Here is a 201,650-nt window from a genome sequence, read left to right on the forward strand (position 1 = left end):
GAAGATTCAGCGAACACCAGTTCTAATAAAGTTAAGTGAGCTAAAAAAGTAAAAATTATCTTCAGATAAAAAATAGCAATAGCAACAAGTTATCCTCAACTCGCCCTTATATTTTTAAGGATTACCTTTCTAATATTATTTAACTTTTAGGAATTTATAACCACAAAAAACACACCCCTAGCCCCTCTCAAGAGGGGAATACGTGAGCGGTTTCTCTTTGAGGGAACATTTATTTTTTAAAACTGAGCTTTCAAATTGTGCCTTTTAGTGTAAGTTCTTAGAAGTCGCCCCCGCCATAAAACAACCATATTGTTTACTTAGCCTTATAATTTTACAATGAAAAATCACGGTGAGAATTTCAGCGTTGGCAGAAGGGAGTGACCCCCTAGTCAAGTGCGGAGCACGAGCGGCTGGGGTCGCTATAGGGAGATGCGTCCGATGATTTTTGGGATAAAAATATGGAGTCTTGATTTTTTGTTTCTTTAGAAATCAAAGATTCACGAATTCCAATAAATTATTAGCGCGTGAGTAATCAATACAAAAGAAAAAATTCATGAATACCAGAAAACAATAATAACCCATGAATATTTTTTATCTCCTTTGAAATCATAGATTCACAAACTCCAATAAATGGTTAATTCTTCAATAATCAACACAAAAGAAAAAATTCATGAACACCAAAAAACAATAACAGCTCATGAATATTTTTTTATTCCTTTTGAAATCACAGATAACGAACTCCACTGAATTAGTAACCCGAAAGTAATCAAGACAAAAAAAATATTCAAATAAAAAATTAAATATAATCTCTCAATTTTAGGCCTAAAAAAAAATCTGCAAAGAACAAATTCCTCACAGACTTTATTTATTGAAAATCTTTTTTATTACTTATCCAATAATTGATAAGTAGAATTCATACTTATAAATTCAGGCACAATTTTTTTCATTTGCATAACAATATCATCATTACCAAAAAAATTCGCTTTTTCTATTAGTTCTTCAATATCAGTATGCAGGGTCTCAAATTCATCTTGAATTTCTTCCGCAATCATAATTTTTTCGTGATGGGTGGCTAATGTTTTTGAAGTATCGTTAAGTAATTCTTCATATAATTTTTCACCGGGTCTCAAACCAACTATTTGTATCTTAATTTCTTTGTCAGGTACAAATCCCGCCAACTTGATCATCTTTTTAGCCAAATCAATAATCTTAACCGGTTTTCCCATGTCAAAAATATAAATCTCACCTCCATTACCCATGGATCCAGCCTCCAAAACTAACTGACAGGCTTCGGGTATAGTCATAAAATACCGAATAATATCAGGATGCGTAATTGTGACAGGGCCTCCAGCCGCAATTTGCTTGGTAAACAAAGGCACTACAGATCCATTAGAGCCTAAAACATTTCCAAAACGAGTAGTGATAAATTTGGTGACATTTTTCTCTCCTTCTTTTTGTATTTTTAATTGTAGGGATTGCACGTATTTTTCAGCTATTCTTTTGCTTGCGCCCATTACGTTACTTGGGTTTACTGCTTTATCAGTAGAGACCATTACAAATTTTTTGACATTATACAAACAGGATAAATCGGCAAGATTCTTAGTTCCCAAAATATTAGTAAGAATAGCTTGTGAAGGGTTTTCTTCCATCAAAGGCACATGTTTATAGGCTGCAGCATGATAAACAACCTGAGGAAGATGTGTTTTAAAAACCATATCCATGGCGCTTTTGTTCCTTACATCAGCAATTACAGTATGTATTTTTGCATTAGAGCCTATGTTTTGCATTTCCAAACACATATGATGCAAAGGCGTTTCGGCCTGATCTAAAATGATGATTGTTTTAGGATTGAAACTTAACACCTGGCGCACAATCTCGCTTCCTATAGATCCTGCAGCTCCGGTAATCAGAACAGTCTTGTCTTTCAACTGCTTAGATATCGATTTATTATCTAATACAATTGGCTTTCTCTCCAGTAAATCTTCAATTTGAATGCTTTTTACTTTTTGAGAAATTTCCTTTTGATTTTGCCAATCGGAAATCAGTGGTACCGTAAACACATTATAATTAAATTCTAAACACTGATCTACGATAGTTAATTGTTCTTCTTTAGACATGCTTTTATCGGCAATAATAACCGCCTGAGCATTTACAGAACGCATTAGAGGAGGTAATTTTTTCTTTTTAATTAAAATAGGCAAATCCAACATTCGTTTGGTTGCATTTTGGCTGTTTTTATCCACAAATCCAACAATTTTAAAACGGGAAGGAGTTTCAAATTTTAAAGCGTTAGCTACAGATATCGCATTGGCATCTGTACCGTAAATAATAGCGCGTATTAATTTTTCTTTTCCAATTTCTGAGAAATAAACCTCAAAAGTTTGTTTAATTATAACACGGTACAAAAACAGACCACAAAAGGAAAGGACGATATTGATAAAAAAAGCAGTGTTTAAGAATGCTTTTTCACCATAAAGCATTTCATAAGCAAAATTAGAAAAAAGAAAAAGTACCAAAACGGCCATCTGAGAAAACAAAAGCTTCACGGCATCGATATAAGAAGAATGCCTGATAATTCCGGAATAGGTTCTAAACAACCAGAAAAAGAAGAGGTTTACGCCAAAAAACGCGGCTAAAAATCGAAAAATATAAGGTGTAATAACATACTCTAAGCCAGTCCCTTTAAAAATCAGTACTGTAAAAAAAAAGCATATAACTAAAACCGAAAAATCCATCATAACAATTATCCACCTAGGGAGATAACTTAAATTATGAATATTAAATTTCAAGTTTTCTCGTGAAAAAAAATTAGTTTTTACCGATGATGAATCCGATTTTTCAGTAGTACCCAAAATTTATTTTTTTAAAAATTAATGCCTCTGTACTAACAAAAATAAGATTAAAAAAGTTAAAAAATGGAAACCCTTCAATGCATTTTAATTTTGTCAATAAAACAGGAATAAAAAGTTTGAATATCAATTTGTTACGATTTGTTAAAATTTATAATTTATAAAAAAAATCTCGTTCCTATTTTCGAAATAATTTAAAGACAACAGCTTTTATTTGGGCTCGATCCTCCACAGAAAGATTAGAACCGGAAGGCAAACAAAGACCATCATTAAAAAGTGTTTCAGAAACAGTATTGCCATAGTAAGGATATTTACAGAAAACAGGTTGCAAATGCATCGGTTTCCACAACGGTCTCGATTCAATATTTGCGGCCTCCAATGCCAATCGCAAAGTTTCACTGCTTACACCATTGGTTTCTGATGGACGGACTAAAATAGTAGTCAGCCAATAATTGGAAAAATAAGTAGCATCAGGCACCGTAAAAACGGTAACGCCTTTTATGTCTTCAAATAATTCGACATAAAATTCATGTATGTTTCTTCTCAGGCCAATGTGATAATCTAAAACTTCCATTTGACCGCGACCAATACCAGCACAAATATTACTCATTCGATAATTATATCCTATTTGACTATGCTGATAATGTGGCGCTTCATCTCGGGCTTGAGTAGCTAAAAAAATAGCCTCCTCTTTAAGTTTTTCCGTTTTAGTTACGATCGCTCCTCCGCTTGAGGTAGTTATAATCTTACTTCCATTAAAAGAGAAAACTCCCATATCTCCAAAAGTACCGCACTTTTGTCCTTTATAGCTGCTTCCTAAAGCTTCGGCACTATCTTCTAAAATGGGAATAGAATATTTATCGGCAACCGCCCTAATTTGATCAATTTTATAGGGAATGCCATATAAATGAACTGCAATAATTGCTTTTGGTTTTTTATCTTTTGCAATTTTATCTACGATAGCCTCTTCCAGCGCAATTGGACATAAATTATAGGTTTCGGTTTCACTGTCAATAAAAATAGGCGTTGCGCCTTGGTACAAAATGGGATTTGCCGAAGCGGAGAAGGTCATACTCTGACATAGTACAGTATCCCCCGGCTGAACCCCTAAAAGAACTAATCCCAAATGAATGGCTGATGTACCCGAATTTAAAGCGGCAACATGATGTGAACCTAAATAGTCTTCTAGATCTTGTTCGAAAGCGTTTATGTTGGGCCCGATTGGAGCAACCCAATTGGAATCAAATGCTTCTTGAATGTATTTCAGTTCACTGCCTCCCATGTGTGGAGGCGAAAGCCAAATTTTGTTTTTATGCATCTTCTAAAAATAATAACGATACAATTGTATCAAGGTAAATTAAAAAAAATTACGCTAAAATCAGTAGTGCAATATCATATTCTAGACTTCTGCTGCACTAATTTTTTCTAAAAAAAACAAACCAAATTGTTTTCAAAATAATACCAATATCTCCCCAAAAACTTCGTTGGTAATAATAGTCTAGATTCAGCTGCACCTTATCAGGGAAAACGATGCAGTCGTTGTAAATGACAGGCGTTAACTGCTTCTCCAACACATACTCCTCTTTACTGTATTTTAAAGACGCAATACTAGTTAATCCCGGTTTCAATTCCAATATTTTTCGGTTTTCACCATCAAGTAAATCATAATAACCTGGTAAATCAGGTCGTGGTCCCACAATACTCATTTCTCCCCTTAAAACATTAAAAAGTTGAGGCAGCTCATCTAATTTATAGTTTCGGAGAAACTTCCCTATTTTCGAAATACGGGGGTTTCCTAATGCCGGTAAAACTTGAATGGTACGAAGCTTGTATATTTTGAAGGGGGTACCAAATTGGCCAATACGCTCTTGGATAAAGATTCCAACCGTATGCGTGTCGATAGCGGCCAGTAACCATGTAATCAATACCAGCCAAAAAAAGAAAAGAAGAGAGAAGAGAGAGAAAATAATATCAAAAAAACGTTTTATCATACTTTTCGAAATATTTTATTCTTGATAAAGATACTAGCAAAAAACGAATTACGAATTTCTAAGAACCATTTTACGAGTGACTAAATTTCGAACAAGTAAATAAATAAAGGTCAGCAGCAGTAAAAATGCACCTGTAAAGAAAAGAGATAAATACCCTTTGGTATCCGCATAAATAACCAATGCATTAATTCCCAATTGCAGACCCGCGTAAATAAAAGAAATTAAAATATGGGAATAGCCCATTTCATTGGCTAAATATTGATACAAATGAGAACGGTGCGGCTGGAATATATTTTCTTTTTTAAGTAATCTGTTTATGATTGTAATTATGGCATCAATTCCATAAACCGAAAAGAAAAGAATATACCCGAGTTGCCCGGAGTCGATAATCGTTTTTATCATAAAATAGCCTAAAAAAAGTGCCATACTGATACTACCTACATCGCCTGCGAAAGTTTTGGCTTTTTTTCGAACATTAAACAACCCAAAAGAAAAACAAGACAATCCCAAGGTAATTAGCAAAGGTAAACTGGCTTCGTTAATGCGTAAGAAAGAAAAACTAACTATAGCTGTTAGGGCATATAAAACGGTGATTCCATTAATACCATCCATAAAATTGAAGGCATTGACCCAACCAATCAGCAAAACAAATACAAGTGGAAGTAACCACAATGCTTCTGAAAATAAGTGCAAGTCATAAAAAACCAAACCAACGGCTACAACATGCGAAGCAAATCGGGGCAACTGAGACAGGGGTTTGATATCATCTACAAAACTAACAATCGCAACCAAGACAACTGCTAGTGCCACTGGCCAAGAAACGTATCCTAAAAAAAAAGCGATACTGATGGCAATCGGAAAAATAATCCCGCCACCTCTTAAAGTAATTGCAGAATGGGAAGACCTCGAATTAGGTTTATCGATGATATTGTATTTTTCCGCAATTTTGAAATAAATAAGTTCAATCCCAATCAATAAAAATAATAATGCAATGTAAACCATATTTTTAAACGCTATATAATAATCTCAAACTGAATACTGAACACTAAACTGATCCCTGAACACTGAATTCTGATCACTGAACACTGATAACTGATCCCTAAACTACTAAAAACTACAACTTATGTTTCAGCAATCCCAAAAGATACTCTCCATAACCCGATTTTTTCAAAGGCTCAGCCAACTCTTTCAATTGTTGTTCCGTTATAAAACCTTGTCGCCAGGCTATTTCTTCAATGCAACCTACTTTCAATCCCTGACGTTCTTCAATAACCTGGACAAATTGTCCCGCCTGCATTAAGCTGTTAAAAGTTCCGGTATCCAACCAAGCCGTACCTCTGCTTAAAATACCTACTTTCAAGGCTCCTTTTTCAAGATATACTTTGTTCACATCTGTGATTTCATATTCTCCACGGGAACTTGGTTTAATATTCTTGGCAATTTCCACAACTGAATTGTCATAAAAATACAAGCCGGGTACCGCATAATTTGATTTGGGTTCCAACGGTTTTTCTTCAATAGAAAGTGCTTTAAAATTAGTATCAAATTCTACCACACCATAGCGTTCCGGATCAGAAACGTGATACGCAAAAACTACTCCTCCCTCTGGATTAGTATTGGATTGCAATAACTCATCCATATTGGACCCAAAAAAAATATTATCACCTAAAACCAAAGCGACACTGTCTTTTCCTATGAATTCTTCTCCAATAACAAAAGCCTGAGCTAAACCGTTTGGTATAGCTTGCTCCGCATAACTGAATTGACAACCTATTGACGAGCCGTCTCCTAACAATTTCTTGAAATTAGGCAAATCATGCGGAGTCGAAATAATTAATATTTGATTGATTCCCGCCATCATCAAAGTAGACAATGGATAATAAATCATCGGTTTGTCATAAACCGGCATCATTTGCTTGCTCATTGCAAGTGTTAAAGGATGTAAACGGGTTCCGGAACCTCCGGCTAATATAATTCCTTTCATTTTTAAAGTTGCTAGAAGCAGTAAGCTATAAGCTCTATGCTTGGTTTTGTTTCAATAATAATCTTTCGTCTTTTGATTCACTAAAGCGTTCCCCCTTTGGGGGCTAGGGCGCTATATTGTTTTTCGTAATAAGTGGCATATTCTCCCGAAGTTATATTATTTAACCAAGTTTCATTATCCAAATACCAGTTTACGGTTCTTTCCAATCCTTGGACGAAAGTAACCGAGGGTTTCCAACCTAATTCTGTATTAATCTTAGTAGCATCAATAGCGTAACGCAAATCATGGCCTGGACGGTCTTTGACATAGGAAATCAATTGTTTTGAAGTACCTGCTGCTCTTCCTAATTTCTCATCCATTATTTTACAAAGCAATTTAACCAAATCAATATTTTGCCATTCGTTAAAACCACCTATATTATAAGTATCGTGATTTTTTCCTTCATGAAAAACTAAATCAATTGCTACCGCGTGGTCTTCCACAAAAAGCCAATCACGGGTATATTTTCCATCTCCATAAACGGGTAAGGGTTTATTTTGAATAATATTATTGATGAACAAAGGGATCAATTTTTCAGGAAAGTGAAAAGGACCATAATTATTGGAACAATTAGTCAGTACATAAGGCAAGCCATACGTTTCTCCATATGCTCTTACAAAGTGGTCAGAACTGGCTTTAGAAGCTGAATAAGGAGAATTGGGATCATAAGCAGTAGTCTCTGTAAACAATCCTTCGGAACCTAAACTACCATAAACCTCATCAGTGCTAATGTGATAAAATCGTTTCCCATCCATATTATCTTTCCAAATCATCTTGGCAGCATTCAATAAATTCACGCTACCAATCACATTAGTCTTTACAAATGCCAATGGATCAGTAATGGAACGATCCACATGTGATTCAGCAGCTAAATGCAATACTCCATCAAATTGATGCTCAATAAAAAGCGAATCAATAAAATCGGCATCAACGATATCTCCTTTTATAAAAGTATAGTTTTGTGCGGCCTCAATGTCTGTTATATTTTCTAAATTCCCAGCATATGTCAGTGCATCCAAATTAAAAATTTGATACTCCGGATATTTGTTTACAAAACGTCTCACCACATGCGAGCCAATAAATCCAGCTCCTCCAGTAATTAATATTTTCTTCATTTTTCTACACTTTTTTATTTCTATTCTTTTTCTTAAAAATCAAAGAATAGACTCCCTTTTAGATTTTATATTCTCAATAACCATTTTAAACTTTAAACAATTAACCTTTTAAACCTTTAGTTTTAAACCATTAAACTCTAAACTTTAAAATTATATCTACTCTTTCAACAACTCCATACATTTTCTCAAGCACAATTTGTAATTGGGTACTTCAACACCAAAAGTAGTTGCAATTTTTCTTTTATCCAATAAAGAATAGGCAGGGCGTTTCGCAGGTGTATGATAAGCAGATGATGGGATGCCACTCACATTACAGTCAAAACGGCCAATTTCTTGTATGGCTAAAGCGAATTCGTACCAACTGATTTCTCCTTCATTGGAAAAATTATAAATACCCGCTTGCCACAAATCATGTGTAATTATAGTCATTATAGCTTGTGCTAAATCGGCCGCATAGGTTGGACTTCCAATCTGATCATTGACCACATTCAAAGTTTCTCTTTCTCGCATCAACCGGGACATAGTTTTTACAAAATTATTCCCGAACGGACTATACACCCATGAAGTTCTTATAATGATGGCATTTGGATCGGCGGCCATACACGCGTTTTCTCCTGCTAATTTTGTCGCACCGTAAACATTGATAGGATTTGTTTTTGCCACCTCATTCAGGGCAGTAGCAGAAGTACCGTCAAAAACATAATCGGTTGAAATGTGAATTAATTTCGCATTATTTTCTTTGGCGTAGGTGGCGATTACTGCCACAGCCAAATGATTTACGACGTCTGCTAAATCGTGCTCGGTTTCAGCTTTATCAACTGCTGTGTAGGCACCACAATTCAAAATAATATTCGGTTTTATCTTTTCTAATTGACTAGATAAAACGGATAAATTATCTAAAGAAACTTGTGTTCTGTCAGCAAAAAACCATTCAAATTGGGAATAGTTTTTGGATAATAATGCTAATTCCGAGCCTAATTGACCCGTTGCACCTGTGACTAAAATTTTTTGCATTTTTATATTTTATTACCGCTAAGATCTTAGAAAATCAAGACAACGGTTGTGTTTTTCTATTATATTGATACTACGTCACAACTCCCGATCTAACCGACAACGTTAAACTTCTTCTTTAACCTTCTTTGTGGACTTTGTGATTACGTATTAAATTCCCAATCTAACCTACAACTTTAAACCTTAAACTTTAAACCTTAAACAATTTTTAAAACTTTAGGTAATCTTAAATGGAATCGATCGTTACCCTAAACTATTCCTCTTTTGTAAAACAATTTTCCAACTCTGTCAATATGCAAAAGCAAATCAAAATTGGTTATTTCTCGTTTTAGAGACAAATCTATTTTGTAAGGCAATGATAAATCATCTAATATATTCTCCATTTCCAAAAATTTTGGAAAAGATATTGAATTCTCGATGATGGTTAAATCAATATCAGAACCTACTTTAAAATTTCCTTTCGCTCGGGAACCATAAATAATCACGCTATCAATACCATTATAAGTAGTAAAGACATGATTTATTTTGTCTATATCCTCCTGTTTTAAGCCAAATTGTATCATTCTAAAGTTCTTTCATTTTCTCTTTAAAAGACACAAACAAATCGTAATAATAATTCAATATTCTATCTCTATTCTCGTTTGCTGTACTTTCGTTATAAGTATGTGTAGATTGGTTTCTACTTTTTATCATTTCCATCCATTGTGCCCCGTCCTGAATCAATCCTTTTTGAAACGCTTCTCTCATAGCATCTCTAGACCCCGTAATAGTCGTATTTCCTTGATATTCAAAATAATCCTGCATTACATTCCAAGCCAACTCGTGTGTGAATCCAAAAGCTTGAATAAGTCCCTGCTCTTCCAGTTCGTTCAAATTACCTTTCACTATAAATTTCTGCAACTGTCCTAGTGCTTTCAGATAATTTCCAAAACGTTGTTTCCATCGAATATCTTCTTCCATAATTCAATTCAATTTAAATATCTTTTTTGTTCAACAAACAATACAAAATAGTAAATTATTGTTCGTTATGTCTAACAAAAAAATTGTTTATTTAACATCGCACCATACAAAAAGCAACCAAAAATCCATCTAAAAACTTCTGCCCCGCCCTTAAATAAAAAGCATAAAAAAACAACATTTGAAATTAAAAGGAGGACTGCCAGTGGTAGTCAGGTAAATAACCATAACAGTTTTTAAATTTTTAAGCTTTTTATTTGCAGGCTTGATTTTTTTGTTTCTTTTTTGATCAAGCAAAAAAGAAAAAATTGTTCTTCAGTAATAATATAAGTACTACTAACCCATGACTATTTTTTGTATCTTTTTTAATCAAGACGAATCGAAAATTTCAAACCTAAAACTCCCAATCAATTTCATCAAACCCCGGCAACACCAAATCCTTTTCAGAAACAATTACTTCATCAGGCCTCAATTGCCAATCAATCGCTAAAGTAGGATCGTCATAACGAATGCCTCTCTCACTTTCTTTGTTGTATAACTGATCGACTTTGTACATCACTGAAGCCGTTTCACTCAAAACCGAAAATCCATGAGCAAATCCGTGAGGTACCATCAGTTGCTTTTTATTTTCCGCACTTAAAACTACACTGAAATGCTGCCCGTAAGTAGGCGAATTTTTACGCAAGTCTACCGCCACATCTAAAATTTCTCCCTCTAATACCCGCACCAATTTAGCCTGAGCAAAAGGGTTAATTTGCAAATGCAAGCCACGGATCACACCTCTTTTCGAGAAAGACTGATTGTCTTGGATGAATTGATAGTCAATCCCATTTTCACTGAATTGAGCTTGGTTGTAGGCTTCGAAAAAGTACCCCCTTGAATCCTCGAATATTCTAGGAGTTATGATTACTAAATCTTGTATAAATGTTTTTTCAAGGGTCATATTGTAATTTTATATTTCTATTATAATTCTAATCGTCTTTATTTTGTATACTGCAGAGAACAAAAAATCGTATAATTGTTTAGTCCGGCAAACAATACAATTATATTTTTTTAAAGGAATTAAATGTTTTTAACAAGCCTTCTTTTGCTTTTACCGGCAAAGGTTTTCCTATAGCGGTTACAATTTTTTGATTACTAACTACATAATTCTCTGTTAGTTTTTGCAAACGTTCTGAATTGAGTGGCAAATGCAAATAATCACCAAGTCTTGCAATCCCTTTAATGCAAGAAGAGGGAATATTAAAAACCCTGTTTTTTTTGCCTAAACTAATTCCTAATAATTGGATAAGCGCATTCGTTGACACCGATTTATCATCTGAAACTTGATAAACTCCTGAAGAAATTGTTACATTTATTAATATTTCTTGTATCACAAAACAAAGGTTTTCGATACTTAAAAAAGAACGTTCATTTTGAAAATCCCCAAGTGGCCATGGCAATCCTTTGTATACTAACTGATACAATAAATTCAAATTTCCTTTATTTCCGGGACCATGTATCATACAAGGCCTCAAAACATAAACTCTTTTTCCTTTGGGCAATTCCTTACTCAAGATGTATTCTTCTGCTTGATGCTTGGCAATACCATAATGGGTTTTAGGATTTGGTATTTCGTCTTCGCTCAATATCCCCTTTACTTCATCCGCCACCGCTTTTACGGTACTCATAAAAATAAAAACGGATGCTTCTGATACTAAAAACGAATCAAACAACTGCTTAGTTAACTCAAAATTAGCTTCGTAATAATCCCTTGGTTTGGAAACTTTCTTTAAGTCATGCGCTTTACCTGCAAGATGAATGATAGCATCTGCATTAATCTCAAATTGTTGCTTGGGTACATAACGAATGCTAATAGGTTTCACCCTATTTGAAATACTCAAATAGTTTACAAGATTGGTACCTACAAATCCACTAGCTCCAGTAATGGTAATTTTCATCTATTTAAATTGAGATAAAGCTTCATTATTTATTTTCTTTCTTTCCGAATCAAAAAACCAACCCCATTTATTAAAATAAGTAATTGCTGAATTTATAAATATCATAAACAATCTTTTACTTTTATTGGCTCCTGATTCATATTCATGCACTACCGAAACTTTTGGGAAATAGATTGTTTTATAATGCTGGTGCATCCTTCTTGACAAATCCCAATCTTCAAAATACATAAAAAAAGCGTCATCATACATCCCTACTTTTTTGATAGCATCAAGATTTAGTAAGGTAAAGCAACCCGAAAGGACCGGAGCATTGTAAATTACTTCTTTAGATATATTTCGTAACTCATATTCATTTATAAATTTCTGATAGACAACAGCAGGTTTATTAATTTTCCTCCTCAATATACTAAACGGGCTTGGTAAAAGTTTAGGTAAATTCTGAATACTACCGTCTTCATTTAGAACCTGAGGCATCATCATTCCAATTGTAGCATCGTTTAACATATATTCTACCATAGGCGTAATTATATTTCCTTCAAAACGAATATCAGGATTAACTATAAAATGAAATTTCGAACCCAACTGTAATGCCTTCTGAATTGCTTGATTATGTGCTGCCCCAAAGCCAGGATTTGTAGGATTATGGATGTATTGGATTCTTGAATCAGTAACCAAAACTTTTAATTCATTTGTCGGAGAATTATCAACTAAAAAAAGTTTAAAAATACTATTGGTCCTCAGCAAAGACTGAATAGCATTTCGCAACATTTTTAAATCGTTTTTATACAAAACGATACCAGAAGTTATTATTGTATTCATTTAATTTTCTGCATTTTAAATATCCTCCCACCTTTCACTTACAAAATTATATTTTTTTATTACCTTAGCTGGTATTCCTACAGCTATCACATAAGACGGTAAACTTTTTGAAACTACCGAGTTGGCTCCAACTATAGTTCCTCTACCGATGGTTACCCCAGATAATACAGATACGGACTCTCCCAACCAAACATTCTCCTGAATAATTACCGCTTTCGCATATAGTTCTCTTTCGTTTGGAGGTGTATTTGGAGAATCGTGTATGTCATCTGCTCCATAACTACCATGATTTAAATCAGATATAAAAACCTTACTTGCAATCAACACATTGTCACCTATAGTCACGTCTTCCTTTGCTGAAATATGAACATAATCATTTATTTCAACATTTCTACCGATATGCAAAACCTTATTTTCATTCTCGGGGTATGCCTCGAGCCTGCAACCCACACCAGTAGTGAAATTATCCCCAATCTGAATATACCTGCTATTTCTAATATCAAAAGGTAATCTTATGAGTCTTGCATTTCTATGAAATAGTTTTGTATAAATTAATGATACAAACAATTTTACAAAACCAATTATACCATATCTTTTTATCATTATTTATCGAATTTAAATATTAAACCAATTTTTTAATCAACAATTCTATTCTAAAGAAAAAAACTGAAAAATAAACATTTGCCATTTTGAAATCAAACCCAAATATTTTAATTAAACTACCTCCCAAAGGTCTTAATAAAAAAAGAGGTATAAACTTATACTTTTTATATTTTTTAATTATGCAAACGAAACCTGGACTATAGCTTTTGTATCTCTTTTTAGTTTCTTTTAACGAAAGTAAATTCTTAGTTGATTTAGCAGGATGAAAAGAATATATTTTTGAAATATAATAAAACTTAGCTCCAGCCCTACTCAAACGAATAAAATGATCATAATCTTCACAGCTACCAAATTTGCCTCCTACACCTAAATCTTCATCAAAAAAAACTTGTTCCTTAAATTTTTCATATAATACAACTTGATTTGGAGAACCAATTAACGAATGTTTATCTTCATTAATAAAACTTCCTTCATTTAAGAATTTTCCAAGATACAATTCCTTTGTTCCTTCATTATAAATAGGAGTAATATAACATTTATCTGTATTTAAAACTAATGGAAAATACATGAAAAAGTTTTCATCAAAACTCGAATCATCATCTGGAAACATAATATATTCTGCCGAAATAACATTGCTTAACAAATATTTCAAAGCAATATTTCTTGCTTTTGAAAGCCCCATTTTACTTTCATGAATAAAAGCTATAGAAAGAAATGAATTCTTAGTACTGTATGAGATTTCACATTCTTGCGAAACAACAACCATTAGTACTTTTATTTTTTTAATATTACTATCTATGCTATGAATTAATTTGAAAATATTCAATTCATCTTGATGTGTAGTAATTAAAATAAGATTATAATTTGTCATTTTGTATTTTATTATATATACTTTTATAAAACAAGTCGGGATTATTTTGAAATATCAATAGGCTTATAAAAATAACTACTGGTAAAAAAGATAAAAAAGCCGCTAAAGATTAATGGCTCAGAAGCCAGACAGATTAATATAATGAAGAAAAAAAAACCTTTATTGTAATTAATTAATTTTTGATTGTAAAGAAGAAATAAATAAATCAGACCTAATGGAATGCCCAAAAATAAAAAAACGGTAATTACTGAATTTGTATTACCGTGAGCTTCCGTAAAATCGCTATCCATATAAATTGGGCTTTTCTCTTGAGCCTCTTTGTTTTTTATATTTGAAAATCCAACCCCAGTAAAAAAATTATCTTTAGTGACATCTAAAGCTACTAAAACATCATAATTTCTTATCAAGAATGAGGCTTCTCCCTTACCAGAAACTTTTTCAGTAACATTAGAAAGCAAAACAGGTATTGACAGGACTAAAAACAAAAACAAAAAAAATATCTTTTTCATCTTATTACTTTCAGTATTAAAAAGATAGTATGTAAACTGAAGAAACATTATTAAAAGGCCAGTAGTTGAGAAAGTAGTGAAGATCAAGAAACCAGTTAAAAATATCAGTCCTTTCCTCAATGTTAAATTATCTCCAAAAAGTAACCTAAATAAAAAAATATTAAGAACCACGCTTAAAACTCCTGGTTCCCAATAAAAACCTTGATTTCTAACTAAATCTATCCCTAAAATAGTGTGTTCTGCTCTATAGAAAAAAACATAAAAAAGGTGATTACAAGTATAACTTTCGCTTAAAAAGGGAGTAAAAAAACTTTTTAGAAAATTAGTAGTAAAAAAATTAAAAAAAGAATAAATAACTATAATTATAAAAACAAAATCAAAATTATTAATGGAGATATTTTCTTTGTTTAATAATGCGAGAAAAGCTATATTGAAAATCAAAATTAAACCATACATAATTGGAAACTCTATAAAACTAATATTAATACCAGTTAAAATCCAGTTAATAGACAAAAAAAACATTAACAGCCCTACAGCTTTTAGAAAGGACATCAAATGAATATTATAGTATTTTTTTTGAAACAAAAGAGATGTAACTGACACAAACAGCAATATAATATAGAATAAATTCGCTCCAAAAATAATAGGATAAACTGATCCACAAAACAGAAACAACAATCCTACAATAAGAACATTAAGTCCTTTAACAACATCCATGTATCTTATTTTAATTAATTAGCTTGAGTATCCAATTATCCAATTTTTGATCTTTAACTAAATTAGATATTATATCATCATTAAAGGTTTCAGAAAAAAATTCTTGATCAAAAAACTTAATCCTTTTAGAATCATAAAATGGCTCCTGTTTAACCGATAAATTATTCGTTAATAAAATTCTATTTGCTCCTAATGCTTCAAAAGTTCTCATTGTCAAACCTCTTTGATTTTCATTTGCTGCATCAATTATAATATCTGAACTTGAATATAGCATCAAAATTTCAGAGAAAGATATATTTTTAAAAAACAAATACTCTTTCTTCAGCTTAACACCTTTCATCAACAATTTTAAATAATGATAAAAAGGGATTCTGATTTTTATTATTGTTTCAATCCCCACTTTATTCAAACGTTCCTTTAACTCTAAAACAGAACTGTATCTTAACATTTGAAAAGTTCCCACAAACAAAGCTGTTTTTGTTTTTGAATTTCTTGATTCAATTTCCGCATATTCACTTCTATAGAATAAAGGAAAATAATCAAATCCATATAACTTTGCATCTCCACCATCAAAAGTACTTATCTTGTTAAAAAAATCTTTTTGGTATAAATAATTACAATTTTTAACAGAGTCCCATTGGTACATTATCATCTCAAGTCCTGCCTTCTTACATTTATCTAAAACAAAAAGTGGAACATACTCTCCCCTAATAACAAAAAGGGTATTATAAGAATCTAAATCAATTTTTCTTAATCTACAATACCAATTAACATTCTGATATAATTTTATGATACTTATATTTATTTTTTTAAAAAAATCAAAAACACCGTTATAAGGTCTGTCATTAAACATTAAAACATACCCTCCTAAATTTTCAATTTCTGTTTTAATTGCTTCGTTATATCCAATAAATTTGGGACAAATGAAAATTATTTTTTTGTCTGAGAAAACACCACTATTTTTCATATGCTATTTAAACAAGCCTTTATCTTTCATTTCTGCTATAGAAACTTCATATTTACTTTCTATAACATCCTGAGTAATGACCCATTCAGTAAACTTCTTGATTCCTGATTTAAAATCAAACGTAGGTTTAAAACCTAAAACCTTATTAATCTTAGTTAAATCAGCAAAATTATGACGAATATCACCTAAACGATAATTTCCTGATATGTTTACTTTCGCTTCTATGCCGTAATTAGTAATTAATTCATTAGCAACCGTAATCACATCGGTCGCTTCTCCAGTACCAACGTTAAAAACGTTTCCATTTGCTTCATTTTTCTCTATCCCTAGAATAGTTGCATTAACTACATCGTCAATATAAACAAAATCCCTAGATTCTTTCCCATCTTCAAAAATATTAATACCCTTACCATTGCGTATTAAAGTGGAAAATATAGACAATATTCCGGTATAAGGATTGGATAATGACTGCCCAGGACCATACACATTTTGGTATCTAAAAGCGACTGGAGCGACACCAATAGTTGGACAAACGGTCATTATCATTTGCTCTTGATTTTGTTTTGTAATGCCATATACAGAAGAAGGATGAATTTTAGATTCCTCATCCGTTGGCAACAATTGTAAAGGCTTTGACAATCCTTTATATTTTACTTCAAAATCATTATTAGCCATAAAATTATCTGTACGGTGTTCTGGATATACAGCAGTATTCAATTCATCCGACCAATATTTACCTTCACCGTAAATTGACCTTGATGATGCTATTACTACCTTTTTTACCGTATGTATATTATTTGCTAAGAAATCAAGCATTTTGGATGTACCGCCAATATTTACACTAGTATATTTTTCTATTTCATACATCGATTGTCCCGTACCAGTTTCTGCTGCCAGATGAACTATAACGTCTTGATTGAAAACTGCATCCTTCCATACCTCTTTTGAGGTTACACATCCTTTAATGAATTTAACTTTATTTTTAATTTTAGAAAATAGATAAGAATTATCCTCAGGGTTTTCACCATGTATTTGTGGTGATAAAGTATCCAAAACTGTAACATTATATTTCTTCTCAATCAATGCAAGAGCCAAATTAGAACCAATAAATCCTGCTCCACCTGTAATCAATATATTTTTCATGTAAACTTATATTTTATAATTTTTCCTTTTTACGTACTTTCAGGAATTTCAATATCTGTAACCTATACTACCTATCCTAATTAATTCACCAAACTAAATACAAATCCATCATTAATCTCTTTCTCTAAAAAAACTGGAATTATCGTTTTATAGTATAATAAATGACCAAAAGAAGTTGGGTGATGAATAAAATCACCACATAAATCTTGGTTTATCTTTACTTGATTGTATTTTGAAAACTCTTTATAAATATCCGCAAAATAGCAATTGTATTTCTTGGCCAAATTATTTATTGATGCATTATATGCCATCGTTGAATTTTCAAACTCCAAATCCCAAGATGGATTCTGCTGTAAAAAACCAACTAAAATAACATCTATATTGTTCTGTTGAAACTTTTTTATTAACTCTCCCATATTTTTTTCAAATAAAATCTGGTTTGCTAATCAATTACTTGAAATATGATCATTCATTCCAAATTCTATAAAAACAATATCGTTTTGGTCTTGTATAATAACTGGAAGTGAGTTAAAAACATCCCCAATAGAACTCCCACTTTGAGAATAATTAGTGACAAAACAATTTGATCCGTAAATTGTTTTTAAAGCCTTTCCAGTAAGATACGGATATGTTTGAGTATCATTATCGTGAAAAAAATTTTCATAGGTATGAGCTCCAGCAGATATCGAAGTTCCAATAACACCCAATTTAATTAGTTCATTATTTTTTAATTTCTCTTTGATTCGTTGTGATAATAGAGTGTTTCCAAAGTCTCCATTGATAATTTCAAGGTCCTTGAAATTATAATCAGCATAAACTTGAAAGGGAATAACTAAAGAAGGGTTTCTAGGAGAAGAACTAAACGTAAAAGTGCCATTACTATTAAATATAACACTATGTTCTTTAAAATTAGGAACCGCCGAATTATTTGTCCTTCTAACAATGTTATTTGAAACAACATAATCAACATTTTCTTTGTAATAAATTTTATTCCTATTATTATCAATTGAGTAAAGTTTTAAACCATTTATTTTATTTTTTATTAAATAATTTTCTTCTCTTTCCTTAAGCACAAATGTTTCACCTACCATTTTTGAATCTGGGACTTCCCTAATATTCGCTTCATCTTTAGCGCATCCAAGTATAGAAACTAAGATTAAAAAAAAAATAACGATAAAACACAAACCTGATTTTCATAAATATCCTCATTATTTCTCTTCAAGAAAAACACCATTCTTATCGGTTTTTAACCACTTGTTATTAATGGTACAATACCGCTTAATTATTTTTGCTGGAGACCCAACCGCAACACAATAATCAGGGATGTCTTTTGTGACTACTGAGTTTGCCCCTATAACACAGTTCTTCCCTATCTTAGCTCCAATGACACATACATTTTCTCCTAACCAAGAACCATCACCAATAACCACACTTCCAATCTGTTTTATAGGTTGGTGAATAATTGGAGTCAAAACATCTTCATATCCATGAAGATTATCTGAAATATAAACTTTATCTGCTGTTAAAACATTTTTACCTATATGCACACTCCTTAAAACAAATATATGATTCATATGGCCTAACACTGTCCCTGAATCAATTTGCAAATGCCCTTCCGGATGCCCTACTTGTAACCAAACTAAAGGGTTTATAATAACGGACTCATTAATACTAATTTTATTTAAACCTTTTATTTTTAATGGACAAACAATTCTTGACCCTGCACCCAAATTTTTTAAAAATGGTTTTAAGAGAATAGCCCACATTCTTCCAGAGAAAGAATTTTTTAAATCAAAAAAACTAATCATTTTTATAAAGTGTGTATTTACCCTTCGATTGGAAATAAATAAAATATCCGATCGATACTGTTATTATAAATACCAAATTTACATATGCGAAATTTGTCAGAGAACTTAATTTATTAAAATACAAAAAGGTATAACTAGATAACGATGTAGCTAAAGCACAAGAGTATATTATTATTTCTTCCTTATAATGTAAATTAGCATTCAAAACGAATGTTATTGGGTCCATCAATACAAATAAACATAAGCCCCAGAATATTATTTTAACATATGAAACACCACTTATGTGTTCTGGCAATAATTTTCCAACGAGAAATGGGAGTATAAAATAAGTACCAATAAACATTAATATTAAATATACTGACAATTCTAAATAATATAAACTAAATAATGAAAAAAAACTTTTTTTATCTCCTTGATTATTTCTAATTAACTTCATGTACTTAGGAAAATTGATACTCCCAAGTGCCGAAGGCACAACCATAAAAACGGTTGTATATAAAAAAACCAAGTAATATTCACCTAAGCTTTCGAGTCCTAAACTTACACCTATTACCCATCTTTCAACTTGTTGATTTATATAAAATAATATTCCGACCAAGAATGGAACAAAACCATATTTTGCAATCAATTTTAAATAAGGGATAGATTTTAAACTGATTTTAAATTTGAAGTCTTTGTTGAATATATAGGTAAGAATAATAAATGATGTGGGTTGTAAAGCTATGAGTGAGATTGCCCCATACAAAGGGTTTATATATAATACTGGAATACAAGTTAATGAAATAAGAACACTTAAAAATGTCATTAAACTTAAACGTTTATTCCTACCTAAGCCAACTTGTAAATTAGACCACCAATTTGCTAATAACGAGACAATACCTACAAATATTCCAATAATTAAAAATGAATTAAATCCATAAAACAAGCTAAAAACCGCACTACCTGCTATGATAAGCATAAACAATAGAGCTAGATAGCTAATCACCGCATTATTAATGTTTTTATATCTATTTTTTGAAAAAGACACTACTCGATATCCGCCAGTTATGCTGCCGATTTGTAAGAACCCTATAATCATAACTATTGATTGAAAAATGGCTATATTACCTAAATCACGTTTACTTAATAAATCCATAAAAAAATAGCTTTTTATAATGCCAACTGCTGAGCTAAACAATGTGGCACCTATGTAAGCGTACTTTTGCATATTCTCACTCATTACACAATTCTTTTTTCAATACCCATTCTAACATTATCTATATTTTCTTTCGTGTATAATATTGGATAGGGCCATGGATAACCTACATTTAAAATTGCAATCATCCTTGATAAAAAATCTTCCAAACCGTCTGATTTATTAAACGTTGTTAATCCTCTCAATAGATTATAAACTTCTTCGAATGTTGTACAATAATTTACGCCAGAATATGCATTATAGTAAACTTTACCAAATACAATTACAGGTTTATCAATACACATAGCTTCAAAACCAGCGGTACTAACGAGAGTGAAAATATAATTTGCCCTAATAATTACAATTGATGAAGATATATCTGCTTTTAAATATTTAACGTTCGGAAATCTTGTCTTAAGCTTTCTAAATTGTTTTTGCATTAAAAAACCCGCTTGTGCTGGATGTTCCTTGATCACTAACACCTGATCTTCTTTCATACATTTTAAAACATTTTCAATTAAAGCAAACTGATTATCACAAAACGGTGATAAATAAAACAAAGTTGCTTCTGGCTCAAAATGTAGTGGATAAAACACCACTTCAGTGTCCTTATTTATGTCTTCTAATTTATCGTAAGCATTTGATCTCAAAATATAATTAATGTAATAATTAATTTCATCAAAGAAGTAAGAAAAACTTTCGTAATAACAAATTTGCCTAATTGTTTTGTTTTTAACGTATAATGTTCTCAAAACCTGTATTGTTAGACTTTTAATTTTATTTAATAAATTACTTATATCTTTGCTTTTCCTCAATACTTTTATATGTGGATTCTCAACAGCACCAGATCGTATTTTATTTATATAATTTCTTGCAATTAGTTTATGCTCTTCTGTAGGCACTACAGAATTAAGTTGATCTTGTACTTCACTAGTATAAGGTGTTGTGTGAAAGAAAAATGAATTGTCAAAAGCAAATGCTCCAGTAGCTAGGTATTCTATCCCTCTTTTTTTTGCTTCAATAAGTAGTACTTCTGAGATTTCAAGAGCGACTACTTCATTCATGACATAACTTGGATTATATTTATCCATTATATTACCCCAAAATGACACGAGTTTTTTTAACACACTCAATCTTTGCTGATGAGTATAAGCTCTCAAAAAACGATCTGAACCTATTGAATATTCTAAATAAGGAAATGAAATATCTGCTTCTTGCAATTTTTCATATTCTTCCTCTAAGCAAGCAACAACTTTTCCTCCCTTACTTTCAACATTCTTCTTCTCCTTTTTATTTAATGTTACATGGATGGAATCAAATACTTCAGATTTTAAAGTAGGATAAAATTGCGATTGATAATCCCTAGAAAAAAACAGTATAATTGGTTTTGAACTATTCATAATTTGATTATAATTTACTTATCAACTCCTTTACTAATTAAAATATATTTATTTGTAGCATCAGTAGATCTTTTATTATTTGTTAGAATAAAATCTTTAAAATTTTCTGATAATTCTAACTTATTATTTGTCTTAAAACTATTCTCTAATTCAATTAAGTACTGATCAGTAAATTCCCATTCCCAACTCTCATTTCTTTGCCATAATTTTTTGTTTCTATGCTGATCAAGCATATAATAAAATCCGTTTTCTGCCATTCCTATCCAATTCAAAAACAAATCTAAATTCCTAGGTTTCTTGTAGATATAATTACGAACTAATTCTAAGCCTTGTTGCCTAGACATTCTTTTCAGTCTGATTTCTCTAGTAGCATGGTCTACCACCTTTCCATATCCGTGTTTTATAAACTTGATGTAATCATGGACGTCTGAATAATTATAACAATCAATATCATTATACGAATCAAAAGTTCTAGTTTGCTTAGTTGTTTCGTAATCGTATTTCTGAATCATTTGTTCGTGTTGCGCTTTTGTATCCCAGCGTATATAGTTATTTAAATAAATCCCACGTACGCCAACTCTTTCAATTTCCTTATCATCTGGATACTTATACTGAGTAATGTCTTGCTCTGTAATACCATCGAATTCGTCTATAAGACCCTCCGCTTCAACTCCCATTAGATCGTGTTCTTTTCGATACTTTCTGGTCATTTCTACTTCGTCTAAATGAGAAAACATCCCCACTTGATCAATACCTTGATGAGCTCCCCAAATAATTAAAGGAATTTTAAATTTCACTGCAATTTGAACAGGAAACACTGTTTGACCTGATAAACAATGCCAATAGATACTTCCCATTTTTCTAATACTTGCTCTTGTAATCTTTTTAACTGTTTCGGGACTCACAGTAAGCGTCATTATATCACAGTCGAATTTAATTCTAAGTTCTGCAAGATTTCTAACACCTACATCTGTATTATAATGTTTATTATAGGTAACTAGGAGTGGATTCATCCCTAGTTTATTTTTAATTAAATCAACAATAAAATAAGAATCTCTTGCTCCACTAACAGGAATAATACAATCGTAACTGTTGCCTGATTTATTTTTGTATAAGTCTAAAATTTCTTTTAACTTATTTTCACGCTTATTCCAATCTAATAAATCCTTTTCCTCGTGCACTCTGCAGCCACTACATATACCTTCATCATCTATAACTAAATTTAAAGGATGAGAACTAGAATACAAACATCTTGAACAAAATTCCATTATATAATCTCTTTTTCAATTTTTAAATACAACATACTTTCTAAAACATCATCCGCCTTCTTCTTTAGCCTTATGTCACTGTCAAACTCAGCATCTTTATAATCAGCAAAAGTTTCTAATCTTATATTTATTTCTTTATTAATTTTAGCTTTTGTGATGTTAACACTATGTTCAAAAAAGTTGAAGAAATTTGCTGCACTCGCTGCAGATACTTTTGTTTTTGAAAACACTTCAATAAAATCATTTGCGTTTTTAGCGCCACCAGCTGCAATAACTGGTATATTTACAACAGCACAAATTTCATTCATTAATTCTATATCGAAACCAAGATAACTACCATCTCTATCTACAGAATTTATTAATATCTCCCCTGCCCCTAACCTTTCTGCCTCTTTTGCAAAACTAAATACTTCAATATCTAAATGCTTACGCAAGATATAATCATATACTTTATATTTCCCATCAATTTTAATTGCATCTAGAGATACAACTACACATTGGTTGCCAAATATATGAGCGGCTTCTGTAATTAATGCTTTATTATGTATTGCTGCTTTATTTATAGAAATTTTATCAGCCCCACAATTCATTAACTCTCTTATTTGTTCTATATTAGAAACACCTCCTCCGACTGTTAATGGTACAAATCCTTTTTTTGAAACTTCTCTAATAACATCGAATTGTGGACCAGTATTGTTTTTAGTAGCAGAAATATCTATTAGAATTATTTCATCTACTCCCCATTGATTTAAAAATTCAATTGCAATGTCTGGTTTTCCTACGGGTAAGTATTTTTCAAAACCAATACTTTGTACAACAATTCCATCTCTAACAACTACCGTTGCGGCTATTCTTTTTTTAAGCATAATAACTAACTAATACTATTTATGAAATCTCTAAACATTTTCAGTCCATTATTGTGACTTTTTTCTGGATGAAATTGTACACCAAAAATATTGCCTTTTTGAACTGCTGCTGTTACTTTAATATCATAATCACAATATGCAATTACATTTTGTTCATCATAACAATCAAAATAAAAACTGTGATCAAAGTAGAAATTACTTAAATCAGTATTTTTAGTAAACAATGGGTCTTTAGATTTTATGATAACATCATTCCATCCAACGTGAGGAACTGAAAACTCTCTTGAAAGATTTAGCTTCTTCACCTCTCCTTTTATCCAGTTTAAGCCTTCATGTTTTCCATTTTCTTCAGAATAAGTAGCTAGTAATTGCATACCAACACAGATTCCAAGTATTGGTTTTTTTAGATCTAATACTTGATAATTTAGAATTTCAACTAAATTTCGTTTTTTTATATTTTGAATTGCTTCTTCAAAGGCTCCAACACCAGGAAGAATAAGAGCGTCCGCATTTTCAATATCATTAAAATCACATGATATTTTTACATTTTTGTATCCTAAAAACTTAATTGCATTTGCTACCGATTGAGTATTACCTACTCCATAATCAATAATTACAATTGATGGCTGTTTTATCATAATCCTATTCCCACATTAAATTTCGGTATCCATTTGCCATAACTATCTTTATAAAATAAATCTTTATTTACAGATTTATCTACGTGCTCCCAAAATTGATCTATTGTTATTTCGATGTAGTCACAAAAACTCCTTATATATTTTGGGGAACAATTACCATCATATTTTTTAACTAATTTAATTGCTTCATCCCTACTAATTTTGCCATTCCTGATATCTTCATTTACATAGTCAGTGATTCTACCGAAACCAAATTTGAGATATTTTATCATTTGATTCATTCCTACCCAATCCTCATCTAATGAAGTAATCCCTAATGGGTCACCAATTTCTGCTGGCGATTCATTTCTAATATCGAGACCTCGCAATACAGCAAAGTTTCCATTATCTACTAATGACCAATCTTTCCAAAAATACCCGAGAAAGGTGATGCGTAAATTTGCATTTTCCATTTCCTCTTCTGAAGGATATACATATTGCAATACATCTGTTTTTCTAATTTCATTGTCCAACAACCAAGTAATATCACCTCCGCCTAGCGTATTCATTTTTCTTAAATTATTGCCATCACTACCATTCTTACCCATTACATTTAGATCGCCCAGTTGCAGTGCTGCATTTTCACCCCACCAAATTAATGGTATCTGATATGCTATAGCCAAACGAGGCACACTACTAAACAATGCTAATTCCGTAGATTTTGCCCAATTTGTAAATTGAAAAAAACCTTTTCTCATAAGTTTCTTCCAAACAATTGGAGAGGGATTAATTGATATGCAGTCGAATCCATGTGAAATCATGTTAGCAACATTATCAACCCCTTTTTGTGTTACTTGATTCGGAGGGTAACTAAGTGTTACAAGTAACGGATTCATTTTCAACACATCTTTCACGAAAAATGCTTGGCGTGTGCTATCTTTTCCACCGCTAACTCCTATAATACAGTCGTAACCTGAATGGTTATTATTCTTCCCAAACTCAACTATTTGGTCAATTTCTTTTCTTCTCTCATCCCAATCTACCAATTGCAAACTCTCATGGTATCTACAAGGAGGACATATACCATATTCATCGAATTTAATTCCTGGACGAGTATCGGTTTGTAAACATTTTTCACAATACTTCATATCTTATTTAATATACCATATTCAACAATGTCGTAATAAATACCATTATTAAATATTGCTTCTTTTCTTATTCCTTCATTTATCATACCTAACTTTTCAGCTAATTTTTTCATTCCCGTATTATCTGAAGACGTACCGCAATGTATCCTGTGCAAATTCAAATTTTTAAATGCATGATCAATTAAAAGCTTTGACGCTTCATACATTACACCTTTGCCCCAATATTTTTTTTCGCCTAACATAAAAGCTATTTCAGCATTTCTATCTACCCAACTAATAGATTGCAAACTGATGTTTCCAATATGCTCATTCGTTTCATTGGTAATCACTGCACAAACTAAATTGTTTGAAGAATTTTGAGAATTTTTCACAAAATTCACCAACTTCTCTTGAGTCATTGGAAACCTACCATGAGAATTATATTTAGTTATTTCAGCATCGTTGAGCCAATATCCATAACGTCCAGTCACATCTTCAATTTTTAGAGGTCTCAATGATATCGAATCGCCCTTCAAAAATATTTCTTTGTTAAAATCAATCATTACTTAATAAATAATTTTTTAGTTGAATGTCGTTTACTATAGCCCCAATATTTAATTCTTTTATAGGATCGTTTTTAATTCCGAATGGTAAATATCTTAATATAGGCTTATCAAATAAATTTGCTTCAATTAAAAAGGAAGAGAAATATCCTATCACAACATCAGCGTAATATATGCATTCATTATTACTTACATTTTCGTTTAAAATTATAAAATCATCTGTGGCTTCTACAATTTTTTTAATAGATCCCTCATTTTGATTTGGGTGTAACTTAATTAAAATTTTCCAGCTTGTATTAACTATCTCTTTTTCAAATAAATTAACTAAATTAAAAGTCGCCATTATCTCATCAAATCCAAACACTGTCTTACCATTTACATTTGAAAGAGGATCTGGCGCATATACTAATAACTTATAGTTTTCATTTGGCAAACCTAATTCTATTAAAAAATCTTTTTTTGATTGATTAGGCATCCAATTTTTAATCTTTTGATGGTATGGATTACCTATTATTTCAATTATATATTCAGGAATACCTTGTTCAATTGCAATAGATTTTGCGCGATCATCGATGACTTGCAAAATTGTAGGTAAAAAAGTTTCATTTTGAAATTGAAATCTCTCTAATATAGAGGTCCAATGATCAACATAGGTACAAGATTTAATATTCCTTATTTTTGCTATTCTAAGAAATTCTTTTTCAATATTCGATTTGTAAGAGGTAGCTGTGTAAATCAGTTGTGGATTAAAATCATCAATTATTTGATCATATCCATCAACTACAATTTTCACGTCAACATTAAATTCATCGTAAAAAGAATAATTTCTATCACTTATAACTAAGTAATCTTTATCATTGTAGTTTTCGATTATAGAAAGTAATGGTTTGGCACCTCCTGGATCACTAAAAATAAATAGTGTTTTTTTGCTTTTAGTAGGCATTCAACGTCTTTAATTCGTCAATATTTTCAAATACTTTTGTAAATGCATCAACAACATCCATCATGTCTTTTTCAGTCATTCCAGGACGCATATATTCATGTGTAATAAGCTCGTGAAAATGCATTTGTTCTGCAACTTTACAAGTTCCTAACTCATAACTTGGTACATTTTTACAAAGTGCTGGATTAAAAGCCCAAGCTGCTTTTTTCTGATAAATAGGTTGTAAATACAGTGGCTTAACATAACCCGCGCCAATTAGAGGTGCTGTTTCTCTCAATACAGCTGAAGGAATTTCCGCTTTTAAAGCGTTTACAAACATATTACGGTCTACACCTGCAATTTCTTTGTTAAATTTGATTGGATATAAATAATAAGTATGAACAGAGTCTTCTGGTTGCTCATTTTGTATTGTTAAGGCATCAAACTTTGAAAGCTCTCTATTTAAAAATTTTACATTTTTCAAACGATCATCAATCAAACCTGGAAGTTTTTTCAATTGCTGAATTCCTATTGCGCTTTCAATTTCTGTCATTCTATAATTATAGCCAATCAGATTTGTCAAATCTTCAATCTCTCTTGGTTCTGTGATATTCTCCGCGTGATTTCTTATTAATTGACAACGATCTGCCAATAAATCATTATTTGTAGTTATTACACCACCTTCACCTGTGTGTATATGCTTATGATAATTCAAACTAAACACACCAATATCACCGATAGATCCTAAAAACTTACCTTTATATTTTCCCATAGGGGCTTGAGCACAATCTTCAATTACATATAAGTTGTGTTTTTTTGCAATTTTCATTATTTGGTCCATATCTGCCGGATGCCCAAAAATATGTACCACAATAATTGCTTTAGTTCTAGGTGTAATTTTAGATTCAATACTTATAGGATCCATACAAAAAGTAACTGGGTCGATATCTGCAAATACTGGAACACCTCCATAAACCAAAGGAGCTATTGCACTTGCTGACATTGTATATGGCGAAACAATTACTTCATCACCAGGTACAATCCCTATTGCACCCATTGACGTAAATAAACCTGATGTATTTGAATTCAAAGAAATGGCATACTTTACGCCAAAAGCTAGAGCCCAATTATTTTCAAATTCTTTAACTGTGGAACCGCCTAAAAAATCAGGATGCCATGCTCCTATAAACTGAGAGAGATTACCACTGTCTAGTACTTTATTTACTGCTTCTTTTTCCTCAGATCCAATAGTGTTATATGAAGGAAATAATTTTGTACGTATCGGTGTTCCTCCGTTAATTGCAAGTTTTGCCATTATCTATTATTTAATATTGTTAACATTGATTTATTTAATTTTACAGCTTCAAGAAAATTATCTTCAAGATTTGATGATTCATTTATCAAACTTATTGAATATTCAATAACGTGTTGCATATAATCCTTTATACAATCCGTTTTATTTAATGATTCTACTTTAAACAAAGGTTTTAGAAATTGAAATGAATCTTCTGATTGATAATAAAATATATCTTTCCCAGCATTTTGAATACTTATTCTTTGATGGGTAAAAAAAACATCTATTTCAAAAAAAGAAAAATAAACATTTGACAAGCCTTGTAAACTTAAATTCACCTCATCCCATAAAGCTTGTAGCGATAATGTTGGATCAGTATCAAAATGATCCTTCTCTCTATTATGAACTAAAATATTTTTTAGCTCTAGTGGTTTATTAAATAAGTACTGAATTAAATCAAAGGCATGGCTACTATTATTAATAAAGCCTCGTTGCGTTCTAATAGAGATATTTGTTAATTCCTCTTGTTTTAAAATTTCTTCAATAGAGTTCCTTAAACTTAGATATGCAGGCTGAAATCTTCTAAAATAATTTACAATCACTTTAGAATTTGATTTCTCGTAAGCATTAATTAAATGATCAATTTCGTCACTATCTGTAGAAATTGGTTTTTCACATATAATAACTTTTACATTATTCAATAAAGCTTTTTCAAGGTATTTTTTATGAGTAAAAGTCGGCGTACAAATGCTGATAATATCAAAATCCCCAAAGTTAATATTATCTATTACTGGAACTACTTTCGCCTTGTATTTATTAGCTACTTTTCGAACGAGATTTTCATCAATATCGAATAAATATAAATCTACTTTATACTGATTAAAAGCTTTGGCATGCGTTAATATTTCATCATTATCAAAATCATATAATGCTCCTATATTTCCGCAACCCAAAATCAATACTTTATACATTATCTATTTTTTTGTTTACTAAGTAGAAAAGTATATTTAATTTCGGCTAATTTCCAATCTTCTTCATTATCAATATCTTGCACCTCTGACTCTGGCATCTCATAAGGAACTGTAAAATCTGTAAATAGTTTGTTATCCTTTAGAAAACTTTCTGTCCTAAGAAAATAAAACTGGCCACTATCGTGATAAGAAGCTGGTAAATCTTGTGATCTAGTACTCATGTGTTCAGGCCAATTCATTCTTAGTGAATTATCTTCAATTTTAAATGATCTTTGAATTGGAAAACCAAAACGAACAACTGGAACAACAGATTTTGCCCCTGAACTGATTAACATTTCGTATGCATTTTTTAATTTATCAGCTGTTATAAATGGAGCTGTTGGGTAAATGCAGCAAACATATTCAAATTCAACTCCTATTTTTTTATAATCCCTCAAAACTTCGGAAATTACTTCTGCGGTTGTTGAAAAATCATTAGAAGACTCTGCAGATCTTATGAATGGAATTTTAGCACCCGCAGCTATTGCTACTTCTGCAATTTCTTGGTCATCAGTAGATACAATTACTTCATCAAAACAACTACAATCAATCGCAGATTGAATTGAATAATTAATTATAGGTTTACCAAGGAAATTTTTAATGTTTTTTCTTGGTATTCTTTTACTACCACCTCTTGCGGTAATGATTGCTAAACAGTTCTTCATTTTATACACCAATAATATTTTTCAACATTTTCTTTGATAGATCTGGACGTAAATTTGATGCAACCTCCAATAACTTACCCTGATTATTTTCAACTATTTTTAATGGCGAAACAAATGGTGTTGTCGAATTAAACGTAACAAAAATTGCATATCTGGGAATTTTACATCTACTACCATAATGATAACACATAGCTGGATCGACAAAAACAGTAGATCCGGCTTTACCGTAAAAATATTCTACTTCACCATTTTTTAATTCTTGTTGCATAATATTATCACTTATTCTACGAATAAAAAGTGACCATTTCATTTTTTTAGAATTCTCTTTGTTAAGAAAAACAAACGGGCCCTCTTCAACACTTGTTACATCATTTAAATAAGTGATAGAATGAAACGATTTTGTATCTCCAAAGTCCTTATGCCATTTCTGACTTTCTCTAAGTTCACCTGCTGTTGGCACGGAGTACAAAAGTTGAATACTATCTAGAATTATTTTACCTCCAAAATAATCAAGTGCTGCATCAAACACATCTTTTGAAAATGCGATTTTCATTATAGGATTATCAATGGTAATATCTTCATCTTTAATAAGATTTACAAAAGGTGCTCCTTTTGAACCTATTACAACATCTTTAATTCTTGACTCGTATATTTTTCTAATCTCATTTAAGATATTATCATCTATTTTAGGCCCATTACTAAATCCTTTTAAATTAATTTCCAGAGAGCTTGCAATTTTAGATTTTGCAGATGGAACCAAAAAATTCCCCCTATAATTCTTAAATAAAGATAAGTATCTAATTGCAATCAGATGCCACCTTATATAGATTAAATTACTCTTAATTGTTTTCATAATATAATTATTTAAATTTTATAACCATTCATATGTTATTTTATCAGATAGTTTTTTTGCAGGTATTCCAGCATAAATACCTGGTTCGGTAATAGATTTATTTACAAGCGACATTGCAGCAATGGTAACATTATCACAAATTGTAATTGGACCTAATACAACAGAGCTTGTACCTATCACAACATTATCACCTAATTCAAATACTCTTTGTATCTGATGTTTTTCTTTATACAATGGATCGCTTGGCGATTTACCTCCAAACTTTACACCCGACATTATCACCACTCTACCTTCAGAATAAATTCCATTACCACCTAATAAAACACCCCCTGGATGTGTCATAGAAAGATGTTTCACATTTACTGAGAAAGACATTAACTCTACTCCGTAAATAATAAATAGTAATCTATCTAAAACCATTATACTAATAAATTTTCCAATATATGGTATCTTATGATACACAAATTTCGAAAATCTAATATGTGTGTTAATTTGCCACTCGATTACAAAATATCTTCTAAATCCGATTCTCATTAATTCTAAAATAAATCAAAAGTTAATGCTGTTCCTCTCTTTACATCTTTTTTTATGGTTCTACCTAACATTTGTTCAAAATACTTTGGAGAAATACCTAAACCAGGTCTAATGATTTTTATATTTTCCTCAGTTAAAATATCTCCAGCTATTAAATCTTTAATTATATAAATTGATCTTTTAAAGGTCAAGCTTTTTTCCTCTTCTTTTAATATCCCATACTTCACTTTTCCAAGTGCTAAAAATGCTCTTTCAGATTCTTCTATTAACATCTTAAATTCTAAAGGCTCCATTGAAAATGCAGAATCAACCCCTCCTTTACTTCTATCATCTGTAAAGTGTTTTTCAATTACTCGTGCACCCAAAGCCACTGATGCTACAGATACTCCTACACCTAAGGTATGATCAGACAATCCTACGTGACAATCGAACATTTGAGCCATGTGTGGAATTGTTAAAATATTCGTGTTCTCAGGAGTCGCGGGGTAAGTACTTGTACACTTGAGTAAAATTAAATCTATACATCCATTTTCTTTAAGTGTTTGTACCGCTATTTCAATATCAGCAAGCTTAGACATACCCGTAGACATGATAACTGGCTTTCCTGTTTTAGCAATTTTTCTTAGAAGTGGTAAGTGATTGTTTTCAAAAGAAGCTACTTTATAAGCCGGAACTCCAATTTCTTCAAGAAAATCAACAGCACTATTATCAAATGGTGTACTAAAACACATAATGCCTTTTTCTTTTGCTCTATCAAATAATGCCTTATGCCATTCCCAAGGCGTATGCGCTTCTTGGTATAATTCATATAGATTTCTACCACACCATAATGATTTAGGATCCGTTATTACGAATTCTCCGTGTGAAACATCTATTGTTAATGTATCGGCGGTATATGTCTGCAATTTTATTGCATGCGCTCCAGCTTCCACAGCCAAGTCAATCAACAATAAAGCTTTTTCTAAAGATTGATTATGGTTTCCGCTTAATTCAGCAATTACAAAAGGCTTTTGATTATCTCCAATTGTTACGTTACCTATTTGAATATCTTTCATACTAAAATTTCTCCTTTTACTATTTTTTCATCCGATGCAAAATCATAATCTAATAAACAAATTGCACCGTTGGGCGTTTTTATGATAATATTACTCTCTGTTTGTAATACAATCCCATTTGGATCACTATCATTATATCCAAAATCTGAATATTGTATTTTGTGTATAACTATCTTTTTATTTTTGCAGTAAGTAAAAGCCCCAGGATATGGTTTTGCTTGAGCTCTTATCCAATTATATATACGCTCTTTTTGCCAGCTCCAATTTATCTGCCCATCATCTGGAGTTCTTTTACCATAAAATGTTGCTTTGGTTTCATCTTGTGGAATGAAAGTTATCGTATTCTTTTCTATTTTATTAATTAATTTCTGAATTATAATTATATATCTTTCATTATAAATATCCAACAATTCAGCACCTGTAATATCTTGGGCAATAGTTATTTTTTCTTGATATATAATATCCCCTTCATCACAACCTTCTGTTAACTTATGTGCAGTTATTCCTGTCTCTTTTTCATCATTTATTATTGCCCAAACATGCGGTGTTCTTCCTCTGTATTTTGGCAAACAAGAACCATGAAAATTAATCGAGTATTTGTTGGCGTGTGAAATAATGTCATCCTCAACTATAAATAAATAATTTAATGACAAGATAACATCTGTATCAAAATTGCTTAAAAAACAAGAAGATTTAGCACCTCTGGGGTTACCAATAAACAAAGGAATGTTATTATCATTACAAAATGATATTATCCCATCAGATTTTTTATCAGTGAAAACAAAATTTATATTCTGAGTTAAATGCAAATATTTCAAACATTGTAGCCCTAAGTTTCCACTTGAGAGGATACCATAACTAATATTCATTATGCTGATAATTTTTGAAATATTGATAAAATATTATTTCTGGATTTTCCATCTACATACTTAGCTTGATTACTAATTAACTGATTTAAAACACCCTCGTTTTTTAGCATTACAAGTTTCTGTGCAATAATATCAACTGTTGCTGTATTAAAATCATCTATCGATAACGCGCAATTTAAATCAACTAATTCTTTATGTATATATTTTTGATTTTCGATTACCGTTCCTGTTAACAAACCAACTTTAGCACAACATACTTCAAGAGAAACTGTACTTGAAGGGCAAATTGCAATTTGCGATTGCGACAATAATTCTATAATTTCATTCGAGTTAATATTTTTTTTATGAATTATAGACAATGTTTTATACTTGCTTATTCTTTCTTCAATTCCATTATGTATATAAGCTGCCCCAGTTACAACAATTACTTTTCCTACAACACCACTTATAAAACAAGCGTCTATCGTCTTAAGAGTGTTGTCATTTGGATCTGCACCACCGAAACAGATGTAAGCGGTACCTATTTCTTTTGGACTTCTACCAAAACTAGCCAAATGCAAAAATTCTTTACGAAGCATTAAGTAATTCAGTCCTGCGTATATCTTTGATTTATTTTCTGTTTTATATAATTTAAGGACACTTAAATCACCATGATTTATAATTACATCAGCAAAATATTCATTGTTTGCATAGTCATCCACCACAACTAATTTCGCACCTCTTGATTTTATCTTCTTTTGATAATTTGTATCAAAATTATAACCATCTAATACAACTATTACATTAGAATTAACAAGTATACTTAACTGATCAACTTCTGATTCTTGATCTTTTAACAATATTACTTTGCAATAAGATTTAATTATATCTGTAATAGATGTGTCATTACTTTTTAAAATAAAAAAACAATTAAAATCATCTTTAAGCATATCAATTAGCGACAAACATCGATATATATGGCCTAAACCGATTGTTGAGTCACCATCTGCTCGAAATAATATTGATTTTTTATGCATAATAATCTCCCGACCTTCCTGTAATTAATAGATCACTTGGTATTTCAGATTTTGTAACTCTTTTTCCTTCATTTAAAGAGGAATATACAAATCCATTCAACAAAATCATTCCTGCCAAAATTTCATTAGTGGAAATTGGGGCTATTCCATTATTCAAAGAAGCATTTAACAATTCTTTAAATGCATTTTCGGTAGCACTGGTATTGATATTTAACACTAATGTTTCTGTTAAATCTTCATAACCAGAACCTTCATAAATTTCAATTCTTTCACCATCTTTCATTATAGTAATAGTTCCATTCTCACAAACAAGTCTCACATTGAGTCCGTTAGCTTGATTGATTGAAGCTGACACTCCATTTTCAAATTTTATATATGCATTCAAAATTATTGGATCTTCGTCAATGACTAATCCATGTATATTATTTCCATCAATTAAGCAGGTACTTTGCAAGTATTCAAACTCGATAGAATCTGAAAAGAATAAAATAATATCTGTTGAATGCGGATGAGTCCAATACAAAGGGCTCCTACCATGTTCTACAACAATTTCTTTAAGATTTCCTAACCTTCCCGATTTAAGTATTTTTTTAGCTTCTCTATAAGTATCATGATATCTTCTATTTACACCATAACCAACAGTTACATTGTTCTCATTACATATATCAATCGTTTCTTTGCAATCTAATATTGTTCTGCTAATAGGCTTTTCAAAATAGATAATCCGTACACCATTTTGGGCAGCATACTTTATTATCTCAGTTCTACCTTCAGTTCTAGTAGCTATGCAAAGTACATCTGGTTTAGATTCATTAATTAACGTCTTATAATCAGTATATAATTCTGACACATTGTAATGCTGACCTAGTCTAAATAATCTATCAGTATCAGTATCACAAAATGCAACGACTTCAAATTGTGGTATATTAATAGCAGATTCAACATGACTAATCGGCAGCCAACCATTTGGCACTTTACCTTCTAATCTTTGAGATACTTCTGCTCCCATTCTTCCCAATCCTATTACCGCTACTTTTAACTTTTCCATGTGATTAATGATGAAAGCATTTGTGTCTTTCTTTCTAGGTATTTCTCGTATTGCTTTTCTAATTCTGTAAAATTGATCTCGTCTGTTAATAATTCTTTTGGATTTAGCTTTCCAGAATTAAAGAGCCCTACTATATACTGTAGATTTCTTTTCATATTGAATCTAACATCATGAGGTTGCACTTCAGATTCATTAATAAAACTAAGCGCTTTGATTGTTAAATTTTTCGTATATACATATTGAGGATCTAATGGATTAAATGTTGGAGATTGTTGTCCCCTACCAGGAAAACCTAAATTAACAATTACTCCTCCTTTTCTAGCAAGTTTTAATGCTAGATGCCAGTCATCCCAAGAATTAGATGTATTAACGATAATATCAAATCCCGTTTCATATACTTCACTGTCCACTTTGCTCAGCTCTTCCTCCGATTTACCAATGCATTTTATGTGCTTTAAGTTTTGTTTCGTTGATACATCTTTTTGATTAGTAAAAAGATAAGTATTTGCTCCAGCAACATTACTCATTAATGCTGTCGAAACACCTAATACACCTGCTCCTATGATTCCAACCGTATGGCCTTGCTTCACTTCCCCAGTAATTAAACTATGATAACCTAAGTGGAACAAATAAGCAGTACAAGCATACTTTAGATCTACATTTTGAGATAGTATTAAATAAAAATCATTTGAAGAAATAGCAAATTTGTCTCTATGCGATTGAAAAGTAAGAATATAATCCCCAACCAAGACACCTTTAACATCTACACCTATTTCTATTACCTCAGCTACATTACAATAACCAACTATTCTTGGGTAAGGATTTCCTGGTCTTAATGGGGTCATACCTGCATATGCAGCTACCTCAGTACCAGGAGAAACACAAGAATAAATTGTTTCTCCAATTATGTAATCATCATTATATTTTCCAACCTCTATTACTTCATCTTTAAGAATTAAATCTTTAGGAGAATTAAGAGTATAAACTTTACTTATTAAAGAATTCATTAATTTTATTAATTACAAATTGTTGTTCTTCGTCACTTAACGATGGATACATTGGTAAACTTATACACCTCTTATAATATGCTTCTGCATTTGGCATATCGCCTGCTGCCCATCCAAATTGCTTATAATAAGGCATCAAGTGACAAGGAATATAATGAATTTGAGCAAATATATTATTTTCTCTTAAATAATTATATAATCCCAAACGATCTTCTATTTCAATAACATAAAGATGATAAGCATGTCCTTCTACAACACCTGATTGCCCTTTTATAAATGACTTCTCTCTCAATGCTTCATTATAAATTGCTGCAATTTCTCTTCTTTTTACTAATCCTTCATCTGCTCTTTGCAATTGACTTGTTCCTAAAGCAGCTTGAAAATCAGTCAATCTATAATTGAATCCTAGCGTTTGCATTTCCATATACCAAGCTGGATAAATACTATTTTCTGTATCCAATCCATTAGCAAAATTTACAGAATTAGTATATTCTGATTCATTTTTAGTAATTCCGTGAGTACGCAATGCCAAAAGCTTTTTATACAGAACTTCATCGTTTGTAGTAACCATCCCACCTTCGCCACAAGTGATGTGTTTTACTGGATGAAAAGAAAAAATGGCCAAATCAGCAAAACTACTGTTACCGCAATTATGACTTTCAGCATACGAATCAACAAAAAAACCACCTGGAGCATGGCAAGCATCTTCAATTATCCACAAACCATATTGATCTGCTAATTTTCTGTATGCTTCTAAATCCACAGCTCTACCGGCAAAGTCAACAGGAATAATTCCTTTATAAGTTCCTTTTGGAGATGCTTCTAATAATGCTTTTACTTTTTCAATATCCAAAAGATACGTATCGGGATCAATATCTGAGAAAACAACTTCTCCACCACAGTAACGCACACAGTTTGCTGATGCCGCAAAAGTGATGGGTGTTGTAATCACTTTGTCCCCATCCTTTACATCTAATGCTAATGCACATAAATGCAATGCAGCAGTTCCATTAGAAACAGCTACCGCATAAGTACTTCCTACATATTCTGCAAAAGCTTTTTCGAACTCTAAAATTTTAGGCCCTTGTGTCAAATAATTGGACTGCAATGCTGCTATAACAACATTAATATCCTCTTGTGTAATATTTTGACGTCCGTAAGGTATTATTTTATCAATCATAGTATTAAAAATTTAAATCTACATGTTCTTTAATCAGTAGTCTTAAACCATTTACTGTTTCCCATTCGGCATTCGTTCCTGAATTGTAATTAAATCCTTCAGTAACTTTTATTGCAGAAAAAGTACTAACAAAATCATCTAAATCAAAATGTGGCACTGAAGGCAAAATAGTATAATATTTCCCTAAGTCATAGGTGTTATAAGAATCGGAAGAAGTGATCATCTCTTCATGTATTTTTTCACCTGGTCTAATTCCAATAATTTCCAATGTACATTCAGGAGCAACGGCTTTGGCAACATCAGTAATTCTATAAGAAGGTATTTTAGGGATGAATATTTCCCCTCCCCAAGCTTGATCAATAGCATGCATTACCATATCTACACCTCCTTGTAATGATATATTAAAACGAGTCATAGTGGCATCCGTGATAGGTAATTTCCCTTCTGCTTTCTTTTTCATAAAAAAAGGAATAACAGAACCGTTTGACCCCATTACGTTACCGTATCGTACTACTGAAAACTTAATTGGATTAGTTCCTTTTATATTATTAGCAGCTACAAATAGTTTATCTGAAGTCAATTTAGTCGCACCGTATAAATTAATTGGGGCACAAGCTTTATCGGTAGACAATGCAACAACATTGCTTACGCTTGTTTGCAAAGCAGCATGGATAACATTTTGTGCACCACCAATATTAGTTTTGATACACTCATCCGGATTGTATTCAGCTAAATGCACATGTTTCATTGCGGCAGCGTGAATCACAATATCGACGCCTTGAAAGGCACGTACCAATCTTTGCTCATCTCTAACATCTCCCAAAAAGAAACGAATTTGAGGAAATTGGCTTTCTGGAAATTCCTGAGCCATTTGAAACTGCTTTTGCTCATCCCTAGAAAGTATAATCAATTTCTTAATTTCAGGAAAATTTTTAAAAATATGAGAAGTTAGTGCTTTCCCTAAAGACCCAGTTCCACCAGTTATTAAAATTGTTTTATTTTCAAGATTCATATTATATATTTTTTTGTGAAATAATACTATTGTTTACCCTCATTGGATAAAATTCTTTTTTTATTCTGTTTCTATAGTATAGAACTAAGAGGACACCACCTGTGTAAACAATCGCCTACCGACCAATCCCAACACCACCAAAAAACCTGCTAAAACTCCTCCCATTACAATCCCTTTTGTCTTCCCAAACTTTTCTTTTTTCAAAGGCAAAATAGGTTGATCAATTACTTGAATCAATGGCGTCTCCTTACGTAAAGTTACTTTAGCTAGTTCGGTCTGTTTGACCAACTCGGTCAATATAGCGGTATTCGCCTGTACATCTACCTGTCTGCGGGCAGAAGGCGCCCGGCGTACATTCATTGCAGGATTCAATCCAAAAGTATTATCGTTGGCTACTGCTACACCTGTAATCGCACCATTCAACTCCCTACGAATGGAATCAGTTTGACGTTCTAAAATCAACATATTCTCCCGAGATTTTTTGCTTTTGGTATCGATATAAAAGTCCGAAACTTCTTTCACTAAGGCTTCACAAAAATATTTGGAAAACAATTCATTATTAGACACTACGTCAATACTAACAATTGCCACTTTCTTATCTTTTTGTCCTACAGCTAATCCACCTTGCGATAGATTCTGATACATCACGCCCAAGATACTATCTTGACCTCTTGTGTAGTTTTTTCGATCCGCTTTTGGTAAAAACTGAATACCTTTATATTTAGGATTGGCACTCCATTGCTCACGCCATCCTTTATTTTGGATATACATCTCTGCCAGCGAAATAGTCTTACCTTCCAAAACCACAGGACTCAATAAAGTTTGTTCAACCATGCTTCGGGACTTAAACAACTCCGTCAAATTAGAACCGGTAAAAATACTAGCACCACCACCACCGAGATCCAGTCCAAACTGACTCGCTAAACCTAAAGCTCCTCCTAGTCCGCCACCGGATTTTTCGTCTTCTAACGCAAAAGACAAAGTTGCGGTATAAACCGGTTTTTTACTAATGGAATACGCCAATCCTAAACCTGCTCCTATAATCCCCGCCAACACAATAATTTTCCATTGCGAAAGCAAATAAGAAAACCAATCTTTGGTTTTTTCAAGCAATTCTTTTAAAGAGATTTCGTCGTTAGGTATTTCTTTATTCATTGTATCAAGATTTTTCGCTTGTATTTTATTTAATTGTATGGAAATGTATATTTTAAATAATGTCGACAAAAGCCTGTTATCTGTTTTTCATTGGTCTCACTTTAGGATAGAGGTATAACAAGTGAAATCTGCTATCTGAGACTGATCCCTGAAACCTAAACCTGAACACTGACCACTGATCACTGCAATCTGAAAACTGATCACTGCAATCTGAAAACTGATCACTCAACACTGAACACTGACCACTGATTACTGACCATTACCTCAATATCGCAATAATAACCCCTGCCAAACTCGCCAATACTCCAGCTATACTAACAAACTCGCCCGTACTCATTTTTTTAACTTCTGGTTTTTCCGGAACAATAATTTGCGACCCTGGAGTTACTTTAGGATAAGATCGTATAAATAAGAAAGAATGGGCCACTGCCGCTTTTCCGTTTGGATAAATAATATAGGCTTTCTTTTTCCAGCCTTTGTTATCGACTCCACCTACAGCACTTAAGTAATAACCGAATCCTTTCCCTTTTTGATAAGGAATTTCTGAAGTCAACAACACGTTTCCGGTAACTTTTACGCCTTCATTAAAAGCCGCCACTTCAATTTCATCTCCGGGAAACAGCGTGACATTGGTATTACTTTTTGGATCTTTAACAATCGACTTCCAATCCACAGGTATTGTTGCAAATTTCAAAACTTCCTTTAATTTTTTGGTTAGTTTTTTTTGAATACTGTCTTTTTTACCCAGATTCAGATCTACGCTTTCTACCACTTCTATTTGTTTGGCTTGAATAGGTCTTTTGATTTTAACACCATCTATATTCGCCAGCGAAGTCAAACCACCGGCTCTTTCAATTACATCAGAGACTCTGTCTTTTTTTGTTGCCAAAACATATTTTCCGGCATAATTCACGGCACCGCTTATCGTTACCATCTCTGGTTTTTCATACACCGCCATTTTGCGAATATTTACGACATCAAAAGGCTGTAAGGCGAAGTTTTTTAACTGCTCATTGTTGTCTGCTGTTATCTCTAAATTGAATAATTGTGCTTTATTAGGATTGGCATCATCAATTGTTTCCGACTTGATCATTCTCGCTACCTCAACTCTTTTGGAAGCCGAACCGGTCAATCCTCCAGCCTCTACCAACAAATCATTTAAGGTTAAATTTTCATGGTAATCATAAATCCCAGGTTTTTTGATCTCGCCATCAATGGTAATTTTATATTGTTCCACAAAATCTAAAATAGAGTACACCGTTACGATATCTTCTTTTTTTAAAGCAATATCTGCTTCAAGGTCGCCTTCCAAAGCTTTCACCAAATTCACATTCACGATTTCCGTGGTCAAATCTGATTTTAATCGAATGATTGTTGCTCTGTTACTGTACGCATCTTCTTTTAATCCGTCCGCTTTTGCAATCAAATCGGAGATTCGCATGCCTTCATAAAAAGAATAGGTATCAGGTCTGAAAACCGCACCGTCAATTTTAACACGATTTTCAAAACGGTTTAAAATTTTAGTTACTCTAAATACATCCCCCGAAGAAGGTTTATAAGTATTAAATTCTGCGAATTTGACATCGCGAACTTTAAACTCTTTGTTTGTTTTTTGCAAAACATTGACCGAAGCGGTGTAAGCAAATTCGTTGAACCCGGAAGCAAAAGATAATAAATCAGCAAATGTCTCTCCTTTTTTCATTTCAAAAATACCGGGACGCTTCACCTGACCTTCCAAAGTAACCCTTTGACTATACGCTGGAATGCGGATAACATCATTATCTTTTAATCCCACATTATCCGATTGATCTCCATTCACTAAAAAGCGATAGATATCTATATTTTTATAAACTTTATTATCTCTTAATAATTCTATGTTTCTATAACTTCCATTCTTTCCCGGACCCCCACCTAAAAATAAAGCATTATAAACGGTTGCCAAAGAAGATATTGAATAATTACCAGGCTGCTTACTGCCTATTATAGTTACTCTAATCGTCCTGATACGACTTAAACTGATTCCAACTTGTGATTGCCCGGATCCAACAGTGCTGTACACTCTGGCAATAGCGCCTTTTATTTTTTGGGTTGCCGCTTCTATAGTCATTCCTGAAACGGGAATCTGGCCTACATACTGAATATTTACCTTACCTTCCATAGTTACGGGAACAGAGGCATTAAATTCTTGAACGCCATAAACACTAATTTGCAATTCATCTCCTGGTCCAAGTACATAGTTCACCGGAGTGGCTAATTTCAAATTGGGTTCGAAATTTAAGGAAGGATTATCAAACAGTTCCGAACCAAAAACCAGTGCATTAATCGAATCTTTTACTTTCGTATTGACAATTTTTTCTTGTTTTCTGGTAAGTTCACTTGATTCATCTTCCCCTTTCAGATCATCCTTTTTAGCAGTGGCGGTAGTACTTTTTATTTCTGCTAAACGAATTTTCAATTTAGCAAACTCAGATGCTGGCATTCCTTTAGCCAAAGCCATCGGTTCCGCTTGCTCGATAGTTACATTATTAGTTTGCAACTGCGTTTTGATTTTTGCTATATCACTGTCCGATAAATAATCCACCTTCAGTGTGCTCAAATCAGTACTTTTCAACAAATCTTGCGCCATCACTGTTGAGGAGTTAAAAAGCGCTATAAAAAACACAGCTAGAATAATTACTTTTCTCATGTTTAATCTAAAATTTACAATTTATGTATCGTATTCGATTTGAAAATCTATTCTTAGGCAACCCTGAGAGTAGCAACTCCGCATGGCTTCGCCATAGTAAGCCACACAGTAGGACGTACTCTTTCTCAAAATTTTTACAAAGCTATAGCAAAATTACAGGAAAACCTCTAGTTTCGGTAGGAAATATAAAACAAAAAAGACTTTTTTTTGGTTCATATCACGGTACTAAACAATTAACCTCAATTTAGTTTTGCGAAAGTAATGACAATTGTTCCTAAATGACTAAAAAACGTGAATCATATAAGAAATAACACCATTAAATAAAAAAAAGTTTACAAAATAAAAATATCTCGTAAACTTTTAAACTAATTTCTATTTAAAAAGAAATTGTGTATAAACTTTGTGACACCGTTATATGTACAATTATTCAAAGCGTCTATTCTCGACCTAATTTTCACAAAAAAATATAAAATGAAATTTTATTTTTTCTATTCGATGATAAATCCATTTGCTATTATTTACGATTTTCAATTGTCCTTAGCTTCCACAGGCGAGCGTGAAGTGTTTGAAGAATACGTAAAAAGAAAAACTGTTTGAGCATAGCGAGTTTTTTCTTTTAGACTCGAGCCGAAGGCGAACAGAGCAAAGCTAATTCAAAAACTAATTTGACCGCCGAGGGAGTGAAGACTTGAAATCGAAGATTCATGAATACCAAAAAAATAAGAACCCATGAATATTTTTTTGTTTCTTTTTTGATCAAGACAAATCGAAGATTCAGCGAACACCACTTACAATAAAATTAAGTGAGCTAAAAAAGAAAATTAGAAAATCATAATTTTCTAATTTCAAAAAAAACGTTAATGTAGACTGAACCCAAAAGTTTCGACTATAGAGAACCTTTTATATTTTTTATTTTAGTTGTTAATGAATTCAAATATGACTTTTTATGAGTTACGCTTAACTGATTTTAAATACCGTCTTATACCATGGTTCTTTTTTTACTTTTACACCATACCCATATCCATATCCATACCCTTTAGTGGAGTCAGTATCATTAAGAAGCAGGCACATATTAGGCAGCTTTCCTTCTTTATATAAAATATTAGGAATATTCAACATTCGTTTTTCTAAAAAATTAGCACGAGCCACGTAGATAAAAGTATCTGCATGTTTAGCAATTAGTAATGTATCTGTTACTAAACTTACCGGAGCAGTATCCACAATAATATAATCATACTGCGGTTTTAGTGCTGCAAAAAGTACATCTACCTTTTTACTCATTAATAACTCCGCCGGATTAGGCGGTATTATTCCTGCGGGTAGTATATGAAAATCTTCAAATCCTTCCTGTTTTACAATCAAATCCTCCAGTTTTAAATCTTTCGACGACAAATAATTGGTAAATCCTCTTTCTGGCAAAGTAAAGTATTCGTCCAGTCTTGGATTCCTGATATCCATACCGATCAACAACACTTTTTGTCCGGCCAAAGCAAATGTTGCGGCAAGATTAGACGACACAAAGGTCTTCCCTTCCTGAGGGAAAGTAGAAGTCACGAATAATGTCTTAGCTCGTCCCTCCTCCGCTTTACTCAGCATAAAATCCAAATTAGTCCGGATGATTCGCAAGGCCTCTGCAGGACTGGTTCTACTTTCTGCTTTTATAATCTCTGAAGGACTATCCGAAGTTGGAACATCTCCTATAAATGGGATGAGCGTTTTTCCATCTAAGTCCAATCTACTTTTAATTTTAGTATCCAACAAATCATCCGTGTATATTACAACAAAAGGGATCAGCAATCCCAATAGAAAAGATGTGAGATAGATTGTATTTTTTTTGGGAAAAATAGAATTTTTATTTGATTTTGCCGAATCGACCACCCTTGCGTTAGGTTCCGTTGCCGCTAAAGAAATAGCCGTTTCCTCTCTTTTTTGCAACAAATACAAATACAGTTCTTCCTTGACTTTTTGTTGTCGGGCAATTACCCTAAACTGACGCTCCTGCACCGGAATTTTTCCGATTTTTGTGTTCAGCATATTTTCTTGGCTATTCAAATCTCTTTTTTGAATATTTAAACTGGATTGCATTCTCAATAAACTAGTCTGAACTGTATTTTTCAATGAGGCAATTTCCTGGTCCAACTTAAGAACAGACGGATTCGATAAAGTGGCTGATTTTAGAATTCGGTTCCGATCCAAAACCAACTGATTATAGGACGTAATCAGTCCTGAAGCATCTCCCGCACCAGCTATGATATTGCTGGGCAATAGATCTGCCTTCGTACTTTTTTTCATAAAATTCAACATAGAAGAAACCACGTTCATCTGAATTTCAGCATCAACGCTCTTTTTCTCGTACTCACTGGATCCTTCAATAAAAAGCTTGGCTTCTGAGTCAATATCAGTAACTTTATTAGATTTTTTAAAACTTTCCACATCCTGCTCCACACCTTCCAGCTCCTGAGTAATCAATTTCAATCGATTCGCAATAAATACAGAAGTATTTTCAGATATGAAATTTTTGTCAGCTGCAGCATTTTCATTATAAATCTGAATCAAATTATCTAAGAAAATTTCCGCTTTATTTGTTAATGGATCTGTAATAGAAATTGCGACAACACTGCTCGATTTACTTACAGGCTCAACTTTGACACGAGACCTAAAACTAGAAACGACATTATCAAGTGGACTAACTGAAATAGTAAGCGATTTAGCACCATCAGTAAATTGATTTTCTTTTAATCTGGCTTTATTAATGATGAGAGGACCAAATTTGGTTGGTATTTGTTCTCCATAATGAAATTCATCTTTAGCACTTAAGATGAGCTTTGAAGGATTGTGAACCGATCGGTCTTCTAATTCAAAAACAGTAGCACTTATTTCCTTGAAATTCAAATTAATGGAACTTTCGTAAAAATGCTTGGTTTTTTCCACAAAAAACACTTCAATTGGAGTGTCCTGATAAACTTCTCTGTCTACAATTTTTCCTTTTACGATTAAAGCAATATTAAGGTTGAGCTTTTTAACGATACTTTCTACCAAAGTCCTTGATTTCAAAATTTCAATTTCATTATCTAAGTTACTCTTCATCCCGTTTCCAAGTCCCATATCAGCAAAAGCTGACATCTCAGAAAGCATACCGCCTTTCTGCTCGTCTTTTACTAATATCGTACTAGAAGCCTGGTATAATGGTAAAGTATACTTTAAATATAAAGAAGCACCCAATAAGCACATACAAATAGTTAACAAAAACCATTTCCAATGAAACAAATATTTATCCAAGAAGGATTTTAAATCAAAATCTTGCTGTAAACCGTCGTCAAACCTATTATTTCTCATTTAAAATTTATTTTGTAGTCGCAATTATTAGTGAAATAACAGTAATCAATATGGATGTAATAGAAAATATCAGTCCCGTGTTAGCCCCTACTGTAGATGAGCCGATTTTGGTTTTGTTTGGCTCCACATAGATCACATCATTTTGAGCCATGTAATAGAACGGCGATTGAATAAAATCAGCTTTGGTGATATCGACTCTGTTATAGGATTTTACACCATCTATTTCTCTGATAATTAAAATATTATTTCTCTTTCCAAAAATACTTAAATCTTTAGCCATCGTTAGGGCTTCAATCAAGGTAATTCTGTCGGAAGCAACGGCATAAGTCCCGGGCGAATTCACCTCGCCCTGCACTGAAACTTTAAAATTCAAGATACGAAGATTAATAATTGGGTTCTTAACATACACAGCTATTTTATCCTGCAACAGTCGAAGAACTTCAGAACGGGTTAAACCGCTAATTTTTAATTGTCCTAAAATTGGAAAATCAATATTACCTTTGGAATCTACCAAATACGACTGTACCGTTTGCGGTCCAGCAGCTGCTTTAGAACCGGAAGTTGATCCCAAATTAAAAGGCATGGCTACTTCGGCTTCTTCGGCAGAAACAGTAATTATCAATAAATCATCGGGTTGAATTCTAATTTCATAGGAAGTTGACTTTTCGGCAGGAGTCAAACTATCAATATTCTGATAGTAAACCACATCTTTTTTGGAGGCGCAGGAAAAAAGTAATAAAAGTAAAAACAATGCAATTGTTTTTTGTAGTAAAGAAATATATTTCATAGGTTGCTATTTTATTGTTTTTTAATGATCAGATGTAATTTTCATAATATCATTTATCTTTGTAACAATGTGATTTTTATGTTCTTTTGTATGATTTTAATTTTTAAAAGTTGCAAATATAGGTAATAAAAATTGTATCAGAACCAGAAAAACGACCTCATCGGTATGCTAAATTTTATATAATTTACGGATTATGTGTTACTAAAACAATTCCAAATTGCAAAATTTAGTATCATCATACTTCGTCTGTTTAGTTTTTGATAGTAATTTTCGTAAGTTCCAGTAATTCTTTCCCGGACAATAGCCTAAACAATTAACCACTAAATAATTAGCTACTAAATAATAATAATAATAAAGAGGCTTCAACCAAACACTGAAAACTGAAAACTGACCACTAAACCTAATTCCTGAAAACTGACCACTGATCACTGATCACTGATCACTAAAAACTAATCCCTGAACACTGAACACTAAAAACTGAACACTAAAAACTGAACACTGATCACTAATAAGCCTTCTCCTCTCCCTTAAACACATTAAAAACAGTTCGATAAATAATTTTCAGGTCTAACAAAAGACTCCAGTTTTCGATATACCAAATATCATAATCCACTCGGTCTTTCATTTCGATCAATTCTTTTGTCTCTCCGCGAAAACCGTTTACCTGTGCCCAGCCTGAAATTCCAGGCTTAGCGTAATGACGCACCAGGTAATTGTTGATTAATTCTGAATATTGTTCGGTATGGATCAACATATGAGGTCGTGGACCAACTACGGACATAGTTCCCCAAAAAACATTAAAAAATTGCGGTAATTCATCGATGTTGGTTCTGCGCATAAATACTCCCAGTTTAGTTACTCTTTTGTCACCAAGTGTTGCCTGTAACTCATCTGCAGCAGAATTCACCCGCATCGTACGGAATTTTAAGCACCAAAATTCCTTATTATCTCTACCGGAGCGCTTCTGTCTAAAAAAAATGGGCCCGGGAGAATCCAATTTAATTAGTATGATCATTATAGGGAACAGCCAGGGAAAAATCAAAACAATTACTCCAAGGGAAAAACATATATCAACTGTTTTTTTTAACAAACGATTAAGTGACCCTTCCAAAGGCTCTTTGCGCAACATCAATACTGGCGTATTTTCGTAAAAAGTGATTTCTACCTTACGGGAATGGGTGTATTGCTGGAAATCAGGAATGAATTTTATGCGCACCATATTCCTTTCACATAAAGCCGTTAATTGCTGGATTATTTTAATATGATCAATGTGCAGTGCTATGTACATTTCATCGATATTGTTAGTGCTGATATATCCTTGAATAGTATCAAATCCTCCTAATATAGGGGCTCCTATTGGCGCAAATGGATCTACTTTATCATCAAAAAACCCCAAGATACGGTACCCGTAAGTCAAATCTTTTGACAATATTTTTCGCATGTTTTCGCCCGCATCATTTGCGCCTACTATAATTACGTTTTTGAAATTATATCCTTGGATCCTAATATACTTTAAAAATTTCATGAACAGCACACGGAACACAAAAAGCAAGATAAAAAAAATCAAATAGAAATATAGGATCCGCAAACGGGAAATCTCAGCATATTTCAAAACAGTCACAAATACCGCAATCAAAGATACATGAATCGCAATATGCTTAATCATCCTTATCAATATGGACTCAATACGCTCGATCCGGATGATTCTATAGGCGTCTTTGTAGAGCAATAAAATAACCCAAAACAGATTCGATAATAAAGAAACGGTTCTCACTTCCTTAAGATGCATCCGGTCTAAACTCTGATAACGAATCAGAAAGGATAGAATAATCGCTCCGTTCATTAGCACAAGATCCCATAGTACAAAAACAAGTTTGAAATAACGAGAAAAACGGTAAGTGGAAAGTTCTTTTAATAATGACATACAAAATGGTGCATTTATTGGATAACTTAATTAAAAATTAATTTAATTCGATTTGTGATTAGATATGAACGAATATACGAAATGAATCCCAAAGGGGATTTTTTACTTTTTTATATATTGAACTACGGCATTTAATTTTTTAAGAAAAACAGTGCGCACGGCTGAAAGTTGATGGTATTTATAAATCCTGTAATCCTCATACAAAACTTCTAAAGCTCTTTTATAACTGGTACTTAATCCACCCATTCTCATTTTTACTATATATTCATTAAGATATGTTACGTTTATTTTGTGCTTGTATAAATAACGCAAAAGGAACTCTGTATCAGAAGCTATCTTAAAATCTAAGTTATAATAACCATAGCTGTCAATAAGGGATTTCTTAAGATAAACGGTGGGATGCAACGGCAACCAACCCGATTTAATTTTTTTCAAATCGTAAGAACCACCTATACGGTTCCGAACAATCCTTTCTTTAGTATCATTAGAAATATAAATGCCGTTCCCATACAGACCATCGGTCTCGGGAGCGCTTTTAAAAGCCTCAACAATTTTGGAAACAACGGAAAAATCGTAAAATTCATCATCAGAATGCATCAATCCTACAATATCCCCAGTGGCCAAACGCAATCCTTTATTGATAGCATCGTACATGCCCCTATCAGGTTCCGAAATATAAGTTGCAATTTTATCCGAATAGGATTGAATAATTTCCTTTGTTCCATCAGTCGAATTCCCGTCAATGACGATATATTCAATATTCGGATAATCCTGTCCTAAAACACTTTTTATCGATTGTTCGATGGTAGCTTTTCGGTTGTAACAAACTGTAATAATGGAAACGCGCATTATTTTTTAAATTTTACCAACGATTTTTTATTAACTCAGCAGGATTCCCGCGATAAATTCCATTTCCTTCTAATGATTGCGTTACTACTGAACCTGCAGAGACAACAGTATCAGTATCTATAGACACATTAGGCCCAACAAACGAACTCGCACCTATCCAGCAACCATCCTCAAGAGTAATGGGACCGTTACGATACGGCATTGAAGGACCTTTATAATCATGATTCCCACCGCATATAAAAGCTCGCTGACTTATACAAACATTATTACCTATCGTCAATGACTCAAAGTTTAATAGAAATACTTCTTCACCTATCCAAACGTTGTTTCCAATGATTAATTTCCATGGGAAATGAATATTTACTCGAGGCTTTACAACTACTCCTTTTCCAATTTTAGCGCCAAAAACACGCAATACCATTACTTTAAAACGGGAAGGATACGGAATCGCAGAAAGAAAGAAAATTATTTTAACCAGATACCACATCATTTCAGTTAATTTTCGAACACCTCGGTCTAAACCAATATTTGCGTTAAAATGTGATAAATTCACTTTGGATTCCATTTTTTTATCTTGCATTTCTTTATAAATTCTTCAACGTATCGAAGAACACCTGCGCGCAGTATTCAACATCAAATTTATTCTCATAGGTAGTAAAAGCGTGGTTCCCTTTAATTTTAAGAGCGGAATCGGTTAAAAGAGCCATATTCGCAAGTTGTTTCTTAATCGAGTTCTCGGTCACATCATCGAGTATCCATGCCCCATTTCCGTCTGTAATTTTCCTCCAGATATTAATGTTTTTGGTTATCAGAACTGGTTTTTCACAGGCCATAGCCTCTACAATGGCAATTCCGAAATTTTCCTGATGACTGGGCAGTAAATACCCTTCACATCCGTAAAAGGCACCCCATTTACTATCACCCGTTAGCATTCCTGTGAAATGAATATGTGTATTACTACTTGCTTTGCGCATCATTTTTTGTGCATACCCACTGTCGGTAGGTCCGGCAACAAGAAGTTCCGGTAACAAATGGTTTTCGGCGGTCAATTGATTATATGCATCGATTAATACATCTATTCCTTTTTTAGGATCAATTCTGCTGAGAAAAAGCCAATATTTTTTAGCTTTTATGGCTGGACATAATTCTTCAAAAGCGGTTTTCATACAAGTCCTGTAAACGGGTGGTCTCTGAATACCATACCCCACATTGATCTCTTTTTTGGGTTGGTATCCCTTAAAGGTAGTCCTGGCCAGCAACAACTCCTCCTCACAGGTAAAAAAAACGGCATCAACCGCGTTTAGAGCTCTTTTTTCAGTCAGGCGCCAAACAACTTCATTACGCAGCGCTTTCATTTTCCGGTCAGTCGCTTTTTGGAAATAAGGATCTAACATTCCATGAGGCATTATGACCACTTTGGGAACTTTTTTATTATGTTTTTTAAGAATTTTAATTGCTTTGTACACTGCATAATTATGATACTGCCATATCCCGTGAACACTCACAAAATCAAATCTTTCTAAATTTAAGAGCAGCCATCTTAAAAGAACAGGACTGTATTGAAAAGAAGTCTTCCCGCTCCCTAATTTATTAATAAAAAGTTTTTCATCTAAACCATAATCCTGGTTCACATCATCCAGACAAACAACCTCAACGTACAATCCTAGTTTCATATTAAAGGAACATAAATTCCGAAGACCTTGCGAAGGCCCTCCGGTTTTAGGATCCATGGAGGTGATGACGTGTAGTATTTTCATATAAAGTGAGGGGGTGAAATTTTTATTTTTTTATCTAATGGGCAAAATGGATTGGTAGACTTTTTCTATAGAATCCAATGAAAGTGTGGTATCGAATCGCTTGATACTTTCAAATCCAGCATCCAAACAAACTTTTTTTTGTTCATCCGATAGTTGGACAATGTTTGTAATTTGTTGGGACGCATCCACGGCCCAATCCTGCACCAACAACTCGTCAAAGGGTCGCTTAGGTATCAAAAAAAAGTTAGCTTCACCTATAACTTCGGTCATGGGTGCCACATCAGTTGTGATAACAGGACAACCGCATGCCATAGCTTCAGCAATGGGCCAGCCAAAACCCTCGTCTAAGGAAGGGAACAATAAACAACTGGCACCCGAGTACGCTTCATTGATAAAAGTATCAGGCAGGCCTGTGATAAAATGAATGTCTTTTTTGAATGCAGAATTTTGATGAGCCGCCTCCAATTCTTCGGAAGGATCAGAACCAACCAACAAAAGTGGTAAACTGTCAGTACTATTGGAACGCCAGGCTGTATAAATTTCAATCACACCTTTCCGGTTTTTATAAAATTGATTACCTCCTACATGTAGCACATAGCCATTTACAAGGTTAATCTGTACTTCCTTTCCTAAAACAGTGCGTGATAAATGAGTATCGAGTACTTCAAACGGGCGGTTCATTCCGTTATAGCAAACTACTGAAGTTTCAATATTACCTTGATGAAGTAAATGCAAATCATCTTGTGTTTTTTGGGATATCGAAATAAAATTCTTTCCTTTTGAAAAACCATTTCTGATAAAATTCTGATACATCTTACCGGTAAAACTCGTTTGGTTTTCTGGAATATTCCCCAGAGCTGAATTTAAAGCTAGAAAATCATGACAATGTACAACATGAGGCCTATTCTTAACCAACGGAACCCAAGGTCCCAGTGCTTGATCGGCAAAAACGAAAAGTGTATTAGCAGCGCAATGCTTCAATTTGAATTGCACTTCAAATGGAAACATTATGTATTGATCCACATAGCCTAACCATTTTTTAATAGCGCCTTTTAGCGGTAGATTATAAAAACGGGCTTTAGGCATCCAAATTTGAACACGGTGCTCCCTGTGCTTCATTCCCTCAGCAATCATATTGGCATAGCGAGGCATACTTTGCGAACCTAGAAAAGTGGGATGAACAAATAGAATAATTTGCATAAAATTAGCCTTTAAGGACAATCTAAATATATTCGATTTAAATTTTCTTTGATTTTAATTGTACAAAGTTTAATAACGAAAAATTCTAACACAATTTAACAAGATTATCTAGCACAATTTTATAAGAAAAATTATCAACTAGTTCTTTAGAGGTTACAGTAGCTGTTAATTTATTAAGGACTAAAACATCTTTAATTCTTGAAGTTAATTCATCCACGTTACCTGTTTCAAAAACATATCCGTTACTTTCTGACACAACTAAATCATTTGAGCAACCAGTTAAATCAGATAAAATAAGAGGCAAGTTAAAATTCATAGCCTCATTTGCTGATAATCCCCAATGCTCGCCATTTGATGAACACATTACAAATAGATCAGAAACTGCGTAAAACTTAGGAATCTCTTGCTGATTAACAAATCCAGTTAAAATAACTTTACTCATTTTATTGCTTGAAATATACTCCTCCATTATTTTTCTTAATTTGCCATCACCAACCATTATTAACCAACAATCATCCAGATTTAGTTTATGAAATGCTTGTATTAAATCTAAAGGTCGTTTTTTTTCAATATATTTTGCAGAAAATGTGATAATCCTATCATTCAAAGGTACTCCTAAAGATTTTTTTATTTCATTTTTGTCATACTGCAAACTTCTAAATCTTTCATTATCAACAGCATAAGGACAACTAACAAGTTGATTTTTATCGATTTGGAAACTTTCATAGTATAATTTATTTTGAGTCCCAATAAAAAGAAAATAATTAATCCTTGGAAACACTACATAACGTAATCCAAATCTCTTTAACTTCTGCTTCCATCCTTTTTTCAACAGCTCATGACTTAATGGAATATCATTTCTTAAACAAATAGTATGTCCAAGTATCTTACCCAACATAATAATTGAAAAGTGAGTGAAATAATGATAGCCATGTAAAATAATTATGGACTTTGGGCATTTGAATAATGTTCTAATCATTCCCCAATTAACAAAACGCCAAAATTCACTTTTTCTGGAACTAGAAAAGTTTTTAAAGAACTGGTATTCGTAACCTTCTAGAAGTGGTATATCCCATTTTATTTTTTGTCCAAATTCAATATCAAAACCTCCCATTATAGAAAAATCTGAACAATACCACGCCTTTGTCTTAACCCCATTTTCATTCATAAATTTATACATTGGGGCAAAGTATTGTATTGGATGAGAATTAACAAAAATTATATCTTTCATTTTTTATATTTTTTTAACTTTTACTTTAAGTTATTTTTTTTCTATTTAAAAAATTATCATATTGATCAAATCTCTTTAGTGAAATTATCGCGCCAAAAGTAATCCAAAAATATATCGCCAATGGTGGTTGAATTGACAATGTTCCAGTTAGACCAGTAATAATTATATATGCTATTAAAAAAGCAGCTGAATTTGAATAATTATTATTCCTGATAGAATACCATAATCGAAAAGAATAAAACACGATAAACAATCTGAATCCATACCATACAAATATCAAATAAACACCGCCTTCCCATACTATTGTAGAAAAATCATTTTCTGTCCAAATATCGGAACGCATTAAATTTGCATAGGAACTTATATTTTGTACACCATTCGTCATTACACCAAGACCCTTTCCCAAAATTACTTCATATACTTTTTTTTCAGAAAGGCTCTCGATAGCACCTGTAAACGGAGCCAAAACTCTATCTAATACATCATCATTTTTATCGCCACCAGAACGTTCCTCATAAGCTGCGAAATATTCTGGTTTCCAAGTTTTTAACACAGGAAAAAGAAATAACACCAAAATTATTGGGATTAGGATTTTTTTTAACGCGAAACCAGGATTTTTTAATAAAATAAGAATAGCACCTATTAAAGTTATTAACATCAATCCCAATACTGCTGTTCTCCCACCTGTAATAAAGGCTCCAGTGATTAATAAAAAGCCTAAGCAAATTTGTAATAATTTATTATCAAAAAAATAATGTTTTTTATGCTTCTCAAAAAATAAATTTGCAAAATAAAAAGAGGCTACAAAAAGTAAAAAAAAAGAAAACTGAGCAGTAAAAGAAAAAGTTGAACTGACCCTAAGTTTGCCGCCAGCTGAAAATCCTTCTAGCGATTCTCCTCCAACGGCTCTATTTAGCCAATGAGATGCAGGCAAATTAATCTGCAATATAGCAGTTAGAACAGTTGGTACTAATAGCACAACGATAAAAATTATGAATTTTTTAAAATCTTTTTTTGCATCGGGTGGAAATGCTATCGTCATTAAGATTGCAACAACCAAATATAACAAATAGGTTTTTGCTCCCCAGATTAACAAAACAGGATCTAGTACGACATTATACAACAGTAATGGAAAAATAAGATGCACCAATATCATAAAAAACTTAACAATTCTCTTGGATAAATTAGATAATGAAGAATTGTATATATAATACAAGCCCAATAAACATAAAAGATCTTTTACAAAGAACAAAATGACACTCAAAAAATCAGGAAGTATTTTTCTCACCATACCTTCAAAAACTAGAATGAAGATTATAATATAGAGCAGTTTTCTAATTTTTTTTTCTTTGGAATCGTACATTTATTAAATTAATTTTTGTGTTTTAAGTAAATATGATTTAATATTGAGCAAAGTGTCTGGCCACATTCATCCCATCCATTTAATTTAGAAGATTTTTTTCGTGCTGCCAACTTCATTTTATTTAAAAGATGAAGATCAGTAGAAAGCAAAGTTAACTTGTCATAAATAGTATTCGCATCACGAATGGGAACGATAAAACCTTCTTCTCCATCATTTATTAAATCATCTGCACCAGAATTAGTTGTCGTAATAATAGGTAATCCGTAGGATAAAGCTTCACCTAAAACTAAGCCAAAACCATCTTCTATAGTAGGCAAACAAAACACATCTGCTGAAATATATGCATTTTCTAATTCGTTACCTTTCAGTATTCCGGTAAATATAATATCAACAGTTAATTGCAAATCATCAATACCAGAATAACTGTCTCTTGGGCCTACTATTAGTAGTTTTTTGTTTGGAATGTCCAGTTTTTGGAATGCATTAATCAAGTATCTAACCCCTTTTCTTACTGAAATTGAACCTACAAATAATACTGTAAATACAGTATCTTTCTTCTGCAATTTTTCAAGGTTAATTAAATTTAAACTATTAAAACCATAAGGTACTTTAATTAATTTTTCTTCAGGAAACCCCTTATCTAAAAAACTTCTTTTTACAAATTCGGAGGGAAGTAGAATATAATCTGCTTGCTGGTATTCTTTCAACCTTCGTTTTTTTTCAGCTTTGTGAAAGGGAAACCAAGGAATATTCAGCTTGTGGTGTTCTTCTTTCAATAAATCCTCTTGATATTCAACATGACAGTTAACTACCTCAACAATAGTTATTAAACCTTTCTTGTTTGCGTATTGACAGGTTTTTAAACCACTTCCGTTATAAAATAAAAAAATATCAGCATTATTTATAAACTTTCTGCAGGCAAAATCTTGTTCCTTCTTAGCAAGAAAAGCTAAATGTTCACTTATTTTTTGTGAAAAACCCAATTTAAGGCTTAATAAATAAATCGTTTGCAAAAAATCAGCTCTAAATAACTTACCCTTAAATTCAATAATTTTAGCTCTTGGACTAAAACGGGGGAAACCGCTGACGAATGCAGTTAATATATTTTTTTTATCTAATGCTAATGCATATTGATAATGATGTGCTCTATTAGGAGCAGTGTAAACAATTTTCATTTGAGTTGATTATTTTAACCAGGCATTATTTGCTGCTAGAAATTCACAAGGATTATAATTTAATGTCTTTGTTCTTTTCTTTGCTATCTCTTGTGCTGGATTTCCTATGACTATACTATAATCGTTAACATCTTTACTCACAACGGCTCCCGCCCCAACAACTGCACCTCTTCCTATTTTCACTCCGGGTAGTACAATAGCGTTAGTTGCTATCCAAGCATAATCACCAATATAAATAGGGCTTTTCTTATGACGCCATAAGGAATCTGAAACATCATGCGAGGCACTCAATAGTTTAACACCATCATTAATACAAACATAATTTCCTATGGTAATCTTTTCATGTAGTGCTATTTCTACCCTGCCAAGAAAAGTAAATTCACCTACTGTCAAATTACATTTCCTTCCGCCAATTTTGGTTATGCCTATTTCTGCTGTGTCCGCAATATGGGCGCCTTGCTTAATAAGTCTTTTTCTCCTTAAATTATTAGATAGAAGTTTATTTATTGTAAATAATCTTTTTGCCCAACTAATAAAAAAATTTCTGCTAAAAATTAAATTTTTAGATCTATTGCCCCACAAATATTTTAAACTGGCCATGAAATTTAATGTTTAATTAATCCTTTTAAAAATTTATTTGCAACAAACTGTAGGCTTTTTTCAACTGAGCAATCAAAATTTTGATTTAAAATTTCAATTACTTTTTTTTCATTCTCGAATTTTGTGATATTCTTTAAATCAATAATTGCTGATTTATAAAAATTTTTAACCTCCCACTTTCGGGCTACACAAATTATAGGTAATTGATGTTGCAGATAAGCCGCGACGCTTCCACTTTTTTGTAGTAGAATAAATGGCGTTGTTGCTACCGCATAATGACAAGTTGAGAATATATTAGTTATTTGTTTATCTGAACAAAATCCATAAATTTCATAAGATATACTTTCAGCATCCAAAACAGATGTCCATTCGAGAATTGAATTCCCACAATTTCCAATAAATACAAATTTTAACAAAACTCCGTCTAATGATTTACTATAGCTTTTTAAAGCCTCAATAAATTCTTTAACAGGTGCATCATGATGAATACCGCCAAAAAAAGCAAATTTCATTTCATTTTTCCGGGATAATTTTACAATTGGAGCTGCTAATCTTACATTAGAAAATAAGGGTAAAAATTGTGATCTATACCCCATTTGCTTCAATTGAAACTGATATAATTTAGTTTGAGTATGTATTAAGTTAGTACTACAATTTTTGATAAAAGATTGCAACATCAAGTGTTGCAATTTCCCCAATATTTTCAATTTCAGACTAGATTCTCTATTCATCCCCACCCATAATTCATGAATCATGAGGTGCAACTTTCTTCCTTTTGTAAGCTGTTGTAATGCAATACTAAGTCCAAAAGGCAGTCCTTTAGGATGAAACGAAAAAGGTACATATTGTAAACTAATCCAGTCTGGATTAAAACTATCTAGCCAACTTTTAGCTTCAAGACAATTCAGAGTATATCCTTTACTAAAAGGCAATCGCAGTACAGGAATATTATATTCAGTATTTTGCTGTTCCCCTACAGTTTCTTTGACAGCTTTATCCATGATGGCGACAATAGCGCAGGAATGTCCTTGTCTATTTAATTCCCCAGCTAAGCGTCTGGTATAGTCGCCTACACCGTCTTTACCAGGTTCTAGCGAGCCACAAAGGAAGATTATTTTCATTTTTACATTTTTTTACATTTACTTCCAAACAATTAGTACAAAAAGCCCTTTAATTTTGTTTTTTTTATGACATAAGTAACTATTGAACAAATTAGTAACAATAGTATAAATGAAATTAAAGGTTCAAAAATATTTAATATAATTGATTCAGTAAACAACGTTCTATATTCTATGTTAGATGATATAAGTACAACCACAAGTGGGTTAATCACAAAAAACAAAAGAGTATTCTGACCAAAAAAATCAATTGAATTTAAAACTAATTTATTTCGAATGTTCAATTTAAATTGCGCTAGACTAACACAAAAGAGGATTGATGAAAGTAAAACCATAGGAGTTATATAACCAGAATGTGATAAATTAAAAATATTTAGTATATACCATTCGGCCGGCACTAAAAAAATACTCAAAATAAAAATTAAGGGTATTTTAATTATTTCATTTTTAGCCAAACCTACCCCTACAAAAACATACGGAACCCACAATATAAAAGGAGTATCACCTAATTTTGAAAGCAAAACTGGCAATGACTTAAAAAACAGCGTGTAATATGTATATATTATACTAACTATAATTGTCAAAAGAATCAATAAGATTCGCTTTGAATAAAAATATTTAAAAATTGGGAAAAACATTATTAATTGCAATAGTATAATAAAAAAATATTGACCAGTAAAACCATATCCCAAATAATGAGAAGTAATTACTTTCTGAAGAGTGATTGTATTCCAATTAACTGTAAGAAAAAAATAGAAAGTACTATATACAAAATATAATTTAAACAAAGAAATAAAACGTTTTTTAGTATATAAAAGTTTATCATTGAGACTAATCGCCTTGCTATACGATTTTTCAAAAAAATAAGCCCATAAAATAATAAAACAAGGAACACAAAAGCGTAAAATCTCTTGTGAATGAAACTTGACTGGATTAGAAGATGTAAAAATTTCAGGACTATGTAAAAAAACCACTCCTAAAATAGATATCGCTTTGATAAAATCTGGGTTAAGCAGACGATCATTTTTCATTCTACTTAACGTTATTAATAATTGATTGTAATTGTAAATTAAAATTTTCCCATGTCAATTCTGATACTTTAATCTGTCCCTTATTTGAAATTTTATTTCTTAAATGACTGTCATTAATTAATAGTTCTAATGCACCTGTAATGGTTTCCTTATTTACTTGATCAAGAACAATAGCTTCCTCTCTATTTATTAACTCAGCAGCAAAACCTGTATCCCCTGTGATTGCGGCACAACCACAATACATAGCCTCCGCTAAAACCAAACCGAAACTTTCAATTTGAGACGGAAATAAAAAAATTTCCGACTCTTGGTATAAATTCATTAAATCTACCTTATTTTGCACAAATGGAATAAGTTCGACAGAAGCAATAACTTCAGAGCTAAAGTGCTCGTTGATGTCAAATTGATTCCCTACACCAATTAATCTAAAGCTATATTCAGGGTATTTAATCAAAATTATTTCTAATGCTTTTACCATAGGAATAACACCCTTTCTTGAAAGCCATCCCCCACAATAAGTAATTATTTTTTGTTTTTCTATTGAATTAACGGACTCAAAATATAAATCTGGTAACGCTAAATTATTGTAAAAAACTTTATCTTTATTTATTTTTAAAATATCAATGGCGTAATCATACTGTTCCTTAGAAACAGTCAGAAGAACATCCACATTATTATAACAATATTTAAAATATTTAGATAGGTTGAAATGATACCATTTTTTATTTTCAATTAGTTGATTTTTTTTCATAAAATCATCAACCCAAAGTTCTAATCCGTTAGAGTGCAACAGGACAGGTATTTTTATCCTTAAAATATTTTTAATGATGTGTAAAGAAATAAAACATTCTGCTCCATAAAAAATAATAAAATCATATTTTTTAAGATTATGGATCAAAGTCCACCACGTCATACCCAGGATTGTTCTGTAAATACGAGCTGTATTTCCTAAGAAATCAAACAATGACAACTCCTCTGGCCCAACTAATCTAACCTCATGCCCTTGTGATTCCAAACATCTAGCAGTATTAATTATAACGTAACCAGAACCTTGAGATTCTGCTAATGGACAATTACTAAGAACTAATACTTTCATTTCAATTTTTTTTAAACTCTTTTTTTTATAAATTTAGCAGGTACTCCTCCCCAAATTTCGTAAGCAGGAATACTTTTAATTACGACACTGCCCGCAGCAACTACCGCTCCTTCCCCTATACAAACACCTTTCAAAACAACAACATTACATCCTAACCAAACATCTTTTTCTAAAACTATTGGAAAACTAACTCCTTTTTGAAGTTTCATAAGTGTTCCTAAAGCAACACCATGATCATGATCTATGAATTTGCACCCTTGGGCTATCATACAACTATCTTTTATGGTAATTCCCAAAGTAATATCAAAAGAAGAACAAGCACCAATAAAAACTCCATTTCCAATATTAATAGGATATGAATGATTAACCAAAGTTTCACAATTATATTCAATGATGAAATTTCTATTTAGAGATGATAACTTACCAATCTTAACTTGTGATGGATAATTAATATAGCCCTCTGAAACAAAAGAATTAAAACCGACACTCATTCCAAATGCCCTATAATAAAGTATTCTAGGAATTCTTAAATATCGATCTATTTTAAATATTTTATTTCTAATATTATTAATCATTGCTCACTAAAATTATATCAATTACATTCTCTTTTTAATAAACTTTGCAGGCACACCTCCCCAAATTTCGTACGCAGGAATACTTTTTACAACTACGCTACCTGCAGCAATTACAGCTCCTTCTCCAATACAAACACCCTTCAAAACAACAACATTACATCCTAACCAAACATCTTTTTCTAAAATTATTTCGTACTTAGGAGCCACTTGGTTTCTGATAAGCGTCTTTTTTTCAGTACCATGATTATGGTCTACAAAACGACAGCCTGCAGCTATTAATGAATGGTTACCAATACTAATTTTATTAGTTATATTAAACTCTGTATTGTTCCCGATAAATACATGATCACCAATAATTATCGATGGACCTTGAGAATATATCCCATCATAATGAAAATATACCCCGTGTTCTATGATACAATTATTACCTACCTTTACTTGATGAGGCCAAGTCACATATATTTTAGGTAAATTAGTTCCTTTACCAATCTTCATGCCGCTCAATTTTAAAAAAAAGTTACTAATTAAATTAATACCTTTTTTTAAATAGCGGAAACGAAAAACAAAAATGGATTGACTAACAAAATAGTTTAATGACATCTTATTTATTGAAATAACCGTTTATAATTAGTAGGATAGTTAAAATCTTGTGGCCTACTATTAATTTGTTTTGCTGGTACACCAGCTACTACATTACAACAGTCTACATTTCGGGTAACAACAGCACCTGCAGCTATCATAGCTCCTTTTTCCAGTTTTACTCCTGCTAAAATCATCGCTCTAGTCCCTACCCAAACATAATCCTCAATTATGATTTTTTTTGATCTATCATAAATACCTTTAATATCTTCATTATGATCGGAGGTTAAACAGATTACTTCTTCTGAAAGGGACACATTGTTTCCAATATAAATTTCTCCTCTTGAATCTAATCTGCACTTGGCATTAATTACACAGTTATCGCCTATGGTCAAACCTTTTGTGCAATCAAATTTACAATTCATAAAAATAGCGCTTCCAGCACCTATTTTAAAACCCATGATTTTTCTATAATACCACAGACGAAACCGATGGCTAGGAATATTAGAAATCACATGATTACATAAGTAAAGTCGAAATTCTGATAAAAAAACTCTCATATCGTATCATTTTTCCAAAAAATATTTTGAATAGAAATTAGATCGAAATTAGATTTAACTAATTCCTTTGCATTTAAACAGATATTTTCATCACCCAACAAAGTTTCTTTAATTACAGGAATCATTTCTGTTGTCGATAAACTTACGCAACAAAAGGCTGCATTATTTTCTCTTAATAAATTACAAGCAGCACTATCTGAAGGTCCGTGAAATAAAATTTTTCCTGATGCTCCTAAATAACTAATCATTTTTGTAGACAAACTATATAAATAAAAATTTGGTTCAGAAAACTTAATTGGTAAATAAAGTATATCTGCTGAATCAATTTCACTTTTAAGTTCTTTATCAGTGATAAAATTTGAGCGATACACAACATTAAATTTTCTATTATTTAAAAAACTCATTTTTTGCGTACCTCTAAAAATAATTTCAAAAGAGTATCCTTCATCAACTAAAAAATCAAGTGAATCAGCTAAGACTTGTACCAAAGGATAATATTCTATATGCATTAAGCCTGCAAAATATATACTTATCATCTCTTTACCCATTAGCTTAGGTTCAGAGATTTCTTCCCTTGTCAAGCCATCTGTTATTAATTCAAAATCTTTAAAACCAAAAACTTTTTGATATTCTTCACCTAATTCTTTTGATATCATCAACCTTCTTTCTGAACAATTCCACAAAAGTTGTGTGTCTTTAAATGTACTACATAATAAATAATGATCATGAAAAGATGTCCATACTTTTTTATTAAGTAAAAAATTATTTTCACATAAAATGCCGCAAAATAATCCCTGACCAATAACGTGTAAAATATCAAAAGATAAATTACCTGCTTTTTTTTTTATTTTATGTTTTGTATAATAAAAAAAAACAACTTCTCTTATCCATCTAATAAAAGTTCGCAATTTCCATCGCATCCAAAATCTTTGAACTGGGAAAAGTGTAATACTGATTTCATTGATATCTCCTTTTATAATTGGAGAATTACTATAATTTATATAGAAGGAAGTAACATCTTTTTCATGACCTTTATATAAACTGCGTAATAAACGTCCCATTCCTCCATTTTGATAAAGGGAAGCGGGCTGATAGGAAAGTATTTTCATAAAGCCTTGTTTTTTCTTATCTTAATTAATGTATAAAACAGATATAAAGTGGTTTGAATTGAATTGATAAAAATATTAAATAATAATATCCCAACTAAAGTAGACACATTGAAAGCAAAAATACCAATGACAATTGAAATAATACTTGCAACAATATATAAATAGGGATTTAAAATCCATCCTCTACTTGAACTTAGAGAAAAAATAAAACCTGTAAGTAAGCCAATACAACTACCTATTATATAAAGTACTAATTCGGTTTCTAATTTCGAGTAATTATTTCCCAGCACCCAGAGAGCTTGAGTTGAGAAAGCCATAAAAAATGCAATTACAAACACACACACTAACACAAGAAATCCGAGAGTAGATAAAAAACGGTTCATCAATAAGGCTGAGTCATTTTTTAACCTGGCAAATCGGGGTATAATCAATGTTGAAAAAACCACACTAATTAATGATAGTAACATTGCTAGCCGACCTATTGCCCCCAATTGAGCCACAGAAGTAGAATTACCTACTATCGAAATCAACCAAATAGTTATCTGACCAGATAAGGAATAATAAATAGCCCCGGGTAGCACCCGTTTTACTACTTTCAGAATTTCTTTTCTAACAAGAGGATCAGGCTTCTGATTGTAATCAATAAAATTGTTTGCAATCTTCTTTAGTTTGATGTTCCCATATAACCTAGGTAAACCACTTCCCAATATTGCTATAAAAGTAAACGGAAAAATAAATACTGTAAGAGCAGTAAGCACCAATCGACCTACACCGACACTGACCATATTTTTTTGAAGCGGAAGTATAGATTGATGCAGTTTCGGTACAATCTCAAGTAAAGAGTCAGAAAGTGCAGCAAAAAAAGCAGGAATAAGTGACAATACAATCATTATCGCTGTCAACCAACTCGCATCATTGTGTAAAAGTAAATAAATCAATATAGGCGCTGATGCAATCAAACTACCAATAGCAAACTTCCGTCTCAAATCGAGTCCTGTCGCCAATACAGCACCGAGTCTTTCGCGGTCTTGCCACACTTTACCTCCTTGAGCCATTACACCGGTTGATATACCGCCATCAGAGAGTACTGACATGGTACCCAGCATAGTATTTGCAAGTGTATATAGTGCATATTCCTGTGTTGGTAAAAGTCGTATAATTAAAACACCCGATAAAAAACCCACTGCCTGAACAATGACTTGAGCACCCCCAGTAATGGAGATCAATTTACCCCAATGCATCGCCTTGTCATAACTGGGATGCTGTTTTAATTGAGATAATTTATGCTTCATAGTATTTTAAAATTCTTTATAATTATTGTTTATCGAACAGGTGAATCGGTGAAGTCATGAATTGGTTAGTTGTTTAAATATCGATTAACCAGTTAATATTTTTTTTAGCAGTCAACCGTTTAGCCTAGTACTCGAAATAATTCAAAGTTCCATATCCAATGTCTTTGATTCACGGGTTTTCAAACTAATACAATTTCAGATCACTCGCTACCATCTCTTTAACCAATGCAGCTAAATCATATTGTGGTTTCCAACTTAATTGTGTTTTAGATTTGGTAGGGTCTCCAATTAATAAATCTACTTCTGTTGGACGGTAATACTCAGGATCTACACGTACAACCACGGTACCTATTTCTATCTGGTACAAAGCATTGTTGCAAGCGGCTACTTTAGCGATTTCACTTTCATTCTCGCCTTCAAATGCCAGTTCCACTCCAACCTCAGCAAAGGCCATACGAACAAAATCTCTGATATAAGTAGTAACACCCGTTGCGATAACATAGTCTTCAGCTACATCTTGCTGTAAAATACGCCACATCGCTTCTACATAATCTTTGGCATGTCCCCAATCTCTTTGAGAATTTAAGTTCCCCAGGAAAAGACACTCTTGCTTTCCTTTGGCAATAGCAGCAGTTGCCATCGTAATTTTACGGGTGACAAAAGTCTCACCACGTCTTGGAGATTCATGATTAAAAAGGATTCCGTTACAAGCAAACATATCATAAGCCTCACGGTAGTTTTTCGTAATCCAAAAAGCATAAATCTTAGCCACTCCATACGGAGAACGAGGGTAGAAAGGAGAATTTTCGTCATAAAAACCTTGTGCGTTTTTATTCTCTGCTAATCCTCCATACAGTTCAGAAGTGGAAGCTTGATACACTCTGGTTTTTTTACATAAACCTAATATTCTAACTGCTTCCAGGATTCTTAAAGTTCCTATTCCATCCACGTTAGCAACATATTCAGGGGAATCAAAAGAAACCTTTACATGTGACATCGCTCCTAAATTATAAATTTCATCTGGCTGTACTTCCTGAATAATTCGTATGATGTTAGTGGAGTCAGTCAAATCTCCATAATGCAATTTAAAATTAACATGTGCTTCATGCTGGTCTTGATAGATATGATCGATACGTTGCGTATTAAAAGAAGAAGCGCGGCGTTTAACACCATGAACCATATATCCTTTTTCTAATAATAATTCTGCCAAATAAGATCCGTCTTGACCTGTAATTCCTGTTACTAACGCTGTTTTTTGTGAAGTACTGTCCATATTTTTGTCTTGATCGTCCGCTAGAAAAACACACCCCAACCCCTCTCGAGAGGGGAATAGCTGCATGTATAGATCTGAAACTATTTGTTAATTAGTGTTATTTTTTTTACGTTTTGTATATTTTCTACAAACCAGTCATACGTTTTCTGTATTCCTTCTTCCAACTGCACTTGATGTTTCCATCCCAAGGCATGCATTTTGGATATATCCATTAATTTTCGCGGCGTACCATCTGGTTTGCTGGCATCCCAAATGATTTCCCCTTGGTGACCTGTGATTTTTTGTATCGTTTCAGCCAAATGCTTTATCGTCAAATCTTCCCCAGTTCCCACATTGTATAAGTAATCCGGCAACTTATTTTCTAAAGCAAAAACAACCGCCTGAGCCATATCATCCACAAATAAAAATTCACGCATCGGCGTTCCGCTTCCCCACAGGGTTACTGGAGCATGGTTATTCTCCTTCGCCTCATGAAATTTTCGCATCATCGCAGGTAAAACGTGCGAAGAAGTTAAATCAAAATTATCATGCGTTCCGTATAAATTGGTTGGCATCAGACTCACGTAGTCTTTATCAAACTGTTTTCTGATGGCTTCACAGGCTTTCACGCCCGAAATTTTTGCAACAGCGTACCATTCATTGGTAGGTTCAAGAGGCCCGGTAAGTAGGTATTCCTCTTTTAAAGGTTGCGGTGCCAGTTTTGGATAAATGCAGGAACTCCCCAGAAAAATAAACTTCTCCACACCGGACTGTAATGCGGTATCGATTAGATTATTCTGGATTTGCATGTTTTCCATAAGAAACTGATACGGAAAATTATTATTAGCCAATATCCCGCCCACTTTAGCAGCAGCATCAATAATCACTTCCGGTTTTTCGGCAGCCATAAAATCCTTAACTGCTTGTTGGTTTCTAAGATCGAGTTCCTTGCTGGAAGCTCCAATCAAATTGGTATAACCTTTAGCAGTTAGGGTTCGCCATATAGCGCTACCCACCATACCGTTATGTCCTGCTATATATATTTTAGTATTGGTGTTCATGTTTTATATTTTTAATGTACTTGTCTGTTTTAATCTCTAAGTACCGCAAACGAAATAATGACCCGCCCTTATATTTTTACACTAAAAAATCACGGTAAGAATTTTAGCGCTGGCAGCAGCTATTATAATTTATACTTCTAAACTGCCCTTAAATAAAAAGCATAGAAAAACAACGAAGAAGTGAAGTGGCAGTGCTCCGCGAGTTGAGTCCGCAGGACGAACGGCTCGGGGCACGGAGCGGAACTTCGAGGTAGTTTTCAAGCTTTTTATTTTCAGGCTTGATTTTTTGTTTCTTTTGTATCAAGACAAAAGAAAAAATTTTATTCAAAAATCAGATGTACTACGATTACCTAGCTACTTATGTGATCTCTTTTTTCGTCGAGATGACAAACTATAACGCCCTTATATTTTTACTCTAAAAAATCACGATAAGAATTTCAGCGCTGGTTGCAGGGAGTGGCCCCCGAGTCGAGTGTGAAACACGAGCGGCTGGGGTCGCGATAGGGAAATTTGTCCGATGATTTTTGGTATAAAAATATTGAGGCTTGAAATCGAAGATTCACAAACTCCAATAAATTAATAATTTGTGAGTAATCAAGACAAAAAAAACACCAATTTAATAAAAATACTACTCGCAACAACTCGCTCTGTTCGCCCTTATATTTTTACTCTAAAAAATCACGATAAGAATTTCAGCGCTGGCGGCAGGGAGTGGCCCCCGAGTCGAGTGTGAAACACGAGCGGCTGGGGTCGCGATAGGGAAATTCGTTCGATGATTTTTAGTGTAAAAATATTGAGGCTTGATCTTTTGTTTCTTTTGTATCAAGACAAAAGAAAAAAGAAACAAATATTCTTTAAAAATCAGATGTAATACGATTACCTAGCTACTTACATGATCTCTCTTTCGTCGAAATGACAAAGGTTCCTACTTTTTAATTCAATAAATCCGAATTGTCTCTTTCAAGCGCGTTATACACACTTTTGACATCTTGTGAAAATTCCTTTTTCAAAATCAAATTAGCCGTAGGCGTATAAACGAAAATAGTATCTTTAACCCCTATAAAAGCAGTGTAATTGTTGGTTCCAATGACCATATTCCCATTTTCATCCACAACATGACCAATAGTAACTAAATAATCATAAACCGATTCGAAAGAACCCAAATCAGACCAGGCAAATTTAGAGGACACCACTTTTATTTTTTTACTTCGCTCCATCACCGCGTAATCAATACTGATGGAAGGAATATCCATAGATAGTGCCAAATCTAAATTTCCATTGGTGTTACTTTCCCAAACCAACTTCGATTTCTCATATACTTCAGGGTGAAAAGCTTTCAATTCATCCAATAAAACACCGGCTTTAAAACAAAACATTCCGCTGTTCCAAAGAAAATTTCCTTTCGCTATAAAATCTCGCGCCGAAACCTTATTCGGTTTTTCTCTAAAAGAAATTACGTCATCTCCTTTGCGTTCAATGTATCCATATCCCGTTTCCGGTTTCGTAGGTACAATACCAAAAGTAACAATCGATCCTTGAGAGGCTTTTTCTACTGCTTCCTGGATCGCCGTTTCATATTCTGCCATGTCGCCAATAATATGGTCGGATGGTGTTACTATCAAAATATCGTCCGGATCAGCGGCAAATGCAGCAAACGCAATGGCTGCAGCCGTATTTCTTGGTGTCGATTCAATGATATCAATGTAAGAAGTACTTGTTTTTTCTAAAATTTTTCTGCTCAAATGACAGTTGTCAATATTCCCGACGACCATCACCTTATCAGCAATATTGCGATTGCGATCCACGGTCATTTCAAACAGGGACTTACCGTCAAAAATGTCTAAATATTGTTTGGGTTGACTTTTGCGTGACAAGGGCCACAATCTGCTCCCTACTCCTCCAGTAAGAATGACGTGTATTATTGATTTTTTATTTTCCATATTGAATTCGTTATTCGTTGTTCGTTATCCGTTGTTCGATGTTCGTTGCTAGAGATTCGTTGTTCGTTATTCGATTTTTCTTTAGACGATGAACGATAAACGATTGACGGTAATCGATAAACGATTATGCGGCCAAAAACTTAATTAATTTATATAATATCATTTTTATTCTTGTACACAATTCGAATAAAAACGAATAATCGGTCTCGGTGATATACCCTAAATCTTTTGATAAATACAAATGATAATTTGTTTCATCTAATGATCCTTTTGCTATATATAAAACTGTATAAATTCTTTTTTATATTGTCTTGCCTGGCCTTCAATTATATTTGTCGGAACGCTACTTACGCTTCTTCTCACTTGACTTGTAAGACCATATTGTTCAGTCTTAGGAAAGTTCTGCGTAACTTTATATACGACCAATGTCAATTGATGTGCTATTTTCCAAACCTCTAAATTGGATTCCATATGTTTTTCGTTGTTGGAGATTCGTTGTTTGTTGTTCGTTGTTCGTTCGATAAACGCGAAACGTTTATCTATTGACCGAGGACGAAAATCGGTAGACGATTCACGGTAGACGATTCACGGTGAACGGAAAACGATGGACAAAAAACGATTAGACCTAAAGTATATTCTTATTGTTTTCCTTCTCCATAACCTCTCTGCGAAGACTGCTGCTGGAAAAACGATGGTCTCGGGTATTGAAATGAAATGCTATTCCTTTTTCTTCACAATAACTTCGACCGGTAAAATTTTTATCTTTGTATTCATCCCCAATAATTCGTATATCGATTTTGAAAGAGCGTAAAATATCCTCTAAATCCTGTTCCGTTGCATAAGGGACTATTTCATCCACATGTTTACAACCCTTAAGTTGAATATAACGTTCCACAACCGATTGGGTAGGTCTGTTCTTTTCAGGACGGTCAAGGGTAGGATCGGTTTGCAAAGCTGCAATTAAATAATCACACTGTCGTTTAGCGTCTTCCAGCATTTTTATATGTCCGGCATGAAGCAGATCGAATGCACTGAATGTTATCCCAATTTTCATGATTATTTTTTATAAGGTAATTATTTTCTAAATATTTTACAACCTACCATCCACAACATTAGTTATTTGAATGCTTTCCCCTCTTGAAACCTTTTAGGGTTCAGCGACTCCAAAATAAATATTAACTGGAGTTATAGGGGTTAGGGGTGCGTTTTTATTTTTTTATTATAACCTACGTTATTTGAATGCTTTCCCCTCTTTAGAGCGGCTAGGGGTGTGTTTTTAATTATAACACAAATTATATTTTATTACAACCTATCATCTACACCATTAGTTATTTGAATGCTTTCCACTCTTTAGATGGACTAGCGGTGTGTTTTTAATTATAACCCAAATTATATTTTATTACAACCTGCCATCCACATCATTAGTTATTTGAATGCTTTCCCCTCTTTAGAGGGGCTAGGGGTGTGTTTTTAATTATAACCCAAATTATATTTTATTACAACCTACCATCCACAACATTAGTTATTTGAATGCTTTCTCATCTTGAAACCTTTTAGGGTTCAGCGACTCCAAAATAGATATTAACTGGAGTTATAGGGGTTAGAGGTGCGTTTTTATTTTTTTATTACAACCTACGTTATTTGAATGCTTTCCCCTCTTTAGAGGGGCTAGGGGTGTGTTTTTAATTATAACGCAAATTATATTTTATTACAACTTACCATCCACAACATTAGTTATTTGAATGCTTTCTCATCTTGAAATCTTTTAGGGTTCAGCGACTCCAAAATAAATATAAAGAGAAGTTATAGGGGTTAGGGGTGTGTTTTAATATTTTTTTAATTACAACCTACGTTATTTGAATGCTTTCCCCTCTTGAGAGGGGCTAGGGGTGTGTTTTTAATTATAACCCCAATTATATTTTATTACAACTTTCCATCTACAGCATTAGTTATTTGAATGCTTTCCCCTCTTAAAACCCTTTAGGGTTCAGCGACTCCAAAATAAATATTAACTGGAGTTATAGGAGTTAGGGGTGTGTTTTTATTTTTTTATTACAACCTGCCATCCACAGCATTACCCAAAACTCCTTTTACATCGTATAGTATGCTATTTGAATTTTTCAATGTTGAAAAATCCAAACTTAAAAAGCCAGTATGAGCTACACCCAGAACAATGGCATCAAACTTTGCATTAGGTATCGTATTTAGAGTAAGTAAGTTATACTCTTTTTTAACAGCATCTGGATCAGCCATGGGATCGTAAATGGTTACGGTAATTCCATAATCCGTTAAAGCGGCAATGACATCTACAATTTTTGTGTTGCGAACATCAGGGCAGTTTTCTTTGAAAGTAATTCCAAGCATCAAGAGCGTGGCTCCATTTACTGAAATTCCTTTTTTTATCATTAGTTTCACGATTTGAGAAGCAACATATTCCCCCATACTATCATTCAATCGTCGCCCTGCCAAAATAATTTCAGGATGGTAGCCAAACTCTTGGGCACGTTGCGCCAAGTAATACGGATCGACCCCAATGCAATGTCCACCCACTAATCCGGGTTTAAACGGCAGGAAATTCCATTTGGTACTCGCTGCTTCTAAAACAGCATGGGTATCAATATTCATTAAATTAAAAATCTTGGCCAATTCGTTCACAAATGCAATATTGATATCGCGTTGTGAATTTTCAATTACTTTGGCGGCTTCAGCTACTTTTATAGAAGGGGCTAAATGCGTTCCGGCCGTAATAACACTTTTATATAAGTCATTTACTTTAATTCCTATCTCTGGAGTAGAACCCGAAGTTACTTTCAGAATTTTCTCTACCGTATGTTCTTTATCTCCGGGATTGATTCGCTCGGGGGAGTACCCTGCAAAGAAATCCACATTAAATTGTAGTCCGGAAACTCGTTCCAAAACAGGTACACATTCTTCCTCCGTGACACCTGGATAAACGGTAGATTCATAAATGACAATATCCCCTTTTTTCAAAACGGTTCCGATCGCTTCACTCGACCTATATAAAGGAGTTAAATCAGGACGATTATTTTTATCAACAGGTGTTGGGACGGTTACGATGTAATAATTACATTCAGCAATATCCGCTAAAAGGCTGGTACAATACAAACCAATAGCATCGCCGGGTTTATCGAGCAGTACTTTTTGCAATACAGCATCAGTTATCTCGAATGTCGTGTCAGTGCCCGTTTTCAATGAAGCAACTCTGGATTGATTGATATCAAATCCTATAACAGCATGCTTGGTTGCAAATAACCGTGCTAATGGTAAACCCACATAACCCAGACCAATTACTGCTATTTTTAGATTGGAATTCATTTTTTAAACAATTTTAATTAACAATTGTTAACTTTAAGCCACTGCTTCGCATCTCAAACTCACAAGGAATGAGCCGAAAACAAGATAATTTAAGATCGCAAATATAGTTACAATATGCCGGTTTTTTTGCCACTATTTACTTCTCGAAATCCTAAAACAATTTCAAAGAAAAAAAATAAAATACAATTTGTTGACAATCAGTACACAACAGAAAAAAAATCATTTGCTTTTTAAAAAAAATCACCTGATTAGGTGATTTTAAAATTTAAATAAACAAGCTCTAAATAATGTCTTTACCTAACAGTTTGTAGGAACCAAGCGCTGAAATATGCCGTTAGGTGCGCAATAGTAGGTGACAAGAAGAATCGCGACAAATTAGCTGCGCCATAGTTCAGCAACATGGATTATTTTGTTATGCACTTACAGCACTTTATCGACTTTAATTCCTAATAACTACTGGCTATTTAATAACTACTATTACAAAAAATAATTTTCTACTCTGAATTCGGAATAACAATTACCCTTTAGGTGTAATTAGTTTTTAATAATAGTTTTTAATCAATTCGAGCGATTTTCGACAGAAAATTGTATCGAGAACAGAAAAATTATTAATAAAAACGGTTCTCGATACAATTTTTGTTCCGTTCTAATTCACAAAAAACACTTGAACTGCCGTTTTTATTAGATACACCCAACGTGTTAGCAACAGAATTATTTTACATATTGCTTTTTGTAATAATCAGCATATTCGCCGGAGGTAACGTTGTGTAACCAATCGGGATTATTCAAATACCAATTCACCGTGATTTCCAACCCCTGCTCAAAAGTCACCGAAGGTTTCCAACCAAGTTCTGCGTTTATTTTATTTGCATCAATAGCATAACGTAAATCATGTCCTGGCCTGTCTTTTACGTAAGTAATTAACTCCGCCGATTTACCGGCTACTCTACCCAATTTATTATCCATAATGGAACATAACAGTTGCACTAAGTCAATATTTTTCCACTCATTAAAACCGCCAATATTGTAGGTTTCATGATTTATTCCTTCATGAAAAACTAAATCTATTGCTATGGCATGGTCTACAACAAATAACCAATCGCGAGTATAATTACCATCACCATAAACGGGCAGTGGTTTATTAGTAATAATGTTGTTTATGAACAACGGAATCAATTTTTCAGGAAAATGATTTGGACCATAATTATTAGAACAATTCGTCAGTACATAGGGCAAGTCGTATGTTTCTCCATAGGCTCTGACAAAATGATCCGAACTCGCCTTAGAAGCAGAGTAAGGAGAATTAGGGTCGTAAGGCGTGGTTTCTGTAAATAATCCCTCCGCTCCCAGAGAGCCATATACCTCATCAGTGCTGATATGATAGAATCGTTTCCCTTCAGGGTTTTTAGCCCATAGCTTTCTGGCTGCGTTCAGCAAATTAACAGTTCCTATCACATTCGTCTTGACAAATGCCATAGGATCTTCGATGGAACGGTCCACATGAGATTCAGCAGCAAGATGGATCACTCCGTCAAACTGGTGTTTTTCAAACAAATTAGTAATAAAACTTTCATCGGTAATATCCCCTTTTATAAAAGTATAATTAGCGGCCTTTTCAATATCGGCAAGATTTTCTAAGTTACCGGCATATGTAAGTGCATCGAGGTTATAGATTTGATATTCGCTATATTTAGCAACAAAAAGTCTCACCACATGAGAACCAATAAATCCGGCTCCTCCGGTTATTAATATTTTTTTCATCTTATTTCTATATTTTATTATCTCGTTGGGTAATTATTAAAAAACGCCTATATGAGTCTAATTTTTTTACAAAAAAAACAATATAAAATGACATTTTGTGTTGTTTTTTAATTGTAAAGCAAATTGCTGTTATTTCCGAGGTTTAACTGTCCTTAACTTATACAGCCGAGCGTCAAATGTTTGAAGAATACGTAAAAAGAAAAGCTGTTTGAGAGTAGCGAAATCGAAGATTCGTGAATACAAATTAAAATATGAGCGCATGAACAATTCTTTTCTTTTAGTGTTCGAAAACTAATTTGACCGCCGAGAGAGTAAAGACTTGATTTTTTGTTCCTTTTTTGATTAAACAAAAAAGAAAATTAGTAAGTCATAATTTCTTACATTGAAAAAAAAACGTCAATGGTAATCGGATCACATGTGACCCGATAAACCCGGCTACACTGGTAACTACTATTATTTCATTTAATTTTTTTATGAATAACGAAATTCCCTGAACGCCATCTTCCCGTACTACCGTTATTTAAAATAGCAGCCCACTGCATTTATTTATGTTTCATTTTCAAAACACATCCTAAGGTTTCCAAAACCAGAATATAATGTGTTTTATTTACTTCTTGAACAATTGCTTTCTGTTTCGAAAATGGTCCGGACTCCACTTCAATAGAATCACCAACCTGAACTGTAGTTAGCGATACGTCATATGCATCTGGGGTATGAAGCCACTGTTTTATAACGTCAATCTCTTCCTCTTTCACAATTGCCGGTTTTCCCAACCAAAACAAATACCGCACAGCACCTGCGGAATTAAATACTAAATTCCTATCTGACTCCGCCAGGTGGACAAAGACATAAGAATTAAATAAAGGAACCTCTATTTTTTTCTTCCTGTCCGACCATTGTCTTGTTACCGTAATCAAAGGGCAATAGCATTCGATTCCAATTTTTTCTAATTGCTCTGCTACTTTTCTCTCCCATTTGGGTTTAGTATAGACTACATACCAATTCATCATGCGTTTTATATTGAAATATTTTTTTTACCTGTTGGATATGATTCATTTTTAGTGATTTCCTTCAAAAGAATCACACTACATTTATTTAGGAACCAATGCCCTGATATACAAAACCAATAGCTTCTAAAGCTGGACCATTCAATACGTTTCTTCCATCAAATACAAAAGCGGGCTTTTGCATCGAATCATATATTTTCTGCCAGTCATATTGAATAAATTCATCCCATTCCGTAAGCACTGCTATGGCATGGGAATTTGCGCAAGCATCATAAGGAGTATCAAAAGACAACACGCTATCTGCATTAGCTGAAGCCGTTCTTGTCTCTAAATAATCTAAATCTGCCAGTACTTTTTTTCTGGATACTTTAGGGTCGTAAACCGCAATTTTGGCGTTTTCGTTGATCAAATCATCCGCAACATAAATTGCCGCCGATTCCCGGGTATCATTCGTATCTTTTTTGAAAGCCCATCCAAAAAAGGTAATTTTTTTATCGGAAACAGTGTTGTATAACGTTTGTACTATATTGTTAGAAAAACGTCTTTTTTGATGATCATTCATAATAATCACTTGTTCCCAATAATCAGCTACTTCATTTAATCCATAGGATTTTGCTATATAAACTAAATTCAGGATGTCTTTTTGGAAACAAGAACCTCCAAATCCTACCGAAGCTTTCAGGAATTTTGATCCAATTCTACTGTCCATCCCGATGGCTTTTGCTACTTCATTTACATCTGCTCCCGTTTTTTCACAAAGCTCAGACACCGCATTGATAGAAGAAATCCTTTGGGCCAGAAAAGCATTTGCGGTCAATTTTGACAATTCCGAGGACCAAACATTCGTAGTTAATATTTTAACAGCAGGTACCCAATTGGAATAAACTTCAACTAAGGCCTCAATCGCTTTTTGCCCTTCTGAAGAACTATCTCCTCCAATTAAAATCCGGTCTGGATTTAATAAATCCTGAACAGCGGTCCCTTCCGCAAGAAACTCAGGATTGGAAAGAATTTGAAACTGAACTCCATTCCCGGTATTATCCAAAATACTTTTGATTGCCTCCGCTGTTCGTACCGGCAGTGTTGACTTCTCCACCACTATTTTGTTGTCTTTCGCTACTCTGGCAATTTGTCTGGCACACAATTCAATATATTTTAAATCTGCTGCCATCCCTTTTCCTTTTCCATAAGTTTTGGTAGGCGTATTAACCGAAATAAAAATGATTTGGGCTTCATCAATCGCTTTTTCAACATCCGTAGAGAAAAATAGATTCCTTCCTCTGGCTTCCAATACAATCTTATCTAAACCCGGCTCATAAATAGGAATATTATTAATATTCTCATCGTTCCAAGCCGCAATGCGTTCTTCATTTAAATCAACAACGGTTACTTGAATCTCTGGACATTTTTGTGCAATAACTGCCATGGTTGGACCTCCAACATATCCAGCCCCTATGCAACATATTTTAGTAATTTTCATTTCTTCAATTTTGTTTTCCCTTTCCTTCGTTCTCTCTTCTATTTATTTTCAAATAACGGAAATATATTTTATTCTCTGTTTTAAAAGTTCAATATTCAATGTTCACTATCACTATTTAGGTAAGGAAATAGCTCTCGGTTATCATATCTTTCTGCAGTATTCTTTTTCAGCTCCACCATTTAGTAAAAATTTAAACTAATTTAAAACCCGTCCAGAAACAATTAACCACTTAAACTATTATCCCATAACTAACGCAGATTATTCCAATACCAATCTACTGCTTCTTTTAATCCTTCCTGCAACGAATAATGTGGATCATACCCCAATAATTCTTTTGCTTTGGCAATACTCGCTAAAGAATGAGGAATATCTCCCGCTCTGTTAGGTCCATATACTATTTCAACATTGGCAATTCTTTCGTCATACTTAGCTAAGAATTCCTTCAAATAACCTACTAAATCATTTAATGTATTCCTATCTCCATAAGCCGTATTATAAATGGTATTCACCGCTGCTGTATTCGTTGTTGACATGGCCAAATCATTCATTTGAATCACATTATCAATATAAGTAAAATCGCGGGAATAATTCCCATCACCATTAATTTGGGGGCTTTCCAATTGCATTAATTGCATTACAAATTTTGGAATGACAGCTGCATAGGCTCCATTCGGATCTTGCTTTCGTCCAAAAACATTAAAATAACGCAGACCAATAGTTTCCATTCCATACGATCTACTAAAAATCTCTGCATACAACTCATTTACGTATTTTGTGATTGCATAAGGAGAAAGTGGCTTTCCAATCACTTCTTCAACTTTTGGCAATCCAACTGAATCTCCATATGTAGAGGAACTTGCAGCATATATAAAACGTTTCACATTGGCATCTCGAGAAGCAACAAGCATGTTCAAAAAACCAGAGACATTTACATCGTTAGTAGTAATTGGATCATTAATGGAACGAGGTACAGATCCCAAAGCTGCTTGATGCAAAACATAATCAACTCCCTTTACTGCATTTTGGCAATCGGTAACATTACGTATGTCTCCTTCAATTAAAAGAAAATTTGCATTATTAATAAAGTCTTTAAGATTGTGTCGGTATCCTGTTGCAAAATTATCAAAGCAAACCACCCTATCCCCCTTTGACAAAAAATATTCACACAGATTAGACCCTATAAATCCTGCTCCACCTGTAATTAATATCGTGTTTTTTGTATCCTTTTCCATCTTTTGTTACTTTTAAAAATCCAGTTATTTAGATACCTTTGGACGTACTATTTTAATTATTTTTTGATAGAGATTTTTTGGTCTTTCCTCTTCATGATATCCATTTGAATACGTACCATATCCATAACCGTATCCGTAACCGTACCCATAGCCAGCACCATATTTAGCTTTGTTCTCAAACCCATTCAAAATAATACTGGTATTGTTTAACTCTCCGCGTTTAACTCTATTGTTTAACAGCGTAATCATTTCTTTTTTAGTAAAATTCTGCCTTACAATATATAATGTTACATCGCAATATTGTGCTAATTCTAATGTATCAGACACCAATCCGACAGGAGGTGTGTCTAAAATAATATAATCGTATTTTTTCTTTAATTCATCCATTAAATCCTTCATTCTTTCATTCATAATCATCTCAGCCGGATTTGGAGGAACTGGTCCTGAAAGAATAACATCCAGAAAAGGTATTTGAGTAGGATTTATAATTTCGTCAACCGTTTTTTGGTTAATTAGATAATTCACAACACCTACCTCATTAGTTAAATTAAATTCAGTAAAAAGTTTAGGCTTTCTTAAATCAAGACCAATGACAACTGTCTTTTTCCCGCTAAGTGCAAATACTGTTGCGATATTTATAGAGCAAAATGTTTTTCCTTCACCACTCACCGAGGATGTAATCATAAGTGTCTTGGCTCCATCTAAATGTTGTTGTTTATATAAAAACTGAAGCGAAGAACGAACGGCTCTAAAAGATTCTGATAAAGCAGACTTTGGTTTGTCAAATACTGCAAGATTAGTACTGTCTTTATTTAATCCAATGACTCCAATCAATGGAATTTTTGTTAATTTACTTATATCCTCTGTATTTTGGATAGAATTGTTGATAAAGAAAATTATAAATACAAAAAGCAATGGAAAGAGTATTCCCAGGAATAATGCCAAAACATAATTAACCGACGTTTTTGGACCTAAAAGTCCTCCACCAATGTCTTTTGCTGGATCAATAAAATGAATATCGGATAAATTAGCGGCTTTAACAATGTCCGCTTCACTTCTTTTTTGAAGAAAAGTGCTATAAATATTATCGCTTAAATCATATTTTCTTTTAATCTTGATTAACTCTTGCTGATCTTCCGGAAGTTGCTTAATAGTACTTTCGGTTTCGTTAATTTTACTGCTGACCACTGCTAAATCACCTTGCAAAGAAGCTTTGGCTGTAGATATATTTTCTAACAATACTTTTTTGACGGCCTCCATTTGATTGTCAAAATCTTTAAATATCTTATCGCTTTTCACTGCATAGGCCATCTCAGATCTTTGGGCAGAAAGTCCAATCAATTTTGAGACATTCATTACAACATTTGGGTCATCAATACCTGCTACCGATGGTGCCGGAAGTTTAGAATAATCAACGCTGTTTCTTAAATATGATTTTAAAGAATTGTAATACGCCATTTTACGTGTTACCTCGTCTTTCTTGACATCAAATTCTAGAATCTTATCTGAAAATTTTGCGCCCCCAGCTTCGACATCATATATATTTTTGTCTTTTCTAAAAATTTTCAACTCATTTCCAGTTTCCTTAAGTTGAGATTCCATAGCCACTAAAGTACTGTCAATAAACGCAATCGTATTAGTTGCAAATTGATTTTTACTGTCTAGTTGTCTTTTTATAAGCATTTTTACAGTCGCATTTAAATACTCGACCATTCTTGCTTTATTGGGTCCTTGCATCCCTAAAGTAATTATTGAACCTCCTTTTTCATCTGACCGAACATTTATTCCTCTGTAAGCGGAAACAGTGCCATCAAAATCATTAAACTGCACAAAATATTCGTTTCCTTTATAAAAGCCAGGATTGTCCTTTATTTGTAATTTCCAATTTAAAAAAGGTAATGAGACTTGTTCCCCTACCTTATATGTTTTTACAAAATCTCCCTGTTCAACCGCTGTGTTACTAGATGAATTATTTAAATATGTTAGTAAAGAAACATTTTGGCTTGCAAATGGAATTCTAATCTCATACACATTTTCGCTTAGAAATTTAATACCAATGAGATTTCCTGCTATTTGACCTTTAGATTTATCGATATTTACATAAAAAGGAACTGCACCATAGGCATCCTCCAAATTATATTTTCCTTGAACCAGGTAACTAATATAATATTGTAATTTATCAACAACTAATTCATTATGCGATCTGGATTGCAAAGTAGTGGAAATAGTTTGAACCTGATCTGAAGTTCCGCCCCAGTTAAATACCAGACTGGTCGTGGAGGTAAAAAGTGGATTTGTTTCTTCTTTAACGGAAATAAGTGTTTCCATCCCATAAATTTTTTCTTTACGGATATTAACTTGATAAGCGATTGTAAAGGTGATTAAAAGACTGATTAAAAACCATTTCCAATAACTCCCAATTTTTATTAAAAATCCTTTAAAGTCAAAACTTACTTGGTCTTCAAAAATTGAAAAATCTTTTATATCTAGCATTTTTTGAGATGTATTTTAATTTTTAAATAACAAAAAGAAGGTCGTCGTTGCCAATGAGAACAATGTAATAATTGTACCCAGCGATTCTATTCCAGTCTTTCCAGTGCCCCAAGTTTTTTGTTTCAGTGGTTTTATATAAATATAGTCATTGGGCTGTAAATAAAAATAGGGCGAATTCATTACATTAATATCCGTAAGATCAATATCATGCATTAACACTCCCGTCGGAGTTTTTCTCATGATTGTAACTTCTTTTCTATTTCCAGTGATTGTAATATCCCCCGCATTTGCAATCGCTTCCATTACATTTACATGCTCTTGAAATAAAGTTTTAGTTCCTGTACTTCCTATTTCTCCGTTGATGGTATACCTGAAACCTGCAAGTTTTACAGTCACAAAGATATTTGCTTCCTTATTAAAATATTCTGCTAATAATTGTTTCTCTATTCTAACTCTTATTTCCTCTAAAGTAAAACCAATCACATTTAGTTCTCCTAACACGGGCACTCTAATATTACCATGATCATCCACTGTAAAGCCATCAAAATACAATCCGGTTTCTGACTTACCCGCTTCTGCTTGATTGGTGGTGCTAAAAATCGCCACTAATTTAGGATCTATGGCCTTGATTGTGATACTCAAAACATCATTAGTTTGCAATCTGTAAGGCTTTGATTCAACAGCTGAAATAGACATTTCATCACTTGAATTATTCTTTTTTTGAAGATAAATTAAATCTTGGGTTGGGATGCACGAAGAAAATAAAACACTAATACATAGCAACAAATAGAGTACTGACTTGCTCATTTAAATCTTTTTAACGACAAATATAGGTTTTCATTTACTATTTAAAACGAATCACTATTTATTAAATGGATTAATTATTTTTTAAAGACTTTTCAAAAGGAACTCTGTGTAATATACTTCTTCCCAAGGTAACTTCGTCAGCATATTCTAATTCATCTCCTACAGAAATTCCTCTTGCAATTGTTGATACAATTATTTCACTATCACCAATTTGCTTATAGATATAAAAATTGGTTGTATCCCCTTCCATAGTGGAGCTTAAAGCAAAAATTATTTCGTTTACACTTCCTGATTTTACTTTTTGAACAAGTGTTGTGATATTTAACTGGCTAGGACCTACTCCATCTATTGGTGAAATTTTTCCTCCTAAAACATGATAAATTCCTCTAAATTGGCCTGTGTTTTCAATAGCCATCACATCTCGAATATCTTCAACAACACAAATAATTTGATGATTTCTATTTTTATTGGAACAAATTTCACAAAGTACACTATCTGAGATATTATGACAACTGTCGCAATACTTAATATCTTCCCGCATAGTCACTATTGCTTGCGCCAAAAAACCCGTTTGTTCCTTAGGTTGTTTCAATAAATGCAACACTAATCTCAGTGCAGTTCTCTTACCAATTCCGGGTAATTGAGACATTTCATTGACTGCTTTTTCTATTAATTTCGAAGAAAATTCCATAAATGCAAATGTAGTAATTTGTTTATTTGTTTGATCGGTTAAATGGTTAAAGGTTATACGAATGAAACGGTTAATCAGTTAAACGAAAAAACAGTTAAATGATTGCACGAGTGAATCTGCTATGCTACTAAAACAGTTAATCTGTTAAATAGTTAAAAGAATAAAACGGTTAATCCATTAATCCGTTGAACAAAAAATCGTATTTTGGTCACTTTAAATTCAAAAAATGACTCCAAGCACCATACTTTTACTAGTGTCCATTTATTTCGGAATTCTATTTTACATTTCCCACGCTGTAAGTAAAAAAGACAGTGGAAATGATGCTTTTTTTAAAGCTAATAAAAATTCAAAATGGTATTTGGTCGCCTTTGGAATGATAGGAACGGCACTTTCCGGTGTGACATTTATTTCGGTTCCTGGTGAAGTGGGTTCGCCAAATGGAGAACAATTCAAGTATTTTCAGTTTGTATTAGGGAATGCAATTGGTTTTATAATCATTGCTAAAGTTTTGCTCCCTTTATATTACCGGATGAACTTGACCTCCATTTATGGCTATATAGAACGTCGATTGGGAACTTATTCTTATAAAACCGCCGCAACTATTTTTTTAATTAGCAGAACAATTGGCTCTTCCTTTAGATTGTATCTTGTAGTTATCGTTTTACAACGTTATGTTTTTGATTATTATGGAATTCCGTTTGCCGTAACGGTTTTGATTTCGCTCGCCTTGATATTTGCTTACACCTATCGTGGTGGATTAAAAACTATAATCATTACGGATACTTTGCAAACTTTCTTCTTAGTCACTTCGGTTTTCTTGACTATTTTCTTTATTTGCAGAAGTTTAGACTTGAATATTTTTGAAGCATTTGAAGAAGTAAAAAACAGCAATTATTCTAAAACATTCTTTTTTGAAGATTTTGTATCGAGTAAGTTTCATTTTGTAAAACAAATTTTGGGCGGAATGTTTGTAACTATTGCCATGGTTGGATTGGATCAAGATTTAATGCAGAAAAATTTGAGTTGCAAAAACATTGGCGAAGCCCAGAAAAACATGTTCACTTTTACCGGAATATTTGTTCTTATCAATATCTTTTTTCTTAGCGTTGGGGCATTACTTTACATTTATGCCGATAAAAACGGGATTGAAGTCCCAACCGATTTAATAACTGGAAAACCAAGAACGGATTTACTTTTCCCCGAAATTGCTTTTCATCATTTGACTTTAATTCCTTCAGTGGTTTTCTTGTTAGGCTTAACAGCCGCTACGTTTGCTACAACTGATTCTGCATTGACAGCACTTACCACTTCATTTTGCGTGGATTTTCTTGGCATGGATAAAGCTGAAAATCTAAATAAACCAAACATCGTGAGAACTAGGCATTTTGTTCACATTGGTTTTTCTTTTTTAATGTTTTTTGTTATTGTATTTTTCAATTCCGTAAATGACAGCTCAGTAGTAGGAATGATTTTCAGGGTTGCTTCCTATACGTATGGTCCGCTTTTGGGGTTGTATTGTTTTGGATTATTTGTAAAAACGAAAACCGTCAAAGATAAACTGGTGCCAGTCATCTGTTTGTTATCACCTGCACTGACTTTGTTTATCAGTGAAAATTCAAAAATATTGTTTTTTGGATATGTTTTCGATAATGAACTAATTATCGTAAACGGGTTGATTACTTTTATTGGATTGCTATTAATTAGCAAACCCGCTCTAGAGGAAACAAGATTTTAAAATATTTTATGGGTCTTTTTAAATCTCAAAGTTCTTGTATTACAGCCCTGATAGGAATGGAAATCCTTTGATAAAAAACGGTAATTTTTTCTTATAAAAAAAGAGCGACCAACGGAAGCTCCTGTTTATATTTAGAAAAATACTGTTTTTTATCAAAGATTGAAATGGATAGCAGGAATAAGCTTCTAAAAAATCTAATACTGATTTGTAGCCAACATAACAAGCGTACAAGCTATCTCGACTTTTATATCATTTAATTTTAATAACTGATAAAACTCCGGGTTCTCAGTACCTGGATTAAAGATTACCCGTTTTGGTTGTGCCTCGACGATATAATTGTAGTAATCACGCTGACGTGTCGGATTTAAATATAGAGTAACAGTATCGATTTTTTTTAATGGAATTGCTTTAGTCTGGATTTTTATTCCTGCCACTTCCCCTGCATTTTGACCGATAGCAAGAACGGAATGACCTTTTTCAACCAATTTTTCAATTGCCATAAAAGCATATCTAGCTGGTTTTGTAGAAGCTCCAAGAACCAAAGTTTTTTTATTTTTTATCATTTTCTATAATTATATTTTGTAAAAGTAATCAAAAAGGATTAAGCGTTTGGCAATTTTCAGGTTTTGTTGCCACACTTATAAAAACAATATCATAACATTAATAAGAAGAAGAAATTTAAAAAAAGAGTATTTTTGCACTCTTAATATTATAATATGGATCTATTCATTTATCTTTTCGTAGCTCTTTTTTCCGTTTTAAACCCTATTGGCACTGTCCCAATATTTGTTGGACTCACACAAAATGACACCAAACAAGAACGTTCGAGGATTTCGTTATGGACGGCGATAAATGTATTTGCGATACTAATAATCTCTTTTTTTATAGGTCAATATGTATTGATTTTTTTTGGAATCAGCATTGATGCACTCCGAATTGCCGGAGGAATAATCATTGTAAGTTCTGGATTTTCATTGCTTTCAGGAAAATTTAATAAAAAAAGAGGGATTAACAAAAAAATAGAAACCGATGCTCAACAAAGAAATGACATTGCATTAACTCCACTCGCCATTCCTATGCTTGCGGGTCCTGGATCTATTTCTTTACTTATTGCATTTTACCAAGAACACAACTCTACGAGCGATATTATAATATCCTCGCTTGCCATTCTTGCAATTGCAGTTGCCATTTTTGTCATTCTTAGAAGCGCACACTATTTAGCAAAAATACTCGGAGCTTCTGGAATTGTTGCTATTTCAAGAATCATTGGATTTATTGTAATTGCAATTGGAATTCAATATATTGTAAGTGCGATTATCAATATAATTAAAGGGAATCTAACATAAATAAAGCATTTTTTTATATTCTGACAAGACTGAGAAGCTTGTCAGAATATAAAAAAAAATTAATTTTTAGGCAAGAAAATTTCAGCCATCATGCATCTGGCACTTCCACCACCACAAGCTTCAATAGTATCTAAACTTGAGCTCACTATTTCGGCATGATTTTTTAACTGTGCAATTTGTTTTGGCGTCAAACTTTGATATGCCGATGTACTCATAACCAAATACCTTTTGTCATCTGCGCCACGAACTTCAAGCATATTCCCTGCGAAGTTATTAACTTGCGCTTCAGTAATCAGGATAATTTCTTTCCCATTCTCTTTCAGATTATCCAAAACCATTTTTCGCTCTTTTTTGTCATCAATACAATCGGAACAAATCACGGCGAAGGTTTCTCCCAAACACATCATAACATTGGTGTGATAAATTAGTTTACGCTCGCCGTTAACAGTTTGAAACGCTTCAAAAATTACTGGTGCATAATCAAAATCTTCACAAAACTCTATGAATAATTCTTCATCTGCTCGCGGTGATAACGCACAATAGGCTTTACGGTTGCCTCTGTCAAGAAGTAAACTCCCTGTTCCTTCTAGGAAAAATCCATCTTCCTCAGCTGAAGTGTAATCCACAATATTATTAATTACAAAACCTTTGTCTTCCAACATATCCAAAATCTCTTCCCGTCTTTCCTCGCGACGATTTTCGGCAAACATTGGATATAATGCCACATCACCATTCTCGTGAAAAGAAATCCAATTGTTTGGGAAAATGCTATCTGGCGTATCTGGATTTAAAGTATCATCAACAACTGTTACGTCAACACCTTGAGCTCTCAATTTATCCACAAAAGTATCAAATTCTTGTTGTGCTTTTGCATTGACTGTTGCCGGCAAAAGTCCGTCTAAAACTTTTTGATAGTAGTTATTTACAGCAGTTTGTTCATTCATTCGAAACGCTACCGGGCGTATCATCAATATGGAATTTGTTGTTTGTTTCATGATTTTTTATTTTTTTATTTCATAAAGAAGAACTGCAGCGCGTCTCTACGATAAACTTAATCTCTAATTAAAGGTAATGTTGAACATCGCAGTAATCCTTCTTGTTTCGCAATTTCAGCATATGGAATTTCTTCTACTACAAAACCATTGGATCGTAACCAATTGTTTAATCTGGTAAAGTTTTTTTCTGAAACCACAACATCAGTATCAACAGAAAAAACATTCGAATTCATATCATACATTTCTTCTCGAGTAATATGAAATAAGTTTTCTTTTCCAAAAATATTCACAAGAAACAAATAATCAGCTTCTTCACGAAATCCACTTTTGTAAATAATTCCTTTATCCTTCCCAACAGGTTGAAAACAACAATCAAGATGCAAGGCATTATCTCGGGCTTCCATTTTTGATTTGACCAAATCAAATTCTTTGACAATTTTATTTGGAAATAAATCTTTAATAAACTGAACTCCTTGAATATTTGTTCTTGCAGTAATATAGTCTTTATAATCACTTCCTTTATAGGTCCCAATAAATATATAATTATTCCACAAAATCACATCACCACCTTCTATGTGTACTTCCTCTGGTGGACGAACCACTTTTTTAGGATCTATTTGGTCAATTATATACTGGATAGCATCTAACTCTCTTTCTCTTTCTGGTAAAATATTTGATTTTACAAAAACATCATCAATTACAAAACCGATGTCCCTAGTAAATATTTGATTGTAATTTTCGATCATTTCAGGTCGAAAAATAGTTACATTATATTTTTTCAGCACCTTATTAAACGCTTCCATTTCATTTACCATATCTTCTTCAAGCGGATAAGTTTCTGCCAAAATATGCTCTAATGATTTTGGATCATAAGCTTCTTTAGCGTTAGGGGTTGGACCGTTATGTATTGCAGAACCCAGAACTACCGCCCGCAGTCTTGAAGTTTCATTCTTTATATTTAACTCAAGCATCTTATTTCATTTTGACAAATATAAAAAAAGCTTCACAAATTAGTGAAGCTTTTTAAATTGAATTTATCTATTATCAGATGTTTTGAAATCTCTCAAAGGATGACCTGTGTAAATCTGTCTCGGTCTTCCTATAGGTTCTTTGTTTTCACGCATTTCTTTCCATTGTGCAATCCATCCAGGCAAACGACCTATGGCAAACATTACGGTAAACATGTCAGTAGGAATACCTAATGCTCTGTATATAATTCCAGAATAAAAATCTACGTTTGGATATAATTTTCTTGACACAAAATACTCATCAACAAGCGCTGACTCTTCTAATTTTTTCGCAATGGCAAGAATTGGATCATCAACACCTAAAGTTGCCAAAACTTCGTCTGCCGCCTTTTTAATGATTTTTGCTCTTGGATCGAAATTTTTATAAACTCTGTGACCAAAACCCATTAATCGGAAAGGATCATTTTTATCTTTAGCTTTATCTAAATATTTATCAGCATCTCCACCTGTTCTGTGAATTTCTTCTAACATTTCAAGTACCGCTTGATTTGCTCCTCCATGTAAAGGTCCCCAAAGTGCAGAAACTCCTGCAGAAATTGAAGCAAATAAACCTGCATGAGAAGAACCTACCATTCTAACTGTAGAAGTCGAACAGTTTTGTTCGTGATCTGCATGAAGAATGAATAATTTGTCTAATGCATCAATTACTACTTGGTTTGCTTTATAAGGTTCTGTAGGCAATTCAAACATTAAATGCATAAAATTCTCAACATACCCTTTCGTATTATCGTAATAGTTCAAAGGATAGCCCATCGTTTTTCTGTACGTCCAAGTGGCAATAACCAGGAATTTACCCATGGTTTTACAAACCGCTTCGTACATTTCTTTTTCATTTTCAACATTTACCGACTTAGGGTTAAATGCTGTCAATGCACTTGTCAAAGCAGCTAAAACACCCATAGGATGTGCCGTTTTAGGAAAACCATCAATAATGTTCTTCATTTCCTCATTGACCAAAGTGTATTTTCTAATATTTGATTCAAAATGGGATAATTGCGTTGCGGTTGGCAATTCTCCAAAAATAACTAAATAGGATACTTCAAGAAAATGCCCTTTTCCGGCCAAATCTTCAATTGAATACCCTCTATAACGTAGGATTCCAAGTTCACCATCTAGGAAAGTGATTTCGCTGGTACAAGAACCTGAATTTTTGTAACCTGGATCAAGAGTTATTACTCCTGATAAATCACGTAATTTGCTAATATCAATAGCAGCTTCACTCTCACTTCCTACGATAATAGGCAGTTCAAATTTCTCACCATTGACCTCTAATATTGCTGTTTTTGACATAATATAATTGAAATAAACTTTTTAAATAATAATTTACCAAATCTAGGGAATTTAAGACTAAATAAAAAGAGAATAATCCAATCAATATGTTAAATATTAAAAAAGCCATTCAATTTGCATGAATGGCTTTTGATAAAAAACAATAAGCGATTATTTTATTTTAAAAGCATTTAAACCGGGAAAATAAGCTGTATTCCCAAGTTCCTCTTCAATTCTCAACAATTGGTTGTATTTCGCCATACGATCGGAACGAGAAGCGGAACCTGTTTTAATTTGACCGCAGTTTAAAGCAACAGCTAAATCTGCGATTGTATTATCTTCAGTTTCTCCAGAACGATGTGACATTACAGAAGTGTAACCTGCATTTTTAGCCATGTTTACTGCCGCGATAGTTTCCGTTAAAGTTCCAATTTGGTTTACTTTTATAAGAATTGAATTAGCAATTCCTTTTTCAATACCTGTTGCCAAACGCTTTACATTTGTAACGAATAAATCATCTCCAACTAATTGTACTTTATCACCAATTCTATCAGTAAGCAATTTCCATCCATCCCAATCATTCTCATCCATTCCGTCTTCGATAGAAATGATTGGATATTTTGCTGCTAATTCTGCTAAATAATCCACTTGCTCTTCAGAAGATCTAATCTTACCTGTTTCGCCTTCAAATTTAGTATAATCGTATTTACCATTTACATAAAACTCAGCTGCAGCACAATCCAAAGCAATCATGATTTCATCTCCAAAAGTATATCCTGCAGTTTCAACTGCTTTTTTGATTGTATCTAAAGCATCTTCGGTTCCTCCGGGAAGATTTGGTGCAAAACCACCTTCATCACCTACCGCAGTAGAAAGTCCTCTGTCATGTAAAACTTTTTTCAAACTATGAAAAATTTCTGTTCCCATTTGCATTGCTTGTGAAAAAGATTTTGCTTTTACAGGAAAAATCATGAATTCTTGAAATGCGATAGGCGCATCTGAATGTGAACCACCATTGATTATATTCATCATAGGAACTGGCAATGTATTAGCAGAAACCCCGCCTACATATCTATATAAAGGCAATCCCAATTCATTAGCAGCCGCTTTTGCAACAGCCAAAGAAACTCCCAATATAGCATTTGCTCCTAAATTAGATTTATTTGGCGTACCATCTAAATCAATCATCATTTGATCAATCACATTTTGTTCAAAAACAGAAACTCCTAAAAGTTCTTCTGAGATTATGCTATTAACATTTTTCACGGCATTCATGACCCCTTTTCCAAGAAATGCTTTTCCTCCATCACGTAATTCAACTGCTTCATGTTCCCCGGTTGAAGCTCCTGATGGAACAGCTGCTCTTCCTAAAACACCATTATCCGTAATTACATCTACTTCTATTGTTGGATTTCCTCTTGAATCGAAAATTTGTCTTGCGTGAATTTTGATAATTATACTCATACTGTTTTTATATTAAATTTTAAAATACAAATATATTCTATCTTTTCTAATCATTTTATGAAAAAAAACGAATGTTATTAACGAAAACGTTATAATTATTTAAAGAACATATACTTTGCACAATTTCAAAAGTTATTTCCTTATCATTTTTAAACACTTGATACAAAAAATAATAAATAAAAAGAATATTATTCAAACATAACAAATCAAAAAAAGAAAATTTAATTTTTTAAATCTCAATAAGTAAAATCTATTTATATAATTTTCAGTTATTTACTTTAATTTTACCTATTCTGTACTACGAGCAGAATCCATTATTTGTTTAACATTATTTCTAGTTTACAATTTAGACAATACAATATAAATTTAGAAAATTAACTCATAATGAAAACAACTAATAACTTAAAAAGTCAAATCAATTCTAGTAAAATTGCAGTATTATTGAAAAGAACATCCACCGCTTTAGAAAATCTGGAAGATGTAGACCCGGTAATGGATAATATCGCAATTGCAAAATATGTTCTTTTATTCTAAGCCTCACATGGAAGTCATGAATATTATACTTAGAGAGCTAAAATCACACACTGGCTAATTCAAATAAAAAGGACTTTCTTTTGCAGGAGTTAAAGGTGATTGGCGTGATTGCTATCGTTTAAATCTTTTCGCAAAAGGATATACAAATTCAGGAACGAATATTTACAATTTGTTTAACGAATTTAAAAGATGGCCAACATGGATGTGGGTAAATTTGAAAATAGCAGCATTCATAAATTGGCTCAAAGTCGACAACACTAATCTTCTTGTTGATAAAAGAATCGGATTTTACGGATTGGATGAATAAAGTTTTACGGAATTCATGAATTCTATCATTCAATATTGAGAAAAAAAATTATAAAAAGGCACTAGCAATCGTAAAAATAGTCTTGAAGTGTTATGAACCTTATGGCAAAGAAGAAGGACAATCTAACTCCCAAGCCTCTTCTTATATTCCGGAATTATATGAAAAAGAAATCCTACACATGCTTACGGAAATAGTAAAAAATGTTCACAATTATAATCACGATGCAGAAAATCTTTTAAGCAAAGAACATAATGCATTCATTGTTAGAAACACTGAAAAATATTATCTCGGAATGATAAAAAAAAGTTCAGCTTTTTGAAATATTCGTGATGAGCAAATGGTATCAACTATAGCACAGCTCATGAAACTCTATGGAAAGGACGCAAAAATCATTGTTTGGGAACATAACACTCACATCGGCGATGCGCGTGCTACAAACATGGCGTCCAAAGGAATGGTAAATATAGTACAAATATTACGAGAGTAACATGTAAACGACGGAGTAGTTTATAATCCAGAACATGAAAAATTTGGAAAAGATGTCCCAACAATACTACCAAAAAGATATGATGCTTTTTTTCCTTAATGAAACAAGTGCACTACATCCAAAATATATTCAGCCAGAAGGAAACCAAATTCCAGAAGCCTATCCTTTTGGAATGTAACTTTATATTGTTTTACAAAAAAAAGGGTTTGACTTTAATTAAAAAGTCAAACCCTTTTTTTGAATTGATAAGTTTACAGGAAAACCCTACAAAGCATTATCGTTTTATATTTTCAATGAATTGATCAAATAAATAAGAAGAATCATGAGGACCGGGGCTAGCTTCTGGGTGGTATTGAACGGAGAAACAATTTTTATTCTTCATGCGCATACCAGCAACAGTTCCATCATTCAGATGAAGATGTGTAATCTCTAAGTCTGGATGATTATCCAACTCTTTTTTGTTTACCGCAAAACCATGATTTTGAGAAGTAATTTCCCCTTTTCCGGTAATAATATTTTTTACAGGGTGGTTTATTCCTCTATGTCCGTTAAACATTTTATAAGTCGAAACTCCATTTGCCAAACCAATTACTTGATGTCCTAAACAAATTCCAAATAGAGGTTTGTTATTTTCAAGAATTTCTTTAGCTACTTGAATAGCACCAGAAAGAGGCTCGGGATCACCAGGACCATTTGATAAGAAGTAGCCATCCGGGTTAAAACCAGCTAAATCTTGGTAAGAAGAATCAAAAGGAAATACTTTGATGTAACAATCTCTTTTGGAAAGATTACGAAGTATATTCATTTTAATTCCTAAGTCAAGAGCGGAGATTTTATATGTTGCATTCTCATCACCATAAAAATATGGTTCTGTTGTTGAAACTTTAGATGCTAATTCCAATCCTTTCATATCTGGAACTTTTGCCAATGAAGCTTTCAACTCTTCAATTGGTGTATCATCTGTACAAATCACAGCATTCATAGCCCCGTTATCACGTATGTAGCTTACTAGCGCACGTGTATCAACATCAGATATGCAGATAAGATTTTGTTCAATAAAATAGTCTTCTAAACTCCCTGAAGCTCTTTCACGAGAATAATTGAAGCTAAAATTTTTACAAACCAAACCAGCAATTTTAATATTTTTTGATTCAACTTCTGAATCGTCTACGCCATAATTCCCTATATGGGCATTAGTCGCTACCATCAATTGACCGTAATAAGAAGGATCGGTGAATATTTCTTGGTAACCTGTCATTCCTGTGTTAAAACAAACCTCTCCATAGGTGGTTCCGCTGATTCCAATAGATTTCCCATGGAATATGGTTCCGTCACTTAATAGAAGAATTGCTTTTTGTCGTGTTGTATATTTCATGTGTAGTTAAATATTGTGCAAATTTAATTCTTTAAACCAATGGATGCAATGTTTTTTAAAATTTATATTTTTAAACAGAATTAGGCAAGGATTAAAAAAAAAAGTTTTGAACTCTCAATTATATCTTTATGCAAAACTTCTTATGAAAAACATTCGTTCTACGTAGCCCTGATTACTTCACCGAATTTCTATTTTCCTCGGAGTTCAGTGAACTTCGTTTAAAGCGACATCCTTTTCTGAAATTTTGACAAAGGAAGAATTAGAAAAAAGATATAGCGAAAAGCAGGTAAAATGTTCTTATAAAATATAATGTTCTGCTCCTAAAATTTTAAAAAAAATCAAAAAAAAAGGATAAACTAATAAAAGCTTATCCTTGATTTTTATTGAATGATTATTTTCATAATTATTCAGCAGCGTCAGTAGTTGTTCCAGCTTCAGCAACTGGAGCTTCAGTAACTTCATCTTTCTTAGCTTTACCACCACGACGGCTTTTTGTTTTTTTAACTTCTTTTTTACCACCATTGTAAAGTTCATTGAAATCTACTAATTCGATCATTGCCATATCAGCATTATCTCCTAAACGATTTCCAACTTTAATGATACGTGTGTATCCACCTGGACGGTCTCCTACTTTAGCAGCTACGTCTCTGAACAAGTCAGTTACGGCATATTTGCTACGTAAGTAAGCAAAAACAATACGACGATTGTGAGTCGTATCAGCTTTCGATTTTGTTATAAGCGGCTCAACGAATTGTTTTAGCGCTTTTGCTTTAGCAACAGTAGTGTTAATACGTTTGTGCTCGATAAGAGAACAAGCCATATTAGCTAACATAGATTTTCTATGCGCAGTCTGTCTGCTTAAGTGATTGAATTTTTTTCCGTGTCTCATTGCTATGTAAATTTAAACCTTATGGCTTAGATTATTCTTTATCTAGTTTGTATTTTGCTAAATCCATACCGAAGTTCAAATTTTTAACTGCAACAAGTTCATCAAGTTCAGTTAAAGATTTTTTACCGAAATTACGGAATTTCATTAGGTCATTTTTATTGAACGATACTAAATCACCAAGTGTATCAACTTCAGCCGCTTTCAAACAATTTAATGCTCTTACAGATAAATCCATATCAACAAGCTTAGTTTTAAGCAATTGTCTCATATGCAATGACTCTTCATCATACGATTCTGTTTGTGCAATTTCGTCAGCCTCGAGTGTAATTCTTTCGTCAGAGAACAACATGAAATGGTGAATTAAAACTTTTGCAGCTTCAGTAAGGGCATCTTTTGGATTAATTGAACCATCAGTTTTTATTTCAAAAACTAATTTCTCGTAATCTGTTTTTTGCTCTACACGGAAGTTTTCAATGGCATATTTTACATTTTTTACCGGAGTAAAAATTGAATCTGTAAAAATAGTTCCAATTGCAGCATTCTGTTTTTTGTTCTCTTCAGCAGGAACATATCCTCTACCTTTTTCGATCGTTAAATCGAAATTAAGTTTGATTTTACTGTCTAAATTACAGATAACTAGTTCTGGATTCAAAACTTGGAAACCTGAAATAAATTTTTGAAAATCACCAGCTGTTAATTGGTCTTTACCTGAAACAGAAATAGTAACTGCTTCATTATCGATATCTTCAATTTGACGTTTGAAACGCACTTGTTTTAGATTAAGGATAATTTCGGTAACGTCTTCAACAACTCCTGGAATAGTAGAGAATTCATGATCTACACCTTCAATGCGAACAGATGTGATTGCATAACCTTCTAATGCTGAAAGCAAAACTCTTCTAAGTGCATTACCAACAGTCAATCCGTAACCAGGTTCTAAAGGTCTGAATTCAAATTTACCTTCAAAATCGGTTGAATCGATCATGATAACTTTATCGGGCTTCTGAAAATTAAATATTGCCATAAATTTCGACTAAGTCAATTATTATTTGTTGTACAACTCTACGATTAATTGTTCTTTAATGTTTTCTGGTATTTGAAGTCTCGCAGGTACAGAAACGAAAGTACCTTCTTTGATATCGTTATTCCAAGTAATCCATTCATAAACATGACTTGAATTAGATAAAGAACGTTCGATAGCTTCTAAAGATTTAGATTTTTCACGAACTGCAACTTTATCACCAGGTTTAAGGTGGTAAGAAGCAATATTTACAACATCACCGTTAACAGTAACGTGTCTGTGAGAAACAAGTTGTCTCGCTCCTCTTCTAGAAGGAGCTATACCCATTCTAAAAACAACGTTATCTAATCTTGCTTCACATAATTGTAAAAGAACTTCACCAGTAACACCTTTAGTAGCTGATGCCTTTTTGAATAAGCCTCTGAATTGTTTTTCTAAAATTCCGTAAGAATATTTAGCTTTTTGTTTTTCCATTAACTGGATAGCAAATTCAGATTTTTTTCCCCTTTTTTTAGCCATCCCGTGTTGTCCGGGTGGATAATTTCTTTTTTCGAAAGCCTTATCATCTCCGAAAATTGCCTCGCCAAATTTACGAGCGATTCTTGTACTAGGACCAGTATATCTTGCCATTTTAAATTGTTTAAGATAGAGATTATGAATTCAGGTCTTATCCTTCGATAATCGTTATTCTATCTAGGTTATACTAAAAATATTTTGAGTATTAAACTCTACGTCTTTTAGGAGGACGACATCCATTATGAGGCATTGGAGTAACATCGATAATCTCTGTAACTTCAATTCCACCATTATGCAAAGAACGAATAGCAGACTCACGTCCGTTTCCTGGTCCTTTAACATAAACTTTTACTTTTTTAAGTCCAGCCTCAAGAGCTACTTTACTACAATCTTCTGCTGCCATTTGGGCTGCGTATGGAGTGTTCTTTTTAGAACCTCTAAAACCCATCTTACCAGCTGAAGACCAAGAAATAACTTCACCTTTTTTGTTTGTCAAAGAAATGATGATGTTATTGAAGGTAGCAGAAATATGAGCCTCTCCCGTTGATTCAACGATAACTTTACGTTTTTTTGCAGTTGCTTTAGCCATATTACTTATTATTTAGTTGCTTTTTTCTTATTAGCAACAGTTTTTCTTTTACCTTTTCTTGTTCTAGAGTTGTTTTTAGTTCTTTGCCCTCTTAAAGGAAGACCAGTTCTATGACGGATACCTCTATAACAACCAATATCCATTAAACGTTTGATGTTTAAAGAAACTTCAGAACGTAATTCTCCTTCAATTTTAAATGCTGATACTGCTTCACGAATTGCTCCGATCTCATCATCATTCCAATCTTGAACTTTTTTATCTTGGCTAACTTGAGCTTTTTCTAAAATCTCAATAGCTCTACTATTTCCTAATCCGAAGATGTAGGTAAGTGCTATAACACCTCTCTTATTTTTTGGGATATCTACCCCTGCTATTCTTGCCATAATTATCCTTGTCTTTGTTTAAATCTAGGATTCTTTTTGTTTATTACGTACAATCTCCCTTTTCTTCGCACAATTTTGCACTCGGGACTTCTCTTTTTTACTGAAGCTCTAACTTTCATTTTGAATATCCTTTAATATCTATAAGTAATTCTTGCTTTTGACAAATCGTAAGGGCTCATTTCTAGTTTCACTTTATCACCAGGTAATAATTTGATGTAATGCATACGCATTTTTCCAGATATGTGGGCAATTACAATATGTCCATTCTCTAACTCTACACGGAACATTGCATTTGATAATGCTTCAATGATTGATCCGTCTTGTTCTATTGCTGATTGTTTTGCCATAAGTTAAGCTACTGCCTTTCTATTTTTACCACTTTTCATTAAACCATCATAATGTTTGTTTAACAAATATGAATTAATTTGTTGAATCGTATCTATGGCAACACCAACCATAATTATTAATGAAGTACCTCCAAAAAACATTGCCCAAGATTGTTGAACATCCATAAGACTCACAACAATTGCTGGGAACACAGCTATCAAGGCGAGAAATAAAGATCCTGGAAAAGTTATTAAAGACATCACCTTGTCAAGATAATCAGAGGTTTCTACTCCAGGTCTAACACCAGGAATAAAACCACCGCTTCTCTTTAAATCATCAGACATTTTGTTAGTAGGAACTGTAATTGCAGTGTAAAAGAAAGTGAATACAACTATTAAAGTTGCAAATACAAAATTATACCAAAAACCGAACATATTACTAAAAGCGCCAACAATTGATTGTGATGCATCTGATTTAGATAAACCTGCTACGGCAGCAGGAATAAACATGATTGCCTGAGCAAATATAATAGGCATAACACCAGAAGCATTAAGCTTCAATGGAATCCATTGTCTATTTCCACCCATTAAATCTTGTTCATAATCACCTGAAGTTGTACGACGAGCATACTGAACTGGTATCTTTCTAATTGCCATCACAAGTAAAACACACGCAATAATAACTAAAAGCCAAATAATAATTTCGATAACCAATAACATCGGCCCCCCGTTATTGTTAGTAACCCTAGTTGTGAATTCCTGTATAAAAGCTTGAGGAAACCTCGCCAAGATACCAACCATAATCAACAATGATATACCGTTTCCAATACCTTTATCAGTGATTTTTTCTCCTAACCACATGGCAAAAATTGTACCTGTCACTAAGATAATTACTGAAGAAAATAAAAATTCAAATGAATTAAATCCTAACAAAAAAGCACTACTAGGCAAGGTTTTATACAAATTATAAATGTAAGTCGGACCTTGAACCAAAGTAATACCTATTGTTAACCAACGGGTAATTTGATTAATCTTTTTTCTACCACTTTCCCCATCGCTTTGAAGCTTTTGTAAATATGGAATCGCAATTCCCATTAACTGAACAACAATAGACGCAGAAATATATGGCATTATCCCTAAAGCAAAAACTGAAGCTTTAGAGAAAGCGCCTCCGGTAAACATATCTAGAATAGATCCAATACCATTTTTGGTTTGACCAGCCAAACTATTTAATTGAGTTGCATCAATTCCAGGAAGTGTAACGTGTGCTCCAAAACGATAAACTAAAAGAAGTCCTAAAGTTATTAAGATTCTATTTTTCAGCTCCTCAATTTTCCAAACATTACTTATTGATTCAATAAATTTCTTCATATTAATAGAAAAATTACATGGTTACAGCCTCTCCGCCAGCAGCTTCAATAGCAGCTTTTGCAGTAGCAGTAAATTTGTGAGCGGTTACTTTTAATTTTGCTGTCAATTCACCTCTACCTAAAATCTTAACGATTTCATTTTTGGTAGCCAAACGATTAGCAACATAGACTGTCATATCAACAGTGTCTTTAATCACTCCATTATCAACTAATAATTGAAGTGTGTCAAGATTAACACCTTCGTAATCTTTACGATTGATGTTTGTAAAACCGAACTTAGGCACACGTCTTTGAAGTGGCATTTGCCCACCCTCAAAACCAATCTTTTTAGAATAACCAGAACGAGATTTTGCTCCTTTGTGACCTCTTGCAGAAGTACCACCTTTTCCAGAACCTTCTCCTCTACCTAATCTTTTATTTTGATTGTGTGTAGAACCTTCAGCAGGTTGTAAATTACTTAAATTCATAACAGTATTTGTTATTTAGTTTCTTCAACAGAAACTAAGTGTTTAACTTTATTTATCATCCCAAGGATTGTAGGATTTGAATCATGCTCTACAATTTGTCCCATTTTACGTAGACCTAAAGCTTCCAAACCTCTTTTTTGAGTAAGAGGGCAGTTGATTTTGCTTCTAACTTGTTTTACTAATAATTTAGCCATAATTTCCTTGAATTAACCTTTAAAAACTTTTTCTAAAGAAACACCTCTTTGTTTTGCAACAGTATAAGCACTTCTCATTTGTAATAAAGCATCAAAAGTTGCTTTCACTACGTTGTGAGGATTTGAAGATCCTTGAGATTTAGATAATACATCATGAATACCTACTGATTCAAGAACTGAACGAACAGCTCCACCAGCAATAACTCCTGTACCATGAGAGGCAGGAATTAAAAATACACGTGCACCACCAAATTTACCTTTTTGTTCGTGAGGAACTGATTGACCATTCAGAGGAATTTTTACTAAATTTTTCTTTGCATCTTCCACTGCTTTCGCAATTGCTTCAGAAACATCTTTAGATTTTCCTAATCCGTGACCAACAACCCCATTTTCATCACCTACGACTACAATAGCAGAAAAACCAAAAGCTCTACCTCCCTTTGTAACCTTAGTAACACGATTAACACTTACCAGACGATCTTTTAATTCAAGACCACTTGGTTTTACTAGCTCTACATTCTTGTATTTACTATTAGACATACTATATTAGAATTTAAGTCCAGCCGCTCTCGCGCCTTCCGCTAATGATTTAATACGACCGTGATACAAATAACCTCCTCTATCGAAAGTTACTACCTCTATCCCAGCTTTTATTGCTTTTTCAGCAACTAATTTACCAACTGCTGTAGCAACTTCAATGTTCGTACCGTTACCTATTTCTTTTTCTCTTGAAGAAGCCGCCAATATAGTAACACCGTTTACGTCATCAATAAGTTGAGCATAAATTTCTTTGTTACTTCTAAATACAGATAGTCTTGGATTAGTAGCAGTACCACTAATCGTTTTTCTAATTCTGAATCTAATTCGTTGTCTTCTTTCAGGTTTTGTTAATGACATAATCTTATTTTTTAAGCTGATTTACCTGCTTTTCTTCTTACTACTTCCCCTACATATTTAACACCTTTCCCTTTGTACGGCTCTGGCTTACGGAAACCTCTAATTTTCGCAGCTACCTGACCTAAAAGTTGTTTGTCTATTGATGTTAATTTCACAATTGGGTTTTTACCTTTTTCAGATATTGTTTCCAAAACAACTTCTGAAGCAATTTCTAAAACTATATTGTGAGAATAACCAAGTGCTAAATCTAATTTTTGTCCTTGATTTGAAGCTCTATAACCAACCCCAACCAATTCTAATGATTTAGTAAAACCATCTGTTACGCCGATAATCATGTTATTGATTAAAGATCTGTACAAACCGTGTTTTGCTCTTTGGTCTTTATGATCAGACGATCTCTCTACTTGAACTTGACCGTCTTCAACTGTAACAGTAACGTCCGAAAACTCCTGAGTTAGTTGACCATTTTTTCCTTTTACTGTAATAATACCATTTGCAACTTCAACAGTTACACCAGCAGGTATTACAACCGGACTTTTACCTATTCTTGACATCTTATATAGTCTTTAAATTAGTATACGTAACAAATTACTTCACCACCAACATTTAATTGCTTGGCTTTCTTTCCTGTCATCAAACCTTTTGATGTAGAAACAATAGCAATTCCTAATCCATTAAGGATTCTAGGAATAGTTGAAGAACTTGAATATTTACGTAAACCTGGTTTACTAATTCTTTGGATATCTTTAATTACTGACTCTTTAGTATCTTTATCATACTTCAAAGCGATTTTGATTGAACCCTGAACAGCGTTGTCTTCAAATTTGTAACTTAAGATATAACCTTGATCAAATAAGATCTTTGTTATTTCTTTTTTTAGATTAGATGCAGGAATTTCAACAACTTTGTGGTTTGCAGCCACTGCGTTACGAACTCTTGTCAAATAATCGGCAATAGGATCTGTATACATGTGTATCAATTTGCGGTTTTGGTTTTCAATAAACTATTTATCGAACCTGAAACCAATTTATAAATATTAATGATACAGACAAAACTACGTTAAGTCTGTATCAGGACGTAATAAATTACGTCTTACCAAGATGCTTTTTTAACACCAGGTATCAATCCGTTATTTGCCATTTCACGAAATGTAACACGTGAAAGACCGAATTGACGCATATACCCTCTAGGTCTACCTGTTAATTTACAACGATTGTGCAAACGAACTGGCGAAGCATTTTTTGGTAACTTTTGCAAACCTACAAAATCTCCAGCTTCTAACAAAGCTTTTCTTTTCTCAGCATACTTTGCTACCGTTTTTTCTCTCTTAACCTCGCGGGCTTTCATTGATTCTTTAGCCATGTCTTAATTCTTTTTAAAAGGTAATCCTAATTCTGTCAATAGAGACTTTGCTTCTTTATCCGTTTTTGCAGTTGTTACAAAAGAGATATCCATACCTGAAATTTTGTTTACTTTGTCAATATCAATTTCTGGGAAAATGATTTGTTCCAAAACTCCAAGGTTGTAATTTCCTCTTCCGTCAAAACCAGTAGCTTTAATACCACTGAAATCTCTTACACGTGGTAAAGCTGAAGTAATAAGTCTATCTAAAAACTCATACATTCTTTCTCCACGTAAAGTAACTTTTGCTCCAATAGGCATCCCTTTTCTCAATTTGAATGACGCGACGTCTTTCTTTGAAATAGTAGATATTGCTTTCTGTCCAGTGATCTTTGTTAACTCATCAACTGCATAGTCAATTAGTTTTTTATCAGATACAGCTGCACCAACTCCTTTACTTAAAACGATTTTGTCCAATTTTGGAACTTGCATTACGTTTACGTATCCGAATTCCTCTTTAAGAGCAGCAATTACTCTGCTCTTATATTCTTCTTTTAGTCTAGGTATATATGCCATTACTATAGTACTTGATTAGATTTTTTTGAAAATCTTACTTTCTTATCTCCTTCAACTCTAATACCAACTCTAGTTGTTTCCTTAGTTTTAGGATCAATTAGAGAGATGTTAGATATTTGTATAGAAGCTTCTTTCTTCACGATACCACCTTGAGGGCTTTTAGCACTAGGTTTCGTATGTTTTGAAACCATATTTACACCTTCAACAATCGCTTTGTTTTTCTCACGGTAAACACGTAATACTTTACCTTCAGCACCTTTATGGTCTCCAGCAATTACTCTTACGATGTCACCTGATTTTATTTTTAGCTTTATCATCTTAAAAACGAATTAAAGCACTTCTGGTGCTAATGATACAATTTTCATGAATTGTTTTTCACGAAGTTCTCTTGCTACCGGACCAAAAACACGAGTTCCTCTCATTTCACCAGCAGCATTCAATAACACACATGCGTTGTCATCAAATCTAATGTATGAACCATCGGCTCTTCTTACTTCTTTTTTGGTACGTACAACAACTGCAGTTGAAACAGCTCCTTTTTTAACGCTTCCGTTAGGAGCAGTATCTTTGATAGAAACTACAATCTTGTCACCAACAGAGGCATACCTTCTTTTGGTACCTCCTAAAACACGGATAGTTAAAACTTCCTTTGCTCCAGTGTTATCTGCTACTTTTAGTCTTGATTCTTGTTGTACCATAATTATTTAGCTCTTTCTAGGATTTCAACTAACCTCCAACATTTAGTTTTACTTAAAGGACGCGTTTCGCTAATCCTTACCGTATCTCCAACGTTACAGTCGTTCTTTTCGTCGTGTGCGTGATACTTTTTAGTTTTCAACACGAACTTACCGTATAATGGGTGTTTTACTTTTCTTACTTCTGCAACAACAATAGATTTATCCATTTTGTCCGAAGTAACAACACCAACTCTTTCTTTTCTTAAATTTCTTTTTTCTTCCATCTTTCAGCAGAATACAGTTATTGTAACTCTCTTTTAGTAAGTTCTGTAGCTAATCTAGCAACCGTTCTCCTTACACTTCTAATTTGAAGTGGGTTCTCAATTGGCGAAATAGCGTGAGCCATTTTTAGATCAGCATATGTTTTCTTAGTCTGGCTAAGCTTTTCTTGCAACTCCGCTGCAGAAAGATCTTTTATTTCTGATTGTTTCATAATATAATATAGCTTATGCTTCGAAATCTCTAGCAACGACGAATTTAGTTTTTACTGGAAGCTTTTGAGCCGCAAGACGTAACGCCTCTTTTGCAACTGACAAAGGTACTCCTCCAACTTCAAACATAATTCTTCCGGGTTTAACAACGGCAGCCCAATATTCAACTGCACCTTTACCTTTACCCATACGTACCTCAAGAGGCTTCTTAGTGATAGGTTTGTCTGGAAATATTTTGATCCATAATTGTCCTTCTCTTTTCATAAAACGAGTTGCAGCAATACGCGCAGCCTCGATTTGACGAGAGGTTAAGAACATTCCATCTTCATGTACAGATTTAATACCAAACATTCCATTAGAAAGTTCATGTCCTCTTTGAGAATTTCCTTTCATTTTACCTTTTTGTACCTTACGGTATTTTGTTCTTTTAGGCTGTAACATTTTTCTTTAGTTTAAAAATTTACTTTCGTTTACGAGCGTCTGGTTTTCCACCTTTATTAAAAGGTTTTCTATCTCCTCTAGGAGAATCGCCACCTTTACCACCACCAGTTCCGGATTGTTTTTTATCCATTCCTGCAAGCGGAGAAAGATCTCTCTTTCCATAAACTTCACCTTTCATGATCCACACTTTGATACCCATTCTACCATAAGTAGTATGTGCTTCAGCAAGTGCGTAATCAATGTCAGCTCTGAAAGTTGATAGAGGAACTCTACCTTCTTTGAAACCTTCCGAACGCGCCATTTCAGCGCCATTCAAACGACCAGAAATCAAAACTTTGATACCCTCTGCGTTCATACGCATAGAGGCAGCAATAGCCATTTTGATTGCACGTCTGTAAGAAATTCTGCTTTCAATTTGACGACAGATGCTTGTAGCAACTAGATACGCGTCAAGTTCAGGTCTTTTGATTTCAAAGATGTTGATTTGAACCTCTTTGTCTGTAATTTTCTTAAGTTCCTCTTTCAACTTGTCTACCTCTTGTCCACCTTTCCCAATAATAATACCAGGTCTAGCAGTAGTGATAGTAACGGTTACAAGTTTCAAAGTTCTCTCGATGATTACTTTTGATACACTAGCTTTTGATAAACGAGCATGGATATACTTTCTGATTTTGTGATCTTCGGCAAGTTTATCACCATAATCATTTCCACCATACCAGTTTGAGTCCCATCCTCTGATGATACCAAGTCTATTTCCAATTGGATTTGTCTTTTGTCCCATCTTGTATTAAATTGCTTGTGTGTTATTAATAGATCCTAGCACGATTGTTACGTGATTAGAACGTTTTCTTATTCTGTGTGCACGACCTTGTGGAGCTGGACGAAGTCTTTTCAACATCATTCCACCATCTACTGTAATCGTTTTAACAAATAAACCTGCTTCTTCCATATTAGCGTCAGGGTTTTTTGCTTGCCAGTTGGCAATTACAGATAAAACCAATTTTTCTAATTTTCTTGAAGCTTCTTTAGAACTGAATCTTAAGATGTTTAATGCTCTTTCTACCTTCTGACCTCTTACCAAGTCCGCTACTAAGCGCATTTTTCTAGGTGAAGTAGGGCAGTTATTCAATTTTGCGAAAGCAATAGACTTATTAGCCTCTTTTCTCGCATCTGCTGTTTCTCTTTTACGAACTCCCATTGCTTCTTATTTTTTACCTTTATTTTTTGCTCCAGCATGACCTCTAAAAGATCTAGTTGGTGAAAATTCTCCTAATTTGTGACCTACCATGTTTTCTGTTACGTAAACTGGTACAAATTGACGACCGTTATGAACTGCGATTGTTTGCCCAACAAAATCTGGAGTAATCATAGAAGCTCTAGACCAAGTCTTAACCACTCCTTTATTTCCACCTGCAATGTTTTCTTGAACTTTCTTGTCTAACTTATAGTGAACGAAAGGTCCTTTTTTTAATGAACGTGCCATATCTTATTATTTCTTTCTACGTTCTACGATATACTTGTTACTCGGGTTTTTCTTAGAACGAGTTCTATAACCTTTAGCTGGTATTCCATTTCTTGAACGTGGATGTCCACCAGAAGAACGTCCTTCACCACCACCCATTGGGTGATCGACAGGGTTCATTGCAACAGGTCTTGTTCTAGGTCTTCTTCCTAACCATCTTGTTCTACCTGCTTTACCAGATACAACTAATTGGTGATCAGAATTAGAAACCGCTCCAATTGTAGCCGAACAAGTCAACAAGATTAATCTTGTTTCCCCAGAAGGCATTTTAATTGTAGCATATTTTCCATCTCTTGCCATTAATTGAGCAAATGTTCCAGCAGAACGAGCGATTACAGCCCCTTGTCCTGGTCTCAATTCAATACAAGAAATTACAGTTCCAAGTGGAACTTTACTTAAAGGTAATGTGTTACCAATTTCGGGTTGAGATTCAGGACCAGAAACTAATTTCTGACCAACTTTCAATCCGTTTTGAGCAATAACATACGTTTTCTCACCATCAGCATAAGCTAACAATGCGATAAATGCAGTACGATTTGGATCATATTCGATTGATTTCACTGTAGCTGGAATTCCTTCTTTTGTACGTTTGAAATCAATGATACGATATCTCTGCTTGTGACCACCACCCGTATAACGCATGGTCATCTTTCCTTGACTATTTCTACCACCAGAGTTTTTTATCGGCGCTATCAAAGAGCGTTCCGGCTTATCAGTTGTAATGGCGTCATAACCATTCACAACTCTAAATCGCTGACCTGGGGTAATAGGTTTTAATTTTCTTACTGACATTTTATCTTAGATATTGTTGTAAAAATCAATTGTTTCTCCTTCTTGTACTTGAACAATTGCTTTTTTAATTGCATTAGTCTTTCCACTGATTAAACCACTTTTAGTGTATTTTGTAGTTCTATCCGGTCTTACGTTCATCGTATTAACACTCAAAACAGTTACTCCATAAGCAGCTTCAACGGCTTTCTTAATTTGAACTTTATTTGCTTTTTTGTCAACAACGAATCCGAAGCGGTTTAAAACTTCACTTTCTTTGGTTACTTTTTCCGTTACTATAGGTTTAATTATGATGCTCATATCCTATTATTTACTTAAATTTTCTTCAATTATCTCCAAAGAACTCTCTAAAAGAACTAAATTATTAGCGTTTAATATAGCGTAAGTGCTTAATTCTAAGCTACTTACCACGCTAGAGCCTTTTAAATTACGTGACGACAAATATACATTTTTATTTGTATCACCCAAGACAAACAGGGATTTTTTATTTTCTAACTCTAAAGCCTTCAAAACGTTGATGAAATTTTTAGTGTTTGGTGTTTCAAAATTAAAATCTTCAAGAACGATAATATTCGACTCTTTTGCTTTCATTGAGAAGGCAGATTTTCTAGCCAAACGTTTCAAGCTTTTATTCAATTTGAATGAATAACTTCTTGGTCTTGGTCCGAAAACTGTTCCACCACCTTTAAACAATGGATTCTTTGCACTACCCGCACGAGCAGTACCAGTTCCTTTTTGTTTTTTAATCTTACGTGTACTTCCCGCTACTTCAGCTCTTTCTTTTGCTTTGTGCGTTCCTTGTCTTTGATTAGCAAGATACTGCTTAACATCAAGGTATACTGCGTGATTGTTTGGTTCTATACCAAATACTGAATCAGAAAGTTGAACTTTTCTTCCAGTATCTTTTCCGTTGAAATCTAATACTTTTGCTTCCATTACTTCTGAATGATTACATAAGAGTTGTTACATCCAGGAACACATCCTTTAATAACAAGTAGGTTCTTTTCAGCCACTACTTTTAAAACTCTAAGGTTTTGAACTTTTACATTGTCTCCTCCCATTCTTCCAGCCATACGCATTCCTTTGAATACTCTAGATGGATAAGAAGAAGCTCCTACAGAACCTGGCGCTCTTAAACGGTTGTGTTGACCGTGAGTTGCTTGACCAACACCACCAAAACCGTGACGTTTTACAACCCCTTGAAAACCTTTACCTTTAGATAAACCTTGTACATCTACAAATTCTCCTTCAGCAAAAATAGAAACATCTATAAGATCTCCTAAATTTTGTTCTGTTGCGAAATCTCGGAATTCAACGACTTTTTTCTTAGCTACAGTTCCCGCTTTTTTAAAGTGACCTAAAGCCGCTTTTGTGGAATGTTTCTCGTTTTTGTCATCGAAACCAAGTTGCAACGCTTCATACCCGTCAACACCTTTGGTTCTGACTTGGGTAACAACGCATGGTCCAGCTTCGATTACTGTACAAGGAATATTCTTCCCGTTCTCGTCGAAAATGCTAGTCATGCCGATTTTTCTACCAATTAACCCAGACATAATTATTAATTATTAATTATTAAATATAAATATAGAACACAACATTTAAGCGAATCCTATTTTTTAAGAGGTGCAAATGTATAACATTTTTTGCAATAATCTTAAAAAATAATTTTCGCTTAAATAAAGTGCCCTTTTCTTACTAGTAAGCTACTTAAACTTTGATCTCTACTTCAACTCCGCTAGGCAATTCAAGTTTCATCAAAGCATCAATAGTTTTAGATGATGATGAATAAATGTCAATTAATCTCTTGTATGACATTACTTCAAATTGCTCTCTCGCTTTTTTGTTAACGTGTGGAGAACGTAGTACAGTGAAAAGTTTTTTGTGAGTTGGTAATGGAATTGGCCCTGTTACTACTGCACCGGTACTCTTTACCGTTTTTACAATCTTCTCAGCAGACTTGTCTACCAACATGTGATCGTAAGATTTTAGTTTTATTCTGATTTTTTGACTCATTTTCTTAAAGATTAAGCGTTTCCTTTTGCTTTTTTGATTACTGCTTCTGAAATATTAGCAGGAGTTTCAGCGTAGTGCGAAAATTCCATTGTAGAAGTTGCTCTACCTGATGAAAGTGTTCTTAACGTAGTAACATATCCAAACATTTCAGACAATGGCACATCTGCTTTAATGGTTTTAGCACCAGCTCTGTCACCCATGTCATTTACCTGACCTCTACGACGGTTGATATCACCTACGATATCTCCCATGTTTTCTTCTGGCGTAATAACTTCCATTTTCATGATTGGCTCAAGAATTACAGCACCAGCCGCTTTAGCAACTTCTCTATACCCCATTCTTGCAGCTAATTCAAAAGATAGCGCATCAGAATCGACAGGGTGAAAAGATCCGTCTGTTAAAGTTACTTTCAAACTGTCTACTTGATAACCTGCTAATGGACCGGTTTTCATGGCTTCTCTGAAACCTTTTTCCACAGATGGAATATATTCTTTAGGAACGTTACCACCTTTTACAGCATTAACAAATTGTAATCCTTTTGGAATTTTTCCGTCAACTTCATCAGCTGGTTCAAGTTTAAATACGATATCACCGAATTTACCACGACCACCTGATTGTTTTTTATATGTTTCTCTGTGAGTTGCACTTCTTGTAAAAGCTTCTTTATATTCAACTTGAGGCTCCCCTTGGTTCACTTCAACTTTAAATTCACGTTTCATACGATCTACCAAGATATCTAAGTGAAGCTCACCCATACCTGATATAATAGTTTGACCTGAAGCTTCATCAGTTCTAACAGTAAATGTTGGATCTTCTTCAGCTAATTTAGCCAAAGCCATACCCATTTTATCAACGTCAGCTTTAGTTTTAGGCTCAATTGCAATACCAATAACTGGCGCAGGGAATTTCATAGATTCAAGGATAATTGGGTGTTTCTCATCACACAATGTATCACCTGTTTTAATGTCTTTAAACCCTACCGCAGCTCCAATATCACCTGCTTCGATATAATCGATTGGGTTTTGTTTGTTTGCATGCATTTGGTATATACGAGAGATTCTTTCTTTGTTTCCTGAACGTGTATTCAAAACATAAGAACCTGCATCTAAACGTCCTGAATAAGCACGGAAAAAAGCTAAACGACCAACGAACGGGTCAGTAGCAATTTTAAATGCTAAAGCAGCGAATGGCTCTTTAACATCTGGCTTACGCAAAATTTTAGTTTGATCTTCTTCTAATAAATCAGCATCATCAGGATGAATTCCTTCGATACCTTCTTTATCCATCGGAGAAGGCAAATATTTACAAACCGCATCTAACATGAATTGAACTCCTTTATTTTTGAAAGAAGAACCTGCAATCATTGGAATGATAGCCATATCCATAGTAGCCGCTCTTAAAGCAATGTTGATTTCTTCCTCAGTAATTGAGTCTTCATCTTCCATGAATTTTTCCAACAGATTTTCATCATAATCAGCAACCGCTTCAATAAGAATAGATCTATATTCTTTTACTTCGTCAATCATGTCCTCAGGAATAGGTACAATATCATATGTAGCCCCCATTCCTTCTTCATGCCAAACAATCGCTTGATTTTTGACTAAATCAACCACACCTCTGAAGTCGTTTTCTTCACCAATTGGCAAAGTAATCGCAACTGCATTAGATTTCAACATATCTCTAACTTGTTGACAAACCATCAAAAAGTTAGAACCTTGACGGTCCATTTTATTAACGAATCCGATACGTGGCACTCTATATTGATCTGCTAATCTCCAGTTTGTTTCTGACTGAGGCTCTACACCATCAACAGCACTAAACAAGAAAACTAAACCATCAAGTACACGTAAAGAACGATTTACTTCAACAGTAAAATCAACGTGTCCCGGGGTATCGATAATATTAAAGTGATAAGGTAATGTTTCCGGTAAAGGTATTCCTTGTGTAGTAGGGAAATTCCATTCACAAGTAGTAGCAGCAGAAGTAATTGTAATACCTCTTTCTTGCTCTTGCGCCATCCAGTCCATAGTTGCAGCACCATCGTGTACTTCACCTATTTTGTGTGATTTACCTGTATAGAATAATATACGCTCCGTTGTTGTTGTTTTACCAGCATCAATGTGAGCCGCAATTCCAATATTTCTTGTGTATTTTAAATCTCTAGCCATTTCTTACTAATTAAAATCTAAAATGTGAGAACGCTTTGTTTGCTTCAGCCATCTTATGAGTATCCATTCTCTTTTTAACAGCAGCACCTTCTTCTTTAGCCGCGGCTAAACATTCAGAAGCTAATCTTTGAGCCATAGATTTTTCATTTCTTCTTCTAGAATAAAGTATTAACCACTTCATTGCCATAGAAATTTTTCTATCTGGACGAATTTGCATTGGAATTTGAAATGTAGCTCCACCTACTCTGCGACTACGTACTTCTACGTGAGGCATAACATTGGTTAACGCATCTTTCCAAATTTCTAATGAAGGTTTCTCCGCATCTTGCTTTTTAGACTCAATGATGTCAATTGCATCATAAAATACTTTAAACGCTGTCGATTTTTTTCCATCCCACATTAGGTTGTTCACAAAACGTGTTACCAGTTGGTCATTAAACCTTGGATCTGGTAAAAGTGGTCTTTTCTTTGCCGCTCTTTTTCTCATGTCTTTTTTTTAATAAAATGTCATACCTATACAATTGTGACGAATCACATCTCTACAAGAAATAACTTTTTAAATTACTTTTTTGCTTCTTTTGGGCGTTTTGCTCCGTACTTAGATCTTCTTTGCGTTCTTCCAGCTACTCCTGACGTATCAAGTGCACCACGAACGATGTGATATCTAACTCCTGGTAAATCTTTTACCCTTCCACCCCTAACTAATACTATCGAGTGCTCTTGTAAATTGTGTCCTTCACCAGGGATGTAAGCATTCACTTCATTACCATTTGTCAAACGTACACGCGCTACTTTACGCATTGCAGAGTTTGGTTTTTTTGGTGTTGTAGTGTAAACACGCGTACAAACCCCTCTTCTTTGAGGACAAGAATCTAAAGCAACCGATTTACTCTTCTTAGTTATCTGAGTTCTTCCTGTTCTTACTAATTGTTGAATTGTTGGCATAATTAATACTAAAAATTTCTTATTATATTAAATTCCCGCTTTTTACGGGGTTGCAAATGTAGAAAATATTTTTCACTCTACAAACGTTAAACTATTAATTTTCAATAAGATTATTTTGTCATTTGATTTTTATTACAAACCATAGATATTTACAGTACTTTTATTAAAACATATATTCATTTGAAATCTTTACTTATTTTCTTTCTGTTTTTAAATTTTGGATTGAGTTGTTCTGCTCAAAATTTTCAGTTACGCATAATTGGAAGTTCCAACTCCGAGACAAAATCTATTGATTCTTTACATTACATTTCAAAACACAAAAATTTAAAATCCTTAAATGAGGAGATAAATGGCTTATGTGAAAAGCTATCAAAAATAGGATATATTGAAAACCTCGTACTAGAAAACACAAAAGCAGAGGACTCTAGTTATGTCTCAAAATTAAGATTAGGAAAAAGAATAAAATACATACACATATATATAGGTAAAAATATTGAATTAAAGGAATTGATAACAACTAACAAAAAAAGCGACACGATCGTCATACCATATGAAGAAACGGAAGTTTTTTTGAACAACACAATATTTAAATTAGAACAAAAGGGATTTTCTTTAGCAAAACTCAAACTAAACAACATACAAAATAAAAACGGGATAATTTTTGCAGATTTAATTTTACAAACAGACAAACAAAGAACTCTGAACTCACTTGTCATTAAAACTACAGAAAACGAAAGGAAAACTAACTTTCCAAAAGGTTATTTAAAACAAATCAATAAAAAATACCTTAACAAAACTTTCAACAAAGAAATCCTTAAACAAATTCATGATGATTTTGAAAAATTTGGCTTTGTAAAACAGATTAAATATCCGGAAATTTTATTCACAGCAGACACCACTAAAGCTTATGTATACCTTGAAAAAAGAAAATCAAATGTTTTTGACGGATTTATTGGCTTTTCAAATAATGAAAATAAAAAAATAGCATTCAATGGCTATTTGGATGTAACTTTAGAAAACACATTACATACAGGAGAACTATTTACTCTCTATTGGAAAAATGATGGAAAGAGACAAAGAGCATTTAAGACTAGTCTTGAAATACCCTATTTATTTAAAAGCCCGATAGGCTTGAAAGCGCAAATTAACATTTTCAAACAAGACAGCACCTTCCAAAACACCAAAACAGCAATTGATTTAGGCTACTTCATTAATTACAATACTCGAATTTACCTCGGATACCAATCCACTGAATCCAGCGATATTCAAAACACAAACAACACACAATTAAGAGATTACAAAAACTCCTTTGCAACTTTAAATTTTGAATATATAAAAAAGGACAATACCAGTTCATTCTTCACAAAAAAATCCTTTATCTCACTTAACCTAGGATTTGGAAAAAGGGATACAAATAATCAAGTGGAAGAAATTGGGCTAAACAGACAATTCTTCATAGACCTGCTAGCATCGCATAATTTTTATTTAAATAAAAAAAACAGCATCAACATTAGAACCCAGAATTACTATTTAAAAAGCGGAAAGTATATGATAAATGAATTATTTCGATTTGGAGGAATTAATTCCATCAGAGGATTTGAAGAAAACAGCCTTCAAGCAAATTTTTTAGCAACAATTTTAACAGAATATCGATATACAATATCACCCAGTTTGTACATTCATTCCATAGTAGATTATGGATTTTTTCAAGACAAAACAATTCTTCAAAAAAACGTTCAAAAAGAAAATTTATTATCTTTTGGTTTAGGACTAGGACTTCAAACCAAAAACGGTTTATTAAAATTAGCTTTCGCTAACGGAAAAAAAAATAACAATAACTTAACTTTTTACAATTCCATAGTTAATATTTACTACAATGTTAAATTTTAAAAAAGAACTGCATTTATTAGGAAAGTTAACAAATTATTAAGAGTTTCGCGCCACTAATTCAAAATAATTAAAAATGAAACTAAAGTTCAATGGATTCTTACTACTATTAGTAATACTTGTGGCGCAAATCACTTTTGCACAAGAAAGAGCCGTTTCAGGAACCGTTTCTGATAATGCAGGATTGCCTTTACCGGGCGTGAGTGTATTAGTTAAAGGAACTAAAACTGGAACACAAACTGATTTTGATGGAAAATATTCCATCAAAGCATCATCAAGTCAAGTTTTGATTTTTACCTACATTGGGATGAAAACGCAAGAGATTGTAGCGGGTTCATCTTCTGTTAATGTAAAACTCGCCAGTGGAGCAGTGGAGCTTGAAGGAATTGTAGTAACTGCTTTGGGAATCAAAAGAGAAAAAAAATCTCTAGGGTATGCCTCACAAGAAATTAAAGGTGCTGATCTAACATCAGGAGCCGGAAGTTCAAACTTCCTAAACGAGCTTTCTGGAAAATCAGCTGGTGTAAATATTAGAAAAAACACCAACTTTGGAGGATCAACAAACGTTGTCTCAAGGGGTGTAAAAAACTTAACAGGGGATAACCAAATGCTTATTGTAATTGACGGAATGCCAATCAACAATACAAACACAAACTCAAGCGCAGGCTCACAAACAGCTGGTGCTCGTAATACTTACGATTACGGAAACAATGCAATGGATATTAATCCAGACGACATTGAGTCCCTAAACATCTTAAAAGGCGCTGCTGCGGCTGCTTTATACGGATGGCAAGCAGGGAATGGAGTAATTATGATTACAACCAAAAAAGGAAAATCTAAAAAAGGAATGGGTGTTACAATTTCTAGCGAATTAACCGTAGGAACTGTCGACAAATCCACATTTCCTGATTATCAAAATAAATACGGTCAAGGATACGGTCCAACTTACGATTCAGCAGGAAATCCTAAAGGCATTCCTGTAGGACCAACAGGCGCTTTTTTTACTATTGACAGCAACGGACAACAAGTTGCAACAACAGTTGACGATGCTTCTTATGGCGTTGCTTTTGACCCGAATCTTTCTGTTTTTCAATGGAACGCGTATACCACTTTCTCTGATAATTATGGTAAAAAAACACCATGGCAAGCGGCAAAAAACGGTCCAATCACATTTTTTAACACTGCTCAAACTTTAAGCAATTCTGTATCAATAGAAGACGGAACTGATAAAACAAATTTTGTATTGAACTTTAACAACTTCAAAGAAACCGGTATTTTACCAAACAGTGAATTGAAGAAAAACACTTTCAGCGCAAAGATTAATCATAAGTTCACAGACAAACTATCAACTAGTGTTTTTGCAAATTATACCGCACAAAATACAGTAGGTAGAAACACCACAGGATATGGTGGTGACAACGTTGCTGGATTATTCCGTCAGTGGTGGGGTACCAATGTAGACATACAGGAACAAAAAACTGTTTTTGACAGATCAGGTGGACAAAACATCTCTTGGAATATGGGTGCACCAGCAACTGGTAATACGAACCCTAAATATTGGGACAATCCTTACTTCACAAGATTCAAAAATTTTCAATCGGATGAAAGAAACCGTTTTATAGGATATGTTCAATTAGACTACAAATTGAACGATTGGCTTTCTGCTAGCGGAAAAGTAAGTACCGATAGTTATTCAGAGTTACGTGAAGAAAGAAAAGCGGCAGGATCGCTTAATTCAACATTTGGAATAAATAGATTAGCTGTCCCTTCCGGATATCAAAGATATAATGGTATGTTTTCTGAGCAAAACTATCAAGCAACTTTAACTTTTAAGAAAAACATTACAGAGCAAATCTCCTTAAGTGGCCTTGCAGGTCTTAATTCTTTACGAACAAGACGTACATCAATCTTAGCATCTACTGAAGGAGGACTAATTATCCCAGAGATTTATGCTTTATCAAATTCAGTAGCAGCTGTACCATTCCCAATCGAAAGAGAAGAAAATTCAGGTGTTAATAGTGCATTTGCTTCCACTTCTTTTGGTTTTAAAGACTTTTTATTCTTAGATGGTACTATACGTAATGATGCTTTCTCTACACTACCAAAAGGAAATAATGCTGTTAATACATTTTCAGCATCTGCGAGTTATGTTTTTACTGAACACGTCCGTCAAGATTGGTTGTCTTTTGGAAAGTTAAGAGCTAGTTACGCTGAAAACCCACAAGGGAATATAGACTTGTATGCATTGCAAAGCGTATTTACAAAGTTCAATCCTTTTGGAGCAAATCAACTTTACTCTCGTCCAGACGTTGGTGCCAATTCTGAACTACGTCCAGTAAAAACAGCGACTAAAGAGATTGGTTTAGAAATGCAGTTCTTAAAGAAAAGAGTTGGATTTGATGTAAGTGTTTATAAAAGTTTAAGTTCTGACCAAATCTTCCCTGTAGATTATTCAACAGCAACTGGATACTCTAAAAAATATATAAATGCTGGATCAGTAGAAAATAAAGGAATCGAGGTACAATTTAATGCGTCACCGATAAAAACTGCTGATTTCCAATGGGATATTTTTGTAAACTGGTCAAAAAATAAAAATACCGTTGTTGCTTTAGCACCTGGTATCGAAACACTAACCTTGGGAACTTTTCAAGGAGGAGTTGGTATAATAGCCACCAAAGGACATCCTTACGGAGACATAATAGGAAAAGACTATACTTACAGTGCAGATGGACAAAGAATAACAAGTAATGGTTCGTATGTAATGACTACAACAACTAACAATGTAATTGGAAATGTGACTCCAGATTGGATTGGTGGATTACGTAACAAATTTACTTACAAACAACTTTCATTAGGTTTCTTGTTAGACATGCAAAAAGGAGGAGATATTTTCTCTCTTGATCAATATTACGGACAAGATTCTGGTTTATATAAATCCACTGCAGGAATTAACGAATTAGGAAACCCAGTAAGAAATACAATTGCAAACGGTGGAGGTGTTATACTTCCGGGCGTAAATGCAAACGGTACTCCCAACACAACGAGAACTACACGTCCTGAAGTAGCTGGTAGCATCTATGGTTACGAAAAAAATCCACAAAAGGCTTTTGTATATGATGCAGGTTTTTTAAAATTAAGAGAAGTAAACATTACTTACAGCTTTCCAACAAATATCGTATCTCAAATAAATTTGACTGATTTACGCCTTTCAATAGTAGGTTCAAACTTATGGACGATTAGCAAAAATCTTCCAGACGCTGACCCAGAAAGCGGTATTACTTCAGGTAACTTATCTGCTGGTTATTCAGGAGGTTCATTGCCTTCAACGAGAAACATTGGATTTAACCTAACATTAAAATTTTAAATCATGAAAAAAATAATTTTATTGCTATCATTTATCACCTTGACGATGTCATGCAGTGATCTTACTGATATGAATGTTGACCCCAAAAGGTCAACAATTACACAGCCTGAATATTTGTTCACAAATGCTCAAAAAAAGTTGGTAGATCAAATGGTAAGCACCAGTGTAAATTCAAATGTTTTTAGAATGTTTGCTCAACAATGGACAGAAACTACCTATCCCGGTGAAAGTCAATATGACATCGGCGCTAGAAAAATTCCTGATACCCATTTCGCTACTTTATACAGGGATGTTTTGGCAGACTTGGTAGACTCAAAAAATTTACTAAAAATACAAAAGCCAGTTACAGCCTCAGATATTGCAATTCAGAAAAATAAACTGGCAGTAATTGACATCCTAATAGCTTATTCCTATAGTGTATTGGTAGACACATTTGGCAACGTTCCTTACACTCAGTCAGTTGACGACAACTATCCTTTACCTGCTTACGATGATGCTAAAACAATCTACAAGGACCTTATTACGAGGTTAGCGGCAAATGTTGCTATACTGAAAAACAATGCGGCAGATCCAAATTTTGGCGCAGCAGATCTTATTTTTTCAGGTAACGCAGCTAGTAATGCAAAGTGGGCTAAATTTGCTAATTCATTAATCATTAGACTTGCTGTCAATATTTCAGATGTAGATCCGAGTTACGCTATGACTCAGGTTCAAGCGGCTATTGCTTCAGGGGCATTAGCTAGCAACGCAGATAATACAAAACTAGTATATTTGACTACAGCTGGTAACACAAATCCACTGTATCTTGACTTAGTTACAAGTAAAAGAGACGATTTTATTCCAGCTGAACCTTTTGTTGCAGCGATGGAAGCAATTGGAGGAGACCTAAGAATGGGTAAATTTTTCACTAATGCCACAGCACCGGCTCCAAAAATTCCTGTAGGAAGAACTTACGTCGGTGGTACTTATGGTGAAGCAAATGTTTTTGGTGATTATTCACATGTAACTTCTACCTTAAACAATCCTGTGTTTGCAGGTACTTTATTTGATTATTCTGAATTACAATTTCTTTTAGCAGAAGCTGCAGAGAAGAATTTAATTCCAGGGGGTTCCGTTCAGGCAAGAATCTACTACAATAGCGGAATCACAGCTTCTTTCCAGGATTGGGGACTTACTACTACTGATGCGACTCTATATTTAACTAATCCTAAAGTGGATTATACAAATGTTTTAAGTGGTGCAACATATAAAGAAAAACTTGGTAAACAAGCTTGGTTTGCACTATATAATAGAGGATTTGAGGCTTGGACTTCTTATAGAAGATTAGATTTCCCTAAGTTATTTCCATCGACAACTTCAAAGAATAAAGGAATCTTGACAGTTCCGGTAAGATATACTTATCCAAGTGTAGAACAAACTCTAAATGGTACAAACTATACTAAGGCCGCCAGCGATATTGGTGGAGACCTATTGAACACAAAAGTTTTCTGGGATAAATTCTAATTATCACTTATTTTATTTAAAACCATCACTCAAAGAGTGATGGTTTTTTTATGTCTACAAATCATTGAAAATAATTATTATTTACTCTTTTGATCAAAAAAAGTTGTGAAAAAATTGGTTTTCGCATTTAGATTAGGAACCGGAAAAAGAACCAAGAGTTATTATTTTGAATAACAAAAAAAGTAAACACTAAATTAATTACTTCGGTTAACAACTATTACAAGAGTATTAGCATTTGAAAAATAAGTGCGCCGTTATAAAATAATAAATCCCGATTTTAACAGAATATCCAAATATACTGAAACCTAATTTAAATAAAGCATATCGTCATAGAGTATAGGTTTTCAAAAGATAAAACAAACGCTTAAATAAACAGTCAAAAAAATATTACCACTATAAATAGCCCCTATGTCCAAGACAATTTTTAAATTTAGCATCCTCTGAAAGAAAAAAAAATAACAATAAGTTAACTTTTTACAACGCCATACTTAATATTTGTTATAATGTTAAATTTTACAATGCAATTAAAAAATAATTGCCTTTATTAGGAAAGTTAACAAATTATTAAGAAGTTTGCGAGACTAATTCAAAATATTTAAAAATGAAACTAAAGTTTAATGGATTCTTAGTACTATTAGTAGTACTTGTCGCGCAACTAACTTTTGCGCAAGAAAGAGCTGTTTCAGGTGTTGTTTCTGATAATGCAGGATTGCCTTTACCAGGTGTGAGCGTATTAGTAAAAGGAACTCAATCTGGAACACAAACTGATTTTGATGGAAAATTTTCTATCAGAGCAACATCAAGCCAAATCTTGATTTTTAGCTACATTGGTATGAAAACCCAAGAAGTAATGGCAAGTTCAGCAACTGTCAATGTAAAATTAGCTGGTAGCGCAGTAGAACTTGAAGGAGTTGTTGTGACGGCTTTAGGAATTAAAAGAGAAGTGAAAGCACTTCCTTATGCAGCACAAACGGTTAAAGCAGAACAATTAAACGTTACACAAAGTGTAGATGTTAAAGGAGCTTTAGCAGGAAAAGTTGCTGGTATTCAAATTAACGGACAGGCAGGATCAAAAATTGGTGCTACTGGTAAAATTAGAATTCGTGGTGCGATAAGCTTAACAGGTGACGATGATGCATTGTATGTGCTAGACGGGATTGCAGTTGATCCTAACTCTATTGACATGGATAATATAGCTGACGTTACTGTACTTAAAGGACCTAATGCAACAGCGTTATACGGACAAAGAGCTGTATATGGTGTAATACAATTGACTTCTAAAAAAGGAGTTAAAGGCCGTATGACTGTCGATATCAATAGTTCTACTACTTTTGATAAAGTGGCTTACTTACCAAAATATCAAAATTTATACGGTACAGGATATGAAGGAAATGATAGTTGGTCTAATTTCGATTATGCCGCAGGTGGATTTGGAGGAGCTTACCCAACTGAATGGTCTGTAATGGATGGCAAACGTTATCTTAGAGAAGATAATAACTATGCTGACGAAAGCTGGGGCCCAAAATTTGATGATAAAGATTACTTACCTTGGTATTCTTGGTCAAAAGATAGCCCTTATTTTGGACAAACTGCAAAATACTCAGCTCAACCAAACAACATTAAAGATTTCTACGATACAGGTGTAACAAAAAGAAACTCGTTCACTCTTAGTGGTGGTGGAGATAATTTTAGAGCTAGATTATCATACACTAATTTAGACCAACAAGGTATTCAACCATCTACTGGACAACGAAAAAACTACATCGCCTCTACTATGTCATATGACTTAAGCGACAAGTTAAAAGTAGATTTCATGATGAACTATAGTACTGGTACAATTAGAGGGGAATTTGATGACTCTTATTCAAACCAAACATCAGGATCATTCAACTCATGGTTTGGAAGACAACTTGATGTAACTAAATTACGTGAATTAAAAGATCTAAAAAACGGAGCTGGTTACCAAGCAACCTGGAACTGGTGGGGTCCAGAATATTATACTCTAGGTGGCTCATATCAAAAACCAGCTTTCTGGTATAATCCTTACACTTATTTGGAGCAATTTGATTACAATCAAAAAACTGACAACCTTACCTTCTCTTTAAGTCCAACTTACAAAATCAATGACAACTTAAGTGTTGCTGGAACTTTTAGTAGAAACCAAAATAACTACGATAGAAAATACTATTTCCCAACAGAATTATCACTTTCTGCAGCGCCAGATTTATATAATCCATGGCAAAATGCTTTTGGTATTTACAAATCAGTTAGCACTGAGGATAATTACGATGCCAGAATTAATTATAATGTAGACTTTAATGAATTAAAATTAACAACTACTGCCGGAGCAAGTGTTAGAAATAATGCATATGACAGAATATCAACTGAGATTGATCAAACTTCAAGAGTTGGTGGATTGGTATTACCAGATGTTTATACATTCTCTAATGCTAGTGTAACTCCAATTACCAGACCATTTATCTATGATAAAAGTGTAAAAAGTATTTATGCTTTAGCAAATTTAGGATACAAAAATTTCTTCTATTTAGATGGAACTGTGCGTAGAGACTGGTCATCAGCAATGCCATCTACTGCAAATGGGAATACGACAGGATCGATCGGTGCAAGTTTAATTTTTACTGAATTAATGGGTAAAAACGATGTTTTAAGTTTTGGTAAATTAAGAGCTGGTTATGCGATTATTGGTACTGATGCAAATGCATTAGCGATTAATCCAAACTATCCTATACTTAATTCGCACCCTTACAACAGTACAAACGTTGCATTTTTCAATAAACAAACAATTGTAGATCCAAATTTAAAATTTGCACAAAACGCGAGTTTTGAAGCTGGTTTAGATTTGAAATTCCTAAGCAATAGAATTAGTTTTTCTGCTACTTACTATAATGAAAACAGAAAAGATGAAATTATTTCAATCAACGTTCCTAATTCGACTGGAAGTTATTTTTTCCTAACTAATGCAGGTGAAACTAAAAGATCAGGTATTGAACTATCCTTAAGCGGAGACGTCGTTAAAGCAAGTAATAAAGACGGATTCAATTGGAATACTTCTTTAAATTTTGCCCAAAACAAAACGCAAATTGTTTCTATCAGAGAAGGTTTATCAGCAATTAACGGACCAGGTGGAACTGATGACTGGAATTTAGCCACTGTCACTCAACAAGAAGGTGAAGAATGGGGTCAAATTAGAGGATCTGCTATCAAAAGAGATGCTAACGGTACGAAAATAGTTAATGCTGACGGTTTATACGAAATTGAAACAAACCATGATTTCGGATCTGTTTTACCAGATTTCACAGGAGGATTATACAACCAAATTAGCTACAAAGGAATTACCTTAGCTGCATCGTTAGATTTCCAAAAAGGAGGTAAATTCTTCTCTCTTTCTGAAACATGGGGAACTTACTCAGGATTATTGGAAGAAACAGCTGCACTTAACAATAACGGAATAAACGTAAGAGAAGATGTAGATCTAGCTAACCCTTCTAAATCTGGAGGTGTACATGTTGTTGGTGTTAATGCAATTGGTACGGCTATAGATACATACGTATCTGCAAACCCTTATTTTGCTCAATTTAAAGGAAACAACATAGCAGAACCTTTTGTACATGATGCCAGCTATTTAAAATTAAGAGATGTTTCTTTATCTTATACTTTCTCTGGAGCAAGATTTAACAATGTACTTCAAAGTGCTACAGTTGGTATAGTAGGTAGAAATTTATGGTTAATTGCTGTTTCTAAAGACAACAAAAATAGATGGGATCCTTCTGAACTTTCAGGTGGATTTGGAGAAAATGGACAGTTACCAGGAACTAGAAGCTTAGGACTTAATGTTAAACTAACTTTTTAATAAATTAGATATGAAAAAATATATTTTAACTACTTTATCCGCTGCATTGCTTTTTGCATCATGTGATACGGTAGATTTTGGCGACACTAACCAAAATATCAATGGACCTTCTAAAATTGATCCAGCGGGTTTAATGACTGGTGCAATTTTAGATTATTCTAACAACGCAGGTAGAATTTATGCTACTAACCCAACTTTATACGTTCAATATCAAACTCAGAATGTGTATTTGGATGAGACCAGATATAGTGACGTTGCACAAGATTGGAGCGAATATTATGTAAAAGCTTTTGGTAATTTAAACGTACTTATTAACTTTTTAAATGTTCCTGAAAATGTGACCCCGACAGTTTTGTCTCAAGGTTCACTTAATAATCAGATAGGTGTTGCTAAAATCATGAAAGCGATTGTAACAAAAAGAATCACTGATTTATATGGTAACATTCCTTACACAGAAGCTGGAAATGGCATAGCTTTCTTGAACCCTAAATATGATTCACAAGAATTTATATACAAATCGCTAATAGCTGATTTAAAATCTGGACGTGACATGTTAAAAACGGCTGAAACAAAACCAAAAGGGGACGTATTATACAGTGGAGATGTTGCTAAATGGAAAAAGTTAGCTAACTCAACTTTATTACAAGCTACGTTACAACTTTCTAAAAGATATCCTACTACATCAGGATTTGCAGCAGTTGAATTTAATAGTGCATTAAATAACGCAGGAGGAGTAATAACGACCATTGCAGATGAACCTTGGTTCAAATACATTGCTGCCGATGGAGTTTCTAACCCTTACTTTGCGTCAAGACCTGCGGATTATGATATCACTAGCGAATTCGTTCAATCATTAAAAGGAACTGGAACATTAAAAAGAACCTCAAATCACACGGCAGATGCTAGACTTGGTTTGTACATGAGAAGTTCTACAGGAGCTGGTAAACCTTATGGTAATCCAGGTGGTTCTGCAGGTGGTTCTAGTAGAATGAACCTGACTTTAAATGGTCAAGATTCTCCATTACCAATGACAATGGCCGCTTATACTTTCTTAAACAGAGCGGAGGGAGCAGCTAGAGGATGGACAACTGAAAATCCTACTACTTTATTGAAATCTGGTATTGTTATCTCTTTTGAAACATTATACAGACATTACAAATTCAACATCGCTACACCTACCATGACTCAAGCACAATTTGATAATGCAATGCTCGCTGCAAATGCTTACGCAGATGCCAGAGTAGTTGATGTAACTGCTGAAGGTGTATTAAAAGTAATTGGTGAAGAAAAATGGGTAGCTTTATTCTTAGCCCCATTTGATTCTTATAGCGAATGGAGACGTACGAAAGTACCAGCTTTAAAGGCACCTTCAGGAACTTTTAATGGAGGAGTAATTCCAACAAGATATAAGTACCCTGATAATGAAGTAAAATTCAACACCGCCAATTATAACACGGGAGTACAAGGTTTAACGCCTGCTGAAGATAGTAATAAATCTAAAGTATGGTGGGATCTATAATAAATCCTATTATCTAAAATTAAAAGCCACTCAATTTTTGAGTGGTTTTTTTTATATATTTGCACCATGGAAAAAGAACACCAAATATTCGGGATTAGAGCAATAATTGAAGCAATTCAAGCGGGCGCAACGGTAGACAAAGTCTACATTCAAAAGGAAGCAAGCAGCGAACTGATGAAAGACTTAATGAAAGTGATGAAGCGCGGTAATATTAACTTCTCGTATGTTCCTGTAGAAAAATTAAACAGACTTACGCCTAATAACCATCAAGGTGCTGTAGCTACCATATCCCCTATCTCTTTCTTCGATTTAGAATCTTTGATAGAATCCGTAATTGAAAATGGAAAAAAGCCTTTATTTTTAATATTAGATCAAATATCTGACGCGCGTAATTTTGGAGCTATAATCCGAACAGCTGAATGTACAGGAGTAAATGGAATAATCGTTCAAAAAGCAGGATCAGCTCCTGTAAATGGCGATACTGTCAAAACATCTGCTGGAGCAGTTTTCAATATTCCGATTTGTAAAGTAGAACACATTAAGGATGCTATTTTTCTTTTACAGGCTAGCGGAATTAAGACGGTTGCCGCAACCGAAAAAACAGATCAGACTATTTATGACATCTCATTAAATGAACCTGTAGCGATCATAATGGGATCAGAGGACCGTGGAGTAAATCCATCTGTACTTAAAATTGTAGATGAAAAAGCAAAACTACCTATGTTTGGGACGATTGGTTCTTTAAATGTATCGGTTGCTTGTGGCGCATTCTTGTATGAGGCAGTAAGACAAAGAAGTTAATCCCATACCCGGCCCTTTCCAAAAGAAAGGGAGACTAAAAGCATAAATAAAAAATGAATCAAAACTCCGGCTTTGATTCATTTTTTTTGTTTCCGATGACTTTATAGTCCACAGGAAAATCAGAAGAATAATAGCTTAACAGCTCCTCAGCTTCTTCAGAAGGGGGAAGATTTACAAAATTTCCATTGGCATCAAAACGTTGCATAAATTTATCTTCTACAGGATTAAAATCAGGATGCTCCCAATCGTATTTAATTATCTTTTTATACTCTGGCGTTTTGAAAAATAATGACAATCCAAAACCTGTAATAAATCCGGCTAAATGACCTTCCCATGAAATTGCTTCATCCACTTTTGGAAAAACAAACCATACCATTCCGCCATATACTATGATAACGGCAAGTGACAACGCAACCAAACGATAATATTTTGTCTGAATCCCTTTAAAGAAAATAAAACTAACCAAAACATATATCAAACCACTAGCCCCTATATGATAATTATCCCTTCCTATTATCCAAGTAATTATTCCACAAAAAAATATTCCATAAGATAGTACAGCTATCGATTGTTTAGCGTAAAAAAATTGCAAAGCAGCTAATAAGACCAATAATGGCAACGAATTATTATAAAGATGATTCATGTCAGAATGAATGAATGGACTGAATAAAACACCTTGCAAACCTGAAAATGTTCTTGGAAAAATTCCATTCGGAGCAAAATCAAAATCAAATCGAATTTCAATCCAATAGATAAACCAAAGAAAAAACACAAAAAAAAGTGGTAATCCTACAACTGAATTAGTAAATTTAAAATGTTTATCCATTTTGGTCTTTTTGTTTAAAAAAACAAATCAATAATTTATCCAAAAGTAATTTTATGCTATTTTGTCACTAAAAACTAATTAAATATAAATCACAATTACCTAGCCCAGATGTAAACGGCATCCTTTTTATCTCGTTTATTTGACGAGATAAAAAGATACAGTGCACAGCTGGAAAAGCTCCAAAAAAAATAGTAATTTTACGCAAGTTAATTTAAATTTATGATTGAAGAGTAACGAATTTGGATTTCAGATTTATAAAACAAATGGAAGCACCATTAGCAGAACGCATTCGACCACAAAAATTAGAAGATTATATCAGTCAATCCCATTTGGTAGGACCAAGCGGCTCATTGACACAACAAATTGCGAAAGGAATTATTCCTTCATTGATTTTTTGGGGACCACCGGGAACAGGAAAAACTACTTTAGCACAAATTATTGCACAAGAATCAAAACGTCCTTTTTACATATTGAGTGCCATAAATTCAGGTGTAAAAGATATTCGTGAGGTTATTGAAAAAGCAAAACAAAGCGGAGGGCTATTTACCGCAAAAAATCCAATACTTTTTATAGATGAAATTCATCGCTTCAGCAAATCACAACAAGACTCCCTTTTGGCGGCTGTAGAAAAAGGATGGATAACATTGATAGGTGCAACAACGGAAAATCCCAGTTTTGAAGTAATCCCTGCTTTATTGTCAAGATGTCAAGTATATGTTTTGAATGCTTTTACGAAAGCTGATTTAGAAACCTTACTGCAACGCGCCATGAAAACAGATACTTTTTTGGCAACAAAAAACATCAAACTAAAAGAAACAGAAGCTCTGCTGCGTCTTTCTGGCGGTGATGGACGCAAACTATTAAATATTTTTGAACTCGTCGTAAATGCATCAAATGAGACCGACATTATAATCACCAATGATCGTGTTTTTGAATTGGTGCAGCAAAATACCGTTTTGTATGACAAAAGTGGTGAACAACATTATGATATTGTGTCTGCTTTTATAAAATCAATTCGTGGAAGCGATCCAAATGGTGCTGTATATTGGCTAGCCAGAATGATTGAAGGTGGTGAGGACGTCAAATTTATAGCGCGACGCATGCTCATTCTTTCTAGTGAAGACATAGGAAATGCCAATCCTACAGCATTTATTATGGCTAATAATACTTTTCAGGCTGTTACAACGATAGGCTATCCGGAAAGCAGAATTATATTGAGTCAATGTGCTATTTACTTAGCGACTTCCCCAAAAAGCAATGCTTCTTATCTGGCTATTGGAACAGCTCAACAGCTCGTAAAACAAACTGGAGATTTACCAGTTCCAATACATTTACGCAATGCTCCCACAAAACTAATGAAAGAATTAGGATATGGTGACGAGTATAAATATTCTCATGATTTTGCAAACAATTTTGCAGAACAAGAATTTTTACCGGAGGCTGTTTCTAAAAAGCCTTTATATATTCCAGGAAATAATTCCAGAGAAAATTCTATAAGAGAATTTCTTAAGAATCGTTGGAAAGATAAATATGGCTATTAGATTTCAAATTCTTGATTAACAATTTTTGATTACAGATTTCAAACACAAAATATATTTATCAATCTTAATCTGAAATCTAAAACTTAACATCTATTTTTTCTGAAATAAGACTATCGTTTAGATAATATTCGAAAAACCACTGATTGTCTTTTGCAACTAAAACACCTTGAGTATTTCCTTTTACTGCAATATAACAATTGACCTTTGATGTTTTAAACACTTTCATTACCACTTTTGGAGAACTGTCTACTAACTGAAAGCCGTTAGTTACAGGTTGAGCATAAAATAAGTTCGTGTTGTTTTTATCTATACTATTAGTTTCGGTACTACTTTTAGAAGGAATTGTAACGGGAACTGCAGTCATTACTATTGCTTGTTGTGTATTCGTCACTCCAATACCGTTATATTTATGATTTAAAGCAAACACCGATACAAATGCTTTGCTCAAAGCTTCTGTATATGCGAGCTGAAATTCCTTTTCCTTGCTTATTCCTGTTACCGATTGAAAAATAATTTTCTCGTTACAATCCTTAAAAAGGATATGAAGTTTCGTAGTCAAAAATGATTTTTCTTTTACGACGTCAAAATATAATAAACTACATCTATTATTGAATTCGCTACCAGTGGTTTCATTAGTATAATAAGCCTCAAATCCTGCTTTATTTAAATTAAACTTTGACAAAGTTGCCAGACGGTATTGATTTTCAACCTTAGTAAAATCAAATTTCAAGGGGATTATTACCGATTTAAAATCATTTACAGATTGCGAAAAACCATAACTCACAATCAATAACAATAAAATTAAAATTCTTTTTTTCATAATTATAAGTATTTTTTTAGCTCTAATAAATGATTAACTTGTTTAATATTTTGCTCTACTTGTGCATTATTTCCATTAAAAAAAATAGAATCTAATCCAGCGTCAAGAGCGCCTTGGACATCAGCCTCAAGGCAATCACCAATCATTATACTACTTTCTTTTTTGGCTTTAGCCAAATCAAGAGCATATTCAAAAATAATTGGATTTGGTTTTTTTACCCCTGCCATTTCAGAATTGGTAATCGTTCGAAAATAACTCCCAATATTAGAATTGCTTAGTTTTTTATACTGCACTTCAGCAAAACCATTGGTAATGATATGGAGTTTATATTTTTGATTTAAATAATCCAAAACCTCAAAAGCACCATCAAAAAGATGGTTATTTTCCGGTAATAAATGAATGTAATCCTGAGCAATGCTTTCTATTTGTTCATCGGAAATGCAATAATTTATTGCATCAAAAGAATGTTTCAAACGATTATAGCGCAACTCCTCATGCGTAATTTTATCATATTGATATAACTTCCAACAGGCCTGATTTATAGGAACATATTTTTCAATAAATTCTTTCGTTTCAATAGTTGGATGATTTTTATTAAAAATAGCATCAAATGTCAATTCAGAATTCTTGTCAAAATCCCAGAGCGTATGATCTAAATCAAAGAAAACGTCTTTAATAATGGTGTTTTTCATTTTTAATTTCTAAAATATGCCTTCGTCAACAAAGCTAAAATAATTCATTTCTGTAATGATTAAATGGTCTAGTACTTTTATTTCCAGACTGTCTCCAGCTAACTTGAGCTTACGTGTAATTTGTTTGTCGGCATCACTAGGAATTAATGTTCCAGAAGGATGATTGTGACACAATATCAATCCCGTTGCTCCCATTTCAAGTGCCATCTTAAAAACTAATCTAACATCAACCAAAGTACCCGTGATTCCGCCTTTACTCAATTGTGATTTTGAAATAACTTTGTTTGAATTATTCAAATATACAATCCAAAACTCTTCGTGAGGCAATTCGCCAATAATAGGCTGCATCATTTCAAAAATTGTTTTACTTGAGGTAATTTTTGTCAATTCTACTGCTTCCTCTACTCTTCTACGTCTTCCTAATTCTAAAGCGGAGATAATTGAAATGGCTTTAGCTTCACCTATTCCTTTAAAATTAATTAACTGAGAAATAGAAAGTTTCCCTAATGCGCTTAAGTTATTATTTACGCTACATAAAATCCTTTTACTCAAATCGACTGCCGATTCGTTTCGACTTCCTGAGCCAATCAAAATTGCAATCAATTCTGCATCACTCAAAGCACTTTTGCCTTTTAGCATTAGTTTTTCGCGTGGCTTATCGTCTTCGGACCAATTGGTTATTGGAAAAAAAGAATTTTCAGGCATAGGTATATTTATCTTAAATTTGTTTTTTCATACAAATGCTATTTTCTAAACCCACATAAGGTTTATAGTTGTCAACAATAGTATAACCCACTTTTTGATACAAACCGATGGCTTGATTTTGTTTATCCAACGTTTCCAGTACAGAGAAAGAAAAACCTAACTCATGCGCCCAAAGTTCCAGTTCTTGTATTATTTGTTTCGCTAAACCTAAACCACGCGCTTCTGGAGAAACAAACATACGCTTTAATTCGATTGTATTTTTATCGTATTTCTTAAAGCAACCGCAAGCAACTGCCTTGCCTTCAAGATGAACAATAATAACATTAGGATTGAATTCAATAATATTATTTCCCCAGTAATTTGTTTTTAATTCTGGATAACGCGACCACAAACTGACGTCTAAAGCCGCAACAAGATCAATAAAATTTGGATTTTCACTAGTAGTTTTAGTAATTTCAATTTTGCTGTTCATTCTTTTTCTATTGCATCAATTCCTTAACTTCATCAAAATTCAATCCACCATAATTCCCGGAACTCATCAATAATAAAGCTGAATTATCAAGATTTAGGTTGAATAAATAGTTTTTAAAATCTTTTGGATTCGTATAAATAATTAAATCTTTTCTGTTGAATGCATTCGCAATTTGATCATAAGTCACTTCTTCTAGCTGCTTAATTTTAACCGCATCAGGTGAATAGAAAACAACTGCTTTATCTGCATATTGTAAAGCGCCCTCATATTCTTTTAGAAATTCAGCATTCAAGCTGCTGTAGGTATGCAATTCTAAACAAGCCACCAAAGTTCTGTTTGGATATTGTTCTTTAACTGCTTTTGTAGTTGCCGCAACTTTACTTGGCGAATGAGCAAAATCTTTATAAGCTACTTTATTTTTGCTTTCAGCAATTTTCTCTAATCGTTTTGACGCTCCTTTGAAACTGGCAATAGCTTCATAAAAATCGGCTTCATCAACACCCATATTCTGGCAAATCCATTTGGCTCCAGCCAAATTATTAAGATTGTGTGCCCCAAAAACTTCTATAGGCATATCGCCTTCCGGAGTTTCGACAAGCGTAACACCATTACTTACCTTATATTTTGGAGTATGATAGGCTAATTTACGAATAGGATTAGTCGCAGATTCTACTACACGTTTTACTTCAGAGTCATCTTCGTTGTAGACCAATATCCCACCATTGGTGATTTTATCAATAAAAATTTCAAATTGTTCTACATAATTTTCATAGGTTGGAAAAACATTAATATGATCCCACGCAATTCCAGAAATTAAAGCAATATTGGGTTGGTATAAATGAAATTTTGGTCTTCTGTCGATAGGAGAAGATAAATATTCATCACCTTCCAAAACGATAAAATCATTCTCTTCGGTGAGATGCACCATCGTATCAAATCCCTCCAATTGCGCCCCTACCATGTAATCCACAGCAATATTATGATAATGCATCACATGCAAAATCATGGATGTAATAGTAGTTTTCCCGTGAGAACCACCTATAACTACACGCGTTTTATTTTTGGATTGTTGATAAAGAAATTCTGGATACGAATATATTTTCAATCCTAATTCCTGTGCTTTCAATAATTCAGGATTATCAGCTTTAGCGTGCATTCCTAAAATTATTGCTTCAATATCTTGCGTTATTTTTTCAGGAAACCAACCTAATTCTGGAGGTAAAATTCCTTTTTTATCTAGTCTGGATTTTGATGGTTCAAAAATAGCATCATCACTTCCTGACACTTGATATCCCTTATTATGCAATGCTAAAGCAAGATTGTGCATAGCACTTCCGCCTATAGCAATAAAATGTGTACGCATTTTAGTTTAAAATTTATGGTTATTGAATTCTAAATAAGCTAAAAGTCAATCTTATAACTTATTTACTATTTTTTATTTTTATATTCTTCCAAAACTGATTTGGCTTTTTCAGGCTCATTCATTTTGTTTTTATACAAATTTGCCAACTTTTGATAGCTCATTTTTGAACCGTTTATGGCTATTGCTTTTTTAAATTGTTCTTCGGCTGCAGTATATCTTCTAAAATACTCATCAATATGACCTCTTGACAAATAACCGTCTACTGGTGAAAGTTTCATTAATTCATTAGAATACTTTATGGCTTTAGACTGGCTTCCGCCGACAATTCCTGGCAGTTGCATATACAACTCAATTAATGCCCAACGTGCCTCAATATGCTTTGGATTCAGCATTATTGCTTTTTCAAAAGATCCTTTAATTTCATCAATCATTCCTAGGGCTTTGAATTTATTGCCATTAATGGCTTTCATCCCAAGTACACCTCCATATTTATAATAATAATTGGCTTCAGAAGGTCTGAGTTGTTTTAATTTTTTATAATAACCAATCGCTGTATCCCAAGATTTATTTCGTCCGGCAATATCTCCCAGATATTCAATGGTTTTAAGATTAGACGGATTACTTTTTAGAAAATTTTCAAAAATAGGTCGTGCTTGATCAAATTTTTCTTCTTTGAATAATTTTTCTGCAGTATCAAAAGTGGATTGTGACCAAATCATCAGAGGAAATAATAAAAAGATTACAAGTAATTGTTTCATACTTCAAAAATAGGGAAATTTATAATTGTAATTTGACAACCTTATGAAAGGTTTATCTTTTTATAAAAAAAATCCGCCTCATTACATAACGAGACGGATTCAATTTTTATAAAAACTTAGTTCTTAGTCATTCAACATTTTCCATAACTTATCTTTCAATTCTGTTAATCCTTGTTGGGCAACAGATGAGATAAACATATAAGGAATATCTTTGAAGGCAACGTCTAATTCAACTTTAAGCTCTGCCTTTAACTCATCATCCAACATATCGCATTTTGAAATTACCAATAAACGCTCTTTGTCAAGCATCTCTGGATTGTATTTCGTCAATTCATTGACTAAAATATCATATTCTGCTTTGATATCGGGAGTATCAACTGGGACTAAAAATAACAAAGTTGAATTACGTTCAATATGACGCAAGAAATAATGTCCTAATCCTTTTCCTTCAGCAGCACCTTCAATAATCCCCGGAATATCTGCAATTACAAAGGATTGAAAATCTCTGTACGCTACAATACCGAGATTTGGTTTTAATGTAGTAAACGGATAATCCGCAATTTTTGGTTTAGCTGAAGTCAATACAGATAATAGCGTTGATTTTCCTGCATTAGGAAAACCTACCAAACCTACATCAGCAAGTACTTTCAATTCTAAAATCACATCCATCTCAGCTCCAGGTAATCCAGGTTGTGAGTATCTTGGTGTTTGATTGGTTGAACTTCTAAAATGCCAGTTTCCTAAACCGCCTTTTCCACCACGAGAAAGTATTTGTTTTTCTCCATCGTCAGTGATTTCAAACAAGATCTCCCCAGTTTCTTTATCTTTCACAACAGTTCCCAATGGCACTTCGATGAATTTATCGTCACCATCCGCACCTGTACTTCTGTCACCACTACCATCACCGCCATTACCTGCTTTAATATGTCGCGCAAATTTAAGGTGAAACAAGGTCCAAAGACCTTTGTTCCCAACTAAATAAACATGTCCACCGCGACCACCATCTCCTCCATCTGGTCCACCTTTTTCAATAAATTTTTCTCTATGCAAATGCGTAGATCCTTTTCCTCCTTTTCCGGAAGAAACATATATTTTAACGTAATCTACAAAATTCCCTTCAGTCATCTTTTCTAATATTCAATTTTTCAACTATAGTATTCCGTACTCATTTTGAGTTCTTCAATCCTATAAATTATTTTTACATTTGTAATGATTTCACCATTACTTTATCAATCTTAACGCCATCCATATCAATAACTTCTAACTGAAATTTTTGCCAAATCAATTTTTCACCCTGTTTTGGGATATGAGAGAGTTCCGTCATTATTAATCCGCTGACCGTAGTAACTTCATAATCATTTATCAATTCATCCAATTCAAAATACGTTAAGAAATCGTGTAATGAATAATGACCATCTACTAACCAAGTTCCATCTTCTCTTTCAATTAATTGAAAATCATCCTTATAAAAATCAGAAGCATCACCTACTAAAGCTTCAAGAATATCATTCAAAGTAATTACACCTTGAAAAACACCATACTCATCAGAAACAAACGCATAATGAATACCTGTTTTTTTGAAGTTTTCAAGAGCTATGTAAGCGGTCGTTTGCTCCATCATAAAAGGAGCTTCCGTCATTATATCTGCCAGATTGAAATTTTCATTTTCAAAATGAGCAAAAATATTTTTCAGGTTTACAACGCCCACAATATCATCATAATTATCCCCATATACAGGATAAATAGAATGCAATTCTTTAAGCATAAATTCTTTTACCTGTTCCTTGTTCGAATGTAAGGGTAAAAACATTACTGATTTTCTATGGGTCATTAAAGAATTTATTTTTCTATCCCCAATATGAAAAACACGTTCCACGATATCTTGTTCTATTTCCTGTACTTCTCCCCCTTCAGTTCCTTCCTTGATGATAGCCTTTATTTCTTCCTCCGTTACTTTACCATCAGCGGTTGGTTTTATTTTTAAAATATCCAACAAAAATTCCGTAGAATGTGTTAGCAACCAAATAAAAGGTGCCGTAACGATAGACACTATTTTCATAGGCAATGCTACAGCTTTTGCTATCGCTTCAGGATGATTTAAGCCTATTCTTTTAGGTAATAATTCTCCTAAAACAAGAGAGAAGAAAGTTAATATCACAACCACAATTCCTACCGCTAATGGATGCGCATAGGGTGTTAGCATTTCAAATCCTTTAATAAACGCTTCCACATCTTTTGTGATTTTATCCCCGCTGTATATACCGGTAAGAATTCCTATCAGGGTAATTCCTATTTGCACTGTAGACAAAAACTTATTAGGAGAATTCGCTAAATCTAAAGCAATTTTGGCGCTTTTATTTCCTTTTTTTGCAGCTGTCTCTAATCTATTTTTTCTTGCGGAAATCAATGCGATTTCAGACATAGAGAAAACTCCATTTAACAGTATCAGAAAAAATATTATTACTATTTCCAATTTCTTAGTTGATTCGTTTGTGTATTAAAATATCTGTTTTTACTTTTTACTTTCGTAAATCGACAACTTGGGTCTTTAGCCCAGATGGTAATGAAAAGCCCACAGATAAAAAATTACTTTTTCTTGTCATAAAAGAGCGACCACAGGAAGCTCCTTTAATGACTTAGAAAAATATTTTTTTAGCGAGGACTTGTAATGTACAGCTGGAATTGCTCCTATAAATTATCAATCACTTTACTTACTCTTTCGGTAATTTCAGCAATTGAACCTATTCCGTTTACTGCATGAAATTTATCTTGCTCCTGATAATATTCCATTAACGGAGCCGTCTTTTCATTGTATTCCTGATAGCGATTTCTGATTTTTTCTTCATCTTGATCGTCTATTCTGCCACTTGTTTTTCCTCTTTCCAATAATCTCTGGATCAAGATTTCATCATTGGCTTCAAGTGCAATTGTTGCAGCAACTTTAGATCCAATTGAAGTAAGAAAAGCATCTAATGCTTCGGCTTGTGAAATTGTTCTTGGATACCCGTCAAACAAAATACCGTTTGTTTCCGGATGTTTATTTACCTCATCAATAAGCATTCTTGTTGTCAATTCATCCGGGACTAAATCGCCGGCATTCATATAGACTCGTGCTTGCTTGCCTAGTTCAGTGTCGTTTTTTAAATTAAAACGGAATACATCTCCAGTAGATATATGTGTTAATTTGTATTTTTCTTTCAAAAACTCGGCTTGAGTTCCTTTACCAGCTCCTGGCTTTCCAAATAAAACAATGTTAGTCATGTTGTTGTGTAGTTATTCTTTTAATTTATATACTTGCGGTAAATTTCTTCCTAAACCATTGTAATCCAATCCATAGCCTACAATAAATTTATTTGGAATTCTTATCCCAACGTAATCTATTTTAATGTCTTTTGTGTAAGCTTCAGGTTTAAAAAAAAGTGTAGCTATTTTAAAATGCTTTACATTTTGTTTTTTGAATAATGCTTTCAATTCTACAACAGTGTTTCCAGTATCTACGATATCTTCAATAACAATAACTGTACGTCCTGTTAAATCTTGATTCAACCCAATTAACTGTTTAACCTCTTCCGTTGAAGAAGTTCCTTCATAAGAAGCCATTTTTATAAAAGACACCTCGCATGGTTTTTTATAGATCTTCATAAAATCCGAAACGACCATGAAAGCACCATTCAAAACACCTACAAATATTGGTGTTTCATCCGCAAAATCATCTTCAATTTGCGCAACCATTTTTGCTATTGCAAACTCAATTTCTTTAGCGGAAATAAACGGAACAAATTGTTTATCGTGAAGTTGTATCATTATTCTCGTGTTTAAAATAATGTGCAAAGATACAGAATTCGAATTTGACAATAGATAAATGGTCATTATTTTGTACTTTTAAGTAAATATCACAAGAAAAGGGCTCAAAATATATTGAAAGTTCTAATTGATGTCCTAAAAATACTGAAGAAAACAAAATAGCATTTTCGGATTTAATGATTATAAAGTATCTTTGCCCAAACATACAACTCACCATGAATTATTTTTCTTCCGATTTTAAACTGGGAATTCTCGGTGGCGGACAATTAGGCAAAATGCTGTTATTTGATACTCGAAAATTTGACATACAGACTTATGTACTTGATCCAAGTGATGAAGCACCATGCAAAATAGCTTGTGATCAATTTTTCAAAGGCGACTTAATGGATTTCGAGACGGTTTACAATTTTGGGAAACTAGTTGATGTTTTGACTTTTGAAATCGAATTGGTTAATCTTGAAGCTTTAGTAAAACTAGAAGACGAGGGATTAAAAGTATATCCTTCTCCAAAAACACTAAAACTAATCCAAAATAAAGGAATTCAGAAAGATTTTTATAGACAACACAATATTCCAACTGCAAATTACAAACGATTCCCAGATTTAAAAAGTGTAGTTGTTGACATTCTTGATTCCAAACTAAAATTACCTTTCGTATGGAAATGTACGGAATTTGGTTATGATGGAAATGGCGTTAAGGTAATTAGACAAATATCGGATTTAGACAATTTAGCCAATGTAGAATGCATTGCTGAAGAAATGGTTCCGTTCAAAAATGAATTAGCAGTTATTGTTTGCCGCAATCCATCCGGCGACATAAAAACGTATCCTGTCGTGGAAATGGAATTTCATCCGGAAGCAAACCAAGTAGAATATGTGATTTGTCCTGCTAGAATTGATGACAAAGTTGCCGAAAAAGCAAGAGCAATTGCCCTAAATGTTTCCGAGAAATTCAATCACGTAGGTTTATTGGCCGTTGAAATGTTTCAAACGGAGGATAATGAAATCTTAATCAATGAAGTCGCTCCTCGTCCACACAATTCAGGACATTACTCTATTGAAGCCAGTTATACCTCCCAATTTGAAAACCATCTGCGTGCTATTCTTGATTTGCCTTTGGGAAATACGGATAGTAAAGTAGCTGGGATTATGGTAAATTTGGTTGGTGAAAAAGGATTTTCTGGAGATGTGATTTATGAAAATATAGAAAAAATATTAGGATGGGACGGTGTTACACCACACATTTACGGAAAGAAACAAACGCGTCCCTTCAGAAAAATGGGACATGTTACTATAATAAATGAAAACATTAGCGAAGCCCGCAGAATTGCTGAAGATGTGAAGAATACGATAAGAGTGATCAGCGATAAATTGAATAATTAAAAGATTTAATGATTTAAAAATTATACTAAGCTAAATAGAGTTTTAAATACTTTTTCAATCTTTAAATTTTTCACCCGAGCCGTAAGGCGAACGGACGAAGTAATCTTTAAATAAAAAATAATGAAAGTAGCCGTAATAATGGGAAGCATATCAGATATGCCCATAATGCAAGAAGCGATAGACATCTTAAAAGCATTTGATATAGAAACAGAAGTTGACATTGTTTCGGCGCACAGAACTCCCGAAAAACTATTTGATTTCAGTAAAAATGCACATCTTCGTGGGATATCAGTTATAATTGCAGGTGCTGGCGGTGCTGCACATTTACCTGGAATGGTAGCTTCTATGTCACCTCTTCCGGTAATTGGTGTTCCGGTAAAATCAAGTAATTCCATTGATGGTTGGGATAGTATTTTATCAATTCTTCAAATGCCAAGCGGCGTTCCTGTTGCAACAGTTGCATTAAATGGAGCAAAAAATGCAGGAATCCTTGCCGCTCAAATCATAGGAAGTCATAACAAAAATATCCTTGACCGTGTAGTATTGTACAAAACAGGACTGAAAGAAGCGGTAATCATCGCTTCGGCAAGCATCCAAAAATAAAAAAGAAAAACACAAATTTCACTAAATTACATATTCGCCCATGTAAATTGGTGAAATTCATGTTTAAAACTTTTTTTAACCTTCTCACAACTTAAGTTATACAAACTTTTTCAATACGTGAATATTTTACTCTGCTTCCGCTACGACTTCTAAGACACCCTCAAACTCCGAAGCGATAAGATCTTCTCTGTTTAACCAATATTCAGATGTGATAATAGTATAATTGATATTGTCCGTTGTGGATAAATCCCAAAGTATATCATTTGCTTCTGGAAATGGAGCATTTTGACTCATTGCCTGATCGAACAATCTTTTAATAAGAGTACTTTCAGACAGTCCGTTGCTTAAAAGCTTTAATACGTCTTCCTTTGTTAATTCCTTTACATTTTCTTCTTCTAAGGGAGCAAAACTACACTTCACGATTGTAGCTTTTGCGTTAGGAAAAGTACCATTATATGCCTTAAAAAGCAATTGATTGACATGAAACAATTTTGAATGCAAGCCTATTTCCGGATATTCTTCGCAAACTTTATCTAAAAACATGTCGTTTGAAATCTGTTGAATTTGACCTTCATTCAATTGTTCTGATAATTTGTAAGTCAATACGATTACAGCCGCTTCTTTAGGTTCAAAATCAGAGATTGCCATAAACAACAATTCTTTTAAACTAGCTGTATCCGCATCTGACGCATCTGGATAATCGAATTTCTCCAGTAATTGCACATAATCTTCATTGGTCCAATAGTCTTCAATTTCATCTACACTATAGGCACTTTTTATTGTAACTTGATATTTCATATCGTACTTAATTTATTAACTTTATTATAATTAACGGGTTTAATAACCAATCATTTTTTACAATGTAGGTCTTTTTAACCACAAGACACCTTGGCGTTTTATAAAGTTTAACAGTTAATCAATCCGTTTAGAAACTCCATTTTTTTTAATAAATACCTACATTTGTATATTGAAATTATTATATTTCAACTAATGATAATTAACAACTCTACAATGAAAATTCTTACTCAACTTTTCAATACTAAATACGATACTGCACCATTTTCACAAATAAAACTTGACGATTACAAGCCCTCTTTTATCGAAAATATTGCAGCAGCAAAGGCAGAAATTGATGCAATTATAAATAATTTAGAACCACCAACATTCTTAAACACCATTGAAGCATTAGATTTTACTGGAAAAGCATTAGACCGATTATCTAGTATATTCTTCAATTTGAACTCGGCAGAAACCTCAGACGAAATGCAGAAAATCGCTCAGGAAGTTACGCCATTGTTAACCGAGTTTAGCAACGACATCACTCTAAATGCCGATTTATTCAAAAGAGTAAAATCAGTTTTCGAGCAAAAAGAGAGTTTAACTTTAACGCCTGAACAAGCTACATTACTAGATAAAAAATTCAAAAATTTCTCGAGAAACGGAGCGTTACTTTCTGACGATAAAAAAATACGCTTGCGCGAAATTGATACTGAATTAGCTAAACTGAAACTGACTTACGGTGAAAACGTTCTTGCCGAAACCAATAATTACGAATTAATTATTACCGATGTAGCAGATTTAAAGGGATTACCTGAAGGAACTATTGAAGCCGCTAAATCATTGGCTCAATCTAAGAATATAGAAGGTTGGATTTTTACATTGGATTTTCCAAGTTACATTCCTTTTGTAACTTATGCTGAAAATAGAGAACTGCGAAAAGAAATTGCCATCGCTGCCGGAAAAAAGGCCTTCAAAAACAATGAATACGACAATCAGGAAAACGTATTGAAAATTGCCAAATTGCGTCATGAAAGAGCTAATTTACTGGGCTATGAAACCCATTCTCATTTTGTTTTGGAAGAGAGAATGGCGCAAAATCCAGAAAAAGTAAAATTGTTTTTGGATGATTTATTAGTTAAAGCAAAACCTGCAGCTGAAAGAGAATTTGCTGAACTTACCGCTTTCGCAAAAGAACTTGACGATATTGACCATTTAGAAAAATGGGATGGTGCTTATTATTCAGAAAAATTGAAACAAAAATTATTCAATTTAGACGATGAAAAACTAAAGCCCTATTTTCAATTAGAAAAAGTTTTAAAAGGAGCATTTACGGTTGCTCAGAAATTATACGGCATAACGTTTACTGAAATTTTCGACATCGATAAATACCATGATGAAGTTACCACTTACGAAGTAAAAGATGAAAACAGCGAATTAGTCGCCATTTTCTATGCTGATTTTTTTCCAAGAAAAGGCAAACGTAATGGTGCTTGGATGACCTCTTTTAAATCACAATATATTAAAGATGGTATAAACGAACGACCTCATATTTCTAACGTTTGCAATTTTACCAAACCAACAGAAACCAAACCCTCTTTATTGACATTTAATGAAGTAACGACTTTGTTTCATGAATTTGGCCACGGTTTACACGGCATGCTAGCCAATACAACGTATCCTAGTTTATCAGGGACTTCGGTTTATTGGGATTTTGTGGAATTGCCAAGCCAGATAATGGAAAACTGGTGTTATGAACCCGAAGCCTTAGCCTTATTTGCGAATCATTATCAAACAGGAGAAATTATTCCGCAGGAATTTGTGGAGAAAATCAAAGAAAGCGCTAGTTTTCAGGAAGGAATGGCAACTTTGCGTCAAATCAGTTTTGGATTATTGGATATGGCATTTCACAGTAACAATCCAAACGAAATTACTGATGTCAAAGCTTTTGAAAAAGCAGTCTTCGAACACACTACTTTATACCCTGATGTAGCCGAGAATTGCATGAGTGTTTCTTTTTCACATATTTTTCAAGGCGGATATTCATCCGGATATTACAGTTACAAATGGGCGGAAGTTCTTGATGCAGATGCTTTTGCATATTTTCAGGAAAAAGGAATTTTCGATAAAGAAGTGGCAACAAAATTTAAGGAGAATGTGCTTTCAAAAGGCGGAACAGAACAACCTATGATTTTATACAAACGCTTTAGAGGACAAGAGCCTTCGCCAGAAGCTCTACTAAAAAGAGCCGGATTACTTTAAACAACAACCATTTTGAACCCGAATTTTAAATACTTCGGGTTCTATTTTTACTATTTAATTCAATCAAGTTATGAGTTTCTTAAAAGCCGAGTGGAATAATCTAGCAATGATCAACTATGAAGTTAACCCTCAAATATTAGAAAAGTTCGTTCCAAAAGGAACGGAAATAGATTTCTTCAATGGCAAGTGTTATGTTAGTTTTATAGGTTTCTTATTTGAAAATGTTCGAGTTTTAGGGATGAAAATTCCTTTTCATTCTGATTTTGAAGAAGTAAATCTTCGGTTTTATGTTAGACGCTTTGAGAATGGAGTTTGGAAAAGAGGCGCGGTTTTTATCAGTGAAATTGTTCCTAAACATGCCATCTCATTTGTTGCGAATACTTTCTACAATGAGCATTACCAAACGCTACCAATGAAACACAATCTGAAAGCTAATGAAAACTCCCGAGAATTTACATACCAATGGAAAGTAAATAATTATTGGAACACCATTCATGTAGAAACCAATAAAAATCCCATTGCTATTGAGGTAGACTCTGAAGCAGAATTTATAACCGAGCATTACTTTGGTTATACCAAAATCAACGAAAATGAAACTTTTGAATACCAAGTTACCCATCCTAGATGGCAGCAACTTGAAGTAATCAACAATAAATCTGAAATCGATTTTGAGACTGTCTACGGACCAGAATTTGCGTTCATTAAAGAATTAAAACCAACATCAGTCTTTCTTGCTATTGGCTCGAAAATCACAATTGAAGACAAAAGAAAAATCTAATTTTAATGACTGTAATAAAAATTATCACAAGAATAAACGCGCCACGTCAATGTGTTTTTGACTTATCACGAAATATTGATGTACACCAACAGCCTGCAAGTCCTACTCATGAAACGGCAATTGACGGAATAACCTCCGGATTAATAAATTTTAATGAGACCGTAACTTGGCGAGGCAAACATTTTGGCGTTTATTTAAAGCATAAAAGCAGAATAACGGCAATGAATGTATATGACTATTTTGTTGATGAAATGGAGGAAGGTCATTTTAAATCTTTTCGACATGAACATTTTTTTACAGAAAAAAATGGTCTCACAATAATGAAAGATAAAATATATTACGAAGTACCTTATGGGGTGTTTGGAAAACTATTTGATTATTTATTTTTAAAAAACCATTTGCTTAATTTTCTTCTTCAGAGAAATAAAACATTGAGAACTTTAGCAGAAAAGCAGTAATACCATTTTTTTTAAAATACCATTTTTAGAGACTGACAAGTAACAACCACCAAATAATAGGCACACTTTCTACCCAAAAAGAAGTATAATATTTAGAACGTTTTTCATTGGCGAAAAGCAGAAATAAGGAAATTAAAGCAACTAAAATTAAATTGACAATTAATTGTTTCTCATCAAAATTACTTTTTAAAAATTCCAGAAAATAGAACGGAATCAAAAGCAGTATTCCCAATATTTTAGTGCGCTTCACTCCTATTTGTTGTGGAACGGTTTTCAAATGGGGATCGTCATTTGCCAAATCAATTATTTCAAAAATAAGAACTAAGACAAAAATTAAGATGAATCGCTGGATGCATTTTAGATAAAAATCTGAAGTAATAGAAATAGCAGCATTTAAAACAGGTAATCCTAAAGTCACTCCAACCCAACACAAAGCCACTATATAAATTTTCACACCAGCCCAGTTTCTGGCATTCCTCCTATTAGGAAAAAACGGCAGCGTATACAACAAAGTGATGCTCAAAAAAGCAACCGCAACAATTTGGGTGATCCTTTGCAGTTGAAAAAAATAGAAACCGACCAAAATAAGCGCAAAAAAACTGAATAAAGCTATTATTTTTAATTCCGTGCGCATCAGTAGTTTTTTGGCTCTGGCCAAAGCATCATATTTCACAAAATTATATCCCACAATTGTTCCGAAAAAAACAAAATTAGCAATAGATTGATCTAAAGAAATGTTGAACATGTGTTGCGTCATCTTAACCAGGGAATAGCAAGATAAAGCAACGTGAATGCTGCTATTTATGTAAAAATTAAATATTTGCTTAAATATCTTCATTAGACAAAATTAGTCAATTGTGAACAAATCCATCATTTAGCTGAAAAATTGACAAAATAGGAACCACAAAATACCTTTTAAATTATTAATAATACTTATTTTTGCACCACTAAAAAACAACACCTATATTTTTGTATGAAAACAGATGCTTTTGCTTTAAGACACATAGGCCCAAGAGAAAACGACCTACAACATATGTTGAAAACAATTGGCGCAGAAACGCTGGACCAATTGATTTTCGAAACTATTCCAAGTGACATTCGCTTGAAATCAGATTTAGATTTAGAACCTGCAATGACCGAATATGAATTTGCAAATCATATTCAAAAATTAGGGAATAAAAACAAAATGTTTCAATCCTACATTGGTTTAGGATACAATCAAGCGATTATTCCTGCGGTTATTCAAAGAAATGTTTTTGAAAATCCGGGATGGTATACTGCTTATACACCTTACCAAGCTGAAATTGCTCAAGGTCGTTTAGAAGCGATTTTGAATTTCCAAACCATGGTTATCGAATTAACAGGAATGGAAATTGCCAATGCTTCTTTGTTAGACGAAGGAACTGCCGCTGCGGAAGCAATGGCATTATTATTCGACGTACGATCTCGTGATCAAAAGAAAGCTAATGTTTGTAAATTCTTTGTTTCAGAAGAAATTTTACCACAAACATTATCGGTTTTACAAACCCGTTCAACTCCAATTGGTGTTGAATTAGTAATTGGAAACCATGAAGAGTTCGATTTTTCAACAGAATTTTTCGGAGCAATCCTTCAATATCCAGGAAAATTTGGACAAGTTCATGATTATGCTAGTTTTATAGCTAAAGCGACAGAAAATGAAATAAAGGTAGCTGTTGCTGCTGATATTTTAAGTTTGGTAAAACTGACTCCTCCAGGAGAAATAGGTGCTGCAGTAGTTCTTGGAACAACACAACGTTTCGGAATTCCGTTAGGTTACGGTGGTCCACATGCTGCGTATTTTGCAACAAAAGATGAGTACAAAAGAAGTATGCCGGGAAGAATCATCGGAGTAACCGTTGATACAAATGGAAACCGTGCTTTACGTATGGCATTGCAAACACGTGAACAACACATCAAACGTGACAAAGCGACTTCAAATATTTGCACTGCACAAGTTTTATTGTCAGTTATGGCTGGAATGTATGCGGTTTATCATGGTCCAAAAGGATTGCAATATATCGCTGACAAGGTTCACGCATCTGCTGCAACTTTGGCAAACGCATTAGAAAAATTAGGTTTACAACAAACCAATACTGCTTTCTTTGACACCATCGTCGTTAAGGCTGCTGCCAAAAAAATAAAAGAGATTGCTGAACAAAACGAAATTAACTTTTATTACATCGACGAAAATACCGTTTCAATTTCTTTGAATGAAACGACAAGTATTGCTGATTTAAATAAAATCATTACTGTCTTTGCTTCCGCAAAAGGAACTCAAGCAACTACAATTGAAAGTTTATCGGAAACAAATCATTTTCCGGAAAACACAAACAGAACATCCACTTTCTTACAACATGATGTTTTCAACAAATACCATTCGGAAACCGCTTTGATGCGTTACATCAAAATGTTAGAACGAAAAGATTTGGCTTTGAATCATTCTATGATTTCATTGGGATCTTGTACCATGAAATTGAATGCAGCTTCAGAAATGTTGCCATTAAGTAATGCGCAATGGAATAACATTCATCCATTTGCTCCGCTTGATCAAGCACAAGGATACCAAGAAATGTTAGCTAAACTAGAACAACAATTAAATGTTATTACTGGTTTTGCAGGAACAACTTTACAACCTAATTCTGGTGCTCAAGGTGAATATGCAGGATTAATGGTAATTCGTGCGTACCACCAATCAAGAGGAGATCATCATAGAAACATTGCTCTAATCCCATCATCAGCTCACGGAACAAATCCAGCTTCGGCAGCTATGGCAGGAATGAAAGTTATTGTTACTAAAACATTAGAAAACGGAAACATTGATGTAGAAGATTTACGTGAAAAAGCAATTCTCCACGCAGCTAATCTTTCTTGTTTGATGGTAACCTACCCATCTACTCACGGTGTTTTTGAAAGTGCTATTAAAGAAATTACACAATTGATTCACGATAATGGTGGACAAGTGTATATGGATGGTGCCAATATGAACGCCCAAGTAGGATTAACAAATCCCGCTACTATTGGTGCTGACGTTTGTCACTTAAACTTACACAAAACGTTTGCTATTCCTCACGGTGGTGGTGGACCAGGTGTTGGACCAATTTGTGTTGCACCACAATTAGTACCATTTTTACCAAGCAATCCAGTAATTGCAACTGGTGGTTCAACTGCCATAACAGCAATTTCTGCAGCACCTTGGGGTTCTGCTTTAGTTTGTTTGATTTCTTATGGATATATTTGTATGTTAGGTGCTGAAGGTTTGAAACAATCTACCGAATATGCTATTTTGAATGCAAACTATATCAAAGAAAAATTAAACGGTCATTACGATACATTATATTCAGGTGAAATGGGCCGTGCTGCACACGAGATGATTTTAGAATGTCGTCCTTTCAAACAAAAAGGAATTGAAGTTACTGATATTGCAAAACGTTTGATGGATTATGGTTTCCATGCACCAACGGTTTCTTTCCCAGTTGCAGGAACATTAATGATTGAACCAACAGAAAGTGAAAACCTGGAAGAATTAGACCGTTTTTGTGATGCTATGATTTCAATCCGTAAAGAAATTGAAGCGAGCCATGCTGACGATACTGATAACGTTTTGAAAAATTCACCTCATACTTTAGCGATGCTTACTACTGAAGTTTGGAATTTTCCTTACACCAGAGAACAAGCTGCTTTCCCATTGGATTATATTGCTGAAAATAAATTCTGGCCAACTGTTCGTCGTGCTGATGATGCTTATGGCGACAGAAATTTAGTTTGTAGTTGTGCTCCTATTGAAGCCTACATGGAAAACTAATTTATATTTAAAAAATGTCTCGAGAAATCGGGACATTTTTTTTACCTTTAAAATTATACAAACTTTAAAAAATAGTTTATTACCAACTCTTAAAATAGCCATCTTATTGATTGCAATTATTAAGAAATAGATATCATATCATTTTTCGCAATTTGTAATGAAATAATTAATATTTTTGCCAAAAAATTATTATTACATAATTATATGCGTGCATAGTAAATATTGTGAGTGTAATTATTTTTTTATGTTTAAATTAGCATAAATTTTGGAAAATTAACGCAATGAAAATAAAAATAGCTGGAATAGGAAGTTATATTCCTGAGAAAAAAGTAAGTAATACAGATTTTAGCGAACATGTCTTTTTAAACGAGGATGGAACCGCTTTTGCTTATCCAAACCAAGTAATAATCAAAAAATTTAAAGGCATAACCGGAATCGAACACAGGCGTTATGCTGAAGACCATTTAAATTCATCAGATTTAGCTTTTTTTGCATCTCAAAAAGCAATTGAAAATGCAGGAATAGATCCTGAAACCATTGACTATATTATATTCGCACACAACTTTGGCGATGTAAAATACGGAACAAATCAATCCGATATGCTTCCTAGCTTAGCCACACGTGTTAAGAATAAATTACAAATAAAAAACCCAAAATGCGTTGCTTACGACATCCTTTTTGGTTGTCCGGGCTGGATAGAAGGCGTTCTTCAAGCAAATGCTTTCATCAAATCTGGTATGGCAAAACGTTGTTTGGTAATCGGATCCGAAACCTTATCAAGAGTGGTTGACGAGCATGACAGAGACTCTATGATTTATTCTGATGGTGCTGGCGCTGCAATAATAGAAGCTTCTGATGACGAGACCGGTATGCTATCCTACGAAAGTGGCACATACGCTAAGGATGAAGCCAATTTTCTGTTTTTTGGAAAATCATATAATCCCGATTTAGATCCAGATATTCGATACATAAAAATGTACGGGCGCAAAATTTATGAATTCGCATTAAATACAGTACCGGCAGCAATGAAGAGTTGTCTAGATAAAAGCGGTATTAAGATAGACGAAGTTAAAAAAATTCTTATTCATCAAGCTAATGAAAAAATGGATGAAGCTATCATTCAACGTTTTTATAAATTGCATGACAGACCAGTTCCTCAAGACATCATGCCTATGAGCATTCATGAACTGGGAAACAGCAGTGTTGCAACCGTACCTACTCTTTTCGACTTGTTAATACGAGGAGAAATTGAAAATCAATCGATAGAAAAAGGCGATATTCTACTTTTTGCATCCGTTGGAGCAGGAATGAATGTTAACGCATTTGTTTACAGATATTAATTTATTTGGAGCTAATCCAGATATACACTTCAAGTCCACACTCAAAAAATGTGTTTTTCTAAACCTTAAAAAGAGCTTCTTTCAGTCGCTTTTTTAAGCTAATAAAAACTACATTTTTTGAGTCGTGGGCTTTCCGTTGTTATCTGGGCTAAAAATTCTGCAAAAAAGAAACATATCTTTGTACCTTTGCGCCTTTGCTGTTAAAAAATAAAAAAATGTACGAAAAAACGTTTCCAAATAAAAGATTTAAACATACTTTAGAGTTTTTAAAAAAACACATTTCAACTTCCCATTCAATATTAGATTTAGGGGTAGAAAATCCTTTTTCTAAAATCATGAAAGAGGAAGGTTTTTCAGTTAAAAATACGACAGGAGAAGACTTAGATACTAATCAAGAAGTATTTCAGTCTGAAAAAACAGATGTGGTTACTGCTTTCGAAATTTTTGAACATTTACTTAATCCGTACACTATTTTAAAAGAAATAAAATCAGACAAACTTTTTTTATCTATTCCCATGCGTTTGTGGTTTTCACCGGCATACAGGAGCAAAATAGACATGTGGGACAGACATTACCATGAGTTTGAAGATTGGCAAGTGGACTGGCTTTTGGAGAAAACAGGATGGAAAATTATCGACAGAGAAAAATGGACAAATCCAGTTAATAAATTTGGCTTTCGTCCATTATTGAGAAAGTTCACCAATAGATATTATATTGTTTACGCTGAAAAAACACATACCCCAACCCTACCCGAAGAGAAGGGAGCCTAGACTCTAAAATTTTTAAGCTTAAAATCTCAGCAACTTAGAAACTTAGTCCCTCAAGAAAAAATGAATTACTACATTGTTATACCGGCTCATAATGAAGAAGCATTTATTGCTTTAACTTTGCAATCGTTGCTTTCGCAAAGTGTTTTGCCAAAAAAAATAGTCGTTGTCAATGACAATTCCACAGATAAGACAGCCGAAATTGTGATGGCTTTCGCCAAAGAAAATCCATTTATCACTTTGGTAAATAAAACCTCCGAAGCGATTCATTTGCCGGGAAGTAAAGTCATTCAGGCTTTTCACAAAGGTTTCGAAACATTAGACGAGAATTATGATGTTATCGTAAAACTGGATGCCGACTTAATTTTACCTAATAATTACTTTGAAACTGTTTTAAACATTTTTAAAAAAGATGCTACAATAGGAATGGCTGGAGGATTTGCCTATATTGAAAAAAACGGTCAATGGATTCTTGAAAACTTAACAGACAAAGATCATATTCGTGGTGCTTTTAAAGCTTATCGAAAAGCGTGTTTTCAACAAATAGGAAACTTAAAACCGGCGATGGGTTGGGACACCGTTGACGAATTATTGTCGAAATTTTATGGTTGGAAAGTAGTTACTGATGCTTCATTGATAGTAAAACACTTAAAACCCACTGGAGCAAACTATAATAAAACTGCTCGTTACAAACAAGGCGAAGCGTTTTATACTTTAGGTTACGGATTTTTAATCACATCGATTGCTTCGGCAAAGCTAGCTATGATGAAAAAGAAGCCATTGCTTTTTCTTGATTATATAAAAGGTTTCGTCAAAGCAAAATCGGCTAAAACTCCCTTATTAGTAACTGAGGAACAAGCAAAATACATAAGAAAATATCGTTTACAGAAAATGAAAGAAAAACTTTTCTAACGAAAAACCCCCCATCGAAAACTTTTAACTGCTAAGTATTTTCGTAATTTAGCCAATATTTCAAAAACTATGATGCTCATAAGATATATAACGCAGATAGGAAGATACTGCTTAATGCTGAAAGAAATTTTCAACAAACAGACCAAATGGTCCGTTATGAAAAATTTAATTTTTAAGGAAATCGACGATTTAATAATTGGTTCTTTAGGTATTGTAGCCTTTATTTCTTTCTTCGTAGGTGGAGTTGTTGCTATACAAACCGCCTTAAACTTAACCAATCCATTAATACCAAAATACCTAATTGGTTTTGCAACAAGACAATCTATAATATTAGAGTTTGCACCCACCTTTATTTCTATTGTAATGGCAGGAAAAATGGGTTCTTTTATTACCTCAAGCATTGGCACAATGAGAGTAACGGAACAAATCGATGCATTGGAAGTTATGGGAGTTAATTCTCTAAACTATCTTGTTTTCCCTAAAATAATGGCATTGTTATTATATCCGTTTCTTATTGGCATCGCTATGTTTCTAGGTATTCTTGGGGGATATATTGCTAGTGTATATGGCGGCTTCGGGAGTGGCGCAGAGTTTGTCGATGGAATTCAAAGAGATTTTCTACCCTTTCATATTGCTTATGCTTTCATAAAAACATTCATCTTTGCTTTACTTTTAGCAACAATTCCATCATTTCACGGCTATTACATGAAAGGTGGTGCACTTGAAGTAGGAAAAGCGAGTACTGTTTCTTTTGTTTGGACGTCAGTGACCATTATTTTGATGAATTATATATTAACACAATTACTATTAACGTAATGATAGAAGTAAAAAACGTAGAAAAATCATTTGCCGGCGTTAAAATCCTTAAAGGTGTTTCGACAGTTTTTGAAACTGGTAAAACAAATTTAATCATAGGACAAAGTGGATCAGGTAAAACGGTGTTGCTAAAAAGTCTTCTTGGTATTCATCAACCAGAATCAGGAACAATCTCATTTGACGGTAGAGTATATTGCGACTTAAACGCTGATGAAAAACGAGAACTACGAACTGAAATCGGAATGGTATTTCAGGGAAGTGCGTTGTTTGACTCTATGACTGTGGCGGAAAACGTAGGTTTCCCCTTAAAAATGTTTACCCATGACAATAATAAAAAAATTCAGGAACGCGTAGATTTTGTATTAAAAAGGGTAAATCTTACCGATGCACATAAAAAATTACCTTCAGAAATTTCTGGAGGAATGCAAAAACGGGTTGCTATTGCCCGCGCAATTGTAAACAATCCAAAATATCTGTTTTGTGACGAACCTAATTCAGGTTTAGATCCAAATACCGCCATATTAATTGATAACCTCATCAAAGAAATTACTGAAGAGTACAATATCACTACCGTTATCAATACGCATGATATGAACTCGGTGATGGAAATTGGCGAGAATATTTTATTCCTAAAAGATGGTTTAAAAGCTTGGGAAGGAACGAAAGAAGAAATTTTCAGAACCGATAATGAAGCGGTAGTTGACTTTGTTTATTCTTCTAATTTATTCAAAAAAGTTCGTGAAGCGTACTTGAAAGACTAAAACGTTTAACAATTTAACTGGATTTCAACAACTCCACCTCAGCATTAGGATTGAATAAATACGTTTTTCCCGAACTTATTTCCAGACATTCAAAACGCTTGGTTCTTACAGCTATTTTCTTAAAAATCTTTCCGTTTTGGATTCGAAAAACACTGCCATAAGGAATCTCAAAAACATAGTTTTTATCATTTTGTTGGTCAAATTGTTTCAATGCCAAAGCTAAAGTAGCATCTGTATCGCTGCTGGCTGTCGGATTTCTGAAATGTCGCGCCAACAAAGGCAACAAGTGATTAGGGAAAATTTCTGGTCGAATATAAGGAATCATTAACCGCTGAAATGAATATTTCCATTCGTTACCATGCGGTTTAATATCTCGTCCGAATTTTTCAAACGCTACCAAATGTGAGATTTCATGAATCAGCGTAATTAGAAACTTGTATTTATTAAGGTTTGAATTTACTGTTATTTCGTGTTTTCCACTTAAACCTTTTCGATAATCGCCATGACGCGTTTGCCTTTCATTTACAATCTTAAGATGCACCTGATTGGCAACAATTAGTTCGAAAATGGGTTTTACAGCATGTTCGGGTATATATCTTGAAAGTGTTTCGCTCAAAATAATTATGAGTTATGAATTATACGTTTTTCTTTAATTTTTACGGATTAGTAGAAGACACTTGCAATACTTTTCCGTTGAAATATTTATTCCCTGTCAGCGTAAAATTAAAAATATAATCCGCCATTTCACTCGCAGATATTGGTGCTTGATAGCCCGGAAAAGCTTCTGCTAACATTTCCGTTTGAACGGAACCTAAGGCCAAAACATTGAAAGAAATTCCGCGCTCTTTATACTCTTCGGCTAATAATTCTGACAAGGTAATTACCGCTCCTTTACTGGAACTGTAAGCTGAAAGTCCGGCGAATTTTAAACTCCCCTGAATCCCTCCGATAGAACTTATAGTAACTACATGACTTCCTTTTATCAAATAAGGTAAACAAATACGTGTCAAATTAGCAACTCCAAAAACATTTACCTTATAAATAGTTGCAAAATCTTCCTGCGTTGTCTCAGAAAATGATTTCAGCAATAAACTTCCTGCATTATGAACAATTGCATCTACTCTTTTCCAAGATGAAGAAAGAAAAGATTCTACTTTATCCAATTCAGATTCATCAGATAAATCAACAGAAAGACAAGTGATATTTTCGTTATCAATTAATTCTTGTGGCGTTTTTCTGGAAATGGCAAGAACCTGATGGCCAGCATTGGCAAACTGCAATGCCAACTCGAACCCTATTCCTCTACTAGTACCGGTTACAATGATATTTTTCATAAGACAAAAATAAGCAAAAACGTCAAAAAATAACATTTTACACTAAGGATTCTTCATAATATAAAAATCAAGATTCCTATAATTTTCCTTAATTTTGTTTTGGAGAATAAATGAATTTATATCTGTAGAAAATGATTGAAAATATAGAATTAGAAGTTGCAAAATTAAGTGATATCGATGGAATATTGGCGCTACAAGAGCTCTATCTGGTCTCCAATTTATCCGAAGAAGAAAAAGTTGCAGGATTTGTGACGACCCCTTTTTCAATTCCTCAATTAACTGAAGTCATAGGCCAGCAAGGATTATTTCTTGCTAAAGACAACAATAAAATCATTGCTTATATTGTTGCAGCCGGCTGGGATTTTTTTAACCAATGGCCCATCTTCAAACATATGACTACACTATTTCCTAATCTTACATTTTTAAATTTTGATATTACTACAACCAATAGCTTTCAATACGGTCCCATTTGTATTGATAAAGCATATCGCGGAAAAGGATTAATAACTCCACTTTTCGAATTCATGAGGATTCATCTTGTAAAGCGATACCCGTTGGCTTTGACCTTTATCAATAAAACAAATATTCCATCTACAAAAGCGCATACCGAAAAACTAAAATGGACGATTATTGCTGATTTTCATTTCAACAATAACAACTATTTTATTTTAGCATACGATATGAATCAACCTGTCTCTTAAGATTCATTAATTCATAATAATCTCCTGTGTTGGGGAATTCGTCATTTGCGTTATGGCGGGTAGCAATTCCTGAATAAATGAAGTCATATGAGGAATATCCATGACTTTAAACTCATCAGAAACATGGTGATAATAATCGAAATTTTCAAAGTCGAAAGTACTCACTGACTGACAAGGAACTTTGAAAACATCGTAAAAAGAATAATTATCTGATCTGTAAAATAATTGATATTCCGCTTCTTTTGGAAGAAAACCAATGGTTTTCTTCCCTGTGTACTCATTTATTTTACTAGCCATATTCGACTTGTCAAAACCAGTAATATAAGCTAGATAATCTCGTTTCATTGGCACTCCAATCATCTCAATATTAAACTGCGCATATAAATTAAAATTTTGTGCTTTTAGTTTTTTGGCTAAATGCTTAGAGCCTAACAATCCCTTTTCTTCTCCAACAAAGAATACGAAAAGCACACTTCTTTTATTTGATTTCGTAATACTGAAATATTTGGCCATTTCAGCCACCGCAGTTGTTCCGGAAGCATCATCATTAGCTCCATTATTTATAAAATCCCCGTTCACTCCTTCTTTGGCGATTCCTATATGATCGTAATGTCCACTTATGACTACGAATTCATTTTTAAGAACAGAATCATTTCCTTCTAAAAAACCAACAATATTGTAAGCTGGTTCTTTAAAATTAGACAAAGTATCTCTGTAACTTTTAAAATACGGTTTTACCTTATTGTCTTTGAAAAACTGTTCTAAATAATCGGCTGCTTTTACCATTCCTTCAGTTCCTGTTTCTCTTCCTTTTAATTCATCTGAAGCAAGGTATTTTAATGTTTCAGCAACCGCATTTTCTCTTACTCGATAAGCAATCTCTAACGGATCCTGTACTTTTTTGGTTGATGATTCAGATAATACGCTTGAAATTGGTTTACAACCAAAAATAACGAACGGAACTAATAGGAGTACTTTTTTCATAATTGGATATTTACGGTACATTAAGTGATAATGGACCTTTCTAAATTTGATCATTACGTTTAAAATATTTTTTATAAACTTTATACATTTGAATAAAAGCTAAAACTATGAAAAATAATGGAATAATTACCGGTATTGCGTATTTGGAGAAAAAAGTAGTGTTTTGGGACAGACTATTTAAAATTAAAACCAACGCTAACATCCCTAAAAATGTACCTAATGCGGTTCCAACAACATAATAATATTTCAGTTTATTTTCGACTGTAATATAGTTTCCATTCATTAAATAAAGATTCCAGCCCGTCCAAAATGGGAATTGAAGGAAGTTGACACAATTAAGAAACAAACCAATGAAATAAGGAGAATACATAACATATTTATCTAAATCATCCTGTTTCGTTGTTGTTTGATTAGAATGTGCATAAAAAGAATAGGCTAAAACAAAAAGAAACAGAATAGCAAAATAGTCAATTGCTTTCATGAGTTTTTTATTATTAACCAATTTTTTAGCAAAAATTAAAGTAAAATAAATCACAAAAACCTCAACAGAAATAACGCCAAACAAATAAGAAATCAAACTATTTATTCCAAATTTCGAATAAATTTCGAAGCCAATAATATTCAAATACCCAAGCGGAATTGAGCCAATAAAACTTACTAGAAAACCTACAAAGATATTTTTAAGAGTTTTCATTCTATTAAAAATTTACAATTCTGGTACTTTGTTCTAAATGCAAACGATATTCTTTCATCCCTTCTTTGTGTGTCAAATACGGAATTCCTTTTTTATGATTACGCACACTTATTTCATACATAAAAGTAATATGTCGGGCGAGTTCTTTCCACGCAAATAGCAAAGAATGTTTAGGATCGTAAATATGTGTAGGTTCACTTCCGGCACCATTCAATTCAACGATAGAAAAGTTTTTTCCTTGTTCTAATTCTTGCAAAGTATTGTACATAACATCCAATCTTCCAAAATAAAAACCTGGAATTTGCAAACACATTTCATCTACGGTTTCAGTCAATTTTGGAGTTATCCAGTGGCTTCCATCTATAAATTTCGCACCACGCGCATGATTTCCGTAAGGAACCAAGTTTAGTTTTTCTCTTTTTGGAAGAATATCTGATAATTTATTTCCATATTCTTGCTTCAATACCTTCAATTGCAATTCGTATCTCGGGTTTTCTTTGATCAATTCTTCAATCGTTGAAAATCCATCGCCTGTAATAATCAGAAATTCTTTGGAAACTATCCCTGTTATTCTGCCTGCTTTTTCATCAGGATAACGGACGTAAAAAATGCCAACTTCATTTTCGTAAGGAATTAAATCCTGAATTACATAATCAAAATTTGCCTTTTCAGCGTATCTTTTTAAGTCGGCAACAGTGTAAATTTTCTTGACTCCGGAACCACGCAAACCAATATCAGGTTTTGCAATCAATGGATATTTTATTTCCGCCTCTTCAATAATTTCTTCTATTTCCTCTAGTGAAGTTCCTTCTTTTATGAATTCGGTTTTTGGATAATATTGCTGTGGAATTAAATCGTAAATCGCTTTTTTAGACTCCATGATAAATCCACCATTTTTTATAGTTGGATTAGCCGCGTTGAAGAAAAAAATCGATTTTGCTTTAAGCGAATAAAATGCCCAAAGGAAATAAATTGGAATATAAACAATCTGAAAAGGCCAATATTCCCAATGCGTAATCTTATGAAAAAGTAATTTCAATTGAGGAAATTTTAAATAGTGATAAATGAGGTCATAGAATCTTGTTGATGAATCAAATCATAATGCAATATAGCGACTTTATTTTTTTCGATTACAGATTGAGTGATGCTCAAGGTTTTCATTTCGTCATTTCGATTAATCACCAATCCGTTCTCTTGATTCTCCTGTTCAGTATATCTATGAAAGTGAAGCATTTCTGTTTGTGAAATGCTAGAATTTGTTTCTAAAAAAGTATAAAACCAATTGGAGCGTTTTTCCCTAATTTCTTTCGAATACAAAGTAGACGACGACCAAACATGATTTTTATGAATGTCTAACGGCGTAGTTTCTTTCTGAATTCCATTCCATCGCAATTGAAATAGTTCCATATTTTGGAATAAAACCAACGTAAAAGGTTCTATGTTTTCCAAATCAATTTCTTCCCAGAAATCCTTTGGCGAAAAGCTACTAATAATATCCAAAACAATCAAACCACGACTTTTTCTGTAAGGTAATTCAACTTTGTGTTTTTCATCGGCACCATTTAATAAAACTAAAACAGTTCCATTTGCATCAAAAACAAACCAACTTCCTCCGGCTTTTGGATCTTTTGGAAAAATGACATTTTTACCGTTTATGTTATAATCTCTGGGTGGTATTGCAGAAGGTCTAATTGTTTTTTCATCTCGATTTGAGGTAATGATAAAGGTACCATTGACATTTACAAAACTTACTGTGCACATTGATTCCGATATTCGATTGTAGAACGGGCGACTCCAAAATTTTCATCAATATTTACATTTTCAAATTTCAAAATAACTACTTTTATCAGTGCTTGATGATGAATACAATGCTCTAAATTATATAACAATTCTCTAAAATAATTACTCTGAATTCTAATTTCCTCACCATCAATAATTTGTTGTAAATCGATGTTTTTATTCTCTTTTTCAAGATTATTTTTAATTTCCAAAATTTGATGAATCGCATAATTTATATCCGTTTGAATTAATATATTACGTTTTCTTTTATCGTAATTCACAATCCCTAAATCATATTGATTTTGAAGACACTGAAACATCTCTATAATGTGCCTCGAGTGCTCCCCGATAGTAGCATTACTCAATTCAGCGAATGGATTTACGTACTCTTTTTGGGATAACTGATTTAGCAAGTGAATCAATTCATTTAAGCTATTATTTATTGAAGGTATCAGCATATTACAATTTTAATTTTAACAAATTTTATATTCCCTTTTTTTAAAAGAAAAATCCTTGTCACATTAGAAGTAAATGTATTAAAAAAACGATTTAAAAAACAAAACCCTTTTCAATCGAAATTGAAAAGGGTTTTAACATATATAAAATTTTAGTTAAGAAACTAGCGTTCTTGAAATTACAATACGTTGGATCTCTGAAGTCCCTTCATAAATCTGTGTGATTTTTGCATCACGCATCATTCGTTCCACATGATATTCAGCTACATAACCATTACCTCCATGAATTTGAACTGCTTCAATAGTAGTATCCATTGCGGTTTGCGAAGCAAATAATTTTGCCATAGCTCCAGATTGAGAAATATCCATTCCTAAATCTTTTTCAGAGGCCGCTTTAAAACACAACATTTTAGCTGCCATAATTTGAGTTGCCATATCGGCTAATTTAAAAGCAATTGCTTGGTGTTTAAAAATTTCTTTTCCAAAAGCTTTACGTTCTTGAGAATATTTCAATGCTAATTCATACGCACCGGTAGCAATTCCTAATGCTTGAGAAGCAATTCCTATTCTTCCACCGTTTAATACACTCATTGCAAAATTAAATCCAAATCCGTCTTCTCCTATTCGGTTTTCTTTAGGTACTTTAACGTCACTAAACATTAGAGAATGCGTATCCGATCCACGAATTCCCATTTTCTTTTCTTTTGGTCCAATATCAAATCCGTCCCAACCTTTCTCAACTATAAAGGCATTAATTCCTTTATGTCCTTTCTCAACGTCTGTTTGTGCAATTACGATGTAAGTAGATGCTGACGAACCATTAGTAATCCAGTTTTTGGTGCCATTCAATAAGTAATGATCGCCTTTGTCAACAGCGGTAGTTTTTTGTGAAGTCGCATCAGATCCAGCTTCTGGTTCTGACAGACAAAAAGCTCCAATTATCTCTCCTTTAGCAAGAGGAACTAAATACTTCATTTTTTGTTCTTCGTTACAATACTTTTCTATTCCAGCACAAACCAATGAATTATTAACTGACATAATAACTGCAGATGAGGCATCAACTTTTGCAATTTCAGTAATTGCTAAAACATAAGAAACACTATCCAATCCTGAACCACCATATTTAGGATCGACCATCATTCCTAAAAAACCAAGTTCTGCCATTTTTTTGACTTGCTCTGTTGGGAATTTAGAGTATTCATCTCTTTCGATTACTCCTGACAGCAATTCGTTTTGAGCAAAATCTCTAGCGGCTTGTTGAATCATTAACTGCTCTTCGGTTAGATTAAAATCCATAATTATATAAAATAAAATGTTGTGAATTATTTAAAAAAAGTAGGCAAAGATACTTTTTTCTTGTGAATTTATCAATTTTGATTCGTAAATTTGGGGGATGAAAGCAGAATACTATAACGTTATCGGAGTAATGTCAGGAACATCACTAGACGGAGTCGATTTAGCTCATATTCAATTTAAGATAGAGAACGAAAAATGGTCCTTTGAAATAATTGAAAGTGAAACCGTTAGCTATAGTTTAGACTGGATTAATAGTCTAAAAACTGCCGTGCACTTCTCCACAAACGAATTGGATGATTTAAACCAAAAATACACCCAACTCCTTGCTACTACCATATCTAATTTCATTAAAAACCACAATATCGAAAACCTCGATGCTGTTTGTTCGCATGGCCATACCGTTTTACACCAACCGGAAAAAGGTTTTACACTACAAATTGGCAATTTGCCCGAAATCTCATCCTTGATTAACCAAACTGTAGTTTGTGATTTTAGGGTTCAGGATGTTCAATTAGGAGGACAAGGCGCACCTTTGGTTCCGATAGGTGACCGAATATTATTTTATGAATACGATTATTGCATGAATTTAGGTGGTTTTTCAAATGTCTCATTTGAAGAAAATGGTAAACGAATTGCTTTTGATATTTCGCCAGTAAATACTGTTTTAAATTTTTATGCCAACCAATTGGGACTGGATTACGATGACAAAGGCAATATTTCAAGAACCGGAATTTGCAACGAAAATTTACTGAATGAACTAAACGTTTTGGATTTCTACCAAAAAAAACATCCAAAATCATTGGGTATTGAATTTGTTATAGATTCCGTTTTACCAATAATTGAAAGCTATAAAATTACTACGGCAGACAAATTAAGAACTTTTGCTGAACATGTCGCAACACAAATCGCAGCGGCTTTACCTACTAAAAAAGGAAACTTTTTTATAACTGGTGGTGGTGCCTACAATGATTTCCTTATAGCAAGAATTCAATATTATTTACCGGAAATGAAAATTATAATTCCAGAAAAAAAAATATTGGAATTCAAAGAAGCTTTAATATTTGCTTTGCTTGGTGTATTGAAATTACGTGGAGAAATCAATGTTTTGAGCAGCGTAACTGGAGCAAAAATGGACCACAGTACCGGAAATATCTATATCCAAAAATAATTTTTTAAATACATAATTCGCATTATTCTATTTTTTATATTTGTCCAAATTAAACATATCGCAATAAATGAAAGATTTATTAAAGAAATTCGAAAATAAGGAACCCGAAATCATTTTTAACTGGAAAGACCCTGAAACTGAAGCTGAAGGATGGACAGTCATCAACTCTCTTCGAGGTGGTGCCGCCGGCGGTGGAACTCGCATGAGAAAAGGATTGGATATGAATGAGGTTTTGTCATTGGCAAAAACAATGGAAGTAAAATTTTCGGTTTCAGGACCTGCCATTGGTGGCGCTAAATCTGGAATTAATTTTGATCCAAATGATCCAAGAAAAAAAGGCGTTTTACAACGTTGGTACAAAGCGATATCTCCATTATTGAAAAGTTATTACGGAACTGGCGGTGATTTGAATGTAGATGAAATTCACGAAGTGATTCCAATGACGGAAGAATGTGGTGTTTGGCACCCTCAAGAAGGTGTTTTTAATGGTCATTTTAAACCTACCGAAGCCGATAAAATTAATAGAATTGGTCAGTTGCGTCAAGGTGTGGTTAAAGTAATTGAAAACCCAAAATTCTCACCAGATGTTTCCAGAAAATATACAATTGCCGATATGATTACTGGTTTTGGCGTTGCCGAAGCAGTTCGTAATTATTATACTATTTATGGTGGTGATGTAAAAGGTAAGAAAGCAATTGTTCAAGGTTTTGGAAATGTAGGATCAGCCGCTGCTTTTTATTTAGCAGATATGGGAGCAAAAGTAATTGGTATCATTGATAGAGACGGTGGATTAATCAACGAAGATGGTTTTACTTTTGAAGAAATAAAAGCATTATTCCTTGCCAAAGACGGAAACAAACTTGTTGCTGAGAATATAATTCCTTTTGAAGAAATCAATCAAAAAATATGGACAATAGGTGCTGAAATATTTACTCCTTGTGCTGCTTCCCGCTTAGTTGCTCAATCTCAAATTGACAGTTTAATTGCCAATGGTCTTGAAGTAATTTCGTGCGGTGCCAATGTACCATTTGCAGATAAAGAAATCTTTTTTGGACCAATTATGGAGAATGTAGATCACAAAGTAAGTTTAATTCCTGATTTTATTTCTAACTGTGGTATGGCAAGAGTATTTGCTTATTTTATGGAAAAGAAAGTACAAATGACCGATGAAGCTATCTTTCAAGATACATCGGCAACGATAAGAAATGCGATTGAAAAAGCGTATAACTTGAACCCATCAAAAACAAATATTAGTGCCACTGCCTTTGAAATTGCATTGAAGCAATTGACTTAAAAAATAGAAACATTACCATTTTAATACTTATTATTACTCGGATTAAACAGATTTCCAATATCTGTCTAATCCGAGTTTTTTTTACTTTAAATAGCACTATTAATTTTAACAACGGATTACCTTTTCTCTGTTGGCAATTTTTAGTACATTTCAACGTTTTTTATTCATACACTTTTTAAATATTAAAATACCGATGAGTTCCACCATTTCTTCAGATCAAAAGAAATCATTAGCAATATCTTTACTTTTATATGCGACTTTGCTGCTAATTTTGTTTTTCATCCGTTTTTGGCCTCCAGCCAACATGGCGGAATTAGCTGGTGGTGGCGGTGGTGGCGGTGGTGGCGGAGTTACTGTAAATTTTGGCGATAGTGATTTAGGCTCAGGAGCGAATTATAAGAGTGAAGTTTTACAAGTAAAAAACCAAAGCAAACAAGTTCCTGTAAAAGCAACTCCTGATGAAGCTATACTATCACAGGAAAACACAACGGAAGAAAGTGTTGTGATCCCTCAAAAAGAAAAGACTAAAAAAACCATCGTACCGGTAAAAGAAATAACAAAACCAGTTGTAGTAAAACCTAAAGTTTCCAGTAATACAAATGACGCCTTATCCAGTATTCTAAAAGGATCTAATAAAGGTGGTGATGGCGATGACAAAGCAGCCGGAAATAAAGGGAAATCAAACGGAAGTTTAAGTTCTAATGGCTATTATGGAACTGGAGGTTCCGGTGGAGGAACAGGTGGAGGAAATGGCACTGGAAACGGGATAGGAACTGGAAGCGGATATGGTTCCGGAAGTGGCGGAGGATCCGGAAGTGGTTCGGGTGGCGGTACTGGTTATTCATTAGGAAATAGAAAAGCGGTTTCTAAACCTGCTCCAAAATATACTTGTAACGAACAAGGCAAAGTTGTAGTAGAAGTTTCCGTTGATAGAAATGGAAAAACAATAAATGCAGTTGCGGGAATAAAAGGAACAACCAATACGGCAAATTGTTTATTAGAACAAGCAAAAATCGCTGCTATGAATACGAAATGGGATGCCAGCAGTGATGCTCCGGAAAAACAAGTTGGAAAAATAGTGTACAATTTCAATTTGAATTAAAAGCTACATAACGTAAGAAATTAAAATAAAAAAAATGCCTCAAATTATCGAGGCATTTTTTATTTATTTTCGCTCAGCTTAATTTCTTCAGATGATTCTGGAAACCAATTAATTTGTTATTTATAAGTGCCAATTTTATTTTTCCGTCGACTAATATTGTAGTATCGGACCTTGTTTCATATTTCCCCCATAAATTCGACTTATGTTTTCGGAATCGGAAATCAAAAAATTATCTGATGTATTTGATAACCTAATTTCCAAATCTTTATTTGCAATTTTGAAATAATACGCTTTATTATTTCTTTCTTGATAATCTAAAAACCACAAACTCCACATAACATAAAATATTATTAGAGAAATTATTGAGTTTACAAAAAACAACTTTGTAATTTCTTTTTTAAAAAAATTTAAAACAGGTGCAACAACAATATTTAAAAGAAATAAGATCGGAATTATTAAAACTAGAGCAATTGAAACACTAGAATCAGGTTTCATATCATAAATAAATAATCCTACAAAACAGTTTGAAGGATTAAAAATCCTATCTAATATATTATAAATTTCTTTTTAGAAATCATTTTTATTTCGGACTTGTGGCAATCACAAACTTCAGATTATTTTTTACTCCTATTTGCAACACATCAACTAGGTCTTGCACTTGTAAATTGAATGGGATTCTAACAACAACGGTTTGATCCTTTTGACTATTCATTTTAGACATTAAAGTCGCTTCTAATTCCTCAAATGTTACAGGTTGCTTGTCGATGTAGAATTTCTTGTCTTCTGTAACGGACAAACTGATGTATTGCTTATTCGTTTTCTCGTTAGCTTTTGCTTTTGGCAATGTCATTTTTATAACATTAGGATTCGCTAAAGTGGATATAATTAGAAAAAACAACAACAAGAAAAACATGATATCGCTCAATGATGAAGTAGCCACTTCGGCATGAAATCTTCTTTTTCGTTTTATAGACATGTTACGATCTTTGAATAATATTTACGAATTCCAGTATTTGTTTTTGAATTTTTAAAGCAAAATTATCAATCTTCCCATTTAAAAGATGATAAGCACTGTATGCAATAATGCCAACTAACAACCCAGAACCACTACTGATCATTTTCTCGTATAACCCTCCAGAAATATTACCAATACTTATGTTTTCAGTAACCGAAATACTATAAAATATTTTTATTACTCCAGAAATAGTTCCAATAAATCCTAATGTAGGGGCAATACCGGCGATAAGCCCTAATTGACCTAAATGTTTCTCCATTTCTCCAATTTCAATGTCGGCAGCGCGATCCATATTAGATTCTATCTCACTGATTGGTCTGCCAATTACAAGGACTCCCTCTTTAATAATGTTACCGGAAGCCGTGTTGCTCCTTTCAGCGATTGATCGTGCCAATTCCAAATTACCTGAATTTAGATTATCTCTGACATCTAACATCAATCGGTGATCAATTTTAGATGCTTTATTAATATACAATGTACGTTCTATGATTAGATAAAAAGTGTAAAATAATAGAATTGAAATTGGGATTAAAAAGAATCCTCCTTTTAAAATAAATTCTAAAACAGATATTTCGGTATTTGGGGCAATTTTCTCGATAACTACGTTTGAAGCAGCATTAGCAATGGTGTCAGCCTGTAATTGTATAAAATTAAACATATATTATTATTATTATTTTTTACTCATTAATTCTAAAAATTATATCAATTTTGCACTAAAGATACTTTTCGATGTAATATTAAACTAAAAAAATCGGAAAATATTTTAATGCACTACAATTTTATAAAAAAATGGACTATCAAGAAACTATAAATTGGATGTTTAATCAACTACCGATGTACCAACTTCAGGGCGCTTCGGCCTATAAAAAAGATTTAACCAATACTCATTTACTCATAGATCATCTTGACAATCCTCAGGAAAAAATTAAATGTATTCATGTTGCAGGGACCAACGGAAAAGGTTCGACCTCGCACATGCTGGCTTCGATACTTCAAGAAGCAGGATATAAAGTGGGATTATACACTTCTCCTCACCTGAAAGATTTCCGGGAGCGCATCAAAATTAACGGCCCCGACGCTTCGGGAGAAATTTCTGAAGAATTTGTTTCTGACTTTATCAATAAACACAAGGCTTTTTTTGAAGCAAACGACATGAGTTTCTTTGAAATGACCGTTGGATTGGCTTTCGATTATTTTGCAAAAGAAAAAGTTGACATCGCCATCATCGAAGTTGGAATGGGCGGAAGATTAGACGCAACCAATATCATTATGCCACTTGTCTCCGTGATTACTAATATTGGATTAGATCACACTCCGTTTTTAGGAAACACACTTGATGCTATTGCTTTTGAAAAAGCGGGAATTATAAAGCCAATCATTCCTGTAGTGATTGGAGAATACACTCCAGAAACGAAAGTTGTTTTTTTGGCTAAAGCCAAAGAATGCCATTCAGAAATTTATTTTGCTTCGGATTTGATTTCAGAAAACTATCCTTCTGATTTAATTGGTGATTATCAAATGCACAATAAAAAGACGGTTTTACAGACTATTGCCATTTTAAACGAACAAAAAGAATTTAAAATTACCACCGAAAATATAAAATCCGGATTATTACACGTGGTAAAAAATACAGGTTTACAAGGCAGATGGCAACAATTAGGTAAATTCCCGAAAGTTATTTGCGATACGGCACACAACAAGAATGGACTGGAAATTGTTTTGAAACAAATACAAAAAGAAGAATTTGATGATTTACATATCATATTAGGTGTAGTAAACGACAAAGATTTGGATGAAATTCTACCCTTATTTCCTAAAAATGCACTTTATTATTTCTGTAAACCAAACATTCCTCGTGGTCTGGAGGCTTCCATTTTAGAGAAAAAAGCAATTATATTCGGTCTAAAAGGGGAAGTATATAATTCTGTAACAGCTGCTTATCAAAAAGCAAAACAGAACGCTGCAAAATCGGACCTTATCTTCATTGGCGGAAGCACCTTTGTTGTTGCAGAAATTTTATAATTTTTTTTATTTTTTACTTGCAAATCTAGAAAAGTGCTGTATATTTGCACACGCAATAACAGCAACGAAAGTTACTAAATTGTAATAGGGCGATTAGCTCAGCTGGTTCAGAGCACCTCGTTTACACCGAGGGGGTCGGGGGTTCGAACCCCTCATCGCCCACAAAAACTCCATTAGAAATAATGGAGTTTTTTTATGCCTTTATTTTAAAAACTTTATTGTTAACACATAAACCATTGATGTAAAACGGGCTAAATTAATATAATGCGATTGGCGCAGCAAGGCAACTTTTAGGAATGTCAAACGATTCAACCAAAGAAACCGCATCCGGTCTGATTTCCCAGCAAAGTTGATTCACCATCTTACGGATCGCTTTCGTCTTTACCCCTTCCATATAACCATCTTCAAGATACCAACCTTTATTTCTTTCAATTTGTGAAAGCGCATACAATTGGCACAATTTCAATAGTATTTCTTTACACTTTTTATCCTTAATGGATTGTATCGCTCTTTGAAATTGCTCGAGGACAATTCTTTCGAGATAGGCTTGAGAAACATCAATCATCTGGTGCTGTACTACATTGAATGCATCATAGGGTTCAAGCCCACTATCAATCAGCTTTTTGAGCCGCTTCGCTGCAGAAGCCTGTGTTGTTTTTTCCCTATACTCGAAGGCATTTAAATGAAACTAGTCGTCGAGTAAATGTTCATCATCTGTTTTTCGGGTTGCAATCGGATTTTTTTCAGAAATTGCGGTTTTAGTATTCTCATAAACGTAATTAATTATTCCCATTGCATCCATTTCACCAAATGATTTACGGAATTCCGACAGGCGATTTTTGGCTACCAATTGCATTAATACGGTATTGTCACCTTCAAAAGTGGTATAAATCTCAGTATCATTTTTTAAGGCATCTATCCGGTTTTCGGACAAATATCCTTTGCCACCACAGGCTTCGCGACATTCCTGCAATGTATCTCTGGTACTCCATGTTGAATAAGCTTTCATGCCAGCGGCAAGAGCTTCGATTTCCTGCATTTCACATTCATTTTTATTAATGAAACGATTAGTAAGATACTGCAACGCAAAATGAACCGCGTAAGTCTTTGCCAACAATGGAATTAATCGACGTTGGTGCATACGGTAATTTAAAATCGGCACTTCCGAACCGCCTTCAGGCCCAAATTGTCTTCGCTTGTCGCTGTATAATATTGCTATTGTCAATCCTGATTTGGCTGCAGCCAATGCAGAACGCGGAATTCCAATCCTGCCGCCTACCAAGGTTCCAAGCATAGTAAAAAACCGTCGGTTATCACTTGGAATAGGACTTTCAAATTCCCCGCTTTCATTTATTGAAGCAAAACGGTCTAGCATATTTTCTTTTGGAACGACAACCTTTTCAAAACGGATCGTTCCGTTATCAACACCATTAAGCCCCATTTTAAGTCCGCAATCACCAATAGTAATACCTTTTAGTATATTACCGTTTGTAGCACGCAACGGAACTATAAACGCATTAATGCCATAATCATTACCACCGATCATTAATTTGGCAAAAACTGTAGCCATCTGACCGTGATTTGCAGCGTTCCCAATGTATTCCTTCTGCGCATTTTCATTCGGTGTGTGAATAGTAAATGTTTGGTCATCGTGATTGTAGGTCGCCATCGTTTCAAGTCCTTTGACATTCGAACCGTGATTGGTTTCAGTCATTGCAAAACAACCGGTTAATTTTAGTGAACCAATATCTTTCAAGTATTTTATGTAATGTTTTTCTGTACCAAGCGATTGAATGCTCATACCCCAAAGCCCAAATTGGACTCCAAATTTGATCACCAAGCTTAAATCATGATAACTTAATGTTTCCATGATGGCAAAATAATCAGCCAAATTTCCTCCCCCACCATATTGCTTTGGATAGGCCATATTCCCTAAGTTTTCTTCAGCCAGAATTTTACACCAATCATATACTTTTTCACGATAGACATCAGTGTCGGTCGAAGTTTCATAGGCAAATTCCGGACGGCTGATCACTGACTTTACCTTCTTGATTATTGCAGCCTCTTTCCCATCCAGAATCTGTGTCAGTATTTCGGTATCAAATCTCTTGACTGTCTTATAATTTGAAGTAAAAATGACTGCAGTCTTTTTAAAATCCCCTATAACTTCTTCCCCCAAAATTCCGAGGTCATTTTCAAGTTCTACAAATGCCGGTCGCAAGTCTACAACAGTTTTGTCGTTTTCAGAAAGTATTATCGAAATATCAAAAATGCACTTCACTGAAGGTTTATCTTGAATAATTTTCTCTATTTCAGATTTCCAATGGACAAGCTGTTCCCGTGACGGAGGTGCTAAAACATTCACTTTCGAAAAAAGTAATTCTTTCTCCTTTTCGGAAAGCCAATTCTGTGAACCAATAAACTCTTGTAAAGTCAAAAACTCTTTTTGTGTCAAAAGATCATCTGACCAAACAATATAAAAAAGAGGAATAAAAGCCCTAAGTTTTGGATTCTTCATAGTATTTTGCATTTTTTAACGTTAGTTAAGTTAGTTCATTTTAATGACTAAAGTTACGGGATAAGGTCATAATTGTAAATTATTTATGAGTAACAATTCCTGTAACCCCACTAAAACAGTCATAAAACACTTCACAAACCGTTGTGAATGAACCAAAAAAAATCCATTATTTCTAATGGATTTTTTTTCTTTTTAAAACTGCAACTATTTTCAGGATAAAAACTGGATAATATATTGCTTTTCTTAATTCATTAATTCAAAACTGTCTCGTAATCGAATATCCGCAGAAGAGGAACCAATCATTATATCAAAATCTCCCGGCTCAGCAATCCATTGCAAATTGGCGTTGTAAAAAGACAATTTTTCTTTGTTTATAATAAATTTGACCGTTTTAGTTTCTCCAGAATTCAGTTTTATTTTTTGAAAATCTTTTAGTTCAATAATTGGTCTCACTACTGAACCTACTTTGTCTCTCAAATACAGCTGAACTACTTCTTCTCCTGCCACTTTTCCTGAATTGGTTACCGTTAAGGATACCTCTATCTTTTCAGTGCTTTTAATTTTATTTTTGGATAACTTCAAATTTGAATATTCGAAAGAAGTATAACTCAATCCATATCCAAAAGGAAATTTAGGACTGTTTTTTAAGTCTGTATATGCAGAAACGTAGTTTGATTCATTATCATTTTTCGCTGGTCTTCCCGTATTAAAATGATTGTAATAAATCGGAATCTGTCCTTCTTCCCTTGGAAAAGACATTGGTAATTTCCCTGAAGGATTGTAATCCCCAAACAAAACATCGGCAATGGCATTTCCTGCTTCACTTCCTAACCACCAAGTGTAAAGAATTGCAGGAACATTATCAGCAGTCCAATTAAAAATAAGTGGTCTTCCTGCGTTGATTAAAACCACAACCGGTTTTCCAGTTGCTTGAATCGCTTTTATCAACTCTTCCTGAACGCCCGGCAAACGAAGATTACTACGACTTTTAGCTTCACCGCTCATATCCCTTTTTTCGCCAATACTTAAAATCACTATATCCGCTTGATTAGCAATTGCGATTGCTTCGGCAAAACCATCTTTGTTATCGCCTTCAATTTCACAACCTTTGGCGTAAAGTAATTTGGCCGTATTTCCTACTTTATTCTGTAAACCTTCCCATTGTGAAATAACGTATTTATCATAATCCACTTCTGGCAATTCTACGGACCAAAAACCCATGTTTTGCTTGCGTTCTTTAACCAAAGGACCAATAGAAGCAATTGTCTTTGTTTGTTTTGAAATTGGCAAAATGCTTTTCTCCCTCCCCGGCGGACTAACATTCTTCAACAATACGATACTTTTTGCTGCAATTTCTCGCGCTACTTTTCTATATTCCAGATTGTTTAGTTCTTTTTGTTCTCTTTCCGGATTTGAGTATTTATAAGGGTCTTCGAACAATCCTAATTCAAATTTCTTGCGTAAAATTCTTTTTACCGCATCATCAATAAGCGCAATTGAGACCTTTTTTTCTTTTACCAATTGTGCCAAATTATATCGATACGCATTGCTTTCCATATCCATATCACTTCCTGCCGTTATAGCAGCTAATGCTGCTTCTTTACTGTCACTTACATATCCGTGATTAATCATTTCGCCTATTGAGCCCCAATCGGAAACGACGAAACCTTTAAAATTCCATTTCCCTTTCAAGATGTCTCTTTGCAAATATTTATTTCCTGTTGCCGGAATTCCATTAAGGTCATTGAATGAGTTCATAAATGTTGCAGCCCCAGCATCCAAAGCAGCTTTGAAAGGTGGTAAATACGTTTCCCAAAGCATTCTTTCACTCATATCAACCGAGTTATAATCTCTCCCGCCAACAGCAGCTCCATAAGCCGCAAAATGTTTCACGCAAGCCATTACAGAGTTAAGATCACCTAATTTTCCTTGAAAACCTTTCACTCTTGCATAAGCAATTTTTGAACCTAAATAGGTGTCTTCCCCTGCGCCTTCCATCACTCTTCCCCAACGCGGATCACGCGCAATGTCCACCATTGGCGCAAAAGTCCAATGAATTCCACTTGCCGATGCTTCGGTTGCAGCAATTCTTGCCGAAAGTTCCATCGCATCTAAATCCCAACTTGCGGCTTCCGCTAATGGAATTGGAAAAGTAGTTTTATATCCATGAATGACATCCTGACCAAAGAGTAAAGGAATTTTTAATCGGGATTGCATCGCTAATTCTTGGTATTGTCTCGTGTATTGCGTTCCCAAAACATTCAACATAGAACCAATTAAACCTGCTTTAATTTCAGATTGTTTATTAGGATTTATGGTTATGGGTCCAGTCGCTGCATTATCTCCCGTATATTGATTTAATTGTCCAATTTTCTCTTCAAGAGTCATTCGCTTCAGCAAAGCGTCTACATTTTGTTCAATCGTTTTTTGTTGAGAAAACGCCATAAAGCAGGTCAATAAAAGTGCTGTTGTTACTATTTTTTTCATTCTAAGTGCAATATTATTTTTATAATCAAATTCATTTATTCCATAATCCAAAGAGTAGGAAATGGTGTTTTATCTTTTTAACTTACTTGGACTTTTGAATTCCAAATAATTCAAGTTGAAATTTCCTTTTTCGAAATAAACTTTGATTTTATTCGTTCCTTGTTTTAAAACCACATTTTTCAAAGTGATCGTTTGCCAATTATTTTTTCCTCCAGAAGACGGAACGGTAATGGTTTCAGAAATTTTTCCGTTTTCATCTTTAAGAAAAAGCTTCCCTCCGGCTACCTCACTTGAATACCGAATAGCAACATCAAAAGTAGTTTTAGATTTTACCTCAACTGTGTATTGCAACCATTCTCCTTCCTCGATAAACGCAACATGAAAGCCATTAGTGATTTTATCATTACATGATTCAATGTCTACACCATCATTTCTCATTGCGCCACCTTTATTCCATTTGGTAAATTTAGTTCCATCATAATTAGCGATATCCTTATCCAAATAAGCGAATCTGTTTTGTCCTAAATCATATTCTGTTGCGAATACTTTCTCAGGCAAAGAATGGTTTTTGTATTTTTTAGTATCGGTTGTTTGCACTTGTCTAAACATTGCATCGATAACATCATATCTGATAGTCAGATTTTTCATTTTATAGTTTTCGGCAATCTGCATTAATGCTTTTTTTGCAAAAGCTACGGTTGGCTTTTTTCCTTTGGCCGTCCAATATTTTAATAATTGCTCATATTCCGGTGCTTTTGTAACCGAAGTTACCCCAGCTAAATTTTCAATTTTTTTCATTGGCCAAAAAGCCCAACCTATATTATTGGATTCTACCAAAGAGATTGCTTCTTTAAACCAGACATTTGAATTTTCACCACTTTCACCCAACCAAATTGGCACATTATATTGCGTTCTAAAATTTAGCATATTTTGTATAGAAGCCACATCATTATCGTTCCAGTATTTGTGGAAACTCAACGCCATATTATCATCCCAAAGCGGAAACATCCCATTGTAATTATTACCCCAGCAATTCCCCTCTATAAAAATCAAATGATTGGTATCTACTTCTCTTATGGTTTCAGTAATTCTCACCTGCAACGCTCTTAAAGGTGCGTTCGACTTTTCATCACAGCCATTTTGATTCGTTCCGGTAAAATTCCAATTGGGTTCATTGATGATATCATAGGCTCCAACCCAAGGATTGTCTTTATAACGTAACGCTAACTTTTTCCAAAGCGCCACCATCTTATCCTGATTTGCTGGATTTTCCCAAAGAGACGGTTTTGAATCATCATAATCAGATATATTGCCATCTTTCCCTTGACCTCCAGGAGTCGCATGTAAATCTAAAATCAAATATATTTTATTGGCAGTACACCATTTCAATAAATCATCCGTCATTTTGAAACCTTCTTCCAACCAAGTATCCTGGCCTGAAACGGTTTCTTTTTCAATAGGCAATGTGTACAAATTGAAATGCATGGGCAATCGAATGGAGTTGAACCCCCAAGCCGCCAATGAATCTATATCTCTTTTTGTAATTCCGTTTGCTTTATAGGCATCATAAAACTTCACAGTGTTTTTAGAACCAATTAGATCCGTAATCTTTTGTTTTATTGCATGTTGCGAACCTGCAAACGAACCAGTTTGGAGCATGTATCCTTCCTGAACCATCCATCCGCCTAATCCCAAACCGCGTAACACAATGTTCTGTCCATTTCCATCGACAATTTTTTGTCCATTTCTATGTAAAAACCCTTGTCCAAACGAAGGAACTGATAAAGAAATAAGAAATATTAAAACTATTTTTTTCATAAGAAGATTTTTAAATAAAACGTTACAGCATTAATAAACTAAAGTTTGAATAGCATGAGGCAGAATATAAATTTCTGTTGCTTTTGTTCCAATACATAAATTATACTTTAGCTTCTTATCTGTTTTATTCATAACCACCGTTACTGCTTTACCATCTTGATTTAAAAAAGAAGTAGTTAGTAAATAGCTTTGACTGGAAACACTACTTATTCTTTTTGCGCTTTTACCAATAAATTTAGAAAAATGACCAATAAAATAATAGGAAGGCGTATAGATTAATTCCCCAGTTATTGTGTTACCATGTATCGGAGAAAAACAAAAATTACCTACATGATTTGGCCCTCCATTTTCATCCAAAAGAATATTCCAATCTGTCCAGCCTACTGTTCCGTTATTAAAGTCATGAATCATGGATTCTCCATATCGTTCCCCATTTGCCCAAAGCTGTAATTTTTTAAAATCAAATTTCTCAACGCAACCTTCCGTGAAGATCAAGTTTTTATCAGGATACATTTCGTTGACTTTTCCAACATTTTCAAACATAGAAGCTCCGCCGCTCCAGCTTTCATACCAATGAAAACCAATTCCCCAAACATATTTATTTGCTTGCGGATCATCTAAAATCGTGCTCGCTCTCTGAGTCAGTAAATCTCTGTTGTGATCCCAAACCGTAATTTTTTTATCACCAAGTCCTGCTTTTTTCAATGTTGGCCCTAAATAATTTTTTAAGAAATCACGTTCTTCTTCAGCAGTATAAATACAAGATTCCCATGTTTGTTTAGCCATTGGCTCATTTTGAATCGTTAATCCCCAAACTGGAATTCCCTCTTTTTGATAGCTATTAATAAATTTTACATAATAATTAGCCCAAGACTGATAAAATTCAGGCAATAATCTACCACCCTTCAACATATTTTTAGTATCCTTCATGAAAGCTGGTGGACTCCATGGACTTACATATAATGTAGCCTTTCCTCCTGCTGTTGCAATTGCTTTTTTTATTAATGGAATTCTGAATTCTTTATCATGCTCAATACTGAAACTCTTTAGCGCCGCGTCACCTTCATCTATATAAGTGTAACTTCCTGAACTAAAATCACAGCTATGAATATTCGTTCTTATTATTGAATACCCAATTCCTTTTTCTTTATCATAATAAGCCTCTAGGAATTCTTTCTGATTTTCTTTAGTTAATTTCGCAAAAACCTCAGCGCTTGCATCTGTTATTGCCCCGCCGATACCCAAAAATGTCTGAAAGGTTTTACTTGGATTCACAAAAACACATAGTTGCGTTTCTAAAGGCTGTTTTAAATCCGTGAATTGCAAATTATCTGTTTTGTTCAATCTTAAATTTGTACCGTCAGCAGAAGTATAAACAGCAACCGTCCTATCTTTTACAGAAAAAGATGCTGGTTTAGTTTTGTTTTTCTGTTGCGAAATGGCGAAAAAAGACACCGCCAAAAGTGCTGTTGTGATTATTTTTTTCATACTATAAATATTATATTAAAATTGCTATTTTTTACCAAATATATGTTCCTACAGAACCCGCTTCTAAAGAAGTTATCATCCAATTTCCATTGTATTTAATATTGAAAATTTCGGATGTATTTCCATCATTTTCAACAATTAAAACTTTTTTCCCACTTGGTGTTTTAAAAGCCACGTTATTTAAATTACCGCTCAAATTACTTGCAATTCTAACAGAACCAGCCGGAACAAATTTAGAAGCATGGGCAATGATATAATACGCTACATTTCTGGTAAAACTATCATTACTATTTATCGTTATTGCCCCTTTACAAGTAGTGCAGCCCCCCGAAGTATTAGGTCCGAAAGAAGCGTTATTGGCTAAGTTCCATTCCAATGCTGTTTTGCTCCAATTTCGCATAGAACCGATAATTACATTTTTTACATGCCACTTCAAATCGCCTTCAAAACTTCCGGTAGAAGAAGTGTATTGCTCTGTGAAATATAAATTTTTATTGGGGAAAGCATTGTGAACCGTTGACAAAGCGCTTATATCTCCTTCGTATAAGTGAAATGCTGAGCCATCAATAAAAGGATAGGCCAAACCATCGTTTAACACTGCCATCGGATATTCCGGTTTGTTGCAATTATGGTCATATACTACAATTTTGGTCGTCAAATTTGCAGTTTGAAAAGCTGGCCCTAAATGATTTTTTATAAAATCAGCTTGTTGCAAAGCGAGCATTAGCATACTAGGATTATTTCCGGGGTGTAAAGGCTCATTTTGTGGCGTAATCGCATCAATGGTAATTCCTTCCGCTTTCATTTTTTGGATGTATTTTACAAAATACTGCGCATAAACTCCGTAGTACTGCGGTTTCAAACTTCCTCCAACAAAATTATTATTATCTTTCATCCATATTGGCGCAGACCATGGAGCAGCCATAATTTTAATCTTTGGATTGATTGCCAATATTTCTTTCAGCATTTGTATCAAATCACTTTTATCCGGAGCTAAACTGAAATTCTCCAAATTGACATCTGTTTGTCCGCTTGGCAAATCATCATAAGTAAATGGTGCAGCATTCATATCTGAGGCACCAATACTGATTCTTAAATAACTTATTGCAATCGAATTATCATTGGCACCAAACAATTCCTGTAATAATTCTTGCCTTTTTTGTGCATTTAATTGATTAATAACTTGGGCACTTCCTCCGGTTAAAGTATATCCAAATCCATCGACAGTTTGAAAAATATGCGAATCATCAACTTCAATAGTAGCATAATTATTATAGGCTGTACCAAATGATAAAATTGATGTTTGTTTTTGAAGGATTATGGTCTGATTGCCTTTTGTCAACCAAAAATCAACTTCATTTACCGCGACCGGCAGTGTTTGCTTTAAAGTCGGATTCACAGTATCACTAGCCGGAGAACATTTCGACAGTATGACGGATAAGGTTATTAAAATGAAAATTTTCATCGTATTTTTTATAGTGTTCATATTTTATTTATAGTTTATTTCGACATAAACCGGCAAATGATCTGATGGATATCTTAAATCTTTTGAATCACTCAAAATCGCATATTTTTTTACTTTTAAAATACTATTTTTAGTAATAAAAATTTAGTCTATCAATTTGGCCAACGGCTCTTTATGCATAAAATTATTAAATGTTCCGGAAGGACTAAAAGGCTTCTCTTGTGAGACTTCTCTAAAATCATCTATCACTTTTTTTAGTGCTATTATTCTCTCTTCATTTAGTTCTGAATTGAAATCTCCCATGAAAATTATAGGATATCTTTTGGCTTACAATTCCCTTATTTTCGAAAGAATAAGCTGTATTCCTTCGGTTCTTGCGGCTTCCAAATTGTGGTTCAAATACGTGTTAAAAACCCAAAAAAGTTATTTTTTTTTAAACCTTTGAAAAACGAATATTTACAAAATCTGTTGCAAGTAGCATCCCAGCCCTTGGTAATTTTATTCGGTGTTTCAGAGAGCCAAAAGTATTGGTTTCTTTAACTCTAAATCGTTCTTTTTTATAAAAAACGTTGGACGATTCTCCTTGCTCAATTTCGTCAATTCCAATACCAATATTATCACTTTGCAATAATGACGTTGTAATATCAATAACCTAATTGGGTTTTGCTTTTTGCACTCCAAAAATATCCGGTTCGTAAAATTGAATTTGAGAACTGAAATAATCTTTACAATGATTCCAATCATTCTAGCCATTACTGGCAGCATCAAGACGAGTGTTGCAGGTCATTACTTTTAATGTTTAAGCATTTAAGAAGGCACTTATTAGAAGAAAAAGCACAGAATAAATTATTCTTTTTGACTGATTCATTTCTTTATTTTAATTTATTAATCTCCACCAGAGCTTCGATCCAACTTACAAATAGAAGCTCACAATGAAGAACTAACTAACCAAACTTATTAATTGTAAACCCGTACATAATCAACCTCAAAAGTGGAAGAAATAAAATTGGGATCTATACTTCCTCCAAAACCACCACCCATTGCACTATTGATAATCAAGAAAAAATTCTGATTAAAAGGAAAACTAGATGCATTAGAAAATGTATAAAACAATTGATTGTCAACATAAAACTTAATTGACGTAGCGGACCAATCTATACTATAAATATGAAACTCAGTTGCAACATTTGAAATTAGCACCGTTCCAGTATCGGGTGAGTTTCCTGAACGTCCGGGAGAATGAAGGGTTCCATGAATTTTATTTAGTTCGTTGCCAACATGTTCCATCATATCAATTTCTCCACAAGCGGGCCATCCGGCTGTGCTGACATTATTTCCTAACATCCACAACGCAGGCCAAGTTCCACCACCAAAAGGCAGTCTTGCCCTAATTTCTACTCTTCCATATTTAAAAGAGAATTTATCTTTTGAAAGAATCCTGGCAGAAGTATAATTACTTCCGCTGAAGTTTTCTTTTATGGTTTTGATTTTTAAAAATCCATTTTGAATAATTACATTTTCAGTTCGGTTCGTGTAATATTGAGATTCGTTATTCCCCCAACCGCCAGCACCTAAATCATAACCCCATTTTGAACTATCAGGCGCTCCATCGATGTTAAATTCATCGGACCAAACTAGTGAAGATCCCACGAAAACTGTTAATGAAAGTGTTGAAGAAACAAAATGTCCTGAATTGTATGCAGACACATATATAACATAGGTATTTGTCCCTGCTGTTGTATAGGTATAAGTTAAATTCCCATTTGTTAACTCTTTAGTTTCTCCGTTTCCAAGTAAAATTTTATAGGAAGTTGCATTAGTTGCACTAATATTAATATTTACTGTCCCACTACCATCACCATTTGGATTTTGAGCGTTAGACCCATCTAATGTTGCGGAAATTGCAAGATTTGAAGGCACCATTATTGCTACATCTCCAACATTATTATTCCCACTACAGGAAAACAAGTAGAAAAAATTAGCTAAAGCGATAAAAAACAAAATCTTCGAGAATTGATTGTTTTTTGAAAATTGAAGCAAAACATTATTTCCCATCATTTATTTTTTTATGATCAATATTAAAATAAAGCTCAGAACTATCCAATATAGTCCTGAGTTTTATTTTATTCCAATTTATTAGAGTGCTGGTTTTAATTTTAAATACCAAGCATTACCAGTTTCGGTTCCTTGTACTCTTACATACATATAAGTTGAAGTCATCACTAAAATTTCATATTCTTTCTGTACAGCACCATATCCTATAAAAGTAGTAACTCCAGATAATAGAATACTCGTTTGAGTTGATGGTGAATTATTTGACGTTGAAGGCAATGCCGGTGCTCCACTTGAAGAAGGAATAAAAGAAAAAGCAGAAGTTCCCCCTCCATAATTATAACATCCTTCATCTCCTGTTGCGGGAATTCCCGGAAGAGTTGTTAATGAACCTGTTTTTGTAAATGCCCCATCTGGAGTAGCAACTTGTAAAGAGAATGTTCCTGTACCGGCGACTTTAGCAAAAGTAAAAGTGGCTGTGTAAAAACAATTTGCAGAAGCTACCTTTTCATTAACCCCTGAAGCCCACCATTCCGGTCTTATAGAAGAAACATTCCAAGGACCTACACCTAAATGACCTGCCACACTTTTATCAACAACCCAAGTTTTTGATGTGTCATTTGTTAAAGCAGTAACAATTGCAGGATTAACAGTAAAATCACTTCTTACGGTAACATCTTTAGTAACATTAGTAGAAGATCCACCTTTACCGAAAGCAACAACAGTAATTCTATACGTATTTACACCAAGTGTTGTGTATTTTTTGGTAGTAGTACCATTTGGCAAATAAACTAAATCCACCGCTGTATTGGCATCATAATCTATTTTATAAGAAAGCACATCGTGACCAGTTATAGAAATTTTCACGATCCCTGACCCATCACCATTTGGATGCGTTGCATCTTGTCCTACAACTTGAGTCGCAATAACAATGTTTGACGGAGCTGTTAAATCTCCTAACGAATAAATTTCCTGCGTACAACTACTTAATGTTAGAAGTAACACAAAGAAAACTCCAAAAATGAATTTTATATTTGTTCTCATAGTTTTATTTTAATTTGTTAATCTAATGTTATCCACATAAATAACTTCTCCAATTCCTGAATCCGAATCATTGTAGCGCAAAACAAGTTGCGTAAATTTGGCTCCCGCTGGTATTCCTGAAATAGCACTGTAATCAAATATAATTTCTTCCCAAGCACCAGATTTAGTAAATGGCACTTTTATTACCGCAACACCATTTTCTGGATTTCCGTCAACGGACCATTCTAACTCAACATTTAATTTTTTACCAATATTAGCAGGATCAGGATTATAAGCTAAAACTTTGATCTTTTTTCCGTAAGAAAAATTTACCGGAATATTCAATGGGCTATACGTACCGCTCCATGAAGCCGCCCCCATTGATTTTGTATATTTCCCTACTGTTGCACTAGTATTTAAACCTGTCGCATTTGGATTTGCTACTTTAGAAAAAGTGACATTCCCAAAAGTTCCAAAAAAGTAATTTACTGCCGCCGTTTCAAAATCAATTGGAAATCCAAATAATGTTTTCGTTCCTTGCGTAGTTGCTGCACCACCACTTTGAGCAACTACTTTCAAAATAAAAGGTCCACCAGTTGCGGGGTATGTGTGCGCTGGTAATTCTTGGCCTATCGCCATAGGAGTACCAACTTCATTTGCTACATCTCCATAATATACTAAAAATGATTTAGCGTATAATGCTGTAGCTTTTACTTTCATCTCACCAGATGTAGAAATAAGTAAGCTTTCGGGCGCTCTGTAAACAACCTCTAATGGAAATGTTTGTTCTGTTTTAGCACCAGAAATAGAAGTAGCTATAATTTTTACTACATATTTTCCTTCTGGATAAACATGAATTGTACTTGAACCAGGAGCAACTGTAGCTGCAGATCCAGTACCCTGACCATAAACTACCTGAAACGAAGTAGCACCATTAGCTGTTGGAGTTATCTTAACTTTTCCTGAGTTATCAGTACTAATATCAAATATTTTATTAACATTTGCTGCTGAATCTGTTCCTAAAAGTGCCGTATCAGTATTGATTCCTTCAACCGTACAACTAACAGTAACAGCCAGCAATAATACAAAGCTGAAAATAAATTTTATTTTTTTCATAATTTTATCTTTTATTAATTATACCCTGGATTTTGTTTCAATTTGGTCCCTTGAAGCTCTCTGGTTGGTAATGGAAAAATTTCATCTTTACCCGCAACAAAACCTCTGCTTGCTAATTTAGTTGCAGCATCTCCCCATCTTACTAAATCAAAAAACCTGTGTCCTTCCCCTGCAAGTTCCATTCTTCTTTCATTTTTAATCGCTGCAAGTGTAACCGGAACAGAAGGCAAACCAACTCTTAGTCTAACCGCATCAAGTAAAGCTTGTGCTCTTGGTCCTGAGCCTAAAGCTTCCGCTTCCATCAAATACGTATCTGCAAGCCTAATTACATAGGTATTCTGTCTGTAATTTAACTCTGCTGCTCCACCTCCAGTGCGAACATCTGTTTTTCTTGGAAGGAATTTATTTAAGAAATATCCTGTATCTTGATAGCCACCAATATAATCCGCCTGACCAGCTGCTTTTAGCGCTTTTAAATCAAATACAGTAGCTCCAAATCTTGGATCTAATTTGATAGCATCATATAAATCTTGTGTGATAACATTAAAACTCCATCCTGATGGCAGATCAGCAGCTGTAGAACCAGAGGGTCTTGAATAACTTCTAGGTCCTATCATAACATTCAATGAATTTCCTTCGTCTCTACCACTTCCCCAAAATCCCCAATCAGAATTACCCGCACTTGTATGCGATACTTCTATAATTGACTCTGTATTAAATTTATTGGCAACAACCCATAAATCATTAAAATTAGACAGCAATTTATTTCCATATTGATTCGTTGCGCCAGGCGTACCATTCACTTGAGCCAAGACAGCAGCAGCCTCCGTTTTTTTATTTTCGTATAAATATACTTTTCCTAACATTGCTTGAGCGGCACCTTTAGTAAGACGTCCAGATTCTGTTGCGGCAGGTACACTTGTTGGCAAAATAGTTATTGCTTCTAATAAATCTTTTTCTATCTGTACGTAAATTGCTTCAGGAGCAGACTGCTCTACATCATACATAGTAGTAGCAGTCAAAGGGTTTAACAGCAAGGGAACATTTTTAAATATTCGCACTAAATTAAAATAATAGATCGCGCGCAATGCTTTCGATTCTGCGGTAAATCGAGCTTTTAAATTATCAGTCATCGCAACTTCTGGTAATTTTAAAAGCAAAGTATTTGCTCTGAAAATACCTTGGTAATGATCGTTCCAAAAACTTTCCGGAACGGTTGTAGCGGTAAGTTTATGTGTAGAAAAACCTTGAATTCCTGCTCCATCAGTTGCTCCCCCTCCTCCTGCATAGAAGTCGTCTGATCCTGCATTCATCATGGAAATTATATTTTCAAAACCCCCTGAATTTTTTCTAATGGGATCATAAACTCCCACCAAGGCAGCAGTCGCTTGTTCCTCGTTCGCATAATAATTGTCAGAAAGAAAAGAACCTTTTGGTGTAACATTCACAAAGTCCTCAGAACAAGAACCTAAGGAAACCACTGCTACTGCTATAAATAAATATTTAAATTTTATCGTTTTCATAATTCTTGATTTTATTAAAATTGTAAATTGGCTCCAAGCATAAATGTTCTTGCTTGTGGATAAATCCCTTTGTCTATTCCGAATACACCTCCACCAATTTCAGGATCGTAACCCGTGTATTTAGTTATAGTCAATAAGTTCTCGGCAGTTAAATAAAAACGTATTTTACTGGCGCCAATTTTACTAATCACATCACTTGGTAATGAATATCCAACCTGAACTAATTTTAATCTAAGATAATCTCCTTTTTCTAGATAGAAATCTGACATTTTCGCAAAATTATCATTTGTATCATCATTTGTAAGTCTAGGATACTGATTTGATGTTCCCTCACCAGTCCATCTGCTTAATGCAATGGTTTGATAGTTCGCGTTACTCACATCCAATCTTCTCAATCCTTGAAAAATTTTATTTCCGGCAGCACCCTGCATAAAGGCCATAAAGTCAAAATTTTTATAATCTAAATTTAAAGTTAAACCATAAGTATATTTTGGGATATTACTTCCCAAAAATTGTTTATCAGCATCACCTATAGCACCATTCCCGTCTGTATCAACCCATCGGAAATCCCCTGGACGTGCATTTGGTTGAATTAAACCTCCAGCAACATTTGTATAAGCGGCAATTTCAGCTTGATTTTGAAAAATTCCAGCAGTCTTAAATCCGTAGAATGAATTATATGATTGTCCCACTTGTGTTCTTGTTACTGGCCCCATAGATTGAAAAGATGCATCACCTGTAATATAATTTGAATCAGCAGCGATGAAAGTTACGGTGTTTTTTAAGTAAGCGATATTTCCGTTAACCGAGAAATTTACTTCTCCGAATTTCTTTTTATACCCTAGTTCAACCTCAATACCTTTATTATCCATGTCAGCGACGTTTCCAGTAGGATTTGCTCCAACACCTACATAACCTGGTATATTAATGGGACGCAAAATTCCAGTGGTAGATTTTTTGTACAAATCAACCGTAAGGTTTACCGTATTGAAAAATCTCGATTCAAAGCCAATATTCGTTTGCGCTGTTTCCTCCCATCGCAAATCAGGATTGTCTAACGTTAGGTTTGAATAACCTGTCGTAATAGCACCTGTATTTCCAAAAGAATAATTATATCCTCCTTCTACAAGAGAAAGATATCTAAAATTCGGTATTGCATCATTTCCTACCACTCCATATCCTCCTCTAACTTTCAATGTATTGAGCACATTATTTTCTTTCCAAAAATCTTCTTTGGTTACTACCCATCCTAAATTGAAAGATGGAAATACTCCAAATTTATTATTTGCTCCAAAACGACTTGAACCATCGCGACGAATAATTCCTGTGAATAGATATTTTTCTTTATAGTCATAATTTACACGTGAAAACAATGAAGTTAATTTATGCTCCGTTAAATCGTAGGTACCGCTGCTTCTGTTTGATTGCGGAACATCAAAATTGAAAGAAGCATCCCGATAATCTCCAATCGGCAGTCCAAACATAGTAGAACTTGATCCTCCTCCAATATTGTCGACATAAGAACCCTGACCTAATAAAACCGTTAAATTGTGGTTTCCGAACTGATTCGCATAGGTAACTATGTTTTCTACATTCCATGCAAAACTTTTATTTTCATTCTTACCGTAACTGTTTTTAAGCACATTTGAAGTAGCACTTAAGTAAAAAACAGGTGTAAAACCCTGCCCACCCCAAGAAGACAATTTACCTCCAATAGTCGATCTCACTTTGATATGCTTGGATACTGCTGCCTCGAAATAGGCATTACCAACGATGTCATCAGACATACCATACCCTCCCAATCTAGTTTTGGCATACGCCAAAGGATTAGTCATTTCTTGACCAACTAAGCTTGAAATTCCATAAGGATTTCCATTTGCATCACGAATTACAGGATTAGTACTGTAAGGTGCATTATTTATTTTAACAGGATCTGTCTCAATAATTGGAGTGGTTGGATCCAAGTTGATTGCAGAACTTAACGGTCCACCAAATTCACTGTTTGTATTCCCAATTCCAACTGTTTTTTGTCTCGAAAAACCAAAAGTCTGTCCGAAAGTAAATACTTTTGATAATTTGTGAGTCGAGTTTAAACGGAAGTTCTTTTTGGTATAATTTGAAATTTCAGTAGAAACTATACCTTCCTGATCTTGAATTCCAAAAGAAGCATAAAAATTAGAAACATCACTTCCTCCACTTATACTTAATTCATGAGAATAACGAAAAGCACTGGTATTAAAAATAGCTTTTTGCCAATCCGTTCCTACTCCTAAAACTGCTAAATTAGGAAATACAACAGGTCCTCCGGCAGCAACTGATTTTTCATTTAATAACGCGCCATATTGAGTTGCGTTTAATAAATGCAATGTCTTTTCGGGTGCTGAAATCCCAGAAAATCCGTTATAGTTTACTGTGATTTTTCCAGATTTTCCTTTTTTGGTAGTAACCAAAATAACTCCGGTTGCAGCACGTGTTCCGTAAATTGCAGCAGAAGCAGCATCTTTTAGCACCTCTATCGATTCAATATCGGATTGATTAAGAAACCCTATTCCACCTGCATCAACAACAACACCATCAACAACCCAAAGAGGATCATTTCCGCCCCCAAAAGTAGTCACCCCTCTAATTCGAATTGTAGATGATGAGCCCGGTTGACCTGAACTAGCTGCAATGGTAACTCCTGAAACTCTACCTTGTAAAGCTTGCTCGATTCGGCCGTTAGGAACTTTCTCAAGATCCTTTGCTTTGACACTTGAAATTGCACCAGTAACTACACTTTTCTTTTGAGTTCCATATCCTACAACGACAACTTCCTGCAAGGATTGCTCGGAGACACGAAGTTTAACATCAATCCGATTTCTCCCATTAATAACTTCCTGAATTGAAGTATACCCAAGATAATTGAATACTAACGTTTCTTTTGACAGGGCCTTTATCTGATAATTTCCATCAAAATCCGAAGCAGTAGCTTTAGAAGTTCCTTTAATTAAAATAGATACTCCTGGAATGGGAAGTCCGTTTTCATCATAAACTTTTCCGCTTACAGTAACATCTTGTGCTTGTGTGTAAACTGAGAATAGAATAGATAAAAAACAAAAAATAAACAATTTTGTAAATTTCATATTTCTAAAAATTTTTGTTAATTAATTACTAATTTCTAGCAATAATAATTCTATTTTTTTAATTTGTACATTAATTATTCCTTACAAAAACACATCAAAGGCTTTTTTATAACATCACAAAAACACATCAAATTTTACATAAACCATACTATTTGAATACTTTAAATTTAATTTTGTAATGTTATCTAAATGTTAATTTCAAAAAAAACCACTACATTTATAAAAGAAATGAAAAAACTTCTTTTTTTATCAAATTTGATATAAAACACAACTCCTTCTTATCATTTAACGAAGAGAAATTGATTTTCATTCTCACAACAATCAATTCATTACATTTAGATTTTAAACATGAATTTTACAAAATTCCATATCCTGATTTTATTAGTAACAACAACACTCTTGAGTCAGGTCAAAAACATTGGACTTCCAGACATTCAAAATTATAAAAGATCCGATTATAAAGGAGGCACTCAAAACTGGGATATTGACCAAGACAAAAACGGTAATTTATATTTTGCTAACAATAATGGTCTTTTTCAATTTGACGGTTCCTCATGGAGAAAATATAATATACCAAACTCTATCGCCGTAAGATGTGTGAAAATTGATGATTCTGGTAAAATTTTTGTGGGTGGTTATACTGAATTTGGGTATTTTAAACCTACTTCAAAAGGAAGACTGAGTTATTTTTCTTTATCCAAAACAATAAATAAGAGTAGTCTCAAACTGATGGATTTTATTTGGAAAATACACATTCATAATGACGAAGTTATTTTTCAGTCATTTGAAAGAACATATATTTTTAAGAATAAAAAAGTCAAAGTTCTTGAAGCGCCTAAAAGATTCCAGTTCTCTTTTCAAGTAAAAAACCACATCTATATCCAAGATATTTCTCTAGGAATATTGGAATACAGAAACGGAAAACTATTCCAGCTAAAAAACTCTACAATTTTAAACAATACAGAAATCTGGGGTATGTTTTCTTTACCTAAAAACAAGTTGTTAGTGGCTACTTTAAACAAAGGTCTTTTTATATATGAAAATGACAAAATGATTCCTTGGAATACGGAAGCGAATGTTTTCATTAAAAAGAACAGTTCCCTTGGAGGCATTACCATAAAAGATAAATTCATCGTGCTTAATTCCGTTTTAGACGGGATAATCGTTTTTGATTTAAATGGAAAAATAATTCAACATTTCAATCGCACAAAAGGCCTTCAGAACAATACCGTCCTAACTTCTTTTGTAGACAGTAAAAATAATCTTTGGCTAGGTCTTGATAACGGAATAACATTTATAAATGAAAATTCTCCTTTTACTTATTTTCGCTTTAGTTACAATATTAGCACGGTTTACGCTACAGCTATCCATAAAGAAAATCTTTACGTAGCCACAAATCAGGGTGTTTTTTATCATTCCTGGAACAACTCTATTAAAGAAGATACTTTTAAACTAGTTGAAGGAACTACCGGACAAGCATGGAATATCCAAGTGATTGATGATCAATTATTTTGCGCACACAACACAGGTGCTTTATTGATATCAGAGGGAAAAACTATAAAAATACTTGATAATGTAGGATATTGGCAGTTCAAAAAAATCCCTAATCATCCCAATTATTTAATTGGATCAAATTACAATGGCTTTTCAATATTTGAAAAAACATCAACTGGCTGGCTGTTTAAAAACAAAATTGAAGGTTTCTCTAGGTCGTCGGGATTATTTGAACTGCACGATAAAAACCTTTGGGCAAAAAAAGACAATCTTGTTTATAGAATGACATTAAGTGAAGATTTGAATAAGTTCGAATCTATTGAAACATACGAAAATTTATCGAAAACTACAAAAGGAATTGCCAACATTCAACAATTAGATAACAAGATCTATTTTCAAACAAACAATCGCTTTTTTAAGTATTCCTACGAGCAAAATCTTTTTTTTGAAGATAAAAAAATGAGTGCTTTATTTGCCAAAATTCCAAAAATAAATTCATTAACCCAAGACAGAAATGGCAATATTTGGTATATATTTGGAGAATCATTAGCTGTTTTAATGAAAACAAACCAGGGTGGTTATAAAAATATTGTCGCCCCTTTTTCAAAACTTACCGGCAATATAGTCTCTAATAATCTGTCTATAAATACAACTGGCCCTAACGATACTTTCATTGGTTTAACAGATGGATTAGCACACTATAATCCCAATCTATTAAACAATTACGAAGCAAAACCAAAAGCATACATAAGGGGCTTTTCATTCCCAGGAGATACTATTATTCTAGGAAACGGGCAAAAAGCACTGGACAATTACAAAATTCCATATTCATCTAATCATGTGAAATTTACCTTTTCATCCCCTTCGTATGAAAATCTGGAAAATTTAGAATTTTCATATCAATTGGAAGGATTTGATAATCAATGGAGCAATTGGTCTGCAATTGCCATTAAAGAATACACCAATTTAAAAGAAGGCGATTACACGATGAAGTTAAAAGCCAGAACTAATTATGGTAAACAATCTGAAAAAAGCACATTAAATTTTAGCATTTTTCCTCCTTGGTACAGACATTTTTTAGCCTATTTATTTTATATTTTACTTATTGCTGCTTCTATTATTTACATTAGAAAACGAATAAAAACGAAAATACGAAAAAACAAATACTATGAAATTATAGAACAAAGAAGGCTCTATTTAGAAAAAGAATCAAAAATAAGACAAGAACAATATGAACTGGAAAAAGAGATTGAAAAATTAAAAAACGACAAACTTCAAATTAAAATTTTAGCAAAAGACAAGGAACTCGTGAATAATTCTTTGCAAGTTGTAAAGAAAAATAAAATCCTGAATGGAATCATCTACAAACTGAAAGACATTAATGTAGAATCCTTTGATGAATCAACCAAATTCCAATTTACCAAACTGAATAGAAGTATAACAAAGGAAGTAAATGCAGACAAAAGCTGGAAAGATCTGGAAAAACACATCAAAAATGTTCATTTTGATTTTCTAAAAAGATTGAAAGAAAAATATCCAACAATTTCTCCGCGAGAATTAGATTTATCAACCTATTTACTGATGAATATGTCTACAAAAGAAATTGCCGAAATCATGAATATTTCAGGTGGTGGGGTTGAATTAGCACGCTACCGATTGAGGAAAAAATTAGAATTGAACAAAAAAGAAAATCTCATCGGATTTCTAATGAGCATTTAATAGGAACAAAAAAGCCATCATAAATTAAAATGATGGCTTTTAAATTTTAAAAAAACAAAAGCTATTATGACAAGAAATCTAACGTTCGCTCTAAAGCCATTCCTCTTGAACCCTTTATTAAAATCGTACTGTTTTCAATTTTAGTTTCTTTTAAATAATCTGAAAAGGTTTCAAATGTCTCGTAAAACCAAAAATTATTTTTATTAATTCTATCGTCATAAAATGCGTTCCCGATAAAATAACATTTCACTTTTTCTTTATTAGAAAGCAAAGTTACAATTGCCTGATGTTCTTGTTGACTTTCTTCACCCAACTCAAACATATCCCCCAAAATCATAATCTTATTTGGATTATCTAACTGGAGGAAATTTTCGATTGCAACAGTCATGCTACTCGGATTCGCATTATACGCATCCAAAATAATCTCATTTGTTCCTTTGGTTAATAATTGCGACCTATTGTTTTCGGGAACATAACTTTCCAACGCTTCTTTAATTGCTGAATCCGCTACGCCAAAATACTTTCCTACAGTTAGTGCAGCATTTATATTATTGGCGTTATAGAGACCTATTAAATGAGATGAAATAGTAAAGCCCGAAGAACTAATTATTACAAAAGGATTCGCTTTTACTTCCGTAATATTTACATCGGCATTTTCTTTATTAATTCCAAAAGAAAAAGATTTCAATATTTTTGATTTCTCAACTTGAATTGGATCTTCTAAGTTTATAAAAGCCAGTTTATCACTCTTTAAAAGATAGTGGTACATCTCACTTTTCCCTTCAATCACGCCTTTTACCCCACCAAATCCTTCTAGGTGTGCCTTTCCAAAATTAGTGATATAACCATAGTCAGGTTTCGCTAATTCACAAAGAAATTCAATTTCTTTTTTGTGGTTGGCACCCATTTCTACAATTCCAATTTCAGTTTCAGAATTAAAAGAAAGCAAAGTCAAAGGCACTCCAATATGATTATTTAAGTTTCCAACGGTGGCTTTGATTCTATATTTTTTTGAAAGAACAACAGCTAAGAGTTCTTTGGTAGTTGTTTTACCGTTGCTCCCAGTAAGAGCAATTACAGGCAATTTTAAATATTCTCGATGAAACTTCGCTAATTGCTGAAGTGTAACTAAACTGTCTTCAACTAAAATAGTCCTTTGGTCGATATAATATGTTTCGTTATCAATTATCACATAAGAAGCTCCTTTGTCCAATGCTTCTTTAGTAAAACTATTGGCATCAAAACGATCTCCTTTTATAGCTATAAATAAGGAATCGGTTTCAATTTTACGAGTATCTATTGAAACCGATTTACACTTTAAAAACAAACTATGAATGCTACTTATATCCATTTAAAACTTATTTAAAAAAAAAGCCCTAATGAAAGGGCTTTGATTACTATTTTATGAAAAATTAATTTCTGGCTGATTTCTTTTTATCAGCTTTAGGTCCAACTCTTGACATGGCACATCTAAATCCAATATAATCGGTAGCCATATCCTGAGGAAAGTATCTTCTTTGAGCCGGATCTAACCAATACGCTCTATCTCTCCAAGATCCACCTTTATAAACTCTTACTTCATCGTTTATCAAAGTAGTTCTTTTGCTTGATTTGTCATACTTTCTAACCATCTTACCTAAACTATCAGTTGTTACATTGTGTTTAGGAGAATTGTACATGATTTTTTCTTCTTTTTGTTTTTCATTCTCTGATTCAGATCCAAAGTTATAGTACCTTGTCGATTGTTTATCCCCATCTCTGTAATTGACATTATCGCTTTTATCGAAATTTTGTCTCAAATACGTTTCTTGCTCATCAACTGGAACTTGCGCTATTTGTCCCGGGAAATTTCTAGCTACAATTCTTCCGTTACTCAAAGTATCATATTTCATATTCTCTTTAGTAACAATTTCCACTTTCCCGTCTGCACCAATTTTATTTTTAGTGTATTTATTTCCTCTAAAATAATTAAAATCATTAGATTCATTATCAATAATAGGTCTGTAAACATCTTGAACCCATTCGGCTACATTTCCGGCCATATCATATAATCCAAAATCATTGGCTGGATAACTTTTTACTGCATTAGTAATATCAGCTCCATCATCAGACCAACCTGCAATACCACCATAATCTCCATTTCCTTGTTTAAAGTTGGCTAACTGATCTCCTTTACTTTGCCTTTTGCCTGAACGAGTGTAATCTCCTGACCATGGATATTTTTTCTGTCCTTTATAAATATTATATTCTCTTTGTCCTACATCTGCTGCAGCTGCATATTCCCATTCTGCTTCTGTAGGAAGTCTGTATTCTGGAAGAATAATTCCAGAAGATCGTTGTGCATAAACATTTTTAGCTTCTGTGACTTTACCATCTTTCCCAGCTTTAGGCGCTCTTGCTCCCTTTTTACCTTTTAAAACAATCTCTTCATTACCACCATAGGTTGATGTTGGACTATTTAGATATGTTTCAGTACTAAAAGAACTTTCTGCTGTAACATCTTGTGTTTTAGCATTTTTCTTCAGGTAACCATTTTTTTCTAAAACAGCTTCATTTACACGATCTGTTCTCCATTTACTAAATTCAACTGCTTGAATCCAGTTTACACCAACAACGGGATAATTAGCATAAGAGGGATGTCTTAAATAATTATTAGTCATCGTTTCATTATATCCTAATCTGTTTCTCCAAACTAAAGTATCTGGCGAAGCACCTTCATATATGTTTTTGTAATTTTCTTCTGTTGGGGGAAAGACTTGTTTCAACCAATCTAAATATTCTAAATACATGAAGTTTGTCACTTCCGTTTCGTCCATATAAAAAGATTGAACGTGTTGTTGTGTTGGCGTATTATTCCAATCATGCATTACATCATCTTGCACTTTTCCCATTGTAAAAGTACCGCCTTCAACAAACACCAAACCTGGTCCAGTCTCTTGCTTTTTACTACTTGACCCTTTTTTACCATCAACATTCCATCCGGTAGCCCTTGATGCATTTTTGGAACTAGATTTTTTACTGCAACTAGCCAAACCTGCAATCATTAGTATTGACATTATCAATCGAAAGGCCAAAATTTTGTTTAGTTTCATACTCTTTAGTAGGTAATAATTTTAAAGTGACGCAATATAACAATTAACCATTAACTTGCAAAATGCTTTTTTAATAAATTTTATCAAAAAATCATACTACAAAAACGCAAATTTATAATATTTATTATTTACAATTACACTAAATGATTTATTTTTACTCATTAGTAATAATTCAGTCTCAATCCCGCTAAAAAAACAATGAGAAAAACACTTTTAGTTTACTTATCTCTACTCCCATTTATCTCTTTTGCCCAAAATAATGGCAACATTACCATTGAATGGTCAGAAAAAAAAGAATTTCCTATTGGGGATATTATAATCAACGCCCCTCAATTTAACGGCGAAAATTACTACTATGATGTCTCGAAAAAAGCAATAACTTATACATTAAAATTATCGGAATCTGCTTCTTTTAATAAAGATGACATTCAAATTACCAATGTCATTTACGAACCCGTTTCAACATCTTATCTTGGTGATTTAGATTCGAAAAACATACCCGAAACACCCAATGCTTCCTTAAAAACGATAACTGCCCGAGAACTGAAATACACCTTTCTTGTGCTCTCAGTTATCGTGAAAGACAACTTTGGATTCAAAAGGATTAAATCGTTTTCTTATAGTACAAAAAGTAGTTCCTCCCGAATCGCACAATCCAATAAAAGCACAAGCGCCATATTTGATTCCGTTTTAGCCTCAGGAGATTGGTATCAATTTTACATTGAAAAGTCTGGCGTCTATAAGATTTCTAAAAGTTTCTTACAACAGTTAGGATTAACTACAAGTGGCATTGATCCAAAAAAAATAAAGATTTATGGTAATGGCGGAAAAATGCTCCCATTATCAAACAACACCTACTATCCTTCAGATTTAACTGAAAACGCTATTGAAGTTATAGGAGGAAACGACGGCGTATTTAATGAGGACGATTATATCTTATTTTATGCTGAAGGTTTGGATACTTGGAATGAAGAAAGCCAGACCAATATCAATTTATATGATACGAAGTCTTATTACTATGTAACCATTGAAGGTGCTGAAGGAAAAAGAATAGCCCCAATGAAGCAGCTAACGGGAAGCAGCACAATCACAATAAACACTTTTGATGATCATCAATATCACGAAATAGACGTAGTAAACATTGCTCATTTAGGTCGGCAATGGTTTGGCGAATCGTTTGATATAAATCAGGATCAGGAATTTGAGTTTAATTTTCCAAACGTCGAGCTATCTTCTGCAATCAAAATAAAGGCTACAGCAGCTTCGGCAGCTTTTGCTCCTACATCGTTCAAAGTATTTGCAAACGGGCAAGAAACTGGGAGCATTTCTTTTCCTGCTTTAAACACCAATTCTGACACCGAATTTAATACCGGATCGCTGCCAAGCAATATCTCTTTTAATAGTTCCGAAAATGTAAAAATTAAATTAAGTTACAATAACAATGGTGTCCCGGGATCAAAAGGATACCTTGATTACATTCAGCTTATCGCCAAAAGAAAACTTCAAGGTTACGGAAAGCAATTTCATTTTCAATATGACTTATCCACTTCCAGTTTAGGAGTTGCAACTTATTCCATCTCAAATTCTGCAAATATTCCTGAAGTTTGGGATATCACAGACTTATACAACATAACCAAAGTTGAAAATCCAAGTCAAAGTTCATTTACCTTCAAGGCAAACCTCAGTGAACTTAGAAAATATATCGCACTTGATGCAGCAGACTATTTTACCCCGTTGAAAAGCAACAAAACTAAAATTGCTAATCAGAACGTAAAAGGTTCAATTTTTAAAAATACTCAAGGTCAATTTCAAGATATTGATTATGTCATTATAGCTCCTGCTTTTTTAACAGCACAGGCAGAAAAATTAGCTGTTTTTCATCGTTCGAAATCAAATCTAAATGTAAAAGTGCTCTCCCTTGAATCTATTTATCAAGAATTCTCGTCTGGGAAACAAGACATTTCAGCCATAAGAAATTGCATCAAATATATCTATGAAAATGCCTCGCAACCTGAAAAGAGAATAAAATATGTCAATCTTTTTGGAGATGCCTCATATGATTTTAAAAACCGAATCGTGAACAACAGCAATATCGTTCCTATTTATCACTCCTTAAAGAGTAATACATCTGGTGAAGCTTCATTTGCTTCTGATGATTTTTTTGGATTAATGGATTCAAACGAAGGAAATATAGTTTCTTATTTTGGAGGAATTGACATTGCAGTTGGAAGAATGCTTGTAAATGACAATAAGCAAGCTGATGAAATGGTCAATAAAATAATCGAATACCATGATTTAAAATCATATGGCAGTTGGCGAAATAATATTGTTTTAGTTTCAGACGACTCGGATCAAACTTCGGATGCTAGTTTACAGAGTAGACAAAATAATCTGGCTGATGTTATTGCTACTGAAAAACCTTTTTTGAATGTTAATAAAATACTGCTGGACTCTTACGTTCAAGAAGCATCCGCTGGTGGATTCAGGTATCCAAAAGCAAGAACTGATTTTTTTAATGCTTTCGAAAAAGGTGCATTAATCTTTAATTATTTGGGACATGGTGGAGAAGATGGCTTATCTAGTGAACGTATTTGGGAAAAATCCGACGGACAAAACTTAAGTAATCAATATAAATATCCCTTATTTATCACTATAACTTGCGAATTTTCTCGTTTTGATAATCCTTCCAGACCTACTGCAGGTGAATATACATATTGGAATCCAACAGGAGGTGCAATTGCAATGATCACGACCATAAGGGCAATCGGTCAGTATAGCGCCGAAAATTTCAATGATGTATTATCAAAAAATTTATTATCGTACGGATCAAATCAGTATTCTTCTATAGCAGAAGCTTTGAGAATCTCCAAAAACAGAAATCCAAATTCAGCAACCAATGTCGTTTTTTATATTGGCGACCCAGCATTGATGCTTGCCATACCAAAACCAAAAGTAAGCCTTACAAAGGTTAATGACGTTTCTATTTCTCAACCCATTGATGATTTCAAATCGTTATCAAAGATAAAGCTGACCGGCGAGATTACGGATGAAAACAATAATTTATTGACAAACTATAACGGTGAACTTTCCACAACTATTTTTGACAAAATCATTGCAAGAAGTACTTTTAACAATGACGGGAATAGTGCTCCAATAAATTTTAATGTTTTAGGAGAAACAATATTTAGAGGAAATGCATCGGTTACAAATGGCAAATTTGAGTTTAGTTTTGTAGTTCCCAGAGACATCCGCATTCCATTAGCCAGTGGTAGAATCAGTTTTTATGCCAAAAAAAATCAATTTTTAGAAAATGAAACCGGCTATAATACGAATATCAAAGTAGGAGGAATAAATGAAAATGCAGTCGTAGACAATATAAGTCCAAGAGTTAAGTTATATATGAATGACGAAACTTTTGTTTCGGGTGGTACAACAAATGAATCTCCTTTTCTTGTTGCTTTTCTTGAAGATGAAAACGGCATAAACACAGCTAGCGGAATAGGTCATGATATTGTTGGAATCTTAGATGGCGATGTAAATAATCCTTACATACTAAATGATTATTACCAAACAAAATTAGATGATTACACTAGTGGAACACTTAGATTCCCGTTACATAATTTATCAATAGGCTTACATACAATTACGTTCAAAGCTTGGGATGTATATAATAATCCCATCATTATCGAAATTCAATTTATAGTAGTTGGTGATGAAACCATAACATTGACACATGTATTAAATTACCCCAACCCATTTGTCAACTATACTGAATTTTGGTTTACTCATAACAGACCTTACGAGGCTCTTGAAGTTCAGGTTCAAGTTATGACAATAACAGGAAAAGTGGTCTGGACTAAAAATCAGATTATTACCACGGAAGGGTTTTTATCTAAAGATATTAGTTGGGATGGCAAAGATGACTTTGGAAGCAAAATAGGAAAAGGAGTTTACATATATAAACTTACTGTAAAATCTAATCTGACTAATAAAACGAGTGAAAAGTACGAAAAACTTGTAATACTTTAATAAAATATTATATTTGTCTAATCAATTTTTACACAAAAATGAAAAAAATAGCTTTACTTTTTATCTGTTTTTTTATAGTTTTTCTTGCAAAAGCGCAAGATAGAGTTATAACAACAGGAGTTCCGTTTCTATTAGTTTCTGCAGATGCTAGAGCAGCTGGTATGGCCGACGTTGGAGTTTCATCTTCTGCAGATGCCTTTTCACAGCAGTGGAATCCGGCAAAATATGCTTTTGCTATAGACAAACAAGGTTTTTCAATAAGTTACACACCCTACCTTACCGATTTGGTAAACGATATTTCGTTAGGACAATTAACCTATTACAATAAACTTAATGAACGAAGTGCTTTTGCGGGGAGCTTACGATATTTTGGTTTAGGTAACATAGAACTGCGTGAAACTGGTAATCCTGATGAAGTACCTAGAATAGTCTCTCCTAATGAATTTGCACTTGACGGTTCTTATTCATTAAAATTAAGTGAAAGATTTTCGATGGCAGTAGCCGGACGTTACATACATTCCAGTCTAAAAGTAGCATCTGACAATGGTGATGCAACACCTGCCAGTTCATTTGCTGTTGATATTGCCGGTTTCTATCAATCTGAAGAAATTGCTTATAATGAATTTAACGGAAGATGGAGAGGTGGATTTAACATTCAAAATTTAGGCCCAAAAATAAGTTACGACAATGATGAATTTAGCACGAATTTTTTACCAGCTAATTTAAAAATAGGAACTGGATTTGATTTTATATTTGATGATTATAATAAAGTAGCTTTAAATATAGAATTCAATAAATTATTAGTACCTACTCCACAAAACCCAGATATAAACGGGGATGGAACAGTAAGTACTGAAGAAAGAGCACAAAACAACGAGAATTACCGTTCTATCGGATGGGTATCAGGTGTTTTTAAATCATTCGGAGATGCTCCAGATGGTTTAAGCGAAGAATTAAAAGAATTTACTTATGCCGCCGGCGCTGAATATTTATACCAAGATTCATTTGCTATGCGTCTGGGGTATTTTCACGAAAGTCCACAAAAAGGAGCTCGTCAGTTCTTCTCACTTGGAGCAGGATTTAAATACAATATCGTAAAAGTAGATGTCTCTTATTTATTCTCAGCCTCGAAAGTAAAAAACCCATTAGAAAACACACTTAGATTTTCACTTACTTTTAACTTCGGTGACAAGTACGATGAATATTAGTAAAACTAAAATTTTAAATAACTAAAATCCAAATTTCAATCCCGAAGCTTTCGCGATGAAATTTGGATTTTTTTTCCTCAAAAAAAAGAATGAAAGAAATCTCCATCACAACTCAATTCACAGTTTTCGATTCAATTAAAGAATTACCAAAAGATATTTACAATCTAATGGAAGAAGCCGTTGCCGTAAGAAAAAAAGCGTACGCACCGTATTCAAAATTTAGAGTTGGCGTAGCGATACTTTTAGACAACGGACAAATTGTCTTGGGTTCAAACCAAGAAAATGCCGCTTATCCTTCAGGGCTTTGCGCAGAAAGAATCGCCATTTTTTATGCCGGATCAGTATATCCAGAAGCAAAAATTTTAAAAATGGCAATTACTGCCGCTTCAGACACAAATAAGACAACTACTCCTATTCCTCCTTGTGGTTCCTGTAGACAATCTATAGCAGAATATGAAATAAAACAAGATACCCCAATAGAAATTTACTTTATGGGCGAAGAAGGTGAAGTAAACAAATCAGCATCGCTAAAAAATTTACTTCCTTTCATGTTTGACAAAAAATTCCTTTAAAAAACCCAAAAATTAGTCTATAAATTTCACTTCTTAGTTGTAATGTCTTATTTTTGCTTTTCGCAAATTTGTGTGAGGAAACTATTTTGCGTTATAAGTACTATTTTATAACACCATAACGATTAAGCAAAAGAAAAAATCCAAATGAAAGAAGTTACAAAAGAGGTTTATTTAAAGTGGTATGAAGACATGCTACTTTGGAGAAAGTTTGAAGACAAACTTGCAGCACTATACATTCAACAAAAAGTTAGAGGATTTCTACACTTATATAATGGTCAAGAGGCAGTTCTTGCTGGTGCTTTGCACGCAATGGACTTGTCAAAAGACAAAATGATTACTGCATATAGAAATCACGTGCAACCAATAGGAATGGGCGTTGATCCAAGACGTGTAATGGCAGAACTTATGGGTAAAGTTACCGGAACCTCAAAAGGGATGGGTGGTTCTATGCATATCTTCTCAAAAGAGCACCGTTTTTATGGTGGACACGGAATTGTAGGAGGTCAAATTCCAATAGGAGCTGGTCTAGCATTTGCAGACAAATATTTTGAAACCGGAGGAGTTACTATGACCTATTTTGGTGATGGCGCTGCGCGACAAGGTTCATTGCATGAAGCCTTCAATATGGCAATGTTATGGAAACTTCCAGTGGTTTTTATCGTAGAAAATAACGGCTATGCAATGGGAACTTCTGTAGAACGAACTGCTAATCATACTGACATTTGGAAACTAGGTTTAGGGTACGAAATGCCTTGTGGACCAGTTGACGGGATGAATCCAGTAAAAGTTGCCGAAGCAATGACGGAAGCTATTGATAGAGCTCGCCGTGGTGATGGACCAACATTTCTTGAAATGAAAACATACCGATATAGAGGACACTCTATGTCTGATGCACAATTATACCGCACAAAAGATGAAGTAGAAGAGTACAAAAAAATTGATCCAATTACACAAGTCTTAGATGTAATTAAAGATCAAAAGTATGCTACTGAAGAAGAGATTGAAGCAATTGATCAAAGAGTAAAAGATTTAGTGGAAGAATGCGTAAAATTCGCTGAAGAATCACCTTATCCTGAAATTCAACAATTATACGATGTAGTATACGATCAAGAAAACTATCCATTTTTACCTCATAAACTATAAATCAATTATGGCAACAATAATAACAATGCCTCGCTTGAGCGATACGATGACGGAAGGAACGGTAGCGGCTTGGCTAAAAAAAGTAGGTGACAAAATCAGCGAAGGTGATATCCTTGCTGAAATTGAAACTGACAAAGCAACAATGGAATTTGAGTCTTTCAATGAGGGAACACTTTTGTACATCGGAATTCCTGCAGGAGAAACTGCGCCGATAGACTCTCTATTAGCGATTATAGGAAACGAAGGTGAAGATATTTCCGCTTTAATAGCTGGAAAAGCAACTCCTGCAACTCCTGATGCGAAAGAAGCTAACCCTGAATCTAAAGAAATACCCTTAGCTCCTGAAGTTAAAAAAGAAGAAATAGCTGCTGCTCCTGCAACAGCTGCAGCTTCTTTACCAAAAGGAGTAATCGTAGTTACGATGCCTCGTTTAAGTGATACAATGACCGAAGGAACTGTAGCTACCTGGTTGAAAAAAGTAGGCGATAAAGTTGTTGAAGGAGATATTCTAGCTGAAATCGAAACAGATAAAGCAACTATGGAATTTGAATCTTTCAATGAAGGAACATTATTATACATCGGAATCCAAGAAGGAAATACAGCTCCCGTTGACAGCCTATTGGCAATCATTGGACCTGAAGGAACAGATATCAGTGGTATTGCTGAAAATTATAAAACTGGCGGAGCTCCAAAGATTCCCGTTGCAACTGATGAAGCAAAATCAGCGCCTGCTGAAAAAACAGCAGAACCAATTGTACAAGAAGTATCAACCGATGGACAACGAATTTTAGCGTCCCCATTAGCAAAGAAAATTGCAAGTGACAAAGGAATTCAATTGACACAAGTAAAAGGTTCTGGTGAAAATGGACGCATCGTAAAAAGTGACATCGAAAACTTTACTCCTCAAGCAACTTCCGCTCCGGTAAGTGCAACATCTGCGCCAGAAACTGCACAAACTGCAGTTGTACCAAAAGTCTTTGTTCCAGCAGGAGAAGTCTTTACAGAAGAAATCAAAAATTCGCAAATGCGAAAAATCATTGCTAAACGTTTAGCAGAATCATTATTTACTGCACCTCATTATAACTTAACAATTGAAGTTACAATGGATGAAGCAATGAAATCAAGAGCAATAATAAATAACGTTCCTGATACAAAAGTATCATTTAACGATATGGTAATTAAAGCTTGTGCGATGGCTTTGAAAAAACATCCAAAAATTAATTCTCAGTGGAAAGAGGATGCTATTACCATTAACCATCATGTCAATGTTGGAGTAGCGGTAGCTGTTGAAGATGGCTTAGTAGTTCCTGTACTGAAATTCACTGATGCTATGAGTTTATCTCAAATTGGCGGAAGTGTAAGAGATCTTGCCGGAAGAGCTAAAAACAAAAAATTATTACCAACTGAAATGGAAGGAAGCACTTTTACTGTTTCTAATCTTGGAATGTTTGGAATTGTTGAATTCAACTCTATTATCAACCAACCAAATTCCGCCATCCTTTCGGTAGGAGCAATAGTTGAAAAACCAGTGGTTAAAAACGGCCAAATTGTTATTGGTAATACTATGATGCTTTCTTTAGCTTGCGATCACAGAACAATTGATGGTGCAACTGGAGCACAATTTTTACAAACATTGAAACAATTTATAGAAAATCCAGTTACAATGCTTGCGTAATAACTAGGTTTTTAAAATACAAATCCCGTCAAATTTTAAAATTTGATGGGATTTTTTATTTATTTTTAGCTTCTATCCAACGAGACATGTATTTTGTACTACTCAACGTATGATGTTGTAAAATGGCTCCCATAAAATTATTCAATCGGTGTTGCTGCAAATTAGCGAGCAAAAAAAATATTTGCTTCTTAAAATCTTCTACAAACAGCGCTTTCGAATACCTTTGATTGACAATTGCAAATCCATTCAATTGAACTTCAAGCCAACGTTTTTTATCGTTGTATAACTGTACGGCTTCATCCGCAAAAACTTGTGGATTATCAGCTATAAAACCATTCCAAGGCAAATCACCATGCATCGATTCAGCTCCAATAGCAGTAGTTACACTTGCCGTACCACATTGCATAGCTTCAACTAATTTTCCTTTTACACCCGCACCAAAACGCAATGGTGCCAAAACAACACGAGCACTAGAAACCACTTCTTGCGCTTTAGGAGCACGACCTTTTATTAAAAAACCTTCTTTTGGTTGATGTAATTGCAATACTTTTTGCGAAGGATAAGCACCATAAATATTCAAAATAGCTTGAGGAAGTTGTTTCCTAATAAGTGGCCAAATTGATTCTTTTAAATACTGAACAGCATTCCAATTGGGTTCGTGAAGAAAATTTCCTATGAAAACAAAATCCTTTCTTTCTTCAAAGGGCAGTAATTTTTCGAAAGTTGCAACGGTTATTTGCTCTAATAAAAAAGGCAAATAATACAGTAATGCTTTGTCAATTTTAAATGTAGTTGTAAGTAATTCAACTTCAATTTCAGAAATCATTAAAGATAAGTCACATCTCAAAATACTGGCAATCTCGCGCTTCGCTATTTCTTCTTTTATTAAATCTGAAGTCAGAAACAGTCGATTTTCTTTAAATGCTTTTTGGCGTGCTAAACGCAAACAGTGCAAATCTTCAGTATCAAGTAATCGCAAGGCATTGGGGCAATTTTCGGCAACTCTCCAACCAAACTGCTCTTCCATCATAAAACGATCGAACAAGACAACGGTTGGATTTAACGCTTTTACAAAGACATCAAAACTAGGACAATTTAAAGTGATTGATTTTTTTTCAACTCCTATTTCTTTTAAATCAACCATGAAATCACTGTCCTGAGCCGGACTCGAAAACATAATGCCATATCCTTGTTCTTTGAAAAGTGAAATCAATTGGAGCATTCTTCCTCCTGCCGCAGACGAATTGGGTTCAGGCCAAACTAAACCAATAATTAAAAGTTGTTGCACTTGATTCTTATTTGAATAAAATTTTACCTGCAAAATAATACTATTTTAATGGCAATTCCTTGGTTTTGGGTGAAAATTAGCAAGAAAACACTAATTTTACAACTAAATAAATTCTAATATTATGCTAGGTTTAAAATTAGCCACAGACCCACGTTGGGTAAATATAGTCGAATCAAACATAGAAGAAATCCTAACCGATCATGCTTGGTGCGAACAAAAAGCAGCATCAAATGCAATAAGTTTAGTGACTTATAATTCTGAATTAGAGGAACTAGTTACAGAAATGTTGATTATCGCTAAAGAAGAATTAGATCATCTCCAATTAGTTCATAATTTAATAAAAAGCAAAGGTTTAACATTAGGCAGAGAACGAAAAGACCATTATGTAAATGAGCTTTTTAAGTTCATGAAAAAAGATGGCAGCCGAAGAGATGCGCTATGCGACCGTTTGTTGTTTTCAGCTATGATTGAGGCTAGAAGTTGCGAACGATTTAAAGTTCTTTCAGAAAACATAAAAGATCCTGAATTAGCTAAATTTTATCGTGATCTGATGATTTCTGAAGCCGGACATTACACTACTTTTCTTGGCTTTGCCAGAAAATATGTTGATAATTTTGATGTTGATAAACGCTGGCAAGAATGGATTGACTTTGAAACTTCAATTATTACTAATTATGGTAAACAAGAAACAATCCACGGTTAATATCCCCTCTAAAAAATTTAAATAAATTGCAGACTATTTTATACAAAAAAACAGGATACTTTTTGGCATCCTGTTTTTTTTATATTTCTCTAAATTAGTTCACAATTATAAACTCTGAACGTCTGTTCAAAGCATATTCTAATTCTGTACATTTATCTTGGCAATCAATTTTAGGCGCTGATTCTCCATATCCCTTCCCTGATATCCTATCCGCATTAATACCTTTAGAAATAATATAAGCAACAGTTGATTTAGCTCTTCTCTCAGATAAATCTAAATTATATTCGTCTGTACCTCTGGTATCAGTGTGAGCTTTGACATCAATTCTAAGTGAATTATTTTGTGACATCACATAGATTAATTTATCGAGTTCTGCTGCACCACGATCAGTTATATCGCTCTTATTAGAATGAAAATAAATTGGATTTAATATAATTTCTGTCTCAGTTACAGTCATTTCAATTGGATCTATAAATACATCCATAGAGGTACGCAATCCTTTTTCGATCTTACTTGCAGGGTACGATTTAGTAACGAACCCATCTTTATAAACATCAATAGAAAATTGTTTTTGGCAATCTGTACTATATAAGACTTCTCCTTTATCATTCGTTATCTTAGTATCTAAAATATTTCTATTTATATCTAAAAAAACTACTCTGGAATTAGCTAATACTGTATTTGTTTTGGCATTTTTTACAATGGCAAGCATCTCTGATTTACACACGGGAATTGCATTATAGATATTATCAACGCCTGATCTACTACTTGACAAATACCCAATGTTTTTTTCTTTATTAAATGTAAATGAAAAATCATCTTTTTCTGTATTTACAGGGCTTCCCATATTATTTGGCGCCTCATTTTTATTTAAATCTACATAAAAAACATCTAATCCACCAAAGCCAATTAGACCATTTGAAGAAAAATACAAAATGCCATTATCGGATATAAATGGAAAATTTTCATCACCTGCTGTGTTTATTTTATCTCCAAGATTCTCTGGAGTTCCAAAAGTACCGTCAGAATTCACTGCTACTTTCCATATGTCTGTACCGCCTATCGAGCCTGGCATATTGGAAGCGAAATAAAGCATACTACCTTCTTTGTCTATTGATGGATTACCAGTAGAATAACTTTTATTATTGAATGGAAGCGGGGTAATTGACACCCATTTTCCGTCATTCTTAACAGCCTTATACAAACTAACTTGTCCGAATTTCAATTTTTTTGCACTATCTTTTAAAAATAATTTTTCATTGAAACTTTCACTTGAAAAGTAAATAGTATTTCCATCTTTAGTCATTGTCAATGGACCTTCATGGTATACTGTGTTTAATTCTGAAATTGCTGTTGGTTCTGAATACGTTCCATCTACTTCATTATAATTACACTGATATAAATCTAAAAAAGGTTCATCATTCCATCCGTAAATTTTTGTACCCTTATTTCTCGCACCAGCAAAATAAAGCGTATTCCCATAAAGAACTGCCCCAAAATTAGATTTTTCAGAATTTACTGTTATTTTATTTATATCAAATAGCTTTTCTATATTTTTTAGCTTGATAAGATAATCAGGACTATTATTGAATTCTATTGCTCTTCGATCATTTGGTGCCATAGAAACAAACATTCTCATTTGTTTATCTGATTCTACATATTTACCATTTGATTTTAATGTCTGAGCATAATTATAATAGGTCTCTAAATCTTGTTTAGATTCTACCGCTTTTGAATACCATTTTTCAGCTTCAACAGTATTAGACATATTATAATAACTATTCCCTAACTGCTTATACACATATGGGTCAGAGCTTCCATTTTCAATTAAAGTTATATACTCCTTAGCTGCTGATGCATATTCGTATCTTACAACAAGTTTATCAGCGTTGTTCGTATATTTATTTTGTGCTGTTACTGAAATATTTATTAACAGTAAAAACAATAGTATAGTAATTTTTTTCATTTATTGTAAAGTTTAATATTAGAAAAATCTTGGAGAACGTGAAACTTTTTTCGAAACAAATAAATCATATAGCAAAATAAATTCATGAGAGGAAGGACTGGTCACTTTCAAATCTGAAATAATATGATCATAAGCGTAACCAATTCTTAACTCAGGTGTAATTGCAAAATTCACCATCCCACCAAAACTATCTTGTAATCTATAAGTCGCTCCTATTTCGAATTTTTCTTTATACAAAAAATTTGCAGAAACATCTAAGGACGGAGTTACATTAAATGCAGATTTCAACATCGTTGACGGTTTGAATTTTAATTCATAATTAAGATCAAAAACGTATCCCGCTGTTAAAAAATAATGCGACACATCTGAACCGTATTCACGACCATTATAATCTAAATGTGCTGATTTTGCTAAATTGGGAATTGAAAAAGCAACATAATAATTTTCTGTGTAATAAAATGCACCAACACCTAAATTTAATGATGCGTCATTTATATCTTGCCCAAAAATACCTTCTGAAGGATCAGGTAAAGAAGATTGTATATCTCTTAGTCCAACTTGATGAAATGAAACACCAGCTTTAATTCCCAACGCTAATCTACTTATCTCATTTAATTTTAAAGTATACGAAAAATCTCCAAATACATTCTGTTCAGTTACTGGTCCAATCTTATCTGATATAAAAGATAAACCTAGTCCAACATTACTACCAACAGGGGCATGTCCCGAAAAAGTAAAAGAAGTTGGAGCATCTTCTATATTAACCCATTGTTTTCTGTACAATGCTCCAAAAGAAATACTTTCTTTTGAACCTGCATAAGCAGGATTAATGACATTCATATTATACATATATTGAGTATAGTGAGGGTTCTGTTGCGCATTTGAATCGATATAGGCAATAAGAACCAAAAGAGAGGTCAAAAATATTTTATTCATATCTATTTGTTTTTCGTTTTATTCATCCAAAAGAGATCATGGACTTCAAAAATAAATTAATTTACTATTTTTCTCTGATTAGATATATCCAACCTGTTTTTGTTTCGCCTTTATTAAGTTCTATAACATAGTAATAAGTAGCGCTTGGAAGATCCTCTCCTTTATCTGACTGTCCTTTCCACTGATCCGTATAATTAGATTGATTGTAAACCTTAATGCCATATCGATCGAATATTTCTAGCTTTTTTACATCCATCAATTTTAAATCAAAGTTATCATTCGAACCGTTACCATCAGGTGAAATTCCTTTTTGAATGTTACAAGTAATAGTTTCAACTTTTACATTTTTTATTGTTTCGCAACCGGTTGCAGTTGATGTTATTCTCAAGGTAAAATTTAAAGGGAAAATTTCTTTTTCAGAAGTTGAAGAAATTAAATTTGACACATTCAAAACATTAGAATTTGCCCCTACAGTTGTACCCGAATTATCTTTCCATTCGAAATCTACATTATTTGGATCGTATGAATTAGATAATGGAGTAGCTGTTAACACGTAATCCTTATCCTTACAATCTCCGTTAATTTGAAATTGAATTTGTGGAGGAATTGGATTTATTGTTTGTTTTGAACCAATGGTACATGAACCTAAAGTAGCTGTTACGGTATAGTTTCCAGATGGAGCGGTTACAACATTCCCTGAAATTGAAGCTCCTACCGATGGATTTATTGCATAAGTATAAGTGGCATCATAATTAGTGATAGTAAAACTTCCTGTAGCAACACTACAAGTTGGCTGTTTAATTATTACTAATATAGGGGATATCGGTAAAGCATTTACCTTATTGGTTATTCCTATACTTGTTGCAGTACAACCAAACGCATTGGTAACTATAACATCAACGACTTGACCGTTAGTTAAACTTGTTGTTGTATATGTTGTTGATGCACCATTTTGGACACTTGAACCATTTACTCTAAAATTATAATTAGTTCCTCCTCCCGCTGTGAAAGTAACTGAAGTACCAGAACAAAAAGAATTATCGACATCATTACTTGATAATGTAGCTATAGGTAACACATTTACTGTAACTGTTGACGTTGTAGTACAACCGTTACTGTTTTTATACGTTATTAAACTCGTCCCAGCCGAAACCCCAGTTACTACGCCTGAATTATTTACTGTTGCAACTCCTGTTGAAGCAGATGTCCAAGGGGTTGTGGCATCTGCAGTAGCTGAACCGGTTAATGTGGTTGTTGCACCTGCACAAACACTTAAAGTACCTGTTATTGTTGGTAAAGCGTTTATTGTATTGATTATTCCTG

Annotated in this window: 189 protein-coding genes, 1 tRNA gene and 3 pseudogenes; 39 read left to right on the forward strand and 154 right to left on the reverse strand. The window is 33.6% G+C overall.

Features of this window, described 5'->3' with window-relative positions:
- Window positions 1-884 precede the first annotated feature (884 nt).
- The 42 genes from C4S35_RS09400 to C4S35_RS09605 form a co-directional block, all read right to left on the reverse strand.
- On the reverse strand, window positions 885-2,852 hold the full coding sequence (locus tag C4S35_RS09400; RefSeq protein ID WP_103999937.1) for a nucleoside-diphosphate sugar epimerase/dehydratase: 1,968 nt from the start codon (window positions 2,850-2,852) through the stop codon (window positions 885-887).
- 175 nt (window positions 2,853-3,027) lie between these two features.
- The gene (locus C4S35_RS09405; protein ID WP_103999938.1) at window positions 3,028-4,167 is read right to left on the reverse strand and encodes a DegT/DnrJ/EryC1/StrS family aminotransferase; all 1,140 of its coding nucleotides are present in this window, start codon (window positions 4,165-4,167) and stop codon (window positions 3,028-3,030) included.
- A gap of 97 nt (window positions 4,168-4,264) precedes the next feature.
- Window positions 4,265-4,840, reverse strand: coding sequence for a sugar transferase (locus C4S35_RS09410; RefSeq protein WP_103999939.1), 576 nt, complete (start codon window positions 4,838-4,840; stop codon window positions 4,265-4,267).
- 48 nt (window positions 4,841-4,888) lie between these two features.
- A complete protein-coding gene (locus C4S35_RS09415; RefSeq protein WP_103999940.1) occupies window positions 4,889-5,842 on the reverse strand; it encodes an MraY family glycosyltransferase in 954 nt (317 codons plus the stop codon).
- Between the two features lie 112 nt (window positions 5,843-5,954).
- Complete coding sequence (gene rfbA, locus C4S35_RS09420; protein ID WP_103999941.1) at window positions 5,955-6,824, reverse strand: glucose-1-phosphate thymidylyltransferase RfbA; 870 nt, start codon at window positions 6,822-6,824, stop codon at window positions 5,955-5,957.
- 80 nt (window positions 6,825-6,904) lie between these two features.
- Entirely contained in the window at window positions 6,905-7,978 is a 1,074-nt protein-coding gene (gene rfbB, locus C4S35_RS09425) for a dTDP-glucose 4,6-dehydratase (RefSeq protein WP_103999942.1), read from the reverse strand.
- Window positions 7,979-8,134: 156 nt separating this feature from the next.
- Window positions 8,135-8,992, reverse strand: coding sequence for a dTDP-4-dehydrorhamnose reductase (rfbD, locus tag C4S35_RS09430; RefSeq protein WP_103999943.1), 858 nt, complete (start codon window positions 8,990-8,992; stop codon window positions 8,135-8,137).
- 245 nt (window positions 8,993-9,237) lie between these two features.
- On the reverse strand, window positions 9,238-9,552 hold the full coding sequence (locus C4S35_RS09435; protein ID WP_103999944.1) for a nucleotidyltransferase domain-containing protein: 315 nt from the start codon (window positions 9,550-9,552) through the stop codon (window positions 9,238-9,240).
- 1 nt (window position 9,553) lies between these two features.
- Window positions 9,554-9,949, reverse strand: a complete 396-nt coding sequence (locus tag C4S35_RS09440; RefSeq protein ID WP_208618877.1) for a nucleotidyltransferase substrate binding protein — start codon at window positions 9,947-9,949, stop codon at window positions 9,554-9,556.
- Window positions 9,950-10,340: 391 nt separating this feature from the next.
- Window positions 10,341-10,889: a dTDP-4-dehydrorhamnose 3,5-epimerase gene (gene rfbC, locus C4S35_RS09445; protein WP_103999946.1), complete on the reverse strand. Its 549-nt coding sequence runs from the start codon at window positions 10,887-10,889 to the stop codon at window positions 10,341-10,343.
- A gap of 100 nt (window positions 10,890-10,989) precedes the next feature.
- Window positions 10,990-11,886 carry an NAD-dependent epimerase/dehydratase family protein gene (locus C4S35_RS09450; protein ID WP_103999947.1) on the reverse strand — a complete coding sequence of 299 codons (897 nt, stop codon included), beginning with the start codon at window positions 11,884-11,886 and terminating at the stop codon, window positions 10,990-10,992.
- Window positions 11,887-12,705 carry a glycosyltransferase gene (locus C4S35_RS09455; RefSeq protein ID WP_103999948.1) on the reverse strand — a complete coding sequence of 273 codons (819 nt, stop codon included), beginning with the start codon at window positions 12,703-12,705 and terminating at the stop codon, window positions 11,887-11,889.
- 15 nt (window positions 12,706-12,720) lie between these two features.
- A complete protein-coding gene (locus tag C4S35_RS09460; protein WP_103999949.1) occupies window positions 12,721-13,308 on the reverse strand; it encodes an LbetaH domain-containing protein in 588 nt (195 codons plus the stop codon).
- 19 nt (window positions 13,309-13,327) lie between these two features.
- Entirely contained in the window at window positions 13,328-14,179 is an 852-nt protein-coding gene (locus C4S35_RS09465; RefSeq protein WP_103999950.1) for a glycosyltransferase family protein, read from the reverse strand.
- A gap of 41 nt (window positions 14,180-14,220) precedes the next feature.
- Window positions 14,221-15,405, reverse strand: a complete 1,185-nt coding sequence (locus C4S35_RS09470) for an O-antigen ligase family protein (protein WP_103999951.1) — start codon at window positions 15,403-15,405, stop codon at window positions 14,221-14,223.
- A gap of 10 nt (window positions 15,406-15,415) precedes the next feature.
- Window positions 15,416-16,372, reverse strand: a complete 957-nt coding sequence (locus C4S35_RS09475; RefSeq protein WP_103999952.1) for a WaaS/CpsH family glycosyltransferase — start codon at window positions 16,370-16,372, stop codon at window positions 15,416-15,418.
- Window positions 16,373-16,375: 3 nt separating this feature from the next.
- Window positions 16,376-17,503, reverse strand: coding sequence for an NAD-dependent epimerase/dehydratase family protein (locus C4S35_RS09480; RefSeq protein ID WP_244175234.1), 1,128 nt, complete (start codon window positions 17,501-17,503; stop codon window positions 16,376-16,378).
- A 92-nt stretch (window positions 17,504-17,595) separates the two neighbouring features.
- Complete coding sequence (locus tag C4S35_RS09485) at window positions 17,596-17,931, reverse strand: SGNH/GDSL hydrolase family protein (protein ID WP_103999954.1); 336 nt, start codon at window positions 17,929-17,931, stop codon at window positions 17,596-17,598.
- A gap of 30 nt (window positions 17,932-17,961) precedes the next feature.
- On the reverse strand, window positions 17,962-18,606 hold the full coding sequence (locus C4S35_RS09490) for an SGNH/GDSL hydrolase family protein (RefSeq protein WP_146059533.1): 645 nt from the start codon (window positions 18,604-18,606) through the stop codon (window positions 17,962-17,964).
- A 117-nt stretch (window positions 18,607-18,723) separates the two neighbouring features.
- Window positions 18,724-19,323, reverse strand: a complete 600-nt coding sequence (locus C4S35_RS16200) for an acyltransferase (RefSeq protein WP_103999956.1) — start codon at window positions 19,321-19,323, stop codon at window positions 18,724-18,726.
- Window positions 19,316-20,542 carry a lipopolysaccharide biosynthesis protein gene (locus C4S35_RS09500; RefSeq protein ID WP_103999957.1) on the reverse strand — a complete coding sequence of 409 codons (1,227 nt, stop codon included), beginning with the start codon at window positions 20,540-20,542 and terminating at the stop codon, window positions 19,316-19,318. Before C4S35_RS09500 ends, C4S35_RS16200 begins: the two co-directional genes overlap by 8 nt.
- Window positions 20,542-21,897: a capsular polysaccharide export protein, LipB/KpsS family gene (locus C4S35_RS09505; protein ID WP_103999958.1), complete on the reverse strand. Its 1,356-nt coding sequence runs from the start codon at window positions 21,895-21,897 to the stop codon at window positions 20,542-20,544. The genes C4S35_RS09500 and C4S35_RS09505 overlap by 1 nt, the downstream gene beginning before the upstream one ends.
- Window positions 21,898-21,911: 14 nt before the next feature.
- Complete coding sequence (locus C4S35_RS09510) at window positions 21,912-23,165, reverse strand: N-acetyl sugar amidotransferase (protein ID WP_103999959.1); 1,254 nt, start codon at window positions 23,163-23,165, stop codon at window positions 21,912-21,914.
- Window positions 23,165-24,031, reverse strand: coding sequence for an imidazole glycerol phosphate synthase subunit HisF (gene hisF, locus C4S35_RS09515; protein ID WP_103999960.1), 867 nt, complete (start codon window positions 24,029-24,031; stop codon window positions 23,165-23,167). The genes C4S35_RS09510 and hisF overlap by 1 nt, the downstream gene beginning before the upstream one ends.
- A gap of 5 nt (window positions 24,032-24,036) precedes the next feature.
- Window positions 24,037-24,669 carry an imidazole glycerol phosphate synthase subunit HisH gene (hisH, locus tag C4S35_RS09520; RefSeq protein ID WP_103999961.1) on the reverse strand — a complete coding sequence of 211 codons (633 nt, stop codon included), beginning with the start codon at window positions 24,667-24,669 and terminating at the stop codon, window positions 24,037-24,039.
- Window positions 24,666-25,796 carry an N-acetyl sugar amidotransferase gene (locus tag C4S35_RS09525; protein ID WP_103999962.1) on the reverse strand — a complete coding sequence of 377 codons (1,131 nt, stop codon included), beginning with the start codon at window positions 25,794-25,796 and terminating at the stop codon, window positions 24,666-24,668. The genes hisH and C4S35_RS09525 overlap by 4 nt, the downstream gene beginning before the upstream one ends.
- On the reverse strand, window positions 25,793-26,338 hold the full coding sequence (locus C4S35_RS09530; protein ID WP_103999963.1) for a GNAT family N-acetyltransferase: 546 nt from the start codon (window positions 26,336-26,338) through the stop codon (window positions 25,793-25,795). The genes C4S35_RS09525 and C4S35_RS09530 overlap by 4 nt, the downstream gene beginning before the upstream one ends.
- Window positions 26,331-27,281, reverse strand: coding sequence for a CDP-glycerol glycerophosphotransferase family protein (locus C4S35_RS09535; protein WP_103999964.1), 951 nt, complete (start codon window positions 27,279-27,281; stop codon window positions 26,331-26,333). The genes C4S35_RS09530 and C4S35_RS09535 overlap by 8 nt, the downstream gene beginning before the upstream one ends.
- Complete coding sequence (locus C4S35_RS09540; RefSeq protein WP_103999965.1) at window positions 27,271-28,575, reverse strand: DegT/DnrJ/EryC1/StrS family aminotransferase; 1,305 nt, start codon at window positions 28,573-28,575, stop codon at window positions 27,271-27,273. The genes C4S35_RS09535 and C4S35_RS09540 overlap by 11 nt, the downstream gene beginning before the upstream one ends.
- Complete coding sequence (locus tag C4S35_RS09545; protein WP_103999966.1) at window positions 28,575-29,525, reverse strand: Gfo/Idh/MocA family protein; 951 nt, start codon at window positions 29,523-29,525, stop codon at window positions 28,575-28,577. The genes C4S35_RS09540 and C4S35_RS09545 overlap by 1 nt, the downstream gene beginning before the upstream one ends.
- Window positions 29,525-30,229 (reverse strand): pseudaminic acid cytidylyltransferase, encoded by a 705-nt coding sequence (gene pseF / locus C4S35_RS09550; RefSeq protein WP_103999967.1) that lies wholly within the window; start codon window positions 30,227-30,229, stop codon window positions 29,525-29,527. The genes C4S35_RS09545 and pseF overlap by 1 nt, the downstream gene beginning before the upstream one ends.
- A gap of 1 nt (window position 30,230) precedes the next feature.
- Window positions 30,231-31,082: a hypothetical protein gene (locus tag C4S35_RS09555; protein ID WP_103999968.1), complete on the reverse strand. Its 852-nt coding sequence runs from the start codon at window positions 31,080-31,082 to the stop codon at window positions 30,231-30,233.
- Window positions 31,083-31,100: 18 nt separating this feature from the next.
- Window positions 31,101-31,424, reverse strand: coding sequence for a hypothetical protein (locus C4S35_RS15615; RefSeq protein ID WP_159916708.1), 324 nt, complete (start codon window positions 31,422-31,424; stop codon window positions 31,101-31,103).
- A 197-nt stretch (window positions 31,425-31,621) separates the two neighbouring features.
- Window positions 31,622-32,671, reverse strand: a complete 1,050-nt coding sequence (gene pseI / locus C4S35_RS09565; protein WP_103999970.1) for a pseudaminic acid synthase — start codon at window positions 32,669-32,671, stop codon at window positions 31,622-31,624.
- Window positions 32,668-33,540, reverse strand: coding sequence for a methionyl-tRNA formyltransferase (locus tag C4S35_RS09570; protein ID WP_103999971.1), 873 nt, complete (start codon window positions 33,538-33,540; stop codon window positions 32,668-32,670). The genes pseI and C4S35_RS09570 overlap by 4 nt, the downstream gene beginning before the upstream one ends.
- Window positions 33,540-34,556, reverse strand: a complete 1,017-nt coding sequence (gene pseG / locus C4S35_RS09575) for a UDP-2,4-diacetamido-2,4,6-trideoxy-beta-L-altropyranose hydrolase (RefSeq protein ID WP_103999972.1) — start codon at window positions 34,554-34,556, stop codon at window positions 33,540-33,542. The genes C4S35_RS09570 and pseG overlap by 1 nt, the downstream gene beginning before the upstream one ends.
- Window positions 34,549-35,604 (reverse strand): Gfo/Idh/MocA family protein, encoded by a 1,056-nt coding sequence (locus C4S35_RS09580; protein WP_103999973.1) that lies wholly within the window; start codon window positions 35,602-35,604, stop codon window positions 34,549-34,551. Before C4S35_RS09580 ends, pseG begins: the two co-directional genes overlap by 8 nt.
- Window positions 35,592-36,611, reverse strand: a complete 1,020-nt coding sequence (locus tag C4S35_RS09585) for a zinc-dependent alcohol dehydrogenase (RefSeq protein ID WP_103999974.1) — start codon at window positions 36,609-36,611, stop codon at window positions 35,592-35,594. The genes C4S35_RS09580 and C4S35_RS09585 overlap by 13 nt, the downstream gene beginning before the upstream one ends.
- Entirely contained in the window at window positions 36,592-37,791 is a 1,200-nt protein-coding gene (gene pseC / locus C4S35_RS09590; RefSeq protein ID WP_103999975.1) for a UDP-4-amino-4,6-dideoxy-N-acetyl-beta-L-altrosamine transaminase, read from the reverse strand. The genes C4S35_RS09585 and pseC overlap by 20 nt, the downstream gene beginning before the upstream one ends.
- Window positions 37,792-37,795: 4 nt before the next feature.
- Window positions 37,796-38,803 carry a UDP-N-acetylglucosamine 4,6-dehydratase (inverting) gene (gene pseB / locus C4S35_RS09595; RefSeq protein ID WP_103999976.1) on the reverse strand — a complete coding sequence of 336 codons (1,008 nt, stop codon included), beginning with the start codon at window positions 38,801-38,803 and terminating at the stop codon, window positions 37,796-37,798.
- Window positions 38,804-38,887: 84 nt separating this feature from the next.
- On the reverse strand, window positions 38,888-39,958 hold the full coding sequence (locus tag C4S35_RS09600; protein WP_103999977.1) for a Wzz/FepE/Etk N-terminal domain-containing protein: 1,071 nt from the start codon (window positions 39,956-39,958) through the stop codon (window positions 38,888-38,890).
- A gap of 259 nt (window positions 39,959-40,217) precedes the next feature.
- Complete coding sequence (locus C4S35_RS09605) at window positions 40,218-42,644, reverse strand: SLBB domain-containing protein (protein ID WP_103999978.1); 2,427 nt, start codon at window positions 42,642-42,644, stop codon at window positions 40,218-40,220.
- 471 nt (window positions 42,645-43,115) lie between these two features.
- On the opposite strand from C4S35_RS09605, the gene C4S35_RS16205 reads away from it, so the two are divergent.
- A complete protein-coding gene (locus C4S35_RS16205) occupies window positions 43,116-43,241 on the forward strand; it encodes a hypothetical protein (RefSeq protein WP_279627791.1) in 126 nt (41 codons plus the stop codon).
- A 360-nt stretch (window positions 43,242-43,601) separates the two neighbouring features.
- On the opposite strand, the gene C4S35_RS09610 is transcribed toward C4S35_RS16205, so the two are convergent.
- The 32 genes and pseudogenes from C4S35_RS09610 to recR form a co-directional block, all read right to left on the reverse strand.
- A complete protein-coding gene (locus tag C4S35_RS09610; protein WP_103999979.1) occupies window positions 43,602-45,980 on the reverse strand; it encodes a GumC family protein in 2,379 nt (792 codons plus the stop codon).
- A 7-nt stretch (window positions 45,981-45,987) separates the two neighbouring features.
- The gene (locus C4S35_RS09615) at window positions 45,988-46,767 is read right to left on the reverse strand and encodes a polysaccharide biosynthesis/export family protein (protein WP_103999980.1); all 780 of its coding nucleotides are present in this window, start codon (window positions 46,765-46,767) and stop codon (window positions 45,988-45,990) included.
- Between the two features lie 505 nt (window positions 46,768-47,272).
- Window positions 47,273-48,691 (reverse strand): undecaprenyl-phosphate glucose phosphotransferase, encoded by a 1,419-nt coding sequence (locus tag C4S35_RS09620; RefSeq protein WP_103999981.1) that lies wholly within the window; start codon window positions 48,689-48,691, stop codon window positions 47,273-47,275.
- A gap of 102 nt (window positions 48,692-48,793) precedes the next feature.
- Window positions 48,794-49,540, reverse strand: a complete 747-nt coding sequence (locus C4S35_RS09625; RefSeq protein WP_103999982.1) for a glycosyltransferase family 2 protein — start codon at window positions 49,538-49,540, stop codon at window positions 48,794-48,796.
- Between the two features lie 13 nt (window positions 49,541-49,553).
- Entirely contained in the window at window positions 49,554-50,120 is a 567-nt protein-coding gene (locus tag C4S35_RS09630; protein ID WP_244175235.1) for a WcaF family extracellular polysaccharide biosynthesis acetyltransferase, read from the reverse strand.
- Between the two features lie 4 nt (window positions 50,121-50,124).
- Entirely contained in the window at window positions 50,125-51,297 is a 1,173-nt protein-coding gene (locus C4S35_RS09635) for a glycosyltransferase (protein WP_244175236.1), read from the reverse strand.
- A gap of 30 nt (window positions 51,298-51,327) precedes the next feature.
- Window positions 51,328-52,497 (reverse strand): glycosyltransferase, encoded by a 1,170-nt coding sequence (locus tag C4S35_RS09640; RefSeq protein WP_103999984.1) that lies wholly within the window; start codon window positions 52,495-52,497, stop codon window positions 51,328-51,330.
- 85 nt (window positions 52,498-52,582) lie between these two features.
- Window positions 52,583-53,728, reverse strand: a complete 1,146-nt coding sequence (locus C4S35_RS09645; RefSeq protein WP_103999985.1) for a glycosyltransferase family 4 protein — start codon at window positions 53,726-53,728, stop codon at window positions 52,583-52,585.
- Between the two features lie 25 nt (window positions 53,729-53,753).
- Window positions 53,754-55,091: a hypothetical protein gene (locus tag C4S35_RS09650; protein WP_103999986.1), complete on the reverse strand. Its 1,338-nt coding sequence runs from the start codon at window positions 55,089-55,091 to the stop codon at window positions 53,754-53,756.
- 8 nt (window positions 55,092-55,099) lie between these two features.
- Window positions 55,100-56,266 carry a glycosyltransferase family 4 protein gene (locus C4S35_RS09655; protein ID WP_103999987.1) on the reverse strand — a complete coding sequence of 389 codons (1,167 nt, stop codon included), beginning with the start codon at window positions 56,264-56,266 and terminating at the stop codon, window positions 55,100-55,102.
- Window positions 56,267-56,275: 9 nt separating this feature from the next.
- Entirely contained in the window at window positions 56,276-56,866 is a 591-nt protein-coding gene (locus C4S35_RS16210; RefSeq protein WP_103999988.1) for an acyltransferase, read from the reverse strand.
- Window positions 56,867-56,871: 5 nt separating this feature from the next.
- Window positions 56,872-57,987 (reverse strand): glycosyltransferase family protein, encoded by a 1,116-nt coding sequence (locus C4S35_RS09665; RefSeq protein ID WP_103999989.1) that lies wholly within the window; start codon window positions 57,985-57,987, stop codon window positions 56,872-56,874.
- Between the two features lie 32 nt (window positions 57,988-58,019).
- Window positions 58,020-59,015, reverse strand: a complete 996-nt coding sequence (locus C4S35_RS09670; protein ID WP_103999990.1) for an acyltransferase family protein — start codon at window positions 59,013-59,015, stop codon at window positions 58,020-58,022.
- Between the two features lies 1 nt (window position 59,016).
- Window positions 59,017-60,111, reverse strand: a complete 1,095-nt coding sequence (locus C4S35_RS09675; protein WP_103999991.1) for a glycosyltransferase family 4 protein — start codon at window positions 60,109-60,111, stop codon at window positions 59,017-59,019.
- An 11-nt stretch (window positions 60,112-60,122) separates the two neighbouring features.
- The gene (locus C4S35_RS09680) at window positions 60,123-60,686 is read right to left on the reverse strand and encodes an acyltransferase (protein ID WP_208618878.1); all 564 of its coding nucleotides are present in this window, start codon (window positions 60,684-60,686) and stop codon (window positions 60,123-60,125) included.
- Between the two features lie 21 nt (window positions 60,687-60,707).
- Window positions 60,708-61,181 carry an acyltransferase gene (locus tag C4S35_RS09685; RefSeq protein WP_244175237.1) on the reverse strand — a complete coding sequence of 158 codons (474 nt, stop codon included), beginning with the start codon at window positions 61,179-61,181 and terminating at the stop codon, window positions 60,708-60,710.
- 110 nt (window positions 61,182-61,291) lie between these two features.
- Entirely contained in the window at window positions 61,292-61,726 is a 435-nt protein-coding gene (locus tag C4S35_RS09690; RefSeq protein ID WP_208618879.1) for an acyltransferase, read from the reverse strand.
- A 95-nt stretch (window positions 61,727-61,821) separates the two neighbouring features.
- Window positions 61,822-62,934, reverse strand: coding sequence for a glycosyltransferase family protein (locus C4S35_RS09695; protein WP_103999995.1), 1,113 nt, complete (start codon window positions 62,932-62,934; stop codon window positions 61,822-61,824).
- Window positions 62,931-64,226, reverse strand: a complete 1,296-nt coding sequence (locus C4S35_RS09700) for an MATE family efflux transporter (RefSeq protein WP_103999996.1) — start codon at window positions 64,224-64,226, stop codon at window positions 62,931-62,933. The genes C4S35_RS09695 and C4S35_RS09700 overlap by 4 nt, the downstream gene beginning before the upstream one ends.
- 184 nt (window positions 64,227-64,410) lie before the next feature.
- Window positions 64,411-65,499, reverse strand: coding sequence for a GDP-mannose 4,6-dehydratase (gmd, locus tag C4S35_RS09705; protein WP_103999997.1), 1,089 nt, complete (start codon window positions 65,497-65,499; stop codon window positions 64,411-64,413).
- Window positions 65,500-65,579: 80 nt separating this feature from the next.
- Window positions 65,580-66,539: a GDP-L-fucose synthase family protein gene (locus C4S35_RS09710; RefSeq protein WP_103999998.1), complete on the reverse strand. Its 960-nt coding sequence runs from the start codon at window positions 66,537-66,539 to the stop codon at window positions 65,580-65,582.
- A gap of 932 nt (window positions 66,540-67,471) precedes the next feature.
- Window positions 67,472-68,479: a mannose-1-phosphate guanylyltransferase gene (locus C4S35_RS09715; RefSeq protein ID WP_103999999.1), complete on the reverse strand. Its 1,008-nt coding sequence runs from the start codon at window positions 68,477-68,479 to the stop codon at window positions 67,472-67,474.
- Window positions 68,480-68,603: 124 nt separating this feature from the next.
- A pseudogene (locus tag C4S35_RS16350) lies at window positions 68,604-68,950 on the reverse strand (four helix bundle protein).
- A 154-nt stretch (window positions 68,951-69,104) separates the two neighbouring features.
- Entirely contained in the window at window positions 69,105-69,533 is a 429-nt protein-coding gene (locus C4S35_RS09725; RefSeq protein ID WP_104000000.1) for an adenylyltransferase/cytidyltransferase family protein, read from the reverse strand.
- Between the two features lie 998 nt (window positions 69,534-70,531).
- A complete protein-coding gene (locus C4S35_RS09730; protein ID WP_104000001.1) occupies window positions 70,532-71,815 on the reverse strand; it encodes a nucleotide sugar dehydrogenase in 1,284 nt (427 codons plus the stop codon).
- 711 nt (window positions 71,816-72,526) lie between these two features.
- Window positions 72,527-73,576: a dTDP-glucose 4,6-dehydratase gene (gene rfbB, locus C4S35_RS09735; RefSeq protein ID WP_104000002.1), complete on the reverse strand. Its 1,050-nt coding sequence runs from the start codon at window positions 73,574-73,576 to the stop codon at window positions 72,527-72,529.
- Window positions 73,577-74,118: 542 nt separating this feature from the next.
- Window positions 74,119-74,586 carry a UpxY family transcription antiterminator gene (locus C4S35_RS09740; protein WP_341865130.1) on the reverse strand — a complete coding sequence of 156 codons (468 nt, stop codon included), beginning with the start codon at window positions 74,584-74,586 and terminating at the stop codon, window positions 74,119-74,121.
- A gap of 85 nt (window positions 74,587-74,671) precedes the next feature.
- A complete protein-coding gene (locus tag C4S35_RS09745; RefSeq protein WP_104000003.1) occupies window positions 74,672-76,063 on the reverse strand; it encodes a nucleotide sugar dehydrogenase in 1,392 nt (463 codons plus the stop codon).
- 248 nt (window positions 76,064-76,311) lie between these two features.
- Window positions 76,312-77,295, reverse strand: coding sequence for an SDR family oxidoreductase (locus C4S35_RS09750; RefSeq protein ID WP_104000004.1), 984 nt, complete (start codon window positions 77,293-77,295; stop codon window positions 76,312-76,314).
- Between the two features lie 24 nt (window positions 77,296-77,319).
- On the reverse strand, window positions 77,320-79,788 hold the full coding sequence (locus tag C4S35_RS09755; RefSeq protein WP_104000005.1) for a polysaccharide biosynthesis tyrosine autokinase: 2,469 nt from the start codon (window positions 79,786-79,788) through the stop codon (window positions 77,320-77,322).
- A 15-nt stretch (window positions 79,789-79,803) separates the two neighbouring features.
- Entirely contained in the window at window positions 79,804-80,595 is a 792-nt protein-coding gene (locus C4S35_RS09760; protein ID WP_104000006.1) for a polysaccharide biosynthesis/export family protein, read from the reverse strand.
- Between the two features lie 70 nt (window positions 80,596-80,665).
- Entirely contained in the window at window positions 80,666-81,286 is a 621-nt protein-coding gene (gene recR / locus C4S35_RS09765) for a recombination mediator RecR (protein ID WP_104000007.1), read from the reverse strand.
- A 226-nt stretch (window positions 81,287-81,512) separates the two neighbouring features.
- Here recR and C4S35_RS09770 point away from each other — a divergent pair, with 226 nt between their 5' ends.
- Window positions 81,513-83,021, forward strand: coding sequence for a sodium:solute symporter (locus tag C4S35_RS09770; protein WP_104000008.1), 1,509 nt, complete (start codon window positions 81,513-81,515; stop codon window positions 83,019-83,021).
- Between the two features lie 194 nt (window positions 83,022-83,215).
- Here C4S35_RS09770 and C4S35_RS09775 read toward each other — a convergent pair whose 3' ends face one another.
- Complete coding sequence (locus tag C4S35_RS09775; RefSeq protein WP_104000092.1) at window positions 83,216-83,581, reverse strand: CoA-binding protein; 366 nt, start codon at window positions 83,579-83,581, stop codon at window positions 83,216-83,218.
- A 156-nt stretch (window positions 83,582-83,737) separates the two neighbouring features.
- Between C4S35_RS09775 and C4S35_RS09780 the strand changes: the two genes are divergently transcribed.
- The gene (locus C4S35_RS09780) at window positions 83,738-84,367 is read left to right on the forward strand and encodes a MarC family NAAT transporter (RefSeq protein ID WP_104000009.1); all 630 of its coding nucleotides are present in this window, start codon (window positions 83,738-83,740) and stop codon (window positions 84,365-84,367) included.
- Window positions 84,368-84,426: 59 nt separating this feature from the next.
- On the opposite strand, the gene ctlX is transcribed toward C4S35_RS09780, so the two are convergent.
- The 4 genes from ctlX to eno form a co-directional block, all read right to left on the reverse strand.
- Window positions 84,427-85,362, reverse strand: a complete 936-nt coding sequence (gene ctlX, locus C4S35_RS09785) for a citrulline utilization hydrolase CtlX (protein WP_104000010.1) — start codon at window positions 85,360-85,362, stop codon at window positions 84,427-84,429.
- 56 nt (window positions 85,363-85,418) lie between these two features.
- A complete protein-coding gene (locus C4S35_RS09790; RefSeq protein ID WP_104000011.1) occupies window positions 85,419-86,333 on the reverse strand; it encodes a dimethylarginine dimethylaminohydrolase family protein in 915 nt (304 codons plus the stop codon).
- A 63-nt stretch (window positions 86,334-86,396) separates the two neighbouring features.
- Window positions 86,397-87,680 (reverse strand): citrate synthase, encoded by a 1,284-nt coding sequence (locus C4S35_RS09795; protein WP_104000012.1) that lies wholly within the window; start codon window positions 87,678-87,680, stop codon window positions 86,397-86,399.
- Between the two features lie 150 nt (window positions 87,681-87,830).
- A complete protein-coding gene (gene eno, locus C4S35_RS09800; RefSeq protein ID WP_104000013.1) occupies window positions 87,831-89,123 on the reverse strand; it encodes a phosphopyruvate hydratase in 1,293 nt (430 codons plus the stop codon).
- A 384-nt stretch (window positions 89,124-89,507) separates the two neighbouring features.
- Here eno and C4S35_RS15620 point away from each other — a divergent pair, with 384 nt between their 5' ends.
- The 5 genes and pseudogenes from C4S35_RS15620 to C4S35_RS15625 all read left to right on the forward strand — a co-directional run bounded on the left by C4S35_RS15620 (window position 89,508) and on the right by C4S35_RS15625 (window position 90,629).
- A complete protein-coding gene (locus C4S35_RS15620; protein WP_159916711.1) occupies window positions 89,508-89,657 on the forward strand; it encodes a hypothetical protein in 150 nt (49 codons plus the stop codon).
- Window positions 89,658-89,742: 85 nt separating this feature from the next.
- Window positions 89,743-89,964, forward strand: a pseudogene (locus C4S35_RS16355) (erythromycin esterase family protein); the annotation flags it as partial.
- A gap of 82 nt (window positions 89,965-90,046) precedes the next feature.
- Window positions 90,047-90,283 (forward strand): hypothetical protein, encoded by a 237-nt coding sequence (locus C4S35_RS09810; RefSeq protein ID WP_104000015.1) that lies wholly within the window; start codon window positions 90,047-90,049, stop codon window positions 90,281-90,283.
- Between the two features lie 18 nt (window positions 90,284-90,301).
- The gene (locus tag C4S35_RS09815; protein ID WP_104000016.1) at window positions 90,302-90,451 is read left to right on the forward strand and encodes an erythromycin esterase family protein; all 150 of its coding nucleotides are present in this window, start codon (window positions 90,302-90,304) and stop codon (window positions 90,449-90,451) included.
- Between the two features lie 34 nt (window positions 90,452-90,485).
- Window positions 90,486-90,629, forward strand: coding sequence for a hypothetical protein (locus C4S35_RS15625; protein ID WP_159916717.1), 144 nt, complete (start codon window positions 90,486-90,488; stop codon window positions 90,627-90,629).
- Between the two features lie 96 nt (window positions 90,630-90,725).
- On the opposite strand, the gene carA is transcribed toward C4S35_RS15625, so the two are convergent.
- From carA to rpsL, 33 genes are all read right to left on the reverse strand, one after another.
- Window positions 90,726-91,826: a glutamine-hydrolyzing carbamoyl-phosphate synthase small subunit gene (gene carA, locus C4S35_RS09820; protein WP_104000017.1), complete on the reverse strand. Its 1,101-nt coding sequence runs from the start codon at window positions 91,824-91,826 to the stop codon at window positions 90,726-90,728.
- A 403-nt stretch (window positions 91,827-92,229) separates the two neighbouring features.
- Complete coding sequence (rplQ, locus tag C4S35_RS09825; protein ID WP_104000018.1) at window positions 92,230-92,715, reverse strand: 50S ribosomal protein L17; 486 nt, start codon at window positions 92,713-92,715, stop codon at window positions 92,230-92,232.
- A 31-nt stretch (window positions 92,716-92,746) separates the two neighbouring features.
- A complete protein-coding gene (locus C4S35_RS09830; protein ID WP_073210391.1) occupies window positions 92,747-93,739 on the reverse strand; it encodes a DNA-directed RNA polymerase subunit alpha in 993 nt (330 codons plus the stop codon).
- 21 nt (window positions 93,740-93,760) lie between these two features.
- On the reverse strand, window positions 93,761-94,366 hold the full coding sequence (gene rpsD, locus C4S35_RS09835; protein ID WP_073210389.1) for a 30S ribosomal protein S4: 606 nt from the start codon (window positions 94,364-94,366) through the stop codon (window positions 93,761-93,763).
- Between the two features lie 91 nt (window positions 94,367-94,457).
- A complete protein-coding gene (gene rpsK / locus C4S35_RS09840; protein ID WP_024981527.1) occupies window positions 94,458-94,841 on the reverse strand; it encodes a 30S ribosomal protein S11 in 384 nt (127 codons plus the stop codon).
- Window positions 94,842-94,849: 8 nt separating this feature from the next.
- On the reverse strand, window positions 94,850-95,224 hold the full coding sequence (rpsM, locus tag C4S35_RS09845; RefSeq protein WP_073210387.1) for a 30S ribosomal protein S13: 375 nt from the start codon (window positions 95,222-95,224) through the stop codon (window positions 94,850-94,852).
- A 2-nt stretch (window positions 95,225-95,226) separates the two neighbouring features.
- Window positions 95,227-95,343 (reverse strand): type B 50S ribosomal protein L36, encoded by a 117-nt coding sequence (ykgO, locus tag C4S35_RS09850; protein WP_008992256.1) that lies wholly within the window; start codon window positions 95,341-95,343, stop codon window positions 95,227-95,229.
- Between the two features lie 12 nt (window positions 95,344-95,355).
- Complete coding sequence (gene infA / locus C4S35_RS09855; RefSeq protein ID WP_007136545.1) at window positions 95,356-95,571, reverse strand: translation initiation factor IF-1; 216 nt, start codon at window positions 95,569-95,571, stop codon at window positions 95,356-95,358.
- Window positions 95,572-95,574: 3 nt separating this feature from the next.
- Window positions 95,575-96,921, reverse strand: coding sequence for a preprotein translocase subunit SecY (gene secY / locus C4S35_RS09860; RefSeq protein WP_104000019.1), 1,347 nt, complete (start codon window positions 96,919-96,921; stop codon window positions 95,575-95,577).
- Window positions 96,922-96,934: 13 nt separating this feature from the next.
- Window positions 96,935-97,387, reverse strand: coding sequence for a 50S ribosomal protein L15 (gene rplO / locus C4S35_RS09865; RefSeq protein WP_066081007.1), 453 nt, complete (start codon window positions 97,385-97,387; stop codon window positions 96,935-96,937).
- Between the two features lie 11 nt (window positions 97,388-97,398).
- Complete coding sequence (gene rpmD, locus C4S35_RS09870; protein WP_073210382.1) at window positions 97,399-97,581, reverse strand: 50S ribosomal protein L30; 183 nt, start codon at window positions 97,579-97,581, stop codon at window positions 97,399-97,401.
- Window positions 97,582-97,593: 12 nt separating this feature from the next.
- A complete protein-coding gene (rpsE, locus tag C4S35_RS09875) occupies window positions 97,594-98,121 on the reverse strand; it encodes a 30S ribosomal protein S5 (protein ID WP_035668102.1) in 528 nt (175 codons plus the stop codon).
- A gap of 6 nt (window positions 98,122-98,127) precedes the next feature.
- Window positions 98,128-98,478, reverse strand: a complete 351-nt coding sequence (gene rplR, locus C4S35_RS09880) for a 50S ribosomal protein L18 (protein WP_073210377.1) — start codon at window positions 98,476-98,478, stop codon at window positions 98,128-98,130.
- 11 nt (window positions 98,479-98,489) lie between these two features.
- Complete coding sequence (gene rplF, locus C4S35_RS09885) at window positions 98,490-99,032, reverse strand: 50S ribosomal protein L6 (protein WP_104000020.1); 543 nt, start codon at window positions 99,030-99,032, stop codon at window positions 98,490-98,492.
- Window positions 99,033-99,049: 17 nt separating this feature from the next.
- Window positions 99,050-99,448: a 30S ribosomal protein S8 gene (rpsH, locus tag C4S35_RS09890; protein ID WP_066081018.1), complete on the reverse strand. Its 399-nt coding sequence runs from the start codon at window positions 99,446-99,448 to the stop codon at window positions 99,050-99,052.
- A gap of 122 nt (window positions 99,449-99,570) precedes the next feature.
- Entirely contained in the window at window positions 99,571-99,840 is a 270-nt protein-coding gene (rpsN, locus tag C4S35_RS09895) for a 30S ribosomal protein S14 (protein ID WP_007136553.1), read from the reverse strand.
- A gap of 3 nt (window positions 99,841-99,843) precedes the next feature.
- A complete protein-coding gene (gene rplE / locus C4S35_RS09900) occupies window positions 99,844-100,395 on the reverse strand; it encodes a 50S ribosomal protein L5 (protein WP_104000021.1) in 552 nt (183 codons plus the stop codon).
- Window positions 100,396-100,397: 2 nt separating this feature from the next.
- A complete protein-coding gene (rplX, locus tag C4S35_RS09905; RefSeq protein WP_035668111.1) occupies window positions 100,398-100,712 on the reverse strand; it encodes a 50S ribosomal protein L24 in 315 nt (104 codons plus the stop codon).
- A gap of 12 nt (window positions 100,713-100,724) precedes the next feature.
- The gene (gene rplN / locus C4S35_RS09910; RefSeq protein WP_026717863.1) at window positions 100,725-101,093 is read right to left on the reverse strand and encodes a 50S ribosomal protein L14; all 369 of its coding nucleotides are present in this window, start codon (window positions 101,091-101,093) and stop codon (window positions 100,725-100,727) included.
- Window positions 101,094-101,095: 2 nt separating this feature from the next.
- Window positions 101,096-101,356 carry a 30S ribosomal protein S17 gene (gene rpsQ, locus C4S35_RS09915; protein ID WP_091203665.1) on the reverse strand — a complete coding sequence of 87 codons (261 nt, stop codon included), beginning with the start codon at window positions 101,354-101,356 and terminating at the stop codon, window positions 101,096-101,098.
- Window positions 101,357-101,373: 17 nt separating this feature from the next.
- The gene (rpmC, locus tag C4S35_RS09920; RefSeq protein ID WP_047774317.1) at window positions 101,374-101,565 is read right to left on the reverse strand and encodes a 50S ribosomal protein L29; all 192 of its coding nucleotides are present in this window, start codon (window positions 101,563-101,565) and stop codon (window positions 101,374-101,376) included.
- A gap of 13 nt (window positions 101,566-101,578) precedes the next feature.
- The gene (gene rplP, locus C4S35_RS09925) at window positions 101,579-102,004 is read right to left on the reverse strand and encodes a 50S ribosomal protein L16 (RefSeq protein ID WP_007803637.1); all 426 of its coding nucleotides are present in this window, start codon (window positions 102,002-102,004) and stop codon (window positions 101,579-101,581) included.
- Between the two features lie 19 nt (window positions 102,005-102,023).
- Window positions 102,024-102,785: a 30S ribosomal protein S3 gene (gene rpsC, locus C4S35_RS09930; protein WP_073210367.1), complete on the reverse strand. Its 762-nt coding sequence runs from the start codon at window positions 102,783-102,785 to the stop codon at window positions 102,024-102,026.
- A gap of 6 nt (window positions 102,786-102,791) precedes the next feature.
- Window positions 102,792-103,202 (reverse strand): 50S ribosomal protein L22, encoded by a 411-nt coding sequence (gene rplV / locus C4S35_RS09935; RefSeq protein ID WP_007136561.1) that lies wholly within the window; start codon window positions 103,200-103,202, stop codon window positions 102,792-102,794.
- A gap of 6 nt (window positions 103,203-103,208) precedes the next feature.
- Complete coding sequence (gene rpsS, locus C4S35_RS09940; protein ID WP_007136562.1) at window positions 103,209-103,487, reverse strand: 30S ribosomal protein S19; 279 nt, start codon at window positions 103,485-103,487, stop codon at window positions 103,209-103,211.
- 6 nt (window positions 103,488-103,493) lie between these two features.
- The gene (gene rplB, locus C4S35_RS09945; RefSeq protein ID WP_104000022.1) at window positions 103,494-104,318 is read right to left on the reverse strand and encodes a 50S ribosomal protein L2; all 825 of its coding nucleotides are present in this window, start codon (window positions 104,316-104,318) and stop codon (window positions 103,494-103,496) included.
- 6 nt (window positions 104,319-104,324) lie between these two features.
- Entirely contained in the window at window positions 104,325-104,615 is a 291-nt protein-coding gene (gene rplW / locus C4S35_RS09950) for a 50S ribosomal protein L23 (RefSeq protein ID WP_104000023.1), read from the reverse strand.
- 6 nt (window positions 104,616-104,621) lie between these two features.
- Complete coding sequence (gene rplD, locus C4S35_RS09955) at window positions 104,622-105,251, reverse strand: 50S ribosomal protein L4 (RefSeq protein WP_104000024.1); 630 nt, start codon at window positions 105,249-105,251, stop codon at window positions 104,622-104,624.
- Window positions 105,251-105,868 (reverse strand): 50S ribosomal protein L3, encoded by a 618-nt coding sequence (gene rplC, locus C4S35_RS09960; protein WP_104000025.1) that lies wholly within the window; start codon window positions 105,866-105,868, stop codon window positions 105,251-105,253. The genes rplD and rplC overlap by 1 nt, the downstream gene beginning before the upstream one ends.
- Before the next feature lie 154 nt (window positions 105,869-106,022).
- Entirely contained in the window at window positions 106,023-106,328 is a 306-nt protein-coding gene (gene rpsJ / locus C4S35_RS09965) for a 30S ribosomal protein S10 (RefSeq protein ID WP_011963470.1), read from the reverse strand.
- An 11-nt stretch (window positions 106,329-106,339) separates the two neighbouring features.
- Window positions 106,340-108,496 carry an elongation factor G gene (gene fusA / locus C4S35_RS09970; protein ID WP_104000026.1) on the reverse strand — a complete coding sequence of 719 codons (2,157 nt, stop codon included), beginning with the start codon at window positions 108,494-108,496 and terminating at the stop codon, window positions 106,340-106,342.
- Window positions 108,497-108,506: 10 nt separating this feature from the next.
- Window positions 108,507-108,983 carry a 30S ribosomal protein S7 gene (gene rpsG / locus C4S35_RS09975; protein WP_035668130.1) on the reverse strand — a complete coding sequence of 159 codons (477 nt, stop codon included), beginning with the start codon at window positions 108,981-108,983 and terminating at the stop codon, window positions 108,507-108,509.
- A gap of 74 nt (window positions 108,984-109,057) precedes the next feature.
- Complete coding sequence (gene rpsL / locus C4S35_RS09980) at window positions 109,058-109,441, reverse strand: 30S ribosomal protein S12 (protein WP_007136570.1); 384 nt, start codon at window positions 109,439-109,441, stop codon at window positions 109,058-109,060.
- A 180-nt stretch (window positions 109,442-109,621) separates the two neighbouring features.
- Between rpsL and C4S35_RS09985 the strand changes: the two genes are divergently transcribed.
- The 6 genes from C4S35_RS09985 (at window position 109,622) to rlmB (ending at window position 122,386) form a co-directional block, all read left to right on the forward strand.
- Window positions 109,622-111,331, forward strand: a complete 1,710-nt coding sequence (locus tag C4S35_RS09985) for a BamA/TamA family outer membrane protein (protein WP_104000027.1) — start codon at window positions 109,622-109,624, stop codon at window positions 111,329-111,331.
- A gap of 73 nt (window positions 111,332-111,404) precedes the next feature.
- Entirely contained in the window at window positions 111,405-114,692 is a 3,288-nt protein-coding gene (locus tag C4S35_RS09990) for a SusC/RagA family TonB-linked outer membrane protein (RefSeq protein WP_104000028.1), read from the forward strand.
- Between the two features lie 3 nt (window positions 114,693-114,695).
- Window positions 114,696-116,195: a SusD/RagB family nutrient-binding outer membrane lipoprotein gene (locus C4S35_RS09995; RefSeq protein ID WP_244175240.1), complete on the forward strand. Its 1,500-nt coding sequence runs from the start codon at window positions 114,696-114,698 to the stop codon at window positions 116,193-116,195.
- Between the two features lie 601 nt (window positions 116,196-116,796).
- Window positions 116,797-120,066 (forward strand): SusC/RagA family TonB-linked outer membrane protein, encoded by a 3,270-nt coding sequence (locus tag C4S35_RS10000; protein WP_104000030.1) that lies wholly within the window; start codon window positions 116,797-116,799, stop codon window positions 120,064-120,066.
- 10 nt (window positions 120,067-120,076) lie between these two features.
- Window positions 120,077-121,585, forward strand: coding sequence for a SusD/RagB family nutrient-binding outer membrane lipoprotein (locus C4S35_RS10005; protein WP_104000031.1), 1,509 nt, complete (start codon window positions 120,077-120,079; stop codon window positions 121,583-121,585).
- 66 nt (window positions 121,586-121,651) lie between these two features.
- Window positions 121,652-122,386: a 23S rRNA (guanosine(2251)-2'-O)-methyltransferase RlmB gene (gene rlmB, locus C4S35_RS10010; RefSeq protein ID WP_104000032.1), complete on the forward strand. Its 735-nt coding sequence runs from the start codon at window positions 121,652-121,654 to the stop codon at window positions 122,384-122,386.
- A 58-nt stretch (window positions 122,387-122,444) separates the two neighbouring features.
- Here rlmB and C4S35_RS10015 read toward each other — a convergent pair whose 3' ends face one another.
- Entirely contained in the window at window positions 122,445-123,212 is a 768-nt protein-coding gene (locus tag C4S35_RS10015; RefSeq protein ID WP_104000033.1) for a rhomboid family intramembrane serine protease, read from the reverse strand.
- Window positions 123,213-123,475: 263 nt separating this feature from the next.
- Here C4S35_RS10015 and C4S35_RS10020 point away from each other — a divergent pair, with 263 nt between their 5' ends.
- Window positions 123,476-124,753: a replication-associated recombination protein A gene (locus C4S35_RS10020; protein ID WP_104000034.1), complete on the forward strand. Its 1,278-nt coding sequence runs from the start codon at window positions 123,476-123,478 to the stop codon at window positions 124,751-124,753.
- A gap of 76 nt (window positions 124,754-124,829) precedes the next feature.
- Here C4S35_RS10020 and C4S35_RS10025 read toward each other — a convergent pair whose 3' ends face one another.
- The 10 genes from C4S35_RS10025 to hpt form a co-directional block, all read right to left on the reverse strand.
- Window positions 124,830-125,573 carry a hypothetical protein gene (locus C4S35_RS10025; RefSeq protein WP_104000035.1) on the reverse strand — a complete coding sequence of 248 codons (744 nt, stop codon included), beginning with the start codon at window positions 125,571-125,573 and terminating at the stop codon, window positions 124,830-124,832.
- Window positions 125,574-125,575: 2 nt separating this feature from the next.
- A complete protein-coding gene (locus C4S35_RS10030) occupies window positions 125,576-126,265 on the reverse strand; it encodes a YjjG family noncanonical pyrimidine nucleotidase (RefSeq protein ID WP_104000036.1) in 690 nt (229 codons plus the stop codon).
- 9 nt (window positions 126,266-126,274) lie between these two features.
- Window positions 126,275-126,970 (reverse strand): RadC family protein, encoded by a 696-nt coding sequence (radC, locus tag C4S35_RS10035; protein ID WP_104000037.1) that lies wholly within the window; start codon window positions 126,968-126,970, stop codon window positions 126,275-126,277.
- A 13-nt stretch (window positions 126,971-126,983) separates the two neighbouring features.
- Entirely contained in the window at window positions 126,984-127,442 is a 459-nt protein-coding gene (locus C4S35_RS10040) for a GNAT family N-acetyltransferase (protein WP_104000038.1), read from the reverse strand.
- A 7-nt stretch (window positions 127,443-127,449) separates the two neighbouring features.
- Window positions 127,450-128,805, reverse strand: coding sequence for a UDP-N-acetylmuramate--L-alanine ligase (locus C4S35_RS10045; protein WP_104000039.1), 1,356 nt, complete (start codon window positions 128,803-128,805; stop codon window positions 127,450-127,452).
- Window positions 128,806-128,870: 65 nt separating this feature from the next.
- A complete protein-coding gene (locus C4S35_RS10050) occupies window positions 128,871-129,563 on the reverse strand; it encodes a tetratricopeptide repeat protein (RefSeq protein ID WP_104000040.1) in 693 nt (230 codons plus the stop codon).
- A gap of 123 nt (window positions 129,564-129,686) precedes the next feature.
- The gene (obgE, locus tag C4S35_RS10055; RefSeq protein ID WP_104000041.1) at window positions 129,687-130,688 is read right to left on the reverse strand and encodes a GTPase ObgE; all 1,002 of its coding nucleotides are present in this window, start codon (window positions 130,686-130,688) and stop codon (window positions 129,687-129,689) included.
- A gap of 73 nt (window positions 130,689-130,761) precedes the next feature.
- The gene (locus C4S35_RS10060) at window positions 130,762-132,036 is read right to left on the reverse strand and encodes a hemolysin family protein (protein ID WP_104000042.1); all 1,275 of its coding nucleotides are present in this window, start codon (window positions 132,034-132,036) and stop codon (window positions 130,762-130,764) included.
- A 215-nt stretch (window positions 132,037-132,251) separates the two neighbouring features.
- The gene (locus tag C4S35_RS16035; RefSeq protein WP_104000043.1) at window positions 132,252-132,824 is read right to left on the reverse strand and encodes an adenylate kinase; all 573 of its coding nucleotides are present in this window, start codon (window positions 132,822-132,824) and stop codon (window positions 132,252-132,254) included.
- A gap of 12 nt (window positions 132,825-132,836) precedes the next feature.
- Window positions 132,837-133,367: a hypoxanthine phosphoribosyltransferase gene (hpt, locus tag C4S35_RS16040; RefSeq protein WP_104000044.1), complete on the reverse strand. Its 531-nt coding sequence runs from the start codon at window positions 133,365-133,367 to the stop codon at window positions 132,837-132,839.
- A gap of 215 nt (window positions 133,368-133,582) precedes the next feature.
- On the opposite strand from hpt, the gene C4S35_RS10075 reads away from it, so the two are divergent.
- Together C4S35_RS10075 and purE are read left to right on the forward strand one after the other, a co-directional pair.
- Complete coding sequence (locus C4S35_RS10075; protein WP_104000045.1) at window positions 133,583-134,749, forward strand: 5-(carboxyamino)imidazole ribonucleotide synthase; 1,167 nt, start codon at window positions 133,583-133,585, stop codon at window positions 134,747-134,749.
- Window positions 134,750-134,866: 117 nt separating this feature from the next.
- Window positions 134,867-135,352 carry a 5-(carboxyamino)imidazole ribonucleotide mutase gene (gene purE / locus C4S35_RS10080; protein ID WP_167386521.1) on the forward strand — a complete coding sequence of 162 codons (486 nt, stop codon included), beginning with the start codon at window positions 134,867-134,869 and terminating at the stop codon, window positions 135,350-135,352.
- Between the two features lie 126 nt (window positions 135,353-135,478).
- On the opposite strand, the gene C4S35_RS10085 is transcribed toward purE, so the two are convergent.
- Window positions 135,479-136,150, reverse strand: a complete 672-nt coding sequence (locus tag C4S35_RS10085) for a hypothetical protein (RefSeq protein ID WP_104000047.1) — start codon at window positions 136,148-136,150, stop codon at window positions 135,479-135,481.
- 213 nt (window positions 136,151-136,363) lie between these two features.
- Between C4S35_RS10085 and C4S35_RS10090 the strand changes: the two genes are divergently transcribed.
- From C4S35_RS10090 to C4S35_RS10100, 3 genes are all read left to right on the forward strand, one after another.
- Window positions 136,364-138,391 carry a M3 family metallopeptidase gene (locus C4S35_RS10090; RefSeq protein ID WP_104000093.1) on the forward strand — a complete coding sequence of 676 codons (2,028 nt, stop codon included), beginning with the start codon at window positions 136,364-136,366 and terminating at the stop codon, window positions 138,389-138,391.
- Between the two features lie 70 nt (window positions 138,392-138,461).
- The gene (locus C4S35_RS10095; protein ID WP_104000048.1) at window positions 138,462-139,169 is read left to right on the forward strand and encodes a YqjF family protein; all 708 of its coding nucleotides are present in this window, start codon (window positions 138,462-138,464) and stop codon (window positions 139,167-139,169) included.
- A gap of 5 nt (window positions 139,170-139,174) precedes the next feature.
- A complete protein-coding gene (locus tag C4S35_RS10100; protein ID WP_104000049.1) occupies window positions 139,175-139,627 on the forward strand; it encodes an SRPBCC family protein in 453 nt (150 codons plus the stop codon).
- Window positions 139,628-139,652: 25 nt separating this feature from the next.
- Here the strand turns inward: C4S35_RS10100 and C4S35_RS10105 are convergent, their stop codons facing one another.
- Entirely contained in the window at window positions 139,653-140,465 is an 813-nt protein-coding gene (locus C4S35_RS10105; RefSeq protein WP_104000050.1) for a UbiA prenyltransferase family protein, read from the reverse strand.
- 135 nt (window positions 140,466-140,600) lie between these two features.
- On the opposite strand from C4S35_RS10105, the gene gcvP reads away from it, so the two are divergent.
- The 6 genes from gcvP (at window position 140,601) to C4S35_RS10135 (ending at window position 148,046) form a co-directional block, all read left to right on the forward strand.
- Window positions 140,601-143,450: an aminomethyl-transferring glycine dehydrogenase gene (gcvP, locus tag C4S35_RS10110; RefSeq protein ID WP_104000051.1), complete on the forward strand. Its 2,850-nt coding sequence runs from the start codon at window positions 140,601-140,603 to the stop codon at window positions 143,448-143,450.
- A gap of 281 nt (window positions 143,451-143,731) precedes the next feature.
- On the forward strand, window positions 143,732-144,790 hold the full coding sequence (locus C4S35_RS10115) for a 3-oxoacyl-ACP synthase III family protein (RefSeq protein ID WP_104000052.1): 1,059 nt from the start codon (window positions 143,732-143,734) through the stop codon (window positions 144,788-144,790).
- Between the two features lie 215 nt (window positions 144,791-145,005).
- A complete protein-coding gene (locus tag C4S35_RS10120; RefSeq protein WP_104000053.1) occupies window positions 145,006-145,560 on the forward strand; it encodes a methyltransferase domain-containing protein in 555 nt (184 codons plus the stop codon).
- Window positions 145,561-145,620: 60 nt separating this feature from the next.
- On the forward strand, window positions 145,621-146,469 hold the full coding sequence (locus tag C4S35_RS10125; RefSeq protein WP_104000054.1) for a glycosyltransferase family 2 protein: 849 nt from the start codon (window positions 145,621-145,623) through the stop codon (window positions 146,467-146,469).
- A gap of 69 nt (window positions 146,470-146,538) precedes the next feature.
- Window positions 146,539-147,285, forward strand: a complete 747-nt coding sequence (locus C4S35_RS10130) for an MlaE family ABC transporter permease (protein WP_104000055.1) — start codon at window positions 146,539-146,541, stop codon at window positions 147,283-147,285.
- Window positions 147,285-148,046, forward strand: coding sequence for an ABC transporter ATP-binding protein (locus C4S35_RS10135; protein WP_104000056.1), 762 nt, complete (start codon window positions 147,285-147,287; stop codon window positions 148,044-148,046). The genes C4S35_RS10130 and C4S35_RS10135 overlap by 1 nt, the downstream gene beginning before the upstream one ends.
- 13 nt (window positions 148,047-148,059) lie before the next feature.
- Here C4S35_RS10135 and C4S35_RS10140 read toward each other — a convergent pair whose 3' ends face one another.
- A complete protein-coding gene (locus C4S35_RS10140) occupies window positions 148,060-148,662 on the reverse strand; it encodes a SprT-like domain-containing protein (RefSeq protein ID WP_104000057.1) in 603 nt (200 codons plus the stop codon).
- Between the two features lie 40 nt (window positions 148,663-148,702).
- Entirely contained in the window at window positions 148,703-149,380 is a 678-nt protein-coding gene (locus tag C4S35_RS10145) for an SDR family NAD(P)-dependent oxidoreductase (protein ID WP_104000094.1), read from the reverse strand.
- Between the two features lie 131 nt (window positions 149,381-149,511).
- On the opposite strand from C4S35_RS10145, the gene C4S35_RS10150 reads away from it, so the two are divergent.
- A complete protein-coding gene (locus tag C4S35_RS10150) occupies window positions 149,512-150,081 on the forward strand; it encodes a GNAT family N-acetyltransferase (protein ID WP_104000058.1) in 570 nt (189 codons plus the stop codon).
- 6 nt (window positions 150,082-150,087) lie between these two features.
- Here the strand turns inward: C4S35_RS10150 and C4S35_RS10155 are convergent, their stop codons facing one another.
- The 6 genes from C4S35_RS10155 to C4S35_RS10180 form a co-directional block, all read right to left on the reverse strand.
- Entirely contained in the window at window positions 150,088-151,065 is a 978-nt protein-coding gene (locus tag C4S35_RS10155) for a M28 family peptidase (protein ID WP_104000095.1), read from the reverse strand.
- Between the two features lie 40 nt (window positions 151,066-151,105).
- Complete coding sequence (locus tag C4S35_RS10160; RefSeq protein ID WP_104000059.1) at window positions 151,106-151,759, reverse strand: hypothetical protein; 654 nt, start codon at window positions 151,757-151,759, stop codon at window positions 151,106-151,108.
- A gap of 4 nt (window positions 151,760-151,763) precedes the next feature.
- Window positions 151,764-152,798 (reverse strand): D-alanine--D-alanine ligase, encoded by a 1,035-nt coding sequence (locus tag C4S35_RS10165; protein WP_104000060.1) that lies wholly within the window; start codon window positions 152,796-152,798, stop codon window positions 151,764-151,766.
- Between the two features lie 11 nt (window positions 152,799-152,809).
- Window positions 152,810-153,520 (reverse strand): NRDE family protein, encoded by a 711-nt coding sequence (locus C4S35_RS10170; protein ID WP_104000061.1) that lies wholly within the window; start codon window positions 153,518-153,520, stop codon window positions 152,810-152,812.
- A complete protein-coding gene (locus C4S35_RS10175) occupies window positions 153,508-153,996 on the reverse strand; it encodes a hypothetical protein (RefSeq protein WP_104000062.1) in 489 nt (162 codons plus the stop codon). The genes C4S35_RS10170 and C4S35_RS10175 overlap by 13 nt, the downstream gene beginning before the upstream one ends.
- 153 nt (window positions 153,997-154,149) lie before the next feature.
- Window positions 154,150-155,289, reverse strand: a complete 1,140-nt coding sequence (locus tag C4S35_RS10180; protein ID WP_104000063.1) for an acyl-CoA dehydrogenase family protein — start codon at window positions 155,287-155,289, stop codon at window positions 154,150-154,152.
- Window positions 155,290-155,386: 97 nt separating this feature from the next.
- On the opposite strand from C4S35_RS10180, the gene C4S35_RS10185 reads away from it, so the two are divergent.
- From C4S35_RS10185 to C4S35_RS10195, 3 genes are all read left to right on the forward strand, one after another.
- Window positions 155,387-156,457: an anhydro-N-acetylmuramic acid kinase gene (locus C4S35_RS10185; protein WP_104000064.1), complete on the forward strand. Its 1,071-nt coding sequence runs from the start codon at window positions 155,387-155,389 to the stop codon at window positions 156,455-156,457.
- Between the two features lie 67 nt (window positions 156,458-156,524).
- A complete protein-coding gene (locus tag C4S35_RS10190; RefSeq protein ID WP_104000065.1) occupies window positions 156,525-157,751 on the forward strand; it encodes a Glu/Leu/Phe/Val dehydrogenase dimerization domain-containing protein in 1,227 nt (408 codons plus the stop codon).
- Window positions 157,752-157,944: 193 nt separating this feature from the next.
- On the forward strand, window positions 157,945-158,853 hold the full coding sequence (locus C4S35_RS10195) for a hypothetical protein (protein ID WP_104000066.1): 909 nt from the start codon (window positions 157,945-157,947) through the stop codon (window positions 158,851-158,853).
- Window positions 158,854-159,433: 580 nt separating this feature from the next.
- On the opposite strand, the gene C4S35_RS10205 is transcribed toward C4S35_RS10195, so the two are convergent.
- Together C4S35_RS10205 and C4S35_RS10210 are read right to left on the reverse strand one after the other, a co-directional pair.
- A complete protein-coding gene (locus C4S35_RS10205; protein WP_104000068.1) occupies window positions 159,434-159,829 on the reverse strand; it encodes an ExbD/TolR family protein in 396 nt (131 codons plus the stop codon).
- A 1-nt stretch (window position 159,830) separates the two neighbouring features.
- Window positions 159,831-160,526: a MotA/TolQ/ExbB proton channel family protein gene (locus C4S35_RS10210; RefSeq protein WP_104000069.1), complete on the reverse strand. Its 696-nt coding sequence runs from the start codon at window positions 160,524-160,526 to the stop codon at window positions 159,831-159,833.
- A gap of 131 nt (window positions 160,527-160,657) precedes the next feature.
- On the opposite strand from C4S35_RS10210, the gene C4S35_RS10215 reads away from it, so the two are divergent.
- Entirely contained in the window at window positions 160,658-161,890 is a 1,233-nt protein-coding gene (locus C4S35_RS10215) for a bifunctional folylpolyglutamate synthase/dihydrofolate synthase (RefSeq protein WP_104000070.1), read from the forward strand.
- Between the two features lie 87 nt (window positions 161,891-161,977).
- Window positions 161,978-162,052: transfer RNA gene (locus C4S35_RS10220), tRNA-Val, on the forward strand.
- A gap of 94 nt (window positions 162,053-162,146) precedes the next feature.
- Here the strand turns inward: C4S35_RS10220 and C4S35_RS16045 are convergent.
- From C4S35_RS16045 to C4S35_RS10275, 13 genes and pseudogenes are all read right to left on the reverse strand, one after another.
- A pseudogene (locus tag C4S35_RS16045) lies at window positions 162,147-162,560 on the reverse strand (acyl-CoA dehydrogenase); the annotation flags it as partial.
- 18 nt (window positions 162,561-162,578) lie between these two features.
- Complete coding sequence (locus C4S35_RS10225; protein WP_244175242.1) at window positions 162,579-164,408, reverse strand: acyl-CoA dehydrogenase family protein; 1,830 nt, start codon at window positions 164,406-164,408, stop codon at window positions 162,579-162,581.
- Window positions 164,409-164,651: 243 nt separating this feature from the next.
- On the reverse strand, window positions 164,652-166,895 hold the full coding sequence (gene bglX, locus C4S35_RS10230; RefSeq protein ID WP_104000071.1) for a beta-glucosidase BglX: 2,244 nt from the start codon (window positions 166,893-166,895) through the stop codon (window positions 164,652-164,654).
- Between the two features lie 69 nt (window positions 166,896-166,964).
- Window positions 166,965-168,713, reverse strand: a complete 1,749-nt coding sequence (locus tag C4S35_RS10235) for a cellulase family glycosylhydrolase (protein WP_104000072.1) — start codon at window positions 168,711-168,713, stop codon at window positions 166,965-166,967.
- Between the two features lie 30 nt (window positions 168,714-168,743).
- Window positions 168,744-170,201: a glycoside hydrolase family 30 protein gene (locus tag C4S35_RS10240; protein WP_104000073.1), complete on the reverse strand. Its 1,458-nt coding sequence runs from the start codon at window positions 170,199-170,201 to the stop codon at window positions 168,744-168,746.
- Between the two features lie 31 nt (window positions 170,202-170,232).
- Window positions 170,233-171,687, reverse strand: coding sequence for a glycoside hydrolase family 30 protein (locus C4S35_RS10245; RefSeq protein ID WP_244175243.1), 1,455 nt, complete (start codon window positions 171,685-171,687; stop codon window positions 170,233-170,235).
- A gap of 123 nt (window positions 171,688-171,810) precedes the next feature.
- Window positions 171,811-171,969 (reverse strand): exonuclease/endonuclease/phosphatase family protein, encoded by a 159-nt coding sequence (locus C4S35_RS16050; RefSeq protein ID WP_244175244.1) that lies wholly within the window; start codon window positions 171,967-171,969, stop codon window positions 171,811-171,813.
- A 130-nt stretch (window positions 171,970-172,099) separates the two neighbouring features.
- On the reverse strand, window positions 172,100-172,294 hold the full coding sequence (locus C4S35_RS16055) for a hypothetical protein (protein WP_244175245.1): 195 nt from the start codon (window positions 172,292-172,294) through the stop codon (window positions 172,100-172,102).
- 329 nt (window positions 172,295-172,623) lie between these two features.
- A complete protein-coding gene (locus C4S35_RS10255; protein ID WP_104000074.1) occupies window positions 172,624-173,724 on the reverse strand; it encodes a glycoside hydrolase family 16 protein in 1,101 nt (366 codons plus the stop codon).
- A 78-nt stretch (window positions 173,725-173,802) separates the two neighbouring features.
- Window positions 173,803-174,762 carry a hypothetical protein gene (locus C4S35_RS10260; RefSeq protein WP_104000075.1) on the reverse strand — a complete coding sequence of 320 codons (960 nt, stop codon included), beginning with the start codon at window positions 174,760-174,762 and terminating at the stop codon, window positions 173,803-173,805.
- 9 nt (window positions 174,763-174,771) lie between these two features.
- Window positions 174,772-175,857: a hypothetical protein gene (locus C4S35_RS10265; RefSeq protein WP_104000076.1), complete on the reverse strand. Its 1,086-nt coding sequence runs from the start codon at window positions 175,855-175,857 to the stop codon at window positions 174,772-174,774.
- A 14-nt stretch (window positions 175,858-175,871) separates the two neighbouring features.
- On the reverse strand, window positions 175,872-177,380 hold the full coding sequence (locus tag C4S35_RS10270) for a RagB/SusD family nutrient uptake outer membrane protein (RefSeq protein ID WP_104000077.1): 1,509 nt from the start codon (window positions 177,378-177,380) through the stop codon (window positions 175,872-175,874).
- A 14-nt stretch (window positions 177,381-177,394) separates the two neighbouring features.
- The gene (locus tag C4S35_RS10275; RefSeq protein ID WP_104000078.1) at window positions 177,395-180,502 is read right to left on the reverse strand and encodes a SusC/RagA family TonB-linked outer membrane protein; all 3,108 of its coding nucleotides are present in this window, start codon (window positions 180,500-180,502) and stop codon (window positions 177,395-177,397) included.
- A 348-nt stretch (window positions 180,503-180,850) separates the two neighbouring features.
- Between C4S35_RS10275 and C4S35_RS10280 the strand changes: the two genes are divergently transcribed.
- Window positions 180,851-183,715, forward strand: a complete 2,865-nt coding sequence (locus tag C4S35_RS10280; RefSeq protein WP_104000079.1) for a helix-turn-helix and ligand-binding sensor domain-containing protein — start codon at window positions 180,851-180,853, stop codon at window positions 183,713-183,715.
- A 64-nt stretch (window positions 183,716-183,779) separates the two neighbouring features.
- On the opposite strand, the gene C4S35_RS10285 is transcribed toward C4S35_RS10280, so the two are convergent.
- Both C4S35_RS10285 and gldJ read right to left on the reverse strand, forming a co-directional pair.
- Window positions 183,780-185,066 carry a UDP-N-acetylmuramoyl-tripeptide--D-alanyl-D-alanine ligase gene (locus C4S35_RS10285; protein ID WP_104000080.1) on the reverse strand — a complete coding sequence of 429 codons (1,287 nt, stop codon included), beginning with the start codon at window positions 185,064-185,066 and terminating at the stop codon, window positions 183,780-183,782.
- A 61-nt stretch (window positions 185,067-185,127) separates the two neighbouring features.
- Entirely contained in the window at window positions 185,128-186,807 is a 1,680-nt protein-coding gene (gldJ, locus tag C4S35_RS10290; RefSeq protein ID WP_104000081.1) for a gliding motility lipoprotein GldJ, read from the reverse strand.
- Between the two features lie 198 nt (window positions 186,808-187,005).
- Between gldJ and porU the strand changes: the two genes are divergently transcribed.
- The 5 genes from porU (at window position 187,006) to C4S35_RS10315 (ending at window position 195,434) form a co-directional block, all read left to right on the forward strand.
- Complete coding sequence (gene porU / locus C4S35_RS10295) at window positions 187,006-190,836, forward strand: type IX secretion system sortase PorU (RefSeq protein WP_104000082.1); 3,831 nt, start codon at window positions 187,006-187,008, stop codon at window positions 190,834-190,836.
- Window positions 190,837-190,874: 38 nt separating this feature from the next.
- Entirely contained in the window at window positions 190,875-192,044 is a 1,170-nt protein-coding gene (gene porV / locus C4S35_RS10300; RefSeq protein WP_104000083.1) for a type IX secretion system outer membrane channel protein PorV, read from the forward strand.
- A gap of 89 nt (window positions 192,045-192,133) precedes the next feature.
- Window positions 192,134-192,616 carry a cytidine deaminase gene (cdd, locus tag C4S35_RS10305; RefSeq protein WP_104000084.1) on the forward strand — a complete coding sequence of 161 codons (483 nt, stop codon included), beginning with the start codon at window positions 192,134-192,136 and terminating at the stop codon, window positions 192,614-192,616.
- Window positions 192,617-192,760: 144 nt separating this feature from the next.
- On the forward strand, window positions 192,761-193,759 hold the full coding sequence (gene pdhA / locus C4S35_RS10310; protein WP_104000085.1) for a pyruvate dehydrogenase (acetyl-transferring) E1 component subunit alpha: 999 nt from the start codon (window positions 192,761-192,763) through the stop codon (window positions 193,757-193,759).
- Between the two features lie 7 nt (window positions 193,760-193,766).
- Window positions 193,767-195,434, forward strand: a complete 1,668-nt coding sequence (locus tag C4S35_RS10315; RefSeq protein WP_104000086.1) for a pyruvate dehydrogenase complex dihydrolipoamide acetyltransferase — start codon at window positions 193,767-193,769, stop codon at window positions 195,432-195,434.
- A 55-nt stretch (window positions 195,435-195,489) separates the two neighbouring features.
- On the opposite strand, the gene C4S35_RS10320 is transcribed toward C4S35_RS10315, so the two are convergent.
- Complete coding sequence (locus tag C4S35_RS10320; RefSeq protein WP_244175246.1) at window positions 195,490-196,722, reverse strand: glycosyltransferase; 1,233 nt, start codon at window positions 196,720-196,722, stop codon at window positions 195,490-195,492.
- A gap of 121 nt (window positions 196,723-196,843) precedes the next feature.
- Between C4S35_RS10320 and C4S35_RS10325 the strand changes: the two genes are divergently transcribed.
- Window positions 196,844-197,425: a MiaE family protein gene (locus C4S35_RS10325; protein ID WP_104000087.1), complete on the forward strand. Its 582-nt coding sequence runs from the start codon at window positions 196,844-196,846 to the stop codon at window positions 197,423-197,425.
- A 94-nt stretch (window positions 197,426-197,519) separates the two neighbouring features.
- On the opposite strand, the gene C4S35_RS10330 is transcribed toward C4S35_RS10325, so the two are convergent.
- From C4S35_RS10330 to C4S35_RS10340, 3 genes are all read right to left on the reverse strand, one after another.
- Entirely contained in the window at window positions 197,520-199,391 is a 1,872-nt protein-coding gene (locus C4S35_RS10330) for an OmpA family protein (protein WP_104000088.1), read from the reverse strand.
- 18 nt (window positions 199,392-199,409) lie between these two features.
- The gene (locus C4S35_RS10335) at window positions 199,410-200,327 is read right to left on the reverse strand and encodes a PorP/SprF family type IX secretion system membrane protein (protein WP_104000089.1); all 918 of its coding nucleotides are present in this window, start codon (window positions 200,325-200,327) and stop codon (window positions 199,410-199,412) included.
- A gap of 64 nt (window positions 200,328-200,391) precedes the next feature.
- Window positions 200,392-201,650, reverse strand: a 1,259-nt coding sequence (locus C4S35_RS10340; RefSeq protein ID WP_146059534.1) for a T9SS type B sorting domain-containing protein, incomplete at its 5' end; no start/stop codon positions are given.

Source organism: Flavobacterium urumqiense (assembly GCF_900108015.1).
Lineage (GTDB): Bacteria > Bacteroidota > Bacteroidia > Flavobacteriales > Flavobacteriaceae > Flavobacterium > Flavobacterium urumqiense.

Bases quoted from the DNA above. Each gene is read 5' to 3' on its own strand.
- C4S35_RS09405 (WP_103999938.1), bottom strand. From the start codon at position 4,167: ATGCATAAAAACAAAATTTGGCTTTCGCCTCCACACATGGGAGGCAGT.
- C4S35_RS09410 (WP_103999939.1), bottom strand. From the start codon at position 4,840: ATGATAAAACGTTTTTTTGATATTATTTTCTCTCTCTTCTCTCTTCTT.
- C4S35_RS09415 (WP_103999940.1), bottom strand. From the start codon at position 5,842: ATGGTTTACATTGCATTATTATTTTTATTGATTGGGATTGAACTTATT.
- rfbA (WP_103999941.1), bottom strand. From the start codon at position 6,824: ATGAAAGGAATTATATTAGCCGGAGGTTCCGGAACCCGTTTACATCCT.
- rfbB (WP_103999942.1), bottom strand. From the start codon at position 7,978: ATGAAGAAAATATTAATTACTGGAGGAGCTGGATTTATTGGCTCGCAT.
- rfbD (WP_103999943.1), bottom strand. From the start codon at position 8,992: ATGCAAAAAATTTTAGTCACAGGTGCAACGGGTCAATTAGGCTCGGAA.
- C4S35_RS09435 (WP_103999944.1), bottom strand. From the start codon at position 9,552: ATGATACAATTTGGCTTAAAACAGGAGGATATAGACAAAATAAATCAT.
- C4S35_RS09440 (WP_208618877.1), bottom strand. From the start codon at position 9,949: ATGGAAGAAGATATTCGATGGAAACAACGTTTTGGAAATTATCTGAAA.
- rfbC (WP_103999946.1), bottom strand. From the start codon at position 10,889: ATGACCCTTGAAAAAACATTTATACAAGATTTAGTAATCATAACTCCT.
- C4S35_RS09450 (WP_103999947.1), bottom strand. From the start codon at position 11,886: ATGAAAATTACCATTACTGGAGCTAGTGGATTTGTAGGTACCAATCTT.
- C4S35_RS09455 (WP_103999948.1), bottom strand. From the start codon at position 12,705: ATGAATACAATAATAACTTCTGGTATCGTTTTGTATAAAAACGATTTA.
- C4S35_RS09460 (WP_103999949.1), bottom strand. From the start codon at position 13,308: ATGATAAAAAGATATGGTATAATTGGTTTTGTAAAATTGTTTGTATCA.
- C4S35_RS09465 (WP_103999950.1), bottom strand. From the start codon at position 14,179: ATGACAAATTATAATCTTATTTTAATTACTACACATCAAGATGAATTG.
- C4S35_RS09470 (WP_103999951.1), bottom strand. From the start codon at position 15,405: ATGGATGTTGTTAAAGGACTTAATGTTCTTATTGTAGGATTGTTGTTT.
- C4S35_RS09475 (WP_103999952.1), bottom strand. From the start codon at position 16,372: ATGAAAAATAGTGGTGTTTTCTCAGACAAAAAAATAATTTTCATTTGT.
- C4S35_RS09485 (WP_103999954.1), bottom strand. From the start codon at position 17,931: ATGGGAGAGTTAATAAAAAAGTTTCAACAGAACAATATAGATGTTATT.
- C4S35_RS09490 (WP_146059533.1), bottom strand. From the start codon at position 18,606: ATGGTAGGTGAAACATTTGTGCTTAAGGAAAGAGAAGAAAATTATTTA.
- C4S35_RS16200 (WP_103999956.1), bottom strand. From the start codon at position 19,323: ATGATTAGTTTTTTTGATTTAAAAAATTCTTTCTCTGGAAGAATGTGG.
- C4S35_RS09500 (WP_103999957.1), bottom strand. From the start codon at position 20,542: ATGAGTGAGAATATGCAAAAGTACGCTTACATAGGTGCCACATTGTTT.
- C4S35_RS09505 (WP_103999958.1), bottom strand. From the start codon at position 21,897: ATGAATAGTTCAAAACCAATTATACTGTTTTTTTCTAGGGATTATCAA.
- C4S35_RS09510 (WP_103999959.1), bottom strand. From the start codon at position 23,165: ATGGAATTTTGTTCAAGATGTTTGTATTCTAGTTCTCATCCTTTAAAT.
- hisF (WP_103999960.1), bottom strand. From the start codon at position 24,031: ATGCTTAAAAAAAGAATAGCCGCAACGGTAGTTGTTAGAGATGGAATT.
- hisH (WP_103999961.1), bottom strand. From the start codon at position 24,669: ATGATAAAACAGCCATCAATTGTAATTATTGATTATGGAGTAGGTAAT.
- C4S35_RS09525 (WP_103999962.1), bottom strand. From the start codon at position 25,796: ATGAAGTATTGTGAAAAATGTTTACAAACCGATACTCGTCCAGGAATT.
- C4S35_RS09530 (WP_103999963.1), bottom strand. From the start codon at position 26,338: ATGATTGATTTTAACAAAGAAATATTTTTGAAGGGCGATTCGATATCA.
- C4S35_RS09535 (WP_103999964.1), bottom strand. From the start codon at position 27,281: ATGCCTACTAAAAGCAAAAAAACACTATTTATTTTTAGTGATCCAGGA.
- C4S35_RS09540 (WP_103999965.1), bottom strand. From the start codon at position 28,575: ATGGCAAAACTTGCAATTAACGGAGGAACACCGATACGTACAAAATTA.
- C4S35_RS09545 (WP_103999966.1), bottom strand. From the start codon at position 29,525: ATGTATAAAGTATTGATTTTGGGTTGCGGAAATATAGGAGCATTATAT.
- pseF (WP_103999967.1), bottom strand. From the start codon at position 30,229: ATGAAGAACTGTTTAGCAATCATTACCGCAAGAGGTGGTAGTAAAAGA.
- C4S35_RS09555 (WP_103999968.1), bottom strand. From the start codon at position 31,082: ATGAAAACAATTAAGAGTAATTTAATCTATATAAGGTGGCATCTGATT.
- C4S35_RS15615 (WP_159916708.1), bottom strand. From the start codon at position 31,424: ATGACACATCCAGGGGGTGTTTTATTAGGTGGTAATGGAATTTATTCT.
- pseI (WP_103999970.1), bottom strand. From the start codon at position 32,671: ATGAAAGATATTCAAATAGGTAACGTAACAATTGGAGATAATCAAAAG.
- C4S35_RS09570 (WP_103999971.1), bottom strand. From the start codon at position 33,540: ATGAATATTAGTTATGGTATCCTCTCAAGTGGAAACTTAGGGCTACAA.
- pseG (WP_103999972.1), bottom strand. From the start codon at position 34,556: ATGCATAAAAAATCAATATTATTTCGAGCAGATGGTGACTCAACAATC.
- C4S35_RS09580 (WP_103999973.1), bottom strand. From the start codon at position 35,604: ATGGAAAAGTTAAAAGTAGCGGTAATAGGATTGGGAAGAATGGGAGCA.
- C4S35_RS09585 (WP_103999974.1), bottom strand. From the start codon at position 36,611: ATGAATTCTTTAATAAGTAAAGTTTATACTCTTAATTCTCCTAAAGAT.
- pseC (WP_103999975.1), bottom strand. From the start codon at position 37,791: ATGATTGATAAAATAATACCTTACGGACGTCAAAATATTACACAAGAG.
- pseB (WP_103999976.1), bottom strand. From the start codon at position 38,803: ATGAATCTTGAAAATAAAACAATTTTAATAACTGGTGGAACTGGGTCT.
- C4S35_RS09600 (WP_103999977.1), bottom strand. From the start codon at position 39,958: ATGAATAAAGAAATACCTAACGACGAAATCTCTTTAAAAGAATTGCTT.
- C4S35_RS09605 (WP_103999978.1), bottom strand. From the start codon at position 42,644: ATGAGAAAAGTAATTATTCTAGCTGTGTTTTTTATAGCGCTTTTTAAC.
- C4S35_RS16205 (WP_279627791.1), top strand. From the start codon at position 43,116: ATGAAATTTTATTTTTTCTATTCGATGATAAATCCATTTGCTATTATT.
- C4S35_RS09610 (WP_103999979.1), bottom strand. From the start codon at position 45,980: ATGAGAAATAATAGGTTTGACGACGGTTTACAGCAAGATTTTGATTTA.
- C4S35_RS09615 (WP_103999980.1), bottom strand. From the start codon at position 46,767: ATGAAATATATTTCTTTACTACAAAAAACAATTGCATTGTTTTTACTT.
- C4S35_RS09620 (WP_103999981.1), bottom strand. From the start codon at position 48,691: ATGTCATTATTAAAAGAACTTTCCACTTACCGTTTTTCTCGTTATTTC.
- C4S35_RS09625 (WP_103999982.1), bottom strand. From the start codon at position 49,540: ATGCGCGTTTCCATTATTACAGTTTGTTACAACCGAAAAGCTACCATC.
- C4S35_RS09630 (WP_244175235.1), bottom strand. From the start codon at position 50,120: ATGCAAGATAAAAAAATGGAATCCAAAGTGAATTTATCACATTTTAAC.
- C4S35_RS09635 (WP_244175236.1), bottom strand. From the start codon at position 51,297: ATGAAAATACTACACGTCATCACCTCCATGGATCCTAAAACCGGAGGG.
- C4S35_RS09640 (WP_103999984.1), bottom strand. From the start codon at position 52,497: ATGCAAATTATTCTATTTGTTCATCCCACTTTTCTAGGTTCGCAAAGT.
- C4S35_RS09645 (WP_103999985.1), bottom strand. From the start codon at position 53,728: ATGAAAGATATAATTTTTGTTAATTCTCATCCAATACAATACTTTGCC.
- C4S35_RS09650 (WP_103999986.1), bottom strand. From the start codon at position 55,091: ATGTACGATTCCAAAGAAAAAAAAATTAGAAAACTGCTCTATATTATA.
- C4S35_RS09655 (WP_103999987.1), bottom strand. From the start codon at position 56,266: ATGAAAATTGTTTACACTGCTCCTAATAGAGCACATCATTATCAATAT.
- C4S35_RS16210 (WP_103999988.1), bottom strand. From the start codon at position 56,866: ATGGCCAGTTTAAAATATTTGTGGGGCAATAGATCTAAAAATTTAATT.
- C4S35_RS09665 (WP_103999989.1), bottom strand. From the start codon at position 57,987: ATGAAAATAATCTTCCTTTGTGGCTCGCTAGAACCTGGTAAAGACGGT.
- C4S35_RS09670 (WP_103999990.1), bottom strand. From the start codon at position 59,015: ATGAAAAATGATCGTCTGCTTAACCCAGATTTTATCAAAGCGATATCT.
- C4S35_RS09675 (WP_103999991.1), bottom strand. From the start codon at position 60,111: ATGAAAGTATTAGTTCTTAGTAATTGTCCATTAGCAGAATCTCAAGGT.
- C4S35_RS09680 (WP_208618878.1), bottom strand. From the start codon at position 60,686: ATGATTAATAATATTAGAAATAAAATATTTAAAATAGATCGATATTTA.
- C4S35_RS09685 (WP_244175237.1), bottom strand. From the start codon at position 61,181: ATGAAGATTGGTAAAGGAACTAATTTACCTAAAATATATGTGACTTGG.
- C4S35_RS09690 (WP_208618879.1), bottom strand. From the start codon at position 61,726: ATGGGTTTTAAAATAGGTGCTGGAAGCGCTATTTTTATGAATTGTAAA.
- C4S35_RS09695 (WP_103999995.1), bottom strand. From the start codon at position 62,934: ATGAAAATACTTTCCTATCAGCCCGCTTCCCTTTATCAAAATGGAGGA.
- C4S35_RS09700 (WP_103999996.1), bottom strand. From the start codon at position 64,226: ATGAAGCATAAATTATCTCAATTAAAACAGCATCCCAGTTATGACAAG.
- gmd (WP_103999997.1), bottom strand. From the start codon at position 65,499: ATGGACAGTACTTCACAAAAAACAGCGTTAGTAACAGGAATTACAGGT.
- C4S35_RS09710 (WP_103999998.1), bottom strand. From the start codon at position 66,539: ATGAACACCAATACTAAAATATATATAGCAGGACATAACGGTATGGTG.
- C4S35_RS09715 (WP_103999999.1), bottom strand. From the start codon at position 68,479: ATGGAAAATAAAAAATCAATAATACACGTCATTCTTACTGGAGGAGTA.
- C4S35_RS09725 (WP_104000000.1), bottom strand. From the start codon at position 69,533: ATGAAAATTGGGATAACATTCAGTGCATTCGATCTGCTTCATGCCGGA.
- C4S35_RS09730 (WP_104000001.1), bottom strand. From the start codon at position 71,815: ATGAATTCCAATCTAAAAATAGCAGTAATTGGTCTGGGTTATGTGGGT.
- rfbB (WP_104000002.1), bottom strand. From the start codon at position 73,576: ATGAAAAAAATATTAATAACCGGAGGAGCCGGATTTATTGGTTCTCAT.
- C4S35_RS09740 (WP_341865130.1), bottom strand. From the start codon at position 74,586: ATGATGAATTGGTATGTAGTCTATACTAAACCCAAATGGGAGAGAAAA.
- C4S35_RS09745 (WP_104000003.1), bottom strand. From the start codon at position 76,063: ATGAAAATTACTAAAATATGTTGCATAGGGGCTGGATATGTTGGAGGT.
- C4S35_RS09750 (WP_104000004.1), bottom strand. From the start codon at position 77,295: ATGGAAAAGGATACAAAAAACACGATATTAATTACAGGTGGAGCAGGA.
- C4S35_RS09755 (WP_104000005.1), bottom strand. From the start codon at position 79,788: ATGCTAGATATAAAAGATTTTTCAATTTTTGAAGACCAAGTAAGTTTT.
- C4S35_RS09760 (WP_104000006.1), bottom strand. From the start codon at position 80,595: ATGAGCAAGTCAGTACTCTATTTGTTGCTATGTATTAGTGTTTTATTT.
- recR (WP_104000007.1), bottom strand. From the start codon at position 81,286: ATGGAATTTTCTTCGAAATTAATAGAAAAAGCAGTCAATGAAATGTCT.
- C4S35_RS09770 (WP_104000008.1), top strand. From the start codon at position 81,513: ATGACTCCAAGCACCATACTTTTACTAGTGTCCATTTATTTCGGAATT.
- C4S35_RS09780 (WP_104000009.1), top strand. From the start codon at position 83,738: ATGGATCTATTCATTTATCTTTTCGTAGCTCTTTTTTCCGTTTTAAAC.
- ctlX (WP_104000010.1), bottom strand. From the start codon at position 85,362: ATGAAACAAACAACAAATTCCATATTGATGATACGCCCGGTAGCGTTT.
- C4S35_RS09790 (WP_104000011.1), bottom strand. From the start codon at position 86,333: ATGCTTGAGTTAAATATAAAGAATGAAACTTCAAGACTGCGGGCGGTA.
- C4S35_RS09795 (WP_104000012.1), bottom strand. From the start codon at position 87,680: ATGTCAAAAACAGCAATATTAGAGGTCAATGGTGAGAAATTTGAACTG.
- eno (WP_104000013.1), bottom strand. From the start codon at position 89,123: ATGAGTATAATTATCAAAATTCACGCAAGACAAATTTTCGATTCAAGA.
- C4S35_RS15620 (WP_159916711.1), top strand. From the start codon at position 89,508: ATGAAAACAACTAATAACTTAAAAAGTCAAATCAATTCTAGTAAAATT.
- C4S35_RS09815 (WP_104000016.1), top strand. From the start codon at position 90,302: ATGGTATCAACTATAGCACAGCTCATGAAACTCTATGGAAAGGACGCA.
- C4S35_RS15625 (WP_159916717.1), top strand. From the start codon at position 90,486: ATGAAAAATTTGGAAAAGATGTCCCAACAATACTACCAAAAAGATATG.
- carA (WP_104000017.1), bottom strand. From the start codon at position 91,826: ATGAAATATACAACACGACAAAAAGCAATTCTTCTATTAAGTGACGGA.
- rplQ (WP_104000018.1), bottom strand. From the start codon at position 92,715: ATGAGACACGGAAAAAAATTCAATCACTTAAGCAGACAGACTGCGCAT.
- C4S35_RS09830 (WP_073210391.1), bottom strand. From the start codon at position 93,739: ATGGCAATATTTAATTTTCAGAAGCCCGATAAAGTTATCATGATCGAT.
- rpsD (WP_073210389.1), bottom strand. From the start codon at position 94,366: ATGGCAAGATATACTGGTCCTAGTACAAGAATCGCTCGTAAATTTGGC.
- rpsK (WP_024981527.1), bottom strand. From the start codon at position 94,841: ATGGCTAAAGCAACTGCAAAAAAACGTAAAGTTATCGTTGAATCAACG.
- rpsM (WP_073210387.1), bottom strand. From the start codon at position 95,224: ATGGCAAGAATAGCAGGGGTAGATATCCCAAAAAATAAGAGAGGTGTT.
- ykgO (WP_008992256.1), bottom strand. From the start codon at position 95,343: ATGAAAGTTAGAGCTTCAGTAAAAAAGAGAAGTCCCGAGTGCAAAATT.
- infA (WP_007136545.1), bottom strand. From the start codon at position 95,571: ATGGCAAAACAATCAGCAATAGAACAAGACGGATCAATCATTGAAGCA.
- secY (WP_104000019.1), bottom strand. From the start codon at position 96,921: ATGAAGAAATTTATTGAATCAATAAGTAATGTTTGGAAAATTGAGGAG.
- rplO (WP_066081007.1), bottom strand. From the start codon at position 97,387: ATGAATTTAAGTAATTTACAACCTGCTGAAGGTTCTACACACAATCAA.
- rpmD (WP_073210382.1), bottom strand. From the start codon at position 97,581: ATGGCTAAATTATTAGTAAAACAAGTTAGAAGCAAAATCAACTGCCCT.
- rpsE (WP_035668102.1), bottom strand. From the start codon at position 98,121: ATGTCTAATAGTAAATACAAGAATGTAGAGCTAGTAAAACCAAGTGGT.
- rplR (WP_073210377.1), bottom strand. From the start codon at position 98,478: ATGTCATTAACAAAACCTGAAAGAAGACAACGAATTAGATTCAGAATT.
- rplF (WP_104000020.1), bottom strand. From the start codon at position 99,032: ATGTCAAGAATAGGTAAAAGTCCGGTTGTAATACCTGCTGGTGTAACT.
- rpsH (WP_066081018.1), bottom strand. From the start codon at position 99,448: ATGTATACAGATCCTATTGCCGATTATTTGACAAGAGTTCGTAACGCA.
- rpsN (WP_007136553.1), bottom strand. From the start codon at position 99,840: ATGGCTAAAGAATCAATGAAAGCCCGCGAGGTTAAGAGAGAAAAAACG.
- rplE (WP_104000021.1), bottom strand. From the start codon at position 100,395: ATGGCATATATACCTAGACTAAAAGAAGAATATAAGAGCAGAGTAATT.
- rplX (WP_035668111.1), bottom strand. From the start codon at position 100,712: ATGATAAAGCTAAAAATAAAATCAGGTGACATCGTAAGAGTAATTGCT.
- rplN (WP_026717863.1), bottom strand. From the start codon at position 101,093: ATGGTACAACAAGAATCAAGACTAAAAGTAGCAGATAACACTGGAGCA.
- rpsQ (WP_091203665.1), bottom strand. From the start codon at position 101,356: ATGGAAGAAAAAAGAAATTTAAGAAAAGAAAGAGTTGGTGTTGTTACT.
- rpmC (WP_047774317.1), bottom strand. From the start codon at position 101,565: ATGAAACAATCAGAAATAAAAGATCTTTCTGCAGCGGAGTTGCAAGAA.
- rplP (WP_007803637.1), bottom strand. From the start codon at position 102,004: ATGTTACAGCCTAAAAGAACAAAATACCGTAAGGTACAAAAAGGTAAA.
- rpsC (WP_073210367.1), bottom strand. From the start codon at position 102,785: ATGGGACAAAAGACAAATCCAATTGGAAATAGACTTGGTATCATCAGA.
- rplV (WP_007136561.1), bottom strand. From the start codon at position 103,202: ATGGGAGTTCGTAAAAGAGAAACAGCAGATGCGAGAAAAGAGGCTAAT.
- rpsS (WP_007136562.1), bottom strand. From the start codon at position 103,487: ATGGCACGTTCATTAAAAAAAGGACCTTTCGTTCACTATAAGTTAGAC.
- rplB (WP_104000022.1), bottom strand. From the start codon at position 104,318: ATGTCAGTAAGAAAATTAAAACCTATTACCCCAGGTCAGCGATTTAGA.
- rplW (WP_104000023.1), bottom strand. From the start codon at position 104,615: ATGAGCATCATAATTAAACCTATAGTAACGGAAAAAGTAACCAAAGAA.
- rplD (WP_104000024.1), bottom strand. From the start codon at position 105,251: ATGGAAGCAAAAGTATTAGATTTCAACGGAAAAGATACTGGAAGAAAA.
- rplC (WP_104000025.1), bottom strand. From the start codon at position 105,868: ATGTCTGGGTTAATTGGTAGAAAAATCGGCATGACTAGCATTTTCGAC.
- rpsJ (WP_011963470.1), bottom strand. From the start codon at position 106,328: ATGAGTCAAAAAATCAGAATAAAACTAAAATCTTACGATCACATGTTG.
- fusA (WP_104000026.1), bottom strand. From the start codon at position 108,496: ATGGCTAGAGATTTAAAATACACAAGAAATATTGGAATTGCGGCTCAC.
- rpsG (WP_035668130.1), bottom strand. From the start codon at position 108,983: ATGAGAAAAAGAGCGGCAAAGAAAAGACCACTTTTACCAGATCCAAGG.
- rpsL (WP_007136570.1), bottom strand. From the start codon at position 109,441: ATGCCAACAATTCAACAATTAGTAAGAACAGGAAGAACTCAGATAACT.
- C4S35_RS09990 (WP_104000028.1), top strand. From the start codon at position 111,405: ATGAAACTAAAGTTCAATGGATTCTTACTACTATTAGTAATACTTGTG.
- C4S35_RS09995 (WP_244175240.1), top strand. From the start codon at position 114,696: ATGAAAAAAATAATTTTATTGCTATCATTTATCACCTTGACGATGTCA.
- C4S35_RS10000 (WP_104000030.1), top strand. From the start codon at position 116,797: ATGAAACTAAAGTTTAATGGATTCTTAGTACTATTAGTAGTACTTGTC.
- C4S35_RS10005 (WP_104000031.1), top strand. From the start codon at position 120,077: ATGAAAAAATATATTTTAACTACTTTATCCGCTGCATTGCTTTTTGCA.
- rlmB (WP_104000032.1), top strand. From the start codon at position 121,652: ATGGAAAAAGAACACCAAATATTCGGGATTAGAGCAATAATTGAAGCA.
- C4S35_RS10015 (WP_104000033.1), bottom strand. From the start codon at position 123,212: ATGGATAAACATTTTAAATTTACTAATTCAGTTGTAGGATTACCACTT.
- C4S35_RS10020 (WP_104000034.1), top strand. From the start codon at position 123,476: ATGGAAGCACCATTAGCAGAACGCATTCGACCACAAAAATTAGAAGAT.
- C4S35_RS10025 (WP_104000035.1), bottom strand. From the start codon at position 125,573: ATGAAAAAAAGAATTTTAATTTTATTGTTATTGATTGTGAGTTATGGT.
- C4S35_RS10030 (WP_104000036.1), bottom strand. From the start codon at position 126,265: ATGAAAAACACCATTATTAAAGACGTTTTCTTTGATTTAGATCATACG.
- radC (WP_104000037.1), bottom strand. From the start codon at position 126,970: ATGCCTGAAAATTCTTTTTTTCCAATAACCAATTGGTCCGAAGACGAT.
- C4S35_RS10040 (WP_104000038.1), bottom strand. From the start codon at position 127,442: ATGAACAGCAAAATTGAAATTACTAAAACTACTAGTGAAAATCCAAAT.
- C4S35_RS10045 (WP_104000039.1), bottom strand. From the start codon at position 128,805: ATGCGTACACATTTTATTGCTATAGGCGGAAGTGCTATGCACAATCTT.
- C4S35_RS10050 (WP_104000040.1), bottom strand. From the start codon at position 129,563: ATGAAACAATTACTTGTAATCTTTTTATTATTTCCTCTGATGATTTGG.
- obgE (WP_104000041.1), bottom strand. From the start codon at position 130,688: ATGACTGAAGGGAATTTTGTAGATTACGTTAAAATATATGTTTCTTCC.
- C4S35_RS16035 (WP_104000043.1), bottom strand. From the start codon at position 132,824: ATGACTAACATTGTTTTATTTGGAAAGCCAGGAGCTGGTAAAGGAACT.
- hpt (WP_104000044.1), bottom strand. From the start codon at position 133,367: ATGATACAACTTCACGATAAACAATTTGTTCCGTTTATTTCCGCTAAA.
- C4S35_RS10075 (WP_104000045.1), top strand. From the start codon at position 133,583: ATGAATTATTTTTCTTCCGATTTTAAACTGGGAATTCTCGGTGGCGGA.
- C4S35_RS10085 (WP_104000047.1), bottom strand. From the start codon at position 136,150: ATGAAATATCAAGTTACAATAAAAAGTGCCTATAGTGTAGATGAAATT.
- C4S35_RS10090 (WP_104000093.1), top strand. From the start codon at position 136,364: ATGAAAATTCTTACTCAACTTTTCAATACTAAATACGATACTGCACCA.
- C4S35_RS10095 (WP_104000048.1), top strand. From the start codon at position 138,462: ATGAGTTTCTTAAAAGCCGAGTGGAATAATCTAGCAATGATCAACTAT.
- C4S35_RS10100 (WP_104000049.1), top strand. From the start codon at position 139,175: ATGACTGTAATAAAAATTATCACAAGAATAAACGCGCCACGTCAATGT.
- C4S35_RS10105 (WP_104000050.1), bottom strand. From the start codon at position 140,465: ATGAAGATATTTAAGCAAATATTTAATTTTTACATAAATAGCAGCATT.
- gcvP (WP_104000051.1), top strand. From the start codon at position 140,601: ATGAAAACAGATGCTTTTGCTTTAAGACACATAGGCCCAAGAGAAAAC.
- C4S35_RS10115 (WP_104000052.1), top strand. From the start codon at position 143,732: ATGAAAATAAAAATAGCTGGAATAGGAAGTTATATTCCTGAGAAAAAA.
- C4S35_RS10120 (WP_104000053.1), top strand. From the start codon at position 145,006: ATGTACGAAAAAACGTTTCCAAATAAAAGATTTAAACATACTTTAGAG.
- C4S35_RS10125 (WP_104000054.1), top strand. From the start codon at position 145,621: ATGAATTACTACATTGTTATACCGGCTCATAATGAAGAAGCATTTATT.
- C4S35_RS10130 (WP_104000055.1), top strand. From the start codon at position 146,539: ATGATGCTCATAAGATATATAACGCAGATAGGAAGATACTGCTTAATG.
- C4S35_RS10135 (WP_104000056.1), top strand. From the start codon at position 147,285: ATGATAGAAGTAAAAAACGTAGAAAAATCATTTGCCGGCGTTAAAATC.
- C4S35_RS10145 (WP_104000094.1), bottom strand. From the start codon at position 149,380: ATGAAAAATATCATTGTAACCGGTACTAGTAGAGGAATAGGGTTCGAG.
- C4S35_RS10150 (WP_104000058.1), top strand. From the start codon at position 149,512: ATGATTGAAAATATAGAATTAGAAGTTGCAAAATTAAGTGATATCGAT.
- C4S35_RS10155 (WP_104000095.1), bottom strand. From the start codon at position 151,065: ATGAAAAAAGTACTCCTATTAGTTCCGTTCGTTATTTTTGGTTGTAAA.
- C4S35_RS10160 (WP_104000059.1), bottom strand. From the start codon at position 151,759: ATGAAAACTCTTAAAAATATCTTTGTAGGTTTTCTAGTAAGTTTTATT.
- C4S35_RS10170 (WP_104000061.1), bottom strand. From the start codon at position 153,520: ATGTGCACAGTAAGTTTTGTAAATGTCAATGGTACCTTTATCATTACC.
- C4S35_RS10175 (WP_104000062.1), bottom strand. From the start codon at position 153,996: ATGCTGATACCTTCAATAAATAATAGCTTAAATGAATTGATTCACTTG.
- C4S35_RS10180 (WP_104000063.1), bottom strand. From the start codon at position 155,289: ATGGATTTTAATCTAACCGAAGAGCAGTTAATGATTCAACAAGCCGCT.
- C4S35_RS10185 (WP_104000064.1), top strand. From the start codon at position 155,387: ATGAAAGCAGAATACTATAACGTTATCGGAGTAATGTCAGGAACATCA.
- C4S35_RS10190 (WP_104000065.1), top strand. From the start codon at position 156,525: ATGAAAGATTTATTAAAGAAATTCGAAAATAAGGAACCCGAAATCATT.
- C4S35_RS10195 (WP_104000066.1), top strand. From the start codon at position 157,945: ATGAGTTCCACCATTTCTTCAGATCAAAAGAAATCATTAGCAATATCT.
- C4S35_RS10205 (WP_104000068.1), bottom strand. From the start codon at position 159,829: ATGTCTATAAAACGAAAAAGAAGATTTCATGCCGAAGTGGCTACTTCA.
- C4S35_RS10210 (WP_104000069.1), bottom strand. From the start codon at position 160,526: ATGTTTAATTTTATACAATTACAGGCTGACACCATTGCTAATGCTGCT.
- C4S35_RS10215 (WP_104000070.1), top strand. From the start codon at position 160,658: ATGGACTATCAAGAAACTATAAATTGGATGTTTAATCAACTACCGATG.
- C4S35_RS10225 (WP_244175242.1), bottom strand. From the start codon at position 164,408: ATGAAGAATCCAAAACTTAGGGCTTTTATTCCTCTTTTTTATATTGTT.
- bglX (WP_104000071.1), bottom strand. From the start codon at position 166,895: ATGAAAAAAATAGTAACAACAGCACTTTTATTGACCTGCTTTATGGCG.
- C4S35_RS10235 (WP_104000072.1), bottom strand. From the start codon at position 168,713: ATGAAAAAAATAGTTTTAATATTTCTTATTTCTTTATCAGTTCCTTCG.
- C4S35_RS10240 (WP_104000073.1), bottom strand. From the start codon at position 170,201: ATGAAAAAAATAATCACAACAGCACTTTTGGCGGTGTCTTTTTTCGCC.
- C4S35_RS10245 (WP_244175243.1), bottom strand. From the start codon at position 171,687: ATGAACACTATAAAAAATACGATGAAAATTTTCATTTTAATAACCTTA.
- C4S35_RS16050 (WP_244175244.1), bottom strand. From the start codon at position 171,969: ATGGGAGATTTCAATTCAGAACTAAATGAAGAGAGAATAATAGCACTA.
- C4S35_RS10255 (WP_104000074.1), bottom strand. From the start codon at position 173,724: ATGATGGGAAATAATGTTTTGCTTCAATTTTCAAAAAACAATCAATTC.
- C4S35_RS10260 (WP_104000075.1), bottom strand. From the start codon at position 174,762: ATGAGAACAAATATAAAATTCATTTTTGGAGTTTTCTTTGTGTTACTT.
- C4S35_RS10265 (WP_104000076.1), bottom strand. From the start codon at position 175,857: ATGAAAAAAATAAAATTTATTTTCAGCTTTGTATTATTGCTGGCTGTT.
- C4S35_RS10270 (WP_104000077.1), bottom strand. From the start codon at position 177,380: ATGAAAACGATAAAATTTAAATATTTATTTATAGCAGTAGCAGTGGTT.
- C4S35_RS10275 (WP_104000078.1), bottom strand. From the start codon at position 180,502: ATGAAATTTACAAAATTGTTTATTTTTTGTTTTTTATCTATTCTATTC.
- C4S35_RS10280 (WP_104000079.1), top strand. From the start codon at position 180,851: ATGAATTTTACAAAATTCCATATCCTGATTTTATTAGTAACAACAACA.
- C4S35_RS10285 (WP_104000080.1), bottom strand. From the start codon at position 185,066: ATGGATATAAGTAGCATTCATAGTTTGTTTTTAAAGTGTAAATCGGTT.
- gldJ (WP_104000081.1), bottom strand. From the start codon at position 186,807: ATGAAACTAAACAAAATTTTGGCCTTTCGATTGATAATGTCAATACTA.
- porU (WP_104000082.1), top strand. From the start codon at position 187,006: ATGAGAAAAACACTTTTAGTTTACTTATCTCTACTCCCATTTATCTCT.
- porV (WP_104000083.1), top strand. From the start codon at position 190,875: ATGAAAAAAATAGCTTTACTTTTTATCTGTTTTTTTATAGTTTTTCTT.
- cdd (WP_104000084.1), top strand. From the start codon at position 192,134: ATGAAAGAAATCTCCATCACAACTCAATTCACAGTTTTCGATTCAATT.
- pdhA (WP_104000085.1), top strand. From the start codon at position 192,761: ATGAAAGAAGTTACAAAAGAGGTTTATTTAAAGTGGTATGAAGACATG.
- C4S35_RS10315 (WP_104000086.1), top strand. From the start codon at position 193,767: ATGGCAACAATAATAACAATGCCTCGCTTGAGCGATACGATGACGGAA.
- C4S35_RS10325 (WP_104000087.1), top strand. From the start codon at position 196,844: ATGCTAGGTTTAAAATTAGCCACAGACCCACGTTGGGTAAATATAGTC.
- C4S35_RS10330 (WP_104000088.1), bottom strand. From the start codon at position 199,391: ATGAAAAAAATTACTATACTATTGTTTTTACTGTTAATAAATATTTCA.
- C4S35_RS10335 (WP_104000089.1), bottom strand. From the start codon at position 200,327: ATGAATAAAATATTTTTGACCTCTCTTTTGGTTCTTATTGCCTATATC.